Consider the following 230,686-nt stretch of genomic DNA (forward strand, 5'->3'; position numbering starts at 1 on the left):
GTTGCCTATCACTTTAGGTACGCCCAAAGTGGTCCTGGTCAATGATAACAGTAAGAATATTCTCTTCGGAATTTATGCCGGAATCATTATTATCATGATTTTATATAACCTGTTTATATCATTCACGGTAAAGGATCCGAGTTATATTTATTACATCGTTTATATCTTCTTTGTTGGCTTAACGCAGGCCACTTTTCAGGGTTATGCCTTCAAGTTTTTATGGCCGGATAGCCCTTGGTTAGCGATAAACAGTTCTTTTCTGGTCCCTTTTTTCTCAGGCATCACGACCGCACTGTTCTTAAAAAGATTTTTACAAACAAAAATACACACCCCAAAACTGCATATCGGAATAGATTTATTTGTTCTTTTCTATTTTATAGCACTCGGTGTATGGATTTCAGGCGCGCATGCCACCAGTATAAAATGCCTGCAGACCCTGGCGCTGTTAGGTTCACTCTATTTCTTGTATGTGGCCAATGTGATCCGGAGAAAAGGTTCCCGCCCTGCCCTGTTCTTTTTGGTCGCATATACCATATTTTTACTGTGTGTTGTGATCTTTGTTTTAAGGAATTTCAACTTAATTGAGTACAATCTATTTACTTCTTATATTTTAGAAATCGGCTCTGTTATACAAATCACCTTACTTTCTTTCGCACTGGCTGACAAAATAAACGTCTACCGAAAAGATAAAGAGCAATCTCAGGAACAAGCACTGAAAATCTCCAAAGAGAACGAAAGACTGATCCGTGAACAAAATATCGAACTGGAAATCCAGGTAAACAGACGTACAGAGGAATTACAGAATTCTAATGTTACTTTAAACGTGACACTGAAAGAATTGAAAGAGGCGCAATCGCAATTGGTCGATGCCGAAAAGATGGCTGGCCTGGGTCAGCTGACTGCTGGTATTGCGCATGAGATAAATAATCCTATTAATTTCGTAACTTCCAATATCAAACCGCTCGGATTGGATATTAACGATCTGTACGATGTGATCCAGAAGTATGAAGAACTGGATCCTGATCAGGATATCAGGGAGCAGATTTTAGCGATAGAAAGGTTTAAAAAACAAATTGATATTGATTTTATCAAAACAGAGATTAATTCTTTACTTTCGGGAATTGGAGAAGGTGCAAAAAGGACAGCAGAAATTATCAGAAGCCTTAAAAACTTCAGCAGGCTTGATGAGAGCGATACCAAGCCTGTAGACTTAAATGAAGGGCTGGAATCTACCTTGGTTTTACTCCGGAGCACGGTTCCTGGTTATATAAAAATCATTAAGGATCTGCAGCCTATTCCATTGGTAGAATGTTTGCCTGGTAAAATAAACCAGGTTTTTATGAACCTGATTACTAATGCCCTGCATGCGTTGAAGGTTAAAGAAAATCCGCAAGAGGAAGAATATATTTATATCTCCACCTCTTCGGCAAATGAACAGGTAATCATCAGCATTAAAGATACCGGATCGGGAATGACCGATGAGATTAAACAGAAGATATTTGAACCTTTCTTCACCACAAAACAAGTTGGCGAAGGAACAGGTTTAGGCCTTTCAATTGTTTTTAGTATCATAGAAAAACATAAAGGCCATATTGATGTTGTTACAAAAGTGAATCTAGGTACAGAATTTATTATTACCTTGCCTCTAAACATACAATAATATGACTCGCTCGCCTGTTAAAGTTTTATATATTGATGATGAAGAGAACAACCTCCTCGCATTCAAAGCAAGTTTTAGGAGACAATATGAGATTTACACAGCGATTTCCGCAGCCGAGGGTTTAAAGGTATTAGAGAACCTTCCGGTAGAAGTGATTATCGCTGATCAGAAGATGCCTGAAACTACAGGTGTAGAATTCTTTAAGAGTATTGCACATACCTACCCAGACCCTATCCGTATACTTTTGACTGGTTATACAGATATTGCTGCACTGGCTGATGCAATTAATCATGGCGATATTTACAGATATATTACTAAACCATGGAATGACCTGGAGTTGCATAATTCTATCAAAAATGCGCATGATGCTTACAAGTCCAAGATTGATCTGAGGAATAAGGTTAAAGAACTTGAGAAGACTAATGATGAACTGAACCGGTTTATCTACAGCATTTCTCATGAATTAAGAGCTCCGCTGGTCTCCGTAATCGGTATTGTAAACCTGGTTAAAATGGAAGGCCTTTACAATTCAAGCGGTGAATACTGGGAACTGATAGAATCCTGCTCTAATAAGCTGGATTATTATATCCAGAAGACGCTTCAATACTATAAAAATAATAAGAACATTTCCGAAAATTCAGCTATCGACTTCAAGACACTGGTAGATGAAATGATCGATTTGTATGCCTATAGTGACCGGGATACACAATTCAATCTGAATATCAATCAGACGCATCCATTTATGGGGGATTCGTTCAGAATTGAAGTTATATTGGGTAACCTGATTTCCAATGCCATCAAATACCAGAAGGAAAGCGGCCATCATAAGGTAGTGGATATTACCATAGAAGCTAATTTGCTATCTGCTGAAATATCGATTACTGACAATGGGCTGGGTATTCTCAACGAGCATCTTGAAAAGATATTTACGCAGTTCTTTAAAGCAAAAAATAACACAGGAAGTGGTTTGGGGTTGTTTATAGTGAAGGAAGCTTTAAACAAGATTGACGGAAAAATATCTGTCAGTTCTTCTCTGAACCAGGGTACTACGTTTAAAATTACTATTCCCAATGCCAAATAAACTCCAGAGCTCCATAAAAGTGATGCTGATCGATGATAACATCATTGACCTGAAGATTAATTCGAAGATCATTTTTATCTCTAAACTATTCGATGAAATTATTCAGTGCCAATCTGGAGAAGAGGCGCTCAGCTATTTTAATACCCATTCCAATCAACTGGATAAACTACCAAATCTCATCCTTTTGGATATCCAGATGCCTGAAATGGATGGTTTCGAATTCCTGGAGAACTATAAGCGCTTCCCTCCTGAGCTCAAAGATAATTGTGTGGTCGCTATGCTGTCCTCTACGCTTGATTTTGGTGATATCCGTAAAGCAGAAGCGAATCCTTATGTAATTAAACTCCTTAAAAAACCGCTTTATCCTGCACACCTGGAAGAGCTGTATAAGGCGAATTTCCCTGTCGCAAAATAAATCGTGTTTATGGCATTATTAATGCCTGTCATGGTTATGAACAGGTTAAAAATCATCGTTACATTTTTCTTTCTTTCTCTTGCTTTTACCAGCTGTAAAAAAGATTCGGGTCTTGATCCATTGTCTAATGTACTGTTTACCAAAGACGGTGTAATCAGAGTAGAGTGTGCGGATTGCATGCTGAATTATACGGTCATTAATGACAAGTATGCAGTTGGCATCAAGAACAGTGAAGACGTTAAATTTAGCTATGTATCTGATTTTGAACTAAAAACAACTATACAATCTCCCAAAAAACAGATGATCAGATTAATCGTAATGGATTCTTACGGAAGAACAGTTTCAAATGAACTGACTGCGATTGATCCGGGGGCACCAAAAACTGACAGCTTTAAAATTAAAATTCAATAATCCTGCTACATTCATAGCAAGCAAATCTTATAGCAAAAAATCCCGGAGCCTAAAAGCTCCGGGATTTTTTTATTTATGAAAATTGTGGAATAAAGAATTCACATTGAGGAATATCATCCCCAACTCCTTATTTACTCAAAAACAAACACTTACAATTTAAACTCTCCTTTTCGTGCCTCGTGATTGGCTTTGGCCAGTTTAATAAAAGAGTCCTGGGCAGCCTTTACATTTTCAGTTTTACCTTTCCAGATTTCCAAAGCAGGTTGATGCAAAGCTCTGGAGAAAGAATAGGTAACCGGCCACGGCAGAACTTCTTTGTAAGCAGCGTTAATTGCGTTAAGGTTTTGTGAAGCAGTTTCAGGATCCTGACCACCAGAAAGGAAGGCAATTCCGGCAACTGTAGCTGGAACGGCATTACGCAGACAGTTCACAGTTAATTTGGCCACCAGAGCTGCATCTGCCTTTTCAGGGGCATCTTTACCAGGAAGAATCATATTAGGCTTTAAAATCAGTCCGCCCAGCTCTACTTTAAGCAAATACAATTCTTCAAATAAAGAGCGCAGTACTTTCTCAGTGACCTGTGCACAACGTTCAATAGTATGGTTACCATCCATAATCACCTCTGGCTCTACAATAGGTACGATCCCTGCACGCTGACAGGCAGCAGCATAACGGGCAAGTGCATGCGTATTGCTGACAATGCAAGCTTGAGAAGGCAGTTCTCCATCGATCAGGATTACCCCTCTCCATTTAGCAAACTTTAAACCCAGTGCGGCATAAGTGGTGAGCCTTTCTTGTAAATTATCTAGTCCTTTGGTTACTTTTTCTTTAGGGAAACCCGCCAGATCTTCGGTTCCTTCGTCCAGTTTGATACCTGGAATAACTCCGGCTTTTTTCAATGCTTCCAAAAATGGGACACCTGATAAGGTTTGCTGATGAACAGTTTCATCAAATAATATTGCCCCGTTAATATAATCTCCTATTCCTGGCGTGGTAATTAAAACTTCCCGGTAGGCCCTTCTGTATGCTTCAGTCTGCGGAATACCTGCAAGTTCAAAACGTTTGTTGAGTGTTGCGACACTTTCATCTATCGCAACGAGGCCTTTGAAACCGGCCACCATAGCTTTTGCGGTGCTGATCAATTGTTTGGTTATATTCTCCATAATTATTGCTGCGGGCCCTGATCTGATCAGGTTCAACCAAAGAACAATTTGACAAATACAATTGTTTGCACTAATAGTGCTTGCCAGGCCTGGTGACACAAAAACCTTTGCCGGCCATCAAGAATAAAATGGTTGAATTTCGCAATTATCGGTTTGATTCTCGCAGTCCCCGCGTACTAGATCTGCTTAAATTTACAATCAGAAATAAATGTAAACCCACCATTTAAAGCTTACCTTATGAAAACTCAAAACAATTACATTCCCTCTACGCTCCCAACACATCAAATTTCATGTACACGCCTTACTGATCAGACTATTGTATGCAAATCACCTGATCAGATGAAGGAGATTTATACTGCGCTTGGAGAAGAGCGTGAACTGGCTCTTTTATTCTTGGATATCCGCAATTTCACGGCTGCTATGGAAATCAGATCTTCGTATGAAGTCATTTATATGATCAGAAAACTGTTTGTTTTATTTAACCGCTCTATTACTGCCGCTGGTGGACGGATTATTGAAACCAATGGAGATAGTATATATGCAGTTTTCGGATTGGATACAAATTTAAGAAAAGCAGTGCAGTCTTCTGTTGATGCCGCTTATGCCTTACTACGTGATGTTGATGTTTTTAATGCTTCTTATGCGCAACCTTATTTTAACCTGAGTTACGAGGTTGGTATTGGCGTACACCATGGTAAGGTTGTAGTGGGTCAATATGATCTGGCCAATAAAGAGCAGATGACTGTCATGGGCTTACCAGTAAATATTGCTTCACGCTTACAAGGAGAAACCAAAGGGCTCAACAATAACCTGATCATTTCTGAAAGCACTTACGATTTACTGACTGAGCCGAAAGATGCGGAAATCAGAACTGTGCAGCTTAAGGGAGTATCTGCTGCTATGAACGTAATGTTAATGGGAAATACTTTTCATCCTAAAAACCACATTGATGATATGGACCTGAATTATTACCTCGGAATATCCGGTTAATTAAGGTCCAGCTACTAATACAAATTAAACCATTGCCCTTCCGCTATCCTGAATAGCCCATTCGGCCATCATATTCATTAAAGGGACTAATTCTTTACCCGAAGGGCTTAAAGTATAAGTGACAAAAGGAGGAACTACTGGTTCTGCTTTCCGGATCACCAGGTTATCAGCTTCCAATTGTTTTAAACTCTGAATCAGCATTTTTTCAGTAATGATAGGAATAGCTCTTCTCAATTCACTGTAACGTTTAGAATCTTCTCTGAGCTGATAAATAATAATCGATTTCCAGTGCCCGCCAATCTTATTCATGACATAGGTAACCGGACAAGTCAGTTCCGCTAATCCTTTATTTAAGTTGATACTTGAATTCTCTTTAATCCTGGTCATGCTACACACTTTGGGGTAAGTACTTGTATAAAAGTAAGTACAAATATACCTTTGTCCTGTCAATAATAAAAAATTAAACATATGAAAATTACAATAACAGGTTCTTTAGGAAATATAAGTAAGCCATTAGCACAAACCTTAGTAGATGCTGGTCACCAGGTAACTGTCATCAGCAGCAGTGCCGATAAGGTAAAAGCAATTGAAGATTTAGGCGCTACAGCGACTATTGGCTCAGTAGAGGATACCGATTTTTTAACAAAGGCTTTTACAGGCGCAGATGCAATTTATACGATGTGTCCCCCAAATAATGCGGCTGCTGATTTCAGAAGTTTCATGAATACGGTTGGTCAGAATTATGCCGCAGCGATTCGTGCATCCGGCGTGAAGCAAGTAGTTAATCTAAGCAGCATTGGCGCACATTTAACTGAGGGTACAGGCCCGATCAAAGGCTTGCATGATGTAGAACAAATATTTAATGAACTGGAAGGTGTTTCGATCAAGCACATGCGCCCTGCGTATTTTTATGTCAACTTATATGGCAGTGCCGATATGATCAGACATGGGGGTATTATTGGGGGCAATTATGGAGAAACTGCTCCATTAGTACTGGTTCATCCAAAAGATATCGCCTTAGCCATAGCCGGAGAAATACAACAGCCGTTCACAGGAAAAAGTATCCGTTATGTGGCCAGTGATGTCCGTACCCCTGCAGAAGTAGCCACCGCATTAGGTACAGCGATAGGAAAACCTGATTTGAAATGGGTTGAGTTTACAGATGAACAAGCTTATGATGGAATGATCCAGGCTGGTTTACCTGCAGAGTTAGCTAAGAATTATGTAGAAATGGGCACAGCGATCAGAAATGGTATTTTATGGGAAGATTTTAAAGTTAATCAACCTGAATTCTCCGCTATCAAACTGGAAGACTTTGCAAAAGAGTTCGCAGCAGCTTTCTAATCAGCACCTATTTTAATCAACAATAAAAAGGGTTTTTAATCAACAATAAAACGGCTTTTAATCAACAGTAAAAACGGCTTTTAATCAAACAGTAAAAACGGCAAAGGTATTACAGGACCCTTGCCGTTTTTTATGGCTGTTAAGAACACAACGCAGGTGATAATTCTGTGGTGACCCCAATTCTGTTCCATGCATTAATGGTAATGATCGCCATGATAATTTCAGCCAGGTAAGCTTCCTCAAAAACACCTGCTGCATTTTTATAAGTTTCATCAGATACGTGGTTACTAATTAAAGTAATTTCTTCGGTCAAAGCTAATAAGGCGCGCTCCTTTTCATCAAAGAAAGGGGTATCACGCCATGCAGAAAGTGCATAGATCCTTTGTTCAGTCTCCCCCGCCTTACGTGCATCCAGTGTATGCATGTCAATGCAGAAAGCACATCCATTAATTTGTGAGGCCCTGATTTTGATCAGCTCTTTGTGTATAGGAGTCAGGCTGGTACTTTCAATGTATTTTTCAAGGGCTAGTATAGCCCGGTATCCTGCTGGTAGTACTTCGTTGATTTTAATTCTGTTGCTCATATCTTTGTTTTTTGAGATGATCCTTTTTTGATAACCGATTGATAGTTAAAAAGGTTAAAACAAATATCAGGAACACAAGGGCTCAAAAAAATGAACTGTAGTTAAGAAATTATAAATCTTTTTTAGCGCGTAACCGGCTTAAAAACTGCGGCGTAAAACCAAGATAAGAAGCCAGCATATATTGCGGAACCCGTTGAACGAAACCAGGATAGAGTTTAGAGAAATGCCGGTAGCGCTCTTCTTCAGTCAGGTTAAAGATGAATCCTATTCTGCGCTGAGAGGCTACAAATGATTTCTGCATCATGATCCTGAAATAAGTTTCTAAAGGCGGAATTTCCTTAAAAAGACTAATCCGTTCTTTCTCCCGGATCAAAAGTAATTCAGTTTCTTCTATAGCCTGGATATAACACGCAGAAGGCTGATTATTCAATAAGCTGTCCTGATCTGCAATCCACCAATGTTCAATACCAAAATGGATAATTTGTTCATTAAGTTTCTGATTGATCAGAAATTGACGTACACAGCCTTTAACAATAAAATAATTCCCCTTGCATAGTTTGCCTGGCTCAAGTAAAAACTCTTTCTTCTTCAGTTTGATGCACTCCAGTTTTTCACAGAATTGCTGCTGCTGTCTGGGATCTAACTGTACATACTTTTCGATATGGTCTAAAACCTCCTGATACATGGTAATGCAATATTATTTAATTTTTGATAAATCTAAAACGGCAAAACCGCCCTTGACCGTATTAAAAAGAGCAATGAAGAGCTGAAAACTGTGCTCAATTATTTACAATGCCTTTGAATTTCTATGTTTCCCTCTCCAGAATTTATACCAGTTTTTATTGGCAGGATACCTGCGGTGCGGAGTCGCATTGTTACAGATAACAGCGACAATAAACAGAATCATTACACCTGTAAATATGGGGCTTAACACATAAAAATAGCCTAATGCGTTGATTTTAGCAGTTCCTGTAGTCGCAATCAACGCGGTAGCCCCACCCGGAGGATGAAGTGTTTTGGTGATCTGCATCACTACTATAGAGAGTGAAACTGCCAGCGCAGCGCTTAACCAGACTTCTCCGGGAATTAGCTTGTGCATCGTAACCCCCACAATTGCGCACAGTACATGTCCGCCAATTAAATTCCGGGGTTGTGCTAAAGGACTGTTGATAATCCCATAAATCAGGACGGAAGACGCACCAAATGAACCGATCATAAAAAGGTTTTCATAGGCTGTGAAATATTTGCTGTTTATAAATCCAATGATTCCTATGCCCAAAAATGCACCGATAAAAGTCCATAAGTGTTCTCTGAAATCGACTAGTGTTTCTTTATAAAAGATATATTTCGCTTTCCTGACGTGCCTTCTTATTTTATGTCTCATATGATCTGCGGCAAAAATAAACCTTTTGACATGAAATGTTTTGATTATAAAATAATAGCGGAGTCAGAAAACTCCGCTATTATTTTAAGGCGTTCAATTTAATATATACATGCTCAGGGTTGTTGCCCGCTGCATCTATGGTGAATTTTTACCATCCTGGGTTTTGCACCAGGTTTACATCCACATTTACATCATTCGAAGGAATAGGAAACAGGTAATGTCTTTTGTTAAACACCCTGCTTTCAAAAGTAACGACCTGTAAGAAATCCGGAAGGTTCTTATTGATATCCAGGCCGTAAATGGGCCCATTATCGGTCGTCTCTGCAATTTTCCATCTGCGGGTATCAAAAAATCTGACGTTCTCAAAAGCAAGTTCTACTCTTCTTTCTTTCCGCAATGCTGCCGACATTTCGGTTGGTGAGGCTGGAACAGGTAAGTCTGCTGACCCGTAAAGTGGCACTCCTGCCCTTTCTCTGATTAAGTTCAGATATTTCAGGATATCAGGATCGCCGGGGCTCGCCTCATTTAAAGCTTCTGCATAGTCCATAAAAACATTGGCCAGACGGTATAAGATCACTGGTCTTCTGTCTATATTCCAGTTCCCCAATCCCATTGCTTTTCTCACAACATAGCCTGTAGTACTGTAGTCATTACCTCCTGTTTGTTTACCTGAATTACCGGTATTGTATAACTCTGTAGTAATCAATCCATCATTTGTATTGAGCCAGGTACTTCCATTAAAGGTAATATTGACATAAAAACGCGGTTCACGGTTTACCCAGGGATTATAAATCCCTGCTTTGGTATATTTGGTAGCCATTGCCGCAAAGCCAGTGCTGACATAACCTGAGCCTGCATCATTGATACTTTTACCGTTTTGCATAAAGAAAGCATCTACCTGGTTTTGCGTTGCGCCCAGTGCCCCGCCACCTCTGGATGCCGAATTTGCACCACGATGGTAAGGAGTCATTTCATATTGTCTGGCTGACAAAGAGGATTCTGGTCTGGCTAAAATGACCTCTTTATTCCAATCGGTTAAAAACACATCTCTGCAAGACAGATAAGGATCAAAATTACCATTGGCATCAGTCTTTTTAAATAAATCATAAGTTCCTGGTACAAACTGGGTAATAAAAGATTTATAGGCGTCCGCTGCAACCTTCCATTTATTGACTTCAAAACTCTGGCTCACCAATGCTTTACCATCTTTATTTTTCAGGGCAGATAAGTCATTGTTTCCATTATACAATGGGCTTGCCGCTAAAAACAAAGTTTGTGCTTTGAATGCGAGCGCAATTCCTTTGGTTATCCTTCCATAACTATCGTCGTTTGCAGGAGTAACTGGTAAATCCTTAGCTGCGGCATCCAGTTCTGTAGTAATATATGTAACACATTCGTCCATTGAGCTTCTTGACAACTGCACTTCTGAACTTGGTACATCCGGTGCAACCACATTATCGCCTAAAAGAATCACAGGCCCGTATAAACGGACAAGGTAAAAATAGTACATCGCTCTTAATGCCCTGGCTTCTGCGCGGTACTGCGTAATCAGCTGAGGAGAAAGGTCATTCTTTACTTTTTCAATATTTGCCATGAAAAAAGTAGCGGAACGTATCCCTCTGTAATAATTATTCCAATAGGCATAAACAAAACCTGAATTGGCATCCCAGTTTCCAATATTTACAGCATTACTGGCTACCCCGCCCCAGGTAAATTCGGCTTCATCAGCTCCTCCTGTCCATAAACCGGCATTGGAACTTCCGGGATTTCTTTGTCCGAATTCATCGGGAATACTGCTGTAAATATTATTTAAGAATTTCTCGGCTGTCAGTCTGTTCGAAAACGTTTCATCTAAGGTTAACCTGTCATTAGGCACCTGATCCAGAAATCCTTTTTTACAAGAAAGGGTAAACAGGGCGGCAATACTTAGTATACATATATATTTTTTCATGATATCCGGTTTTTAAAATTTAACATTTAATCCTGCTGACAAATTAGCGGTCAACGGATATCTGGTTCCGTTTCCTGTAAGCAGCTCAGGATCCCAGAGCTTGAATTTACTGAAGGTCAGAAGGTTGGTTCCAATCAGATAAACTGACATATTTTTAAGGTGTAGTTTGGCAGCAGCTTCTTTAGAAAAGTTATAACTCAGCTGTGCACTTTTCAAGCGGACAAAACTGTTGTCTTTGACCCACCATGAACTCGGCTGTGTATTGTTAAAGTTTTGATCTTCTCCATAGGCTAACCGCGGATAAAAAGCATCTTGTCTTGGGTTTTCAGGTGTCCAGCGGTCAGTGACATTGCTAAAGGCATTACTCAATCCACCACCTCCGTTAAATGGATAAATAGCAGATCCGCCCAACATTACATCTGAGTTTTGTAAGGCTTGAAAAAGTGTGCTGAGTGCAAATCCTTTATAGGCAACACTAAAGCCAAAACCCATCACCAGGTTAGGTACATCTCCCCTGCCGATACAGGTTTTATCATAGTCATTGATCAACCCGTCACCATTCAGATCTTTGTATTTAATATCGCCAGGCTTCAGTAATTTCTTTGATCCCGGAGCCGCACTTGCATCAATTTCAGCTTGATTATCAAATAGTTTTTCTGCTATGTATCCATATCTTGATAGAATATTATCGCCGATATGGCTCATCCATGGGTATTTTTGAGTGGGACGATCGTCGTTAACCAATACGTCTTTGTTGTAAGTCACGTTCCCCCTTAAACCGACATCCACCTGCCCTATTTTCATGTTATATTCCAGCGTTGCATCGATACCTTTGTTGTCTACAATACCCAGGTTTCCGTAAGGTGAATTGACTAAACCAATAAATCCAGGTACGGATTGTCTTTGTAAGAATATCCCGGTACGTTTTTCACGGAACAAGTCTACCATTAAACTCAGCTTGTCATTCAGGGTCCTTATTTCCATTCCCAAATCCTGTTTTCTGGATTCAGCCCAACGGATATCTACCCCGTAATCGGTTACGTTAATTCCCCCTGTATTGGTGAAGTTTTTACCCAGCTGGTAACCAGCCGCTCCGTCTGTTACGAGCGTTAAATAAGCAAAACGTCGTCCTACCAGGTTTTCATTGGAGATTTTTCCGATCCCGGTTGTTCCTACAGAATATCTGAATTTCAGGAAGGAAATTGCATTTTTTAAAGGCGCAAAGAATTTCTCGTTCGAAGGGATCCAGCCAAAGCCAATCGCCGGAAATGATCCATATCTGTTTGCCGGGGCAAATAATTCAGAGCCGTTATATCCATAGTTAAACTCTCCGAAATAACGGTCATCATAAGAATAAGTAGCCCTTGCTGCAATCCCTACAAATCTTTCCGGGATAGAAGAAGTAAAGTCACCGGCAAAAGGATTGGTATAATCCTGGGTATAGCCTAAAATCAGGCCACCTACCCGGTGTTTTCCAAATGCACGCTCATAATTAATGGCTGCTTCATTATACAGTTTTCTATTTCCACCTCTGTTTGGTTCATAACTCAGATAGTTACCTGAACTGTTGAAAGTTTTAATCAGGTTTAACGTTCCGTCTTCGTTATAAGGTTTACTGGAATCGGGGAAATAAGTACTTTCTCTTTTAGAACGTTTTGCACTACTGGTGTTCTTGGTATCAAAAGCAATCATCACTGTGGCTGTTAATCCATCAGTTAAGCCTTTCAGGTCTTGTGTCACCCTTAAATTTGTATACAATTGATTCTCAAATTCAGTCCGGTAACCGCGTCTTGTTAAATCAGCATAAGGGTTCCTGAAACCACCATTGGAGGCTTTACCTGGTATAAAGTTTCCTGGATACATTACCGGATATTCAACGGGAGAAATGTCCATGGCCGATCCAAAAATGCTTTCTGTATTTTCACCCGGATAATTACCTGTAGACACATAGCCTTGTATACCCAGATCCATTTTTGTGGTCCCTGTCAATTTCATGTTCAGGTTAGAAGTGAAATTATACCGTTTAAAGTCAAGGGATGAATTATATTGAGAGAGCTGATCGGTTTTTAGAAAACCGGTTTCATTGTAATAGGCCAGAGACACATAATATTGTGCATTGTCTGTCCCTCCGCTTGCATTCAGGTTTGCCCTGCGGTTGCGGCTGTACTTATTGAATATTTCGTTCATCCAGTTTACATTTGGATAAAGCAGCGGATCAACTCCGGAGGCGGTTTTATCAATATATTCTTTGCTGTATTTTTCTCCTAATCCCCTGCCTGTACTTGCTTCATTGGCCATATTCATGAAAGTGATCCCATCTGCCATTTCCGGTCTTCTGGTAAAAGTACTTACACCTTCATTGTAGTCCAGGAAAATTGAAGTTTTACCAGCTTTACCGGTTTTTGTTTTAACCAGAATAACACCGTTTGCACCTCTTACCCCATATACAGCGGTTCCAGAGGCATCTTTAAGTACAGTGAAAGATTCGACGTCTTCAGCGTCAAGGTTATCAATAGAACGCTCTACACCATCCACTAAAACAAGTGGAGCACTGGAATTTCCGCCAAAAGTAGAAATACCCCTGATCCAGATATCAGCTGTGCTCCTGCCGGGTTCTCCGCTGCGCTGCACACCTACTACACCAGCAATTCTACCCGAAAGTGATTGCGTAATACTGTTAACAGGCTGTTTAAGTTCTTTGGAACTGATTGTAGATTGTGCACCAATCAAAGAAACTTTACGTTGTGTGCCAAAGCCTACAACTGCAACTTCTTCCAAAGCATTATCACTTGGTAAAAGACTTATTTTCAGGTTTCTCTGACTTTTTACCGTAACTTCCTGTGGTTGGTAGCCTACGTAACTGATTATCAGCACGGCTTCAGCAGAAGGTACGTTAATGCTAAAACTTCCGTTCACATCTGTAGCAGTGGAAACCAGGCTCCCTTTGATTTTAATACCTGCTCCGGGAATCCCCAACCCCTTCTCATCAGTCACAATTCCGCGGATCACAATAGGATCTGCCTTGAGTGACAGAACATCTTTTTTAGACAATAAAATCGTTTTATCAACTATATTATAAAAAATAGAAAGTTTGTTTAAAGAAGATTTCAATGCTTCTTCAATTGTTGCATCGCGCAAGTTGACCGTGACCATTTCTTTGGCAGGGTCAAAGTTATTACTCAGGAATACATAGCCAGTTTGCTCTTTTATGGCCTTTAAGACAGTAGAGAGCGGTTTATTTTTTTGATGGAGATTAATTTTCTGCGCCGAAACGCTGGCGCTTGCCTGTACAAGGGCTATCATGAGGATGAAAGTGGTTAATTTCATTATCAATAGCAGTTTAGGGCATATCCTGCGAAAGGACATACCGGGGTTAAAAGCATTTATTTTCATACTTTTGATTGGGTTTGAGTAATACAGAAATTGGTTCAGATTAATTTTTCCGATAAAATCGGATGGGTAGGCTCAAATCTTCTGCCGGGCAATGGGTCCAATCATTGTCCGGCTTCATTAGTCGGCCACCCTGGTAGCGTAGCTACATCAAGGTAGGTATTTCATCATGCTCATAAGTTTAATTTGGTTAGGTAAAAGGTTAGTTCTATTGCTGCTGGCGGTTCAGGCCAGCAGGTGGTTCCTGTTAATTAGAGGTGATTATTATTTTTCTTCTGGCGTAAGGCTGATCAGGGGTTTCTACCCGGAATTTTATTTTCGCATAACTCAAAATCCGGAGTGCTTTGGAAGCATCCATATTCCGGTACACTTCTCCTGTAAATTTATTATCGGGTATTTTTCCTTCATAAGCGACATCTACATTGTACCATCTTGAAAACTGTTTCATGATGGTATAAATATTTGCATTTTCAAATTTAAAAAGTCCGTTTTTCCAGGCTATGGCAGTCAGCGGGTCAACCTTAATTACCTGAAGCTCCTGCCCTGCCAAAGCCTGCTCACCAGGAGATAAGATTTGTTCAAATACAGCCGGACGGCTTACTTTTACACGCCCTTCTAATAAAGTGGTTGCACAAATATCTTCGTTTTCATAACTGTTGATGTTAAAGTGTGTCCCCAATACTTCTACTTCCTGTTTTCTGCTGGCAACGATAAATGGAATATGCGCAGACCGGATCTTTAATTTAGCCACTTCAAAATAGGCCTCTCCTTTCAACTCTACCCTGCGCTGCTTGAATGCGGCAAAAGATGCCGGATATCTTAAGGAAGATTCGGCATTCAGCCAGACATGGGTTCCGTCTGGTAAAATCAACTGATACTGGCCGCCTGCGGGAGTTGAAATAGTATTGTAAAGCAGCATGGGTTTTGTTTCCTGATGCGTTGTTATTTCTTTCAGTTCATAAAGCAATTGTCCATCTGCCGTTTTTCGGATACTAATTCCGGCTTGTTCGGCAACCTTTCCATTTGCAGCATCTGTTAAGGATAACTTTGTACCATCAGCCAGGGTGAGCGTGGCTTTATTGCCACCGGGCACCAGTTCGCCATTATATTGACTGTAAACAATGGATTTATCCTGATTTTTAATAAAATAAGTGGCAACTGACAGCAACATCAGCAGCAGTGCTGCTACACCTATTTTTGTCCATAAAGAAAATAAGGTTTTTGTTGGCACAGGTTGAAAAACAGTCTGAAGAATGTTTGTTTTCTGTGCTGTTGATAGTCCCAGTGAAAACGTTTCATCTCCCAGGTAACCCTCCATTAAATTAAGCAGCATTTCTTTTTGCGCTTCACTATTCACAATACGCATCAACTCCTGTTCTTGCTGTGCAGAAGCAGAACCGTTCATATACTGATTGAATAAGAATTTTAATCTTGCTTCCGCAATTGCCATAAATTAAGCTGTCTTTGTTCTATTGACTCACCGGAATCACAGCCGGGGTAATCAGTTGCAGAATAAATTATTTTTAGCTGGAATGCGTGTTATTTCTTCATGAGCATCAGCACGAGCAATAGGGCATCCATATACTTAAAATGCGCCCTTATAGCACTGAGTGCTAATTTCATATGAGAATGAACAGTGCCGGGCGATATGTTTAATTTCGCTGCTGCTTCCTCATATTTAAGCCCTTGTTCGTGGCATAATTCATAGACTAATTTACGTTGCGGAGGGAGCGCATCAACAGCTGCTTTTAATATTTTAGCAGAATCATTGTATAAAAGTAAGTGTTCAGCATCAGTTCCACCGGTAATAACCTGCGCTGTAAGTTCTACTTCACGCAGGGACTGTGCTGCAATTTTCTTTAAAGCGGTATAACTATGATTTCTCGTTGCGCGGTTTAGATAAGCACCAAAATTTTCAATATTTACCAGGTGAGTTCTTTTGAGCCAGATCCTGATAAATACATTCTGGACAATCTCTTCTGCTTGTATCTTTGAGCGGGTAAGCCTCATTGAAAAATCATAGACCAACGTCTGGTAACGTTCAAATAATTCTGCGAAAGCTTTTTGATCTCCGGCGGCAACCTGAACCATCAGGTCACTTTCCAATACATTCTTGTATGGTCTTTCTGTGTACATCCGCTTTTATCAGAATAATTTTTAGTTCAATGTCAAATCAATATTATGTATAATTTTTATCATTCTTTAGCAGTAACCCGATAAAAAGCCCAGCTTTCTTTAATCCGGAAATTAATACAAAAAATTAACTACTCAGTAATTTAAAATTGTTTTAGCTTCCTGAAATCAGAAAAAATCGGCTAAAATAGTTTTAACTCTGTAATAATTAAAATAAATGATTCACTCAGAGACCTTAATTTTGAGAACTAATTGTGAAGACTGGGATAATAAATTAAATATTTTGTAAGGATTCCCCTGAAAATGCGACTATTGTATTTTATCCTTATCCAATGTCTATACCTGATAGCGAAGAAACACTAACCACAGCGCCTGTAATACTCGATCCTCAGCATTGGGTAGCCAATCATGCAGATTATTTGTTTAGTTATGCGATTACCCGGATTAATGAGGAAGAACAGGCGCAGGACCTCGTTCAGGAAACATTTTTGGCTGCGCTTCAACGTATACATAAGTTTGAAGGAAGAAGTTCTGAGCGCACATGGCTTACTGCAATATTAAAAAATAAAGTCATCGATGTTTACCGTAAAAAGTCATCTGGCCTGGGAAAAAACATAACCAGTTTAGATACGGAACAACAGGATCAGGATTTTTTTGATCCTTATGATGGGCATTGGAAAAAATCACACTGCCCCGAACCATTTGGTATAGACACAAACGATCCTTTAATGAATAAGGAACTGAAATCCATTTTGCAGAAGTGCATACAAAAACTTCCGGCATTATGGTTATCGGTATTCACAATGAAACATATGGATGAAGAGTCTACTGAGCTGATTTGTGAAGAACTGAGGGTTACGCCTTCAAATTTCTGGGTGATTATTCACCGTGCAAAACTTAACCTGAGAGCTTGTCTCCAAAAAAACTGGATTTAAAATATGAATGAGCTAAAGCATATGATATATAATTGCAGGAAGGCCACTTTCCTGATTGAGAAAAAGCAACTTACTGTATTAACTTTAAGAGAGAAAATAGAACTGCGCATTCATTTATCTGGCTGTTCTTTTTGCAGACTGTTTCAAAAACAGAGTATTGGAATCAATAAAATGGTCTATGAGCTTTTCCATCAGGCAGTAAACCGGGAGATCAGACTGGACGATGATTACAAAAAGAAACTTCAGGAGCGTATTGAAGAGCAGCTCGATAAGAATTAAATTCAGCTGCTAATTTATGGGTGTACAACTGCCCAGCCCTGGTAGGCACGGATAATGATTTCTCCATTACCACTGGGCACATAACTGATAAAATTAAACAGCGTACTTTTCTCCATATGTCTTTCTCTGAGCGTATTTTCACATTGAGCGAGTATAACACCTCTGGCTTGCAGTTCTTTTAATGTTTTCTCAAATATTCCATTTTGAGCGTACACGGCTACTCCATCTCCAAAAGCAATCAGTTCTAATTTTAATTTCCCTTTAAGACGAGGGTCTTCCAGTGCATTTTTCATATTTCTAAGCGTGCCAGCTATTTTCTTTTCGTCCCCGCTATTCAAAACGTATAGCGCTTTATAATTTTTCAATGCTGCTTTCGCCCCGGTAAAGTTTTGTGGTTTTGTCTGTGCAAAACTTGTAGTCACAGCCACCATTAAAAGCAGGCTGCAAATAAGAATCTTTGTGTTCATCTGTTTATTTATTGGTTGTATACTAATCAGCAATTGGTTTAAAGACCCGTATTTATGTTATTCCTGACTTGAAGCAATATCGCCATTTACACCTTGCTAAACCGGACAAATCAATCTTTATATTGACTTTGTTACTTTTGTTTGAGGCGGATTTTATACCTCGACATTTTCTGCGCTAAATAACTATTTTTCAAGCTATTTACAGCACTATCAGCCGGCAGATTATCCTGAATTTCAGGAATAGCAGCCCTTTGCGCGCTATAAATACCCCCATGGCCACTAAAGAAATAAGCAGTAAAACATGCCACGGCAAAAAACAAGGTATACTCGCTGCCAAATAATTCAACCCCCATCATTGTACAGGCTAAAGGGGTATTTGTGGCACCTGCAAAAACAGCAATAAAACCAAGAGCTGCAAATAAACTTACCGGAGCATTCAGCAATCCGGACAAAGTGTTCCCCAAGGTTGCACCGATGTAAAATAAAGGCGTAACCTCTCCTCCTTTAAATCCAGTCCCCAAGGTCAAAGTGGTATAAACTGTTTTCCAAAGCCAGCTCCAGGTATCAGTGCCACCTTGAATAAATGCGGAAGGAATAGTAATTGCCCCCGGATATTCAGCATCGACACCCAGACTTAAATAATCAGGTTTACCAATCAGATAAGTCAAACCAATAATAATTAATCCTCCAGCCACAGGAATGAGCCAGCTAATGGTAAAAAGCCTGGAAAAAACCTGCTTAACTCCGTGAACAGCAAATGAGAATAAATAACTGGCTAACCCAAATACAACTGATGCCGCAATCACCTTACTCAACAGGAAAAGATCAATGGGCAGATAAGCAGATAAAAAGTAAGGGGTTTGAGGCAAAACGGCAATGTGATAGGCAGTGTGGTGAATTTGCCAGGCAGCAACGGTAAAATCAGCAATCACGCTGGCAACTAAAGCCGGGAATAATGCCTCGTATTTAATCCTTCCGAGGGTCAATACTTCCAAAGCAAAAATTGCCCCAGTAACCGGAGTTCCAAATACAGCGCCAAATCCCGCAGCAATACCAGCAGTGAGTACCATTTTGGTATCCTGTTCATTCAGTTTAAACCATTTCCCAAAAACCGCGGCAATACTACCTCCAATTTGTACAGCAGTACCTTCTCTGCCTGCCGAGCCTCCAAAAAGATGAGTAATAATAGTGGTGGTTAAAATGACCGGGGCCATGCGCCAGGGTACACCACCACCTGTCTGATGAATTTCGTCCATGATCAGGTTATTCCCTTTTTCAGAAGATTTACCAACAGACTGATAAATCAAATGAATCAGTACTCCGGCAAATGGCAATAAAAAAAGCAACCATTGATGGTCAAAGCGCAAATGTATTGCGGCAGAGAGCAACCAGAGAAAAAAGGCAACGACAGTACCAATAGTAATGGCAATTGGAAGAATTAAAAGTGTCCAGCGGATCAGATGGTTAAAAGTTTTCATATATACCTACAAATCATTTATTCCAATGAACGGGATTGTTCATTAGCTTAATTTTGCAGGCGCCATCAGCTTTTCAGGGCGGTTAAGTCGGAAGACACCATTTCCGTGTCAGCAAATATAAGCATATCCTGAACAATTACAAATTAATCAGCGCTAAACGAGACCGGTCACGCCGGGCATGACCGGTCTGTTATTGTTCAATCAGGTGTGTAATATTATTTAATAGTCGTCATTTAAAGCAAAAACTGGCTTTCTGGTCATCCATTGACCACTGGTGAAATCCGGAAAATCAATAGTTTCATTTCCTAATTCTATAGACTGCTCACTTAAAGGCGTAATTGCACTCCATGCTGCAGCATCGTAAACATCTAATGGTGTAGGTGTTCCACGTTTTACCGCTTCAATAAAAGCATGTAAAACAAAGAAATCCATTCCACCATGTCCAGCACCTTTTGCATCATCACCGTATTTTTTCCAAAGTGGGTGATCATATTTCTCTAACCACTCTTTTGCATTGTCCCACTGATGTGGTTTGCTGACACCCTCTACATAAACACTGTTGTTGATGTCCATCCATAAACCGTTCGTTCCCTGTACACGGAACCCCAATGAATAGGGTCTTGGAGAATTCGTATCATGCTGCAGGATGATCGTTTCTCCATTTGCACAGTCAATAGTCGTCGTGACAATATCACCCAGTCTGAAATTAACTTTTGCATTTGGATGGCTCTCTCCTCCTTTATCCACGACATATTTATGCAGGCCTCTGGATTTCGTAGCAAATGAATTTAGTTTAAGGAACTTATTCCCTCTATTGATATTGATACACTGCGCAACTGGCCCGATACCATGTGTTGGGTATAATTCACCATTACGATGTACGGAATGGTTTGTTCTCCATCTGGCTTCTGAGAATCCTTTTTCATTGAATTCTACTCCACCACCATAAGGTTTAATCCCATCATTAAATTTCACTTCTCTCAAATCATGCTGATAGCCGCCTTGTAAGTGAAGAATTTCTCCAAAGATACCTTGTCTTACCATGTTTAAAACAGCAAGGACATCTCTTCTGTAACAAACATTCTCCAGCATCATTACCTGCGTATCATGTTTTTCGGCAGCATGAACAACGTCCCAATGGTCTTGCAGGGTAATGCCCAGCATAACTTCGGTAGCCACATATTTTATTCCTGCTTCTATAGAGCCGATAATCATTGCTTTATGCCATTCCCATGGGGTAGCGATTAAAACAGATTTTAAGTCTTTTAACTGAAGCATTTTTTTCCAGGCATTGTTATCACCTGTAAAGATCTTCGGCATCGGCTTTCCGCTCTTGGTAATCATCGCTTTAGCCATATCCAGCATTCTTGAATCTACATCACAGATTGCAACAACTTCAACGTCTTCCCTTTTTAAAAGTAAAGCCAGGTGATTTTGCCCGCGCAGCCCAACGCCCATCATTGCAATTTTAACTTTCTCGCCTGCGTAATTGGCAAAAAGTGATTTCTCTGGCAGGATCGTCAATGCAGCTGCAGTAAGCGTTGTTGAGGTTACAAATTCTCGTCTGTTCATAATTTTTTTAGTTCAGATAATTGGTTAGCTATATTATTATTTCAATTGTGTATGCGTTTATTGAGCTGGCGCTGCTTCGCAAAACCCTTCGATCCGCAGCAGATTAAATGAAGGCGCAGATAAGGTCATGTCCCCTGCCCATGCTGCGGTTGTATATTGCATTGTTTTTAAAGTAGAAAGCGTTAGTCCGGCACTGTCCATGATTTTCAGTTTGGCAAAGCTCATTCCCTGCCCTAGTGGGTTTACAGTCAAAACCAATTGAATACCTGTGAGTAGTTTATCCATGGTGAGCATTCTGGGATCAGTCAGGTTAGCTATAAAAAGATACCCTTCTCTGTTAATTCCTAATTTAATGGCATTTTTTTGAGCTTGCTGAATACCTAAACTTAAAATCTGTTCCGGGTTTACTGCTTTCACAGGATAATTTAAATCCCAATTAATGGTAAACGCATAGGCCGTAGAAAGCTCCAGGTTAAAATGACCAGCTGCAGGTAAATCTGTCCATTCTTTAAGGACTGGTATAGCTTGCTCAGTTTTTAAATACGCAGGGGTTTCCAGCACCGGATCTGGTTCTGGGACAATAGGTTCATTTACTGAACTCCCTTTAAAAAGAAGATTAAAGATTTCTCTCCTGTCCATTTTTGGTTAGTTGGTTTTTGCGTAGTTAAACCCGTTTGTTAAGGATTACAAGGTATAAATTTTCCTTTCAAGCCAAGAAGCGACAAGCTCACAATTATCACGCAAACGTTTGCCTGGACAGAAACAGGAGGTTTGTGCAAGCACAATGCAACACACAAAAATCGTTTTATTCAAAAATCCAGGCTAAAAATCAGTTTTTATCTCCGAAATGCAACTCAATACTATAAATCCACTAAAAATACGTCTGATTTTCCTGTTTTTTTTGTTTTTGCTGATCAAAAGCAGCTATGAAACGTATCAAACGTTTGCGTGGATTTAAGCCCTTTCAAATTCGATACACAGGCGCATTGCTTTATACCTTCAATCATTCCTTTTGAAATAACTATCGGAGTTATCTTTTCAAAAGGACTACTAACCAAGTCTAAACCTTCATCTTGCATGACAAAACTCTACAAACCGATTAATCCGGGTTTAAACCGGGTTTTCCCACCGTCAGCGAAACTTAAGCAGTTTACGCTAAATCAATTAACTAAAGCGATTGCCATTTTAGCACTTATTTTATGTTCGACTATTACCTTCGCCCAAACTCCGGTTACCGGAAAAGTTACGGATGAACAAGGTCTTCCAATGCCTGGCGTTTCCGTTAAAGTTAAAAATACAGCAAATGGTACTATTACGGATGGCAATGGCCAGTTTGCACTCAAAGCAACAACCGATGTCACTTTAGAATTTACCTATATTGGCTATGTACAACAAACGGTTGCCGTAGCTGGAAAAAGTGTAATCAATGTAAGCCTTAAGCCTGATGCAAAGCAGATGGATGAGGTGGTAGTGGTTGGTTATACCGCAAAAAGCAAGTCACAAATTGTGAGTTCTGTTTCTACAGTATCTGCCAAACAGCTTTTAGATGTAACCAGTAATAGCGCCTCTTCTCTATTACAGGGAAAGGCAGCGGGTGTAGCAGTTTCTTCTTCTTCAGGACAACCAGGTACAACACCGAGTATACGCATCAGGGGTACAGGTACTTTTAGTGCGAATATGGAGCCGCTTACTGTTGTTGATGGTGTAATTGGTGGTACTGCCAATCCAAGAGATATTGAATCTATTACGGTCTTAAAAGACGCTGGTGCAACAGGCCTGTATGGTTCACGGGCAGCGAATGGCGTCATTGTAATCACTACCAAACAAGGTAAAAGTGGTAAAACCAGTATAAATTACAGCGGATCTTACGGGATCAATACTGCTTCTCAGGGTAATTTTCAATTGATGAATGGCCAGCAATTACTGGATTACAGTACCTATTTGTATACAAATGATTACAATGCAAAAAGGGCCAGCTTTATCAAACAACTTCAGGCGACTACACCTAACCCTACACCACAACAGATTGATGCCTACCTGACTTCAAAATCACTTCCGTTAACAAATGCTGAATATTTAGCCGGATTCCTGCCTTCCACTCCCGAAAATACAGACTGGCGAAAAGAAGCTTTTAAACAGGCTTACACCAACAGTCAGAATATCAATATTTCTGGTGGTGATGAAAAGACTCACTTTTATATAGGTGCTGATTATTACGATGAAAAAGGTACACTCGTTAACACAGGTTATAACAATATCAATTTCAGGGTTAATCTGGATCATAAGATTAATGACCGTTTTAAAATTACAACCAGAGTTAATGCAGGTTTCAGCAAAAGAACAGATGACCGTACCGGGGCACTTTATCAGGCCTATACCAATCTGCCATGGGATAGTCCTTACAATGCTGATGGAAGCCCAAGGTATATTGACAATGAAAGTCAATGGTATGGAAGGGATAAAACTAATTTCGTGTACCTGAATGATTATAATGTGGACAATGAAAGGGGCCAGACTTTAGCGGGAGATTTGAAATTAGAATATAAGATCACGGATTGGTTAAATTTCGCTACGTCAAATAGATATACCACAACGAATACCAGGAGAGAAATTCTGAATGATGCCCGTACCCCTACTGGAAAAGCCAATTCAGGAGAGCTTAGAAATTTATATAATTATTCAAACAGCGTTCTTACTTCCAATTTATTTAATGCAGCGCATAGCTTTGGAAAACATAACTTATCTGGAATAGCTGGCTTTGAGTATCAGCAAAATTATTTGGATAATATTGACGGAACTGGTTATGGCATTCAACCCGGTCTGGAAATTTTAAATTCAACTGCTACAGCCTATTTATTAAAAGGCGGAAAATCAAAAAGCCGTTTTATTTCTGAGCTTTTCATGGGTGATTACAATTATGACAACCGCTATTTTGGAACGGTGTCTATGCGGAATGATGGTTCTTCTAAATTCGGTGCAAATCATAAGTTTGGCTTATTCTACTCTCTTGCGGGCGGATGGTTGATTTCTAACGAGAAGTTCTTCAAATCCAGTGTGATTACGAACCTGAAATTACGTGGTAGTTATGGAGTTACGGGTAATACGCCAACAGGAGATTATAGCTCATTACCTTTATATAGTTTTGATGTTCAGTATGCAAATATTCCTGGTGGTTACCCTTCAGCAATCGCTAATCCTGATTTAACCTGGGAAACCCCTACCACCATCAATGCCGGGATTAATATCGGTTTCTGGAATAGAATTGAATTAAACGTTGATGTATATCAGCGTACCAATAAAGATCTGATCATTGCTGTACCACTTTCTGCCGCCTCTGGTTTTTATAGTTATTTGCAAAATATAGGTTCCGTAAAGAATAAAGGAATTGATATTGAACTCAGTACTAAAAACTTTACTGGTGCCTTTAAATGGAATACGAGTTTCAATATTGGTTTCAACAAAAACAGGGTTACTAACCTATACCTGGATCAGCCAGTAGCCAGGTTCGCTAATCAGAATATTACAGTAGGCCGTGATATGAATTCCTGGTATACCAGAGAATGGGCTGGTGTAGACCCTGCTAATGGAGATCCATTATGGTATATGACCAAAGCAGATGGTACTACAACGACCACTAACAATTACAATGCTGCAGAGAGAAGATACGTAGGCACTTCGTCACCAAAATTCACTGGTGGTATGGGCAATGAGTTTACTTACAAGAATTTCAGCTTAAATACATTCTTCAATTTTGTATATGGCAGTAAGATTTATAATGCCGACCGGGAAGTATTTGATGCGGATGGTGCCTATCCTCAATACAACAGTATGCTCTTAAAGGATGGCTGGAACAGATGGGAAAATTCCGGAGATATGGCCACGCATCCAAAAGCTGTAGTGAATGGGAATAAATTATCCAATAAACCTTCTTCCAGATATTTAGAAGATGGTTCTTACTTGAGATTAAGGAATATTACCCTTGGCTATAGTTTCTCTGATGCCATTACTAAAAGACTTAAAATTTCAAATCTGAGAGTTTATGTAAGTGCAGACAACCTGGTTACTTTCACCAAGTTTTCGGGCATGGATCCGGAAGTTGCCGATTTAGATCCTTCTACTATATTCTCTACGCCAAATACGAGTGGGGTAAGCGGCACCAAATACCCGATTAGTAAAAAGATATTATTCGGTGTTAACATAGGTTTTTAAGTATAAAAAAAATTACAAAAATGACTAACAGCTATAAAACAATAGTAGCTATGGCGCTTATCGTGTCTGCTACAGCCTGTAAAAAAGACCTGACGCTTCCTCCTTATAGTGGTATCGTTAATGAAACCGTAGTAGGCACGCTTGAAGGACTTCAATCAGCCACTATCGGAACTTATAATTATATCAAGGATCCTTATTATATACGTAATTACCACATATTTGCTGAGTATGCAAGTGATAATGTTTCTTTAAGTGGTACAACCACTGACCCTTTATTTTATGCTTATAATTATCAGCATCAAAAAAACCAGGGCAATGCAGAAAACTTCTGGCGCAAAGGTTATCAGGCCATTTTCGGTACCAATGTGGTTATTGAAAAAGTAGTGGAAAGTGAAGACCCTGTAAGAAACCAGCTGCTTGGAGAAAACTATTTTTTAAGAGCAATGATCCATTTTGATCTGGTTAAATTCTTCGGACGGCCTTATACGGATAACAACGGTGAGTCTTTAGGTGTGATGCTTAAAACAAATACTGATGTAAAAGAATTACCAGCCAGATCCAGGGTAAAAGATGTTTATGCTTTAGTAGTTAGCGATTTACTAAAATCGATCAAGCTAATGAACAGTACAAAAAACAATAATTTTGCTTCTAAAGAAGTGGCCATAGCGCTATTGAGCAGAGTTTATCTGTATATGGGAGATTATAAAAATGCCTTTGATTATGCAGATCAGGTAATTAAAAGCGGACGTTATTCGCTATTGCCCTCTGCTGGATATTCAAAATATTTTACGAGTGTTCCTGAGGGAAATCCAGAAACCATTTTTGCGATAAGACATGTACTTAAAGATGACCGCCTTGATGATGCGATTGGTTCGATGTACTGGGGCGGAGCAATTGGTTATGGTGAAATGTATGCCTCACAATCTTACAGAGATTTAGTTCATAAATTCCCTGAAGATTTACGTAATTCATTTGTCGTTCCGCAATATGAAAAAAATGCTGACGGAACTGTTAAGAAAGATGCACAGGGAAACCCTGTTCTTCAGAAAAGAAATGGTTATCCCAAATACTTCATTAACAAGTACTCATTTCAAGAAGGCTATGAAACTTTAAGTTCTCCTGTGGTCTTGAGATTAGCAGAAATGTATTTGACAAGAGCAGAATGTGCTTTCCAGTTGGGCAGGCCAAACGATGCCCTGGTTGATGTTAACGTCATCAGAAGCCGCGCGGGATTAAGTGGAAATGCTTTATTTTCTTCAGGTAACCTGATGGGTTATACGAATGTATTGGATGTGATACTGGATGAAAGAAGATTGGAATTTGCATTTGAGTCTCAGCGTAAGTTCGATATTTTCAGAAATAAGAAAACATTAAACAGAGATTATCCGGGTACTCACCTGACATCCGGACAAACCACACAGCAAATTCCATATACGGATCCACGTGTGATCTTCTTTATTCCAGAGAATGATATTGTACTCAACCCTAACCTGGTTCAAAATCCTTAACCTAAAACCATATACCTATGAAGACCATTATTTTATCCTTATCGTTCCTATCTCTTTTGATAGGGACCTCTTGTAAAAAAAGTGATGCCAATACAGCAGACAACACGAAAACGCCCAAAGAGATTAATGATTTTGTAGCAACCGGGCCAAAGATTGCGATTGCCTTAGGTGGAAATGCCTGGGTAAAAACTACTGCGAGTGAACAGATTAATAACAACGGCCTCGCGAACTGGACCAATGCGGGTGCAGTGACCAGTGTTTACTTCAGAACTGAAAAGCCGGGTATGGTGACGGTTGCTTTAAGAATGAAAGTCCCTTCAGGAAACAGTACGTTTAAAGTATCAACGGGTACACAGTCGATCACTAAAACAGCATCAAATTCATCATTTGATACGGTAGCAGTTGGAAATTTCAATATTACTGCCAAAGGGTATATCAAATTTGATATACAGGGAATCAGTAAAACAGGTGATTATTTTGGTGAGGTTTCCGATCTGATTATCAGCGGAAAACCAGTAACCGATACGGTATCTTATGCCAAAGACAACATTGATTCCCGTTTTTACTGGGGACGCAGAGGGCCTTCGGTACATGTGAACTATACCATTCCTGATGCGATTAAAAATAATGTAGAATGGTTTTACAACGAGATCAATGTTCCTGCAGGTTCAGATCCGACTGGTTCTTATTTCATGTCTAACGGTTTTGGCGAAGGTTACTTCGGTATCCAGGTCAATTCGGCTACAGAACGCAGAGTATTGTTTTCGCTATGGAGTCCTTTCCCTACGGATGATCCCGCAACCATACCAGATGACAAAAAGATTAAACTGATCAAAAAAGGTACAGCTGTACATACTGGTGAATTTGGTAATGAAGGTTCTGGTGGCCAGAGTTACCTGATTTATCCATGGGCAGCAGGAAAAACCTACACTTTTTTAACCAGAGCACAGCCGGATGCAGTAACGAACAAGACGGTTTATACTTCTTATTTTAAACCTGCCGATGGCAACTGGACATTAATTGCAAGTTTTGAACGTCCTGCAACCAATACCAGATTGAAAAGTCTGTATTCCTTTCTGGAGAATTTCAATCCGGAAATGGGAAATATAGAACGAAAAGCTAATTATGGAAACCAGTGGGCAATAGACACGAATGGTAACTGGACAGAAATTACAGCGATGAAATTTACGGGTGATGATATTGCAAACAGAGGATACAGAAAAGATGTTGGCGGGGGCGTAAATGGCAACCAGTTCTTTTTAAGAAACGGAGGATTTTTTAGTGATGCAACTGCACTGAAACAGACCTTTAACAGACCTTCCACTGGTGCTGCACACCCGGTGATTGATTTCAGTAATCTGCCTTAGGAAGATCCGGAACAATTTATCATTTGATATGCATCAATTAGCCCTGGCAATAATGGCCGGGGCTTTTTATTTAATCATTTTAATTACTTATATTAAAAGATAATTGTAACATTTGGAACAAATGTCAGATAAACCAACTACCATCAAAGAGATAGCAAAGCTTCTTGACATCTCGGTTTCGACCGTATCCAGAGCTTTGAACGACCATTCCAGCATAGGTTTAATCACAAAAATGCGTGTAAAAAAGATGGCCAAAGAGCTTAATTATGAGCCCAATCAAAGAGCTATTCAATTTTTACAAGGTAAATCAAATACGATAGGCGTTATTTTACCAGAACTGGCTGAATCCTTTTTCTCTGCAGCAATCAGTGGGATTGAAGATATCGCTTATCAAAGAAATTATACTGTTCTGCTCGCCCAGTCACATGACGATGCAGACAGAGAGAAACTCCTGATCGAAAAGATGAAGATGCAGCGCGTTGACGGCCTGTTGATTTCAGTTTCTAAAACGACCAATACCTACGAACATTTTGAGGCTTTTAAAAAGTCAAATATTCCTATCGTATTTTTCGACCGCATCCCTCCAGTAAAGAATATACATTTTGTAGCCTCTAACCTGGAATCTGGTACTTTTGAAGCCGTGAACTTTTTATTGAAGAAAGGTCACCGTACAATTGGTATGATTAACGGCCCTACTAACCTGGTAGCCAGCACAGAAAGAAAAAATGGGTATATCAAGGCAATGACTTCTCACCGGTTAAAATTTGATCCTTCTTTAATGGTCAATTGTGATTTGACAGAGGCAGGTACGATTGAGTCTATGGATAACTTCCTGAATCATAAACGCAAGCCGACAGCAATCGTGACTTTCAATGATTATGTAGCTTTATTTGCGATCCGCTATGCACGTTCTTTAAATATACAAATTAATAAAGAGATCGACTTTGTAAGTTATGCAAATCTGCCACTGATCAATTATATGGACTTCACTCCGATTGCTTCTGTAGAGCAGTTTCCTTATAAACAGGGAAAGAAAGCCGCCGACATTTTACTGGATCTGATTAACAAACCAAAAAGTGATTCTGATACGGAACCTGCTTACTATAATGTAGTTGTAGAGTCAGAGCTGATCATTAGCAAGGATAAATAAGTTTACACAAACGTTTGCACAACGATCTGATAGCGAAATTGATTAAGTTTGAGTTTACGAAAAAATAAACCCGCTTAATTTATGCTTGATCAAATTTTACCGTTGTACGGAATGGAGACTGCTGGAAATAACGTACAATTATTTGGAGATGGTCTGATCAATCGTACCTGGAAAATAACCACACCAACCAACGGATATATATTACAGCAGGTTAATCAATCTGTCTTTAAAAAGCCTCACGATATAGACCGGAATATAGTTGCACTGAAGTCTTATTTAAGTAAAACACATCCTGAATATCTTTTTGTTTCTGCACTTCCCGGATTATCCGGCGATTCGTTAATGGAAACACCAGAAGGATATTTCAGGTTATTTCCTTTTGTAGAGAATTCTCATTCGCTGAATGTATTGAATAAAAAAGAAGAAGCTTATGAAGGCGCAAAGCAATTCGGAAGGTTCTCCAGGTTACTAAATGATTTTGACGTTAAAAAATTGCACATTACCCTGCCTGATTTCCATAACCTGACCTTACGTTTCAATCAGTTTACTGTAGCAGTAGCACAGGCTTCTGGTCAGCGGAAAGAAAAGTCTGAAGACTTAATTTCTTTCATCATGAAACACGCGGATATTGTGACTACTTATAAAAAGATAGTAGAAGACAAAGAGATCCCGCAGCGGGTAATTCATCATGATACAAAAATTAATAATGTTCTTTTTGACCAGGAAAATAAAGGGATTTGCATCATCGATCTGGATACGGTAATGCCGGGATATTTCATAAGCGATGTGGGTGATATGATGAGAACATATTTATCTTCTGCGAATGAAGAAGAAACAGATCTGACTAAAATCAATGTCAGGAAAGATTTTTTTAAAGCCATATATGATGGGTATATGGAAGAGATGGGCGATGTATTAACTGCAACAGAGAAAAGCTATTTCACTTATGCCGGAAAGTTTTTGATTTATATGCAGGTTATCCGCTTCCTGACAGATTACCTTCAAAATGATATTTATTATGGGGAGAAGTATGAAGGCCATAATCTGGAACGGGCTAAAAATCAGGTCACTTTACTGGAAAGATATCTGGAACTGGAACCTGAACTGGAAGAAATTAAAGGAAAGATCACGATTCAGTAAAGGATAGTTCATTGGCTATTCGTATTTCCTGATTTTTATAAGCGGCTTTAGCCTTACTCAAATAATTACTTATGGTGCTGTAATTAAACTGTGGGATCCAGTGTCTAAATCGACATGGATCCCACTTTTTGTTGCAATTATACACCTTTACGTGCCAGCTCAACCATTTGTACTACTTCTTCTGCAACAGCCTCGGCTCTTCCTTCAAAACCAGCCACTTGAAAGCGAACCCTACCATTACCATCAATAATAAATTTCGCAGGTATTCCATCTATTTTAAATGCATCGGCGGCTGCACTATGTTTAGTAGATTGATTTCTTGGATCCATATACAAATCAAATTTATAGTTGCGCTTGCTTAGGAAAGTCTTAGCATCGGTTAAGGGATCGCTAACATTTTCCCAGGTATGGATAAACAAAAATTTAACATCAGGATCATTAGCGTATCTGTTTACAGCCATTTGCATAGCAGGAAAAGATTCAACACAGGGTCCGCACCAGGTAGCCCAAAAATCCAGTATGATTGTTTTACCTTTAAAATCTGCTAATGAAACTGTTTTCCCATTCACATCAGTTACCGTAAAATCCGGAGCAGCTTTGTTAACCATTAATGGTGAAACATGGGCTTTAATCTTATCAATAAAAACCTTTTGCAAGCTGGCAATATAGGCATCTACATCCTTACCAGGATTTAATGTTGCGTAGCCTTTTCTTACCTGTTCAATATAACTTTGATCAAATTCCCCCTTTCTAACCGCTTCTGCCAAAACGGGCAAAGCTTCCTCATATTTACCATTTAAGCTCGATAAGAAAGCATAGTTTTCAATAAGCTCCTCATCTCTGTCTTTAATCTTATTATAGGCTTCGGTAGTGTATTGATATGCCTCCTCATATTTACCAGCTTTGAACAGCAGCTTACCGTAAATATTGATATAATCGTCATAGGCTGACTTTGGATCAACTTTCAATGGTTCTTTTAAAGCAGTCTGACCTTTTATTTGTTTTGCGCTTGCTAATTCAATGGTGGCAAGTTCCAAAGCTGCAGCCTTGTCAACAGCAGCCATGATCTCAATAGCCATTGCTACGGCCCTTACTTTAAATACAGGGTCTTGCATTGAATTGATAAAGTGAAGAACCCGGGCTGAGTTTGGAACTTCAGCATATGCACTGGATAACAAACTTTTTTCCATATCCAGGTTAACATCCGGATATTGCTTAATCATAGATTGAAGCAACGTTTCCATTTCCGGAACTCCTCCTTTCAATTGGAGAAATGAAGTTAATCTTAACATTCTTGCACTCTGGCTTTGCGGATATTTTTTTAGCAGACTTTTAGTCACCGTCTCCTTTTTCGCTGCATTTTTATCATAGTATTGAACTAATACCATCAAATCTTCATCCGATCCATTTTCTAAGATCTTTATCTTTTGCAGGATTATCTTATGATTCTTTTCAACCTTTAACGCGTTTAATTTTGACTCAATGGATGTCCCTTTTCTTTTTTGTGCAAGTATACTTAACGAACTAAGCATCAAAATTGCCAGAATTATTTTTTTCATCAGTGTATATTATTTTTTATCGGTTATGTGGCTATCATCAGCATATCATTGCTGTTTATAAACAGTATGCTGATGATAATTTCATTTAATATTTGATTGTAAGACCTTTCTAAAAGAATTTATTTATAACGAATCCCCAATAAATTTTGCAATTGCGGCAACAGGCATAACGATAGTCGATGTCCTGCTGCGTCTGGCAATGTTTATCCCGTAAAACTCTCCTGTACTGTCAAATACAGTACCACCGCATTCGTTAGCTCTGACGGCTGCATCATGAACAAGTACATGCTTAAAGCCATCAGAACGTACACTTCGCCCCCCAGCGTAGTCATAAGAAACATGTCTCACCGTAGGTTCTGCTTCGAGATATACACTAAGATGCATCGGGTTACCATCCCTGATAATATCTATGGAAATCGAATCCGCAGCCAGATACCTGTCAAATTCATTGTTGTAATCTGACGCCGTACGCACTACTGTTCCGTTAATTTTGATCACCTGGTCTTTCTCTTTAAGAAATGAAGCTACTTCACTCTCTTTACTAATGCTGGTGAGTGTTATTTTCCCATCCTGATAGGCGGCACTTGCCCCCAGGTATCCTTTACTTGTATTCAAAGGCATATCAATATATGCAGCACTTAATACGCCAACTTTAGCAGAGTCTGATGACAAAGCAGAAATTAGGATCTTACCCAGATCTTTTTGCTTGAGATCAGGGTTTTCAGCAGTAGATTTCAGCCTGATGCCAACGCCCAGTTTTTTTTCAGTTTTTAACAGAACAAGATCGTTTTCCCTGTCTCTTTTGATCACTTGAACTGAAGCTGTACCAGCACCAATTTTGAGTAGAGGATGATTAAAAACCATTGAACTCTTACTGATAATATATTCTGCACCACCATAATTAAACAGCGTGCCAAGAATAGATTGCTGTTGCACTCCACGGGAACTTTTCAGTACGACCACGCTCCTGTTATATTTAGTTGGATTCTCAGCAATATTTTCCAGTGCTGGCACAGTTTCCATTGCTATTGAAGATGTAACAGCTGGTAAATCATCTGCGGGCGGAAATTCCGTATAATCTTTAGCAGTGTTGAGCGCCGTCCAATATTTCAAAAAATAATCAACCGGAACATCATAATTCTGGTTTTCGTTTTCCTTGATCCAGCTATGCACGCCAACAACTCGTCCAATTACATCAAATAAAGGCCCTCCCGAATCACCGGGTTCCATTTTAGCTGATGATTCAATGAATCCGTCAGTTAAATCCACATCAGCTATTCTACCGAAACGCACATTTGGTGTTTGCTTAAAAAAGGATCCGGGATAAGAAATGCTGATCACAGGTTGATTCAATTTTAATTCACTGCTGGGTGCCATTTTAGCGAAAGGCCATTTTCCAGGCTTCATAATTTTGATCAGGGCCATATCATAATCAGTGTCTTTGTCCTGAATACCAATCCTACCTAAACCTACAGCAATATGTTTTTTACCCTCTGGAAAAGAGATCTGGTAAATCTGATCAGGCATAGCCGCATGAGATGCCGTAAGGATATGTCCTTCAGCAGACACTACTACACCTGTAAATCCGTTCGCTTCTTCAATACCATCCTGAACCTTATTCTTAACCGTATCCCATTCAATAATATATACACTGGTCTCCATCGCCTTTTCAACACAATTCGCAATCAGCTTCTCCAGCTTTTTGGCATCCGTCTTAGTCTGACAAAATCCATTTAATGAAACAAGGCAAAACAAGCCTGTTAAACTTAATTTTAAATATTTCATTTAGATTTACTTTTTACAGCCGATGTTTTTTCAGAAGAACGTGCTTTAGTCAGTTCGACCATCGCCTTTAATTTATAGAATTCCTTATCATCAGATCCACTATAGCCGATGCTGGTTTGATTAATATTTCCGTTAGCATCGATAACAAATTTCTGAGGTGTACCTAAAGCGTTTAATGCTTTAAAAATAGCTTCATTATTATCGAATAATACGTTGAGTTTATAGCCATTTTTTTCCATGTATGGCTTTACAGTCGCTGCATCCTCGCCTTCATTAAGGACAAATAACCGGAAAGGCTCTTCTTTATAAAAGTTAACTAAGCGTTGAAAGGCGGGAAATGCTGCAACACATGGTTTGCATACCGTACTCCAAAAATCGATAACAACTATCTGACCTCTGTAATCAGACAATTTAACAGCCTTACCATTAATATCAGTCAAAGTAACATCAGGTGCAGGCTTCGTAACTGTAATCCAGGCCTTTTCTACTTCCTTATAAATCTTTTTATAAGATTCATCTTGTAATGCTGTGATATATTTATCCACGTCTGCACTATTTCCTTTGACTTTTTGAAAGACCTCTTTTAAGGTCGCAATCGTTTTTGGTGTGGAAATCGCATTACCCACAGCCATAGATAAGGTGTCAAGTGCCCTTTGATGCTGCCCGGCAGCTGATAATATGATACCATAACGGTTAAGATAATTAGCCTTTGTGTTTCTAAAATAAGAAAGGTTTCTAAATGTGGCATATTCACCAGATGCCTTGATGTTTTTCATAGCTATATCAACATGACCAAGTCTGGCATTGGCTACTGCATTTACTTCAAGCAAAATTCCTGTCCGTGAAAATGTGTCATCATGTATTTTCTTTCTCAGGTCATCTAAAAGCTGTTTTGAAATCTGCTCCACTTCTGCAACATTCTTATTGTCGTCAACCCAATATTCAAGCAAATTGCTCAGCTCAAATAACTGTAGCGCTGTAAATTTTGGACGGGTATTCTTATAGAAATTATATTTATCAATATTTCCCTTAACCAGCCAGTCAACCGCTAATTGAGCGCGATATTCATTATACTGGTCTGGTTTAGCGGCACCAGCCGGTTTTTTTTGCGAGTAAGTCATTATAAAATCGTTCTTCATCTTCTACGTTGACCAGAGCATTGAATTGTTTCGCAATCTGTTGTGGTGTACGCTGTGCATATAATGTGCCGGAAACCAGCACCAATAATAAAATTAGCTTTTTCATAATTCTATATTTAACTGTGTGCTTTTACGATTTCAACCATAGCTTTCAACTTGTAATATTCTCTGTCTGTAGAACCCGCATAGCCTGAACTATAGAATCTTATAGTACCGGTTGGATCAAAAATAATCTTGGTAGGGGTTGCTTGAATATCGTATGCTGCGTTTGGCACATCTCGTAAGACATCCAGGGTTATGCCTTTTTTCGCGATAAAACTTTTAATCGTTTCCTGGCCTTCAAACAAGTTGATCACAAAAAGCTGGAAAGGATCATTTTTATAATCTGCCACCACTTTTTCAAATCCTGCAAACGCGGCCACACAAGGTGTACATCCGGTGGTCCAGAAATCAATCACCAGAATTTTTCCTTGATAATCAGCAAAGTTTACCTTTTTACCGCTCAATTCAGGTAACGAGATCTCTTTAGCGTGTTTCCTGGCGGTGAAAAGAGTCAGAGTTTTATCCTTACTATCTTCATCCGGGTTAGCTATAACTCCCCGAAATGGTATTTTGCTATCTGCGATATATGATTTTTCAACCTCCTTGTAATACTTGTGATAAGCCTCATCCTGCAGAGCTTTGATGGTACTATCCAGTCCTTTATCGCTACCATTCACCTTTTTATAAATTTCTCTCAGGGTTGCTATCACCTTAGGATTGGAATCAGCATTCCTTACAGCTTCAGTGAGTAAATCCAAAGCCTTTTTATGCTGACCCGCAGCATGCAAAACAATTGCGTAACGATTCAGATAATTGGACTTAGAATCTTTGAAATATTTTGCTTCTCTCATACCTTTGATAACTGAAGAGCGTTCAATATTTTTCATAGCTACGTCCACATTGCCTAATTTCGCATTGGCCATTGCATTTACCTCCAAAAGGACCTGCATTCTATCCGTAGTCAGCTCATCATTTGCCTTATTTTTATCCAGCCTATCCAAATATGCTTTCGAAACTTCTTCAACAATCTTTAGATTATTACTATCTTCTACTAAATGTTCCAATGTGTAGCTGAAGTCAAGCAAATTCGGGAAAGAAAATTCAGGATTGCCTTTGGTATAATATTTATACCGTTCCAAATTTCCTTTGGCAAGCCAACCAATTGCCAAAGAACTTCGGTAATCATTATACTGAGCAGGTTTTGCCTTATTTTCAGGCTTTTCCCTAATCATTTGATTATAGAATTTCTCTCTGCCTTCTACGTCAACAATCAAGTTAAAATTGGTATAGTTATATTTCTTGGGCACAACCTGCTGAGCCCATGCTGAACTAGAAATCAGCAAGGATAAAATTATCTTTTTCATGAGTGAGTATATATGTTCTTATAGTTATATTTTATTTGATCAGTTCAGCAAGCCTGTCATGTAAATCCTTACCTCTTAAATCTTTACCAACGATTTTACCATTCGGATCGATAAGTACATTGGCTGGAATGGATGATATATTGTATGATTGTGTTACTTCGCTCTTATCAGCTTTGAAATCACATACCTGTTTCCATGGCAATTTGTCTTCAGCAATTGCTTTTAGCCAGAGGTTCTTTTTTTCATCCAGGGAAACGCCTAAAACCTGAAAGTTTTTGTCTTTATATTTTTCATAAGCAGCCAGTACATTTGGGTTTTCTGCACGGCAAGGCACACACCAGCTGGCCCAAAAGTCTACCAGCACATAACTACCTTTATAAGAGGATAATGATACTGCTTTTCCATCTGTATCATTTAAAGTAAAGTCAGGTGCAGTTTGATTACCAGAAACGGCCAGTTTTGCCTCATCCATTTTTGGTTTCCAGCGCAGTACCTTTTCTGTATTTTGCATACGTTTGCTCAGCGCATTATACATAGGCTCAACCAATTTCGGCTGAATTGCACTTTGGGTAAACAAATCCATCAGATCGACGCTCATATAGTTATCCGGAAAACGTTTTACCATATCCGAAATCAACATCTCGTAAAATTCCATTCCGGATGGTGCTCCTTTTAACGCCTTATTTCTGGCTGCAGCCTCAAGGGCATAGGCTTCCCATGCTTTTTGCTCCTTGCCACCACCAGCATAGGAGGCCGTCCCTGCAGTGTCAAATGTGATATCGATATTGCCATCCAGATAAAACAGCGCTACGTTTTTCATTCCGTCATTCTCTTCGGACTGAGCTTTGCGCGCTTTTTTACCTGCAGTACGAGGCATAATTAAGTTCAACTCCGCCATTTGCGGTCTTCCAATAATGCCTGTAAATTCAAATTTACCATCACTAATGCTGACAGTATCAGATTTATACTCACCACCCTTGTCATCGGGTGGATAGGCCATTACGGCTTTAATAGCCTTATTAGTACTTGGAATTTTGCCTTTAATCCTATAATTCGTTTGAGCATTTAAAAATGCAGGCAGCAAAAAGACAACTGCTAATGCAAGTAATTTATTCATATGTATGTAGTTAATAGCGAATTGCCCCTATAGGAACAATTCGCTCAGTTATATAATTGATTTTCTAAGGATTTTCCTGCAAGCCCTGGCTTTCGCGCAGCATACGTTCGCCAAATTTTAAAGCAAATCTTTCAGGTTTCAGTGTATAGCTTTGCAGCACATTTCCATCAGCATCAAAACTTTTATGCGTATATTTTATATGGCTGGAGTAAATTGGATCCTGCGATAAGCGACGCATATCTAACCAACGCAGACCTGTAAAGGCAAATTCCCGAACACGTTCATCGAGGATGAATTTTACCAAAGCCTGCTGATCTGTACCAACATTTGCAGGTATTGTAGCAGCATCTTCAGATAGTCTGTTTACCCTCAGTTTTTCCAGATCTTCAATTGCGCCGCTAAGATTACCTCCACGTGCTTTACATTCCGCACTCATCAGGTATAAATCTGGAAGTGAGGGTCCGGCCATAACAAAGAATCCAACAGGACGTCTCATTCCTTTCGCAAGTATTTCATCTTCAAACGCATTTCTTGGATCAAATAATTCTACACGTTTATCTGCAGGATCATATAATGATGCTGTTTCAGGATTGATTACAAATGTATTTTGAGCATCAAGCAGGAAAGATCTTGCCTGAATATCATAAATGGTTTCCGTATAATTAGCTGGGATTGGTTTCTTGCTAAAGCCAAAAGGACTAAAGGGAAACCAGTTATTTTGACCTTCAGGATTTAATACTTCGTTGTAGTCATATAATTTTAAGGTAATGTTAGCTCTTGATAATTCTAAAAATGCAGCATCAATTTGTTTTTTTGCATCATCAAACCTCCCCATTGTTATAAAAACCCGGGCCAAATAGAATTCTGCAGCCAGCTTAGACATTTTACGACGGTGAACAAGGGGGCCAAGATGGGCTATTGCCTCCGTTAAGTCTTTAATGATAAAATCATAATTTTCCTTTTGGCTCAGCCGGGTAAAACTATTTTGTGTAACATTAGCGGTTATAATGCGTGGGATTCCCAAATCGGTGGATGCAGTGAGCGCATTATAAGGTTTTGAAAAATCACTGAGAAACATAAAATTACATATTGCCCTGCCGGCTTTTGCTTCAGCCACAATCGCTTCCTTTTGTTGCACTGTTCCTCCCTCAGCGTCCATAATCTCATTAATGATCTTATTGTACAGGTAAAGCCTGCGGATGTACCCTTCAGAGTCGTCAATCTCGGCAGGAACCTCATCTGCCTGATAAATTCTATCCTCATATTTGAAAAGGCGTTGCATACGAAGTGAAGCACCACTAAAATAAGCATTTTGAACACCCACCTCATCTCCCATATAAATGCTTGCGGTGAACGAGGATGCAATGTAACTTGCATTTAGCGCAAGTTCATAATCTTGTGTTTTAGAGGCGATGATTGAGCCTTTAGGTTCTATTTCCAGAAATTCCTTTTTACATGAAACCAGCACCAATACCCCTGTCGTCAGCACCAGTCCTAAGATATATTGTTTTAAAATTTTCATTTTTTGTCTTTTTAACTTGATAATTAAAAGGTGATATGAGCACCAAGAGTTACCGTACCCTGTGCAGCACGTGTATAATCACTGGCTTCCGGATCATAATTGATGTCATTGGCAGTCCAGAGTAATAAATTAGAAAGCTGAAAACGGAAACTAATTGCCTGAGCCTGCATTTTATTTACTAAGGTTTGAGGCAGGCTGTAGGCTAAAGTAATATCCCTGATCTTGGCATAAGATGCATCCATAACTCTATGGTTACCATTAGAATAGTAACTGGTATTACGTTGAGCTGCCAGTTCAGTATCGCCGATCCATCTTGGAATATTAGTTTTGTTTTCGTCAACCGGGTTTTTGAAACGATTCAAAAAACCAGGATCATTGGTATTCAGCGGGTTGCGCGGATCTAACATCACATGCCCACCATTGTAAATGATGTTTACGCCCAACTGGAAATTTTTATAGCTGAAATTATTACTTAAACCCGCATTCCAGGGTGCCTGGGTAACTCCATTATATACGATATCCGCTGGCAGGCTGATATTTGGATCTGATGACAGAGATCCGTCGGCAAGTCTGATCTGTGGATCACCTTTAGCATTTAAGCCAGCATAATTGTAAGAGTGGGATACAAACATTGGGTATCCAACAAGGTAATTGGCATTAATTAAGGCTGCACCTGTAGTAGCCGGATTGAGATTTAATTTAGTGATCTTATTTTTATTGTAACCTAAAACAAGACTGGTGCCCCATTCAAAACCACGGGTCACGACATTAACTGAATTCAACTGGAGATCGATACCCTGATTTTTTAAATTACCAAAGTTCCCTGTAACACTGGAATATCCGGTTAAAGGAGAGGTGGAGAGTGTGCCAATCAGATCTTGTGTGTTTTTTTGATACAGATCAATAGTACCATTTAATCTTCCATTTAAAACCGAGAAATCTATACCCGCATTGTATACCTTAGTACTTTCCCATGTTAACTTAGCATTTGATGGCTTAAACAGAATTATACCTGCACCATTCACATAGGTTACATTAGATTCGGACTGAAAAATATCTCTGGATGCGGCCATTCCCGGAGTCGGCGCATTACCTGTTACGCCATAAGTTAACCGCAGGTCAAGCCTATCCAACCAGTTAACCGGATCCAGGAATTGTTCGGTGCCCATTGCCCATTTACCGCCTATACTATATACTGGTCTGTTCTGTGCAGATTTATCAAATCCAAACAAATTACTTTTATCTATCCTCCAGCTGGAATTTAAGGTATACTTTCTGGCAAACGTATAGCCGAGATTCGCAAAATACGAAGTCGTTCTGGCTATCGGCTGTTCGCGTCCACCCACATTATTTTCAAAATCCTCCCAGCCAGCACGGCCTGCTATTCCGTCAAACCCCTGGACGAGTCTTCGTACATTTACCGGACGTCCAACCTGCAACTGGTCATCCCACCCAAAATAAGTAGCAGTATTATCCACTGTCTGCATATGAGTAGCTTCCTGACCAGCCATAACAGTTAGCTGATGGCTATTCCAGGTCTGATCAAAAAATAACTGGTTTCTGATTGTCCAACTTTTTGTGACTAAATTATTAGTGGTCAGCCGGCCTCCGTCTTTTGGCAAATTGCGTCGCAGTGGTCCATCTTCGTCCTCATCAATCTCTTCATCTTCTTGTGTAAACCGCATATAATCATCCCTCACAGTATAATTATCCTGTGATAAAACCTTTCTGCCTGTAGTGGATATGGTGTTATAACCATAGGTACCCTGAAAAGAAAGATTTTTAAGAATATCTATCTTTCCACCGGCAACCATCCTTGTACTTAAAGTATTACTTGTTTCATGTTGCCTGTTAATTTCCTGAACAGGGCTGTAATCCAAATTAACGCCAGCTCTGCCCGCGTAATCCTTCCTGATTTCGTCAGCATAACCGGTCAAAGCGAAAGGAGCAAGCACGTTTACAATCAAAGGACTACCATTTGTATCCTTAAAAAGTTGATAAGGTAAAAAACCAGGTGCCGGAGTTGAGCCCAATGTACCGTTGCTCCTGGTGGTCATATTGGTGAGGTCCGCATTGATAAAAGCAGTAAATCGCTTACCAAAAATAAAATCGTTACGAAGATTAACCTTGTATTGATTGTTAGCACTGCCAGGCAAATTGTCAGTTGTGCCGATGTGATTAATGGATCCGTAAAACGAATGTGTATTCCCGCCACCAGCAATAGATAGCGTTTGATTTAAAGTAGCGGCATTCCTGATAAAAATATCATTAATCTGTCCCCTGTTATCCAATTTCCCTAAACTATCCAGTTTAAAATTTGCTTGTGCCTGGGTAAGTATGCCGCGTTCAGGAAGTGCATCATAAAGAATCTGTAAATGCGGTGGAAGTGCACCTTCAGCTATTTCGCCATCATAAGGATTGAACTGTGCAAATTCCGGAAAAATTTCCCGCTGAGCAGCAATAAATTGTGAAGAACCGAGTCTTGGTAAATACTCGCGGTTAGGACGACCTTGAAAAGCATAATAACCATCATAATCAATTTTAAGCTTCTCCCCTGTCTTACCTTTTTTTGTTGTAATTACAATCACTCCATTGGCAGCCTTTGCACCCCAAATCGACGCTGAAGTTGCATCCTTAAGCACCGTGATATCCTCAACATCCTGCATATTCACAGTTTCGATGTTTGGTACTTCAATTCCATCTACAACTACCAGTGGCGTTGTAGAGAGATTAATAGATGATGATCCCCGAATAACCAGACCACCTCTTTGACCTTCTTTAACAAGATCACTTCTTCCACTCGATAATCCTGGAACCAATCCTTCTAAACGATCAAGGATGTTCGGACTCGTCGACCTATTCTTCATCACATTAAGATTAGGCTTCGCAAAAGATCCGGCACTACGTTCTCTTGAAAGTTGCTGATACCCGGTATTAAATTTAATCTCAACTTCCTTAAGTTCACCAATTGACGGCAGCATTTTTATTGTTCCAAGATTAGGTGCAGCCGCTAGTTCAGCGGGTAAATATCCTATATAAGCAATAATTATAGTGGAGTTTTCATTCACATTTTGCAAATAAAACTCACCCTTCTCATTTGTAGTTGTTTTAATTTTTGAGTCTTCTATAAATACCATAGCACCAGCCAAAGTTTTTCCGCTTTCATCCACTACCTTACCCCTCACATCTATCTGCTGAAATACAGAAATAATCTTATCCATCAGCGTGGGTTCAATGCGTTTTTTAATGGTGACAATCTTACCCTCAATGGTATAAGTTAATGAGGATCCTGTTAGTACAGTTTTTAACGCTTTATTGATGTCTGCGTTTTTCACATTTACATCAGCAATCTTGTTCCTGGGAAGGATTTTTCCGTCATATAAAAAATCATATTGACTTTGGTTCCTTATTTCTATTAAAAGCGATTCTAATGAAGCATTTTTCCTGTTGATGGTAATCTGCTGGCCAAATGTTGATGCACTGACCTGGAGAAGCGATGCTATTAATATTACGGTGGTTAAGCGCATAATCAGCATAAATTTAGCACAGAGAGATTGGTACGTCCCCCCGTATCTGTTAGAATTTTTATACATTTGTTTGGTTTGGTTGATTCAGCAATCTTACTTTCGACGGACAGATTGCTGTGGCTGACAATTAGTTGATTCCAAGCTGCTCCAGCCCCAATTACATTGGAGTTGGAGTTTTTAGTTTTAGCGTAGATTTTTCTGCATGTTTGGTTGGTTTAGGTTCATCATTAATTTATTATCTCATTTTTAGTTAAATCTTAAATAATTCAGCAAGTTTAGCCTCCAGTTCTTTTCCATGTAAATCGACTGCAACAATATTTCCTTTTTGATCAATCAGCAAATTTCTCGGAATAGCAGTGATATTGTATTTCTTACTCAAAGCAGATTCAAAACCTTTCAGGTCACTCAGATTTGTCCAGGTATATCCATCAGCCTGAATAGCTTTTTTCCAGGATTTGAGATCAGTATCAAGTGAAACGCCGATCACATCAAAACCCTGCGATTTATAATTATTATATAAAGGAATCAATTCGCGCCCTTGCGACCTGCATGGCATGCACCAGCTTGCCCAAAAATCAATCAAGGTATATTTGTTTTTGGAGGTAATGTTTTTGGATGATATAACTTTACCGTCTATATCCTCCATTATAAAATCTTCATACTTAGAAGCAGTCGTCTGTTTGCTGGATAATTCAGAAGGATTTTCATTTTTAACAGCTACAGCATCCTTCTCAATACCACCTAAATCTAAAGTAAATTGCTTTTTAGACGGTGGAAGACACATTTGATTGGTACAGGCCATATACTTTATCGTAAATGCCAATGTGGTCTTCTTTGCAGTTTTTAGTTTAAGTATCTGCGTGAATGTCACGCCTTTTGAATAGTAAGACAAATGCTCTCCATCTTTCTGTTCCACCCCTTTTTCCTCTATTTCACCAATGAATTCTATATTGTCATTTTCATCAAACAGAAATTCAGTAGGCATTCCAAAACCGCCACCTTCACCCTGAGGGTAAATATGATAAAGCTCTTTTACCGCAGCATGGAATTTCACCTCATACGTTAAGGGTGAGGTTTTTTTACTGCTAAATTCCCAAGAAACCGGATGGTTCTGCGCAAGAGCCGAAAAAGCTACCTGGCCCATTAGTATTAATACTATTAATCGTTTCATTTTTTTCGTTATTATTTATCGCATTACAAAAATTTTACGGCCTTCAACCCTGAACGTCACTGATACAGCAGATTCTATTGATTTGAGTACAGTAGAAAGCTGGTTATTTCTGGAAACCCATCCTCCCAGTTCCATGTTATCTGGAACAGAAGCATCATAGATAACCTCCATATTATACCATCTTGCAATTTTTCTCATCGCTGTTTTAAATTCCACATGATTTAAGTAGAAATCGCCATTCTTCCAGTCGAGAACACTGGCTAAGTCAGTTTTTCGCACGCTGATTATACCAAGTCTATTCAATGCCTGTTCTCCTGGCCTGATAATTTTTTGTCCATTTCCAACCTTTATCTTTACTGAACCTTCCAGCAAAGTTGTTGCAATTCCGGGCTCATCTTTATAGCTATTTACGTTGAAATGAGTACCTAGAACCTCTATTTGCTGATTTTTATTGGCTACTATAAATGGGTGAAGTTTATCTTTTGCAACCTCGAAATAAGCTTCACCTTCGAGGAATACCTTACGCGTTTTGTGCTTAAAAAATTGAGCAAATGAAATTTTCGAATCTGCGTTCAGCCAGACTTTTGTACCATCGGGCAAAGTAAATATATACGTCTGCCCTTTTGTAGTCGTAGCTGTAAGTGTTTCATCTTTTAGATTGCTTGCGCCATCTGCAGTAACAACACTTCCATCAGTATAAGCCAGACGACTGCTTCCTATTACAAGACCTTTTTGATGGTCACTCAACCTGATAACCTTACCGCTGCTAAGGGTTATAGTTGAACCACTTTTACCTGGTTTAACATATGGATATCGCTTAGCATAATCAATTTGGGAAAGGTTAGCATGACGATTCCCGCTAAAGAAATAAATGCATACGACAAGTGCCGCCGCCGTTGCGGCTAATGCTGCAATGCGAGGCCATATTTTGATGCGTCTGACCGAAGCATCTGTGGTCTTTACATTCAAACTATCTTTTAATCCGGACCTTGTCAGCTGCCAGATATGATCAGTTTCGATTTGATTAAAATTTTGAAATTCCTGCAGAAAATACTCCTTAGCTATTAAACGATCGTAAAATTCAAGGTGTTCCGAAGAAGAATTCTTCCAGTTTTGCAGTTCATCATTACCTGCAGGATCCAGCGACCCATTAAGTTCTGAGGTGATTAGTGTGGATATATAAAATTCTTTTTCCAGCATCTGGTCCATTTTTATTCCTTTAACATTTTTTAGATGTTAATAATATAGAAACGGGACGACTCCCTAAAGCAACCATATGAAATTGAAATATTTTTTTTATTTGGTAATAAAAAATAAAAAGGCCAGCTGCAATGCATTGGAAACACCTTTTTTGAGCAGAGAATTTTTAATAAGAGCCACAGCTTTTGTTTTTTGGTTTCGGACAGTCTGTATAGACAAGCCCAGCTCTTCAGCAATTTCGGCTGTACTTTTTCCTTCAATATAAAGCATTTTAAAAACTATCTTCATTTTATCAGGTAGTTCCTCAATTTCTTTATTCACCATGTCCAGCACTTCTGTTTGAACTACATCATACAGGATAGTTTCCTCTCCACCCAGAAGATACTTAATGTAATTTTCTTGTGCAGCAGTTCTGACTTTTAAGCTGGCCAGATAATCCAGACAAGCATTGCGACAACTGATGTAAAGAAAGGCTTTGATATTTTGTTCTGTCTTAAAATCTTTATGTTTCTGCCAAACTTTTAAAAAGCATTTAGATACAATATCATCAGCTTCTGCTTTATCTTCAAGCATGCGGGTTGTGAAATAAGCAAGTGACTTACTGTGCAGTTTAAAAAAATATGCAAGGGCCTTTTCATTCCCTTCATATAATTCTTGCATCCAGTCTACTATTTCTTGCCTAGCTTTTTTCATTTATTAGTCATTACGCATCTGCCTCAATAAAATTACTGAAACCAACGGCAATAATATTGATTAAATCTGGCAATACTAAGGTCTTCAGTATCTTATTTATAGCGAATTTCTTCAATCTTTATCAATTATTTAACAATCCTTTTACACATTCCCAAAATATTTTTATTTTTTTTGGCCAATTGAACATATTTCGTACTTTTGTCTAAAATGAAGTTATCTAAAGAAGAACAGATCAAGGAAGAAATTGTCACTGCCGCCATCGGTGTTTTTGAAAGCTATGGCTTTACCCGGGTGTCTATGCAGGATATTTCGAAAGCGGGTAAAAAAGGGCGTACTACTTTATATTATTATTTTGGTAATAAAACAGAAGTTTTTGATGCAGTAGTAGAAAAACTATGCCTGCAGATATTTGATACCTGCCAGGGGGTAATTGATCCAAATGCTTCAATGTCCACCAATTTGGAAAATTTTTACACAAAAAAATTACAGGAGATTAAATTTCTTACCAAAAAATATCATTTGGTGTTAGAAGATCTAAAGCAACAACCAGGGCTTGCCGCCGCTAAAACCAGGGTTTTGTTGGAGGAAGAAGGCAGTGTAATCTATAAAATGATCAGGTGGGCAATTGAGAAGAAAGAAATTGCCGAACTCACTGAGGCTGACAGCCGTTTTCTTGCCGAAACAATTGTAACCGCCTTCAAAAGCTTTGAGCAGGAAATTATCTTGTTCAACCGGTTTCCCGATATGGAAGCTAAACTGTCCTGGATTTCGCAGATTTTTTGCAAGGGACTGAAATAATTTTTTTTGATTAATAATAGACAAAAGTATATAAAGTGTTCAAATGATTAAAATATGAGACCTATATTATCAATTCTTACAGCAGCTGGAGCAACGCTACTTTTCACCGGATGTTCCGGGCATAAAGAGTCCAGCAAAATACCTGACACGATCAATGTTAAAACAATTAATTTAAGCAGCCAACAGACAGGCTCCTCCGATCAGATTATTTATAGCGGAACTTTGCAAGCCGACAAAATGATCGATTTAAGTTTTCAGGTTTCCGGCACTATCAATTCATTTCCGGTAAAAGCCGGGGATTATGTAAAAAAAGGCCAATTAGTGGCTACCGTAGATGAAACAACTTACCGTAATCAATATAACGCACAATTAGCTCAGGTTAAACTGGCTAAAGAAAACTACACGCGTATTCTTTCTGTATTTCAGAAAGGCAGCATAGCAGAAATTAAAATGCTGGAGGCCAAATCAAATCTTGACCAGGCGGCATCTGCTGCACGGGCGACTTATCAAAATATTGCCCACACCAGGCTGTATGCACCTCAAAGCGGCTATGCCAGCGACAAAAAAACAGAAGCCGGGGCTACCGCCAGCCCAGGAGTACCTGTGTTGCAGTTACTGGATACCCGTTCGGTCAATGTTTTAGTAGCTGTTCCTGAGAATGAAATTAATCGTTATCAGCCAGGTGATCCTGCCGCTGTCACTATTGATGCGTCGGCGAACACACCGATCGAAGGGCGTATTACCGAAGTGGGCGTACTGGCACTTAACAACAGTGCAAACTATACCGTTAAAGTAAAATTAGCCAATCCCGGTCAGGCGCTAAAACCAGGTATGCTTTGTAAGGTCGTATTCAGTACTCCGAAATCTAAATCATTGTCCGCTAAAGCAGCTGAACAGCAACTGGTCGTCCCTGCCCAGGCCGTACAGGTGGATGAGCATGGCCGTAATTATGTATATACCGTTAACCCGCAACATAAGGCGCAACGGAAAGAAGTTCAAACCGGGGCACTCTATAATAATGGTTTGGCGATCACCGGTGGTTTAAGTGGTGATGAACAACTGATTACTTCCGGTTACCAAAAGCTGGCCGATCAGTCTCCTGTTAAAATTACCCAATAAATCAGCAGTCATGAAAAAGAAAGAAAACATGATCGAGTGGGCCATGCGCTACCATGTGCTGCCCCTTACTGTAGCTGCTGTGCTGTTTTTACTGGGTATTCTTGCCCTGTTCAATATGCCCCGTAATGAATTTCCCGATTTTACGATCAGGCAGGGTGTCATTGTAGGGCTTTACCCGGGTGCGTCATCCAACCAGGTAGAAGAACAAATGACCAAGAAAGTTGAAGAATACCTGTTTAGCAATAACGAGGTGGATAAAACTAAAACTTACTCCTACTCTCGCGATGGCATGATGTATATCTTTGTTGAAGTATCCGATAAAGTGAACGGCGCTGAGGCCAAAGCCTTTTGGAATAAGATTAAGAATGGCATGCTCCTTTTGCAGGCCCAGTTGCCGAAAGAGGTTAAAGGTTTTTATGTGAACAGCGATTTTGGTTCAACCTCTGCTTTACTGCTGGCGGTAGAATCACCTACCCGGCCTTATAAAGAACTACAGCGCAACGTAGAAGACATTGAAGCTGAATTACGCCGGGTTAAAGATGTAGCTAAAATATCCCATACAGGTAACCTGAACGAGCAGATCGGTATCTATGTTGATAATAATAAGTTGCTTCAAAATGGGGTTACCGCAGGTAACATCAGGGATGTATTGCAAAATGAGGGCGCCATCAGTGCTGCGGGGACCGAAGATGGAAAAATAATCGACCGGCCGATACATCTGACCAGTTTTTATAAGACCGAGTCAGATCTTGCAGAGCAGATTATCAAACGTGATGATCAAGGTAATCCGGTCAGGCTTCGTGATTTAGCAACCATCCGTCGGGAATATGGCGATCCTGACAGCTATGTAACGTCAAATGGCACTAAAAGTATTATTATTTCACTGGAAATGGTGACTGGTAAAAATATCGTGCATTTTGGCAAGGAGCTGGAGGAACGGCTGGCAAAAGTGAGTGCGCATTTACCGCCGGATATCAAACTGGTCAAACTAGCCAATCAACCGGAAGTGGTGGATGAATCCATTACCCACTTTATGAAGGAGTTCGCTTTTGCCCTGATCGGTGTAGTGGTTGTGGCCCTATTGTTATTACCACTGCGGGTGGCAGCAGTAGCAGCGGCAACTATTCCAATTACAATCGCGGCGACACTGGCCATTATGTACCTGGCGGGGATAGAACTGGACACGGTAACCCTGGCGGCACTCATTGTGGTACTGGGGATCGTTGTCGATGATCCTATTGTCGTCATTGATAACCATGTAGAAAAACTGGATCATGGGATGTCTGTTTGGGAGGCCGCCAAAAGCAGTGCGCAGGAACTATTCCCATCTGTATTTACGGCAACGCTGGCCATTTCGGCCACTTTCTTCCCGCTGATGTTTTTTATGACGGGAGTAGCCAAAGATTTTATCAGTGTTTTCCCGGTAACCATCATTATTGCATTGACCCTGTCCCTGGTCATATCGATGTTATTGGTGCCATTCTTCAATACGCTTTTTATCAAAAAGGGACTGCATAACGAAAATAAGAAGCAAGAGCATAAATCAATGCTGGACAGGCTACAGTTATTTTTCAATAAGCATATCGGCAATTCGGTGAAGCATTATAAGCTTACCGTATTATTCGGCGTGCTGTCCGTTGTATTCGGTGTGATCATCATGGGGATACTTCCCCAGCAATTATTCCCTAAAGTGGAACGTAATCAGTTTGCTGTGGAGATATACCTGCCCAGTGGTTACAGCCTTGACCAAACGGACAGTGTGGTTAAAAATATGGAACGTATCATGCACAAGGATAAGCGGGTGATCAATTACACCAGTTTTATCGGCAATAGCTCGCCGCGCTTTCATATGGTTTACGCGCCTAACCTCCCCGCTAAAAACTATGCGCAGATACTGGTCAATACGGTCTCTGAAGGTGCCACAGAAGAAGTGATCAAAGATTACCAGCAAAAATATAGCAATGTCTTCCCATCTGCTTATGTGCGGATGAAACAACTGAACATGGTCAGCTCATCTGCACCGATCGAGGTTCGTATATCCGGTAACAATATTGACGATCTTAAAGCGGTAGGTGAAAAGGTTATTGCCATAGGTAAAAGGCACAAAGAAGTGATCTGGGCCAGGACGGATTATGATCAAATGGAGGAAGGGATTAAACTCAATGTGAAAAGCCAGGAACTGGCGCGCCTTGGCTTAACTAAAAGCGATGTGGCCAACACCGTGGCCATGCACACTGAGGGCGTTGATGCTACGCGGCTTTGGGAAGGTAACTATCAGATTGATGTGAAGATTAAAACACCCAAAACATCGAGAATGAATGTGTCCAGCCTGCTGGACCTTAATATTCCTTCCCAACAAACGAAAACCGTGGTACCGCTCAGACAAGTGGCCGATATAGCACCTGAATGGAATGACGGACAGGTGGTGAGACGGAACAGCATCCGCACGCTGACTGTGCGGATGGACATCATTCCGGATGCCGTTGCCAACAATGTGCTGACGGAATTACAGCCGGATATCGACAAAATTAAATTGCCACAGAATGTTGAAATCTCCTATGGCGGTGAACTGGAACTGCAAAATGAAAACATGGGCCCTATGGGGATTTCCTTACTCATGAGCGTCATCCTGATCTTTTTGATATTGCTCTGGCATTTCAAGCACCTCAAACATGCAGTACTCAGCATTACCACCATGCCACTCAGTCTGCTTGGCGCATCATTCGGATTGTTGGTCACTGGCTATCCATTCGGGTTTACCTCTTTTCTGGGACTATTGGCCTTATGCGGTATTGTGGTACGTAATGGAATTATCCTGATCGATCATGCCGAGGAACTGAGGATCCATGAGGGAAAAACGGTATTACAGGCCGGCATTTTGTCAGCCGAACGCCGTATGCGGCCCATATTCCTAACTTCTACGGCCGCAGCTGTGGGCGTTACGCCCATGATCATCAGCCGCTCTTCGTTATGGGGACCTTTAGGTACAGTGATCTGCTTTGGACTAATGGTTTCCATGGTACTAACCCTTTTTGTTTTACCAACACTGTACTGGCTTTTCTTTCGTAAAGAAGATGAAAAGGCCAAAGAAACAGATGAGCAAACCGCGTAACCTTAAAAATTGATTATTATGAAAATCCTCTTTTTATCCATCATATCCATGGGCTTGGCTTATACCGCCAGTGCCCAGCATATAGTGTCACTTGAGCAAAGCAGGCAAGCCGCTTTAGCGTACAGTACCGCTATCAAAAACGGGCAACTCAAAGTAAGCTCGGCAGACTTTGGACTGGCTGCTGCCAAATCTTCCTACCTGCCATCTGTCAGTGGTACTGGCCTGGGCTTATATGGCTTCAAAGATTTTGTACCGGCTATTCCGGGCCTATTGAATAAAGGCATCAATAATCTCTACCTGATTGGTGTAACTGCCATCCAGCCCATTTACGCAGGTGGTAAAATTGAAACGGGTTATAAGCTGGCTGCTTTACAGCAGGAAACCAGTAAGATAATGGCCAGGCAATCGGTTGATTCGGTATTACTGCTCACTACGCAAAAATACTGGAACCTGGTCAACTTGCAGGAGCAGGAAAAAACGCTGGCAGCTAATGAAGTGCTGCTGAATAATGTGCTGAAAATGCAAAAGGATATGCTGGCTTCCGGACTGATTGCCCGCAATGACCTGCTGAAAGTAAAAGTTCAACTCAGTCAACTGCTTGTTAACCAGAGCAAACTGCAAAATGGGCGGAGACTGGCCTTGTTTGATTTTTCCATATACACCGGCATGCCATATGATTCACTGATGGTGATGCAGGACACGCTTGACAAGGGAAATGAACCCTTGCTTCCTGGTGGAACACCGGATACAACACTTTCAGGAATAGCCAATTACCAGTTGCTGCTCAAACAGGTGCAGGGTGAAGGCTTGCAAACCAAATTAAGTAAAGCAGATTATTTGCCGAGTTTATCGGTCGGGCTGAGTGCTTCGCAGGCAGGCTCATTCAATAAGACAATAGGCAGTACGTTTGTACCGGCAGCCCTGGCTACCCTGAGCGTTCCTATTTCTGACGGCTTATGGGGGCGTACTAAACAAAAGATGAAACAAAGAAAGATCAGCGAACAAATTGCTCAAAACAATTTAAGGGATGGAAGTGATCAGCTACAGGTAGGTATCCTGAAGTACTGGTACGATATGAAAGATGAATTGACGCAGATCCGATACGCTAAGGAAAATCTGTTACAGGCCACTGAAAACCTGAAAGTAAGTCAGGACAACTATAAAGCGGGATTGAGTACGGCAACTGATGTTTTGGATGCTCAAGCCTTCTACCAACAGGCTGCGGTAACACTGAATACCGCTTATTCAGATTTTCAAGTGAAAAAAGCTGCGTATGCGTATGCGACCGGTAAGATTAATAGTAAATAGACTTTATTCATCCTAGCTGATCCCATGGAAATGTATAAGAAAACGATTTTTACGCTTCAAATAGCCGAAAACGTAATTAAAGTAATTAGCCAATGCAGTATTGAACAGGTCTCTTTTGAACTCATCTCGGCTGCCACAAATATTAGTGTAAGTACAATTATCGATAATTTTGAGAGTTTGAATAATCTGATCGCTTTTTGCCTGACGCTGAGTTTTGATAGTTTAGCCAGAAATTTATCAATAGACGTAGAAAAGATTCCCTATAAAATGAATAGTATTGAAGCTTTTTGGATAACATTGGTGGAGTTTAATACTATTTATTCCTATAAGGGACGGCTCATAGCTGCTTACCTTAAAGCTCCTGCTTCTTATCCGTTGGTGAACGTGAAATATTGCCTCGCAAAATCCATTAATTATAAATTTGAAAAGACTGATCACATCTTAAAACAATACAATGGCGACATTCGGTTTATCGCTTTTGCTTACCTGTTTCAAATGGCGAGTAAAGTATCAATTGATATACCCAACTCCATAGAAAAATATGGACAAGACTTTGTGTCAGATTTCTACAATAAACACATTGCAGAAGGGTTAATTAGATTCACCAAACTCCCTATAAGTTAACCCTGAAGTGATGACGAGAATAGTGATAGTCGGCGGTGGATTCGCCGGAATTAACCTGGTAAAAGGACTGGCCGGTAAAAAAGATATCGAAGTGGTATTGGTGGATAAAAATAATTACCATTTTTTTCCGCCGCTCTTGTACCAGGTAGCCACCGCATTTATTGAGCCGTCTAATATTACCTACCCCTTTCGGAAAATGTTTCAGGGAAAACAAAACGTACGCTTCTATTATGGAACATTACTAAGCGTCCACGAAGAAGACAGACACATTATCACTGATGGCGGCAGGCTTGATTATGATTTCCTGGTATTGGCCATGGGTACGGAAACCAATTTCTACGGCCTGGAGAACTTGAAAAAGAAAGCGCTGCCAATCAAAACAATTGATGATGCGTTGCACCTGCGCAATCATTTGTTAATGAATATGGAAAAAGCCGTTAAAACGACCAACCTGCAAGAACGGGCCAAGTTGCTTAATCTTGTGATTGCAGGCGGTGGGCCAACCGGGGTTGAATTGGCCGGTATGGCAGGCGAAATGAGTAAGAATATTCTTCGCAAAGATTATCCTGAACTGGGTGAAACTGCGGGAAACATCTACCTCGTAGGTTCAGGAGATAAACTGTTAGGGCCTATGAGCAAACAGGCACAACAGGAATCTCATAAACAATTGTTTAAATTAGGAGTTCAAATCAAATTGGGGGTGGCTGTTAAGGATTATATCAATGACGAGGTAATCCTCTCCAACGGTGAAAAAATCAGTACCTGTTCTCTTATCTGGGCATCAGGTGTCGTCGCAGCCGAGGTGCAAGGTTTACCTGAGGAATCCAGGGGCCGTGGAGGAAGGTTAAAGGTCGATGAATATAACGGGATTTCAGGGATTGACAGGATTTTCGCCATTGGTGACCTATGCTGTCAGTATACTGATAAAAATTATCCTGACGGCCATCCGCAACTGGCACAGGTTGCCATACAGCAGGGTAAGTTGCTTGCTGCTAATCTGGTGAATTTAATCGATGAAAAAAGGATGAAGCCTTTCAACTATCTGAACAAGGGAAGTATGGCCATTATCACTAAATATCAAGCAGTTGTAGATCTTCCCTTTGGCTCTTTTACGGGTTACTTTGCCTGGCTGACCTGGCTGTTCGTGCATATCATACCCATAGCCGGGTTCAGAAACAAGGCAAAGCTGGCCTATAACTGGTTTTGGAGTTTTCTGACGAATAATCCCAACCTGCGGTTGATTATAGGTGCAAAAAAAAGGCATTAAATATCCTTTTATATTGATCAACAAAGACTGTTTATGCGAATACCTTAATTCACTAAATTATGCAAACCCACGCGTTTACATTTCACTCCAGTCCAACCATTGATCGTTTGATAAAGAGCGATTTATCATTCAGGCCACTCGAAAACTACTTAAAAAAATTAAACAGTTCTTCTCCGGTCAGAATGAGGATGATAGATGAGCTGATACAAACGCTGCAACAATATTTACCCGGCAACGAGGATAATTCACCATTGCTCCCCGGCCCCGATGACCAATCCTTATTTGATTTAATATATCTGGCACTGAGCCCATTACTTGCCGATGAACATAATTGTTTTTGGGCGATGGCCTCTCCATTGCCGGGGGAAATACATTATTGCACAGCTGCATTTAATGACCTTTTTAAAAATGGTATGGCAAAGGGACAAAGCGCTGGTGGTGCAGATCAGGAAGTAAATTTATTAAATGAATATAAGAATTACATCTACCGCCTGATCTTAAGCCAGTGTTATCACTTTTCCTTTCAGATACTGGAACCCGGGCATTATACCTATACTAACCCTAAAACCGGGCTGGAAGAATACTACAAAGTAAATATTAATACCAGTTTTATAGAGGTGGTCGTTACAGGTGAGTTGCCTGATATCACGATGGATAGTATCATCCATGCCGGTCCTACCCGTATAGACCCATTAATATTACTAGAGAAGATTTTACCCTTGCACATTTTCAAGCTAACCGGATTTGCGGTAATTACGCTGGAAAATATTACTGATTCCTTCGCAATTGATCAAATCAGAAACGAAATTGTAAACCATGAGAACGAAGCGCACATTTACCAGCAGGTTATTAAAAGCTTAAGTATGCTCTCGGGCAATAATGCGCTTCAGTTTAGCTTAAAGCCTTTGGCCAGATTAAACAATGAAACAATTGTGGACGTCAACCCGGAAATACATAGTTTCATGATGGATGTGGCCAAACAATTCGAGGATAAGATAATGCTGCAATCAATGGTCAAAGGATACGAGGAGAATCCAGTCACGTATTACTTTTCTGCAGCCAATCATGCTGGAAATAAGTTTGGAGATCCTATTCATGATATTTTAGAATCAAAGAAAGTGAAAGTTTATGCTTGTCTGCCACTGCTCTTCAAACAAAAGGTTGTCGGTATTTTAGAAATATATGCTTTCAAAGAGGTGTTATTCTTTGAAAATATCCTGGCGAAAATAGCAGCAGCGTTACCTTTACTCAGCCAATTAACAAAAAATAGTGCTGATCACTTTTCAGATAAGATCAATGATGTTGTGCGGCGGCACTTTACTGTGCTGCAACCTGCCGTCCTGTGGAAATTCCATCTTGCGGCCTGGAATTACCTGCAACAAGAGCAGAAAATGGGAACCGGTGCTGCCATAGAATCCATCACATTTGATGGCGTTTATGCTATTTATGGCGCAATTGATATTAAAGATTCTACATTAAAACGTAACGATGCGCTATTGAAGGACATTCATAACCTACTGGACGAATCCATCAAAATATTAGATAGGTTGATCATTACCGGTTATCCTGCTGAAGAAATCAAAATATTCTGCATTAAATTCAAATCCAAATATCAGCATGCAGTTACGTTAAAGGTTGAAATTACTATTTTAACCTTTCTGCGTCTTTATTTGAAGCCGCTCTTAATGCCACTGGCGGTGGAAGAGCCTGATTATTTAGTTTATATTAATGTTTACCTGGAACCTGTTGATGCTGGAAACAGCGCAATCCATGCTAATCGCAACATTTTAGAGCAAGAGATTGGGCGGTTAAATGAGGATGTTACGAGATTTATGGCAGGGATGATCGAAGATTTGCAACAGCTACACCCAGGCTACATTAAAACATTTAGAACTGACGGGATAGAATGTGATATTTACATCGGTCAGTCCATTACACCGAGGTCACAATTAGATAGCATAAAAATACGGGCATACAGAGCTTTACAACTTCGTTATATGGCTTTGGTGGCAAAGTATACCACTCAAACGTCGTTATCGTCCTCATTTGCACTGAAAACAACGCAACTTATCTTTGCACCCGGTACACCTATTAACATTACTTTCCGCAATGACGAAAAGCGGTTTGATGTGGAAGGAGCCGATAATATCAATTATGAAATAATTAAAAAGCGAATTGATAAGATATGCATCAAAGGAAGCACGGAAAGGCTGAATCAACCCGGCAAAATAGCTATTGTATATCAGGATGACACTATTAAAGAGGAGTATTTGCGCCTCATCAGAATATTACAAGAAGAGGGAGCCTTACAGGAAAATGCCGAGGTTTTGCACCTGGAAGATTTAAAAGATGTTTTTGGTTTGATGGCAATCCGGGTAGAGATCCAAAAAAATCAATAAATAAGCTAGCTGCTATTTTTAGGATGTAAAGGCACAACCAGGTAACAACCATCCAGTTCATGGAAATGATTATTATCAAAACCAACAGTGAGGATATTCATACCAGACATATGCGCATTAAATAAATCCAGTGTCCCCCACTCGCCATTGTAATAATAACCGCCAGATGGTGATTTTTTGGAAGAAAAATAACTGATTGGATGCTTGAACTTTAAGTTGTCTGCCCCAATTTTGAGTTCAAAATAGCCCATACCGTACCATCTTGCAGGTCTGGTCGCTGGAGCCGCCGCCATAGAGAAATAAGTGCCAGACTGATAATGCTGTTTCAGGAAATAATCGATAGTGATAGCCGATTTCGGGCTTTCCCAATCGTAATACTTTAAGCCCGTCTGATGGCTATAATCCGTAACAGGCAATAACTCATGAAAATTGTGCTCAAATTCGGCGGGAATATTAATATTACTTTTTTTGGGGATATACATTTTATAGACTTCACTACTTACTGACATGATGAAAGTCATCGGATCATCCTCTTCATAAACTGTTACCGCATCAGCCCGGGATAGCAATTCCCTGGTCAGGTTCGATAGTACTTCCGGGTTCATTGCTAAATCTTTGTTAATGACTTTGTAGGGTAATTTCTCATGCTTTCCTGTTTTAAGGTAATCACTGTAAGTATCTTCATAAAGCATATGCCCGTTAAATGGTCTGCCAAAGGCTGTACTGCCAGTTTCATTCAGGCTGTCTAAAGGTTCTCCTTTACTGTTTATTCTGTAATAAGTTATGGAATAAGTAGTTTCCTCGTATTGCTTGGGTGCAAACTCCTCCACACGCTCCACAATGATATTGTTAGTCATGGAATCCCGGTAAATTGTTCTTGGCCTGCTGCCCGTAAACAAGGGTATAATTTGATAATCTGAACTCTTTATCTTTTCATTTAATGCAGGATAACCCTTATATTTTTCCGGCAAACGCGAAAGAAAATAGCTTTCACTTCTGAAGTAAGCCCTGATCAGGAAACTCAGGAAAACTGCTAATACGATGAGGACTATAGTATACATTTTCTTTTTGTGCATATGGTGTTCTATGTTCTATCTGGAACCTTATTCCGGTTCTAAAATACGTTTAGTTTTTAACAACTTTGTTCAGCTTGCGAGACAGCCTGATTTAATGATGCGCTAAAAACATATGCCCCATATCTATCTATCTCTATATATAGATAATGGTAACATTCTTATTAATTTTAACGATATATCCCGGATGCTCTACTAATTATTTCGTAATTTACTTACAGTATGAACCGTAAACCAAATTAAATGTTAAACCGTAGAAATTTCCTTAACTATGCTGCAACCGCAGTTGGGACCACTGCCATGCTTTCTGCCTTAGACAATCCTGCCTATGCCCTTTTCAATAAGACTATTGGCGCAAACGACCAGATCAATATTGGTGTAATAGGAATCAAAGGCATGGGATGGTCTGACCTCAAAGCGGCCCTCAAAGTACCGGGAGTAAACCTGATCGCCCTATGTGACAGTGATGCCAATGTGCTTGATGAAAGGATGGCCGAATTAAAGTCGATGAATGTTGACGCCGCAAAAGTAAAAAGATATAAAGATTATCGTGCGCTGCTCGATAATAAAGATGTCGATGCTGTAATTATCGGAACACCCGATCACTGGCATGCCCTGATGATGATCCATGCAGTACAGGCAGGTAAAGATGTATATGTTGAAAAGCCGGTCGGCAACTCTATTGTCGAATGCAGCACCATGGTCAAAGCGCAGGAAAAATACAATAAGGTGGTACAGGCAGGTCAATGGCAACGCAGTCAGCAACATTTTAAAGATGCTGTTGATTTCGTAAAGAGCGGCCAGCTGGGAAATATCAGAACTGTAAAAGTATGGTGTTACCAGGGCTGGATGAAACCTGCTCCCGTAGTACCGGATACCTTACCCCCTGCAGGCGTTGATTATGCCATGTGGCTTGGGCCGGCAAATAAAAGAGCATTCAATGCCAGCAGATATCACTTCAATTTCCGCTGGTTCTGGGATTATGCAGGTGGGTTAATGACTGACTGGGGAGTCCATTTATTGGATTATGGCTTGCTGGGTATGAATTCACCTGTCCCAAAAACCATATCTGCATTAGGTGGCCGCTTTGCCTATCCCGATCTGTATGAAGAAACTCCTGATACGCTGACTACCTTATATGAGTTTGACAAGTTCAACATGGTATGGGATTCTGCCATGGGCATCGATAATGGCTCTTATAACCGCAACCATGGAATTGCCTATATCGGTAACAACGGCACGCTGATCCTCAACAGGGAGGGCTGGGAAGTCATTGAAGAAAAAATAAGCGGCAATAAAGTTAGCAAGCCCTTTGTTAAATCCTCAGATAATGGACTGGACAATCATATGGTCAATTTCTTTAGTGTGGTCAGATCCAGAAAAAAAGCAGAACTGAATTGCGCTATACAAGATGCTGCGCATGTAGCTACCGTTGCCCAAATGGGAAATATTGCCTTCAGAAGCGGACAAAAATTAGCATGGGACAATGCCAAACACCAGTTTACAGACCAGCAGATCAACGATAAATACCTGCTGGCCCAGTATCACAACGGTTACAGCTTACCCAAAGTTTAACGCTACAGTTTAAACAGATCAGGATATATACATCTCTTGACGATATACTGCAGCCATTCTGCCTGACTTATATATGGTGAAAACAGTTTCTTTCACCATATATAAGTTGAGTAGGTTATTCCATTGAAATAGCAAATATCTCCATGGTCTTAACCCGGCCTTTTAACAAGTTTTCTCCAACAGATCTCATTTCGTATCTGGCCGGAAGCCGAAGTAATTGTGCCAGATCTTCTGATACCAGCAATTCAGCATGGTAATGATTGCAAAGTCCCTGAATCCTTGCTGAAGTATTGAGGACGTCCCCGGTGAAGATGATTTCTTTTTTCAGCGATCCGATCTCCCCGGCAGTTACCATTCCACAATGCAAACCTGCTTTAAATTCCGGTAATAATCCAAACTCGCTATTATATTTTTCAGCCTGCATTTCCAAAGCGCGTTTCATAGCAAAAAAACACTCAATACCGTTACTATTTTTTAACCCCTCTTTTAATTTCCAGCTGATGATCATCTCATCACCCGCGTATTGATAGATGGTGCCTGCATAGTCAATAACAGCGACCGAAAGATCGAAGAAGTACTCCTTTAGCATTTGAAAATACTTCACATGACCCAATTTTTCCGCAATCGTAGTGGAAGACTTCATATCCAGAAACATAAATATCCTTTCTTCTTCTACCGGGTGATGATACGTCCCCAGAAAAAAATTACTCAATGTGCCCACTCCAATGCTTTGGCTGAATTCAGCGTATAACTGGGTAATCACAATTATTGAGGCAATGTAAACCATAATACCGATCACGGCATAGTTGGTGAAAAATGCCCATGCCGGCGATGCCAGACTCTTGATAGAATGTATGTTATAGGTATACAGGGTGTTGGTGAAAGTAATAATGATCAGGAACAAGATCACAATGACCAGATAAATAAAGGATTTGAAGATGATTTTTTTAGTGAAACTGTTTTTGATAAACCACTTATTGAAATAACCGATTTCCATTATCCCGGTCAATAATCCCATCATCAGACCTGATAATGGGACTAAAAGAATGTTTCTTACAAAGTCGTAATCAACTCCCGTAGAGGGATAATGGTCCAGGTTTCCAATAATCCCTTTCTCCAGCATGACATAAATAAGGCCGAAAATAAACCATAATACTCCGAAAGGAACAACACGCTTAATATTTCTTATGGTTTTGGGTAGCAGCATAATTGTAAGTTACAAAATCGTCATCTGGTTTCAGAATTTCTGATATAGAATCCCATTCCTGGAGATCAGGTGCTGTTTCTTGATCGCAAACCAGTCATATCTGTAAAAAATCCGTTCGCTCCTCAAACTTTAAGGCATCACTAACTAAAAACAAGCATTACCTTAGCCTGCCGGATAAGTGATTTCCTGATCATGGATATATTCCTGACAAGCTACCTTTTCAATAGATTCAGGGTAAATAGAGGCCATACTTTGGTTTTGACGTCTATAGTCCTTAGGGCTTAACCCTGTTATCTTCTTAAATATCCTGGAGAAATACTGAGGGTTATCAAAACCCGTGAGTTCAGAGATTTCGCCATATTGGATGTTTGTCGTGATGATCAGATATTGAGCCCTTTCGATACGTTTTTCTGAAATGAAATTTACCGGGCTTTTTCCAGTGTACCGGTGAAATATTCTGGAAAAATAATCCGTATTAAGGTTTGCACGGGAAGCAAGCTGACTTATCTTTAAAGGTTTTGCAATGTTAAGCTGAATGTAGCTCATTGCCGATAAAACGACTGAAGGGATCGCGACATCAGGAGAGGCCATGAACCGCCCGGATTTCATAAATCTGGAAAGCAGCTGAAAAATAATGCCCTGCGTCTCAAATTGGGTAGAAACACTCTGAAGATCATTTAACTTGGTATATTCCTTGTAATAAACATCTTTCTCATACACTTTGGGGTTGTCTGAGCGGTTAATGCCACGTCCGGGATTGATGTGGAGCAGGCGCTTTAAATTTAAAACATCAATATCTTTGGCCTCAACGGATAAAATTTCCCTGCAATGCGCAAATAAGGATATTCCGTCTGGCGATTCCTCAAAAAACTGTACAAAATATTGAAAAAGGTAATCCTCGCAATGCAGGTCGCAAAGGGTAAAACTTGGGATGAGCACCAGACTTCCCTCCCCTAGTATTGTACGGCCTGCTGGACTGTTGATATAACCAGCACCAGCCGCTATGTAATAGAGCCTGTAATAGGGGCTTATTACATTGATGAAGTTCCATTTATTACCTAACTTCACCGCATCTGCATTCAAGAGATGAAAATGGTTTTTAATTAATTTCATTGCTATTTTAAAAATGCCTGGCGCAAGTCTTTTTCACCAGAAAAGCCTGCGTATCCTTACTGAATATATAAATAATTTCTATCACAAAATAAAAATCCTTAAAAGCATTTCGACACACTCAACCAAAATCTACCATCGCTTTTATAACCATTTGCTTTGGATCGGAAAGTGTTTGAAAGTCATGCGCCAGATCCTGAAATTTAACGCGATGACTAATAAATGCGCTGACGGGAATTTCATTTTTCAAAAGGCAATCTATAACGAAGTTGAAATCTTCCCGAAGAGCATTCCGGCTGCTTTTTAACGAAGCTTCCCTTTTATGAAATTCCGGATGACTTAAAACGATTTCCTGTTTTTGAAGACCAATCAGCACAATGCGTCCGCTATGGGCCAGAAAATTCAGCGCCCCGTTAATGGCCTGTAAATTTCCGCTGCAATCGATGATGACAAGGGGAAATTCTTCACCAAGCAAACGGCAAATGCCTGAGCGCATTTCCTCTTCACTAAGGTTAATCAGCAGACTTATTCCGAGCTGGTTGGCACAATAATCCAGCCTTGTTTTATTAAAATCTGCAACAATGACTTTAGCACCCTTTATTTTAGCGATCGCTGCCGTCCCAAGTCCTATAGGGCCTGCACCAAGCACAAGTACTGTTTCTCCAGGCGATACCTGTGCAGTTGCAACACCATGGGCGGCTATAGCCAGCGGTTCTACTAAGGCAAGTTCATCTGCACCAAGCCCCCTTGACGGGATGAGGAACTGTATTGGTACACTGATAAATTCGCTCAATGCACCATCCTGATGAACCCCCAACACACTGAGATGGGTACAGCAATTTTCACGGCTATTCTTGCAAGCGATACATTTCCCACAGTTGAGGTAAGGTAAAATGGTGACCAGGTCGCCCTCATTGAAAGACCCGTTATCCTCTATTTCTGCTACTGTTCCACAAATTTCATGACCCAATACCCGGGGATAAGAAAAAAAAGGCTGATTGCCAGTATAAGCATGATAGTCCGTTCCACAAATACCTACCCTATTTAACTTGATAAGGGCATGACCAGCCTCCCTTTCGGGCATAGGGAGGTCTTTATATTGGAAATTTCCAGGACTTAACAATTGTAGTGTTAACATTAGCTTTTTATTTTATCGAGCTCCAGCCAAAACGCTTCTGGTATCTCTTTGTAAATCATATCTACATTATCTTGGACCTTTTCAGGCCGGGTTGTACTCAAGGCAATACTCTGAATATCCTTAATTTGCCTGACATAACCAAAACAGGCTTCCGCAGGGAGTAGCTGGTACTTAGCACAAAGCCTGAAAAAAATTTCCCTCCAGGAAAGCAGCTTACGACCAGCTTCAGAATCGCCATCCACTTTTTCATAATTATAAAAATCGCCACCTGTTAAGAAGCCCCCATGGAATATGGCTGAATTGATCACCGCTACCCCATTTCCGGCCAGTTCAGAGACGAACTTTAACAAGGCTTTAGGGTGAGCGTAAATGGTCAGACTATTGGCTATCATTACATAATCAAGGGCAACATCCTTAGAAATCTTCTCAATCACCCGCCAATTCTTGGCGCCAATTCCAATGGCCTCGACCGCACCCATTTTCTTCAGTTCAACAAGTGCAATATAAGCATCCAGAATATCCTGATATCTTTTTTGGTAATCCCTGGCATCAGTTGCACAGGCCAGATATTCATCCGGATCATGCACTGAAACATATTGCGAATGGTAATCACCCAGCAGTTGATTTCCCTGGTGGTAGCATTCCAGTATCCCTTCATAACTGATTTTCTGGACGGCATCATAGCTCAGTCCGGCCCAAACCCCTTTTTCAAAAGTTGGTTCTGTTCCAATAAGTGGTACCCTGTACCAACCGAGCTTATTGCTGATTTTCACTTCATTTTGTCCAATACCAAGTTCTTTGAGCCCTTTGGCTAAAACCTCGAGGGACATGCCTGCACCGTATTTCCCTGCAGTATCAAACATCAGGCCGTCCTGATTGACATTGACGCAAGCGCTTAGGATCGCTTTTTTATGTTCATAGCTGCTCTGGGTATAAAGATTACCAAGGCAACTGGTTCCGAAAATTACCTCAGGAAGTATCTTGTCCCTCATAAGTCAGACTGGTTTTTGGCATCATCCGTTTCAGTATTGGAATTATCCAGTTCAAATATTTTTTTCATCAAGACCCACTTTTCACCTTCTTTAGCCCATGGAAGAGGTTGTTGAAACTTCCACATTAAAGATTCCCACGCTAAGACTTTAGGATTTTGCGCATCGAGCAGGCGTTTACCTTCAAAAGAAAATTCATCGCTGGTCTCCATGATCATAAATAAACGATTACCGCTACGGTAAATTTCCATCAGATGGATTCCAGCATCGATTATGCTTTTGTTGATCTCCGGCCAGCTATTGATATGGTAGTCTTCGTATTGATGGATGAGATCTGCCTCATCTATTAAATCCAGTGCCAGGGTATATTTTTTCACAATTATGATTAAGTCTATTGAACATTGAACAGGGTGGATATGTAAAGCGCTAAAGTGAACTAATTTTTAACGGAACAGCAAAGGAAGGGAGCGAACCGACATCAGCAAAGAAAACTTTCAGTCCCTGCTCATCCTGAGTGAATTTCAAAGGCATCTTAGTGGCCACAAGTTCAACACGGTTAATTCGTTTTGGATAATAAGGATTGCCAGTTGAAAGACTTTTTATTAATATAGATGGCTGCTTTACATCCGACATGATCGTTGCAAACAATAGATCCCCTTTAGTTACAAAACGGACATCTTCCATATTAAAAGGCTTGCCCTTCCCCTCGTTAAAACCTTGGGCGCTTAATGCTGCAGCAGCAGCCTGCGCCGGACCTTCACCAAAAATTTTCCATGGGCGCGTACTATAAATACTCTCTCCATTCTCACGCATCCATTTGCCAATTTCCTCAACGATACCCAGTTCAATGTCATCCATTGTCCCATCACCTTTAAGCGGGATATTCAACATCAGGTTACCGTTCTTACTCACCACGTCAATAAGCGTGTGAATCACAGACCTGGCGGTTTTATAGCGTTTATTATCATAAACCTCTTTGTTGTAATGCCAGTCCCCGATACAGGTATCTGTCTGCCAGGGAAGTGGCTCAATACCATTACTTTGTCCTCTTTCAATGTCCCATACCATGGCTTTACGCTGGTCCGGATCTAAAATTTTCCCGGTTATTACAGCGTCCAAACGTCCCTTCTCTTTTATACTTTTATTGTAAAAATGGGCTGCGATTTTAAGACCTGCATCATCTATGGGCCATAAAGGAAGCTGAGAATCATCAAAATAAACCATATCCGGGCCATACTTATCGATGAGCTCGATGGTTCGTTTATAAAACTTTTCAATATATTTTTTATCCGGGAGACTTACGCCATTGCCCCAGTCCCATTGCTTGTGGATCATTCCATTGTCCGAGCTATTTTCACTCAAAGGATGATTTTGGGCATAAAGTTCCTGAGGATCTAATCCATCCCACCATTCCCCCTTTCCTTGATTCTCATTGACCTTACCATCGTAGGGAATGCCAGCATAAGCACCAGATTTATCTGAACGCCGGGCCGTCTCCCACCAACTCCAGGTGTGAGCAGCATGTACGCTAACGCCAAAGTGCATGCCTCTTTTCCTGGCGGCATCCGACCAACCTTTAACAATATCCTTTTTAGGGCCAATTTTGGTCGAATTCCAATTTTTTTGAAAAGAGCTGTCGTACAAATCAAAATTATCATGGTGATTGGCTAAGGCCATAAAATATTTTGCTCCTGTTTTATGATAAAGGTCAACGATACCTTGGGGATCCCATTTTTCGGCCTTCCAGGTATTTATTACATCCTTAAAACCAAATTTTGATGGGTGTCCATATTTTTTCAGGTGAAACTTATACTGAGAGGAACCTTCCATGTACATATTTCTTGCATACCAATCCCCTGCTTCGGGCTGACACTGCGGACCCCAATGCGCCCACATGCCAAATTTTGCATCTCTAAACCAGTCGGGAGTTTTATAATTGCTTAAGGAGTTCCAATCAGGCTCAAAAAACCCGTTAGGTAGTTCTGGAGATAGCGCACTTGAAATTCCGCGGAGCATAGCGGCATTTGCAGCATGAGCTAAATATAATCCCGGGAGTCCGGCAGCCAAAAAGCGCAGCAATGTTCGTCTTTTCATAAAATATTTGGTTATAAATATTAAAACAAATTTAATCGTGGGCTTCAAGTAATTCTTGCAAGATTGCGACAAATTTTTGCACTAATCCGACTTATGCTCATCATCTTTTTCAATCTTCGGATAGTATGCTGCAAATTTAAAATCCGAAGATTGTCTGGCAGGTTATTAAGATGTATAAAACAGAAAATGGCAAGACATTTATTGACGTTAAGTTGGAAAATGAAACTATTTGGCTTACACAAAAATCAACTACCGAACTTTTCCCGGTAGTTCAAAAAGAAGTATAAAAAGAAATTTGAAGTTTTATAATCTGGATATGATCCTATCTGTTGTGTACCTTGCAGGTTAAGTCGTGACCAGCTCAATTTATCAAACATTCAGCGGTTTAGGATCACTCACCGATCAATTTTTTATGGCTTGTGCCCCAAACTTCTAATTCCATGATAACTGACTTCAATGCGTATCCAATTTCTGTCAGCTCATATTCTACACATGGCGGTACATCTGCATAAACAGTCCGGCTGATTATTTTATTCTCTTCGAGCTTCCGCAGTTGCAGGGCCAGCATCCTTTCAGTAATTCCAGGTAATTTCTTCTTTAGTTCTCCAAATCTAAGTTTACCACTTAATAACCACGAACATATAACCAATGTCCATTGTCCGCCGATGATATTTGAGGCATAAGCTTCCGGACATTCATCGCTCAGCGCAAGCTTATTTAAAAAGTTGGTTGATGATTGCTTGATCTCGCTCATTACTTACATTATTTATAGTACCTAACAATTGGCGGGCAATATACAAAAGTTTACAGGCAACCTTAACTTTGTCTTAAATATACGAATCATTGAAATATGAAAACTTTAATAATTATGGTGCATCCTGATATTACTGAGTCTGTGATCGATAAAAATGGCTTGATGAAATGCTTACTCAAGGATGGGCATATGGCAGTAAAAGCGGATATCGGATCAAAGCAACATCGCTCTTAGTGTAAGATCATATTTGGCATTTCCGGATGAGTTGTAACCGGCTTCACACCTCAAATGAATTGCAAAATGTAAAGTTATATAATTTAAAAATTTTCATATGGAATCACAGAAAAAACGAATCTTAATTGTAGGCGGTTATGGAATGGTTGGAAGTAACATCGCACGACTAATCAGACAAGCTGATAGGAGTATCGAACTTATTCTTGCAGGTAGAAATCCTCAAAACGGAATATCTTTAGCGAAGGAATTAAATCATTCAGAAACAGCCTATATCAATCTCGAAGAAGGCTTCAATCTCAGTGAATTTAAGAAAATTGACCTGATTATATCAGCAGTGGATGACCACAGTAATATATTAAGGGAAACTGCTATCTTAAATGGCATTGCATGTATTGCTGTAAGCGAATTAGCGCATCAAATTTCTCCCACAGCATTTTTGGGCCTTCATCAAACGATTGTTGCGCCTGTTGTATTCGCCGGTCATTGGCAAGCGGGATTATTAACCCTTATGGTCAGGCAACAAGCTAATAAATTCAGTCAAATAGAAACTATCGAACTTGCAGGATTATATGACCCAAAGGATAGTGTAGGGCCGCTGGTTGCAAACGAAGTTAGTGGTTTTGTTGGTGAGGCGCTAATTCGCAAGGGCGGAAATTGGCTATCATTACAATCAAAAGAAAACCCCAGAACTATTGATTTGCACAATCAGTCATCAGCAATAGGTTACCCACTCAGTACGCTTGATGTTCCGAGTATAGCCGCTTTTACGAGTGCGAAAAATATTCGGTTCGATTTTATTACAGGGGAATCTATAGGGACTAGTAAGGGCCTGGAAGCTTCCCATGAATTATACATTACGATTGAAGGCACCCTGCTATCCGGCGAAAAAAGAAGACTCCGCACGATCGTATCCGGCCCAAAAGGAAATTCCCATCTCACAGCTGTGGGCGTATATTTAATCACAGAAAAGATATTGGGCCTGAATGGACAGTCTGAACAAAAGACCGGGGGTTTGTATCTTCCAGAAACTATGATCTCAACTCCTCATATCAGCAACCGGTTAAAAGAATTTGGAATCGAAATAATTGAAGAAACCCTGGAAAGTTTGTAGAATTTACTCAGGATATTCTGAGCACAATTTAACAAAGTCACAAAATTGAGCATGACTATTAAGATTAACAAATGGGATACGAAAGAACGTATAAAGATTAGATATTCAAGGGTTGAATGAAAAGAAGCAATAATTAATTGGCACATCATTAAATAATAACGTGAAAAAACTAACATTAACAATATCAATCTTACTGTCATTCAGTATTGAAATCATCGCAAAACCGGTAAGTTACCTTCCTGATCAAATTACATTTCAGCCTGTTATAAATCCTCAAAAGATGAGGAACTGGGATGACGAAATACGAACCATTGAGCTTTATAGTTCCAATGCCGGGAAGCTAATTGATAACGGAGAGCGTTTAGCCATAAAATTATATGGAAGCACGCCAGATTCAAGCATTACTGAACCGGTTCACATTCAAAAACAAACAAAAATGAAAAACGCAACGATATTACACAAAGCCAACGAATTCGTTAAAAAGGGAAACTATGAAAGTTTTCTAGTCTATTGTACACAGGATACCAAATGGTTTTTTGTAGGCGAACGTATTCTTGAAGGTAGAGATAAAGTACGGGAGTATATGAAAGAATTCTATTTGGAACCGCCCGTATTTACCGTCGAAAAGACTATTGAGGATGGTAACTATGTAACGGTGACAGGTGAAATCACCTTGAAGGCTGCAAATGGAACCTATAACCACTATGATTATTGCGACATCTGGCGCTTCGAAAATGGAAAAATTGCAGAATTGAAAGCTTTTGTCATTGAAAAAAAATCTTAACAAATGAATCGTTAAATGAAACTGAAAGTGGCAATTGAAAAAGCTTTGGGCATTGGCACAGAATTCTGGCTTGTCCGTCCGTTTCCAGGCAATACAGGCACATTGTAAATGAGGTAAATACAAAAACCCCCTCTCTAAGTAATTAGGGAGGAGCTTTACCTCTCCGGACGTACTAAGATCGAACCACTTTATGGAAGATGGGATTACTAGTGTATTGAGGATCTTAAAAAGTTTGTTTATACAGCTTTGTTAGTTGGGGCTCCCATGAAACAGACCAGTTTAACAGGGCCATTAATGGATCTGCGGTACTGATGCCAAATTCTGTCAATGTGTATTCTACTCTTGGTGGAACTTCTGGAAATACTGTTCGGACGACCATGCCGTAATTTATTAAAATCTTTAAAGTTTGATTGAGCATTTTTGGCGATATGCCCTTAATTTGCCGCAGTAATTCGCTACTACGTTTACTGCCCTGCATTAATGCCATCAAGATTAGTAATGTCCACTTATTAGCAATGAGCGTTAATGACTGATTTAAGATACAACTTTCATCCAAACTGGATTTCAACAGCAGGGATTGCTGTAACTTAAAATAATTTTCATTTTTTTCTCGCTGTCCTTTGATTATTCCGTCCATATATTACTTTAAAGTGCTTATGCAACTTACAGGTGCCTTCTTGCAAAGATATAGTGTAGACTTTACTTTTGTATATAATCTTAAGAATTATGAAACTTGAAAATACAACTGATCAACAGATTTTACTGAATTTATTAAATGCTTTTAACAAGGGCACGGAAGCTGTTTTATCGCTTTTTGCTCCAATGGCAACTGTAGAATATCCTTATGCGAGATCATTAGGATCAGCTTACCAACTGACGATGGATGACTACAGAAAACATCTGGATAATATCCTTGGAGATATGCCGGATATTATATTCACAGGATTAACTGTTTATCCATTAAATGAGCCAGATTCCTACTGGGCGGAATTCCATGGCGAAACGACAGTTCCTGCAACAGGCGCATTGTATCAACAAGATTATGTTGTCAATTTTAGATTAGAAAATGGAAAGTTCATTTACTATAAGGAATATTGGAATGTGCTCCCTGTCTTAAAGACTTTGATGGGAAAAGAGCAAGCCCAGCAGATAATTGATAAACCTATTATATACTAACCCTATGAAGAAAATAGCAATTGCGGCTGCTACAGGTAATATCGGAAGCAGTGTGGCCAAACAAATAGCCTCGCATGGAGCAACACCTTTGTTGCTAGGTCAAAACCTTAAAAGATTAGATAATTTGAACATTCATGGGGGATCTTCAGTAATGGCAGACATCAGCAATACAGAACAGGTGATTGCGGCAACCGAAGGAGCGGAAGCTTTGTTCTGGCTTGTTCCGCCAGTACTTACCGGACCTAGTTTAAATGAATGGTATCAAAAGGTCACTAATGCAGGTATTGCTGCCGTTAATCAAAACAAAATTAAAAGAGTTGTTCTTGTTTCTTCAATGGGAGCAAGTAGTTCACCAAATCTGGGAACTGTAAGCTATTGTGGGGACATGGAAATCGCTTTTGACAAGCTGGACGCTAACGTGTTGGCTTTAAGACCAGGTTATTTCATGGAAAATTTCATACAACAGGCAAAAGGTATCAGTGAGAAAGGAACTTTTACTTTTCCTTTTGACAGCGAACATGATATTCCTTTTATCAGTACAGATGACATTGCTGAAGTGGCAACGCGCTATCTGCTTGATGAAACCTGGGCAGGACATTGGAAACTAAACCTCATGGGCCCTGAAAATATAACCTTAGCGCAAGCAGCGTCCCGCTTTTCTGCCCGGCTAGGTAAGTCAGTTAAGTATGTACAGCAATCTGGTGAAGAGGTAAAAGCGCAGCTGAGTAGCTGGGGATTGTCTAAGACCGTACAGCATGAATTGATGGATTTATTTTTTGCCTTGGGTGATCCAAATGGGGCGTATGCCACACCTCGCACCATAGAGGCAGCTACAGCTACAACTTTCGAGCAGTTTTTAGAACGGAAGTTGCTACCTTTGCTTTAAATTAATCGTCAAACCATGAAATACTTTAAGATAATTGTTCTCTGTTTTATCATTGCCTCAGTTTTTAGCTTGATCGGTGTGTTTGTCCTGCAATCCACCGGTTTGATTGGTAAAGCAGATTCAGATTTTAAAAACCTGCCTTACGGTATCGCTATCGGCATTAATCTCTGTATTTTTCTTGGAAGCTTTACCATTTTACTGAATCTTCAAGAACATGTTAAAGATAACCTCCTGTATAAGGCGCTAAGTTTTTTCCTGCTACCGGGTATGTTTGTATTATTTGTATTATTTGCAATGTGGGATAAGCCCTGGCCAGGCGTGCTATTTTGCATTCCATACCTTATTGTCTTATTTATTTTTTTTGTTCGTTCAAAAAAACACGATACAAGGAATTATAAAAATTGAAATCGATTTTGAATGTTTGCGGATACTGATCTTATTTTCACCAAATACTTTCATAATTTTTCAGCTACTGCAGTGTCAATTTTTTGTAGCAATTCAAGACTATAATCCCATAACTGACGTGCATGGGTATCGTTCTGTGCATATTTCGACGGCCCGGCCACGTTTATATCTTGAAAATACTGCCCGGTTATAGCTAAATCAGGAATTGATGATGCTAAATGAATAAGTGGCTTTGCAACTTCCAATGGTGTTTTTCCGAACAGCCGCTTCTGAAATCGCAGCATCTAATGGAATCATTCCATTCCTGATATGCATTCTATTAACGTTAGCTCCATGGCTCATTATGATCCATCTTAGCTACACCGTAGAGGTTCCATCCAATACAAACTCGTTTTCTGAGGATGACTCTTCAACAAAACCAATTTCGTATCCTTTCAAACTCAGGTTCTCCGCCAATTTTTCCAACTTTAAGGAATCATCAGAATAGAAATAAAAGTCAAGTTCAGCATCTTCAAACTCCTTATATCCCTTAGCGATTAAGACAGAGAGGGTTTGACTATTCATCTGCTTTTGTTCAATGATATTCTCTTCGTTACCTTCTTTTGTGGCATATTGATTCATATTTTAATTATTCTAAAATTGTGATCAGAAATCAAAAGATGTGTTAGGTGCTCTTCAAAGTCTCAGGACTCAGGATTGGCTCCTATGCTTTTATTAGAATAATTAATCACCGTTCCCAAGATCAAGTGTATCTCAATTGCATCTTTTTTAAGAATAGCTTTGATTTTAAACAGCGATTTTCTTCATTTTCCGTTTCACAAAAATAGCTTCATCATTAGATTCAAAGAAAGAAGAATCTCTTACATCTAGACCTAGTTCTTCACAATATTTAATTAATATCTCCTTATTAATTCTTTTCGCTTTTTCCGGCTCTTTGTACAATTCCGTATTTTCAAACCATAATGGTATTCCATTTTCACTAAATTGCCAAATATCCTTATCATTAATAATCGACTGAACTGTGCGAACAATCTTTCCAGAATGACTCATAATCAAAGAGTTTCTATATATCCCAGACTCCAGAGAGTTGATATCAAACTGAATATTAAAAGAATTAAGACTTTTGCAAATGTAATTGCATAAGGTAGCCCACCCGCCCGAATTGCCTAACACAATTACGCCTTTTTTTAATTGCTTTGGCTTAAAAAAAACAGCGCCTAAAAACACCGCAGGAGATTGACCATAAAGTTTTTCCATATAAACTTTCTCTATCGAATCATTAAACAATTCAATTTCAAAAGAACTGGTAAAACTGTCTTCTTTCAAAAAAGTGTATATCTGTTCGACAGATAACTCAACATATACAATATAAAGACTTTTAAAGCTATCAATAGTCATATTTTTTAAATTTTCGAACAACTGCCTGTTCCATTTCTATCTTCCCTTATATTGCCCTGATCATCAATCAGCCAAAAAGTATTTTTAGCATTTGGATCATTGGCCGGAATTGTACTTTGATGTCCAAAACTACCAGAATCGGAAGTATCTATTTCAACATTATGATGAACACCGTCCCTATCATATTGTAAATCCGGTCTATTTTTCCCCACGTTATTTCCAACTAAATCGACTTGTTGTTGATTTTTCCTTATAGACAGAGGATCTACCAGTGGATCATTAGACAAATCTTGTATTTGATTATTAATGAAATCATCATGTGATTGTCCGCCATGAACTTTCCCACCTAACCCTAAATTATTTGGTGCTACAAGCCCAAAAACATCAAAGTAGATATTTGTGTCACTAACATAACTATAAAGCTTACCTCCACCCTGTAACCTTATAGGATCCTGACTAATATATCCCCCCTCTTCCGGACTATAATATCTAAATCTATTATAACACAAACCGGTCTCTATATCCAAACTCTGTCCTTGATAAAGATAAGGACAAAACCCAGATTCTCCATGTTGCATTTTAGGTTTCCCGTAAGTGTCCAGTTCGCGTTCCCAGATTAATAATCCATTTTCGTTATAACCTTGTATCGGCGTGCCTAAATGATCAGTTATAATACTATATTTCTTATCACCTTTTATTTTCGCCATGGGGGCAAAATTATGAGCTTCAAATACCCAGGTGATAATGTCATCTGGATTGCTATCCTTCGTACTAAATTCCTTCCATTCATGTAAAGGTTTATTCCCGTCCCAAATATAATTAGTAATAGTTTTTCGATACTGCTTGTATATTCTACGTCCAAGAGCATCATATTGAAAGCGTACTTCATCACCATCAGGTCGAAGTACAGTTTCCAACATACCTGCAGAATTCCATGAATACACCCAAAGATCACCATTACGCTCGTTCTTTTCAATGAGATTTCCCTCCATATCATAGCTATAACGCGCATTTTCACTTGCCATCAACTTGCCACCAATGCCATACTTGCGATCTTTACCACCTGGGCGTTCGTAAACATTGCCCACAACATCAGGGACCCTAAACTCCATCGTACCGTCTCCGTAAATCACTTCTGAGAGATTTCCACATACATCATAAAGGAATTGTTTTTCACCTGTACCACTATCTTGTATCTTAGCTAAACGATCAAAATTCCAATCATAAGTCCGTTGGTGTTTAGTCCTACCATTATTAGTTGATATTTCCTGACGCTTGAGTTGTCCAATGTTGTTATATTCATTTTTTTGTACAACATCACCGTTACTCTTACGGTGTAACTCCAGCCCTAAAGAGTTGTATTCCATACGAGATAGCCAGCCATTTGCACTGACCTCATTTATACACCCCGACTCGCTATCATAGCCAGATATAATATCAGCACCTAAATTGCTAGATATATGAGTACGTCGCCCCCCTTCATTATAGACACTAGTAACCCAGTTATCATTACTCGTCTCCTTCAATATACGCCCCATAATGTCACGTTGAATCGAAACTTCCGAATTTCCATTAGATGCCTTAATAAGTTTTCCCATCACATCATATTGGTAATTTTCTACACTTCCATCTCTTGAATAATATATAGTGGTAAGTTGCCCCGCTGAGTTATACTCGTAACCGTTCTCGTCCCCATTGGGACGGAATAAACGCAATACTTGTCCAATTTGATCTCGTAAATAATGTCGAGTAATACCATCAAAACCGACTTCTTTGATAACATTCCCTTCACTATCAAGTTCAAATTGATACTTTTCATTGAGCTCGTTTACAAAACTGAGCAATTGGTTCTCAGTGTTATACTCAAAATTCACTTCGCTTTCACCTTCTCTACGCTTAATCACATTGCCAAAAAAATCGTAATTGAATCTTACGCTCTTGTGTTTATTGTTAGCTTCTATCAGATTCCCCATACTATCGTAATCAAGTTCGTGTACCTGACCATTTAAATCAACTAGTTCTATTATTTTACCTAACAGATTGTACTTTCTCCGTTGCGTACCTTCTGATGTTGTAATTTCGGTGCAACGACCTAATTGATCATAGTAATATTCAATTTTCAAATTGCCCTGCAAAGAGACCTGTTTTAAATTATAGTAGCTGTCATAGCTTAATAAGGTTTCTATCCCATCATTATTTTTTATACTATGAAGTAATCCATCGACCCGATAACCATATTGAGTTTCCCCTCCCTCTGGATTAATGCGCGTTATCAACCGCCCAACTTCATCATATTTGTATTGCCATTTTCCTCCATTTTGCAATAGAATTTCAACCGGTTTATCGAGTTTATTATAATACATGCGAATCTCTCCTTTAGCAGGAAGATTGGTCTGATTGAGATTACCACGATCATCGTATTCATACGTTCGACGAATCCCTAATTCATTACTTTCTGAAATAAGATTATTAGACTCATCATATTGAAAGAACCTGCTATCACCCAAACTATTTTGAATCTGAGTAACAATGCCATTATGATGAAAATATTTCTTACTGAATCCCAAACTGTTAGTTGCAATGGTTAATCCTTCCTGGTATTCGAAAGTATAACTAAACAATCCCTGAGGACCAAGCGCAGCAGTACACCTTCCTTCTATATCGTATCTAAAGTTAAAAACAGTACCATCCTTGAATTTACGCGCAATGATTTTTCGTTCTTCCCAGGCAAAACGATCCTGAAAACCTTCTGCATTTTCAAGCACCGTCATCCCCCCCTCTTCATTATATAAGTAACGGAGTGCAGCAACACTAATCCCAGTATTTCCAAGTTCGGGGTGAGGTATATATAAAGCTGTAATCTGCCCCTTATCATTGTTTTCAACTTGTATTGACCGCCCTGCACTATCCAAAATACCTATTAAGTTGCCGATTGCATTATAATAGAAAAGAATCGCAAAACCATTACGGTTCACAATGCTCCTTAGATTACCATGTCCATTGCTTCCCTGTAATGGTCCATTAAAGTAATAATATAACCCATCCTTATGACTTACAAAATACTCCCCCTTCTCATCCCTGTGCAGTTCATATTTCTCCATTGGATTATAAAAACTCGTCCCTGGCTGAAGCCCAGGAAACACAACCGGCCTTCCTGCAGTGTCGTTCATGATCACCATAGCATCTTCATCATCTACCATTAGTGTGATGTCGTAACTATGGTAAATATTCTTACCCAGTGGTCCGTCGTAACTGCTATCACTGTAATAATTAGCTTCCCAGACAAAAGGAATTGGCCCTGGTAAAGTAAATCCCTCTAAATAACTCGCCATGTGTCCACTTGCAGCGTCTACCGGCTCACCAAGGTATTTACAGACAAATGGTTGCACCGCAGACCTGAACTTCTTAAAACCCGGAAACTTTGCTTCTATTTTGGCCATCAATTTCGTCAGCAGTTTACCTAGCATTTTAACCGCAAACTTTAACCCATGCATCAGTCCCATCAACATCAGACTATTGATCAGATCGGCCAGTTTTAATTCCTGTTCTACTTTCGGTCCGCCCACAATCACCGGTTTACCCAATGGCAACACCACCATCACTGCCGTTAAGAAATTCAGGTAAAATCCTCCTGTAGGATTATTCAATAAGATCTTTCCTACATCCTGACAAGAATAGGCCCTGCATAGAAAAGTACTCTGGTACATTCCCTGGGTAATTACCGTATTGCTCCCATGCGAAAGCTGCCCTTCATGTGGGTGAAAAAACTTTGGCAACAGGAACAAAGGGTGAGGAATCACAGAATGCAAAAGATTCAACGCTTTCACTGCCTTTCCTAAACCTTTCAGTTTCCCCATCAATGGAGGTACCGATGGCATTCCCCATAAAGCACTTTGTGCAGCACCCCGGTAGCAATCATTGATCAGTACCGTACCGCCCAAAGGCACATCCCTGGCAATCGTAAATCCATCATCTGTATATACCGGCATTGCCGGAACCGTAAAATGAATATAATCCATTGGATCAAAAACCAATGCTGCAAAAGGAGTAATCGGGCAAGGTGTGATTGGCCATGGTACTTTAAGCACATGAAAGTCAAGGCCCAGCACGATGTCAAAATGCTTTGCTGCAGGTTTTGGATCTTCGGATACTGCCGGTACGATGGGATTATTTACAATCTTGAATGCCATAATGGTAAGTTTTGGTTTGGGGATTATGGTATTTTAGTTGTCACTTCACTGCCATTGGGATCATTCGGATCGTAGTAAACAGTCACCGTATCTTTTTCTTTCAGACTGCCCCCCAGCTCGCAATTAAAACGGATAATTTTTTCTCCTTTAGCATCTATAATAGTAATGTTATACCTTGCCTGTTTTGCCCCATAGCGTGTTACACGCTCCGGCAACTTCTGATCTATTACCGCTTTTGCAGCAACATAGTTTTTGTGTTTTTCTTTCTCCGCATCGTCTTTCTGTAAATAACTACATCCGGTGTAAATCAGAGATATGATGATGAAGATTGTTGCAAGCCAGATTATTCCGTTATTATTCATCTTATTTAGTTTTATTGAGTTGGTTATATTGATCGGTCAGGTTATTTTTCCAGTTGCTTCCCCACAACTGATCCATTATCGGCGTATACGTATTCAGCATTTCCTGATCAGCAATGCTGAGCATGTCTTTTGCGTAAAACATTGCCATTGTATTTTCTTTTAGTGCTTCATCTCCTTCGTTGCTTAACAACCGCCATCCCTCACTAAAACAGGTTCTGGCTTCTGTATTGGTCGCATATTTTCGCAGACTGTTGCCCAGCATCTGGTGGATTCCGGCTAACATCAGCGGGTTCGCTCCAGTCCGGTTCAGTTCCAGGCTTTTCCGGTAAACCACAGCAGCCTGTTCAAACTCTTTACTCATAAAGTACAAATTTCCTTTCGCTATATAATACTGGTACTGCGTCTGGTCATGTTTTTCCTTCTCTTTTTCTGCGGCCTCAGCAGTGATTATGATTGCCTTGTCAATCGCCTGATGCGCCTCTTTCACCTTTTGAACTGATGCATAAAAAGTATACTCAAAAAAATGAACAAGCGCTATCTGAGGCTGCCATTCATATTTTTCAGCCAACTTCAAACAGATATTTCCGTAATAGCGAACATCTTCTGCATCGCTATAGCCAATCGCCTCATTCATCTTGATCAGCGCCTGTTGAAAGCTCACCATATCCTTTTCTTCCTCAGTGCCCTTTTTCGCTTTCGTCTCTTCCAGAATCTGGTTCATTGCACCTGCGATGTCCAGATCAGGATGGAGATATTTAAATTCTTCTTCCTTCTTTTTAGAAAGGCTTTTAAAATACATTGAGTCCCTGGATTCATACAACATGATCCGGACCCTGTCCGAAATCCCTGCATTCATCAATAGTTCTATCCAGTTACTAAAGGCCTTCACATCCGTTAACGCACTTGGAAATAGTGCCAGAACTAACTTTTCAGGACTCCCGGTAACTTTTAATGCTTTAGCAAGCATATTCAGATTCTCCGCAAACAAAGTCGCTTCTGTTCCTTTTGCTGTGATGGATTGAGCCCTCCATTCTATCTTTCCCGTCACCTCTGTGAGCGATGGATCTTTATTCCATTCCCTGAAATAATTCTGCAGGTCGCTGGTGATCCGGTCTCCGTACAACTGAACCTCTGGTTCAAAGGGTTGCGACAAGCACAACACTGTATCCTGCAGTGTTTTTTCTAAAGAAGTCTGGTACATCACAAACCCTTTTATTGTTTTAAACTCAACTGAAGAAGCGCCAACCCAGGCAAACACACTTACTTTTGGGTTCTTGCTCAACGATTCAGTCCACATTTCAGAAAGCATCATCACCCGCTGCATGATCGCGTTATTCTCCATGCGCCTAGTTGATGTTTACTTTCTTGCCCTGAACCATTGCTTCGCCTTTGGCCTGAATCATTACAGGCCCCTCAGAACTGGCTTCAAGACTCTTACCGCCTACCATACTAAGTTTTGTTTTTGCACCAATAGTTACATTTTCCGGATCCAGAGAAAATCCTGATCCAGAGAAAGATTTCTCATCCCCAGAGCCAGAACCCATAGAAACCAGTTCAGAACCTAAAGCTGCAATATTTTTAGCCTTTATGGCAATGTTGCCCTCTTTATCTAAGGTAATCGCACTTGCTGCACTTTCACCTTCACCACAGGAAATGGTGATGCTGACCTTACTGTGCATCGAGATATTACCTGCACCATCCAGTATGATCAGGTTTTCATCTTTATCCTTTATCGTCATCCCACCACCATCATCCAGCTGAACGGTATGTCCGCTTTTTGAGGTCAGACTTTTTGTATTATTGCTGCTGCTGCCACCGCTTCCCGTTTTGCCATGGAACACACTTCCCATCACCAGAGGGCGGGCAATATTACCTTCTTCAAAAGCAACCAATACCTGGTCACCTACTTCCGGTATAAATACAAAGCCCCTGTTTTTACTCACCTTTTCACTGCCACCGGCATCCGGGGTAACTACCCTCAGCCATTCCGTTTGGTCATTGGTCTGACATTGCCATTTGAACTTTACTTTAATACGCCCCTGGCCTTGCGGATCATTGTTATCCACCACATCTGCAAGTTGCATATCTGGGTTTGGACGGTCGTAATTTTTAAAAGCAATGCGTTCTGTCGTAGACACGATCCCTTCAAAAGAGTTATTATAATGACCACGTTCATCTATAATATGGTGCACAGAAGTAATTAGAAAACTCCCCAGACTCTGGGCTGAAAAATCTATTCCCTGCTTCAGGCTCATACTTACCTCGGCAATGCTGCCAAGCCCTACTTCCGGATTGTCGCCACTGGCATTTATTTTTAGCAATCCGCTGATGTTTGCTTTTTCTTCGTTGTCTACCAGCGACTTAATATCGCTACCATTGTCCACACGAATCAACGACGGTTGATTAAAGGTTTTGCTGTACATCGAATTGGATGCATTGATCGCATGAACCAGATCAGGCCTTCCATTGGCCTGTCCTGTGCTTTCGCTCTCCAGCATCTGATCCTCTTTCGGATTATAGGCAAAACGCTTGTTTTTAATCGGTGCAACTTCCATAGCATATTGTAAGCTCTGGACATCTCTTCCGTAAAACAAAGCTACTTCCTTCTGCTCGTCAGGCTTTCCAAAGTGGAGGTTCTCCCCATCATAGAAAAACCATTCATGGTATTCTCCGCTTAACCTGTTTAGAAAATCGAAATCACTCTCTCTGTATTGAATCACATAATCAATGGCACTACTTCTGGAAGCATTGGCTACAATCCTAAGGTCATTCTCAGGCGTATCCTTGGTTGCCAGCTTTACGATTGAGTTCAGGTCTTTATCCAGATAAGAACCCAAATCCGGCCCCCTGTCTATTAAAATAGTCGGACTATATCCGCTAACGATCAGAATTCCGTGGTAACCATTACTCTGCGCCAGCTCTACTTTCGTCACCATTCCTGAAAACTTCTGCATTTTAGCAGGGTCGTATCCAAATGATGCAGCCAGGGTTTGCCCCACAAAGTCCCGGCTATCATCCAAACTAATCAAACCTGGTGCCCCCATCTGATCATGTTTAAACCGAAGTTCAAAATAGTGATGCGCGTTAAATTCCTGTTTAAGCGAAAATGATGTGAAATGCAGGATGGCCTTGTCGCCAATATGAATTTCTTTGATGAGGTTGATTTCCATGATATTAGGATTTATTATCAATATATAGACCTTAATCAATTGTATGATAGTTTATTACGTCAACGTCCTTATAATTGTGGCGTAAAGTGTTATTGTGAAGGTTTTAGCCACCTGAATGTTTCCTTGTACTTAATAAACCTAGAAAAAATGCAGAATGAGCAGATCGTAATTTATAAAACAGAAAATGGCGAGACAGTTATTGATGTGAAAGTTGATGACAACACCATTTGGTTAACACTAAATCAGCTATCGGAATTATTCGGTAAAAACAAATCCACTATCTCAAGGCATTTAAACAATATTTATACACAAGAAGAATTAACAAAAGAAGCAACTGTTGCAAAAAATGCAACAGTTCAAATAGAAGCTAACAGGCATATAGAAAGAACTATTGAATATTACAACCTGGATGCTATCATCTCTGTGGGATATAGGGTTAATTCAAAACAAGGGACAGCGTTTCGGATTTGGGCAAATAAGATTTTAAAAGATCACCTGTTAAAAGGCTATTCTCTTAATGAATAGCATTTAAAAGAGCAGAATGAGCAGTTAAATTCTCTGAAAAATGCATTAACACTTTTAAGCAACGTAATTGATGATGGTGAATTAATGGTAAATATGATTAACACAAACAATTAAAACCAAAAAGTATCTTTTAATTACAAAATTCTTTGTCTTTCCTATCAGTTTATGCTTGTTCAGCCGTATTTCTGTACTATTGAATTACTAGTCTCCATGCTTTTAACGCAAATTACAAGCGGGTTACTGCTTGTGTTCTCCTGTAGTTTGATACGGGTTTGAAGCGGGTTTGATACGGGTTTGAAACGCCTCGACCCGTATCAAACCCGCTTCAAACCCGTATCAAACCCGCTTCAAACTGTAACTTAAACCCTACGAACATCTTGTCGTAATTTAATTCACTTACAATCAGATTAAATGTCTATCTTTCTGGTATACAGATTGTTTATTTATGTAAAAATTATAATTATGGCAATAGCAGGAAATGGATCAAACGATGGACCTACAGGCAGATCAGGTAATAGAGTAACTTATATGCGCTTAGGGAAGCTCACCTCAAGAACAATTGGTTTGCGCACCGATAAACCTACTGTCCCTGTTTTGAAAAGCAGGCAGGTAACTGCATTGACAACTGCGCTGCTAAAACCTGTTAAAGGTTTTTTGATTGTAGGATTTGGGCTGGAAGGGAAACTTAACCTTCAAACTTATTATACTGTAGCGAGTTCTTACAATCGATTAAATGCCATTTCAGGTAATTATCCTGATCAGCAAATAGATTTTACAAAAGTCTTATTCAGCCAGGGTAAAATGCCGGTTACCCCCAGTACTCTGGTCAGCAGAGTTGAGAAAGGTTTAACTTTTAAATGGGATGCCAGTTTCACCGCAAAAGGCATAAACCAGAATGACCAGGTTATGCTGATGGCTTACGATCCGCAAAAGCGGGGTACGGAATTTCAATTGAATGCAGGCAGGAGAAGTGAAGGGGAAGCATTTTTACACATTCGGAAAAGGAAAAAGCCATTATTACTGGAAACCTACATCTCATTTATCTCTGAGAGCCGAAAAAGCATCTCCAACAGCATGTATGTTGGACAGATTGTCTGGTAACTATATCATTTTCTAACGGTCATTTATAATTTCACCTCAATTAATTTAAACTCAGTTATGGCAATCTTACAACAAGGCTCATTAGGCGTGTTTACCGGAAAAATCGGTGCACTGGTTATTTCAAAATGGAAAAGTAAATATGTTGGCAAAAGCACACCAAAGAAATCTTCTAAGGAGGCCACGGTTTTACAATTGACGCAACAAGCAAAGTTTAAGATAGCAGGCAGCTTTATGCGTATGTTCCGGTCTGAAGTAAATTTCAGTTTTCAGAAGCCGCCTAAAAATATGACCGCGATGAATTATGCCATGTGGTATAACCTGCATCATGCAATTGACGGAGTTTATCCGGATTTCACCTTGAATTATTCCAATGTAAAGCTGAGTAAACCTGCTGATTATTCAACAGAAATTGACAATGGTTTTAACGTTGCAGTCACTGTAGAAGGCAAAAAAATGAAGGTTACCTGGGAAGAGGATGAGCTGATAGATAATGACGCGACAGCACCTACCGATAGAGCCTACTGCTTTATTTATCATCCTGAAAAGAATATTTCTACAGTTGCTCCATTGTATCCGCAAAGAAGTGAGCTGGCGCTTAAAGTAAACTTGCCAGGCTCTTTTGAAGGTAAAATACAGGTATGGCTTTTCTTTGTCTCTGATGATCTTAAGTTTGTTTCAGAAACGGAACATTTAGGAGAGTTTACCATAAGTCTTTAACAAAGGAAAGTTTTCAGACAATGACTTTAGTTGGATCACCATTCATTCCACGCAAACGGCGAAGAAACATTTCGGCCATCAATCCGGCTCTGTTTTTAGCCTCTTTGGCAATTTCTCCTTCAAAATCTTCATCAATAGTCTCAGAGAACAAGATTAGCCAGCGTTCAAAGTGTTTTTCTTCAATAGCTAATGGAGCATGTTTTGCAAATGGATTACCGCGAAAACCGGGCACACCAAATAATGCAGCATTCCAAAACCGGTATAGCTGTTCCAGGTGTGGAGCCCAGTCCTGAATAGCACCAGCAAACACCGGCCCGATCAACGCATCGTACTGCACCTTTCCGTAAAACTTATCTACAAACAGGGTAATATCTTCCAAATTTTTAATGTCGGCTTTCATTGCTGTAAATTTACGGATTAAGTGCTTTGAAAAATTCATGTCTTAAATCATAGTATGTAACATTCCTAAGAGAATAATATATTACATCAGGAAATATTTGTTTTTGTGATTTAAAAGTAGACATTTGTTTTAATGGGTTTAATCAGGCACTTACTTTACACGCTTCGAATGGCAATTGCATTAAAAATGCAACCTGCCCGTGTGCTGCAACGCCAACCTGTTTCTTATCACGCTAATTTAGGATACTTCTTCCGTAAAAACAGTAAAGACTTTATTCAGTAAGTCCCGGCCCTGCTTCAGGATCAGGGCCAGCTATAAAGCTTCATTTTTTTACACCTTAATTTATTTTGTTAATGAAAACAATCCATACACCCCGCTTTATTTATGCAATGCTGGAAATTTCTTTTACTCAGGGAATGTGTGCTGCTTTTGCAATGTATTGCCGCATGGTATCTGTTCATTACCATTTTGGATTCCACTCCCAAACTACCAGCAAGGACTTTATTAAGTAAGCCCCGACCCTCGTTTGGTTTGGGGCCTTCAGGAAAATCATGAAGTTGTTTATCAAAACAGCTCTTCTCTCTTTTTTTTACTGAATTAAGTTTTTATGATCAATAAATTTAAATCCATCTCATGGATTGGCTTAGGCTTGATAGGTCTTTTCGGCCTGAATGTGGTACTTGTCCTTGCTGCTTTATTACTGGATTACTTGTGGTTAGACATCATGGCTATCCTGGTAGCTGTACTTCAATTATTCTTCCACCATACTTTAAGCAAACACAGGCGGAAATTTAAAATCTATAGTCGTCTGCTCAATCTCCATAAATCGCATGCTGCGAACTAATAAATAACACAAAATAGCTAAAGAATAAGCATATGACAAAAAAAACAATGAATAAAGAACATATGAAAACGGAACAATTAATGATCGTTAAAAAAGAACTGGATCTGTTAAAAAAACATCTTAAAGATTCTAATCTTTCCGAATACAATAAAAATCAATTGCTTGCAGAGCTGGCCTCCGCAAAAGTTGTCAAAGAAGATGAGCTACCTGATGATGCGGTTTGTATCGGATCAGAAGTAGAGATCCAGGAAATTTTAAGTGAAAGAAAGTATACATTTCAAATTGTCTTTCCTGCAGAAGCGAATATGAAAGAAAATAAAATGTCAGTCTTTGCCCCTATCGGAACAGCTTTATTAGGCTACCGGGTAGGTGCAAAAGTGCAATGGGAAATGCCCGATGGCATGAGAACATTTGCGATCTTAAAGGTTACGCATAAAAAAAATTAAGTGCATTAAAGTATAAAAAAATTAAGTGGATTAAAGCACAAAAAAACGCCCTGTTAAATGGAATTAACAAGGCGTTTTTTATAGAATTAAATGTTGCTTAGAATCCTGGATTATTTGGCAATAAGTTTGAATTCACATCCGTTTCCTGTTTAGGCAATGGAAATAACAATTGCTTCTCTGAGAATGTTGCGCCGAATACGGTTTTGTGTCCTACAAAATTGTCCCAGTTGCCCGTTACATCATTGTGAACCTTCCTGGTACGGATCATATCAAACCACATCTTATTCTCGAAACACAATTCATAATAGCGTTGTGCCCATACTTCCTGCTCAAAGGCAGCTGATGATAAAGCACCAATAGGGGCTAATTTAGCTCTTCTTCTAATATCGTTTACAAACTGAATAGCTGTACCATTTGGTGCACCTTCTGCTTGATTTGACGCTTCTGCGTACATCAGCTCTACATCTGCTAAACGGTATAGCGTAAAGTTAAGGTCAGACTTCAATGTGCTGACTACCGCGGTAGAGTCAAACCATTTATAAATGTAATTTCCTTTAAATGTAACCAACTGCCCTGTTTTCAGGTTTTTATAATTGGTATAGAAAAATTGTTTTTCCGCTACCCTCTTATCACCTGCTGCATACGAACTGATAAATTGCGGAGTTGGATAAACAGATCCATACTCATCAGAATAACCTGAAATACCAGAATAATTTGGAATAGTCAGTGAGGTTAATGGATTATTTGACGGAACAGAAGCTGCATATTGAACTTGAAAAATAAATTCTCCATTGTTCTTGTTCGCTGGTTTCAGCATATCTGTATATTCCGGAAATAAAGAGTAACCTCCTGTTTGTGTTACTGCCAATGAACGTTTAGCTGATTCAGCATAATATTGCTTTCCACCATTGATCGCTGCCCCTGCATAAGTTAAATATACATCTGCAAGAATTGACTTTACAGCCCCCATAGATACCTTTCCGGTAATATCTTTCCATGGTAAAGTTGATTTCTCTGCTTCCAGTAAATCAGGAATAATCACTGTATCATAAATATCTTTTGCTGCCGTTCTTGGAATGGACAGGTTAAGGTTTTTAGGGACTTCAGTAACTTTTGGAACGGCTCCATACATCCTCACCAAATAAAAATAATATAAGGCTCTTAGTGTACGTGCTTCAGCTAACAGGTTTGTTTTATCTGCCTCACTAAGCCCCGGGGCATTGATAGCAGGTATTTTTTCAATCGCCAGGTTACATGCCCCAACGCCTTGATACATTTGCTGCCACCAGGTATCGATATAAAATGAAGTGGGATTGTAAGAAAGATTCTGAAAGTTTACAGCGCCAGTTTGTCCAAGGTCACTATTCGCTTTTCCAGTCATAAATTCCATCAGGTTCCAGGTATTTCCTCCGTAAGATGAGGGTTGTCCTTTTAACACTCCCTGCAAGTATTGGTAACTTGAATTCGCAAGCGCCCTGGCTACTTTAGCACTGGAAAGTTCTGAATCCGGAGTTATAAAATCGGTTGGCTTTTCGTCCAGGAATTTTTTACAAGAGGCACAGGTGAGTAAGACCAGTACCGCAAATATTATATTTTTTGTAGTTTTCATGTGATTCAGTTTAAAAGGTAAGTTGAACGCCTAAGTTCCAGATGCGAGGTCTTGGCGTAGCGAAAAAGTCGATATTTTGAGAGAAGGATGCATTTGAACCGTAAGTCTGGTTAAATGTATCTACCTCCGGATCATATCCTGTATATTTAGTAATGATAAACAGGTTTTGAACGTTTGCGTAAATTCTTAAACGATTGATGTGCAACTTCTGATTAACCGCTGCTGGTAAACTATAACCAACAATAAAGTTCTGACCACGGATAAACGAACCATCCTCTACCCACCAGCTGTCAAAGTGTGAATCCTGAGCAAATTTATAGTTACGTACCTGAGAAACAGAGGTGTTTTGATTTTGTGGTGTCCATGCATTTAAAACTGTAGCCAAACTATTAGAGATTGTTTGTCTGTCCTCAGCTGAGTGCTTAAAGTTAGCTGCTGTATTTACGCCCTGAACAAAACGGATATCAAATGATAAATCCCAGTTTTTGTATTTAAAGCTACTGCTGAATGTTCCTGTCCATTTTGGATAAGCACGGCCGATAATACTATAGTTCACAGATCCATCTTCATTGTAAAGATATTTCCTGTCTCCTGGTTTTAATCCATGAGAAGCGGCATCAGCTGCTTCGTTTTCGCCATAAGTACCTAAACGTGTCATTCCATAAAATGAGCCGATAGGTTCGCCCACGCGGACTACATAGTTCTGACCAAGAAAGTTCGGGCCAGGGAAAATATCTGCATTCCCGTCATTTAGCTTTATTACTTTGTTTTTATTCGCTGAGAACAAGAAGCTGGTAGACCAGGTGAAGTCGTCAGTTTTAACATTGACTGTATTCAAACTGATTTCTATCCCGGAATTTCTAACTGAACCTACGTTTTTGTAAACGTTTGCATTGGTAAAACCTGCCGACCATGGAATTGGAGTTTGCAGCAATAAATCTTTAGTGACACGGTTATAATAATCAAAAGTCAGGTTAATCCTATCATTGAATAACCCTAATTCAACGCCTGCATCTGCCTGAATTGATCTCTCCCATTTCAAATCCTGATTACCAATATAACTAGGCAATAGTGAAGATTGGGCCGCACCGCCTAACACAGTTGTGCTTGGCTGAATTTGTGATAAGGAACGTGCTTGTCCAATTTCCTGGTTACCCGAAGTACCGTAACTTGCACGAATCTTTAAATTAGAAACTGTTTTACTATTTTTAAGAAAATCTTCTTGCGAAACGCGCCATGCAGCACCTACAGAAGGGAAAAATGCATACTTATTATTTTTTCCAAATCTTGAAGATCCATCATAACGACCAGTTGCTGTAAAGAGATATTTATCATCCAGACTATAATTTACCCTTGCATAGAATGAACTCAAAGCAGATTTAGTATCATAAGATTCAGATGCCGATCTTACTGAACCAGCCTGAAGATAATGATATTGAAAAATATCATCTACAAAGTTCTGCGTTTCTGCACGAACTCTTTCATAGCCCGTTTGCTGTAAAGAAGCCCCTAATAAGGCGGTGAATTTTTGACGGTCATTGATCTTTTTGTTCCATGTTAAATAATTCTCAGTCTGCCAGTAATAATTATCGTAAGCATTGATATTGGCTACACCGCCTTCATCTTGTGATAAGTGAGGCAAGTTTTGAGAAGAAAAGAAATTATTTTTGTTCGAGCTCAGGTTATACCCGAAATCAGTTTTAAAATCAATTTCACTGGTAATATGGAATAAAGCGTATACATTACCGAGCATCTGCAAAGTATTGTTGATCGTATATCTGTTGTTTGCAATATCAATTGGGTTTGGTGCACCTTCTAACCCTGCAATATCAAAATTTCCGGCATAAATGCCATTAGGATATCTTACCGGTAAAATCGGCACTTCTTCAGCGACTGCTCTTGCTACGTTCAAACTTCCGTTACCGTCGGTAACCAAACGTTGTATACTTCTGATCAGGTTTACATTACCCCCTATTTTCAGCCAGCTTTTCACGTCATTGTCTAAAGTCATCTTCACAGAATAACGTTTGAAGCCTGAAGTAGGTGCTAGTCCTTTTTGATTTAAATAACCTAGTGATAAACTATACAGCGTTTTTTCATTACCCCCCTGCACGTTTAACTGATGATTTTGTGAGAAAGCAGGTTTATATGTTTCCTTTTCCCAGTTTGTATCATAAAGAGGTTTATTATTGGTATCAAATAATAATGGGTAATTCGCATAATTCAATGCCTTTGGAGGAGTCCATACACCACCCGCCGGGTCAAATTTCGTACCATTGGCAAAAGCCTCATTATATACTTTCAGAAATTCTTCTGAATTTAAAGTTTTCACATGTCTGTATAATTCACTGACGTTTGCATTGGCCTCATAGCTAATCTGTGTCCCTTCTCTGCGCCCTCTTTTGGTAGTAATCATAATTACACCATTTGCACCTCTGGAACCATAAATAGCGGTAGAAGAAGCATCTTTCAGTACTTCTAATGAAGCTACATCATTCGGGTTAATGGAATTGGGATCAACACCTGCAACCCCATCAATTACGTATAAAGGATCGATATTGGAGTTAATAGATCCGATACCCCTTACCCTTACTTTGGCGGCTGTTCCTGGAGCTGCACTATTCAAACTCACCTCAACACCTGCTATTTTACCTTGCAGCGCCTGAGAGATGTTTGCAACAGGTTTATCCATCAGCTGTTCCCCTTTGATGGTACTCACAGCTCCGGTTAAATCTGATTTCTTAACCGTACCGTAACCAATGACGACTACTTCATTCAGATTATCGGCCTTTTCATCCAGCTGTATGTTTATAACACTTCTACCGCTGATAGTTCTCTCCTGTGCAGTGAAACCAGTAGAAGAGAAAACCAGGATAGCTTTATCATCAGCTACCTGAATTTGGTAATTTCCAGCAGCATCTGTTATTGCGCCTCCAGCTGCCCCCTTTATTTTGACACTTACCCCAGGGATTGCGAGGTTGTCCTTTAAACCGGTGACCTTCCCGGTAATTTTAATTTGTGCTATCACCTGCAGGGAAAGCAGCGAAAGCAGCGAAAGCAAAATGGAATAAATAAATGCTTTTTTCATAATTTGGTTTTTAGTTGTTGGTTGATTTTTGGTGTGGTTATATGATCGTTTAAAAGCTATTCGACTGTTAATTTTTGGCTGCCCATTGTTTAAGAGATTCTGCAGCATCGTATAAGACACCTGCCTCGCCTCTGAAATCACCCGACCCTTTGGCTTCGCCGGTTTGTACGTTATACCATTCATAAAATCCTTGATGGGCAATTGCACGATCTACCATAGGCATTAATTCTTCATAGGCTTCTTTAATCAGCTTATGCTTGATTAAGCCATGAACCATCCGGCCACCGAACCAGGTCCAGTCACCGCCATTTTGGTAAGAATAAGGAAGCATGTTTGGAAATTCACTTTCCGGATAAGGAGGATAAACTGTAAAACCTATAGTTGCGTATTTTTCTTTTGATGCTGCAGCTACGATTTGAAGATTGATTTGCTGTATCTCTTCTGGAGTATTAAAGCCGGCCAGAATTGCACATACTGAGCCGCCGGAATATAAGATCTTATCCTCCTCAAATGTTTTAGAGAAGGGACTACCATTCAAATATAAATGGGGTCTGTATTTTTGAGCTTCTGGCATCCACAAGTGTTTGCGGACATTTGCCTTGATTGTACTGGCTAGCTTTGCCCAGTCCTGTTGTGTCTTGTAGCTTTGAGGTTTCATGGCCAGAAAATCATTGATGGCCATCACAAACATAGCATTATCATAAATATCAATTGCCCATTTGGTATGTGCATTGATCGCTACTCCCCAGCCTTTTTCTGGTTGTACATCTCCCCAGTCAATGGTAGTAGCTCCTTTTACAAGGCCGTATTTCTCTGACCACCTGTTTTTTAAGATATAGGAAAAAGATTCTTCCATACGTTGCAAAATGGTTTTAGCTCCTATACGTTCAAAAAGAATAGTCTTGTCTCCTGTAACGTCAGTATATTTCCTGACCGCTTGTACCAATGATGATTCCTGGTCAGTTTCTACCGTATTTTTATGCGCTGCCCATCCTGGTAATAAAGCAGAATAACGATATTGATATCCACCATTTGCTTTTGTGCTATCCACTACGCCATCCACAATGTTTCCGTCCTCACCCTGAATTTTAAAGAACATCAGGAGCATATTTCTAACTTTCTCTTTGGGTTGTATTTTTAAAGATCCTTTAATGAAGGTGTTAAAATCTCTGATCCATACTTCATCATAAGCTGTACCTGCAGAAAATCCGGTAAGTAGTTGAATTGCCCTTGCCTGAATCGTATCTAAACGAGTATCAGCACGTATGGAGCTGGCAAGCGCTGCTTTATCTGCTACCTGCGCAGTAGATTGCAGCTGCAGTAAACAAAAAACAGCAGAAAAAAGGAGTAAATATTTTTTCATTCAGTTTTATTTAAATACAATAAATAAAAGCGAATATGCTTCCGGTTTTAAAGGAAAAACATATTTGCAGTCTATATTTGGTTGGTCAATAGTTATGTACAAACATAGAAGTATTCTAGCTATTTCCAAATTTTAGATGATCTTTTTTCATATTGATAAAACGGTTAAGCTTTATCAGGGCTTGATTGCCATTTTACTCCTTATCCATAGCTAATATTGATAACAATTTTGATAACATTTAACTGCGCGTATGCGGAACATTTTTGTTCATTAAATTTATGCTGAAATGATCGGTTCAGCGGTATCAATCCGCAGCATACATATACCTACATTCCTATTTGCTATGTATGTACTAAAAAGCTTAATTTTACAGCCGATCATCGAATCATTAGTCAGCTCACCATGAATATTTCCATTGACCATAAAAGTCATATCCCACTTCACATCCAGGCCGAACTCTTACTGAGAGAGCTGATCAGAGACCCAGCTTACCAGGCAGGTAAACTATTGCCTAATGAGGTAGACCTTGCAAAAAAGCTGGCGATCTCCAGAACTACGCTTCGGCAAGCCTTGAACAAATTGGTTTATGAAGAATTACTGGTCCGTAAAAAAGGTTATGGAACGAAAGTAGCGCCCTCAAAAATAAGCTCTAAATCAATGAATTGGCTTAGTTTTTCTCAAGAAATGAAAGCCAGGGGAATACCAGTCAGAAACTATGAGCTTCATCTGAGCTGGGTCTATCCTGACGAACAGATTGCCAACTTATTTGACATTAAAACAGATAAAAAAATCTTGAAATTAGAGCGTTTACGAGGTGGGGCTGATGGTGCTTTCGTTTATTTCATTTCTTACTTTCATCCCAGGATTGGCCTCACAGGCGAAGAAGATTTTAAGCAGCCTTTATATGAAATGCTTGAAACAGAACATTCGGTAATCGCTAATTTATCTAAGGAAGAAATCAGTGCTATAACAGCAAACAAATTCATTGCCGGCAAATTAGAAGTGGAAACCGGAAGCCCTATTTTATTCAGAAAAAGATTCGTCTATGATCAGGGTGACCGTGCAATAGAGTATAACTTAGGTTATTACAATGCGGAGAGCTTTATCTATACGGTAGAAAGCCGGAGAAACCAATAGATTTTAATTGATTTTAAAAAGGCTTTTGAATATTGAATAGAAATGTCATATGTTTGGACATTATAACATATAACCAAACGATGACTGATACTTACAGAGACGGGATAAATACCAATATCGGTTCCTTGCGAAATACGACGCAGTTGATTATTCCAGCAAAAAAAACGCAAACTGCCAGTCACGGATACGATATTTATCCTGCTTTTAAAATCGAAGACACTGTATATGCTGGTTTCAATAGCTTAGCTGATTGGATCATCAGCCAGTCTCAAAATATTGTTATTGATGGTTACTCTGGTGTCTGTTGGGACCTTTTTGTGAAACACCTGAATCAGCATTTAACACAAAAAGGAAAAACTGTAAGCTGGATTGCTATAGCTACTGCACTGAAAAACAACTCAGTAATTAATGGAATGATTGAAGACCATCTTCAATCAGCTGATCCAGTATTTGGTAAAAGATATGAAGGAGAGCTGAAAGACTTTTTTGATCCGTCAAAACTCAGCTTAATTCAACCTGCTCCTCATGAATTTACCATTATCTATGGTTGCGGGGCAGCATTAGCTGCTGTGGATGCAAAAATTATTTATATTGATGTTCCTAAAAACGAGATACAATTCCGTTCCAGAGCAAATCATCTCCATAATCTGGGTGCATCAGCAGTTGCCGACCCTAAATCACAGTATAAACGTTTCTATTTTATAGACTGGCCGGTTTTAAACAAGCATAAACAGCGGTTATTAGCTAATATTGATATCATAGTTGATGAACAGCGTGTTACAGAAATATCCTGGATGACTGGTACAGCACTGCGCAAAGCGTTAACTAAAATGTCCAAACATGCGTTCAGAGCCAGACCGTGGTTTGAGCCCGGAGTATGGGGCGGACAGTGGATCAAGGAAAATATAGCTGGCCTGAATCAATCCGTTATCAATTATGCCTGGTCATTTGAACTGATTGCCCCTGAAAATGGGATTATACTGGAAAATGAAGGCCAGTTATTGGAAGTATCATTGGATCTGCTTCTTTTTCATAACTGTAATGCGATTTTAGGTAAGGCAGCAGCGCGTTTCGGTTATCACTTTCCTATACGTTTTGATTTCCTGGATACGATGGATGGTGATAAATTATCCTTACAATGCCATCCTACTGTGGCTTATACCAAAGAACACTTTGGTGAGGATTTTACCCAGGATGAGACTTATTACATACTGGACCACAAGGAACAGGCTAAAGTATATTTAGGTTTCCAGGAAAATATTGACAAGAAAGGCTTTAAGCTGGTTCTGGAAGACAGCTTTAATAACCATACACCTATAGCAGTAGAAAAGTATGTACAGACATTTAACGCTAAAAAACATGAGTTATTCCTGATCCCAAATGGTACTGTTCATAGTTCCGGCAAAAACAACCTGGTTTTAGAAATTAGTGCCACCCCTTATATTTTCACTTTTAAAATGTATGACTGGTTGCGTCCTGATTTAAATGGTAAACCCCGGCCACTGAATATTGACCGCGCTTTCGCCAACCTGAATTTCGAAAGAAAGGGTAAAGTAGTTAAGGATACGCTGATTGCGAAACAAAGTGTCATTGAGCAGGGTGACGACTGGCAACTTGTTAACCTGATTACGCATCCTGATCATTTTTATGCGATTCACCGTTTTGAATTCGATACGGTTATTGAAGGCCGCACCGAAGGACAATGCCATATCCTGAGCTTGGTGGAAGGAGAGCTTATTTTGGTCAAAACCGGCGAAATGGAACTGGAAATTCATTATGCGGAAACTTTCATTATTCCCGCGGATGCAGTACAATATCAAATCATAAATAAAAGTAAGGGAAGGGTGAAAGTCCTCACTGCCTTTGTAAAAGACGAATGTTGTTAATTAATTTAAAAACCACCAATACCATGGGAACCGCATCTAAAAGGCATCTATTTAAACTACTAGCTATTGTTTTCCTGACAGTGAGCAGCTTCAATGTATTTGCGCAGAAAGCAAAGGCCATTTTTACTGCTATACAAGTTCAACCAACCATAGCTTATCTCAAATATCAGGGAGAGCGCAGAAGAATGGTCAGGTTGATTTTTAAAAATGGTAAAAACTATCAGCAAGCGGAAATCTCTGTATCTTTTAATAACCTGACAGAAAAGATAAATATTCCTGCAAATAAGCAAGGAGCTGAGTCTTTGGAGATTCCGCTGCCAGGTATTCCAGTTACTAAAGCTACACAAGCAACAGTTTCAATTGCTGTCAACCATCAAACTTATACAGCGCGCTGCATTGTTGAGCCGTCAAGGAGCTGGAATATTTATGTATTGCCCCATTCTCATGTAGATATCGGTTATACGAATACACAGTCTAAAGTGCTGAAACTACATCTGGATAATATAGACGAATCAATCGCGCTTGCAGAGAAAACACAGCATTATCCAGTTGCTGCACGTTTCAAATGGACAACTGAGGCTATGTGGGTGGTAGATAATTACCTCGCGCTTGCTAATCAGGAAAAAAAGAACAGGTTCTGGAATGCAGTAAAAAAAGGATGGATCAGCCTGGATGGTGCTTACGGAAATATAAATACTAGTCTCACCGATTCCAGACAATTGATGCAAATGTTTGCTAAATCACAGCAACTGGCCAAAGAACAAGGGCTGGAAATTAACACTTTATTTCAGGGTGATGTACCAGGGGCCTCCTGGGGTTTAGCAGCACAGGTGGAACAAACAGGAATTAAATATTTCCTGTCCGGCCCGAATGCTTCAGACCGGATAGGAAACCTGGCCAAATGGCAGGATAAACCTTTTTACTGGCTTTCCCCTTCTGGCAAGCAGAAACTACTTTTCTGGCAATGTCAGCCTTATTCATTGGGTTATCAATTAAAAGGAGATAAAATACCTAATTTTTTCACGATTAAAGACCCCAAACCTTTCTACACGGGCCATCCTTCAGAAAACTTCCTGAACCCTTATTTATTTGACTATCTGGATGAATTAGCACAAAAAGGTTTTCCGTACGATATGTCAATTCTAACCTGGGCAATGAGTGACAATGCACCAATTGATCCGGAATTACCTGATGCCGTTAAGGCATGGAATGAAAAATACGCATCGCCGCAGCTTATTATTACTTCTACAAAGCAGTTTTTTACTGATTTCGAGCAAAAATACGCAGCTGAAATCCCTTCTTTTACAGGAGACTATACCGAATATTGGACAGATGGAGTATCCTCTGCAGCTAAAGAAACCGCGCTTAGCCGGAAGTTATCTGATCAACTTAAGCAAGCTGACGCGGTTTGGGCTATCCGTAATAAATCAGCTTATCCTGTTCAAAGCTTTGATGAAAGCTGGAAGAATTTATTATTATTTAATGAACATACCTGGGGTGCTTATAACAGTGTTTCTCATCCGGATGATGAAAAAGTAAGAAGTCAGTGGGCGGTCAAACAATCTTATGTTTTGAAGGCTGGTGATATCATTGATACTTTAAGCCAGTTATCTTTAAAAAGCGAGCTGAGTAAAGCGAATCAAATAGATGTTTACAATACCGTTTCCTGGCCACGTACAGACCTGGTTTACGTACCAGCATCTTTAAGCAAGCGCGGTGATCTGGTTAAAAACTCATCCGGGAAACCTGTACTTTCCCAGCGTTTGAACACTGGTGAACTGGCTTTTATAGCAGAGCAAGTACCCCAGATGGGGAAAAGCACTTTTAGCATCTTCGCTGGAGCTGCCTATCGTAAAGGTTCTGAAACGAACCAGATCTCTTCAAATACAATCAGTAATGGGATCTATAAAATTGAGCTGGCACCGCAAACGGGTGATATAAAAAAACTAATTAAAATAAGTACTAACCGAAATTATCTCTCCGCAGATTCTGCAGGCCTGAATCAATACTTGTATATGCCTGGTGATTCTATTGAGAAAATTCAATCCAGTTCAAATGCCAGGATAACGATCAAAGAAAAGGGGCCTTTGGTCAATAGTTTATTAATTACTTCTGCTGCTCCTGGTACGAATGGGATAACCAGAGAAATAAGGTTAATTAGCGGGCTCGATAAAATTGAGTTAATTAATACTATTGATAAGAAAGCAATCCGGACAAAAGAAAGCGTTCATTTTGCCTTTCCTTTTCATATACCAGATGCCAAAGTCCGTTACAGCATTCCATGGGGAAGCATTACAGCAGAAACAGATCAATTACCTTATTCAAACAGGAACTGGTATACGATGCAAAGATGGATAGATTTATCAAATAACACTTATGGGGTTACTTTATCGAGCCCTGATGCACCATTATTTGAAATTGGGAAGATCACCACAGCAAATTTACTTGGAGGACTGCCACATGCACCACTATGGTTATCCTTTACGCCTCAGTCTTCCCACATTTATTCGTGGGTAATGAATAACTTATGGCATACAAACTTCAGGGCCGATCAACAGGGAATGGTTACTTTCCGCTATTTTATTCAAGCACATGAGCACGGTTATGATAGCTATCAGGCTAACCAAACCGGATTAAGTAATCATCAGCCCTTGCTTGTTGCACCAGCTGCTGCAACTTTAGAAAAAGGCCTGCCCTTTACGGTTAATGGAACGCATACTTATGTTGAGGCTATCAAAAAATCTGATGATGGAAAAGGTGTCGTGCTCCAGCTTGTAAATTGTGGTGATCAGGATAGTCAGATTAATATCAGTCCGAAAAACAACTCCTCCGTCACGATTTGGGAAAGCGATCTTTTAGAAACACGCAAAAAGTTATTAAAGAACCTCTTTACGCTTTCAGCAAAAGGGATAATGACAATTTATATTGAAAATTGAATTCATATTGAACAGCTATGAACCTAAAGAATGAACCACAGGTATCTCCTCCAAGATCAACCGTCTTTTTAATAGCAATTACTTTAGTAGCTACCCTGGGCGGTCTATTATTCGGCTTTGATATGGCCGTTATTTCAGGAGTATTACCTTTTGTAAAACAACAATTTAGTTTGTCACCAGCGGCAGAAGGCTGGTTTGTTTCTTCGGCACTGGTAGGCTGTATTATTGGTGTCGCTTTTGCCGGAGAACTAAGTGATCGTTTTGGCAGGAAGAAATTGCTGATGTTGTCGGCTCTGCTGTTCTTGTTCTCTGCCGTCGGTACTGCTGGCTCTGCTGGTTATACTTTATTAATTCTGGCAAGGATGATGGGCGGCATGGGCGTCGGTGTGGCGTCCATAGTCGCCCCGTTATATATTTCAGAAATAGCTCCGGCTGCTATTCGCGGCCGGCTGGTTACCTTTTATCAGCTGGCAATAACAGCAGGTATTCTTGTTGCTTACTTAACTAATGCGGGATTATTAAATCTATCCTTAAGTTATCATCAGCAATCCCTTGGAGAATTACTGGACTATATATTGATTAAAGAAGTATGGAGAGCTATGCTGGGTCTTGGAGTCATTCCCTCTCTGCTATTCTTAATTGGATTATGCTTCGTACCTGAGAGTCCGAGATGGTTGATTCACCAGGGAAGAGAACTGGAAGGTATAGCTATATTGACCAGGATTAATGGCTCTGCAAAGGCAGCTACCGATGTCATATTACTCAAAAAAACGCCAGAAAAGGAATCAGGTTCTTACAAAGAATTGTTTGCAAAAGAGAGGAGAAGACCATTATTGATTGGTTTATTACTCCCTTTATTCTCCCAGTTTAGTGGGATCAATGCGATTATTTATTATGGGCCCCGCATTTTAAACGATGCAGGAATAAATATCAGTAATGCTTTGTTAGGCCAGGTTATCTTTGGTTTGGCAAATTTCCTTTTTACATTGATTGCCGTGTGGAAAGTTGATCAGATGGGGCGCAGGCCACTTTATATTATTGGTTCAATTGGTGCGACTATTTCATTATTTTTTACAGGCTGGTGCTTTTACAGCGGGGCGACAAACAATATTGCACTGGTTATAAGTATCATTTTATTTCTTGCTTGTTTTGCTTTTTCTATAGGGCCTTTAAAATTTGTAATTGCTTCAGAGATTTTTCCAACAAGGATCCGCGGAAGAGCTATGGGTTTGAGTATTATGGTGATGTGGATTGCGGATACAATAGTTGGTCAGCTCACGCCGCTATTATTAGGTTCGGCCGGAGCAGCTGTCACCTTCTGGTTTTTCGCTTCCTGCTGCCTTGTTTCTTTTATTGTGGTTTATAAAATGGTACCTGAGACTAAAGGAAAGTCTCTGGAAGAGGTACAAGATATCTTTATACATTAATATCAATATTGAATAACAATACACTTGTATAAAGATATCTGTATATCTATATACAAGTGTATTGTAAAGAACAAATAGTATTAACAGCTACCAACTGTCAAGAATTTCCGGACGAGACAAGCAAGGCATCCACTGGAATTTCCTGCCTCATTCAATAACCAAAGGCAACAAAATTTTAATCTTTATGCCATTAAATAATTCTCAGAACTGCTGACATAAGGCTGTCACCTGCATGCCGTTCCTTAGCAGTTCAATAAAACAAAAGATGAGAAAATTAGACTTAACAAAACTTTTTAAAACTTATTACTCCGCAGGTAAAGCTCCCGCTTTATTAGACCTGGATCAAGCTAATTACATAGCCATTTCAGGTATTGGAGACCCAAATGACCAGCCCTTTGCAGCTAAGGTTCAAGCCTTGTACGCAACTGCTTATGCCATAAAATTTATGCACAAAGCAATAAACCAGGATTTCATGGTATCAAAACTGGAAGGTTTATGGGATCTTGATACTCAAACTCCCCGCGCAAAATGGAAATATAAGTTACTGATCCGCATGCCGGCTTATATTCAACAAAAATCGTTATGTACTGCCATTGCGCAGGTAAGTTCAAAAAAGCACCTACTTTTAGCTAAAGAAATAGAACTTTATACGATGCGGGAGCGCAACGTGGTACAAGTGCTCCATACAGGGCCGTTTAGCACAGAACCTGATGCGATACAACAACTGCATGCCTTTATCGCCAAAAAAGGTCTGCAGAAAAACGGGTTGCATCATGAAGTTTATCTGAGTGATTTTAGGAACACGGTCCCTGAAAAACTAAAAACCATATTGCGACAACCTGTAAAGTAATCAGAATTGAATTTGCCCGGGCTTAATATTTTCTATACGATGTGCAATCAGCCAACCTTTGAACAGTTCAATATCCGTAGCTCTATAATGAACGATTTTGCCGTCCTTAAGCAAAATTGTAAAAATGTCTGCGGCACATATGAACTTATGTAATAAATGTGCGGTGTACTCAAAATCCGGATAGTTATCCGTTAAATCCAAAATTAAACTCTTTGTCATCGTATGGAAAACCAAATACGTAAAAACAAGTAAATCGAGTAAGTAAAACAGCCTATTTTATGAAAAGAGTAATTTATTATCCACTTAAGCTAAGAAAGCAGGACTGTTTGCCCGGTTTTAACTGATTCATCGCAAGCAAATGCAATTCTTAAGCTATTTATCGCATCGTTTGAAGGATTTGTCAAATCTATATCTTCCAAAATTGATTTTAGAAAATATCGTTGTTCCCGGTTACAAAGCTCCTGATGATCTGGTTCATCAGTGAGATCAATCCAGCTATCCTGCTTTATAAAACGATCCTGGTCGTCCAGCGCTGCATAATGTACTTTTATGGATTCCGTTTTTGTATGTGCGGCTATAGAAGCTGATTTACCTGTTCCTGCCGCATCCTTTGCGACAATGGACACCGCTCCTTTCGGCCCGATCACATCCTTAATAAAAAAAGCAGTTTCACTCATCATAGGGCCCCATCCAGACTCATACCAGCCTATTGAACCGTCCTCGAAACGGATCTGCAACTGTCCATAGTTATAAGCATCCTCACTGATATCAGTGGTAAGCCTGGCCCCAATAGCATTGACCTGAACAGGTTTAGATCTTGTCATCTGGCACATTACATCAATATAATGCACTCCGCAATCTACTATAGGGCTTAAACTCTTCATCAGGTTACGATGTACCACCCATTTCGCTCCCTGGCTTTGTTGATTTAAATTCATCCGCATAACCAGTGGTTTTCCTAATTCGGAAGAGAGTTCGATAAACTTCTGCCAGGAAGGATGATAACGTAAAATATACCCTACCAATAATTTCTTACCAAATTTTTGAGCCGCATCAACTACACGTTGTGCTCCTTGCAGAGAATCGGCCAAAGGCTTTTCTATAAAAACATGGCATCCGTTTTCCATTGCCTGAACTGCAAATTTCTCATGCGTATCCGGATAAGTAGAAATACAGACTGCATCTGGACTGGTAGCCTTCAAAGCCTCTTCATAATTATTGAAGAGCGGATAATGCCCTCCTAGCCGGTCATTTAAAACTACTTTACTATTTCCTGTTGAAACCAGTCCGCAGATCTCAAATCCTTCTAAGGTATGGTAAGCGGTTGCATGGGAAGCCCCCATGTTACCGCAACCTACTACCAGTACACGCAAGTTCTTTTTATTTAAAATCATTTTATTCCATTAAGCGCCTAAACTCCATCCCTGACGATATTCTCTTTTGATGTATTGATTGACTTCATCAAAATTTGTCACGCTGAGATTTTGCTTATCCCATAATAATTTAATGTCTCTTCCCGGATAATCAAACCCGGTCCCATTAGCTTTTGCTTTCTGGATTTCAGCCCCTCTGATCGCCAGATTAGCAATTAAAAGCGTTTCTGTCAAAGGTCCCGCAATATCAAAAGGAGAGCTTAACTGTATTTTGCCATAACCGGCGATAGCAGCTTCTACCCATTGCCAATAATGTCCATCTACCCCGCCTTTCACTCGCTCTATCCTTTGTTTGGTATGCACTTCATTGTTGCGCGATAAGGGTAAAAGTCTTGGGTTGGAACCATAAACATCACATATCATTTTGCCTTTCGTTCCCTCAAACAGAACTCCATTGGCTCCAAAGCTCTCATTTGCACCAAGCTCCTGTGGACGTGCAGGCTTAATTCCCCCATCCATCCAGTGGATCTGCAAATCATCCTTTGTCTTTTTAGTTTTTTCAAACGTCATAATCACATGACTCGAAGGAGGACAGCTATCCGGGAAATATCCACGTTTAAATTCATCTACATAAATGCTTCCAACGCTACATTGCACATCAATCGGTGTACTTAAACCCAATACCCTGAAAGGCGGTTCCACCAAATGGCAGCCCATATCTCCGATAGCCCCGGTTCCGTAGTCCCACCAGCCCCGCCAGTTAAAAGGAACCAGTTTATCGATATAAGGTTTATTGGGTGCACTGCCCAACCAAAGATCCCAGTCCAGTTCTTTAGGAATGGGCGTACCACCCGCAGCAGGCCAGGGAATGCCTTGTGGCCATATTGGACGATCAGTCCAGCAATATACATTGTGTACCTTTCCAATCACACCATCATCGCACCAATCCTGTAATTGCCTTACGCCATCTCCTGATGCGCCCTGGTTACCCATCTGTGTAACTACACGGTAGCGCGCAGCTGCTTCTGTTAATTTACGCGCCTCATAAATATCATGAGCCAGAGGTTTCTCTACATACACATGTTTCCCTAATTGCATGGCTGCCATAGCAATCATTGCGTGGTTATGATCTGGTGTAGAGACCACTACCCCGTCAATATTTTTGCCTTCTTTATCCAGCATCTCCCGGTAATCTTTGTAATATTTTGCTTTAGGGAAGCTCTTTACCGAATTTGCAGCTCTTCTGTCGTCTACATCACAGAGAAAGGCAATATCAGCTTTCCCTCCTTTATAAATATTGCTCAGGTTACTCTCTCCTTTTCCACCCACCCCAACCCCGGCGACCAATAACCGGTCACTGGGTGCCAAAAACCCCTTTCCACCTAAAACATGGCGGGGCACAATCATAAATGCTGCTGCGGCAATCGCAGAGTTTTTAATAAAGTCTCTTCTTGAATTATCAGCAGCTGAATCTTTTTGCTCTTCGATCATAAATTTTTATTTACCTAAATCCTTGATTCTTATATTTTTGAACTGTACTGGAGAACCATGGCCCAAAAAGCCAATATGGCCGCTATCACGGCTTAATCCAGGATGTTTCTGCCCATCAGCGGCACCATTTTTCCGCGCATCCGTAATATCTGCATCCAGAATAGATGTGCCATTCAGGATCACTTTAATTTTAGGCCCTTTTACAATTACTTCTTCATAATTCCATTCTCCTACAGGTTTCAGGAATCCTTTTTTAGCAGCAATGGTTCCATAAATTGACCCATGAAACTGATAAGCATGCAGCTCTTTATAAATCGGGGCGTCATTGTCTAAAATTTGTAGTTCCATTCCTTCGTAAGCAGCATCTCCTTCAAGCGGAGCTCTGATCCCCAGTCCGTTATTAGCACCCGGAGTTAATTGGAATTCAAAGCGGAACACAAAATTACTATATTCATCTTTCGTGAATAAATTACCGCCAGAACCTTTTCCAGGTTTAGGGCGGATAGCTATATTTCCATTCTCAATCACATAATCAGTGGTATTTCCCATCCAGTTATGCATATTAGTCCCATCAAATAAAACTTTAAAACCTTCCTTTTTTTCTGCCGGACTTAATTCAAATGGCTTTCCACGCGGAATTTCTCTGATATACACATCGCGGTAAGCAACCGGAGAGCCATGTGCCTGTAACTCAATCTGCTCTTCTGCAAAGATCGGCAGTGTTCTGTCCCAGTAATTTTCAAGGATCACATTATCTGTTACTAATTCACCATTTAAATAAACCGTAACACGATCTCCCTTCATTAAAATACGGAAGGTATTCCACTCATCGAGCTTATTATCAGCAACCTTCAGCGGCTTGCTTTCATTCACCTGGTTATTGTATAAACCACCTGAACCAACTTGTGCACCTTCTTTTACCCTTGCATTATCCCAGATCTGTACCTGTGGAGATCCACGGAGATAAATTCCAGCATCACCTTTCTGTTTATGATCGTCAATGATTTTCCAGTCTACCAGCATTTCAAAATCACCATATTTTTTGATAGTTGCCAGGTTATTTCCGTGGCTCATAAACAGCAGCTCACCATTGACCACATGCCAGCTATCCAGCATTTCAACATTTGCCTTTTCCTGTGCAGCAGCTAAATCTTTAGGGCCCATTTTAGCTCTTTTAACCGGATCTTCCACTAGCCCTTTCCAGCCAGTCAGGTCTTTTCCATTAAATACCTGAACAAACCCCTCACCCATTGGCATTTCTGCCAGATACTTTTGTATAGCCTTTATTTGATATTCACTGTCCGCACCCTTTAAAGAAGCGATTGTTTTATCCAGTAAACCCTTTACAATATCACCTTGATAAGATTTATCAGCTAATGCAATATTCATCACCGTATTGGCAGCAGTGGCCGCAAGCCCTGGATCATCAAGATATCTTCCGGCAAAAATCAGCGCGTTAAAGCATTTAGCATTTCCCACGTCTTTTAAAATTTGTTGTTGCTGCGCTGGTGTTTTTGACAAACTCATCGCTTCACGCAATAACAATAACCGCTGTTCCGCAGGATAATCACCTTTTCTGATCAAGGTCAGGTACCCATCAATTGCCTGGTCCGCCTGCTCACTATTTTTAGTTTCTTTTGCAATCCGGATCAATGGTCTGGCAGCTTCGCCATCCGCCCAAAATGCCAAGGCATTTATAGCAGATTTTTGCTGTTGTTCATTGCCGGTATTGAAGCCATTTTGAACCGCTTCCAAACCTTTTGCTCCACCCAAACTAGCCAGCATTTTGTAAAAAAGAGGCTTTTTATCAGCAGCAGTTTTGTCCATTTGCTGTAGTAGCTGAGCTGTTTGCTCCGTTTTGTTTACCGTTCCCTGATTAGCTGCAATAATTGCATCTTGCAGGCTAATTAATGCGGTCTGATCAGAAGTCTCGTTCAATAGTGTGAACAATTGAGAAAGATTAGCACCTGTTACTACCGATTTTAAGGCAGTAAAGGCAGCTTGCCTGACTTCCGGATTCTTATTCTTCAGCAAGTCAGTTATTGCAGGCAGCTGATCATTTGCTGCACGTGATGCCAGCAGATTGATCAGGGTAATTTGCATTGCAGGATTTGATTTTGCTATATACTGGGCTAACTGCGCGGTAATACCGTCACCTTTCATTCTTTTAATCGCATCGGACACTATGGCTGCTGTAGCTGCATCACCTTTACTCATTACCTGAAGTAAATCACCTAAAACCTGGCTCTGACCTATATTTGCTGCTGCATTGATCGCTGCATATTTAACAACCTGATCATTACTGTTCAATAATTTCAGGATTGCTGGTAGCGCATCTTTTGCATGATTTGCACCCAGCATACTGATAATTTCTGCCTTGGTTATTGCATCAGATTTCTCCAGTTTGTTAATCCACAGTGCAGTAGATGCTGGATTTAAATAAGGTACAGCAAATTTTAATGCCGCAGCACGGTATTGGCTATTCTTATCACCGACTGCTTCAATCAAGATAGTTGAACCTTGATCTTTACGGCTGTCTGTCAATATTTTAAGTGCTGCAGACCGAATACCATTCTGGTTATCTGCAGTTGCTTGTTTCAAAAAAGATTCTGCCAGCTGGCCAGATAAAGTATTATTTCCATCTTTTAACAGGTTTTCTGCATAAAGTAATGCGGATGCAGCCGCATTTGTATTTTCATATTGAAAACCACTTTTCTCTGCTGCTGCAGTCATTATTTTTTCTGACGAAGGATCAGCGATATTAGCCAGTGCATACAATGCTACTTTTTTTAATTCCTGTTGATCATTCCCTGCAAGTTTGTTGATCGTCTCTGCTGCATCTTTAGAACGGCTATCCCCTAGTGCATTCACAATTGCCATTTGTGCCTGACCGGTAGCTTTCGCCAGCCCGGTTAACAAAGCACTTTTTGATGCTGGAGAGTTGATTTTAACCAAAGCCCTGGCGGCAGGGTCTGAAAGCTGGCTATCGTTCAGAAAAACTTGTAAACAAGGAATAGCACTGTCATCTCCAACTAATTCCAGCTGACTAATGATGAAAGCTTTATTTTTGACATCAGACAACTTAGTTAAAGCCTTACAGTAAGCACTAATGCTCATCTTTTTTGCGTTTTCATGCCCGGTTTTGCTCGCATAAGCAGAGAAACCACCTACCGCATATTCCAATAAAGCATTATTGCCCTTTCCCTGATCAGCCATGCCACTAATCATCGTTACATAGCCATCTTCTCCCATATTGAAGATTTCCTGCATTCCTGCATTTAACAATTCAGCATTTTGAGCAGGTAATTGTGCATATAAATCTGCGATTCGGGTTGTTGTGGTGCGCTGGTCGGTTTTCCCCTGGGCAAAAGCATTGTTTTGTAACAGGGCAACAGCCAGCAGTATAAAAAATATATTTCTGATCATGAGCTAGAATAATTAGCGGGGTTTTAAGTTGAAAAATGAATAATTTAAATAGTCCACGGTGCACGCAAAACTGGGTTGATTAACCTGTTTGCTGCATCATCAGCTATAAATACCTGTTTTACAGGATCAAATTTTAGCGAACGCCCTAAACGTAAAGCAATCAATCCCATATTGATGATATTGCAAGACCGATGGCCATTCTGCTCATTCAATGCAAATGGCTGCCTGGTCTTAACTGCCTGCGTAAAATCAGTCATTTGCTGCGCCGGATCAGGGAAACTTGCCAATTTCCTTTCTAAATCAGGAATATCTGACTTAAATCCAGGATAGAGTTTACCCTTTGGCCCTTCAATATAGGGTACATTGGTATCCTTACCTTCACCATCCAGAATAATCTGACAACCATCTGCATAAGTATACGTAATTCTGCGCCAGATACCGACTGCATCTGTATGCTGTTGCGGCGCGTCTATTTCAACTGAAACCGGACTGGTATCGTCCTTACCCAGAAAATACTGGATCGGATCAATATAGTGCTGTCCCATATCACTTAACCCACCTCCATCATAATCCCAGTAGCCCCTGAAAGTCTGATGTACACGATGCGTACTATATGGCTTATATTGTGCGGGGCCCAGCCATGCTTCATAATCTAATTCTGCAGGTACAGGCTCAACAGGTAAATTATCTTTTCCTACCCAGTAAAATTTCCAGTCAAAACCGGTATGCTTACTCACAGTAACTTTTAAAGGCCAGCCAAGCAACCCACTATCAACCAATTTCTTAATAGGTTTCACAGGGGTCCCCATTCCATAAAAATCATCTTTAAAGCGGAACCAGGTGTTCAAACGGAAGATCCGGCCATGTTGCTGCACCGCTTCCATTACCCTTTTTCCTTCACCTATACTGTGCGTCATCGGTTTTTCACACCAAACATCTTTGCCAGCATTTACCGCATCAACAGACATGATACCATGCCAGTGCGGAGGGGTCGCAATATGTACAATATCCACTTCAGGAAGTTTGATCAGCTCTCTGTAATCACTAAAAGTTTTTACGCCTTTATCCAGCATTGGCAAAGACAATGCAAGATGTCTTTGATCTACATCACAAATTGCAACTACTTGTGTTCCATCATAAGGAAAATGATTCCGGCCCATTCCGCCGACACCGATAACAGCTTTAGTCAGTTTGTCACTTGGGGCTATAAATCCATTTCCTCCAAGGACATATCTCGGGACAATAGAGAATACGGCCAGTCCCACCGCCGTTTTTTTAATAAAGTTTCTTCTTGAATTTGGTTCTTCAGGTTGCATATATATATTATTTGGTTAGGTTTCATATATACTATTGTACGGGTATTGTTCAGTTTTTTTATTTTAATACGTTCCCCACCAACCTTAAAATCAGCATCTCTCTTATTCCAAATATAATATTATTAGCGAAAAACAGACGTATCATTGTTGATAAATAGCAAATTGTTAACAGAAAGTTAAAGCGCCAATTAGCGTTATTTTTACTAACATTGCACGAAAAATCACTTATAAGGTTACTAATTAAACTACAAAACAACAACATGAAGAAAATCATCCTGTTATTCACACTTATTTTATTCACCGCTACTCTATCATTTAGCCAGGATAAGGCTATTTATAGAGAAAGTTTCAAAAAGATGATGATTGCCAATGGATCTGAACAAACTTTTAAGACTGTAATTGATCAGATGGTCAGCAATTATAAAGCAGAAAGACCAGAAGTAAAACAAGAAATATGGGATGGGCTTGGCGAGACTTTTCACAAAGTCGGCATTGAAGAACTTTTAGATCTGTTGTTACCAGTTTATCAAAAACATTTATCACTGGAAGATATCAATAACATGACTGCGTTTTATCAGACCCCAACCGGGAAAAGGTTTGCTGAAAAAACTCCTGCCATTACACAAGAGTCCATGCAGGCCGGACAAGTATGGGGTCAGAAAATTGGAGAAGAGTTCGCTAAAAAAATCGCAGAGAAAGGAAATTAATTCAGACAGATCCTGGTTTTGTTAAAATCGAAGCTCACTTTATTCAAGTATAAAAGACTGAGCATATAGCTGATCATCTCTGCCTGCTCTACCTGGACAGGCAGAGAAAATTCATAAACGTTTTCAGGGACGTTGTTGACATTACAAGTTTCAAAAATCACATTAACCATTTTCGGTGTGTGTTGTCCGTACAACTCATAAGGGATTACCGTTATTTTTTTACCTGCCTGTCTGGTCTGTAAATGTGTTTTAAAGAAAAGACAGCTATGGCTATAAGTAAGCAGCCTTTTATTGATTATCAATTGCTCTCTTCCATAAAGCTTCCACAAGCTATGCCTTAAAAAGAAAGCTAAAAACAGGATACCCGCAAAAGCCACTGCAGGCATCTGAAAAATCACAGCAAGAACTGCCATCCCTAAAAAAGCCAGATTACTACTGATTAAAAAAAATCTGTGCGTCATACTAACCCGGCTCTTAACCGTAATACACACATTATTTCCGTCATAATCCAGACTTAAATCATTTGGGCTCATCTTTCAATCCATCAATTTTATAGCTAAAAATAAGGATTTAGCCTGCTGCAAACATCAATACAATGTAAAAAACCCAATTTTTTGCCCAAAGTATCATCCATGGTATATATATTTGTCTCATGAAGATCGAAGATGAATTACAACATCAGTTTTTTAGTGCACAACAAAGAGTGAGTACCAATATCATCTTCACGGCCAACTGGATCTTAAACAAGATTTCTGTTTCTTTAAAACCAACGGGCTTGTCTCTTCAGCAATTTAATGTGCTGAGTATTTTAAATGGGCAACCATCGCATACCGCAACAGTTAATCTGATTAAGGACCGTTTAATTGACCGGATGCCAAATGTATCCCGGCTATTAAATAAATTAATGGAAAAAGGATTAATCCAAAAAGAACGAAACCTTTCCGATCAACGCGTTGTTTATGTTAAACTGACTCCTGCAGGAGAAAAACTAAGAATACAAGGAAGGCAGATCTTAAACAATATCTCTGTTGGTATCAGCGATGAAAATGCAGATTTATTAAATGAACTTTTAGAAAAAATGCGGCCTTAAAAAAATTTACCTTAATATAATCCATGGATTATAAATCCAGGGCTAAAAAACAGAATAATTGAATTAATACGAGTAACTATGAATAATGTAATCACTTTAAATAGCAGACCTGTTGGAAAACCACAGCTTGACAACTTTAAATTTGTCACTGAACCTATGCCAGTAGCAGGTGAAAATGAAGTCTTATTAAAAACACTATATGTATCTGTTGATCCCTATCTGAGAGGCAGGATGAACGATTCAAAATCATATGTACCCCCTTTTCAACTACATGAGCCTATTCAATCCGGTATTATTGCTGAGGTTATTGAATCCAGGCATACTGGATTTGCTAAAGGCGACTTTGTTTCCGGCAGTTTAGCCTGGAAAGAATTTCAGGTTTCTACTGGAAAAGGGCTTTCAAAAGTTGATGCTGAAGCGGCTCCCCTTAGTGCGTACCTAGGTGCAATAGGAATGACTGGATTGACCGCTTACCTTGGCTTAACAGAAATCGGTCAACCCAAAGCGGGCGAAACACTGGTTATTTCCGGTGCGGCAGGTGCAGTAGGGAGTATTGTCGGACAAATTGGTAAAATACTGGGCCTGCGGGTAGTTGGAATTGCAGGAACGGATGAAAAAACAGCACTATTGAAAGACCGTTTTGGCTTTGACGAAGCGATCAATTATAAAACAACATCAGACATGAAAGAAGCCATTGCAGCGGCATGTCCGGATGGAGTAGATATCTATTTCGACAATGTAGGCGGTGATATTTCTGATGCAGTCATGGCAAACCTGAACAGATTTGCGCGCGTTCCAGTATGTGGTGCTATCTCTTTGTACAATACAACAGCAGCACAAATGGGTCCAAGGTTACAACCAATTCTGGTGACCAGAAGTGTATTGATGCGTGGATTTATTGTATCAGAATTTGCTGCTAAATCTCAGGAAGCAATTACACAGCTATCAAGCTGGCTGAAAGAAGACAAATTAAAATATACAGAGACTATTGTTGAAGGGTTCAATAATATCCCGGGAGCCTTCATGGATCTTTTTGAAGGTAAGAATGAAGGTAAAATGGTCGTAAAAATCTAAAATAAATATTATGAAAGTTTTAATTGTATTAACCTCACACAGTGAATTAGGTAACACAGGTGAAAAAACCGGTTTTTGGGTAGAAGAATTTGCAGCACCATATTATGTACTGGCAGACGCAGGTGCTGAATTAACATTGGCATCTCCAAAAGGTGGTCAGCCACCTATTGATCCTAAAAGCGAATTGCCGGATTTCCAGACTGAAGCAACCCACCGCTTTGATAAAGATACTGAACTGCAGGGAAGATTGGCACAAACTGTAAAATTAAGCGATGTGAATGCAGCTGACTACGATGCTGTATTTTACCCAGGCGGCCATGGACCAATGTGGGACCTTGCGAATGATACTACTTCTATTCAATTGATAGAAACCTTCCTTCAACAACAGAAACCAATTGCCCTGGTTTGTCATGCACCGGCAGCTTTGGTAAAAGTTAAGGATGAAAATGGTGATCCTCTGGTTAAAGGTAAGCAGGTAACTGGCTTTTCTAACTCTGAAGAAGACGCTGTTCAGCTGAGTGATGTTGTTCCGTTTTTATTGGAAGATGAATTAAAAAGATTAGGTGGAGTCTATAGCAAAGGTGCTGATTGGGGCCCATATGTAAAAAAAGATGGTCTATTAATTACCGGTCAGAACCCAGGTTCCTCACAAGAAGCAGCTTTAGAATTATTAAAGACACTAAAAAAATAGCTGGGTTGCCGTAATAAACCTGAAGATTTCCGTTGCGGTCAGCGCATGCATTCCACAATAAAAAGTGCAGCGTATATTTTTCTAAACATTTTTTGTAGTATACTGTTACTTAGATATATCAACAATTTAAAAGGAATGGGATTATTAAAAACAGCGTTAATTGGAGCCGCAGTTTACGGTGCAATTAAGTATATAACAAAGAAAGATGCCTTTGGCAGATCTATAGTCGACGATCTTCAGGATAAAGCTCCTGAATGGGTGGATAAAGCTAAACGCTTTAAAGATGATATAGAACAGAAATACAATTCAGAGCTTGACCCTTATACGGAAGTCAAACCATAACTAAAAAAGAGTGCTTACTTGAGCACTCTTTTTTTATGGAGCACAGTTAAACCTTAAAACGTTCAGATTGTCAGAAAAAACTACGGGCTTCAGCCAAAGCTGTTTATTCCTATACAGCATTAATATATTTTGCTTATTCAGAACGCGAACAGCTATAAGATCGTAATATATTTAACCTCAATCAATACTATAACAGCACATACCCTTGAAATAACAAAAAAATCAACGGCTATTATTGTTTACATTTGGATACATCAACACCGTTCTCCCCGATAATTTTCTACCATGGCTATAAATCCCAATAAGCAATATATTATAGCCATTGGTGCATCTGCAGGTGGTCTTGAAGCAATTTCCTCCTTCTTTGATTATACCCCACTAGATGCAGTATCTTATATTGTGATCCAGCATCTTTCACCTGATTTTAAAAGTCAGATGGTACAATTGCTCAGCAGGCACAGTAAACTACATATCGCAGAAGCAACAAATGATCTTAAAATAGAAGCTAATAAAGTATATCTGATACCCAGCTCTGATTTTATGCAAATCAAAGATGGCAGGCTTATTTTATCTGATAAAAAAGAGCAGAAGAGGCCACATATGACCATTGATCATTTCTTAATTTCCTTAGCAAAAGAACAAGGGAATAAGGCCATAGCCGTCATCTTATCCGGTACCGGAAATGACGGTACAAAAGGAGCAGAAGCCATCAGAAAAGCGGGTGGTATCGTGATAGTCCAGGATCCTGCTACAGCTGCCTATAAAGAAATGCCAATGGCAGTAATCGCTGCTTCGTTTGCAGATAATATACTATCACCCAAAGAAATGCCTGGAGTTATAGAAAGTTATGCAAAAAAAGCAGAAATCATGGAATCATCCTTTTCTGAAGAGCAGGAAATCAGTGAAAACGGGCTTATAGAAATTATTAATTTAATCAAAGAAACCCTGCCTTTTGACTTTACAAATTATAAGCATCCCACTATATTGCGCAGGATCAAAAGGAGAATGGAACAACATCACATTGATGATGTTACCAGCTACTATACTTTCTTACAGCAAAATCCTGAAGAAATAGAGCTGCTGGCCAATGATTTCTTAATTGGTGTAACCTGTTTTTTCCGAGATCCGGATGCCTTCACTATTATTGAAGAAAAAGTAATCGCAGCTATTGTTAATCATAAAAATCCAGGAGATATTATTAAAATATGGGTTGCCGGTTGTGCAACTGGCGAAGAAGCTTATTCCTTAGCTATACTGGTAAGAGAATATTTAGATCAGAAGCAACTGCAAACAGAGGTAAAAATATTTGCAACAGATATTAGCAAATCTTCTTTAGAATTTGCTTCAAAAGGAGTTTATGCAGCCCCCATGGTCAAAAGTATAAATCAAGACAGATTGAGGTTCTTCAACCGGGAAGGTGAATATTATAAGGTCAAACCGGAGATCAGGAAAATGCTAATTTTCGCACATCATGATCTGGCTAAAAACCCTCCGTATTGTAATATTGATCTGATCAGTTGCCGCAATCTCTTGATCTATATGAATACCACTTTGCAGAAAAAGGTATTTTCCATGATGTACTTCGGCTTAAAAAAAGATGGTTATCTATTTTTAGGGCCAAGTGAAAGTGCGGCAGTGCTGCAAAACAACTTTACGGAAATCAGCAGCAAATGGAACATACTTAAACGCAATAAAAATGGAAGTACTATCCGGTTTGATATATTTCCATCCCCTGTTATTGAAGGAATAAAAAATACTACAATGGAAATCAGCAAGAAAACTATAGCCCCTTTGTCAAAACTAGCTGCTACAGATGAAATCAATAAAGCACTATTAGAGGAATCTGGATTCAGGGGTGTTTGCACAGATGAAAATTTAAAGGTTATTTACGCCTTTGGTGATCCGGCAATTTATCTTAAAAATGAACTTTTCAATTTTGACCTCAATGAGCTGATCCCAGATCACCTGGCCATTGCTTTTAAGGCAGCTGCTCATAAATCATTGAAGCTGGATCAAAGGGTAATCCTTAAAAACCTCGAATTTGAGATTAAAAATGAGCCGTTAAAGCGCATCGTTGATCTGGTGATTAAGCCTTTCTTAATCACCAGATCAACCACAAAATTGTTGCTGGTTTTGTTTTTAGATAAAAAAGACAAGAAAGATGGAGATAGCCATGTCCTGGATAATAACATTTCTGAGCTCACTACAGAATATGTGACTAACCTGGAAAATGAACTTGCAGAATCCAAGCACCAGCTGGAAGTGGCCCATGACTGGATCGCTTCTTCTAATGAGAACATGCAATCTTTTAACGAAGAACTTTTATCTGCCAATGAAGAAATGCAAAGTGCGAATGAAGAATTGCAATCTTTAAATGAGGAACTACAAACCATAAATAAAGAGCAACATTATACAAACGCTGAACTGGCAGAATTAAATGATGACCTTAATAATTATTTCCGCAGTAATTCAAACGGGCAATTATTTGTAGACCACGATTTATTGCTCAAAAAATTCTCACCAGCAGCAGTTGAGCATATTAATATCCGTGAAAGTGATATTGGACGTCCAATAAGCAATATTACGACCAATATTAAGATGGAAGGGTGGATAGATGACATTAAAAAAGTGATGCTTAGCAATACGACTATTGTACGCGAAGCCAACTCTGGAAAAGGTAAGATCTATCAGATCATGACCATGCCATACATCAGAAAAAACAGTACAAAAGCTAGTGGGGCAATTATCAGCTTTTATGATATCACTGAATTAAAAAATTTATCTTCCAAAATAGAACTTAGTCATGAAGATCTGTTTAAGAAAAATGAAGAAATCACGGAAGTCAATGCTGAACTTCTGAAGCGCAATGAGCAATTAAACAATTCCAAAAAATATACTGAAGAAATATTTAACACAATACATGACCCTCTTGTCATTCTGGATAAAGAACTTAAGGTATTGCGTGCATCTGAAGGCTTCTTTCACATGTTTAAAGTAAAAGAAAAAGAAACACAGGGCGAATTTTTATATGAACTTGGAAATAAACAGTGGGATATTCCTGCGCTGCGTTTTCAATTAGAGAATATTTTGCCGCAGGAAGGTCATTTCAAAGCCTTTGAAGTCGATCATTTATTTCATCAGATCGGACGGAGAATTATGCGTTTAACTGCCAGACAATTTGATACACACAACCAAGAGAAATTAATCTTACTGGCCATTCATGATATCACGGATAAAAGAAAAGTAGAAGAAGGGCTTGCAGAGGCAGAACGGTTATTAGAAGAAAGTAAAGAAAGACTACATTTTGCTATTGAATCGGCGGGTATAGGCGCCTGGGATTTTAATCCTTTCACTAATGAGCTCATCTGGGATAACCGTTGCAAAGAATTATTTGGCCTTTCATCTGGCGACTATATTGATCAATCAGTTTTTATGGCTCATATTGCTCCTGAAGACCGGGCAATGGTGGAACAAAAAATGAATGATGCCTTAAAGGGTTTATCTGATGGAGAATTTAATACCGAATACCGATCTCTTAGATTAAAGGATCAAAAGCAACGCTGGATAAAATCAAAAGGTAAAGCTTATTTCAACAGTCAAAATCAAGCTATACGTTTTATTGGAACTGTACTGGATATTTCCATCGAGAAAACGCAGGAAGAAAACACCAAAGAACTTTTATTAAGAAAAGACGAATTTATAAGCATTGCAAGTCACGAATTGAAGACGCCTATAACCAGTCTTAAAGCAGCTTTACAATTGTTAGTGCGGATGAAAGATAACCCATCCCCTGCCATGCTTCCGATTTTGTTAGACCAATCTACCAGAAGTATGGAAAAAGTAACCAGCCTGATTGATGATTTATTAAATGTAACCCGGCTCAACGAAGGGCAGATAGAATTGAATAAATCCACTTTTAATATAGCTGCTTTACTTAATTCTTGTTGTGCTCATGTCAGGATAGCTGGCAAACATGAGCTCATTGTACAAGGGGATGAAACTATTGAAGTCTTTGCAGATGAAAACAGAATAGACCAGGTTGTAGTCAATTTTGTGAATAATGCCGTGAAGTATGCCCCGATGTCCAAAAACATTTACCTGATTATCTCCAAAGAGAATGGGATGACCAAAATATCCATAAAGGATGGTGGCCCTGGTATTCCTGAAGAAAAAAGACTTTATCTTTTTGACCGGTATTACCGCACAGAATACCAGGGAGGACAGTATTCCGGCCTTGGCTTAGGTCTTTATATCTGTTCAGAACTCATTAAACGTCATGGAGGAAATATTGGCGTAGACAGTGAGATTGGCAAAGGCACATCTTTCTGGTTTACATTACCCGGAGATAACAATTAATCTTGTTATTACAGGAATCAATCTTTTTACACCCTTTTTTGGGTTTAACTGGCTTAAAGCTTTTTGACTTTTCGATTTTATCAGAAGTATCCACCCTGTTTATCGTGGTCAGATTTGAATAAGCCATTCCAACTACACTGTCAAAGGTAAAAGATTCGGTCGTTTGTTTGCATCCTGCACTGATAAATACAATTAAAGCAAATAACATCAGTAAAAGTCTCATACTTTTTATATAAATATTCATTGTTCAATAAATATTTATATAAAAAAGCAGATAAAGAAATTTACTACACCAACTACCATTTAGCCTACATCAACTTAACGTTAGCGTCAAAAAAATAGATTCTCCTATAACTTTCCAGCGACAGGAACAACTTTCATTCCCAATACAGCAGTAGCAAAATTAAAAGTCTTTGATTCCACAGCCTGCACGCCTTTACTCAATAATGGAGAACCAATAACATGAGTTCCAGCTTCAGGAATTGCCGATTTTACTTTAAGTGCAGCAGGTGTACCCAATTCTTCAAACATCTTCAGCATCGCATCAACCTTCACTGTTTTATCCTGGTGTTGCTCATCCTTATAATAATACAACATTAAAACTGGTTGTTTGACCTGTTCATAGGTCTGTTTAGTATTAGACGTTTCTATAAATTCCTGTAATTGCGGAACAGCTTCCAGACGATACTGACTATACCAGTATTGTAATACCTTTGGATCCGTATCAGCACTTTTCTTCGAATACATACCGCCCATTACTTTTCGGATCAACTGCAGTCCCCAAGGCTTATTTGTTAACCAGGCAGAGCCATCATTAATAGCAATATTAGGAGAATAAAGAATAACTCCTTTAATTTCAGGGAAGTTCGCAGCTAACCTCAACGCCAGTGCACCACCGGTAGAAGTCCCCATAATGATTACCTTTTTACCTAACTTTTTACCAATCGCATAAGCTTCGAGCGTAGAAGCCCATAGTTTATCTGGTGTAAATTCAAGCATAGCATCTTTATCATTCAATCCATGTCCAGCCAGCCGGGCAAGATAAAGGTTACAACCAAATTTCCGGGCGAAATCGCGGTGTACAGGATCTCCTTCACCCTGACTTGCAGTAAATCCATGCAAATACACCAGGGCATATTCAGTTTGCTCTTTATGCGTACTATCTGCCCAGACAATCCTGGCTTCATTAGCTGTTTTAACAGGAAGCTTTACTTCTCTTTGATTAATGTAGGTATCCAGCTCCGTTAGCTGACCAGGAACTTCTGGCAATGTATTTACATAAACGGGAGTAGCAGGCTTAGGGCCTGAAAAATAAACAACAACCAGCAGAAGTATCAGTACTCCCAGACCTATAAGAATTTTCATAACAAGCGTTTTGTGACTATATCAAAATTAGCATTTTTAATTTATTATAATTAAACCTGTCAGATATAGTGACAATTAATTATACTTGTTTAATTAACTTAAAATTATCAACAATTATCATCTCAAGATCAATGAACCAAAAACCATCGAATGCATTTATAGGAGCTTCCTGGGTAGCTTTAATGGTAGGATTTGCAGCCTATAACATTGGCCTTTTTAATGCAACAATGTTATTGAACGAAAAAGGATACTACTTTACCATTCTTATTTTAGGGGTCTTTGCTGCAATATCTGTACAAAAATGTGTACGCGATCGTCTGGAAGGAATTCCGGTAACCAATATTTATTATGGAATAGCCTGGTTCTGTACTATCCTATCACTTGCACTGTTATCAATAGGCTTATGGAACGCAACACTTGCTTTAAGTGAAAAGGGATTTTATGCAATGTCATTCGTATTAACAATTTTCGCCGCTATCGCTGTGCAAAAGAATACCAGGGACAGTCTTGGTGCTGAACCTAAAATAACAAACGATACTACTAATTTATAATTCAAAAGACCTGAATCCGATAAGGAATGCAAAAGCAAATCCTTATCGGATTCAGGTCTTCATTTCTATTAATGACCTAACGCTTTAATGATTAAACTGATCCTTTGAGCGTCATAAAATAACGTCTGTGATAGTTAATCTGTCCGGTGTGATAAGATAAATGAGCTAAAAGATGGATTAAAACATATTCCACAGTCTGCTGCTCATTAACAAGCTTTATTTCTGCAGGATAACTGTCATTCAAAGCCTGATCTGTCAGCGATGAAATCGCATCAGCAATAACCTCGTGCAATTGATCAAACTCTACGATCAATTCATCCTGCGTAAACAACCGCTCATTAAACTCTGCATCCCGGTTTCTTTCATAATTGATATGTCCGAAAGGATTGCCTACAAAGGCTTTCAGATTACCAATCAGATGTTGTAATAGATGACCACCAGAATTGGTTGTTCCTGGTAATACTTCCCATAAAGACTGATCATCAGGATACTTCTTCAATTCCTCCGTAACTTTGATCAGATCACGTTTATATAATTGCGTATAAAATTCAGTATTCATTTCTTTTTATTTTTAAAACAGGACGTCCTGTAAATCTTGATTCTTATCAAAAACACTCTTTGCAAAAGGACATAAAGGCAGGATTTTTACATGCTTAGCCCTTGCGTATCCCACAGCCTCCAATACTAGTTTTTTGCCCACTCCTTTGCCTGAAAAATCAGGGCTTACTTCAGTATGGTCAATAATAAGCTTATCTGACCCTGCCCATACATAAGTCATTTCCCCGGCCAGTTTCCCATCTTCAATCGCTTTAAAAAGCCCTTTTTTTTCGTCATTGGTCTGTTCAATATTCATCTTGTTTATTTTATCGTTGAAGCTATTTATTTGCTAAATGAAATGAAGCCATTAAGCTAATGGCAATATTAAGGCTTGATTTGTTTTCCCTGTTCTGGAAGAGGAACAAACTCTGTTTCGCCCGGAACCGCAGGAAATGACTGTTCAAGCCACGTCGCCTTTGCCTGTTCGATCCTTTCTTTGCTGGAAGCCACAAAATTCCAGTAAATAAATCTTTCTTCCGGAAATGGTTCCCCGCCAAAAATATATACGCTCGTATTTTCCTGCATTTCAAATTCACAAAGCTGGCTGTCTTTAGCAATCAGTATCTGTTTTGGCCCATAGACATTCCCTTCGCTTTCAATCGCTCCTTCAAGTATATATAAAGCACTTTCACCATAAAGGTACTCACCAATTTTAACAGTCTGACGGGTTGTTGTTTTCAATTCCAGAAAATATAGCGGGCTAAAAACAGGTACAGGAGATTTTTTGCCAAAGGCCTCTCCTGCGATCAGTTTAAAAGAAACCTCACCAGATTCCCAGACCGGCATTTCATTTTCTTCTATATGGTAAAATTCAGGAGCCATTTCTTCCTTATCTTTTGGCAACGCTACCCAAATCTGGAGTCCATGCAACATTTTATCTGAGTGCCGCAAATATGCCGGTGTACGTTCTGAATGCACGATTCCACTACCTGCTGTCATCCAGTTTACCTGACCTGGCTTAATTTCTACTTCATTGCCTAAACTATCTTTGTGCATAATACTGCCCTCAAAAAGATAAGTCAATGTCGAAAGGCCAATATGCGGATGAGGAGGTACATCCAGATTTTCATGATCACTTAAACACACCGGGCCCATATGATCAATAAAAGAAAACGGGCCTACCATTCTTTTCTCACGAAAAGGTAGCAACCTGCCTACCATAAAATTGCCAATATTGCTTGCTCTTTCTTCTATAATCAGTTTAATATTTGACATCTTAATCTTGTTTTTTAACAGAACTAAGATAGGATTAATTGTTTCCTCCCAAATCGTAAACTATAATTCTTTTCTGATACGGCTCAACTGCGTTGGCGTGATTCCGAGATAAGAAGCGACATGATGCTGTTTAAGCCGCTCGTTCAGACCAGGATACATGACCTGGAAGGTTAAATAACGTTCCTTAGCATTTTGATACTTTGCAGTAATTTCCAGTATCTCTTTGTCTACGATCCAATGCTTTTCCATATATTTAATATAGAACATAGCCAGGTCGGGGAACTTTGCGATCAACTGCTGAAAAGAAGAGAAATCATATTCCAGCACCTCTGCATCTTCAAGCGCACAAATATTAAACAAACTTGGTTTCTTTTGAAGCATGGCTGAAGTAGAAGCAACAAATGAATGCTCAGCGAAAAACTTTTTAATGACAATATTACCTTCCGCTGTAGTATAATAATAAGAGAAAAGACCTTTTTTAACAAAAGCAACTGTTTTTGGGACACTGCCTTCTCTGAGTAGAAAGCCTTGTTTTGGAATGGATTTACTCCGCACTATTTTGACAAGCTCTGCAACACAGGCAGCAGCTAATGGCGCGTAACTATTTAATGCTTTAATGAATGAATCCATCCTTGTATTTACGTAAATACAAAGGTGGTACTTTTCATCCGGAATCTACACCAGTTACGCAGCCATTAATGCTACTTAACGTCAAAACATCACCTAATTAACGTTAGTTTTCATTTATTGAATTCAATTCCTGCCAATTGAAACCAATCCTCAATTACTTAGCTGCAGCCATCACCGCAGTAGCATCGATTTCAATTAACATTCCATCTAAAGCCAATCTGGAAACCGGAATTAGTGTATTTACCGGGAACTGCTCATCTGGCCATACTTTTTTACCTTCCTCAATCAGTATTTTGTGTTTATCCGCATCATAATCCACAACCAGTGTAGTCAATTTGGCAATATGCTGCATCTGCAGCCCTTTACTTTTTAACGCGATAGCCAGATTTTCAAAAGTATACCTCACTTGCGTCCTGAAATCAGTGCTCAATTCTCCTTTACTATCCGTTCCGGCCTGCCCGGCAACAAATACCAATATACTGTTAGCAGGAACAGCAGCTACGTGAGAATATCCATGCGGACGCGGATCATAAAGCCCTTTAGGATTTGTAATTTCTTGTGCTATACCTTGTTGGGTAAATAAACCTAGTGTTGTCATTATTAATAACGATTGAATAATTTTCATAATAATTTAGCTTGAGATTAGATAAAATAGTTGTGCAGAAACAGCAATTGAAACGCCGATGCTTTTGACCAGTATGCAGTATCATGTGCCCCAGGACGCTCAACGTGTAATCATGTACTATTTTAAGTAGGATCAGTTTTTCATGTAAAGACCTGTTAACTTCCAGCAAAGGATCATCAATCCCGCAATCAATCATCAGCTTTAATTCATTATTCTTCAAAGAAGACACGTTATAATTCACCATATGCGTTTCCCATTCTTTCTGATGTAATACATAAACAACCGGAAACTTTTTGCTCTCCTTTGTTTGATCCGGTGTGATAAAAACACAGCTGATCTCTTTTTTCATAGCCTAGCTATAAACTGATACCGTATCTATTTTTGCTGCAAATGCAGAACCTGCAAACAGCATTGCTATTAAAAGCCCTGATAATTGTTTCATATTTCTTAATTTGCACCAAAGTACCGCCTAATTTATCTGCAAAACATTTACATATGTTGATGAAACGGGGGAAATTATAAAACCTGTGATGAAAAGCCTTTTTACCTTTATTTTACTCTTTGTGATGTCTCAGACTTTATCTGCTCAAAACAACTTCAAACAAAAGCAACTCACCTTTGAAAGAGTAAAAACTGCGTACACTCAAAAATGGGCTGGTTTAAAAGAAGAACTACGTCAAAAAGGATTTAAGGATAAATTCAAAGCACACCTGGAAGCCTACAAAAGCGAAGGCAAACTAGAAGTCTGGTTAAAAAACAGCAATCAGGCTAAATACACCCTGTTCAAAACATATGATTTCAGTGCACATTCAGGCATTTTAGGACCGAAGACTAAAAAGGATGACTTGCAAACACCAGAAGGCATTTATTTTATTGACCGGTTTAATCCCGAGAGCAGGTTTTACTTGTCCTTAAGGATAAATTACCCAAATGCAGTTGACCTGTTAAGAAGCGGTCAGCAAGACCCTGGATCGGATATTTATATTCATGGCAACCAGCTTACCGTCGGCTGCATCCCTTTAACGGACGATAAGATTAAAGAAGTTTATGTAATTGCTTTAGAAGCCAGTAACAACGGACAAGTACAAATTCCTGTTCATATTTTCCCTTTTAGAATGACAAAAGAAAATATGAACAAAAAAACAGCCATTTTCCCGCAACATAAAGTATTCTGGAAGACACTACAACTGGCTTATGACAATTTTAAGAAACCATAAAATCCGGGTGAAATTTCTCTGGTATGGCATCCTCAGCTCTTTTGTTGCCTGCAATGATGTCTATTGTTAATTAATTTTTGCTGACCTGTGCATGAGGTTATAAAAATAGTATTATTTATTTCAATCCGGAGTCAGGGTAAAATCAAATCAGGTTGTCACTAGATAAACCCACACCCTAATTTAGTAATCTTATGACAAGTCATATTCACCCATGTATTATGTTCAGCGGCTTTCTATCGATTGCCCTGGTCCTGGCTATCATCATCGTTATTTATCTCTTAAAACTTGTTCATGAATCTTGTGAAGAATAAACTTTTCAATCAACTGTACCCCTTTGTCTTCTTTCCGATTTACCTGGTTAGCCTGCTTCCACATTCCATAGCAGAATTAACCATTGGAAGACTTCTTTATTTTATTTCCTACCGGATATTCAGGTATCGCTATAGCGTAGTTTTACAAAACCTTTCCAGAGCATTGCCCGCTAAATCTTACCACGAGATCCAGCAAATTGCAAAAGAATTTTACAGACATCTCGTGAGCATGGCCATTGAAACTATTAAACTCTTCTCTATCAGTGGCCAGGAACTGGATAAAAAAGTGCAGTTGGTGAATACAGAATTACTGATCAGCTATCATCAGCAAAACAGAAACATTATTGCCGTTCTCGGGCACTACGGCAATTGGGAATATTTAAACATACTCCCCGCGCAACTCCCCTTTAAAGTAAATGCAATTTACAAACCACTTTCTAATCCACTCATGGACAGACTGGTTCATTACGTAAGAGGGCGTTTTGGAATGCAACTTGTTCCTGCAAACCAGGCACTCAGGCATCTTTTAAAACAAAAAGACAAACCACAACTGTCCATTTTCATTGCCGATCAATTTCCAGGCAGCTGTGAACAGGAGAAATTTGATTTCCTGCACCAATCTACCCATATGTTTAACGGCGCAGAAAAGCTCGCCATTGCTACCAATTCCGTAGTTGTTTACCTGGAGATGAAAAGGAAACCTGATAACTGCTGGGCAATAAGTTTTTCCCTGATTACTGAATCTCCAAAAGAAACCAGTAACCAGGAAATCACTAAATGCTTTGCCAACGAGCTTCAGCAAACGATTAAAACTGATCCTTCCTACTGGTTATGGTCTCATCAAAGATGGAAGTCTTAACAGGTTATTTCCATCCTCCCCCAAGCGCTCTGTATAAAGAAACAGTAGCCTGTAATTGTTGTAATTGATCATTAACCTGGCTCAACTGTGCAGCCAGAAAACTTTGCTGAGCAGTTAGTACTTCCGTATAATTTGCAGAACCATACCTCACCAAAGCCTGCGTATACTGCACTGATTTTTCCAGATTTTCTAATTGACTTGCCCTGGTAATTTTCTTTTCTGAAGCCTTCTGGTAAGAATACATTGCATTTGAAACCTCTTGCCCCGCAGTCAGAATTGCAGTCTGGAAACTTAACACAGCTTGCTGCTGCTGTTCCAGGGCAACTTTTAACCTCGTTTTATTCGCTCCTTTATTAAATATAGGTTGCGTTAACCCACCAGTTAAACTACCGATCCAAGATCCCGGGCCAAAAAAGCTGCTATAACTCGTATAGCCACCACCTGCCGAAATCGTTAACGAAGGATAAAAATAAGTCCGTGCAACATTGCTCAGTTCAAAAGCATTTTTAAAACCATATTCCGCAGCCTGTACATCCGGACGGTTGGCTAATAACTGTACAGGAACACCTGTCTGCAACAAAGTTATCGGATGAATCTGATCAAATTTACTTCTTGCTACAGGCCCTGGCACATTGCCCAGCAATAAGTTCAGCCCATTCTCAGTCTCTCTGATCGATTGCATCAGATCGGGGATTGTAACTGCAACAGCATATTTACTCGACTCACTTTGTACCACTGCCGCACCAGTTACCACATCTGCTGTTTTCAGCTTTTTCATGATATCGACAGTACTCTGCCAGTTTTTTAAACTTTGCCGGGTAATCAATAATTGATCATCCAAAGCCAGTAACCGGTAATAACTGGTCGCAATACTCGCAACCAGTTCAGTTTGAACAGCCCTCGCATTCGCTTCAGCTTGCAACATAGCAGCTAAATTAGCACGTTTTGCACTGCTCAGTTTTCCCCATAAATCAGCTTCCCAACTTGTGGTAAGTTCAGCCTGGTACTGGTAAGGGATAACACTTCTCACTTTATTCTGATTGGAAGAAGTTGTCGCTATTGCACTTGCATCACTATTTAAAGAAGGTAAAAAAGCCAATTTACTTTGTTCAAAATAAGCCTTAGACTGACGAATACGCGAATAAGCAGCCTGCAAATTCAGATTCCGCTGGATACCTTCACCAATAAGCTTCTGTAATAAAGTATCCGTGAACATCTCTTTCCAATGCAGGTTTGCAATAGTGACCGTATCGGCAGCCACATGTTCTCTGTATAAACCTTCCAGATCGACAGCCGGTTTTTGATAAGGCTTAGTGACTTTACAGGAAGCGGATAACACAATAATCAACCCGATGACAGGCAGATAAATTTTCAAGTATGAGTTCATAATTACGAGTTCCGGTAATTAAATTATAATTTGTGATCAGGTTTCTTTTTCAACTTCTCCTGAAGCGTTTGAAACACAATAAATAAAGTTGGTGTAATAAACAACCCGAAGACTGTTCCAATCAACATCCCGCCAACAGCGCCAACGCCAATAGACCGGTTACCATTTGCTCCGGCACCAGTAGCCAGCATCAAAGGAACCAATCCTAATATAAAAGCAAACGAGGTCATTAATATAGGTCTGAGCCTTGCCTGTGCACCCTTCACTGCAGCCTCTGTAATCTCCATACCTGAGCGTCTTCTTTCTACAGCAAACTCTACGATCAGAATCGCATTTTTAGCCAGTAATCCGATCAGCATGACCAAGGTAATCTGAACATAGATATTATTGCTGATGCCAAATAAATGGGCAAACATAAAAGCTCCCGCAGTACCTACAGGTATGGTCAGCAAAATAGACAAGGGCAATAAATAACTCTCATACTGCGCACTCAGCAGTAAATAAACGAAGATTAAGCAAAGCAAGAAAATGAAAATCGTCTGGCTGTTTCCAGCAAGCTCTTCTCTGGTAATTCCTGAAAACTCGTAGCTATAACCAGCAGGCAACGTTTTCGCAGCGACTTCCTGTATTGCAGCAATTGCCTGCCCCGAACTATAAGAAGCATTAGGCGTTCCATTGATACTGATCGAATTATACAAATTGAAACGGGTGATTGCCTGTGGCCCATAAGTTTGTGTCAACGTAAAAAACTCTGTTACCGGAACCATTTGTCCATCCGGCGTACGTACAAATACCCCATTCAAACTTTCAGGAGTCATCCTGTATTCTGGCGATGATTGGACCATCACCCTGAACTGTTGTCCGAACTGGTTAAAGTTTGACGCATAAATCCCTCCAAAGTACCCCTGCATCGCAGAAGTAATATCCACCACATTCAACCCTGCCTCTTTGATCTTGGGAACATTCATGTTCATCAGATATTGAGGGAAATTTGGATTAAAAGAGGTCGTTGCAAACTGTATTTCAGGCCGCTCTGACAAAGCCGATAAAAAGTCCTTACTTGCTTTATAAAAAGCTGGGATTTCACCACCAGTTCTGTCTTGCAACTGGAAAGCAAAACCATTCGTCGTTCCAAAACCCTGTATTGTTGCCGGAGCAAAAAACTTAACCTCGGCCTCTGTAATATCAGAAGACTTCTTAATCAGTTCACTGATAATTGCCTGCACGTCTCTTTTTCGCTTATCCCAGGGAATAAGCCGCATCACTACCGTTGCATAATTACTTCCTGTTCCGGAAAGCTGTCCGCGCCCGGTAATCGCCAGTACATTATTGATTTCCGGAATCGTGTGCGCCAGCTTCTCTATTTTACGGGTTACCACATCTGTTCTTTCCAGCGAAGCACTTGGCGGCAAACTGATATTACAATTGATTGCGCCCAAATCTTCATTTGGTACAAATCCTGTCGCCGTATTTTTGGCCAGGAAAAATAAGGCGACCATAAAGAAAGCCAATATTGAAAGCGGAATCCACTTCTTATTGCTAAAAAAGGCAATTGTATTGGCATACTTCGTACTCATCCGCTCAAAAGCAGTATTAAAAGCTGTATAGAATTTTTCCATGAAACTCAGCTTAGCCTTGCCCTTTTCATGATGGCTCTTTAAAAACAAAGCACAAAGCGCAGGACTTAGCGTCAACGCATTAATCGCTGACAAGATGATTGCAATAGCCAGGGTAAGTCCAAATTGCTTATAAAAAACACCAGATGACCCGCTAATAAAGCTAACAGGAATAAATACAGCAGACATGACCAAAGTAATCGAAACGATTGCGCTTGAAATTTCGCCCAAAGCATCAATACTGGCCTCTTTGGCTGAAGTATATCCACTGTCCAGCTTCGCATGGACCGCCTCGACGACGACAATTGCATCATCCACCACAATACCAATGGCCAGGATCAGGGCGAAGAGTGTCAATAAATTAATCGTAAACCCAAATAGCTTCAGAAAGAAAAACGTTCCTATAATCGCAACCGGAACAGAAATAGCCGGAATAAGTGTAGAACGAAAATCCTGTAAAAAGACAAACACAACCACAAACACCAGTATAAATGCTTCAAATAAAGTATGCAGCACCTTTTCAATAGAGGCCGTCAAAAAGTCATCTACACTCTGCAAGACAACGTAATGTATCCCCTTAGGAAAGGTTTTAGAAGCCTTATCCATTACCTTAAGCGTCTGCTGAATTACTTCGCGTGCATTTGAACCAGCCACCTGTGCAACGTTAATAGATACAGCAGGGTGACCATTGGTCCTGGTGCTGTTAAAATAACTTAAGGCCCCAAGCTGAATCCTTGCAATATCCTTCAGCCTTAACAAACGGCTCCGGTCATTGGAACGGATCACAATATTTCCAAACTGTGCAGTATCTGCCAGTGTCCCCGGATATTTAATGACATATTGAAAAGCTTGTCCTCCACGCTCACCAAACTGGCCCGGAGCAGCCTGTATATTCTGATCCGAAAGAGCCGCAGTAACATCAGCGGGTACTAATCCATAAGAAGCCATGGCCTGGGGATTAAGCCAGATACGCATAGAATAATCCATCTGACCGGAAGCAGAAGCATCCCCCACCCCCTGAATCCTTTTCACCTCTGGTACAATATTAATATCTACATAATTCTGCAGAAAGGTCTGATCATAAGCAGGATTATCACTATAAACCGAAAAGATCAGCAAGGTACTCGTCTGTTTTTTCTGAACCGTAACACCAGCCTTGGTTACTTCCTGAGGTAATAAAGGAGTAGCACGGGAAACAGCATTCTGCACATTCACGGCAGCCATATTCGGATCACTGCCAATTTTAAAACTTACAGTTATATTTCCTGACCCATCGTTACCAGCAGTCGAGGTAATATAATCCATATCTTCCACCCCATTAATTTGCTGTTCAAGCGGTACAATTACACTCTTCAATACTACATCTGCACTCGCACCGCTGTAATTTGCCGAGACCTGAACCGTTGGAGGCGCAATATCAGGATACTGGGAAATCGGGAGCGAAACAAGGCCCAGTATACCCAGGGTAACTATAACAATAGAGACCACGGTTGATAACACCGGACGTTCAATAAATAGCTTTAACATATGCTGATATTTCTTAAATTAATTTGTTGGTTTAATTTCCAATCCTTCTCTCAGGTTTGAAATACCGTCTGCTACTACCCTGTCGCCCACTTTCAGGCCTTTCTGTATCACATAAGAATCAGCTGTACTGGCTGTAGTTGTAATTTCCACAGAGTTCACTTTGTTAGATTTATCCACTACATAAACAAATAGTTTTCCCTGGATCTGATAAGTAGCTTTTTGCGGGACAAGCAAAGCAGCATTAATTGTTCTTGGGATCCTGACCACAGCGCTGCTACCACTGCGTACCAATCCGTCATGGTTAGGGAAAGTTGCCCTCATATTAATAGACCCCGTCTGCGCGTTGATTAAACCACTTGCAGTTTCCACTTTTCCCGCAGATGGCAGCACATTTCCATTCGCAAGCACCAAATTAACCGGAGGCAACGTTGTTAGTTTTTGCTGCATGGTCACCCCTTTGGCGGCAAGAAAAAAGTCAAGGCCTTGTCTTTCATTGATCGAGAAATAAGCATAGATACTTTCAATGTTCGACACCGTAGTCAGCGGATTAGCAGTAGTACTGCTCACCAGACTTCCGATTTTATAAGGAAGGATACCAATTACGCCATCAACAGGACTAAAAATCTGCGTATAACTCAGGTTTGTTTTCGCATTATTCAATGCAGCGTTGGCCTGTGCAAGGGCACCCTGTTTCGATTCAAGTGTATATTTTGCCGATTCCAGCTGATAGGGGCTCACAATATCTTCATCTACTAAAGGCTTTACCTTATCTACGTTCATTCTTGCTGCATTGACATCTGCTTGCGCTATTTTTATATTGGCTTCAGTTGTTTTCACATCCTGCTCATATTGCGGCGCATTGATTCTAAAAAGAAGCTGACCTTTTTTTACTGATGCGCCTTCATCAACAAAAATGTCTGCTACATATCCATCTATTTTTGGACGTATTTCAATATTCTGTATTCCCTGTATAGTTGCAGGATAATCGGAATAGATATCGGCTATTTTGGAAGCAAGCGTAATCACAGGATAGGGTTTAACCTGATCGGCTGTCTTATCTTTACCTTTATTATTTCCACAAGAGGAAAATATAACCAGGGAAGCCAGGATGGCTAAAGGAGTTTTGAAAGTGTTCATGTCGTCTTCAGAAAGAGTCATAGCCAATAAAATTGACCATATACAAGATAACCACATTAACCCTTAGGGGGTTAACTGGAATTAAAAAAACAGAAAGAATAAAATCCCCTGTTAAGTTATGTTAGCAATAAGGAGGGGCACGCAGCGGGAGCAGCCGGAATTCATGGCCATTTAGACTTTTTGTAGTATATAACACCCGGTAAGCTTGTACAACGACAAGAACAGGTGGTACCAAATCAATTTTAAAATTTGCAGGTGGTAAAATAACCTGTTGAAAATCCTCTTCAAAACAAAGTAATCTGCAATGCATAACTTTAGCCCTGCACATTGGAGTTTTTAAATTCCCTATCTCAGTAGAAGCACCTTTATGAAAAAAACCATCCGCATATCTGGCAATTACTCGTCCGTTTAAGCCAAAAATAATGACCAGCATCAGGGTAATTTTAATTAAGATATTCACTGTTTTTTGTATTTTCATCAAAGGATAGACTCTATAGTGTCTGAAAGGTTCAAATATATTTAAAAATTCTGTTTGAATACTGCACACTAAAACGAAAAATTGATATATTTTGTTTTAAGGCATATTTTTATCATCAATCCGCAGCTAAAAGAATGGGGCTATGGTACCTTAAGTATTATATACTTTCAGCACGCATAGCCCCACCTCTCTGTTAACAGCGTTTATGCTATCATAAATCCCTAAAACACGCGTATCCTTAAGCTCAGCTCAAAATTACCATCAACGTAACCTCTTAATGCCGAAGTACCGGAAGTATAAGAACCACTCAGGTTCAATCCCTGGTATTGCATGCCCACACCGAAAGTATAACTTTCTGTAGAGTGGTACAGGCCATATACATTGACTCTTTTATTGGCAAAAACAAGATTTGCACCTGCGTCAAATATATCTTTGTATCCTTTTACACCTCTTAAAGCTACTTTAGGTTCAACATCGACCCCTTCTTCACCTTCACTAAGTGACAACCGGTAACTAGCTGCGGTATAGAAGGTAGACTGGTCTACCAGATTATTGAGGTCATTTTTATGGAACACACTTTTCAGATTAGGTAACGCAGCCTGTAAAGTAAGTCTGTTTGCCGTATAAGCAATACCAAAATCACCATCAATATAAGTTGAACGCTGATTATACTGACTGATACCCACATCAGTCGGATCACCATTCACCAAGTTTTCATTCAATCTCTCATTAGAGAAACCAAAAGATAAACCAAAATGTAATTGATCTCCATTTCCATTCAGTGGTAAATGATAAGCATAAGATGCTACTGCCCTTGTCCAGCGCTGTAATCCAATTTTATCATTACTCACATTAATACCTAATCCCATTCTATCAGTAACCCCGTAATTACCTGTTACCGATTGGGTAACAGGTGATCCAGGTGTTCCATTCCATTGTGCGCGATAACCCAGGTTAAAAGCCAGGCCTCTGTCAATTCCAACCATTGCAGGATTACCCAGATATTGATTCTGATAATACATTGCTGCCAGCGGATTCAATTGCGCGTTAGACTGTTTAGCAGTAAATAAAAACAGCCCCGTCATTAATCCCCATATTGCTATATTCCTTTTCATAAATTTAATTATTAATTGTTCCTTACCAGCGTAATGAAGCCTTTAAACTTGCCTCTGCCGTCACCAAAATCCAATACATAGAAGTAAGTGCCTTCACTTAAAGGATTACCGCTGATCGTTCCGTCCCAGCTATTATCATATCCTTGTTTAGTATAAAGCAGTCTTCCTGCACGGTCAAATATTTTAACCACATTATCAGGGTACATATCAATATTTCTGATGATGAATTTGTCATTCACCCCATCCCCGTTAGGTGTTATAATATTTGTTGCATCAATAGTTTTATAATCATTCAGCACATTGATGGTAATCAACTGCGTACTGCTGCAACCCGAAGCATTCAATGCCGTAACTGTATAAGAAGCAGTACGTGAGGGTCTGATAGTCAGTACCGCCGTATTTTGTCCGCTGATAATACCCGCAGCGTCAGCCCATACATAGCTGGTACCGCCGCTTGCAGTCAATTGTGTAGTTATACCTTTCGATATTTCCAAACCTGCTGAAGAAACAATACTTAACACCGGCAATGGATTAATAGTCAGTACAAAAGTTCTGCTGTAAGTATCAACCCCTCCATTTGCTGTTCCTCCATTGTCTTTCACAGTCACCGTAATATTTACAGTTCCAGAAACACTCTGGTTAGCTAAACGGTAAGTCAATGTTCCATTTCCACCATTACCCTGGCTCACACTCAGGTCACTGAACATAGCCGGTTTATCAGCACGTACAGTAAGGGTAGTAGTCTGATTGGTTTCAGGCCCAGGAGTAATACCTGTTAAAGCAATAGATTGTCTGCTGGTTGTATTGCATTGCGTTAAATCAGCAATAGGATTCAATGTTGGCACTTCGTTTACATCAATCAGATTGATCGTAAACTGTTTGTCCAGCGTTAAACCATACTGCGTTGTGCTTCTCACTAAAATGCTGTAAGTTGATTTCTGCTTGTAGCTCAGACTTGCACTTGTTCTTACCTGATCACCAGTGATTGTGAACAACGCATTGTCAGTATCTCCATTACCACTCACCAGAGTATAAGTGAAAACTGCATTCGGATCAAGCGATGTACTGCTTAATGTTCCCGCCAAAGCTCCCGCAGGTTTGTTTTCATATAATGGCACCGCAGCAAGGCTGATACTTGTAGGTATCCCCGGACTTACAGTCAGTATTCCATTCACAAAAGTGATCGCATAATTGGCTGCTGTTGCTCCACTTACCGTAATCGTATAATTACCCGCTACCGAACTGTTGGTAGCCGTAGTACTTAAACTCGCAGGTGTAAGCAATATATTGCTGTTTTCTCCATTTACAAATCCGCTATAAGTTAAGGTCAACACAGGCACGACAGTACCTTGTATCATTTGCTTATTATCGGCAGTAATTGTTAAAGGCTGCGCAGTAATTACGCCATTTGCACTCGTCAAACTAGTTGTAGTCAGTATATAGTTACCAGCATCAGTTCCTGTCAGCGTAATTCCGTTTACAGTTACTGTTTTACCTGTTGCAACCAATGCATTGTTATAAGTTCCGGCAGCAGGATTATTCAGGGCTACGTTTTCCCCGGCTACCTGACCTGTAAAGCTATAGTTAGCGCCCGTTAAAGTTGCGGTTGCATTACCATCGTAAACCTTGGTAATTGTACCAGCGAGTACAGGTGTGATTGCTGCTGAGGTAATTGTTCCCGGAGCAGTTAAACTTGTTGTAGAAATAGTGTAGTTCGCTGCATCAGCACCTGTTAAGGTAATGCCGCTCACATTTACTGTTCTGTTGCCCACATCCTTCAGGTCATAAGTTCCGGCAACAGGATTGTTGATCGCTACCTGATCAGCACCAATTTTACCAGTGAAGCTATAGTTCGAACCAGTCAATGCAGCATTGGTATTGCCATCATAAACTTTGGTGATCGTTCCTGCCAGTGCCGGGATAATCGTAGCTGAGGTAATCGTACCTGGAGCCGTTAAACTTGTTGTTGAAATAGTGTAATTCACAGCATCAGTACCTGTTAAGGTAATTCCGCTGACACTTACCGTTCTGTTACCCACTTCTTTCAGGTCATAAGTTCCACCTGCAGGATTATTTAAAGCTACATCATCCCCGCTAATATTTCCAGTGAAGCTATAATTAGAACCAGTCAATGCAGCAGTCGTATTGCCATCATAAACCTTACTAATCGTTCCTGCCAGTACAGGGATAATCGTAGCCGAAGTGATTGTGCCCGGAGCAGTTAAACTTGTAGTAGAAAGTGTATAGTTCGCAGCATCAGCACCTGTTAACGTAATTCCATTAACACTTACCGTTCTGTTACCTGCTTCTTTCAGGTCATAAGTTCCAGCTGCAGGATTATTCAGTGCAACATCATCTGCACCAATATTTCCCGTGAAGCTGTAATTAGCAGCAGCTAATGCAGCTGCAGTATTTCCATCATAAACCTTAGTGATCGTTCCTGCCAATACTGGGACAATGGTCGCAGCAGTAATGGTTCCAGGAGCAGTTAAGCTCGTAGTAGAAAGCGTATAGTTTGCCGCATCAGCACCTGTTAAGGTAATGCCACTTATGCTTACCGTTCTGTTGCCCACTTCTTTCAGGTCATAAGTTCCACCTGCAGGATTGGTTATTGCCACATCATCCCCGCTAATATTTCCAGCGAAGCTATAGTTCGATCCCGTCAATGCAGCAGTTGTATTTCCATCATAAACTTTGGTAATCGTTCCTGCCAGTACTGGGATAATCGTAGCCGAGGTAATTGTGCCCGGAGCGGTTAAACTTGTTGTGGAAATAGTATAGTTCGCTGCATCAGCACCTGTTAAGGTAATGCCGCTCACGCTTACTGTTCTGTTACCTACCTCTTTCAGATCATAAGTTCCAGCTGCAGGATTATTCAGTGCAACATCATCTGCACCTACATTTCCGCTAAAGCTGTAATTCGCACCTGTTAAAGCAGCAGTCGTATTGCCGTCATAAACCTTAGTAATCGTTCCGGCAAGTACTGGTATAATTGTAGCTGAGGTGATTGTACCCGGAGCAGTTAAACTCGCAGTGGAAAGCGTATAGTTTGCCGCATCAGCACCTGTTAAGGTAATTCCGCTTACGCTTACTGTTCTGTTACCTGCTTCTTTCAGGTCGTAAGTTCCAGCTGCAGGATTATTCAGTGCAACGTCGTCCGCACCTACATTTCCGCTAAAGCTGTAATTAGCAGCAGCTAATGCAGCTGCAGTATTGCCATCATAAACCTTGGTGATCGTTCCTGCCAGTACTGGGACAATGGTCGCAGCAGTGATTGTACCCGGAGCAGTTAAGCTCGTAGTAGAAAGCGTATAGTTTGCCGCATCAGCACCTGTTAAGGTAATGCCACTCACACTTACCGTTCTGTTACCTGCTTCTTTTAAATCGTAAGTTCCAACTGCAGGATTATTTAAGGTTACATCATCTGTACTAATATTTCCGCTAAAGCTGTAATTCGCAGCAGCTAATGCAGCTGCAGTATTGCCGTCATAAACTTTAGTAATCGTTCCTGCCAGTACTGGGACAATAGTCGCAGCAGTGATTGTACCCGGAGCAGTTAAACTCGTAGTCGAAAGCGTATAGTTTGCCGCATCGGCACCCGTTAAGGCAATTCCGTTCACGCTTACTGTTCTGTTGCCCACTTCTTTCAGATCATAAGCTCCTGTAGCAGGATTGGTAATCGCTACCACATCCGCACCAACATTCCCGGTAAAACTGTAATTAGCACCTGTTAATGCAGCAGTCGTATTGCCATCATAAACCTTGGTAATTGTTCCGGCAAGTACTGGTATAATCGTAGCCGCAGTAATCGTACCCGGAGCAGTTAAACTCGTAGTGGAAAGTATATAGTTCCCAGCATCAGTACCCGTTAAGGTAATTCCGTTCACGCTTACTGTTCTGTTCCCTGCTTCTTTCAAATCATAAGTTCCTGTAGCAGGATTGGTGATTGCCACCACATCCGCACCGACATTACCAGTGAAGCTGTAATTCGCACCTGTTAACGCAGCAGTTGTATTGCCATCATAAACCTTGGTAATTGTTCCGGCAAGTACTGGTACAATTGTAGCCGCAGTGATTGTACCCGGAGCAGTTAAACTCGTAGTAGAAAGTGTATAGTTCCCAGCATCAGTACCCGTTAACGCAATTCCGTTCACGCTTACTGTTCTGTTACCTGCTTCTTTCAGATCATAAGCACCTGTTACAGGATTATTCAATGCAACCACATCTGCACCGACATTACCAGTGAAGCTGTAATTCGCACCTGTTAATGCAGCAGTAGTATTGCCATCATAAACCTTGGTAATCGTTCCGGCAAGTAATGGTATAATTGTAGCTGCGGTAATCGTGCCCGGAGCAGTCAAACTCGTAGTGGAAAGCGTATAGTTCCCAGCATCAGTACCCGTTAACGCAATTCCGCTCACGCTTACTGTTCTGTTTCCCGCCTCTTTCAGATCATAAGCACCTGTTACAGGATTATTCAGCGCTACTACATCCGCACCGATATTTCCTGTGAAGCTGTAATTCGTACCTGTTAATGCAGCAGTGGTATTGCCATCATAAACTTTGGTAATTATTCCGGCAAGTACCGGTATAATTGTAGCTGCGGTAATCGTACCCGGAGCAGTTAAACTCGTAGTAGAAAGTGTATAGTTCGCTGCATCAGCACCCGTTAAAGCAATGCCGTTCACACTTACTGTTCTGTTGCCAGCCTCTTTCAGATCATAAGCACCTGTTACAGGATTGTTCAGTCCCACCACATCTGCACCGATATTTCCAGTGAAGCTATAATTTGTACCTGCTAATGCAGCCGTTGTATTGCCATCATAAACTTTGGTAATCGTTCCGGCTAAGACAGGTATAATTGTCGCTGAGGTGATTGTACCCGGAGCAGTTAAACTCGTAGTGGACAGTGTATAGTTCGCCGCATCAGTTCCCGTTAAAGTGATTCCACTCACACTTACCGTTCTGTTGCCCACAATTTTCAGGTCATAAGTTCCGGCAGCAGGATTTGTTATGGCCACATTCTCTGTTCCAATATTACCTGTAAAACTATAATTTGCACCTGTTAATGCTGCTGTAGTATTACCATCATAAACCTTGGTAATCGTTCCTGCTAATAAAGGTACAATGGTTGCTGAGGTAATGGTACCCGGCGCAGTTAAACTCGTTGTAGAAAGCGTATAATTTGCAGCATCTGTTCCGGTCAGTGTTAAACCAGTAACGCTGACTAAACGGTTACCGATATCTTTAAGCGCATAACTTCCAGCCACAGGATTATTCAGGGCTACATTTTCTGTACCTACCTTACCTGTAAAACTATAATTAGCACCTGTTAATGCAGCTGTGGTATTGCCATCATATACTTTAGTGATTGTTCCTGCTAATACAGGTACAATGGTTGCTGAGGTAATGGTTCCTGTTGCACTGACATTTGTTGTGGAAATTGTATAGTTACCAGCATCTGTACCAGTAAGCGCTAAACCAGTCACACTCACTAAACGGTTGCCGATATCTTTAAGCGCATAAGTTCCGGTAGCCGGATTATTTAAAGCTATATTCTCTGTACCTACTTTACCTGTAAAAGTATAATTTGCACCTGTTAGCGCGGCTGTTGTATTCCCATCATATACTTTAGTAATAGGTAATACTAAAGATGGAACGATACTCGCCGCAGTAATGGTACCTGTTGTACTGATACTTGTAGTGGAAAGCGTGTAGTTAGCTGCATTTGTTCCGGTAAGGGTTAACCCAGTAACACTGACTAAACGGTTGCCGACATCTTTAAGCGCATATGTTCCGGTAGCCGGATTATTTAAAGCTACATCCTCTGTACCTATTTTACCCGTAAAACTATAATTAGCACCTGTCAGCGCAGCTGTTGTATTGCCATCATAAACCTTAGTAATTGGTAACACCAATGATGGAACAATAGGAGCAGTAGTAATCGTACCTGTAACTACTACCGGATTTAACGTATAGGATGCACTGTTAGCACCTGTTAAAGCCAGACCAGTTAAAGTTACCGGTTTATTAATTCCCACACCCGCAGTATTATAAGCTGCTGAAGTATAAGTTACACTGACTACGTCTGGTGCTACTACTCCGCTTCCCGCATCAAGAGGATTAAAAACTACATTAGCAACTGCATCTCCATTATAAGCTTTAGTGACCGCAGCAAATGTTGCAGTGACCGCTTTCGGTGCAATGACCATTGAAAAAACTTGTGAACCTGAACTTATGCAGGCACCAGTCACATTCACAGTAAAATTATAACTCCCGGTAGCAGTTGGTGTACCTGATAATACCCCTGCCGAAGATAGTGTCAGACCAGCAGGTAAAGTTCCAGAAGCCAGACTGTATACATAAGGTGCTCCTCCGCCTGAGGCAACTATTACAGCTTCACTATAAGCCGTCTTATAAGTTCCCGAAGCCAGTACTGGTGATAAATTAATCACCTGGCTGGATAAAGTTAAGAGTGCGCTGGTCGAGCTGACTATCCCTGAGGAACCATTTGCACTCAGCCTGTATCTGTTATTATTTAAGCCATTAACATTTGAAATGGTAAGTATTGCTGTAGCGGAACCCGAATAAACACCACCATCAGTAATATCTGCATAATTTGTTCCCCCATCTGTGCTCAACTGCCATTTCAAAGAACAAAAATTGGCAGCAATAGCCCTAAAAGTAGTACCTGTTCCAGCACACTGGCTCAGTTTATCTGCTGGATTTGCAGTGAACGATGCGCCAGATACCGTAAACGTTTCACCAGAAAGGAAAGGCGAAAAAGAAGTACCGTCATCTTTTACCCCCCAGTTAGCAACATTATTTAGCCGCGTTAAAATTACAGCTGGAGTACCCGATGTAATACCTGGTAATGTCAATCTGTAGCGTGCAGTAAATCCTGTATTAAAAGTAGGGTCTCCACCATCAGTATGCGAAACAATAGATAAATTCTGTGCCCCGCTTGCCAGTACAGGAGGCAGTACTGAGCGGTCAGCAGCAAAAGTACCTGCAGTTAAAGTAGCATCCCAGCCACTAGTACCACTACCATTGTCATGGTTCATACTAATACCAGCAAGCAGCGTTGGTGTTGCTACACTGCCTGTAAAAGCAAAAATCTGATCACCTGAGAATATACCCAGGCTCATGTATTGATGATTTGGCCCAACAGGATTTCCCCTGGTAGCTACCGATTCAACAATCCCCGTAACAGTTCCTGCCGCAGTATTTGTTTTGTCGAAAGCCAGTAACTGGTACTTACAGAAGACATAGATTTCTGTCCCTGCCGGATAGCTTTTATCCGAAGTCCATTTAATTACACCATCCGTTGTTGCCTGAGCTTCAGGCTGAAACGCATTTGCGGAAGTCCAGCCAAAATCAGTGAAGAAGATGTCTGTGCCCGCCGGTATCTGGCGTAATAATAAGAAAGAGAACCGGTCGTCCTGACCTGTTGGTGTCCCCCCGTCCTGAAGATCGTAACCAGTGATGATCACATCTCCTTTACCGAATGTACATTGTGCAGCGGCATTAAAATTAATGCCGGTGAGGATAATCAAAGACAAGAGCATGCCTTTGATTATCCTTTGAATAAAGATTTCCATGGTAATGATGGATTAAGAGCGTTAATTATATATTTTAGATTGTACTTGGTTATTTAAGAGCACATATAAGTATTCATCCATCCTGACACTAATCCCTGAGGTGGATCATCATATATTTCAGTCCATTCGCGAAGTACCTCAACTAAGGGCACTGTATCTTGTAAGATCAGTTGATTCCCAGCTCCAAGTTTTACCTGGTATGCTGGTGAAAACACCTGATGTGTATTGCTATCTATGCAGATTTGTCCTTTCGCTCCATCAATTTCAGTATCCAGCAGTTCATTTAATAACTGTTTCGTATTGAAAAGTGGATTCTCTAAAGAAACCATGATATATTTAATTAATAAAACACCGGTATCCCATCCCAATGCCCCAAAAGCATCAGGTATACGGCCGGATTTACTTTTAAAAACATTGCAATAAGCAATATTTCCGCCCGTCGTTAATTGAGGCATCCATGGCACGTAAGAACTAACAGACATTTCTTTATTGGTTATCCCGTATTCTGGCAGATGCGGTTCTTCAAGCATTGCCGGGTTAACGAAGACATTTAAAGGAATTGCTGGAAAATCAATCGCAAGCTTTTCATAAAAGACCTGACTTAAATCGCTGTAAACAGCCAGAATATGGCGAACATCATGATTTGCATTCAGAAAATCAGTCATAGGGACCATATCAAATTCCTCAGCCTTGAATTTACTAACAAAATTAAAGGCAATTGAACTTCCCTGATCCATATAACCTTTGCTGATCGCATGACAAAGGCTATAACCTCCATCATAATAAGAAGTGGCCATTACAGCTTTACTGCTCACTTTAGCAGCTTGTTTACCAATCAGCCGGCAATGCAATGAATAATTGAGCGTATGGTAAATTACAAAGGGCTGTTTTTTAACAGGAGGATACTTAGCACCACTATTGACCACAATCAGCAGTTTTTTCAGTGCATTAATCAAAGGGAATAAGCATTCCACTACCGGATGATCAGCAAAAACAATGAGCACATCTGCCTGATTATCCAGCAGCATAACTTCTGCTTCCTTCAGCATCAGCTTTCCATCCGTCCCAAAACCAATACTTGCAGTTAACAGTTCAGGTGATAAAGCGATTGCCAGGTCAGCCAAACTACCTTTTAACCCAGTCATAAAATTAGGAGAGATCAGCGGATAAGTCGTAGAATTCGGAAGCAGTACACCTATTTTCATATGCTTAATCTGGTGTTGGATAAATACCAAATAACGAAATGATAAAATTCAGCGCCATATAGGGCTGCATATTATTATGAGCCTGGCTATTACCAGCTCCGCTTAATACAATGCTGGTATCCAGTGGCATCAGTCCTGATGCTGTTGGTGTACGGCTAAAGTAACGTTTTCCAGGAGCAATAGCGATTCCATTGTCCACAGGAGAAGGCTGGTTATCAGGATCATTTGCCCTGACTTTCATAGTCAGTTCTCCGGTTACAACATGCGCATGCGCAGGAAGTTGATTAGGTATTAAAGTTACACTTTCTACCCCTGCCATCTGGCCAATCACATAATTTGTACCCGATTGCGGATTTGTACCCATATGAATAGGTACGCGGCCTCTTAAATCAGGCACACCAAAAGTGTTCTGCCCATCGCCACCATAAGTAGTGCCGATTAAATTAAATAAGGTATCGTATTCTGAAATGGCTAATAAGCTGCCATCGCAAAATGCCCACCCCAGAGGGGCAAAATTTCCACCAAAGATTGTTATTTCACCTATATAAGGTTGTGCTGCTGACATAGTTTTATAATTTATTGTCGTTGAGGAAAAATGCCTTGGAATGCGATAACGATTAACACCGTCAAATAAGGCTGCATATTATTATGTGGCTGATTCCCACCCAGTATGCTGGTCTGTGTATCCAGGTTAACTGCGAGCGGAGCCATATAAGCGGTAGAACTTGCCGTATCCGCATACAGGAGATCTGTACCTGTTGCTGTAGCCGGTAAGCTGGCAACTGCATTCGCTGTAGTTGGTGGCGCGCCTGTTTTAAGTCCTGCCCCTAAGGCATGCGTGTGCGCAGGCATTTCATTCTGTAAAATTGTTACAGACGTTGTTCCTGCAATCTCCCCGAGAACACGGTTAGAAAGTCCTGGGCCTTGTCCAAATCCTATAGGAGTTGACCCCTGAAGATTCGGGAGTCCGAAAGTTACCCTTCCGTCTCCTCCATAAGTAGTTCCCAACAAAGAAAAAAGGGCAGTATTTGAAGAGATTGACAGTAATTGACCATTACAGATTGCCCAACCTCTTGGTGGAAAATTAAAGCCAACTAAACCAATTTCCCCAACAAAGGGTTCAACGCTAACAGACATAATAATTTAGATTAAGTTGTTTTTAATTAATTTCTTGAAGGAAATATACCCGATAAGCAGATACAGTAATTCAATACCAGAAAAGGCATCCTGTTTTCATGAGCCTGGCCAGCACCGATAACCTGAGTATTGAAAGGCGCATTGTTATACATACCTGTATCAGTCTGGTTGGTAAAGCGGCCAGTTAAAGCTGGGTTTGCTGCATAATAATTACCCTCAGGTGTTAACTTATTCGCATTTGTTGCACCTGTTTTTGCTTTAACATAACCTGAACCCAAAGTATGGTTATGTTGCGGAATTTCGTTCAGATTAAGTGTATGTAATTCTTCACCGGCAGTTTGGCCTTGTGGAAATCCATTACCTACATGAACAGGAACTTTACCTCTGAAATCAGGTAAACCAAAGGTGGTCTGGCCATTTCCTCCATATGTTGTACCCAGTAGGGAAAACAGAGCCTGATTAGAATTAATGGCCATCATTTGCCCATTACATAAAGCGTAGTTCCTTGGAGCAAATCCAAAAGAAAATATGATTATAGAGCCAAGATATTCATCCATTTTGAGAGCGGATTTAAAGAATAGTGATGAGCGTTTTTTTTACGTTAAGTAGCTTGCTAGAATAATCAGATTTTTCTGATATTGTTATTTGTGTGATAAAATTAGTTTATTTTTTTACAAATACAATATTTTTTTTATTTTTTTGTCTGACTTGGAAATGACAATATAATTTATCTAAGTTTATGGCGCTCTTAAAATTAACGCTATGTCAAACCGAAGGTCGTTTCTCAAAAACACTACCCTTGTAGCAACCGCTACCCTACTCAGCAAACCAATCAGTTCCTTTGCTAATTTAAGTAAGAACGCTGCTACTTTGCACGCTTCTGGTAAAAACTTGATCATTTACTACAGCAGTCAGCTGAATGGTCAGATCCATAACGGTTTAAAAGAATCAGGAGGTATCAAAAACTTAAGGAAGCTGCTTAATAATGAGGATACCGGAGGCCTGATTTTAGATGCCGGAAACTTTTTAGGATCTGATCAGGACATCGCTCATCATGATGCAGTGATTGAGGCTATGAATAAAACTGGTTACCACACCAGCATGCCATCCCCACAAGACCTGAGTTATGGTGAAGCCTATCTTGCCAAATTATCAGACACCATGAACTTCTGCCTGGTAAACTGCAACTATGTGTTTAACAACCTTAAACTCTCTGCAGCTGTAAAGCCATGGCAAATTATTAATTTTGGTAAATTCAAAATTGGTATTACCGGAGTAGGCCCGGAAGTCAGTGGTATCGGCTTTCATGATCCGGTCAAAAAAGCAAACCATATTGCAAAACACCTTAAAAACAACATGGACTGTGATTTTGTTGTTTGCCTTTCCGGCCTTGATTACCAGGAAAAAGGCAATATAGCCGGCAACATCGCACTGGCAGAACAATCTGAAGCTATTGATTTTATTATTGGTTCCGGTAGTGAAAGCAAACAAAACCATACCATAATCAGAAAAAATATAACCGGACACGAAGTCTTTATCGGACACCCTGTTCCGCAAGGTTTAACGATGGGCAAGCTGGTATTTGAATTCAAAAACAAGCAAAAATTCTTTGCAGAAACCAGGCATCTGGCTAACCCTGCAGGCCTGCTCTGTTAAACATAAATAACTTATTTCCAAAGAAACCTGTCAGCTAAATCAGCTGATGGGTTTCTTTAACCGCAGCCATGACGAAAATGCTCTTGGTTTGCCCTATACCTTTCACTTCTCCCAGTTTATTGACAAAGAAATTATGGTAATCTTCCATACTTTCTGCTACGATTTTGACCATAAAATCAAAATCTCCTGAGATATTATAACATTCTATAATTTCCTTAAATTCCAGCATCGATTTAATAAAAATCGCACCCGACCTCTTATTATGTTCTTTCAAAGTGATCATACAAAGAACAATCATTCCTTTCCCTACCAGTTGCCTGTTCAGGATAGCTGCATACTGCTTAATCACTCCACTCTTTTCCATTCTTTTAATCCGCTCATGCGTTGGCGTCGGACTCAAATGAATTAATGCAGCTATTTCTCTAACCGTAAGCTTGGCATTTTCTTCCAATAATCTCAGGATTTCATAGTCTTTCGCATCTAATGTTACGGAAGTCTTTTCAGGCTGTTCTGTATTTGTCATAATTCATGTATCAAACAAGCACTCTGTTCTTTTAAATATACAAAAATAATGCATTTGTACTGAATATTTATTATCATTTCTATAATCTATTCTATATAAATACATTTGACAGAACAATACTATTATATGATTTCAAAAAAGAACCTTATCCTCATCATTGCTTCGATGGGTATTTTTGTAGAAGCACTCGATATCGCAATTATTAATCTGACTATCCCCCCTATACAAGCACAATTCAATATCAGTAACGATCAAGTACAATGGCTGCAAACACTTTACGTATTACTTTATGGAGGTTTCCTGATTATCGGAGGAAAACTAGCTGATATCATCGGCAGAAAAAAAATCTTTATGATCGGTGCTGCCCTGTTTCTGTTGACCTCTTTAGGTGCCGGACTGTCAGGCTCCTTTGCCATACTTGCTTTTTACCGTGCCGTGCAAGGCTTTGCGGCAGCATTAATTATGCCTTCAGCACTTTCCATAGTCACGCATACCTTTACAGAAAAGACTGAACGCAGTAAAGCCATAGGGATTTTCAGCTCATTTGCAGCCATAGGATCAGGCAGTGGCTTGTCTATAGGCGGCATCATCAGTACCTACTGGGGCTGGCACTGGGTTTTCCTGATTAACGTCCCCATTCTTGCTATCGTTATTTTCGCTTCCTGGTATTACCTGGACGCAGATAGTCCGCGTGACAAAAAGAAATCACCAGACCTTATCTCAGGTTTTATATTGGTTGCAGCACTGCTCATGCTGAGCTATGGCGTACATGAACTCGGTAATTTTCAAAAACACTATTTGTTATTACCCAACCTGGCCATCGCCATCATCATTTGCATGAAGGTATTATTTACCCGTTTAACCACGCTAAAAGATCCTCTCATTGATTTATCAATTTTCCGCTCCTCGACAGTAGTCACTGCCAACGGAATCTTCTTCTTACTGGGTTCTTTTTGGACAGGTTATCTGTTTATCATTTCATTACTGCTTCAAAAAGACATGAATTTCAGTGCTGCCAAATCCGGTTTACTACTCGTGCCCTTCAGTATTCTATCTGCACTAGTTGCTAAATTTGCATTACCTGCAATTATGAAAAAACTGAATATAGCCCGCACAGGCTTCCTGGGAATGACTATGATGTTAATCAGTGCAGTTTTGCTCGCAGCTTCTCTGATGATGGGCCATTCTTTAATTTTAGTTCTGCTAGCTGCGGCATTTGCTTCAGGATTGGGGATCACGATCAGTTATACCGGTTTGTCGGTACTTTCTATCCAGGATATCCCAAGCCAGCATTACGGTTTAGCTTCAAGCCTGGCCACAACCTCGTATTTTCTTGGTGCCGGAATAGGACTATCGATCCTGACGTTATTTATGACCAGTCAAAACGTGACCGCTTCTGTGACCCCGCTTTCGATTGTAATTCTGGGCATATATGCTTTTATTGGTTTGAGCTGGTTGATCGTTTTCATCAGGAATCAAAGTACTACCGCTAAAAGCACTGTACAAATTTCCAAATAGTACAACCATGCCAATAATTTCTTAAACAGGATAGATGCCCTTATCATATAAGTACATCTATCCTGGCTAATTTACGATCTTAGGTTATTTTTTCAGTTAATTATTATGGATATAAAGCAACAGTTGCTTGTTTATCTTTTGTTGATAATACAGTAGCACCTGAATTACACTGACCACCATTCATCAATGATGATGCATCTGTTCCGCCAACTCCTGGTACAGCTGTGGCAGAGCCTTCTCCAATAGCAGACCAGTTTGTATGTCTCAATGAAATATTGTGACCCAGCTCATGCGTAATTGTTCTTTGACGCTGAGCAAAACTATTTGCAGCAATATAGGCCTTGTTAATTTTAATTAAGTTACCCGCAGCACCGCCAGAAGGAAATGTTCCCTGACCGCAAACACCATTACCAAGATTTTCATCTTTGATCAGGATGTCATAACTAGTGCCTGTAACTATTGAAAAACGAACAGTAGATCCACTGATTCCATTCCATTGATTCACAGCAGAAGTTACCTCTGCGTTCATGCTAGTCATAGAAGCATCAACTTTTACGCGTATATTTCTCTTATTAGTTGCATTTACCAGGCTACCTGTATAATACTGCTCAGTTTTTGGCTGACCAGCAGGTATAACCATGTTTTTTGGGAAGATAATATCTTCCTCTACCACATAATGATCTCCATTTTCAACAATAGCTGAGGAAGGAAATCCAAGACTCTGAATATAGGACAATACCTTTTCAGATTTCTCAGTTTGTGGATCTGGAGCTGCAGGTGTTTCTTTGGTTTTAGAACACGATGCGATCACTATTGCGGCCAGCGCAATAAAAGCGAAGTTTTTCAAATTTTTGTTCATAGGGTTGAGTGTTAGGTAGATCGTAACAATACAATATACATAACATTCATTTATTCCTGTAACTTTTTTGATATTTATTTTAAACCAGTGTTAAAAATACACTGGTTTAAATGTGTCATATTAAATCAAAAACCCAATTCATATAGAATAACAAAAAATATTACTTAATAATTTTCCCATTTACTTTTATATTTTTCCAGCCATCATCCAACCCGACACCTTTAAGATAGCTCACCCTGTGCGTACTCCCTTTTAAATTGGGCTGGTTGACCATATCAAACTCAAAAGTTCTTCTATCAGCGGTTTTTTCCACTAATTTAACCTGGTAATCATTTGTACTTTTATCATTCAAAGTAAAAAACACCTCATTCACATTGGCATTAAACTTTGCATGTGTATAAACTACTCCTGGCTGATCCGGATAACCTTCCAGCAACTGGTTCTGCTCATCTATTCTCAGATATTTGGTATCCACTGCGTCCCCGCCAACCAAAGAATAGAACTTATAATAAAGTTTTTTGTCAATCCTCACGGTATCCTGGATTTCAGTGTAGGAACTTGCGCCGTGAGACCATTTATTACCGATCTGCATCGGCATAAAGGAATCTGTTGCTGCAACATGTTGTACTGCCGCTTTTTTCATTTTACAAGAAGGTATTGCCAAAATGATTAATAAATACATTAGATAAGAAGTTTTCATAGGGTTATATTTTTTAACTAATTTATGAATTTAATCAGTAAAAACCCTTTTTCTCATCTGATTTAATGAAAATAAGCGTATTCTGAAACACAGCGTTTAACAGTTAATTTCAGCCGCCAATTAAAACAACCATTGATGCAATGATTACTCCCGCAATAATGATAAACAGGGCGTTTTTAGTCGATTCTACTATCATGATATAGATTATTTATGTCTTTTATTCCCTTAAGACGCCTATACCAATCCATACCCCTATTACCGGTGAAAAATAAATTAAAAAAGCCACTGTTTATGCTAAAACAGTGGCCTTGAATATTATAATTGTAGTTACTTATTTAGCACTTATCAAATCAATTGTAAAATCTAATATTGAATTCGCCGGAATAGGTCCTCTATCCGAATTTCCATAACCTAACACAGAAGGAATAATTAAACGGATACGACCACCGGGCTGAATAAAAGGCACTCCAACTTGCCACCCAGCAATAAGATTACCTAAAGGAAAAACTATTGGTGTTCCGTTACTCTGATCAAAAACATTACCATTCAGAAAACGACCTGTATAATTTACTGTAACCATGGTTGAATTATTGATTTTAACAGATCCTGATCCAGGAGTTATGATCTGATAGAATACTCCCGTTGCAGGATCTTTAATTGCAGGGATTTTATTTGCCACTACAAAAGCTCTTATCGCGGTAGTATCTGCCCTGAATTGCGGATCAGGGTCATAAGTTTCTTTTTTCTTACAGGATGTAAACGCGGTTACCGTACAAACAAGTAATACTATGAGGTGTTTAATCTTTATCATCGGATGCAAATGTAAATTTATTTTAGTGATTCACTAAAAAGTCTGAGCAAATTCTTAACAAAAAACACAATTAAATAACAGCTCATTCCCCAAGTTTCCAGGCTACTACATTCCACAACTCCTTTTCGTCACTGTAGGTACCAATAATTTCAAATCCCATTCTTTGGTGAACCTTTAAGGAATTGATATTCCTGGTAGAAATCTCTGTTACACACAATTGATACAAATTCCCCACTCTGTTTTTAGTTTCCTGATACAATTGGTTCAAAAGCCCCTGCCCCCTGAAATCATGGTGCACACAAACCTGCCCCCCTACCATATTAAGTATAGCCCCTTTCAACACCGACCACTTCTATATACTGAATAGCTCCTCGTCAAGTGTCATTAAAAGACAGCACTTTCATTCTTAATATAATCCGATTGTCATAGCTGATTTTATCTATTTAGAAAGATTATAAATAATATATCTTTACCCGTAGTTAATTAAAGAAAGTTACGATGAGTGAAACAAAGAAAGACTTACCTGCCATTGTCCGTGGCGTATTAACCGTAAAAAAAAGGGTATATCTTACCCCCAATTATATTCGCATTACCCTCACTGGTGATGATGTGCCTCTTTTCGCAGATACTACCCCGGGGATAAACAATAAGATCTTTATCCCTCCCGCAGGAGTTAAGGAAATTCATTTTCCTGATTTCGACTACAATACCGGAGAGTGGTCTCACGCACCAGAACACTTAAAACCAGTCATCAGAACTTATACCCATCGCGCAATGGATCTGGAAAAGAAGGAAATGACCATAGACTTTGCTGCACACGGGGAAAATGGCCCAGCATCCTCATGGGCAATCAATGCCAAACCAGGAGATATCCTCGGCATCCTGATGAAAGCTAAAGAATCAGTGCTCTATCCAAAAGCAGATTGGTATTTACTAGCGGCAGATGCGACCGGAATACCAGTTATTGCCGCTATATTGGAAACCCTTCCTGCTACCGCAACCGGTGTTGCCTATATTGAAATACCAACCAAAGAAGATCAGCAGGAATTAAAAACTGACGCAGACATTCAAATCAATTGGGTTTACAATGAACATCCGGGAGAAAACATGCTTCTTGCTGATGCTGTACGAACCGTAAAAATACCTGATCAACAAAGCACCACCCGTTTTGGCTATGCAGCAGCCGAGTTTTCATCTGTAAAAGACATTCGTCAATTTTTGCGTAAAGAACAAAACTGGGATCAAAGTGAATTATATGCCTACTCTTACTGGAAATCCGGAGCAAGCGAAGACGGTTCAGGCAAAGCACGCCGTGCAGAGCACCAAGAGGAAAAGTAAAGATTGTTTGTATAAGATTTAGTTACATTTGGTTTATACAGTAACTAAATCTTATTTTGATGAAGAACAAGTTTTTTTATATGATCCTCGCTGTTCTGTATGGACAGTTATCTTTCGCGCAAACGCCAAAACTATTCCTAATCAATGCCGATCAGCTCAAGGCAAAGAAAGAAGCCTATCAGCAAAAAGATAAAGCCATCAAACCATTAGTAGATCAGGTGGTTCACAAGGCAGATGCCTTCCTTGCCGCAAAGCCAAAATCTGTGATGGATAAATCATCAACTCCACCAAGCGGGTCAAAACATGATTATATGAGCCAGGCACCTTACTTTTGGCCTGATCCATCCAAAGCTGACGGAATGCCTTATATCAGAAAAGATGGGGAACGTAATCCTGCTATCCGTAAAATTACAGATGCCGTATTTCTGCATGGGCTCACTGAACAATGTCAATTCTTAGCACTAGCCTATTATTTTACAGGTCAGGAAAAATATGCTTTAAAAGCCAGTGAATTGCTGAATGTATGGTTCATTGCCCCCGAAACCAAGATGAACCCTAACCTGAATTACGCACAAGCTATACCAGGCTTAAACGATGGCAGAGGCATTGGTATTATTGAAAGTCGTTCTTTAGTGGAACTAGCGGACTGGATGGGAATTCTGGCAAATGCAAAATCAATTACTGCATCACAAACTGAAGGTATCAAAACCTGGTATAAACAATACCTGGACTGGATGTTAAACAGCAAAAACGGGAAAGACGAACATAGGTCCAAAAACAATCACGGTACTATTTACGATACCCAGATCGTATCTTATGCTTTATTTACAGACCAAAAAGAGCTGGCCAAAAAGACCATTACAGCAAGTCTGGAAAGAATAGCTATCCAGCTTACACCAGAAGGCGAACAGCCACTGGAACTCGCCAGAACAAAAGCTTATAGCTATAGTACAATGAACCTGAACGATGGTTGGTTCAACCTGGCCTTACTCGGAACACATGCCGGAGTGGATGTCTGGAATTATCAGACTTCAGATGGAAGAAGTATCCATAAAGCACTGGATTGGCTAATCCCATATGGAATGGGAGAAAAAGAGAAAGACCGCAAGCAAATCATCCCATACAATACAAGCGAGTTATACAGGTTATTAACGCTTGCAGGTACGGCTTACAAAAATGCTTCGTATTTCAAACAAGCGGAAGCCCTGCCAAAAGATAAAGATACGCAGTTAATTGAACTGCTTTATAAACCCTGAACGCTAAGATTAAGCCCTTAATCTGATAAAGATCAAGGGCATTTTTCTAAAGATTAATGATTTTACAAATCATTAATCGGTCTGTATTTCGGCACTAAGATTTTCATCAATGTCCAGGCCACAATATAAGCAACCGCGCAAATCGTAAACATAATCGTATACCCAGTTTGCGTGTGCCCTAAAGCTTTGTAATGATCAAAAAGTGAACCGCCAAGCTTAGACATAAATACACCACCTAAACCTCCTGCCATTCCACCAATTCCAATCACCGAGCCTATCGCTTTTTTAGGGAACATATCTGAAACCGTTGTAAAGATATTTGCTGACCACGCCTGATGCGCCGAAGCACCTATTCCAATCAAAATCACTGGAATCCATACACTGATATGCCCTAAAGGCTGTGCAGCCAATACAACTAAAGGGAATAATGCGATAATTAACATCGCTTTCATCCTGCCATCATAAGGCGCATATCCTTTTTTCATAAAGTACATCGGGAACCATCCCCCGCCAACACTTCCAATCATCGTCATGCTATATAACACCGCTAAAGGAATCATGATCGCTGTATCATCCATACCATATTGAACCTTTAAATAAGAAGGCAACCAGAATAGAAAAAACCACCATACCCCATCAGTCATAAACTTACCCAAACTGAAAGCCCAGGTTTGTCTGTACTTTAACAACTTAACCCACGAAACTTTTTCAGCTGCTTCAGTCGTTGGAGATGGGACAATAGCCTGCTGATCAGGATCACATAAAATATAATCCAGTTCAGCCTTCGATAAACGCTTTTGCTTTTCCGGTTTTTCATAAAAGATAAACCAGAAGATCAGCCATAAAAACCCTACCGCACCAATAATCAAAAAGGCAGATTCCCAGCCCCAGGTATGAGCAATCCAGGGAACCGTAAGTGGTGCTAATACTGCACCTACATTCGCCCCCGAATTAAAGATCCCGGTTGCCAGAGAACGTTCTTTTTTAGGAAAGTATTCTGCAGTAGCCTTTATTGCGGCAGGAAAATTACCAGATTCACCAAAGCCTAAAACTGCTCTGGAAAAGATAAAACCCAGTACAGAAACAGAAACACCCGTAATACCAATGAAACCTAGCATCGTGGCCAGCCCATGCCCAACGGGAATAGCTTTAGCATGTAAAATAGCTCCTAAAGACCAGACGATCAGCGCAACTGCATATCCCCATTTGGTTCCTAACCGGTCTACAATCCTGCCCGCAAAAAGCATAGAAATCGCATAAACCAATTGAAAGGCTGAAGTTATATTTGCATAGTCACTGTTTGTCCAGTTAAACTCTGCCTCTAACCGCGAATGCAGCAGACTAAGTACCTGACGGTCAAGATAATTCACTGTCGTAGCAAAAAACAACAGGGCACAGACCGTCCAACGGTAATTGCTCATTCGGGCTTCTTTCATTATATTTGGTTTTGGTTGGTTTGGTTGATCGTTTTATCGGTTGGCTTTTACCATTTGATAAAGGTAGTTTAACTCTTTTATCAAATGGCTCCCACCATTTTTTCGCGTGGCTTACACCATTTTATCGCGTAGCTTTCACCATTTCAATAGTCTTTTTTGTACGTACAGCTAATTCATTGTAATCTTTGGCTTCCAGGATCTCTTTACTGATCAGTTTACTTCCCATTCCTACTGCGCATACCCCTGATTTAAACCATTTAGTCATGTTTTCTTCTTCAATCTCTACACCGCCTGTAGGAATAAAAAGCTGTCCTGGAAATACTTCTTTCACAGAAGATACATAAACAGGCCCCAATACATTTGCCGGAAAAAGTTTAATAATCCCTGCATTCAATTGATGTGCAATATTAATCTCAGTTGGCGTAAAACACCCCGGAATCCATAATAAACCTGCATCATGCGCCAATTTACCCACTTCAGCATCTACAACCGGACAAACAATAAAATGCGCACCCGCTTTGATAAAAGCTTTAGCTTCATCCGTGTTTTTAATGGTTCCAATTCCCAGGTGCAGATCTTTCATTTCGATTCCAACTGCCTCAATCAGGAAACGGAAGTTGGCCAGTGCAGCAATACCCCTGTTGGTATACTCCAATACCCTGATTCCAGATTTATACAGCGTCCTTATGATTTCTAAACTTACTTCTGCATCTTCGTAAAAAAACAAAGGCAATAAACCCTGTTCCGTTATAGCTTTTAAAGAACTCTCTTTAGTCTTCATAATTTCTTACTTTTTCTTTAATCTGATCCGCTTCGATTGTTGTTGCATCTCCTGCCACAAAGAGCTTGGAAAATCCAGCTGCCGTTGCAAATTCTAATATTTCTTCTGCTGGATGATCCTGGTAAAAACCATAAATCAAGCCTGCCATATAACAGTCACCACTGCCTACTTTATTGATAATATTTTTTGCTGAATATTGCTTTGAAACCAATAACTCATCCTCCGAAAATAAAGTGGAGTAATACTTTACCCCCTCTTGCTCATCAAAGCGGAAGGTATTGGCAACTACCTTACACGCAGGAAATCTGGCGATCAGTGCGCTGGAACTGACTGCTGCTTGTTCTAAATAAAGTTCTTTTTGATCCGCTTCAGCCAGGCCTTCAGGAACAGGGATGCCCAGCATTTTTTCAGCAGCCCATAAATTACCCATGACCACATCACAGTACTGCACCAGGTCAGGTAAAACATCGATAGGCTCTTTGCCATATTTCCAGAGTTTAGCCCTGTAATTAAGATCGACCGAAATCGTGATATTCCTGGCCGCCGCTTCTTTTAACGCTTCCAGGCAAACTTCAGCCGCGGCTAAACTTACTGCGGGACAAATCGCACTAAAATGGAACCAGGAAACATCTTTCAAAACGACGTCCCAGTTGATTGTTCCTGTTTGCAAAGTCGCAAAGGACGAACCACTCCGGTCATAAATCACGCCTGCATTTTTAAGATCTTTACCTTGATGCAGGTAATATAAGCCTACCCGCTCACCAGTATATTGAATTGCAGTCGTGTCAATAGCTAATCCTTTCACATAGCTGACCAATTGCTCCGTTAAGGAATTATCTGGTAGTGCGGTCAGATAAGCTGAAGGTATCTTCCATAAAGCCAATGCGGTAGCTACATTTAATTCTGCACCACCAACAAAAAAAGGCAAGTTATTTTCCTTCAACCAGTTTCCTTCTGCATCCGGACAAATCCGCAATAACAACTCTCCGAAGTTCAGTACCTTTCCCATGCTTTAAACCCCGCCAAATACAGAAAAACCACCGTCTACACAAATCATCGCTCCGGTTACAAATTGAGAAGCATCACTCAGCAACCAAATCAAAGCCCCTTTTAGCTCATCCGGATGTCCGAAACGTTTAAATGGTGTTTGCTTAATTGCTAATCCTCCGCGATCGGTATAACTACCATCCGGATTAGTTAACAGGGTGCGGTTTTGCTCGGTCAGAAAAAATCCCGGTGCAATTGCATTCATCCGGATTGCTCCGCCATAACGGTTGGCCAATTCTACTGCAAACCACTGGTTGTAATAATCAACACCAGCTTTCCCTAAATTATAGCCTAATACTTTAGTGATAACTCTTTTAGAATTCATGGAAGAGATATTTACAATACTTCCTTTACCACTGGCAGCAATGGATTCTCCGAAAACCTGTGTAGGAATAACTGTTCCCCATAAATTTAAGTCCATTACTTTTTTCATTCCATCCAGGTTCATCTTAAAAATGTCTTCTTCAGGTTGTAAAACACCTTCAGGCTGATTTCCACCTGCAGCATTTACTAAACCATCAATCCGGCCGAATTTGTCCAATACCTGAGCTCTGCATTCCAGTAACTGACTTTCGTCCATTACATCGGCTACTAAAGCTATAGCCTGGCCACCAGCCTGGTTAATCGCATCTGCACGTTCATTAGCTACCTGTGCATTTCTGCCCAGGATACCTACCGAAGCGCCTGCTTCAACTACTGCATCTACAAATGCACCACCTAAAATACCGGTACCTCCGGTTACTATAATCACTTTTCCTTTTAAAGAGAATGTATTTTCCATTAACGTATGTCTTGAATTGCAACAGGGTCCATATCAGCATAATCAAGGTTTTCACCTCCCATGCCCCAGATAAAACTATAATTTTGTGTACCACTTCCCGAATGGATACTCCATGGCGGGGAAACAATAGCATCATGGTTACTCATTAATACATGACGGGTTTCTTGCGGCTGGCCCATTAGATGGAACACGCGCTGATCTGCAGCTACATCAAAATAGAAATAAGCTTCCATTCTTCTGTCATGTGTATGTGCCGGCATTGTATTCCAAACACTTCCATTAGCCAGGATCGTTAAACCCATCACCAATTGACTGCTTTGAATTCCATCTCTGTGAATATATTTAATAATCCTGCGTTCATTTGCAGTGTTTAAGCTACCTAATTCTGTAGAAACCGCATCTGCATGAACTAATAAAGTTACAGGATACACCTGATGTGCTGGTGTAGACAAGCAATAAAATACTGCTGGATTTGCAGTATCCGCACTTTTGAATCTTACTTCCTTTACTCCTTTTCCAAGGTATAAAGCATCCAGTTTATTGACTTCAAATGATTTTCCGTCTGCTTCGATTGAGCCTGGACCGCCAACATTGATAATCCCTATTTCTCTTCTTTCCAGAAAATAATCAGCACGCAGATTTGAATAGTTTCCTAAAACAACGGTTTCAGCAACCGGATGTACCAGGCCTACAATCATTCTGTCGTAATGTGTGTAGGCGAAATTAGCCTTGTTCTCTTCTTTCAGATCAGTTAGTAAAAATCTTGACCTTATTTTCTCTGTATCGTATGTTTTAAAATCATCCGGATGCACCGCATGTAACACTTTCATATCCTTCATTGCAATATTTTAATAGGGTAACGGCTTTCAAGGCCTATTTATTTTATTTTTTCCCTGCTGGAATCAAGCTTGAAATCCAGTGGATCAAATCAGTCCCGGCTTTAAGGTTATCATAGGCAACAGGAAGTTTTTTCCCATCCACATATTCATTGTATAACCACGGATCGCCAATGATAATCACCGATCCTTTACCATATTTTGATAAGGCAATCACGTCATAACCATCTTTATCTTTCAGGATAGATTTTGCAGGAGTGGTTATTGCTAAACTACTGAATTCTTTGATATACAACTGTTTCGCTGTTTTGAAGACCGGATCTCCCGCAGGCACCATGATCTTTCCCATATCAAACTGATTACCAGTCACTCTTCCCCGGCTATCCGGATTGAACTGAACACCAAATACTTTGGCCAGTGTATTGAAATGGTCTAGCTCTGCGTTACCGATATCATTCCCCATCAGCAAAAGCACACCTCCTTTTTTTACCCATTCAGAAATCGTTTTAACATCCGTTGCCTTGATAAATTCAGGAGCACTATTTTCCTTTTCCGTATCCGGGTCAACAATGATATAAACAGCAGAACCTTTTAGATTTTGTGCAGTTGGGGCTGCATAGAGTGTGGACGTTTTAAACCCGGCTTTGTTGAATTCGGCTCCCCAAAGAGAGAAACCACCATTGGTTTGTTCGTCCCATTTATAATGCCAGGAAATGAGTTTCCCATCTGTGTCTTTTTTAGTTTCGTTGTTGAAATAAGAATCAAGCATTACAGTTTTTTTACTTTGTGCATGACCGTTTAAAGCGGTAAAAACGAGGACACTGGAAACTATCAAATGGAATTTATTCATAAATATCTGGTTTATATTTCGTTTTCAACAACTAACAAGTCTACATAGTTTTAGGCGCAGAATGAAACAAAAAGGCATAAATTATTGTGCAATCGTTCCCGGCACAACCAGAAATTATTTGTAGACTTGTATGATTTACAATATCCGCAACGGAATCATGTTTGAGCCTTTTACTTTAAAAGATATCGCTAAGGCATTAGGCCTTTCTACTTCCACTGTTTCAAGAGCATTGCGTGATACGCATGAAATTAGTCCCGAAACAAAGAAACTTGTGCTGGATTATGCACAGCAAATCAATTACCGTCCAAATCCTATTGCATTAAGTTTAAAAGAGCGCAGAAGCAAGTCTATCGGAGTTTCTTTAAGTGAGGTTGCGAATCAATATTTCGCGCAGGTGGTCAATGGGATTGAGTCTATTGCTTATGACCGTGGTTATCATGTTATTATTACGCAAACGCATGAGTTTTATGAACGCGAAAAGGTAAACATCCAGCATTTAGCTTCCAGATCGGTTGATGGTTTACTGGTTTCTTTGTCTGCCGAAACTACTGATACTTCTTATCTTCAGAATTTACATCAGCGGGGTCTGCCTATGGTATTTTTTGACCGGGTAACCGATCAGATCAATACCCATCAGATTATTGCAAACAATGTGAAAGGTGCATTTGAAGCGACCGAATATCTGATTAAGCAAGGTTGCAAACGCATTGCCCATTTAACAAGTTCAGCTCATTTGTCCATCAGTTCAGAGCGTTTAAATGGGTATAAACAGGCTTTAGCAAAATATAATCTTCCCTTCAATGAGGCTTATATCAAGTATTGTGCGCATGGAGGAATGTTCCAGGAAGAAACTGATATTTCGGTCAGAGAATTGATGAATCTGAAGGAAAAGCCTGATGGTCTTTTTGTAGCCAGTGATCGGTTGAGCATTGGGGCGCTGGCCGTATTTAAGGAGCTGAAAATCAAAGTTCCGCAAAAGATGGTCATTGCCGGATTTTGTAATTCTGATGTACTTGATCTGATGTGCCCGACGCTGACTTCGGTCCGTCAGCCTGCTTTTGAAATGGGACAGATTGCTACTGATATGCTGCTGAACTTAATAGAAAGCAAGTATCCGGTTCATGACTTCGAAAAGAAAATACTGGATACAAGCTTATCGGTCCGCAATAGTTAGTTTAGGCTGTGGTCATTAGTTTATCCCACGATAGTTAGTCTGCATGGAATGCGCGTCTTGCGATAATCTTCCAGTCTTTTTTCTCTTTTTTCAGCACTAAAACTACACCCAGACTAATGTGTGCAGGCTTACCCCCGTCATTTGTATCTGCGATTAAGACATGACGTACAATAGCTACATTGTTCTGGATCGTAATGGATTGTTTGGTGAGTTCAATCGTTTTAAAGTCTGATCTTTTCGAGGTAATATCAGCTACAAATGCTGCCTTGTTCTGAATTTTACCTCCGGAATGTCCATAGGTTAAATCTGCAGATACTACACTTTCCAGGTCAGATTTGTTCCCGCTGATCATAGCTTCTCTTAATTTCTCTACAACTGCGGCAACTTCGGTTTCTTCTTTAGAAGCAGTTTCCTGGGCTTTTGCAAACACACACGACGTGATTAAAAGCAGGGATAAGATTATTTTTTTCATACAGTTTAGGTTGGTTAGGTTTTTAACAGGCTTACAATTTTACTGTTCGTATTAATTGTTTACAGCACGTATTGATTGGCTTAAATTACTCGTTAATAATGAGTATTATGCCAGGCTACCCGTGGATAGCCTCTTTATTTCCAAAACTCTGGATCAGTTCGCCTTCAAATTCCAGCCACTCCTTCCATCTTTTATCAACATCTACATCGATTGTATATTTTCGGGCGAAATTTAAAAACGTAGTATAATGCCCGGCTTCAGAGATCATTAAATCATGGTAAAACTTCGCTAATTCCTGGTCTTTAATATTTAATGACAATACCCTGAAACGCTCGCAACTTCTGGCTTCTATCATTGCGGCAAATAACAACCTGTCAATAAATGCATTGTTCCGGCTTCCATCCCTGCGGCTGAATTTCACTAAACGGCCCACATAGTCATCCTTACGTTCACGGCCTAAAGTATAACCGCGTTGTTTGATAACTTCTACTACCATCTGGAAATGCTGCATTTCTTCGATTGCAATAGCCGTCAATTCTTCCACTAAATCCATGTGCTCAGAATTATTAGCGATCAGCGTAATGGCATTTGTTGCTGCTTTCTGTTCACACCAGGCATGATCAGTTAATATCTCTTCTAAATTTGATTCAGCAATATTCGCCCAGCGCGGGTCTGTTAATAATTTTAATCCAAGCATGAGGTTATTAATAAAATTCTTTGTTGACAAAATTACAAATAATCACATTGTTTAATGCGCTGTTTAGAGAATCTGCGCTAAAAACCTCTATTTTTGCATAAATTTTAAAGGAATGTCTAAAAAGAGTGTATTGATTATTGGATTGGTCTGGCCTGAACCTACTTCTTCGGCAGCGGGTACAAGAATAATTCAGTTAATCAATCTATTTCTTTCTCAAGGTTATACAGCAATATTTGCTTGTAGTGCCTCAAAAAGTGAATTTAGCTTTGACTTACCTGCTATCGGTGTAACTGAGCAGGAGATCAAATTAAATGATAGCAGTTTTAATACTTTTCTGCAGGAGACCAGTCCCGATGTTATACTTTTTGACCGCTTTATGGCCGAGGAACAATACGGATGGAGAGTACAGCAGGAATGTCCGGATGCGATCAGGATACTCGATACAGAAGATCTGCATTGTTTACGTTATGCGCGTCAGCAAGCGATCAAGACACACAGTCCACTGGAACTGTTTACTGATCTGGCTAAAAGAGAGATTGCCGCTATATTACGTTGTGATTTATCTTTAATGATTTCGGAATCAGAGATAGAGATCCTGCAGGAGCAATTCCGTATAGACCCATCTTTAATGTACTACCTGCCATTTTTAGAAGAAGAACTCACTGCAAAAGATATTCAGGGATGGAAACCATTTGAAGAACGCGAAGGGTTTATGTTTATTGGCAATTTCCTTCATGAACCCAACTGGAATACTGTTCAAATACTAAAGACAAAAGTATGGCCTGAGCTCAGAAAAAAGCTGCCACAAGCTAAACTCCACATCTACGGTGCTTACGCTTCTCAAAAGGTGATGCAACTGCACAATGAAAAAGAGAAATTCTACGTGCATGGCCGTGCAAAAGATGCCCGGAAAACAATTTCAAAGCATAAAATAGTACTGGCACCTATCCAGTTTGGCGCAGGTGTTAAAGGAAAATTTATTGATGCCATGCAAGCAGGGACTCCAGCTGTGACCACTTCTATAGGTGCTGAAGCAATGAAAGGAAATCTGGAATGGAACGGGGTGATTGCAGACGATCCTTTTCTTTTTATCAACCGGGCAGTCCAGCTATATCAGGACAAAGTCTGGTGGTTCCGGGCACAACAAAATGGGGTACGGATTATTAATGAACGTTATGGAAAATCAACGTTTACTCAGCCATTTATTGAATTCCTCCAAAATTTGTCTCTGAATTTAACAGCTCATCGCAAGCGCAATTTCTTCGGACAGATTTTGCTGCACCATACTGCAAATAGCACGAAGTATATGTCTTTGTGGATTGAAGAAAAGAATGCGCAAAAAGTTTAATGATTTAACCAAAGTTCAACTGTGCACCATAATGGAGAAGATGATTCCATGCAATATCTATGTACTTATCCTTAAAGAGCTTTTTCTTTCTTTCAGACCATTTAACTAAGATGGCAGCTTCCTCCTTACTTATCCCAGGATTCTCTTTTTTGACAAAATCCAGGGAAGCGAGTATCTCAATAGAGAGTGCTGACTGAAAGCCATCAATAAGCTTAACCAATTGTTTAATAATATTCTGCTGCTCGGCAGTAAGCTCTTTTTTTACGAATTCAGAAATCTCGGCAAGTCTGGAATATTGAAGATCAAAAGGCTCAAAAGCCTTTAATTCATTCTGCTCAAGGCCCCTTATAAAACTACCGTTCATCGCCTGAACCATATGCTCTATCTGAACACTGTACGGACCATAATGAAGTGCCTGAAACTTTAATCTCCTGAAGTTACTTTCTCCTAGTCTTTGAAGAAAATACGTAAGTTTATTTGCTATAAAGAGACTAGTATTTTCTCCCAGGGAATCATAATAGAACATCGCATAAAGCAATATAGCCTTGGCTGGCGTCAACTTAACATCTTTATTGAGATTCTGCTGCTTTAGAATTTGCTTAACCTGATCATTTGGCTCATAAATTATTATCTCAACATCCTCAATTCCGCTGAGATACTGTTCTATCATAGATTTTACCTTTTCCCATTTAAGTCCACCGTTACCGCAGCCCAACGGCGGGACTGCAATGCTCTTTATCCCACTTTCAACAATAACCCTGGCTAATTCTTTTAGTCCTTCCTCAATATAGCTGTATTGGGATTTCTTATACCACTCCGTCTTAGTCGGAAAATTGATAATAGTTCTTTCACCTTCCAGAGTAGCATCCTTAACGATCAATAATTTTCCGGGTACTACTGAACCTTTTCTGCATTCCTCCCGATAGATCTTAAAATTCAGCGGGAAGCGTTCTTTGAATTGCAGGGCAATACCCTTCCCCATTACACCAACCGTGTTGACTGTATTGACCAATGCCTGTGTTGGGGCGTCCAGTAAATTACCTTTAATATATTTCATTAGTAATAATATCTGCCTTTGGGATTTATGTATATATTCAAATTTAGATTAAGTTCTTCTTTAATCTGTTGTATCTGCACCTGTCTTTCCTCATTATAGACAACTATATTGCTGATACAATTCGGCAGGACAGAATACTTGACCAGGAATTCGGCTTGTTTCTTTCTCATTCTGTCCAGATCTTCATCAATGGGGTGCCAGTATCGCTCCCGGGCGAGATCGAGATCTATCTGATCCATATCCTCTATATCATTATAAAACGCGGTAATGGCCGTTTTAGCATGTCCATCTGTGAAGCACCATTCAGCACAATTATTGATGATGCTCTCCAGATTGCAATAAAGATAAACAATATCTTGTTGATGGCGTTGGGTAATATTTCTCTGACCAGTCTTGATATTAAGTAACATTGGAGAAAGCGGTCCGAAATAAAAAGGGACATAGTCGCCAAGATGTTCATTTGGTGGATTCACTCTGACCAAGTGATCATGCCTTTGTTGGATCAGATTTGAATCGCCAATATTGATGTAACCAGGATCTGCCTGAACATGCCCATAATTGAATAGCCCTTGCGTTAACGCATAACGAACATTATCTATGTGGGTTATACGGAAGATCCAGATTTTATTAAGTTCATATTGAGGCATTAAGACAAAAATACCAAATCTTTTGATATCAAATACTTTTAGGCTGCATATAAATTTCTAATTATCCTTCAAAAAATCTTGTTCTGTAAGCTTGACACGTTAACAATACGGGCAGCTGTTGATTTGCGAAGTAAGGGCAGTGTTGCTTGTGTAACGGCAATAACTCCAAAGAGACATTAGTTTCCCAAACCGTCCGTACCTCGTCAAGCGATGCCTTAATGGCTTTGCCATCTTCCGATGTCTCTTCCAACGTCCTGCCGGGTTTACCTGCATGAGATATTGCTGCATTATTTACCAGCAGGTCGAGGTGCCCGGATTCTTTTTCTATACGCTCAACCGCTGCGTTAATGGTGGATTGCTGGGTTACATCCAGCTGTATCGCATGCGCTGCAATGCCGATCTCAGCAGCGGCCTTTTCTCCGTTGCCCAGGTTACGTGAACCGAGATAAACAATATAGCCGTTGTTTGCAAGTGCTTTAGCGATTTGAAAACCTACGCCCTGATTGGCACCTGTGACTAGCGCAACAGGTTTGTTATTTGTTAATGATTCAATCTGATTTGCCATAAGATTAGGATTAATGATTGAACAAAATTGTGCAATCATTATCCGGCAATCCTAACCAAATCAAGGATATGCTTAACCAAAATGAAAAGTTGTCAACTAAGATATTAAGCTGGCTATGGGTTGGTCACATTGCCTGACTAATTTTTTGTAAGTATTCCCCTTAACTTCTCTTCATGTTCATCGCCCCATAATCCTATGGAATGAATTAATGGAATTAAACTCCGGCCAAATGCAGTCAAACTGTACTCTACTTTCGGTGGAAGTACTGGAAAAATAACCTTCGAAATCAGTTCGTGTTTTTCCAGCTCATTTAACTGAACATTTAAAACCCGGCGTGAAGCCCCCGGAATTTTTCTTTGCAGCTGACTGGGCCGGATATGCCCTTCATTGATAAAATAAAGTAATCTTATTTTCCATTTTCCATATAAAACCTCCCCTACTAAATCAAGTCCGCAATCATAGTTCTGTACTATCTTTTTCTGATACATGCGCTAAAGATAGCGTATTGCCCAAAATCTGTCAATACGGATAAATTTAACCCTATCCGATTCGTTTATCCGTAATTGTGCCAACTGATCAGACACCCGATCTTTGAGCTCATCAACAAACATTAATTATGAATATGTACAACGAATTATCTGGTCAGATAGCACTCGTAACAGGCGGGACAAAAGGAACAGGAAAGGCAATTGCAGAAAGACTAGCTCTTGCAGGAGCAAAAGTAATCATCACTGCAAGAAATAAATCAGAGGATGTGAAACCCGGTTTCCACTTCATCCCAGCAGATCTAAGTAAACCAGAAGGCACCGAAAAATTAACCGCAGCAATCTTAGCGGAATATGGTGGAATAGACATCCTGATTAACAATCTCGGTGGCTCAGAAACCCCTGGCGGTGGATTTGCAGCACTATCAGACGAGCATTGGTCAGAAACACTTCAAACTAATCTACTGGCTCCTGTAAGGCTCGATAGGGGTTTGTTACCTTCCATGTTAGCAAAGGGCTCAGGAGTCATTATACATATCGCCTCGATACAGGGAAGACTGCCATTACCTGATTCTACTTTACCTTATGCAGCCGCTAAAGCCGGACTGATCAATTACAGCAAAGGGTTATCAAAAGAGGTTACTCCAAAAGGTATACGCGTATTAACCGTATCACCGGGCTGGATACAGACAGAAGCGGCTATAAGGATGATGGAGCGCTTAGCGGAAAGTTCAGGAGATACCATAGAAAGCGCAACTCAACAAGTGATGAATTCATTGGGAGGTATCCCGATGGGCAGGCCAGCCAAACCAGAAGAAGTTGCTGAACTTGTAGGATTCCTTGTCTCTCCACGTGCAAACTATTTATCAGGAACTGAATATGTAATTGACGGAGGAACTATTCCAACTATTTAACAGCTGAAACATTGTACCCCCCCTATAAACAACCATACAAACAGCATAAAAATACCTACCTAACTTACTGACAAGTAAATTCAAAATAGCTAAATAATAAAGCTATATCAGCCGGGTACTGCCCGGGTACTGGTCGGGTACTGGTCGGGTACTGGTCGGGTACTCGTTAGGGTAAGAGCAGTGCTAAAGTAACGCGAGAGCATGGCAAGTCCAAGTCAAAACAACTAGTTGAAATGACTTGGACTTGCCATAGTTAAAGCCCGTTTACAACCTGGTGTCATCCCGACCACCACTCAGGCACAACCAAACCATAACTAGTTGAAGATTCATGAAATTATAATACCCCCTTTGACTAACCCATGGACAACTGCGGACAATTGCAGACAGCTGCGGACAATTACGGCCATTTTTTACGCATCAGGATAATCTTTAACGCGAATAGCTTACATTGGTGGAAAAGCAATTATTTATTATGGGAAGTTTAACGGGTAAATTTTCAAAGGGAATCCTGGACGATTTCATTTTTAAAGCAGCAGTTTGGTGTACAAGTTGTTTCAAAAGTTCTGTACCGGGCATAAGGAAACAAGCAATGGAAACCCAGAGGCATCAGAGAACTTTCGTCAAAGTAGCAAGCCTGGAAAAATCAGGATCTTTCCTCTCCCTGAGAATTCCGCTGAAGGGTTGGCCGATCTCTTATCAAAGTAATCAGGGCGTTTAATACTGATATATTGAACTATAAAATCAGGCAGTAATTAGCTTATTAAAGAATCGTAACCAGCTGCTTTGAACTCAAAAAATATCAAACCCAAAACTTGAAATTTAATCCCTGATCTACAAGTTTATGACTTGATCCACAAAAAGGGACTGAACGCAATATGACTGCAAACAATGCGGCCAGATCTGTGAATCTGTTACATGGTATTAAAGGAGAGTTTCCTGAACAGGAAATCAACTGTGATACGGTATTGGTGGCTGACGGAGAGCTGGTCAAACCTGAAAATATTCCTGCTATTTAAAGATGTCCTGAGTGATGCTGTTTCCAACAGTGTTTACTGCGGAAAACAATACACTCAGGTCATCGCTTAAAAAGCTATATCAATCAGGCTGGTCAAAGGAATATGAATTCCGTTTTTCAGCTGAATATATTTCTCTGTAACTGACCATACTGTCGTATTCACAGTCTTTGGACCAAATTTGGTATTAAATGTAATGTCTGCTTTTGATTTGAATTCATTGCCTAAACGCTGAGCACCACTGAGCTTATCTTTTAATTCTTCAATGTGGTTCTGATCTGCTGCTATAATTTCACTTACGTCTATTGACTCCTTTTCGATTAATTCTCCTAACATAGTATAATGGCTAATTCTTTCTTAAATATGCATTAAATCTATTTAAACAGCAATAACATCCTAAAAGAGTTACAATTCTATGAGTTAAGCTGTGTAGCCTGAAAATCTAATGGCATAGTTTTCAGGCCAATAGTAGTTTCTCTTTAAAATGAAAAGAGAGGCAAAAACCTCTCTTTTCATTTTATAAACCTGTAAATCAATCTAGTACCCTTTATTTTGGGTCAAGGTTGGATTATTTCTGCGTTCTGCATCAGGAATAGGATATAAATAGTAATTAGCATCTGGTTTAGTCATCATATCTGTCAATGCTAAACCGGTTCTGCAATAGTCAAACCACGCTTCTCCTTCAAACATCATCTCTTTTCTCTTCTCTTTTTGTACGGCAGTGATGAATGCTGCAAGCGTAGTAAAAGTAGAAATGTCAGGAGTCGTGATTCCAGCTCTGTCACGTACCTTTTTATAAGAATCATATGCTGCTGCACTCACCGCCCCATCTACGCGGGCCTGAGCCTCTGCATGGATCAGGTAAATTTCTGCAATACGGATAACCGGTACATTTTGAATAGCCGGGTTAAATATTCTGTACTTGCCGATATAGTATCTCGGATCTGCCGGCGTATTCTGGTAAACAGTAAAGTCTTTCCTTTTATCTGCTGCTTCATATAAATCAGCGATTGATTTACCTTCTGCATAAAATAAAGCAGAGGCATTCGGATTACTTACTGTCGCGAGTGGATTGGTAGCCTGTGCATCAAACTGCAATTCAAAAATTGATTCTGAAGTGTTTTTTGTAGTCCATACCGACCCAAAGTCAACCGGCATACTTGCTCCGCTTGTCGCAATCACGTCCTTCGCTAATCTTGCTGCTTCTGCATAAGTATTCGTCACGCTTCCGTTGTATAAATAAACTTTAGCCAGCAAAGCTTTGGCTGCATTACCTGTTACTCTGCCTTTTGTTTCTGAAATGTTAGCATAAGCATTCGGCAAATTAGTAGCTTCTATCAAGTCTGCAATGATTTTCGCATAAACTTCTGCTACGGTATTACGTGGTACTTTAAGGTTGTCAGTTTCTCCGGTTGGCGTTAAGATCAAAGGAACATCTCCAAATGCTCTGACTAAGTTAAAATAAGTCAAAGCTCTGATAAATTGTGCCTCTCTGATGAATTGCTGTCTTTTATCGGCGGCAATTGCAGTTTCTGGCATTGCAGCTACTTTAACCACAATATTATTTGCTGCATTGATCGCTGCATAACCTGTTGTCCAGATACTCTGTACCCATGGATTATCAATACGGATTGTATTTGTTTTAAAGTCCACATATTCAGGAAAGCTGGATACGTGATTCACGTGCCTGGCCGAAAATTCAGGAACAATAATCAGGGATTGTCCGTAAGAATTAGCGCCCAATTGTGTTCTGTACATCCCCATTACTGCCGATTGGGCTCCTTGTTGTGAATTGAAAATATTATCAGGGGTAATCTGTGCAATAGGTTCCCTGTCCAGGAATTTTTTACAGGACGTAAAGCTTAAGGACACGGCTGCTAGTAAAATATATTTTGAAATCGTCTTCATGTGCTGTTGAATAGGGTTGTTCTTAGAAAGTTAAATTGATACCTGCAGTAAAGATCCTTGGCTGCGGATAACTACCGTAATCATAGCCGTAAGTCAAACCAGCATTGGCACCGCCATGGCTAGAGCTAACTTCTGGATCATAACCTTTGTATTTAGTAAATACGAAAGCATTTTGTACGGTAGTGTAAACACGTAAGCTTTTGATCTTCAATTTCTCCGAAACTTTATCACTTAAAGTATAACCAAACGTGATATTTCTCAATCTGAAGAACGAACCATCCTGTACAAAACGGTCAGAGATTGCTGTGTTATCAAAGTTTCCAGGTGTTGGTCTTGGGATATCAGTGATCTCTCCAGGATTTCTCCAGCGTCTGTTCCAGTCTGCGAAACCATTACTTGTTTTATTACTTCCATCCAGCCCTGAAGCCAGGTTATAATTGAACACATCGTTTCCATAAGAGAATTGCCCCATAATGCTCAGGTCAAAGTTTTTATAGGTAAATGTATTCGTGATACCTCCATAGAAATCCGGATTTGGATTACCAATGATCCCACGATCTTTAGGATCGTTCGGTGCACCAAGGCTACCGTCTTGTTTGATATAGTCAATCATACCAGTCTGAGAATTTACACCAGACATCTTCCATCCATAGAAGGAACCAAGTGGCAAGCCCTCTCTGGCAATATTCAATCCACCAACACCACCACTTAATTCTCCGCCTGGTAAAGAAACAACTTTGTTCCTGTTAAATGACATATTTAATGAAGTGCTCCATTTCAATGCGCCAACCAGATTCTGAGTAGTTAATTCAAATTCAAAACCTTTATTCTGAATCTTACCTACATTGGTAAAACGGTTTGCAAAACCTGAACTTGTCGGCACAACTACACCAACTAAAAGGTCAGAAGTATTTTTTATATAATAATCGGCAAGTATAGAAATACGGTTATTAAACAAACCTACGTCAACTCCAAAGTCCAGTTGTTTGGTTGTTTCCCATTTCAGGTCTTTATCACCTAATACGTTTGGTAAATAACCAGGATTACCCAGGTAATTATTACTTCCGCTATATAAAGAATAACTCGCATAGTTAGGAATGTTCTGGTTTCCTGTAACACCCCAGCTTGCTCTTAATTTCAAGTTGCTGATTACTTTGTTGGTTTTCAGGAAGTCTTCATCAGATGCGCGCCATGCAGCACCAAATGATGGGAAAGTAGCGTAACGGCTGTTTACTCCGAAACGTGAAGATCCATCTACTCTGAAGTTTGCTGTTAAAAGGTATTTCCCTTTGTAATCATAGTTAACTCTTGAAAAACCAGAAGCGATACTCCACTCTTCAGGAAACGAATTTGCACCGGTAATTAAACCACCTGCAGAAATATATTCGATATCGTTAGATGGGAAGTTTGAACGGCTGGCATCTACAAATTGTATGCGGGATTGTTGAACTGAAGCTCCGGCAAGTGCATCAATATGATGTTCACCAAATGATTTCTGGTAGCTCAGTGTCGTTTCATTGATCCATAATTGATCTCTTGTATTTCTTTGTGCACCGATTCCACCTTGCGCTGCGAATGAACGGATACCGTTTGGTGGCATAAAGAAGGTTTCATCGATATAACTTAAGTCAGCACCAAAACTGGTTTTTAGAGTCAGTTCGGGCATAAATTTGTATTCTGCTGAACCGCTTGCCAATACTCTGAATGTTTCTGATTTATTAACTGGCAGCAATAACATGGCCAATGGATTCTCACGACTGGTGTTAACCTGGTCGTAAGCATAACTTCCATCAGGGTTATAAACAGGAAGGTTTGGCGGTGCAAAAATACCTGTTTTTGTAGACCCTTCTTTAGAGTTTTCTTCCTGAACACGGTCATTCAATGCTCTGGTCAGATTCACACGGGCAGAGAATTTTAATTTTTCACTGTGTTGGTGATCCAGGTTGATCCTGGCACTTAAACGGCTGAAGTTAGAGTTTTGAATCACACCTCCCTGACGCATATAGCCAATGGATGTATAGTATTGTGTTTTTTCAGATCCTCCGCGTGCAGACAATTCATAGTTACGCGTTGGCGCTGTTCTGAAAATCTGTTTCTGCCAGTCTGTGTTGATGTTAGGGTTAGCTAATATTTGTGCTGGAACTGCGGTAGGATTACCGTTGGCATCCAGCAGATATTTGTAGTAGTCTTTCATGTAATCCTGGTATTCACCAGTATTCATCATCTTATATTTTCTCTCGTTTGGAACTTCTGAGAACCCTTCGTAAGCGTTAAAGCTGAAGGTACTGGTACCTGGCTGACCTTTTTTAGTGGTGATCAGCACGACACCATTTGCTGCTCTTGCCCCGTAGATTGAAGAAGAGGCTGCATCTTTCAAAATTTCTACAGATTGTACATCTGATGGGTTAATAGAAGCCAGGATATTAATTCCCTGCGTACCACCACCGAAGTTGAAATTACTTCCACCTGTAAAATTCGTTGTACTGTTCACTGGAATACCATCTACTACATATAATGGGTCAGAACCAGCATTGATCGAAGTAGTACCCCTGATCCTGATATTTAAACCACCACCTGGTGATCCTGATTTCTGGGTAACCTGTACCCCTCCTGCTTTACCCTGAATTGCCTGGGTAATAGTCGGCATCACATCGTTTTTAATCTGGTCAGCCTGGATACTGGAAACTGAACTGGTCAGTTTTGACCGGTTAACGGTTCCATATCCGGTTGCAACGACTTGTACTTCACTCAGTACTTTTGATTCTGTTGCCATGACCACATTCAGGGTCTTGCGTTTATTGACGGGTTCTTGTTTAGTCTTATAGCCCATATAGGCGAATACAAGAATTGCATTTTCGCCCGCGGCAATCTTAAATTGCCCTTTGCTATCGGTAAGGGATTTATCTTTTCCACCTTTAACGGTGATGACTACACCAATTAATGGTCCGCCAGCGTCAGAGACTTTACCAGTAATGGAGTCCTGAACGGCTTTGCTGCCAGCAGTATCTTGTACAGCTGTTTTAACTGCCGTATCCTGAACAGCTTTTTTAGGTGCAGTATCCGGAATAACCGTTTTAACAGTTGTATCCTGGGCTACCTTTTTAACAGTAGTATCCTGTGCAGGTTTTTTAACAGTCGTGTCCTGAACTACTTTTTTACGGGTAGTATCCTGAACAACTTTAATTACCGGGATCACGGCACGTTTTGCAGTATCCTTTTTCATGGAATCTTTTTTCACAGAATCCTTGGGAATAGTGTCGGTTTGGAATACTACTGTCCTGAAACTTGACAGGTCTTTTCTATGGGCAGCTCCTTGTGCAAAGTGGGTGCTGAATACCATGGCGAGTAAGCATACGAGGTACGGTAAAGGGTTTCTTTTCATCTGAAATACAAAATCTTTAAGTAATGAGCAAGTTATTAAGGATGCAGAATAGCAATTTTCGCTCCACAGATTAAAATAGCATTAAAAACCTCGTTCCAAGCTATTTAAAATTGGTTCATTGTTTCCGATTGTAGACATTCTCTACAGCTTGTAGGAAGAATCAACAGCATTCTGACCTGATTTAAAGGCGGAATATTAATTTTTAATGTGACGTCAGGGTAAAAAGCAAAGAGGTTGTCCTATGACTAAACAGGAAAAAATGTTCAACAAATATTCAATACCTCATTCGTTTAAATTTATGTTTAAGAAAAATCAGTTCTTCCAAAGATTGCTTATCGTTCTTCTTCTTTTAACAGGCACCAATGCAATGGCTCAATTCGGTCCGGAGAATACGTTGGACATCAATGCAATCTACGTTCCTGAAAGTAAATACACGCAGAAAAACGGGCAGGTAGAAAATGCAGAAAAAACTCAGAAAAGGATTGAGCTGAATTATAGTTTCCCGATTTCGGCTAAATTCGATCCTGCTACAAAAAAAATCCAAAAATGGACAGGTATAGTGAGTGGCGGTTACACTGAAATGTCTGGTAAATCCAATAGCCAGGATTTAATGCCAGACAAATTACTTAATAGTATGCTAGGGGTAACTTATTTACGCTCCATGCGAAATAAATGGGCAATGGTCAGCCTGTTAACCGCTGGCATAAATACGGATCTTAAAGCAGTAGATCATCATGATATATTTATCAGTGGCGGTGTACTTTTTATCAAAACTCCCCGACCAGGATTCTCTTATGGATTTGGGGCATTTGTTGTGAATGCACTTAATGCACCTATAGTTTTACCCGGTTTGATGTTACATTTGGAAACAGAAGGCAGATTTAAATTCAATATTGATATACCTACTGAGGTCAGCGTTGCGCGTGATGTAACCAAAAAGATGGAAGTAAAGTTAGCGGTGAGGTTTAAAAATACAAGCTTTGATACCGAGAACAAGGTTGAGCCTGATAGACGTTACCTAAACTACACGGAATTACCTGCTGGTCTGGAAACCAAGTTTAAGAGCAAACATTTTGATTTTGTACTGGGTGGCGGTTATATGATTTTAAGAAATTATGATCTTAAAGAGGGCGGTGTCAAGAACTTATTTACCAATGGACAAATCAATAAATTAGGCGGGAATTTTTTCGTCAATGCAGGGATCAGGCTTAAATTTAATAAGGAGGGTAAGTAAACAGTTCTTTTTAAAAAGACAAAGGCCGTTTCAATCTAAAGTGCCCCAAGAAAGTGTCTAACTTTTTGGTGGCACTTTGGATTGAAACAGCCTCTTTTCGATATATTAGAGCTTATGCCTCTACACCGTTCATCGCATTTAAAGCCACCAGAGGTGAAGTACGCGCCAGTTCATAAACTTGCGCGGTTCCACCTACGTGTATTTCGTAGGTGTCATTTTTAAAAGCTTCAAAAAATTCTGTAGCCACTTGTAAAGGTGGAATACCATTTTCCGCTCCACCAATCTCTTTAGAAAAATCAGTATTCACTAAAGGTGGCATTAGTTCAAATACCTTAACATTGGTAGCTTTTAAAGCCAGACGCAATCCTTGAGTATACGAATGGACCGCTGCTTTACTTGCACTATAAGTCAAGAAGCGAAGGCCTGGTGCGATTGCTACGATAGAGCTGACATTAACCAGTGCAGCTTCTTCTTGTTTAATCAATTGAGGCAATAGTTTTTCAGTCAGACGGATCAGGGAAATATAATTGGTATTCATTTCGTCTGCTGCTTTTTCCCAGGATTTCTCTCCGGCAAGCACATCGTAAGTATAAACAAGGCCTGCGTTATTGATCACTACATTTAGTGCCGGAAAATCGGCAGCAATCCTACTCACCAAACGGTCAACTTCTATTTCTTGTGTGGTATCAAATAAAATACCAGTCACGTTGTCTAGTTTGGCCACAGCTGTGTCCAGCCGTTTTTGATCACGACCAGTTATGATCACGTGATTCCCTTTTTCTGTCAATAGTTTAGCGACTTCAAATCCGATACCAGCAGTTCCGCCAGCAATCAGAATAGTGTTATTTGTTGATTTCATCTTTTTATTCTATTATATTTTAATTGTTTCTTGTTAATGATCGGACGAAGGGATAACTAATGGTAATTACCCAGGATATATCTTCTAAGGTTACCCTTAAGTTCCCCCTCATATAATTCAGCGCTACATTTACACTAGAGGTGTCAATTAATTCCATGATCGCGGCTGCAATTACAGTAATCAACAGGATCTGACGTTTTAAAGGAATCATATTATACTGATTGGTATATTTTAGGGTAAAAAAATTTTAGCGCTCAATCTGGTCAATAAGTGTTTCTACGGTGTTCAGTATCAGATCCATTGAAGTCACATCGCCGGTAATATTAGAAATCATAATCCCTCCTTCTATGAGTGCGATGATGGACAAGGCTGTTTTACGGGGATCAATATTGGTTTTAAATTCCTTTTTTAGTATACCTTTTTTGATGATTGCTGTTAAATTACCTTCCCAGTTTAAGACCACGTCCGCAGCTCGTTTCCTTAGTAACTCATTGGTATCATCAGCTTCTGTTGCGGTATTGAGTACCGGGCAGCCTCCCCTGTTCATGGTTTCTTTTATAATTTTCTGATAAACCCGCACATAGGCCATTAGTTTATCATAACAGGTAGTTGCCCTGTTAACTTCCTGGCTTGTTAAATTAGCAACTCTTGAATAGTTATAATCAAAAACCGCCACTGCAACTTCTTCTTTGTTTTCAAAATTACCGTAGATACTTCCTTTAGTCAGACCGGTAGCTTTGGTCAGATCGGATAAGGATGTTCCTGCATACCCTTTTTTATTAAAAATCACCGCGGTACTTTCAATGATAAAGTTCCGGGTACGTTCAGCTTTGGTGTATGACTTATTCATAGGACAAATATATACCGATTGGTATATAAAAACAAGTGTAGGATTTTTTATTACTTCTGCGTGGCAATTTCAATTTTTCAGCAGAGGTGAACTGGAAATAAGATAAATTAAACTAACTTGTAATTAACTGACTATTCTTAATTATTAATCCTGTTGTTATGAAAAAAATTACACTTACGTTTTCTGCATGTTTGCTGGCGCTTTCACTTTCCAGCTTTATTCCTGCATCCCAAAGCCTTAAGGCTGTTCCTGATGCGAAAAGTTCAAAGGCAGTTTTTTTCGGGTTTAGCGGGCCTGCTGTGATTAGTGCAAGTGGTGGCCCTTACTTGTTTAAGGCATCTGGTCTTCCTGTTTCTGATAATGGGAATACGCTGATTTGCGGAAATACTGTACAGGGAGAGCAGTATTTAGTATTCCCTGAGGCAGATGGTACTGCTGATATTGAGATATATGGTTCTAGCTTCAGCAATTTAAGAGGCTCACAGCATATTTGGATTGTGGATCAGTATGGAAATACGCTGGAAAGTTTATATGTGTTTGTCACGAATTAAAGGCTTTTCTTAAATAAAGAAGGGGTTCTGAAAATTTTCAGAACTCCTTCTTTATTTAAGCTTGTTGTTTTTGTTTCCGCTTAACCAGCAGGTAGCACAGGTACAAAAGCACCAGCCATCCAGGAATAAGTTCAACCGGAAGTTTCATTCCTGTAATCCACATGATGACTAAAATACCAACCAGAAAGACCAGGCAAATATAGTTGGACAATGGATAGATAAAGGAAGGGAATTTGGTTTTTATGTGTTCAGCTTTTTTTTGTTTTCTGAATTTTAAATGCGTGATACTAATCATCAACCAGTTGATCATCAGCGAGGAAACAACTAAAGACATCAAAATACCGAGTGCTTTTTCTGGCATTAGTTTATTGATGACAATACTGATTGCTACAAACAGTCCTGAAACCAGGATAGCTTTTAAGGGCACATGGTTTTTATTCAGCTTTGATAAAAAAGCAGGTGCGTTACCTTGTTCAGCTAATCCAAAAAGCATCCGGCTGTTGCTGTATACACAACTGTTATATACGGAAAGCGCTGCTGTCAGCACAATCATATTCAGCACATTGGCAATGATGCTCGTAAAGAAAACAGTTTGACCAAACAGGTTAAACTGGAATCCTTTTAAGCTTTCAAATACCATTACAAATGGACTGCTGTCTGTGGTAATATTTTTCCAGGGCGATAAAGAGAAAAGAATAACGAGTGCGCCTACATAAAAAATAAGGATACGGTAAATAACCTGGTTTGTTGCTTTAGGAATAGTTTTTTCAGGATTTTCGGCTTCAGCAGCTGTAATTCCAATGAGTTCTAATCCACCAAATGAAAACATAATCAGTGCAATGGCAGAGAGCAGTCCCTGATAGCCACCTTTTCCATCAGAACTTAACAATCCTTTCGCAAAAAAGCCGCCGTCATTCCAAAGGTTTTGTATACTGGCTTGTTCACCACCAGATCCGCTAACCAACAGGTAACAGCCAAAAAAGATCATCGCAATAATGGCTACGACTTTAACAATAGAAAACCAGAATTCCACTTCGCCATAAACTTTAACTGAGGTGAGGTTAAGTGCATTAATGGTTAGAAAAAAGAATAGACTGGATGTCCATAAAGGGATAGAAGGCCACCAGAAGTGAACATAAATCCCAATAGCTGTTAATTCTGACATACTCACCAGGATATAGAGAACCCAGTAATTCCAGCCAGAAGCAAAACCTGCGAATGAGCCCCAATATTTATAAGCAAAATGACTAAAACTTCCTGACACAGGTTCTTCTACGACCATTTCGCCAAGTTGGCGCATAATAAAAAAGGCAATGATACCAGCTACGGCATACCCTAAAATTACGGAAGGGCCAGCGAGTACTGCAGCAGGGCCTATTCCTAAAAACAAGCCTGTCCCTATTGCACCACCGAGTGCGATCAATTGAATATGCCTGTTCTGCAAGCCTCTTTTAAGCTTATTATCGTCAGGTTTTTCGTTGAGTTGTTTCAATTTTTTATGGAATTAATCTGATTGTAAATGAGAGTGAACTAGGTACGATATACTAAATTCCAACAAAAATGTAAACTTATATCCATTTGAGCTATTAAAAGGTCAAATAAATTTAAATAGTTTCCAGCTTAAAGAGGTTAATCAGAAAATTATTATACCTTCCGTGGTCAATCCGGCACCAGTAAATTCTAACCTGACATTTAAATGAATACTAAAGTCAAGGGCTATTTTTGGGGATGTATTTCGTCCGCAACTTTTGGCCTGATACCGCTGTTTGCTTTACCTTTAATGCGCAAAGGAATTCCTCATGATTCGCGTCATTAAAATGGCGACAAATACCGGGTATATAAATAAAATTGTAGAAGCAGTGCCCACGCCCAGATAATCATAACCCACCAGTAAATATTGCGCTGATAAAGCATATAATATACCTAAAATACCCATCGGGACAATTTCCCTTTTTGCGATCCTGAAGGACTCTTTTTTGAACAGCATAAAGAGTGCAAGCAACAAAGATGCACAGGCAAAACGATAGCACAAAAGCGGTATTTTTTAGAGAAAAAGTAAGTCTGATTACTGTAGTAGCTATTGCAATCGCCTTTTTAGGCGTTTCCTTATTGTATAAGGGAGACAATGGAATGACGCTGAATTTATTAGGACTTGGTGCCATCTTAATTGCAGCGCTTTCCTATTCAGTTTATATTGTTGCTGTTAATAAGTCGAGAATACAATTCATGTCGGGTTATAAGCTTACTTTATATGTGATGGCTTCCAGCGCTGTTTTTTTTCTATTCAAAGCACAGTTGACTGCTGGTTTACAGCCTTTACCAGATACCAGGTCAGTTGTGGAACTGGTTATGCTGGCATTACCCACTACAGCAATATCATGTGTTGCTATGATATTCGCTGTGCAGTATGTGGGTTCTACGGTGACTGCAATACTTGGGGCTTTGGAACCTCCGGTAGCGGTTGCAGTGGGTGTGATCGCATTTAATGAAGCTGTGACACAAAACCTTGTATTTGGCATGTTATTGATCCTGGTTGCAGTGATTATGATTATCCTGTCCGATTATCTGCACAAAAAGATGAGGCCGCAAAAACTGGTATAAACCCGAAAAAGAATTAAACTGCCTGAAAATCTTACCCTTAAAAAAAAACAGATGTGGATGCACAAAGATATCAGTACATCTTTGTATCATTGTCTCATTGTATAAAGACACATTCACATGAAGATTATAGCGATTATAAACCATAAAGGTGGTACAGGAAAGACGACCTCTACACTTAATATTGGCGCGGGTTTAGCACGTGCAAAGAAGAAAACGTTATTGATTGATATTGACCCGCAATCAAATTTAACAGAGGGTTTAGGCCTGAGGGATGTTAAAGTATCTATTTATGATAGTATAAAAGATGATATTGCGTTACCTATTGAAACAATTTCGGAGTACCTGGATATTATCCCTTCCTCTTTAGATTTATTGGGTGCTGAAATTGAATTGGTTTCAAGACTTGGAAGAGAAACTATTCTGAAAAGATTGCTGAAATCTGTGGAAGGAAAGTATGATTATATACTCATCGACTGTGCTCCTGCATTAGGAATGCTGACTGTCAATGCACTGGTTGCGGCAGACACGGTTATGATCCCATTAGAAGCAGAATATTTTGCTTATAGAGGAATTGACCGCCTGGTTTCTATTATTTCTGATGTCAGAAAACACTACAATGAAAACCTGACAATTGGTGGGGTGTTTATTACTAAAATAAATCCAAGAAGAATTATTACGGAGCAGATTACGGAGAGTATCAAAAAATATTTCAATGATAAATTATTTGCGACCTCTATCCGTATAAATGTAGCGTTGGTAGAAGCACAGTTAAAAGGAATAGATATTTTCGAATATGCTCCGGCATCAAATGCTGCAACAGATTATGCAAATCTGACAGAAGAAATTATAGCTAAAATATAAGTACATGGCAAAGAAAAACTTAGGTGACATAGAAGACAATAACAAAAACTTAGGAGGTGTATCTGCTTTATTCAATTCTCCCTCAAAGGAGAGCAGTACAAAAGAGGAGAAACAGATTGTTCAACCTGATGAAGAAATAGTGACTTACCCTTTAAGACTTAAAAAGAGCTCTTTAAAGGCTTTAAAAATATTAGGTGCTCAAAGGGGCGTAACGGTTAGAGAATTGATTCTATCCTTAGTAGAAAAGGAATACGAGGTATAAATTGATAACCAGATAATACAATTGAATAGCTGTATACTGATCAGTATACAGCTATTCAATTGTATTATCTTTTATGGACGTATTTAGCAATTTTAGAATAAAGCTCCATTGGGTTAAATGGTTTAGAAATATAATCATTCATGCCTGCGTCCATTACCTGATTATTTATTTCCGCTAATACAGAGGCCGTTAATGCTATAATGGGCAATTCCTTGAATCTTTTTCCTGATAAATTCCTGATAGCTGTACTCGCTTCATAACCATCCATTTTTGGCATCTGCAAGTCCATCAGTACCAAATCATATTCATTTTGCTTTATCTTTTCCAGTGCTTCAGCTCCATGAATTGCGTAATCGATATCCAGATCCCATTTCTTCATAAATTTACTTGCGACCAAGGTATTAATTTCATTGTCTTCCACAAGCAGCACCTTAATGCCAGCCAGACTTTCAAAAACTAAAGTTGGCATGACATAACCACCTTTTTTACGGCTCTTTTTAAACTGTAAATCAAAGAAGAAACTCGATCCTTTACCTAAGGTACTTTCTACAGAGATTTTGCCACCTTTTAATTCTATTAACCGCTTGGTAATTGACAGTCCAAGTCCTGTTCCTCCAAAACGACGGGAAATATCCGCACTCGCCTGTGTAAAGCTTTCGAAAATATAATCTTTCATATCCGATTCAATACCAATCCCTGTATCAGTAATTGTAAAACTAATATCGACCAGATCATCTACTATCTTCTTCAACGACAGGTCTACAATCACATAACCTTCGTTGGTAAATTTCAGCGCATTACTGATCAGGTTATTTAAGATCTGGGTTAATCTGACTGGATCTCCTAACAGCATTTCTGGCAGATCCGCATCCATATTGATATTGAAAAAGATCTCCTTTCCTTCTGCATGTAAATGATGGGCTTGTTTAATACTATTAATCAGCTCAATTAAATTAAAATCTATCTTTTCAAGTTTAACTTTACCCAATTGAATTTTACTATAGTCCAATATATCATTGATCAGACTTAGCAAACTCTCACTGGAAAACTTTAATATATTCAGGTTTTCAAGCTGACCTGGTTTAGGATCTTCTTGCATGAGCAAATGGGTCATACCAATTACCGCATTCATTGGTGTACGGATTTCATGACTCATATTGGTGAGAAATTGTTGTTTAGCCAACATAGCCTCCTCTGCTTGTTGTTTGGCTTCCAGTAGCGCGGCTTCTGCTTCGTTTTGCTGCGTAATATTTAAGGCAAACCAAGTTACACTTCCCTGCTGACCGGGGCTGGGAAAAATATTGCTTTGATAAACGAGTTCTTTGCCGCTTACTTCCATTCTTGTTATGAACTGACCAGATTCTCCAGTCAATCCTTTCCTTAAGTCATCTGCTGTAGCTGGAAAATATTCAAATGCATTTTTGCCAACAAGTTCATCATTCTGCAAACCAAAATCTTGTAATCCAGAACCTATAGACCGTGTAAATATTCCTGCCGGATCAACTTCATAAACAATAAGGGGCAGATTGTCCAATACTCCATTTAGAATACGGCCTTTATCTTGTACCTCTTTTTGCAGGGCTACTTTTTCTGAAATGTCCTGACAAAATACAGTCATACCACAGGTTTGACCTAACTGATCATACATCGGATTACAAATCATACTGAAGGATGCCTTGCATAATCGCAGATCAGTAAACTCTTCAATGAATTCAACGGTTTCACCTGCCATTACCCGCGTGAATATTTTATGGATTCTGTCTCCATCCATCCCCCCATTCATGCTGGCCAACAGAAGATAATTGTCACCTATTTTAATATCTACACCTCTTCTTATCTTTACTGTATGCTGATGTGACTTATTAAAAGCGATATAATTAAATTTTTTATCGAAAGCGAAAATACTGACGTTAGTATTATTCAAAACAGACTGAAGGGTAGCAATCTCTTCTAACAGTTCTTTCCTGGTTGATCGTCCGGCACAAATATCCGTCTCACTAATTCCTTTTAAATACTCCATTTTCCCTGATTAGATTTGCATTGTTACCACCATGGTATAACAATTAATCAGCCAGAAAAACGTTAGCCCCATAATATCAGGTTATTAAATCAGCTAAACATGAGCATTTTTCAATTCATAAAGTATTGATTTAATGATAAAAAGGAATTTCCACTTCAAGGATAAATGCGCGAAGTATCAGTTCTATTACAATTGTGAAACTTAGCATTATTACTGGAAGAATGCTTCCTTTTAGTATGAAATAAGCAATTCCATGAGTACTCATCTCGTATTCTTCGTTCCGTTTTACAGGAATTATTATCCTTAAAAACTTAACCACAAAATACCAGATCAGAAACCAGGGGAATGACAATCACAGGATAAAAGAAACTGCCTTTAATAATTCTTGTATTATCTTTGATGGGCGTATCTTAATCAAATTATCCACGGCTTCAGCAACAATTCTGACTACAGATGTAATCACAATGGCACCCGTCAGAAATAAAAAGATGAAACTTCCAGGTCACATTGTTCTTGTAAACCCCACTTTCTGGCAGAAAATTGTCAGGAAATCAGAATTTCTAAATGAATGATATGAACCAGGCTTTCAAATGTATTGGGTCTGGTCCATAGTGGTGGATATCCATAAGCTTTTGATGATATTGCCCAGGTCCATATCTGCTTTTGCAAGTTGGCCGCAGATGGAATGATCATGATATATTTCCTTAATCATTGCTTTTATCATTAATCATTACTTTTAAATATACTCCGGCCAAGCCGTTGTAAGATCGTAACGTCCTGCGTAATGATTTCTGCATCAGCTATCATTTTATCTTTTAATAGTATATGTCCTGGTAATGCAGATAAGTCGTTATTAAAATCAACCTTTGAAATAAAAACACTATCCTGCTGTGGAATGGGATCTATATATTTAATAGTACCTCTGATCGTTCCATAGGTTTGGTATGGGTATCTTCTTAATTTAATCAGCACTTGCTGCCCTTCTTTAACTTTGGTCAGCATATTTTGAGGAATAGCCATTTCTCCATAAAACTTCTGATCTGCCGAGGTATCAATTTTCAGTGTTGTGATTACAAGATCGGGATATTTGATAAAAGCGGAAAGTCCGGCGATTAAAATTAAGAGTACAAAAAACATGAAGATGCCCCAGCGCAATAACCAGGAAGGAACTGTGGTAATAATTTCTTGAATTGCAGGACTATGGACAACCTGCTGGCTTTTTTGTTTTTTTAAGGGCGGCATTTTAAATGATGATTATGTTCCTGATTCCAAATATTAAGTTCCCAGCTCCAGCTGATTTTTGACAAGCAGATAGTAAGCACCTTTTAACTGGGTTAATTCCTGATGTGTCCCTTGTTCAATGATACTACCTTTATCAAGCACAATGATATTGTCTGCGTCCCTGACTGTACTTAACCGGTGTGCTACAATAATTACGGTCCTGCCTGTGAAAAATTCTTTGAGGTTATTCATAATTGTCCACTCGTTGTTCGCATCCAATGCGTTTGTCGCTTCATCAAAAAAGATATACTCCGGGTCTTTGTATACGGCACGCGCGATCAGCATCCGCTGAAGTTGTCCCTGGCTTACCCCGTTGCCTTCAGCACCGATCATGGTATTTAAACCTCTTGGCAGGCCATCAATAAAATCCTGGATATTAGCCACTTTGATCGCATGATTCAACTTTACTGGATCGGCCGGGATTTCTCCTACAGCAATATTTCGTTCAATAGTATCAGAAAAGATAAAGCCATCCTGCATGACTACACCGCATTCTTCCCGCCATGCTTTGTAACTGATACTGTTCAAAGGTTCTGTTCCAATATTAATTTCGCCTGCATCGGGTTGATAAAATCTTAACAATAGCTTCAGGATTGTAGTTTTACCACTACCACTCATTCCTACAATTGCAGTCGTTTTACCTTGTGGGATTTTCAGATCAATGTTCCGCAATACCGGAAGGTTGCCTGTGCCTGGATAACGAAATGATAACTGCTCAATACTGATGTCCTTCTGAACAGGAAGCGTATCGTTCCATTCTTTATCAGGCTGTTCTTCATCATCCATCTGGTAAATTTCATTTAAACGTTCCAAACTGATCCTGGCATCCTGAAAGCCCTGGATAAAGCCAAGCATTTGCTCTATGGGCCCATTCAGCTGTCCAATAATATATTGTACTGCAACCATGGCACCCAGGGTCATATCTCCGTCTATCACTGCTTTAGCACTTAAAAATGCAATCAGCAGGTTTTTTCCTTCGTTAATTAAAGTTGAGCCACCTTGTTGATACTGACTCAGGGCCAGGTTTTTAACATTGACATTAAATAAACTAGCCTGGATATCTTCCCATTCCCATCGTTTCTGTTGTTCACAGTTATTGAGTTTGATCTCTTGCATTCCAGTAACCAGCTGTACCACATTACTCTGATTTTTTGCCGATATTTCAAAACTCTTATAATTGAGTAGTTTCCTGCGATTTAAGAACAGGACAATCCAGCCCATGTACAAAGTACTGCTGATCAGAAAGACAAAAAAGATAGTAAGATTATAATATGCGATAACGACTGAAAAAATCAATAAGTTAAAGATAGAAAACAAGGTAGTTAGTGCTGTTCCTGTTAAAAAGGTTTCTATCTTTTTCTGATCATTCATCCGTTGCATAATATCACCGGTCATTTTGGTATCAAAAAAAACCATGGGAAGCTTCATTAGTTTGATAATGAAATCTGTCAGAATGGAAATATTAACCCGGATACTGATATGCAATAAAATCCATGACCGGATAAAGTCTACGCTGATACGCCCGATAATAAGTGCCCCTTGCGCGATAAGGATAATATAGATAAAATTAAGATTACGGGTATTAATCCCTACATCGACAATGGATTGCGTCAAAAATGGGGCAATCAGTTGTAATATACTCCCTGCAGCAAGACCGAAAAAGAGTTGAATAACCAGCTTGCGGTAAGCCTTAAAATAACCAAACAGAAATGACCACCGGACTTCACTGCCAATCTCGTTTTCATGTGCATAAAACTGAGGTGTTGGAGTTAGCGTCAGGGCTATACCTTCGCCAGAGCCATCGTTGTCAATCCAATTGCGGGAAAAGTCTTCTGCATTAAGTTTGACATGTCCATTCCCGGGATCAACAATAAAGTATTTATTGTTCTTTATTTTATAAAGTACCACAAAGTGATTTTGTCTCCAGTGCAGGATGGCTGGCAGTTGTTCTTCTCCTAGTCCCCCCAGATTGGTTTTGATCGCATCAGTATCAAAGCCAATCTTTCCGGCAGCATTATGGATACCTAATAAGGATACTCCTTCTCTGTTAATTTCGCAATATTGCCTCAATGTTTGCACCTTAAAACTACGCCCGTAGTGTTTAGCTACCATACGAAGACAAGTGGGACCGCAGTCCATCAGATCGAATTGTTTGTAAAAAGGGAAACTCATTCAGCGCTTTGTATTTATTTATTATTGAGTAATAGCTAATTTGGGCATATGGGTAGAGATAGCCAGTTGTGAGCTGTAATATTTTTCCAGAAAATGATAAATAACCAATTCATGTTTACGCGGATTGTTAACCAGCAAACGATTCAGATACATATGCAACAGGCTTTCCATCAGGTCATGGGGCAGTGTTTGATTGCCTGATTTAACTTGAATATTTTGATAAATCAAACTGTTCATCGCCGACCTGTTTTGATAAACAGCTACCGCTTCTTCAATCTCATTTAATTCGTCTAAATCAGCATTCATATGCAAAAAGATACTTTTCTGCTTCTGGCGATATTTCTCATTCAATTGCTTTTGTAAGCCAGGATCACTGCCAAATTCTCTAAAAAAACCCGCTTGAAGTCTTTTTAACAGCTCTTTTTTTGCAAGGGTTGTATAACCAAAATCGGTTAAAAGCATATCTGCTCCTCTCAGTGCAAATAAAAACCGGTATTCTTCTAATTCAGGGCTATCCAGCAATCTGGCAAATTTGAGTACCGCCAGGCTATCATTAAAAAACAGAGATTCTACTTCTTCTATGATGGAAGCGCCATAACGTTCGAGTTCTCTTGAATAAGTATCTAATACAATTTTACTGATCAGGTTATTGGCCAGCAGCGGTTCCAGTACTTCCATGAATTGCTGTTGAACTTTCCATTGCTTTGTTAAGTCTGAGTTGTAAAATCTGACCCGGATATGGAAGGATTCATCAATATACCTGATGAAATGAAATTTCTCAAATAAATTTTGTCCGATGCCATGCTCCACAAAATCAAGCAGTTCCTTTTTTAGTATTCTTTCCCCAACCGTTGGCCCGCAATAAATTTTGAAGAATAACCACTCGCTAAAGGGTGAAAACTTTCTTTTAACCTGGATTTCATCCTTCGGAGTCAGAAAATTGCTTTTCACAGCACGCTTTACCAAGCTATTTTCTGAACCTTCTGGTTCTCTTTTTAAAGGGATGATCAATTCATTGGTATGCGGATTTCCATTTGCATCGTATACGATACAGTTTTCGCTGGTAAAGAGGAATTCCTCGAGTTGTACATTTTCATATTTTTTCAGATAATGAATGAATAAGTCGGCTCCTGTCTGCTGTTCCAAATCAATTAAAAGCTTATTGTCATGTTCTACATACGCAACTTTCTGTGGGATATGGTATTGGGTCCTCAGTGCCTGGCAATAGTTTAAATATCCGTTTCTTTCTTTCGGGATAGCTGGCAGTTCTTCTTTTTTAAGCGCCCACCGCGCTTTTCTGACGATCAGGTTTTTGTAAACAACTCTTGGCAGATAAGTCAGCGAAGACAATACACCCCAATTCCAGGCATCGGGCTGTGCTTGCCCTTGTGTTTGCAAGTCGCATAGGAACTTATAAACTGGCAAACTCCGCGTCGAGAAATTGTGAGCAGAAGTAAGTTTGGGAATAATATATTTATTATGCTTTTTACTTCTCAAAAGGACTTTGTTGTTTTTAACGCAAACCATAATATCTTCTACAGGTATCTGGTTTTCTGCTGTTAAACCAGATTTACCGATATAAGGTATTTCATAATTGCGCAATAAAGGTCTGAGCAGCACATTGCCAACCCTGGCTTGCGGGAGATGCACAATATCTGCATAAATATGATCCGGAAATTCCTGCTCTTCCTCTTGAAGAATTTCCTTTGTAAAATCGCATAGCTCCTGGTCCCCATGAGCAAATCTGGACAGGAGATTGCCAGAGGAAGTGCCTCCAAAACTGGAAAGCTCAAAAATAAAGTTTTCTATATCCAGCTTACCATCCGATTTCAGCAAACTTCCCATCAGGTGTAGGCTATTGGAAAATTTATAAGCTGCAATTCTGGGCTTAAATGCCTTTAATTCTTCTTCCGTTATTTCAATAACAGTTTTTTGATGTTGAAGATAGTCGTTGTGTTTATTCAGGACAAATTCTTGTATGTAATCAAAATTTATAGTTTTTCCGGCAACTGGCCCTTTCAAAATGAGGTTCTCAACCAGGCTGTTTTCGCCTGCTGATGATTGATCACTTCCAGCATAACCAATTCCCAGTTCTGCATCTAATGCTAATGATAGTGGGACTTCTTCAAATTCATAACGCGCGGAAAACTTACTTTTAAATGTATTCAGATCCCTGCCCTCGCCCGAAATGCTCAGGACATATAAGTCTTCGGTTTGTTTAAGAATACGGTCAATAATACTTTGATCAATTGTTTGCGCTTTTGCTGCAAAGAAAAGGTCAGTTTGCAATAAATTAGCTGGAATTTGTATTGGAAAATCAAGTGCTTTTAAGCTATCTTCTATTTTTGTATAGTAGCCCACTCCTTCCTTTGGATTTTTAATCAGCTGTTGAACTTCCTTCAATTTCAGGAGTAAATCATCGACATGCTGAAGCGTTTGTAATTGCTCAATTAACACATCCAGGGGATCTTTACCGGTCACACAGGGTTCTAAATCTGATAAGATAAGTTGAGAATCAACCATGTCCGCAATAAATTCAGCGGCCTCTTCCAGACTTATATTTTCATGGGTTTTAAGTATTTGTGCCAGACTTTCCAGTGTAACGCCTTTTTGGGCTGCAAAAAGAATATCCGTAATATAATTTGTCTTTTCTATAGAGGTCAGTTCGTAAACGCGCTGTGTATCTATCAAAGAATAAGTTGCATAGCGATAACTGTCAGGGAGTTCATATAAACTATTGTTAGTAAAGAACTTTAGTTGTCTGACAATTTCAGGAACGGTGTTCAGGTAAGTGATAATTTCATTAAGATAGTTCATATCTAAACGGACACTACGAAGATGCTGATCGGCATGATCCAGTTGAAGATTAGTTTCTTCTGGTTTGATACCTACCAATTTAACACCTGCCAATGTCCCGTATGGTGTACATCTGCTACAGCTGCGCAGCCAGTATTTAGCAAAGGACAGCTCCAGTTTTTCCTTTTCTTTCGCATTAAGTTCATTCTCTTTTAACAGTTCTTTCCAGAATTCGGGAGAGGATAAATAAATTCCTTCCTGAAGTAAGGTTTGTCTGTTTGCCGAAAAGTCATTGGCTAAGTTCAGGCTCTGCAATGGGGCACGCAGTAAAACAAAGGAATAACTTTTAATCATATATTTAATCATTAAGCATAATGCAGTAATCCCAACTAAAATCTCCGGTCAGATAACTGAGAAGTACCAAGCCGATACCACTTATCCCGTTTAATAATCCATAAGAGTTTATATATTTTCCGGTAACATCTGGTGAATAGGATTTGAAACCTGCATAACCATCCGCATGACTGGAAAAGTCTATTGTTTGTTGTATCCAGAAATCGCAGGCTTCTTTAAAAACAGGATTTTTAGTGTAATGCCACATTTTATTGTAAACATGAGCTATACCAGCACTGCCATGACAAATTCCGGCATCTCTGACCATCGTCTGTTCTTCGCTTCTTCTTTTAGAGGTATGTATCAGTATTTCTGTACCTAGTTCTTTCAGGACAGCATCTTCAAAAAGTATCCCTGCCTGGTAGAGTACAAAACCTATAGTTAAATCTCCATAGCACCATCCTACACGACTATACCCACTTATAGTTTCATCGAGTGTTAAAATATTAGGAAACAGGCTGTTATTGGTATTTCTATTGATAGTTGATTTGAATAAATCTGCGATATCAAGCGCCAGTTTTTTAGCCTCTGCCGCACAGATATCCTTTTGATAACATTGCAGACAGAATTTCAAAACACTAGTTAATCCGTGTGCCATACCCAGGTTAATTTTATTGGGTACAGGGAGTTGACTGGTCAGATCAAAGTGCGCAATAAACATTTTCTCTGGTGACTGATAGGCGAGTTTATGCAGCAGTTTAAAAAATGTTTCCTGAAATTCAGAGAATTGACTCGTTTGTTCATATAAAGAATGATAGGCAATTCCGATGGAACCATGAAGAAAATCATAATTACCATCTTTCAGGTAATGGATAGCTTGCTCAAATAATTCAGGATTATCATCGCATAAGATTTCCCAGTTCTCTTCATCTAATACATCTTTAGCCTTTAAATAGGAAAAGAGCCAGTTAACTCCTGCTTTACCAGACGAGAAAAAAGCGCTTTGACAACCGATTGAATCTTCAGAAAGTGTTTGCAGATTATTTTCGAAATGCTCCACGTTTTCAACGTGGTTTACCGAACAGCTACCAGCATAGCTGATATAAGATTGATCAAAAAGACAGTATCCTGCTTCACCGTCAAGGAGGGACGGTTGATAATAATCACGGTTTTTGAGTGATAAATATATTTTATCCAGTATCGTTTGAATTTCTTCTTTCATATAAAAATATCGGTCACCTGTTTATTATGGAAGAATAACCAGTTTATAAGCTGGCTATTCTTCAACGTTACGAGTTTAAAACTGGAAAATAAATGCTAAACAACGCAAACTTGCACATCACTAAAGTCGCAGCAAAATCTTCCGGTATGAGCTGTCAATGGTATCCCTCCATAAACTTTTCCCATTTGCGCTGTAGTCAATGAAGCAACTTTTTCTTTTTTCAAACGCAATCTTTCTGAATTTAATTTAATTTTTTTCATTTGGTAATAATTTAGGTTAAATAATTCTGTTTTGTTTTGTTAAAATTTAAACGCAAAGTGTTTAAATTTCAAGTGTAAGCTTTAAGCGCAGATTGCTTCAATAGTCAACAGACAGCAGAATCTTCTGGTTTCTGTTGTAATTGGTGCCCCGCCATAAACTTTACCCATCTGGTCTGTGGTCAAAGAAGCAACCTTCTCTTTTTTCAAACGCAGTCTTTCTGAATTCAATTTAATTTTCTTCATTTGATACTGATTTCAGGTTAAATAATTCTGTTCTGTTAAGATTTAAACGCGATGTGTTTAAACTTAAGACTAAGGCTCAACAGGACAGATCGAATCTGACAGATCACAGCAGAATCTTCTGGTAATAGTTGTTACTGGTATTCCACCATAAACTTTACCCATTTGCTCCGTGGTCAATGAAGCAACTTTTTCCTTTTTTAAACGTAGTCTTTCTGAGTTCAATTTAATTTTTTTCATTTTACAATGATTTTAGGTTAAATAAAATAATGCTGTTTTGTGAAGATTTAAAAGCGATGTGTTTAAACTTATGTCTATGGCTCAACAGGACAGATCGAATCTGACAGATCACAGCAGAATCTTCTGGTAATAGTCGTTACTGGTATTCCACCATAAACTTTGCCCATTTGCGCTGTGGTCAATGAAGCAACTTTTTCTTTTTTCAAACGTAGTCTTTCTGAATTCAATTTAATTTTTTTCATTTGGAAATGATTTAAGGTTAAATAAAATAATTTTGTTTAATTAAAATTTCAATGTTACCTGTTCGAATGCAAAATCCTAAAGCACTTCAGGACAGATGGCCTCTGACCAGTCGCAGCAGAATTTCCTGGTAGCAGTGGTAATCGGTATTCCACCATAAACTTTACCCATTTGATCGGTAGTTAAAGAAGCAACTTTTTCTTTTTTCAAGCGTAGTCTTTCTGAATTTAATTTAATTTTTTTCATTTTGTAATGATTTTTAGGTTAAAAAATATAATTCTGTTGATCTAAAATATTAATTTTTTTCCAATATCAAAACATGTCATTTTTATGTTACAAAAGTATCACCATTATTTAATTAGCAATTAATCACCATTTATGGTCAAATAGTAATAAAAAGGGCATATATCAGTAACTAACTAAAAAACAGGTGGATAGAAAATATTTTTTTATTTATGGGAATAAAGAAGGTTTTTATTCAAGAATAAATTTAATTCTTGCATTTTTATCCAACTGATCAGACATGGATTTACCGTAATATTCAATAATGTATAAAAGTATTATCCCTTCTTTCTGCTGTTCAGTACGAACAGTTAGAACATATATAAATTGTTTTAGACAAATACCGGATAATATTATGGTAGCTTTAGAAACTTATAAAATGATTTTTTTCTTTCTGCCCGAATCAATTTATACTTAGTTTTCACCACATTTTATTTACACCCACATTTTAAATACGATTTTTTAGGTTATGCATATGAAAAAAAACGATTCTGAAGAATTAATCATTGCGAACCGGGAGATTGTCCTTCAAAACGAGGAGATACAAAAGCGTGCAGCTGAATTAGTTATTGCAAACAAAGAATTGCTTTTTCAAAACGAAGAAAAAGAAAACAGGGCAGCAGAATTGATCATCGCCAATAAGGAACTTGCTTTTCAAAACGAAGAAAAAGAAAACAGGGCGGCAGAATTGATCATCGCCAATAAGGAGCTTGCTTTTCAGAATGAGGAAAAAGAACACCGCGCAGCAGAGCTGATCATCGCCAATAAGGAACTTGCTTTTCAAAATGAAGAGAAAGAAAAGAGAGCTGAAGAGCTCAGTATTGCGAACAGGGAACTCAAAAATGCAGAGGATGATATTCGCAAATTGAATGACGAATTAGAGCAAAAAGTAATTGAGCGTACGGCACAATTAGAGTCCGTAAATAAGGAATTAGAGTCCTTTTCTTATTCTGTTTCACACGATTTACGTGCACCTATCAGAGCAATCAATGGCTATACAAAAATCCTTAAGGAGGATTATGCAGAGACATTCGATACAGATGGAGTAAAAATTCTTCAGTCTATCATCAGCAATTCAAAAAAGATGGGTATGCTGATTGATGACTTACTTGCATTTTCAAAACTTGGAAGAAAGCAGGTTACTGTTTCGGAAATTGACATGACTGGTCTGGTGGGTATGGTTCGGGAAGAATTACTATTCGAGGAAAATGAAAATATACCAGAATTTGAAATGGGTGTACTTCCAAATGCTAAAGGGGACAAATCCCTGATCAAGCAAGTATGGATTAATCTGATTTCCAATGCTATTAAATACTCCAGAAATAAAGCACAAACTAAGATCGAAATCGGTGCTTATACACAGGATAATCTCATTGTATATTTCGTGAAAGATAACGGGGCTGGATTTGATATGCAGTATTATGATAAGCTTTTCGGGGTTTTTCAAAGATTGCATTCCCAGGAAGAGTTTGAAGGCACAGGCATAGGCCTGGCTATAGTGCAAAAAATAGTACAGCGTCATAATGGAACAGTCTGGGCCGAATCTGAAGTAGATGAGGGGTCGTGTTTCTATTTTAGTCTGCTGGCATAAACCATTAAAAAAAGAGAAATGAGCTATCATAACGTTGAAATTTTATTTGTTGAAGACAGTGCTGATGATGCTGCACTGACTGTTCGTGCGCTTAAAAAAAGTGGTTTTACCAATAAACTGCACCACGTTATTAATGGAGCGGAAGCATTAGACTTTATCTATTGTAAAGGGGCTTATGCGGATAGAAGTAATAAGGAATTTCCTAAACTGATTTTGCTGGATTTAAAAATGCCAAAGGTCTCAGGCTTACAAGTTTTGGAAAAACTAAAAGGAGATCCAGATCTTAAAGCAATTCCTATTGTGATGTTAACTTCATCAAATGAAGGCCCGGATATTGAAAAGTGTTTTGCACTGGGTGCAAATAGTTATATCGTTAAACCAGTTGATAGTGATAACTTTTTTAACGCGGTAAAGGAGATTGGTTTATATTGGATAGTCTTAAGCCAGCCTGCACATTAATATCGTTTCCATTGATTCTCTCCGTTTAATTTTTACGTCGTATTATAATGGCACCAAATCTTAAAATACTTATTCTTGAAGACAACGAAAGTGATGCTGATCTGCTTAAACGCGAGTTAAAAAAATCGGGATTGAACTTTACGGCAGAAGTTGTACAAACACGTTCAACATTTGAAAATGCACTGGACAATTTTGATCCTGATTTGATCTTATCGGATTATTCACTCCCCTCTTTTGATGCAGCTGAGGCTTTCCAAATCAAACATAATAAACATCCTGATATTCCATTTATCATCATTTCTGGTACAATTGGAGAAGAGAATGCGGTGGAGCTGATTAAGGCTGGAGTGACTGACTATATTTCTAAAAGTAAGCTATTTACATTATCTACGAAGATCAACAGGGCATTAAATGATATGCAGGCCCGTAAAGAAAAATTAATTACGGATGAAAAATTAAAATTTATCAATCAGGAGCTTTTAGAGCTGAACCAGGAATTAGAAGCACGGGTTGCGCATCGTACTGAAGCATTAGCAGAAAGTGAAAGCCGGTTCAGGAGTATGATGGAGACCATTCCCCAAATTGCCTGGACAAATACAATTAAGGGAGAAGTCGTTTTCTACAATCAGCGATGGTATGATTATACTGGGTTCAATGACCAGCAAACAAGTGCTCTGGGGTTTAAGGCAGTAGTCCACCCTGATGACCTGAAGATTGGCTTTGACCAGTTCAGTTCTATTCTTAAAACTGGTAATGGTGGTGAATTCCAAATTCGTGTAAAACGGGCAGATGAGCTTTACAGATGGCACCTGATCCGGTTAATGCCAATCATGGATCAACAAGGCTTAATGCAACTTTGGGTAGGTACGGCCACCGATATACAGGAACTCAGGTTACTGCAACAGTATAAAGATGATTTCATTATTATTGCGAGCCACGAGCTTAAGACACCAATAACCAGTTTAAGAGGTTCTCTTCAGTTTTTAGATAGAATTAAGGATAATCCTCCTTCAGGTGCACTTTCTAAGCTTATCGTACAAGCAAACAGAGGTTTGGAAAAAGTAAATACGCTTATAGAAGATCTGCTGAATTCAAGTATGGCTAATCAGGGCCAGCTTCATATCCGTCAGCATCATTTTAATCTTTCTGAAGTCATTAAAGACTGTTATCAGGATATAATCAAGGATGGTTCCTACACGGTTAATGTGGAAGGGGACATGCAGGTGGAGGTCTTTGCTGACCACGTTAGAATTGAACAGATCGTGGTTAATTTCATCAATAATGCGATAAAATATGCGCCTGAATCAAAGGAAATACGCATCTGCATCGACAAAAAAGATGGTATAGTCAAAGTTTCCGTAATAGATCAGGGTCCTGGTATACCTCCTGAAAAACTCCGCTATGTTTTTGACCGTTATTACCGTGCAGAAAGTTCGGGAAGCCATTATACTGGCCTGGGCCTTGGTCTTTACATTTGCTCAGAAATTATCAAAAAACATCATGGACAGATTGGTGCTGAAAGTGAATTAGGTAAAGGCAGTACTTTCTGGTTTACATTACCTGCTGAATCTATTTGATTTCATCGCTTTTATATTAAATTATCGATTCAAAGCAAAAATGTAAAACATTTAGTGCACCCCTATGTTTAATCAATCCGTCGGCTTTATTCCTCTAAATAAAAGAACTGGATACGCTATGACGGATTAAACTTATTAAACAAACTTATGGGAAATCTACTTTACCTCGTCGCCGTAATATTAATTTTATTATGGATTTTTGGATTCTTTTTTAACGGTTTTGGGCCAGGTGCAGGTGGCTTAATACATGTGCTTTTGGTAATTGCCGTAATTGCAATTATACTCAAAGTAATTAACAGAGCATCTTAATCAGATCGCAGGGATTATTTCGATCTGTAAAAAAGTTAATCGACTTTTTTTAAAACTAACACAGCATTATGTTGTTCTTCTAATTCAAAAACAAATACTACTATGAGCGTATCAGAAAAAACAATAGCAACTTTAAACGATCTTACAGAAATCAACAATGACCGTGTAGCGGGATTTGAAAAAGCAGTTGCAGACATCAACGATGAGAACATCGATTTGAAAGCAGTATTCTTAAAGTACAGCGAGCAAAGCCGCAAATTCAGCCAGGAACTTACTGCAATTGTAGCAGGTTACGGCGAAGAAGTAGAAACTGGTAATAGTGTATCAGGTACTTTACACCGTGCGTGGATAGATGTAAAGTCTTTATTTGGCGGTAGTGATCGTGCAAGTATTCTTTCAGAAGCTGAAAGAGGTGAAGATGCAATTAAAGCAGCTTACAAAGTGGCACTTGAAGAGGGAGAATTAAGTGCAGAGGCTTTAGAAACTGTGACCAGACAAGCTGGAGATATTAAATCTGCACATGATGCAATTAAGGTTCTTCGTGATGCAGCGAAAGCAATGAGCTAGGCTTCATATATTTTAAATAAAAAGCTGCTTAATAGACTTGCTCCCAAATAGTGTCTAACTTTTTGGGAGAAGTCTATTAAGTGGCTTTTTTATTTTAAGCGGAATTTTCACTGCGCTATTACGTTTAATTTCTTTACTTAAAATGTTACTATAAATCTTTTCTTTCTATTATACTTTTTAGCTGCGGTGCAAATTCTAATCCCCATTTATCTACAGCTGAGACTAATGGTAATATAGATTTTCCCGATTCGGTTAGAAAGTATTCCACTCTTAGCGGGACTTCGGCATAAATAGTTTTTCCCAAAACTCCATGTAATTCCAATTCACTTAGTTGCTTTTGGAGAACTCGTTTGGTAATCCCCTTTACAGCATTGACCAGATCTCTGGGACGTGTTGCCCCTTTTGCAATTTCATCAAGTAAACAAAATTTCCATTTAGAACCTACCACTTCCATAGCTACACTGAGGCCACATTCATAATCGATTGGAATTTTTTTTTGATACATCGGCTTAATTAGATTTTTAGTGCCATAAAAGTAAACAAATAGAGAGTTTAATGGATGGTGATTAATTGATCACTGAGTGATTAATTAGCCTCTTATTGATGAACTCTTTTATAAGGTCCACTTTTGTCCCGGCAACTTTAAATATGTTAACATAAAATTTTAAGATGAAAACTCTAGTCATTGTCATCCATCCAGATCCTGAAAATTCAGTAGTTAACAAACGGTGGATGGAAGAATTAAAAAAATATCCCAAAAAGTATACCTTGCATGTGCTGCATAGTTTATACCCGGATGAGCATATTGATATCAAAGCAGAACAGCTATTATTAGAGGCTCATGACCGGATTATCTTCCAATTTCCTTTTTACTGGTTCAATTGTCCACCACTTTTCAAGAAATGGCTGGATGTCGTATTCACCCATGGTTGGGCATATGGTACAGGTAGCACTTATAAGCTAACCGGAAAAAAAATTGCTTTAAGCATTTCGGCAGGTATAAATGCAGAAGATTATCATGCATCCGGAAGGTATAAATATACATTGGAACAATTGACTGCACCATTTGAAATTACTTTTAGTTATATAAAGGCCGATTACAGGCCCCTCTTCGCTTTCTATGGAACAGAGCATCAAGCCACTACAGAAAGGATAGAGAAAAGTACGACGGAATATATTTCCTTCATTGAAGCATTGTAAAAAAAACAGATACTTTGTTCTGATCTCTGCTCTGGCATGAAAGTGGTGTACCTATTGTTATCAAATCAAAAAACAATGAAATTACCATCGTTGAAGGACATCAGTTTTAGAAAAGTAAAAAAAGATGCAAAGAAAGGCTTTAATAATCTTGCCGAAGGTGGGTTTAAGCAGATTTTCAACCAGATTGATCAATTGAATATTAAGAAAGGTGTAGACAGCATGGGAATTGATAAATTTATCAATCAGTGTGCATTACTGGCAGCTGGCTCTGGTTTGATCACTGGTGTGGGCGGGATTGGAACGATGTTGATCGGTACTCCTTTAGATGTGATCAATATCATTGCTCAGCAGTTCAGAGTAACACTGGCTATTTCTTATCATCGGACGGGTAGCTATAAAATCAGTTTCGATCATTTTTTTAAGATTGTGGCATCATCTGTTAAGGCGGATACGAAACTGGCTATCAGTAAAAATGTAATGGAGGAGGTTGCAGAGAAAATCCTGATGGGTTTAGGTTCCAAAGCAAGCCGCAGATTGGTGCCAGTGGTTGGTGGTGTGATTGGAGGGACTGTCAATTACTTGTTTATTAAAGGTGTAGCAAAGGAATTGAAAGAAAAGGGGAATTAATCCTTTAGAACAACCAACAGTTTATTTTATCTACGCTAAAAAAAATTGTAGATTTAAGTAGTTTACACACTTAATATTTATTTTCATGATGCAATCTTCTTATAAAAGAATTCCTGCTCTTTGTGCTGTTCTGCTGCCAGTCCTGTTTGTTTGTAATAGCAGTTTTGCACAAGCCGTAAAAAGCAAACCTGCAGGTAGTCTGCTTCCGCCTGTAGAAACACAGCCGGCCAATTCAAAATACAAACCTGCTTTTACCGGACAGACGCGAATTGCTGGTGTAAAGACCAAAACACCTTTTACTGTATCGTTATTAAATAAGACATTAGCGCATCCCTGGGGAATCTGTCTATTACCTGATGGACGCTTTTTAATCTCTGAAAAAATGGGGACAATGTCCATTGTCACAACCGCCGGGAAAGTAGTAAAGAAAATAACTGGTTTACCTGCTGTAGTACCTGATGGACAAGGAGGTTTACTTGATGTAAATATTGATCCACAGTTTTCTACCAATAAAATGGTTTACTGGGCTTATGCAGAGCAAGCTGAGGGAGGTAGTTTATTGGCTATTGCCAAAGGAAAATTAGCAGCAGATGAAAGTAAAATAGAAAATACAGAGGTGATATATCGTGCTACACCAGTCTATAAAGGAAGTCTTCAATTCGGCTCCCGTATCGTATTTGATAAAAACGGTAACTTGTTTGTAAGTACTGGTGAGCGTTCAGGAGCTGATATCCGAATGCAGGCGCAGTCGCTGAATGCAGCTATTGGAAAGATCATTCATATTACAAAAAATGGAAAAGCTGTTCCAGGCGGGCCCTTTGCTAAAACACCCAATGCAAGACCTGAAATTTATGCGTATGGTCTTCGTAACCCTGAAGGTTTAGCAATAAATCCTGCAACAGGTGAATTATGGGAGTCAGAATTCGGACCAAGAGGTGGTGATGAAATCAACATTATTCGTCCTGGAAAAAATTACGGATGGCCTGTAGTCACCTATGGTATCGAGTATAGTGGTGAAAAAGTGGGGGCCGGTATTCAGCAGAAAGCAGGTATTCAGCAACCTGTTTATTATTGGGATCCTGTGGTTTCGCCAGCAGGAATTGCTTTTTACAATAGCAATGTGATTCCTGAATGGAAAGGTAATCTGTTTGTAGGCGGTCTGAGTAGTATGCATATTGCCAGATTAGTAATTAAAAACAATAAAATAGTTGGTGAAGAGCGGTTATTGAAAAGTGAAGGAGAACGTTTTAGGGCAGTTGCTGTGGGCAAGGATGGTGCGTTATATGCCATCACTGATAGTGGTAGATTTTACAGAGTCGCAAAAAAATAACATAAGCGCGCTCTGCAAGTGGACTTTCCCAAAACGTTACAAACTTTATGGGAAAGTCCACTTGCAGAGCGCGCTTTAATTTATGATTTGGGAACCGTAATATTTGGAATCCAATTCCATTCTGGTGGCTCTACTCCCAGTAAGTGTTTTACAAAGAAATCGCGTCGCTTATGCTCGCCATAATCACCACCTAAAGAATGTCCCATTCCTGGAACTAGCAAGAAATCGAAGTTCTTATTAGCCTTGATTAGTTTATTGACCACCTGCATAGTGGAGGATGGATCAACATTTTCATCAAGCTCTCCCAGAATTAATAACAGCTTTCCCTGAAGATTGGCTGCATGTTCAACATTTGAGGATTCGGCATATTGGGGTCCTACCGGATACCCCATCCATTGCTCATTCCACCAAAGTTTATCCATCCGGTTGTCGTGACAGCCTGAGGAGGACACGGCAACTTTATAAAATTCAGGATGAAAAAGCAGTGCCCCCATAGAACTTTGCCCGCCTGCAGAACTACCAAAGATTCCTACTCTGCTGGCATCTATATAAGGATATTGTTTTGCGGCAGCCTTGATAAAAGCAATACGATCGGGAAAGCCTCCATCTTTTAGATTTTGCCAGCACACGTCATGAAATTTTTTGGAACGATTAGAAGTCCCCATTCCATCACACTGCACTACAATAAATCCAAGTTCTGCCAGCTCATGCAGTCCAAGTATATTATCGGCAGCAAAATTCTTAGGTACAAAAGAATCATGGGGACCAGCATAAATATATTCTATAACAGGATATTTTTTAGCAGGATCGAAATTTCGTGGTCTGATGATCATCCCCCAGATAGCTGTTTCGCCATCCCGTCCTTTTGCGCTAAAAGATTCCGGAAATCTCCATCCTGTTTTTAAGAGTGCACTGATATCGGCCTTCTCTAATTCCTTGATTACTTTTCCTGTTTTAACAGCTCTCAATACTGTAGTGGCAGGCTCATCAATTCTCGAATAAACATCAATAAATATAGAATAGTCTTCATTAAAAGTAGCAGAATGATTCCCATTCTCCCAGGTCAGCTTCTTTAAGCCTGTACCGTCCAGATTGATTTGATAGTACTGAATAAAATAGGGATCCTGGCCTTTTTCCATTCCGCTTCCCTCGAAGATTATATTCCGTTCTTTTTCATTGACCTTAATTACCCTTCTCACCACCCAATTACCTTTGGTAATCTGGTTTTTCAATTTCCCGTTTCCATCAAATAAGTAGAGCTGATTCCATCCGTCTCTTTCAGATGCCCAAATAATCTCTTTACCATCAGCCAGATCGTACCTGTATTTTTTACGGCTATAGTTGAAAAACGTATTGCTCTGCTCGTGGATAAGCGCCCTTGTTTCTCCTGAAGTATTGACTTCCATCACCATATATTTTTGATGTCCTCTTTTATTGTATTCATAAGTGAAAGCCCGGCTGTCATTGCGCCATACAGGTTCGGTTAAGCTAAACTGTTCATTGATAGCAGAATTATTGACTGGGATCTGCTTCTTAGTGTCAACAAGAAATAAACAAGGTATATACTGATCAAGTGTATCTCCCGGTTTTGGATAGGCTCTTTGCCGTAATTTCGGCTGCAATTGATCTGCCGGCGAAGATTCAATGAGGTAGGTTAACCTTTGTTTAGCTGTATTTACTTTGTAGGCCGCAATCTTTTTTGAATCAGGGGACCAGGCCATATATGGTGAATAAGAGTTTCCTTCTGATCCATCTGTACTTAGCTGATATTCCTTTGTTTGATCGGCCGCCGGACTAATATAGAGATTGAATTTTTTAATGTAGCCGATCCACTTTTGATCGGGAGATTTGGTCCTGCCGGAATCGGTATGTTGTGGGACATCAATATTTTGTTTACAAGTATAGGTATTGAGTTCACAAATCCAGGAAGCTCTTTGATAAGTGAAGTGAAGTTCTTTTCCGTTACTGCTCATGAGAAGCCTTGTTATTGGCAGGTCGGTTGCACTAATTTTATCTTTTGATACTTCAGAAAGGGCTGCAGCAAACTTTTCCCGATCAAAAGCCGGACTTTTATGTTGTTCTTTTGTATCAACGACCAGGAATTCGAGTCCTTGTGGTGTTCTCCTGGAATAAAAGAATTTTTGTAACTCAGCTAACCACTGAATGTTTTCAGGAGTGTAATATGTCTTTTTTTGCATGAGCCCGTTCAGAGCTTCTGCATTATGATAATCAACTAATTTACCCTGGGCATAAGCATAAATATTTATAAAAATTAAAAGTGCCGCTGGTACTACATACTTAAATTTCATCTTCAAAAGTTAGCCTGTTTAATTGTATAACTAAATTTATAGTTTATTTATTAAATAATAACTCTTAATCTTGATAAAAACTCAAGTACTCAGTCCTGCTGATAAATAAATGCCCTTCTAAAATGAGGTTGGTACTTACTTTATTGCCTGGTACCGCTCATCCGCAAGCCTGTTCTTTGCTCCATCTCTTCGTATTTTAAAGGATCCTACAGCAGATAGTGCTTCGAATTAGATTCTAATTTGTGGAAGCATCAACCTTCTGCTTAACTAAAAAATCCTCATTACGATTGATAAAGAGTTTTTTTTAGTTGCAATCGGAAATTTAATTTTTCAGAAACCATTCTGTTGTAGCTTTAACTGCTTCTTCATAAGATCTTGGTGTATAGTTGAAAGGTTTCTCAAATTTGGCCGAGCTGAAATGAAATGGAAATTCAATAACATAAGGGCAATTTCAATACGTACCCGCCCTTTTTTACTTGATGGAAAATAGGGCGTTTTTTCAGTCATTGCCCCGTTTACTCTACCATACATTAATCACAATAACCAGGATGGCGATAAAATAAAATAGCTTTTTCATTGCTTTGATTTATTTGTTGAAACAAATTAGCTTAGCTTACCCGGTAATAATTTTAAGAAAAAGAGAGGAATGGTCATCCTGATAATGACACTGATTGAGTTAGTTTTTGAATAGTGAAACTACTTTTTTACTGCCTGTAATAATTGCAACCGCAACTATTCCTGCAAGTAAACCAATAACAAACTCTTTAATTATCGGTGCTATTGAAGGAAGTAAATGGTGTATATATTCAATATTATGAACGAAAATGCCACCAGAAACCAAGATCAAAGCAATTGTTCCAACTACAGCCAGAATCCTGATTATCATAGGAAGAGATTTAACCAGCAAAAGTCCCAAACTTGCAATGAACCCTTTTTCATTGGAACTCTTGATTAGTTTGTAGCCAACATCATCCATTCTTACAATAAGCGCAACTATACCATATACACCAATTGTTGCCAACAACGCGACAATTGAAACTGTTAGAATCTGTACTGTTATATTTTCTTGTAAAACAGTCCCCAATGCAATAATTACAATCTCTACAGATAGGATGAAATCGGTTGTTACCGCAGATCTGATTTTTGCCTTTTCAGGATCACTATCGTCTTGTTTAGTTGTAGCTGCTACTTCATGGCCTGCTTTCGAGCGATGAAAAAAGTATTCGATGATTTTTTCAACTCCCTCATAGGCCAGATAAAATCCTCCTAAAACCAGGATAATTTTAATCGCAACCGGAAAAAATGCATTTAGCAATAGCGCGATAGGAACAATTATAAGCTTGTTAACTAATGATCCTTTAGTGATTTTCCAAAGAACAGGTAATTCACGGGAAGCTAGAAAGCCTGTAGCTTTTTCTGCGTTCACAGCTAAATCATCACCCAAAATACCAGCAGTTTTTCTAGCCGCTATTTTAGCTGTGACTGCAACATCGTCCATTAAAGCAGCAATATCATCTAAAATTGCAAAAATACCTGAAGCCATATTATTTTATTTATAGGAATGCAATAATATGAATACGATTTTGTTTTATCCCCAGGTTTTGTTCAAAAAATATTTGACAAAATAGCAATTCTATCTTCCTGTTTGAAATATCAGTTACTGCCATATCCTTTTTCAGTTACAAAAGTAGCTACCTTTACTATCCGAATGCTAGCACTTCCTGTTGGAGTTGGGGACTTTCGCATTGTGAAGTTATTGGAACATAATTATCTTTAAAAATGCAGCATCAAGAATTTGAACCTCCTGAGGAACTAAAGGATACTATAAAGTGCTTTTGGCATAATAAAAAAGACTTCGGAGAGCTGGAATCGAGCTTTGAAGTATTGCCTGATGGCTATGCTGAAATTATTTTTTATTTCGGAACCATTTCAAGCATCTCTTATGATGAAGGCTTGCAGCCATTGCCATCACCTTTCATCATGGGGCTGCTTAATCAGCCTGTCCCTTTTTACACTAAAAACCGTTTAGAAATCATTGGGATCAGGTGTTTTCCCTGGACGGTATTTGATTTACTCGGATTGCCATCTGGTAAAGACGGCTTGCGTATAATTGAACACCCTATTGCCCAGCTTCAGCCGCTATTGAATAAGTGGATTCGTGCTGAAAGAATAGATCAAGTACTGGCTGTGGTCAAACAGTATTTCCTGGAGGCAAGGTCACGGATCTCAGCCGATAGTATGCTATCTAAAGCGGGAATTGCGATGAGAGAAGCAAGTGGTACCATGCCGGTAAGCCAAGTAGCCGCAGCTGCTCATGCGACCGTGCGCACGCTAGAAAGGAATTTTAAGCAATCTTCTGGCTATACGGTTAAAGATGTGTCTGGTCTGATACGCTTTGAGCAGGTACGAAACCAGCTATGGCATTATCCGGATTCCAATATTGCAGGCTTAGCGCATGAACTGGGTTATACGGATCAATCTCACCTAAGCAAGGAATTCAAGCGTTATAGTGGTTCTACACCAGCAGCATTCGCACGCAAAGCAAAACAAGGCAAACAATTTACAAGCAGCGATTTTGTCGCATTTTTACAAGTCTGATACAGGAGCATTATAGAATTTTGTATTTCAATAATTTGATATGAAAACTATAATTGAAAACGATCAATCAGCTCAAAATAATTCTATACACGATGTAGTCATTTCCGGCGCAGGTCCGGTAGGTCTGTTTCTCGCCTGTGAGTTGGCAATGGCCAAATGTTCAGTCCTGATACTAGAAAAGGCAGCGCATCCGGACTCCCCTTTAAAACAGCTTCCTTTCGGGATCCGCGGACTCTCGGTACCTACTATTGAAGCGCTTTACCGCCGTGATTTACTAAAAGAACTGGAATTGCATAAACGCGTTAAAAATCCGCATAAAACTTCAACTCCTGTACAAGGGACACCTCGTCAGGCAGGACACTTTGCTGGCATTCCATTTTTTGAAGATAATATTGATACTTCACAGTGGAAATATCGCCTGTCAAGCTCCACCGACACCAGTTTAATTTCCGAAATGGAAGAACTTGAAAAGGTCCTCAATCGCCGCGCAGCATCGCTGGGTGTAGAGATCAGGCACGGGCTTGCCATTACTGGCTTTCATCAAACTGTAGATGGGGTAACTGTTCAGTCAGGTGACCAATCTTTTCAAAGCAAATGGCTGGTAGGTTGCGATGGAAGCCGTAGTGCTGTTCGTAAAGCGGGAGGTTTTGAATTTACTGGTACAGAGCCGGAATTTACCGGCTACACTACTCAACTTGACATTGCCGACCCGGAGAAGCTTAGTCCTGGACGAAATGTAACATCAACAGGGATGTACATGCAATCCCAGCCAGGTTATGTATTAATCCAGGATTTTGATGCCGGTGCTTTTCATAATTCAGGAAAGCCAATTACGCTGGAACACTTACAAGAAGTACTCCGCCGTGTTTCGAATACTGATGTTACTATCAAGACCTTGCACCTTGCAACCACCTGGACTGACCGGGCAAGACAAGCTACGAATTACCGCAACGGAAGGGTATTTTTAGCTGGTGATGCCGCACATATTCACTCACCACTGGGTGGCCAGGGGCTTAACCTTGGTTTAGGAGATGCGATGAACCTGGGCTGGAAGCTTGCTGCAGCCATCCAGAACAGAGCTCCTAAAGGTTTGCTGGATAGTTACCAAACCGAACGCCATCCAATTGGAGTACAGGTACTGGATTGGTCCCGCGCTCAGGTTGCCATCATGAAACCAGACCCAGCTGCCCGTGCACTGCATGCTATTGTACGGAACCTTATAGCTACAAGAGATGGTGCTACTTATTTTGCAGGTCGGGTATGGGGTATTAATACGCATTATATGCTAAGTAGTGACCATCCGTTAACTGGCCATAGCGTTCCTAACTTCGAATTCAAAGACAATACAACAATTGGTGAGTTCATGCGCGATGGACTTGGGATACTGCTGGATTTTGAGGAGAACGCTTCACTTAAAACTTTAGCAAAAGAATATACCAACCAGATCAAATATATTTCAGGCAGTGTAAAAGAGCAGTTAGCACTAAGTGCTGTACTCATACGGCCTGATGGGATTATAGCCTGGGCTACTGATAAAAGCCAAGAAGACTACAGTGATCTCCAAGAGGCTGCCGCTCGCTGGTTTATTGCTGATCCGGTAATCATGTCTTAAAAAAGCCAGAATCATAATCTCTGTGTAGAACAGGGAGGAAAATGATTATCTCCATGCCCCTAGTAAACGCCTGATAACTATAATTTCAGCAGTATGATAAGCTGTATGATCGGCAATTTGAAGTGCTTCACGCAGAATGCTTTGTCCATTTCCATGTGGAATGGGTTCATATAGATCACACTGTTCCACCAATTCAATAAATTCATTTAAGTCATCGGCAATTTGTTTCAAAGTTTTATCCCAGGTATTTTTATCTGCGGGAGAATTTTCTTTTGGCCAATATTCATCGGGCCATTTTGGCGATTTATGATTGCCATCTTTACTAAATTCCAGCATATCCCATTGAGCAATTCTGATGTGTTCAACAAGCTGCCAGATACTATAAGGTAAACCGTAAGGCTTTTCGCCAAGCAGTGCAAAAGGAATATCTGCTGTAGCATCTTTTATACTCACATGGGCACCGCCGCTGATTAATAGTTTTCTAAGTTCTTCAGTTAAGAGTTCCATTTGATCAAGTTAAATGTTCATTATATTTTATAAACCAATAGAAATACTACAATCCATAGTGAATAAAGTTTTTTTCGTAATAATCTTCGTAATTAGAGTAACTTACTTTCAGCTAATTTTATGAGCCAACCAGACCAATTAGGATGAAAAAATGGAAACAGTTAATTATTGGAAGCACGTTACTTTGCGTTTGTACACAGCTTGTTCATGGGCAGTCCAAATTTGACACGCTTACTACATCACTGGCACAAATAGTTAAAAAAGAAAGTTTAACCGGTATGTCTGTAGTATTGGTTAATTCAAAGAAAATCGTGTACGAGCACAACTTTGGCTATGCTGATGTAGCAAAAAAGACCAAATATTCAGCGCAAACTATACAGGTTATTGGTTCTGTGAGTAAAACTTTTCTTGCAATTGCCTTAATGAAAGCAGTGGAGTTAGGCTATTTCAACTTAGAAACCAAGATCAACGAGATACTCCCTTTCAAAGTAATCAACCCCGGTTATCCAACGGCCGGTATTACGGTAAGAGAATTGAGTAACCATAGCTCCAGTATTCTTGATAATCCTGCAATTTTCCCCGACACCTACCAATTTGATGAAGAATTTGCGGCATATGATATTCCGGCATACAAAGTATTGCAAGATATGGGCTATCGTAAAAAGGTTAGCAGCACTTCACTCAAAGCGTTCTTACAAGACTACCTTTCGGGCAATGGAAAATATTATAATACGAATAATTTTGCTGATAGCGAGCCGGGCAGTTCATCTCATTACAGCAATATTGGATCTGCGCTCGCAGCCTATCTGATTGAGATAAAATCAGGAATGACTTATGCTGATTTTACAAAAAAATATATTTTAAAGCCACTTAAGATGGAGAATTCCAGTTGGTTTTTAAATGCTCAAAAGTTAAATCAATACGCCAGACATTATTATGATCTTGAGCAATCCTTTCCATTTTATGAATGCCTCACTTATCCTGACGGTGGGCTCAGAACCAACACAATTGATCTGAGCAAATATCTGATAGCCCTGATTAATGGTTATCATGGTAACCAAAGTCTTTTAAGCAAAAAGTCTTACCAAACGATGTTCACACCGCAATTTTCAAAAGACAATCCGCCCAAGGGTATTAGTTTAGCTAATCGGAATAAAGGTATATTCTGGAACCTTTATAACAATGGCACTATTGGCCATGACGGCGATGATCCCGGAGTGAGTTCTTTTCTTTTTTTTAACCCTGCGACAAATCAGGGAGGCGTATTTTTGTGTGACCGGTATTTAGCTGATAAATCAGAAATCATCGCTTTACTTGTAAAGTATACTAATGATATTTAAAGTTAGTTGTACAATTACAAGTAAGGCGATGAGTTAAGCAGTTATCTAATAACTATAGTTTTTTCAATCCTTTAACAGTTGCCTGGTTAGCTATTTTAAAGCTGATCGCATAACCACCACCCGGAGCACAAAGCTGAGCTAGTTTTGATTTATTAGTTACCAATACCTTACGGACAGTATAAGCCTGGGGATTAGTTTTATAATGTGCATCCTTTGCATCAGCATAAATAGTAGCCTCATAAGTTCTACCAGGTGCCAGGAAGCTGAAAGAGATGTTGGATATACGTGAATTATCACCATTTACACTTCCTGCAAACCACTGTCCGGTCCCCTTTGCCATACGCGCAACAGTTATATACTGGCCAGGTTCTGCTTCCAGATATTGACTATCATCCCAATCCACTGCTACGTCTTTAATAAATTGAAAAGCGTCAGGAAATCTTTCATAATTCTCAGGTAAATCGGCTGCCATCTGCAACGGACTGTACATGGTTAAATAAAGTGCAAGCTGATTAGCAATCGTACTATTTACATGAGAATGATTAGCTGGGTTGAGCTTGCTGATATCCATTTCAAAAATTCCAGGTGTATAATCCATTGGTCCACCGATCAAACGTGTAAATGGAAGTACAGTAACATGATTTGGTTTAGATCCACCAAAAGCTTGATATTCTGTACCTCTTGCAGACTCATTACCAATCAGGTTAGGATAAGTACGTGCAATACCTGTTGGGCGGACTGCTTCGTGCGCATTGACCATTATCTTATATTCTGCAGCTTTTTCCAATGCATACTGATAATGGTTTATTAGCCACTGGCTATAATGATTTTCGCCTCTTGGCAGAATATTGCCTACATAACCGCTTTTAACTGCATCATAACCATTAGCTTTCATAAATTTATAAGCTGTATCAATATGACGTTCATAGTTACGTACTGAACCTGAGGTTTCATGATGCATAATCATTTTTATACCTTTAGACTTGGCGTAGTCTCTGATTTCAGACACATTAAAATCTGGATAAGGGGTAACAAAGTCAAATACATAATCCTTTGAGTGGCCATACCAGTCTTCCCAGCCTTCATTCCAGCCTTCAACCAGGACACCACCAAAACCATTTTTAGCAGCAAAATCAATATATTTTTTGACATTAGTAGTGTTTGCACCATGTTTGCCATTTGGTCTGGCTTTTGAATAATCAGTAATACCTAGCTGTACTGACGGGTACTCATCGGTATAAGCCCAGGTAGACTTTCCGGTAATCATTTCCCACCATACACCAACGTATTTGATTGGTTTAATCCATGACGTATCCTCTATCTTACCCGGATCATTCAGGTTATACGTCATTTTTGAAGCCAGAATATCACGAGCATCATCACTGACCATAACGGTACGCCATGGCGAATTAGCTGGCGCCTGCATATATCCCTTATCTCCTTTTACGTCTGGTGTAAGCCATGATTCAAAAATCATGTTTTTATCATCCAGATTCAGGTGCATACAAGCATAATTAATCAGCGCAGCTTCATGCAAATTTATATATAATCCATTACTGGTTTTCATCATTAAAGAAGTCTGCACACCAGTTGGAGAAAAGGAAGTCTGAGAAAGATTTTCTTTTCTGTTTTTTGCAGCCAGGCTTCTTATTTCAGAAAGTTTTGAAGTCGTATAATCATATTCTTGCGTATCATAATCTCCAGCTATCCAGAATGCAGTATGATCTCCTGCCATTGCAAATTGTGTTTTTTCTTCTTTGACTATAAAATATGTCAGATTTTTCTGTGCCGGGAATTCGTAACGAAATCCTAAACCTTCGTTAAACATTCTGAAACGGATAATCATTATCCTGTTTGTTTCTTTCTGAGTCAAGGTAACAGCTAATTCATTATAGTGGTTACGGATAGTTTTTACCTCACCCCAAACTGGTTTCCAATTTTCATCAAAAGAGGAAGTTTTAGTATCAGTTACAGTAAAGTCTGATAGTAAAGATTTTTTATCATCTTTAAGCTCCAGTCCGAGCTTACTTGGCTTAATTACATCTTTATTTTTATAGACCAGGCTGTAACGCGGTTTACCACCGTCTTCCAATGCAAAAGTCATGGTCAGTTTTCCATCCGGAGATTTGAGTTGCTGGGCTTTGGCAATAGTTAAGCAGCCACATAAACACGCTATTAAAATTAGCTTCTTCATATTATATATTGTTGTTATTACTAGATTTTCTGAGCCTTGATGGTTTTATGATTTGGTTGATTTTACGAATATAGTTATCAAAACCATTTTCCTCATCAATCTTGCTTAAAATGGATTGCATCACCTTCAATAAATTACCTGCTGTTAATTTTGCTGCAACCAAATTATCAGGTCTGATCAGTAAGGCTTCATCATTTATAGTATTATTCCTGGCTCTCCAATAATATTTCGCTATTTACTGCAACCTAAACTTAATAGCAATTGTCTACTTAGAAAAACACTTACACTATGTTATATAAAATTGCACCCTTCGTAATGATTATAATGACCACTTGGATAACTTCAATGGCAATAATTCAATTATTGAAATATCGGATCAAAAGAAAGATAGTCGATGCCAGATTGACCGATCAAAGTCTTATTAAAGCTATATTAGAAGATACCCAGGGACATAAAGAAAGACAACAAAACTTGATAAAATGGATTTTTCTGACCTTGTTTGGCGGAATGGGTTTAATTGCTCAGGAATTCCTGCCTTACAGTATGGAAGAATCAGTATTGCCTTATGGCGTAATCGTCATATTCTTGTCTATAGGCCTCATATTAAATTATCTTCTAAACGAGCATCTTTCAAAAAGCCGCAAAGATTCTTAAAAAGAAATTTCCAATTAAATCCAACATCAAAAATCTACCATGAAAATACTCGGATATTCTCTTATTTCGTGCATACTATTTTGTTATCTGTCATTTTGTACTATAAAAGCAGCTGCACAATCACAGCCATCAACAGAAATAAGCGGTAAAATAACAACCATTACTAATGAAGCTTTACCCTTTGCTAGCTTGATGCTATTCAATGCAACTGATTCAAAACTTGTCAAAGGAGCTGTAACCGATGGTTCCGGAGCGTTTATTATTGGAAACGTGAGCCCAGGAAATTACTATATTTCCGGGAGCGTGTTGGGATACAAAACTTACAAGTCTGAAATATTCACGCTTGCTCCAGAAGAAAAAAAGGTATTAGGCATTATTCAATTGCAAACGGAAAATAAACAATTGCAAACTGTAACAGTCACCGCTCAAAAACCATTGATAGAAAGCAAAATGGACAAGGTCGTAATGAATGTTGAGAATAGTATACTGGCTACTGGTAACACAGCGATGGACATTTTACAAAAAGCGCCTGGTGTAACCATAGATAATGGGGTGATTAGTTTGGTTGGTAAAACCAACGTGATGGTCTTAATTAACGACAAGCAAACTTATCTGTCAACAGAACAACTGAAAGACCTCTTAAACTCTTTGCAATCAAATACGATCCAATCTATTGAGCTAATGACAAACCCTTCCGCACAATATGATGCTGCCGGAAATGCTGGGATCATCAATATCAGGATTAAGAAAAATGATAGTTTTGGAACCAATGCAGATGTAAATATTGGTTACGGTCAGGGAATATACAGAAAAACAAATGGGGGTATAACTGTGAACCACAGAAGTAAAATTCTCAATATTTTTGCGAATTATAATTATTCAGATCGCGAGGATTTTAGTTCAATAGATGTTAACAGATCTGTATTATCTTCAGGAACTTCAACTTTTTTCCAGTCTTCATCTTTAGAGAAATTCCGTTACAAGAACCATAGTTTTAAGGTAGGGGGAGATATAAATATATCTCCAAGAAGCGTTTTAGGGTTTGTGGTTGATGGATATCTTTGGCATGGAGACTCCAGGTTGGCGGGTACAACCAGGGTTGGCCCACAGCCAGGAGTTGTGGATTCCAGTATTGTAGCATTGAATACTGGTTCATTCCCTGCTAATTATTTTAATTATGATGTAAATTACAAATTAAGATTAGACACAGTTGGCACAGAGTTGACATTTAGTGGTGATTATTCCACCTCAACAAGGAAAGAAGCTTTCTATTTTAACAATCAATTTTTAGATGAAAACCAAAATGAATACAGACCAGACTATAACTTTAGAAATCTGGCTCCACAAAAAATAGATATCTATGTTGGTAAAGCAGACTTCAGACACCCTTTCAGTAAATCTTCAAGACTTGATGCCGGATTCAAATACAGTGCAATAACAATTGATAACGTTCTTAAATATGATATACTTCAAAATGATGGCAGTTACCTTAATGACGAAAGACGAAGCAATCAGTTTATTTATGATGAAAAAATCGGAGCTGCCTATGCAAATTACAATACCCAAATAGGATCCTATTCAATCCAGGCTGGACTTCGGGTAGAAAGAACCTCATCCAGGGGGAACCTGGTGACGGGTGGAAGTATTGTAGAAAAATCATACACAGATCTATTTCCAACATTATTCCTTCAGAAAAAGATAGACAATTCGAATGCGATTACAGCTAGTTATGGAAGAAGGATTGGCAGGCCTGACTACGCATCACTAAATCCTTTTGTTTACTATATTGATCAATATACTCTTCGTTACGGAAATCCTTTCCTAAAACCTCAGTATACTAATTCTTATAAGATTGGATACAGGTTCAAAAACAAGTACACAGTGGATTTAAGCTATAGTAAGACCAAAGATGGCATCGCTGTTATATTTGTACCAGATACTAAAACAAAGACGATCGCCCAAACAGATGCAAATCTGAATTCAATTAATTCTTATTCACTTAATATTAATGCTCCTGTCACGTTTACCAATTGGTGGCGCAGTTATAATAATGTCACACTTTTTTATAATCAATACAATTCAGATGTAATTGAAGGGGCACAACTTCAACTTGAAAAACTGGCATGGCAGGCTAGTTCGAACCACACCTTTACAATTGACAATAAAACTTCAGCAGAGCTGAGTGGAAAATATGTTTCTCCAAATGTTTATGGTGTATTTAATATAAAATCCTATTATGGAATTGACCTTGGATTAAGACGGGCATTTCTCTCTAATAAGATGAGTGTTAAATTGGCTGTAAATGATGTTTTCAAAACGGTTGGTAAGAGAACTAGTTTTAGTAACCTACCCAATAATAGTTATACGTTTGACAGGAACTATGACAGCAGAGTTGTTCGCCTGAGCATCTCATACAAATTTGGTAATATCAAACTAAAATCAACCGATAAAAATGGTAGTAGTGCGGAAGAGGAAAAAAGCAGGTTAAATAAACTCTGATTTATCGGCTCAGATCATCTCAGATTTAATCAAAAAAAACGCAAATCATATGATTTGCTTTTTTTTGATTAAATCTTAAATAAGATCCCCCATAATAAGAGCAATTACAAGCGTAAATCTGATAGGTTAAATATTAACTTTACTTAACTTTTTTTCTACAATATTAAATGCAATTATACCAGCTATTCCAAGGACAATAAATCCTTTGAACCTATCAATAATATTCCAGGCTGGTGCAAAGGCATCTTTAAAAATAAAGAAGATTGAAATCATGGTCAGGATGCCAATCAAAGAAACAACTCCTAATAGCCAATAAAACATAATATCACTTGTTTTTTTCTTTTCCATCTCAATACGCCTCAAGACATTTGCTTTAAATGAAATAGAAAGATGCTCAACAGGTTCTTTAGCTAATTGGTCATAAATTAATTCATAGGCCTTTAAATCTTCTATATTTGTCATTTCATAGGAAACATCTGCTATCCCTTTCATTTTTTTGTCAAGAATTTCCTGAATTCTAAAATCTTCATCTTTCTTCATAATCCTCTTTTAATTGATGTGTAATTTTATCCTTGAGCATCTTACGCGCCCTAAATAAGTAATTTTTTATAGTACCCTGGGGCATACCTGTAGTTTCACCGATTTCTTCAATTGAAAATTCTTCTAAATGATATAACGTTAATACCACCCGGTAATTTTCTGGTAATTGGCCGATCAATTTATTAATATATTCTGCGGTACTTTTTTTGACTAATAGTTCCTCCGGGTCGTCCTGATCTGTTTCAAGATTCCAAAAATCCTCAGGATAATCCTCAGTAAAATCTCTTTTACTTTTCTTTAAATGATTGAGGGCTGTAAAATAGGTTATTCTTGCAATCCATGTAGATAATTTTGATTCATATTTAAAAGTTCCTATACTTTTGTGAATTTTCACGAACACCTCTTGACACACATCTTCTGCATCCATTTGTTCTGGAACGATCTTTTTAGTAATATGAAAAATCAAATTCTGATATTTATCTACTAATCGTGAAAATGCGTTAGCATCTCCTTTGATTATTAGCATTATAATTTTATGTTCTTCGTCCATGGACATATTTAAATAGACAATATCAAAGTGGATTAGGTTACAATAAAAGTCAAAATATTTGACTTATTTTTTTGACAATACAAATACTGCAAGAACAATTTTTCATTAGGGTTAAACCATCGATTATCAAGGCTTAAACCAGATAATGGAGCTAAAAGATTCAACCCTAATGCGCTATTGAATCAGGGCATGGTTAATAATGTCAAAAATCTTTTCATTTTCATTGTGAATAAAGAAATGACCTCCATTGAAATAAATAATATTACAAATGTTTGAAGTTGTTTTACTCCATTCGTGGCATTGTTGAGCAGTCAAATCATCTTTTTTTCCCAGCATAACAGTTATCTCTCCATTATAGAGCCTTTTATCTTTCTTAAAATCATATGTTTCTGCCAATTTGAAATCATTCCTTAATAGCGGAAGAAATAGTTTCTCAAATTCTATATGCTCGAAAATTCCGGCAGGAGTTCCTCCCAGTTGTATTATTTCTTTCTTGAAATCTTCCGTATCCAATAAATGATAGATAACTTTCTTTTTATTCTCTATGTGTGGTGCACTTTTACCAGAGTAGAAAACATGTTTTGGGTCCGGAAGGTTATTAATCCCTATTTTCTGAACGAGTTCGAAAGCAATTAATGCACCAAGACTATGTCCGAAAAATGCATATGGGTTATGAACTACATCATTATATATTTGATGGTAAACGTCATTAACGAGTTCTTCAAAATCTTTATACAAAGGTTCATTAAATCTTGTTCCCCGGCCAGACAACTCAATAGGTACTACTTCGATTGCTGGGTTCAGACTCTTTATCCAGTGGTGATACACCTGAGCTGATCCACCAGCATAAGGGAAACAGAATAGTTTAATTTTGGTCATTGCAGATTAAATTTTATAAATTATACTTCGTTGATACTTTCTACGTTTACTGATGCGATGTATGAGGCTACTCCTTGTATGTAGGGATTCTTAAAGAAAGTCCTGAAGGATATGTTCATATCAAATACCTGGTTTATCTTATTCACCAAAAGCACTGCAAGCAGAGAATGTCCACCTAAATCAAAGAAACTACTATTAACACTGATCTTTTCTTTTTCTAAACCGAGTACCTCAGCCCAAATTGTTGCCAGGGTTTCTTCTAAGTCATTTGAAGGGGCAATGAACTCACGCTCTACCATTAAATCAGGTAGTGGAAGGCTCGCCTTATTGACTTTTCCATTCGCAGTTAAAGGAAGAACAGCTAAATGCAGATATGCCGACGGTACCATATAATCCGGTAAATGTTGTCTTAAGTGATTCTGCAATTCTAAAGCGCTTAATTCGAATTTTGAAACATAATATCCTACTAGAAAATGATTCCCCTTACTCTGTTGATATAATACGATTGATTCGCTAATGTCGGGATGATTGAGTAGCTGATTCTGAATTTCTCCAAGCTCCACCCTGAATCCCCTGATCTTTATCTGATCATCAATTCTACCTAGCAGCTCTATACTTCCGTCAGAAAGCCAGCGACCTATATCTCCTGTTTTATACAGCTTATACTTATCATTTTTATCAAATGGATTATCTATAAACTTTTGTGATGTCAATTCTGATTTATTCAAATACCCTCTGGATACCTGAACTCCACCAATTAACAGCTCACCACAAACTCCAGTAGCCTGAATGTTATTCTTATTGTCAACGATATAGATTTGCGTATTTGCTATTGGCTTTCCTATAGTGACCCTTGTTTCATAAGCGCTAAGCTCTACTGCTGTGACATCTATCGCAGCTTCTGTAGGTCCGTATAAATTATACAGTTTAACGTCTGGGAAAATAGCCTTAAAATCTTTGACCACAGCTAATTTCAATTCTTCTCCACTCGCTATAATTGCGCGTAAGTTATTGCTTTCAGCTGCTTTAAAACTTGATAGAAATGCCGACAACATGGAAGGTACGAAGTGTGTTATAGAAATGTTTTCGGTACAAATTAAATTCCATAAATAAGCTGGGTCTTTATTGCCTTCCGGTATTATAAATATCATTCTGGCTCCAGTTGTTAAAGGAAGCAGCAGTTCCCATACAGAGACATCAAAGCAAAAAGTTGTTTTTTGTAAAATAACATCAGCCGCCGTTACATCTAAATAACTACGCATCCACATCAACCGGTTATAAATCCCATCATGCTGGTTCATTACTCCTTTGGGAATACCAGTCGTACCAGAAGTATAAATAACATAGGCCAGTGATTCTTGTGGTATACTTACGTTTGCAGAAGATGCAGGCCATTGCTCATATATAGATTTATCATCAAGATTTAAAGCGGCTATATCGTTAAACAGATCCTGGTAATTGCTTGAAGTAAGGACGATTACTGGTTTTGTATCTTCCAATACATAATTTATCCGGTTTTGAGGATACTTCGGATCTATAGGAACGTAGGCACCGCCAGCTTTCAAAATCCCTAAAATCCCAATAATCATCTCGATTGACTGATCTAAACATATCGGAACTAAAGAATCACTTACAACCCCTTTTGCTATCAAAAGATGGGACAACTGATTTGAAATGCGATCTAATTCGCTATAGTTTAGTTTTTTATCCTCAAAAACAGCTGCAATATTTTCCGGAGTTAGCTGAACTTGTGCTGAGAATAAATCTAATACTGTCTTAGCACTTTCATAGGTTACTTCTGTTGCATTAAATTCACTTAACAGCGCATAATCCTCCTTTTCGAGCAGCGTTATCGTTTCTTTAGATACCAATTCTGATTCGTGATGTAAAAACTGATCCAGGATCGCTTTAAAATGATCTGCCATTCTCTTTGTTTGTTTTTCACTAAAAATGGCCTTAGAGTACCTTAACAACAACCTGAAACTTTTATTATAAACACTTCCGCGTCCTTGCTTAAGCTCATGTGCTTCTATGTGGAAGCCAATAGGAAAATGTTCATTAAGATAAAATTCAGATAATGAGTTTTCTTCTAAATCAATAGTCGCATCGTAGTCATCGCGCTCTTCAAATATCTTAAAGTCCAGATAATTAAAAACAACATCAAAAACAGGATTATTCTGACCTGATGGTTCTTCTGTAAGCTCTAGTATCTTATAAAAAGGAACTCTTTCATGATACTTTAGTTTTCTAAGCTTGTTTTCTATAAAGTCAATATAGCCTCCCCAGGTTAAGCCTTCTGGAATCTGTGCTCTGAAAGGAATGGTATTTAAAAAACAACCTAGTAATTTTTCCCCATCAGGAGTCAAAGGCCTGTTATTAGTGACTACACCGACAGTGATGTCATCCTCATAACTTAGCATGTTCAGTGTGTAAATATAGGCGGCAAAACACAAATGTTTAAAGCTCGTATTATATCTTGATGCCACTTCCTCCAATTCATTTCTATACGCAAGACCTAATTCAAACACATCAGTTATAAATTCATGTGTTGCTCCGGTAGATGGCAATTCAAAACGGGTATAACCATTCAGCTCTTCTTTCCAATATTGAATGGAAGCTGTATGCTTTGCTGCTGCCAATTCTCCGACAATCTGATCTTCATAGGTACTTTGTAAACGTTGTGGAATGAAAGCCCTGTCTTTAGATAAAACTGTGTACATATTTAATAGTTCCGTCAGGAATGACGATAAGCTCCATCCGTCGAACAGGGAATGATGAAAATCAAATAGCAAATACTGAAAATCATCCCTAATCTTTATGATATTTATACGCCACAATAACGAAAATGACATACTCGTCATTCTCATTTTCTCTTCCAGCATTTTCTTCGCTATAAAGAGTTCCTGATCTTTCTTGTCCAGGTGGCGTATATCAATAAAATTAATTTCAGGATCTATTTCCTTCATAATAACATGAGCGAAGCAATCTAAATCATATACCTTACGCAAAGTCGTATGCTTTGCAATCATTAAATCCATAGCGTCTTCAAACAATCCAAAATCAAAATCCTTAGCAGGATAATCATACATGTTCTGCTCGTGGTAAATAATTTCATGAATATTTTCTGGGGTAGTTTTCAGATATTCAAAGACCATCCCTTTTTCTACTCCATTCATCGGATACACTTGTTCATAAGAATCCAGAAAATTGTGTTCTAGCTTATAGTTCTCCTGGAACAGTTGAAGTTCTTGTCGTGCTGCGTCAAATATCCGCTCGCTTTCCTCATCTTTTTTTGAATCCAGGACTCTCAGCGTCAACTCTTCTATTGTTTGATAGGAATACAGATCTGCTATAGTTAGTGAGGTATTGAGCTTGTTATTGCTATTAAAAATTAATCCGATCGCCTTCAGGGAATCTCCTCCCAAACTAAAATAATTATCCCGGATACCAATTGGTTTCATGCCCAATACTTCTTCCCAGATCTGGGCCATTAATGACTCCTCGTCTGTAACCGGGGCCACATAATTGCTTCCCGATAACTCCTTATCTGGTGCCGGTAATTTTGAAATTGCTATTTTGTTGTTAACGGTCGATGGAAATTCATCCATTTTAATAAAATAGGATGGGATCATATAAGCTGGTAAATGTTCTCCCAGATGTGAGCGAAGAACAGAAACTTCCAAAGTCTCATCTGCTATATAATAAGCACATAAATAAGGATGACCATCCTCTGAATCCCGCTTGATCACTAAAGCATTATTGATAGCTTCATAGCGAAGCAGCTGATGCTCTATTTCCCTTAATTCGATCCTAAAGCCCTTTAATTGTACCTGATTATCTATTCTTCCTAAATACTCCAGCTCTCCATTTTCCAATAAACGGCCCAAATCTCCGGAACGGTAAAAACGGCCTCCTTTGCGATAAGGATTTTCCGAAAAACGGCTTTTTGTCAACGCTTCATTATTCAGGTAACCCCTTCCTATCCCCACTCCTCCTACATAGATCTCACCAGTTATACCTTGTGGGACCAGCTTTTTATTTTTATCCAATACATACAATGATGTTGTTGGAATCGGCTTACCGATAACACTTATATTTTCGTCAATCTCCTTTTTCCCGATCTCTTTATAGGTGGTATGAACAGTTACTTCAGTAATCCCGTACATATTGACCAATACCACGTCAGGGTACTGCTGTTGCCATGACTTCAATTTTAAAGGAGTTAGCGCCTCTCCTGCAAAAATAACATAACGCAAATCGAGTAATTCTACATCCTTCCGGCCAATCTCCTCCATCAGACTATTAAATGCTGTTGGAGTTTGGTTCAATACCGTCACCTTATGTTGCTTAAGCACTTCTATATATTGAGCAGGGTCTCTTGCAACGGATTGTGGAATGATGATCACTTTACCGCCGTAGAATAACGCGCCATACATTTCCCATACACTCACATCAAAGCAGTGACTATGGAACATGGTCCAAACATCATTTTCACCGAAATTATACTGAAACCCATCATTACATAGCAGCCTTACCACGTTCTCATGCTCAATCATAACTCCTTTAGGATTACCTGTAGTTCCAGAGGTATAAATGATATAACATAAGTCTGCAGGCTCATTGATCCTGACTGGATTTGGCACTTCCTGAGCTGCTCCTGTGATATTTTCTAATAAGATTTTTTGAATGGTGTTCGCTATGGTAGCCTCATGCTTTGCATCAGTGACCAAGATTGTTATTTTACTATCCTCCAGCATATAATTTATCCGGCTTTCAGGATAGCTTGGATCCAGAGGTAAATAACAACCCCCGGATTTCAATATTCCTAACATACCTACAACCGTGTACAGGTTTTTATCCGTAAAAAGACCTACAATATCATCTCTGCCTATACCTTTTGACCGCAGTTCATTGCCCAGAATATTTGACAGATTATTTAGCTCAACATAGGTTAAACTATTTCCTTCATAAACAACTGCTATCGAATCCGGACGATTTTGTACTTGTCTTTCAAATAAATCAACAATAGTACAATCCTTTGGATAAGCAATGTCAATAAGTGAAGTCGCCGCTAACAATTTTACTTTATCTGCTTCTGGCAATATTGAATTCTTGTCCAGCATTTCATCGGCACTATTTATAAACTGATTCAGGACTGATTTAAAATAGCCAGCAAGTTTACCTATCTGCTCTTCGTTAAAAACAGCGGCCGAATGTGTCAGGGTCAGGTGAAAATCATTGTTATCAGCATAAATATGAAAATCTATGCTGGTATTGTTATTCAGATAAAAACCCGATGCTTTAAATTCTTCTGGTTTTATTAAGGATTCAACCTCTTCTATCTCCTCATAAATTCTAAAATCTGTGTAATTAAAAGCAACATCAAAAACAGGGTTATTCTGACCTGATGGTTCGTCTGTAAGCTCTAATATTTTATAAAAAGGAACTTTTTCGTGATATTTTAATTTTCTGAGTTTGTTTTCTATATAGTCAATATAGCCTCCCCAGGTTAAGTCTGCTGCAATCTTTGCTCTGAAAGGAATGGTATTTAAAAAGCAACCTAGTATTCTGTCCCCATCAGGAGTCAATGGCCTGTTATTGGTGACTACACCGACTGTGATGTCGTCCTCATAACTTAGCATGTTTAAAGTGTAAATATATGCGGCAAAACACAAGTGTTTAAAGCTTGTATTATATTGTAATGCTACTTGCTCCAATTCGATTCTAAAATCTTTCCCAAAATCAGACCACTCTTTTCTGAATTCATGTGCTGCTCCGGTAGATGGCAATTCAAAACGGGTATAACCAGCTAACTCTTCTTTCCAATATTGAATGGAAGCTTCACGCTTTGCCGCTGCCAATTCTCCAACAATCTGATCTTCATAAGTGCTTTGTAAAGGTTGTGGAACGAAGCCCTTATCTTTAGATAAAATGGAATATATGTTTAATAGTTCCGTCAGGAATGATGATAAACTCCAGCCATCGAACAGGGAATGATGAAAATCGAACAGTAAATACTGGAAATCATCCCTAATCTTTATCATGTTTATACGCCACAATAAGGAAAATGAAAGGTTCGTCATTTTCATCTTCTCTTCCAACAGTTTATTCTCTACAAACAATTCCTGATCTTTTTTATCCAGGTGACGTATATCTATAAAATTAACTTCGGGATTTACCTCCTTCATAATGATATGGGCAAAGTGTTCCAAATCATAGACCTTACGTAAGGTGGTATGTTTTACAATCATTAAATCCACCGCATTTTTAAATAAACCGAAATCAAAATCTTTAACCGGACAATCATATATATTTTGCTCGTGATAAACAATTTCATGAATATTGCTGGCTTTAGCTTTTAAGGAGAGGAAAACCATCCCTTTTTCCACCCCGTTCATTGGGTAGACTTGTGCATACGAATCCAGAAAATTGTATTCCTGTTTATAGGTCTCCTGGAACAGCTGAAGTTCTTGTCGTGCTGCTTCAAATATCCGCTCGCTTTCCTCATCTTTTTTCGAATCTGTTACTCTTACAGCCAAATCCTCTATGGTTTGATAAGAATACAGATCTGCTATGGTCAGTGAGGTATTAAGCTTGTTATTGATATTGAATATTAATCCGATCGCCTTGAGGGAATCTCCTCCCAAACTGAAATAATTATCCCGGATACCAATTGGTTTCATGCCCAATACTTCTTCCCAGATCTGGGCTAATAAAGACTCCTCTTCTGTACCTGGAGCCACATAGCTCCCTGCTGATAACTCTTTATCTGGTGCCGGTAATTTTGAAACCGCTATTTTATTGTTAACGGTCGATGGAAATTCCTCCATTTTAATAAAATAGGAAGGAATCATATAAGCTGGTAAATGTTCTCCCAAATGTGAGCGAAGAACAGAAACCTCCAAAGCCTCATCTGCTATATAATAAGCACATAAATAAGGATGCCCGTCTTCTGAATCACGGTTGATCACTAAAGCATTACTGATGGATTCGTGGCGAAGCAACTGTTGCTCTATTTCTTTCAATTCTATTCTAAAACCCTTTAACTGTACCTGATCATCTATTCTTCCCAGATACTCCAAATCGCCATTTTCCAGTAATCGGCCTAAGTCTCCGGAACGATAAAAACGCTCTCCTTTACGATAAGGATTATCAAAAAAACGGGTTCTGGTCAATGCCTCATTATTCAGATATCCCCTGCTTATCCCCGCTCCCCCTACATAGATCTCACCAGTTATACCTTGTGGGACCAGCTTTTTATTTTTGTCCAATACATACAATGATGTTGTTGGAATCGGTTTACCAATATCACTTATATTATCGTCGATCTCCTTTTTCCCGATCTCTTTATAGGTGGCATGAACAGTCACTTCAGTAATTCCGTACATATTGACCAATAGCACTTCGGGATATTGCTGTTGCCAGGATTTCAACTTCGAAGGAACCAAAGCCTCACCTCCAAAAATAACATAGCGCAAATCATTTAATTCTATGTCTTTTCTGCCAATTTCTTCTACCAGGTTATTGAATGATGTCGGGGTTTGGTTCAATACCGTCACCTTGTGCTGCTTAAGTACCTGTATATATTGAGCAGGATCCCTTGCAATTGCTTGTGAAATGATGATTACTTTACCGCCATATAATAAAGCGCCATACATTTCCCATACACTAAAATCAAAACAGTGACTATGGAACATAGTCCATACGTCATTTTCCCCGAAATCAAACTGAAATCCATCGTTATACATTAGCCTTACTACGTTTTCATGCTCAATCATAACCCCTTTAGGATTACCTGTAGTTCCAGAGGTATAAATGATATAACATAAGTCTGAAGGCTCATTGATCCTGGCTGGATTTGGCACTTCCTGAGCTGCTCCTGTAATATCTTCTAATAAGATCTTTTGAATGTTCTTCGCTATGGCAGTCTCATGTTTTGCATCAGTAACCATGATCGTTATTTTACTGTCCTCCAGCATATAATTTATCCGGCCTTCAGGATAGCTTGGATCCAAAGGCAAATAACAGCCCCCGGATTTCAATATTCCTAACATACCTACAACCGTGTACAGGTTTTTGTCTGTAAAAAGACCCACGATATCATCTCTGCCTATACCTTTTGACCGCAGTTCACTGGCCAGAATATTTGACAGATTATTTAGCTCAGCATAGGTTAAAGTATCCCCTTCATAAACAACTGCTATCGAATCCGGACTTTTTTGTACCTGTCTTTCAAATAGCTCAACAACAGTGCAATCCTTTGGATAGGCAATTTCAACAGCATTGTTAAGCTTTATAATATCATTTTCTTCCGATTTCGAAAGCAATGATAGTCCGGATAAAGATATCTCCTGGTTTTCTATGACTTGTTGCAATAACGCTTTGTAGAAACCAATAAATCTTTCAATCGTAACAGTTGTAAAAAGATCAGTAGAATATTCCAGGTCAAAGCTTAATCCAGCAGCATCTTCAGTTGCTTCTAATGTCAGATCAAATTTAGCAGTTGTTGACTCAAACTGGAATCTTTCGATATTTGTATCTTCAATTTCAAAAGACTCTTGTCTGATATTCTGTAATACAAATAAACAATCAAATAATGGATTACGACCAGGATCCCGCTCTATACGTAAATCGTTTATTAACTCTTCATATGGATAATCATCGTTGTCAAGACAGTTGAGCAATCTTTCGTGCAGTTGTTGTATATAAACGTTAAAACCCGAATCATCATTCAGACTTACAGGCAACGCTAATGTTTTAGCAAACATTCCTACTATACCTTCAAGATCATCATGCTTTCTTCCAGCTACCAACGTACCAATAACCAGATCAGCATTTCCACTTAGTTTTGATAATAGTATACCATAAACCCCTAATAATATGCTATAGAGAGTTGTATTGTATTTCTTGCTGATTTCATTTAATGCATGCCTTTCTTTATCAGACATATTAAATTTTGCTACGCGCCCTTTAAATGTCTTTTCTTTTGGTCTTGGAAAATCATAAGGCAACTCTAAAGGACTGTAATCAATAGCAAACTCCCTGATCCAGAATTCCTTTTGACTTTGCACAGAAATCTGGTAATCATTGCTGGAGAGCCACTCAGAATAATCTTTATATTGCCTTTTTAATGCTGGTAATTTATTGCCTCTGTAGAGCTGAGAAAATTCCTTCATTAATATTTGCAGAGACATCCCGTCAGAAGCGATATGGTGCATATCTAACAAGATGAAATGTGTGTTATCCACCTGGACTACTCCAACCCGAAGCAAAGGTGGATTCTTTAAATCAAAAGTTCTGATGAATTTATGGATGAGAGATTCCATATCAGAATCCATTCTAAGATGTTCAATCTCAAAATGGACATCGGACATCACTTTCAGGTGTGGTTTATTATATTGATCTAAGCTAAAACTCGTTCGGAAACATTCGTGCCGCTCTATTAGCGATTTAAAAACATGCGTAAGTTTTTCATAACTCACTGCTCCGTCTATCTTTAAAACCCCGGTTTGGTTATAAGCTAAAGACGACTTATCTATCTGGTTTAGCAGAAATAATCTTAATTGGGATGAAGCTAATGGGTAATATTCTTTATCAGCAGCTTTAGGTATTTGTCTTGTGGTCGTATTTGATTTCCTTAGATTCTTTAAATAATCGATTATAAGACTCTTATTGTTCTTCAATTCTAAAATAACATCAGGATTGTCAAAATCTTCAGGAACCGTTATTTTCAGGTTCTCTTCAACAATTTTAATGCTTATATCAAGCTTTTTAAGTTTTAATAATAGTTCTTCCAGGCTTTGTTGCATAGGTATAGGTATGTAGATTGAAAATCAGTATATTTTGAAATGTGGTTCTTTTGTCTAAAAATTATATCGTGGTAGTGGCTTTCGCCTTGAGATAGTTCTTCAGTTCTCCTATTGTTTTATCATCATTCTTAATCATAAATTCAAGAATATTTTGATGGCATTCTACGATATCTTCTATCAGTTCTTTATCAAACAGAAGTTTATTATACTTCCAGTATAAAATAAAACCGTTGTCATATTCGCATGCCGTATTTTTTAAAGGATAATGATTAATATCTGTATCAATATGGTTTTCCTGTATCTCCGTAATGTCGGGTAGGTTTTCATAATATTTAATATAATTTACCACCATATCGCAACTCGCCCGAAGTTCTGCCCTATCCAAATCCAGATAGTCATAATTGATAATCAGGTTTTGACAATTGGTAAGTATATCATAAAATGTTTGATCGATAACATCATTGATAACCAGGCGGTCAGAAAATTCTCCGGTGAAATAAGCTTCGCCAAGTAAATTCCCTATGATCAGCTGGTTTTCAGAAACAAATCTGTCAGCGATAATAGCCGCAATTAATGTTTTGCGTTTACCAGTATAAGAATATAATAAAATGGACAAACTTGCATAAATAATAGATGATATGGTACAGTTATTATTTTTCGCAAATGCTGTGATGGCATTAAAGTGTTGACCAGAAATTTTAGTCGTATATAAAAGTGCCTGGGGATGATCATATATCGCGAATAATTCCTTTTGAGTCTCTGCTTTCCCGATTGTTTTTTCTGCTAATAACCTTTGATTATTTCTCAAAAAATATCCCTCATAAAAGTCGCTTATATTAAAAATATAGTCATACCCTGATGTTTTGGCTTTCCAATATTTTTTTAATTCTTCTCCTTTTTCACTGATCCATGTTTTCCGCTGTTCGGCATAGTCTCTTAATTGTATCTTCAATGGTTGAATATCTGGCTCACCTCCATCACTGTAGCATTGATAGAACGTCATGAGTTCTTTCTTGATGATCTTTTCCATCGACCAGTCATCACAACTAATGTGGTCCACTAAAAAAAGAAACATATATTTCTCCCCTGCTAACTTGAACAAGAAAAACCTGGTTAGTGGATCTTTTTGCTTATCAACAAACCATACTCCTGCATTTTCAAAATATTCAGTTCTGATTTCTTCATAAGATTTATGCAATGTATTGGTATCAATAAATTCTAAAGCGAACCTCTCATCTGCAGGGAGAATCACTTGTTTAAATTCACCATCAATCAATGGAAATATAGTTCTCAGACTTTCGTGCCTTTTTACAAAGAATGCTATTGCTTTTTCTAAAGCAACAACATCAGGATTATTCATTTCTAACTCAACTCTCATAAAAAGCGCAACCCCTTTATCGCGTTTTAAATACCGGGCCTGCTGTAATGATAGTTCAGCGATTATGTTAGAATTATATGTCATATTAACAATTATTTAAGATTAAAAATTGGACTGTGTTTAGAAATCACGCTTAAATATTGATTTCCCTGCTACCCATTTTTGGTAATGGGTTTGCTTCATTTATCCATACAGATGCATCAATAAAATTAGCCTGTTGTACAACTGTATTTTTTTGAAAGATCTCTACGAGTTTTATTTCTATGTTAAATTCTCTTTTTATTTTATTGGTTATTTGAATTGCCATAATCGAATTTCCGCCTAACTGTAAAAAACTTTGCGTAATACTAATAGCTGATGGGTCAATCTTTAAGACCTCTGCCCAAATCCCGATTACTTCTCTTTCTGTTTTGGAAGATGCACCTACATACAGCTCCTTATTCACTCTGTCTGGAATTGGTAATGCATCTCTGTCCAGCTTGCCATTAGTTGTCAAGGGCATCTTGTCTAATTGGATATAAAATGAAGGAACCATGTATTCAGGAAGAATACGGCTTAGATATTCTCTGAGCAACTCACCATCTAAGTTTTGATCAGCTAAATAATACGCTGATAAATAACTTTCACCTTCTATATTTTTCAGGGAAACAACTCCCTCTAGTACAGCTTCGTGAGCCGATAGTGCATGTTCAATTTCTCCTGGCTCAATACGATATCCGCGCAGTTTAATTTGGTTATCAATCCGGCCTTTGTAGGCTATATTACCATCTGGAAGCCAATATGCCAAATCTCCACTTCTATAAACCCGTTCTTCTCCCTTTATCCAGTCTGCTATAAACTTCTTGTTTTCAATACCATTTCCGATATAACCACGGGCAAGACCAGCCCCAGCTATACAAAGTTCACCAATGACACCTTGCGGAACAGAATTGCCCAACTCGTCGACTATATAGATTCTTTCATTTGGCAATGGGCGGCCAATTGGTATGGCTTTAAATTTATCTAAATCTGCAGTGTCTATTCGATAATAAGTAGAATCCACACAGGTTTCAGTAGGTCCGTACAAATTGTACAACGTCATATTTTCTGTCATTGAATAGGTATAGAATTCCTGCACAAGTTCCTTTGGTAAAGCTTCTCCTGCTAATAACCAAACTTTAAAATCTGGTAATTCTATCTTCCCTTTAAGACTTCTCAGAAACATACTGAAATGTGTCGGAGTACCATCACTTACATTAATCCTGTGTTTCTTATAAAAGTTATACAACTCATTCCCATCCATCCGTTCATTTTCCTGACAGATATACAGGCTGTGACCATTCAATAATGCACCAAATATTTGCTGACATGAAGCATCAAAGCTATAAGCAGCTATTAATCCTACATTTAATCCAGAATCAAGGCCTTTGTAAACAGTAGCGGATAATCCTGCTGCCAAATTCACTACGCTGCTATCTTCCATTAATACGCCTTTAGGAGCACCTGTTGAACCTGAAGTAAAAATACAATAGGCCAGATCGGAAGAATTGCGCCGAATACTTAAATTATAATTTTCCTGTACTTTAATTGAAGAAGCATGAATATCATGTGTAGCTATAACATCCTTAAATCTATCCAGATGTTCTTTATGCCCCAATAACAATTTAGAATTGCAGGATTCCAGCATATAGTTAATCCGTTCAAAAGGTAACTTGAAATCAATAGGCAGATAAGCCGCACCACTTTTCAGTATCCCCAGAATCCCTATCATTATATCTGCAGATCTATCCAGCAACAGTCCTATAATATCTCCTTTTACCACACCTTGTTCAATAAGATATGCAGCTAGTTGATTGCTCTGTTCATTGAGCTCTTGATAACTTAGATTTATTCCATTGTATACCACTGCATTTCTATCCGGAAACATCAGAACCTGTTTCTCAAATAATTCCACAATATTCTCTTTGATCTCAAACGAGATTTCAGAGGTATTGAACTTTCTTAATTGATTGATTTCGTCAGTTCCCAGCAGGTTTATTGCTGCGATAGGGATATTTAAAATTACCTGATTAGTTATTTGCTTAAAATATTTAACGAAATTTTCAATAGTGGATCGCTGAAACAAATCTTTTGCATATTGAAACCCTAATTGTATCTTGTTTTCAGTAGCATTAACATGCAAAATCAAATCCATTTGTGAAGTGTCCGAACCAAGCACGTATGTTTCAAGTTGCAGATCCGACAATTTCAATTCTATTGGCTCTTCATTTTTGTACACGAACATCACATCGAACAGGCTATTGCGATTATAATCTCTGGCAATACCCAGGTCATTGATTAATTTTTCATAGGGATAATCCTGATGCTCTAAGCCTAGCATAACGCTTTGATGAACTTGTTTTATAAAGTCGTATAGATTGCCATGATCTTCAATATCATTTCTTAGGGCTAACATGTTAATAAAAACCCCCATAATATTTTCGATCTCTGTATCCCTCCGGCCCGAAACCGGAGTACCTATAATTAAGTCTTTTTGCCCCGTAACTTTGTATAGAAGGATCTTAAAAATCCCAAGGACTACAGAAAATAAGGTAACCCCTAATGACTTTGCCAGGTTGTTTAAAATTTTGGTTTGTGCTAACTCAAAAACAAAATCAATTTGAGCACCGTGATAGGTCGGTACAACCGGACGTTCGTAATCTGTCTGTAAGGCAAGTATGGAAGGAGGCGTTTCAAACACACCATTCCAGAATTGTTTTTGACTTTCCAGATTCTTTTGATAGACTTCACTTTCCTGCCATACAGCATAATCTCTATATTGCAATTCAATGGGAGAAAGCTCCTTTCCCTGGTATAGAGAAATAAAATCACGAAGAAAGATTCCCAAACTAACTCCATCGGAAACGATATGATGTCTGTCAGTGATTAAAATATGTGTTTCTTCATTAATACGAATAAGGCCTGCCCGTAATAATGGAGCCGTATGCAAATTAAATGGCCGAATAAATTCTGTAATAATTTCCGCACTCTTTTCTAAGGAAGAATTAAAGTATTCCAATTCAAAAGACGCTTCTTCTAAAACATATTGTACGGGCGAATCATTGACTAATTGAATACGTGTCCTGAAAATCTCATGACGCTTAATTATCCGATGGAAAATATCCTTGATTTTTTCCCTGTCAACGGGGCCATTAATTGTAAAGGCCTGAGGTTGGTTATATACTGTTGAATTTCTATTGAGCTGATTTAAAAAATAGAACTGTTTCTGTGCAGAAGACAATGGATAAAAATCCATTTCATCTGCTTTTTGAATTTTAAAATAATCAACCTCAATACCAGAATTTATTTCTTTTGCCAACTCCTGGATATCTTTCAGAGAGGTAAGTTTGATTAAACTTATGGATAGTTTAAATGTTTCCCTTATTCTGTTCGCTAAAAACACCAACTTTAAAGATTGCCCTCCTAAGTCAAAAAAATTGTTATTGATCCCAATCGTAGCTACATCGCGTTTGAGTACATCTGCCCAAATCTTAACCAGCTTTTCTTCGGTTTCAGTAGAAGGGGGAGTATAATTATCCGCAACTTTTAACTCATAATCTGGTAAAGCATTCCGATCTATCTTCCCATTGGCAGTAAAAGGTAATTGATTCATCTGCATATAATAAGATGGTATCATGTAGTCCGGCAGACGCTGCGCTAAATGATAGCGTAGATCAGAAACCTGTAACTCTACAGCCGACTCGTAATAGGCGACTAAACATTTTTCATTTTCATATGCTTTAAATTCTACCACACAGTGATTGATTTCAGCATGTGTACTTAAATGATGTTCTATCTCTGATAATTCTATACGATATCCCCTCAATTTCACTTGATTATCTATCCTGCCGCGATATTCCAGGTTTCCATCTGGCAGCCATCTGGCCATATCACCTGTACGATAGACTCTTTCTTCTCCTATAACCCAACCGCTACGGAATTTTTCTGAACTCGTTGTTTGATCCCCGACATAACCTTTTGCAAGGCCATCTCCTGCAATACATAACTCACCAATCACACCCGCTGGAACCAAACCACCATGAGTATCTGTGATATAGACGCGTTCATTAGGCAGAGGCTTTCCTATAGGTATAAAAGGATAATCTTCCAGACGCTCTCTCTCAACTTTGTAACTTGTTGAATCAACACAGGTCTCAGTCGGACCATAAAAATTATACAATTGTACTTTATCGCCTACTTTACTATAAAATTCTTTAACAAATTCTTTTGGTAAGGTCTCTCCTGCTAATATCCATGATGAAAACTTACCCACTGAAGTATTTTTCCCTAAGGCATCAAGCAACAGCCGGAGATGAGTCGGAGTACCATCAGATACATCAATACTATTTCTTTCATAGAAGGATCTTAATTTCGCCCCATCACGACGACTTTCGTCATCAGCAATGTAAAGACTATGTCCTTGTAATAAACTACCATAGATTTGCTGTACCGAGGCATCAAAAGAAAATGAAGCCAATAGCGCAACTTTCAAAATCTTACCTTCATAAGCGCTGTAAACTTTTTCTTCCAGCCCCTTCACCAAATTGATTACACTTCGATGATTCATCATCACCCCTTTTGGATTGCCACTGGAACCCGAAGTAAATATACAATACGCAAGATCTGCAGGTTGAATTTCAATCCCCGCATTAGCGACACTTTGAAACTCTATTTTAGGGGAATCAATTGCCTGAGTTGGAAGGTAGGCAGTGTGCATTTCTAAGAATTCATTTTGCGAAAGTAAAAAAGCAGCCCTGCTATGATTCAACATGTAGCTGATGCGTTGTTCCGGAAGGCTTGGATCTATTGGTAAGTAACCGCCGCCTGCTTTTAATACACCTAAAATGCTCACGATCATATTTAATGAGCGCTCAAACAACAAGCCTACCATATTTCCAGGTACAATACGCTCAGAGATCAGATAATTGGCTACTTTGTTAGCTTGTTCATTTAACTCCTTATAAGTAAGCTCTTTCTTCCCATCACTTACAGCAATCCGGTCTGGATGTAACTTCACTTCATGTTCAAATAGAGCAATCAGATTTGTGTCTCTTGAATAGGGTAATGAGGTGTCATTATACTGATTCATTAACAGCTCTTTTTCTTTAGTAGTCAGAATATCAATATCACATAGCCCAACTTCAATATTTTGCACTACTGCTTTTAAAATATTCTTATAGTAGGCTACGAATCTTTCAATGGTTTCTTTTTTAAACAGCTCTGTTCTATAATCCAGATGAAAAACATAATTGTTTTCTTTCTCCAAAACGCGGAATGACAAATCTAATTTGGAACTCGTATTTGCATGTTCAACATGTGATAAATGCATGTCTTCGGAGCCGAATTCTGACAAATTAAAATTATAGTATTCGAACATGATATCGAATAGAGGATTATGACTTAAATCTTGTTTTAAATTCAATTCTCCTATCAGTTGCTCATAAGAATAATCTTGATTGGCAAAGCATTGCAGTACATTATCTTTCACTTGATTAAGAAATTCTACGAAGCTTTGGTCACCTTTAGGAGAGTTTCGAAGCGCCAGGGTATTAATAAAGACACCTATCAATCTTTCAACATCCATGTGCTGACGACCGGCTGTAGAAGTACCAACCGTGATATCTTCCTGACCAGATAATTTTGAGATCAGTACATTTAAAGAGCTTAGCAACAACGTATACATCGTAACCTCTTGTTTTTCACAAACTTTTCTTAACTCTTCACTCTCTTGCTCGTTCAATTCAAAAGTTACCGTGGCACCTTGAAAATTATTAAGCTGAGGTCTTGAAAAATCTGTTGGGATATTCGGGATATCCGGGATACTATCAAACTGATGAAGCCAAAATGCCTCTTGCGCTTTCAATTGATTTTCTCTTTCCCCGTTCTGTTGCCATTCTACATAATCTTTGTATTGAATCTTTAAAGGTTCCAATTTTTGATTATTGTATAGTGCCATAAACTCCTGAATTATATTTACATAGGAAACTCCATCAGTAACAATATGATGCATATCTATGATCAGGTGAGCTATTCCTTGTTCCTCTGTTTTCAATCCTACTCTGATTAAAGCGGGTACACTCAGATCAAAACCCTGAATAAAACCATTAATCAGCTGGCCTAAACTTTCTGTCTCATTCTCTATATTTTCTACTTTAAAGTTTACCTGCTTATGAATTCTTTGGACTGGCTCTTCATTTAGTAAATGAAATGAGGTTCTTAAAGTTTCATGCCTGTTAATGATCTCTCTAAAAACATTTTCACATAATTCAATATTAACATCTCCTATCACCTTAAAGACTATAGGAACATTATAAGCAGTCATTCCAGGATTCATCTGATCCAAAATAAAGATCCTCCTTTGGATACTGGATTGCGGATAATAAATCTTTACCGGAGCAGATTTTATATGAACAAAACTTACTTTTGGAGCAGCCAGTATGAGTGTAGCCTGCATACTGATATTTTTATTTTCAAAAGCTTCTTGCAGGTAGATTTGTACACGCAAAAATTTATGAATTCTGGAAATCAATCTGATCATACTTAACGAGTCTCCGCCAAGCTGGAAAAAATCGTCCCGTACTCCAATAGGAGTATATCCGAGTATTTCTTCCCATATTTCTACTAATTTTTGTTCTAAATCTGAACTTGGTGCTACATATGGTGTTGCTAAAACAGGCCGGGTATTTTTTACAGCAGGAAGTAATTCTTCCGTAATATCCTCATGACCTGGATTTACAGATTCTTCTATTAGGGATGGTAAATCAACAGGAGAAATCAGAATATGACTCTCCTCATTATTCACCAATAATATTCTTTTAAAGACTTCTTCACCCTCATCACCAGTAATAAAACTGTTCAGAATCCCACTTTTCAGTGCAGATGGGGTTAATAGTGAATTCTCCTGAAAACTGGCCTTTTCTACAGTGTCATAACTCAAATTTAAAGCCATCCACTTAGCAGGATTGTCCCTGCGCTTATTTTCGTCCAGCACTAATGAATCAATGAAATGCTTGATTGCCATTTCGCTGACCATACCAGCCCCCCCTAAAACTGTAGTAAAAGAAGAAACTACTATAACGAATTCTACTGGTTGATTATTTGCAAGTTCTTGTAACTGTAGTAATTCTTCAGTTTTCAGTGAAATCTCCTCATTAAATTGATTTTGTGTTTTATCACTGATCAGACTCGGATCACGTTTACTGGTTAGCTCACATTTAGAGGTTTGATCACGTTTAGTGATTTGATCATTCACATAAAAAACACCATTAATCTGCTCAAAATCTAATTTGGCTTTTTCAAAAACAGCGGTCATTTGAGTCTTTGAAGTTATATCCGCATGAATGATCAATAGACAGCCTGCTTCTTTTCTCAACTCAGAAATTTTGGTTATTTTCTTGCTGATTACATGTTCAGGCCCATAATTCTCCACCCAATCTGCCCATTCTTCCTCTTCAGGTATATCCGAAAACCCAACTAGTATGATATTTAATCGGTTACTTTTTAATAAACCTTCCGCAATTGTAAAACCTATATCACCGGTACTGTCAATAAATAGATAAGTACCTTGGTCTTTTATACGCGATTCACCCGAATCCTGCAAAAGGATCGGATAAGATTCTACAGTTTGGGTCCATCTGTTCAATCCGCGATAAGCAACTATTTTAGCTTTGGAATCAGCTTTAAACTCCTTGATTATTTGTTTAAAAAAAAGCTGGGTATTTGCGCCATAAGTCTTGTCATCTATTTCAATTAAACGACAATTGATATTGGGATACTCTTTAGGAATACTATGGACAGCAGAAAGGATTGCCCCTCCAAACATAGCTGTTTTTTCTTCACCGAATATAGAAAACATCTGATTACATATGGCCAGATATTCAATTTGATTTTGATCGAAACCAGTTTCATAAACTGCTTGAACCAAGTTAACTGTCCGGGTTAACTTTTTATGGTCAACAGCAATTTCACCATGGAAATCAGTGAAATCAAAGATTGCATCTACCCCGATTTTTTCAGTCCTTAAATGCCAGAATAATTTTAGTAAATCATCTTTATCATTATAATTAAGTTCATATTGACTTGCATTAATTCGTTCAAAATGCTCCGCGTTCGAAACAACGATTACAGTATCAAAATAGGGATCCAAAAAATTTTGTATCAACTCAAATTCTTCTCCCCCAAAAATCAGTAAATTTTGAGTTTTCTGTTCAAGGTTATCTGTACTTATTATTTGAGGAATTCTCTTCCACGACGGAACGTAAAACCAAGAAGATAGCTCATCATTTCTTAAAAAATTCGTTGTATTAAAAGGATTTTCTTTCGATTTACTTATTTGGAGACTAAAAGAACTTTCCTCAAATGGATAGGTTGGTAAGGAGGCTTTCTGCTTAGGATTGCTATAATGGTAAGCGTTCCAGTCAACAATCCCTCCATAACTCCAAAGCATTCCGATTGCCTTAAGGAAAAAGGTATGCGTGATTAAATCTAAACTGTCGTTTTTTAAAACCTCAATAAACTTTAAATGATCTTTTGAATCATTAAGTTGTTGTTTATACAAATTAAGATGATCTCCAGTTCCAATATTAAGAAATACAGCATTTGGGCTACTGGTCGTCAAAGTATCCAGACTTTCTATTGAGCTTATCGTTTCCGATAAATGTTTAACCCAATACTCAGGTTGGTAAACGAATTCTTCACACCAGGTTCCTGTATGGCCCGATACCATAGGGGTATTAGCTTTCTTTAAATCATATCTGGAAAGTATTTCTTTAAATTGTTCATTAACCGGCTCCATCTTCGAAGACAAATCAAAGGACACTTTTAGTTCATTTCCTTTTGAGGCCGCTCCTATTTCATCAGATAATACAGGCGATGCCACTTCCAAATCTGCAGCAGAAGAATTAAGCAGGCGATCTCTTTCTATTAATATTCCAAGCACATCATTAAGGCTAAAAACACCTGCAAAGCATGCAGCTACATATTCTCCAATTCCATAACCCACCATATAATCTGGTTTGATTTCCAAAGAATTAAGTAGCGTTCCCAAAGCATATTGAAACGAAAAATACAGACCTTGGATAATTTGAGAATCCTGCAAAAGCACAGACTCATCTTCACTATAGATAATTGATTTAAAATCCTTTCCGGTCAACTCATTTAAAATTTGAAAACAGTTGTCCAGTGCATCTCTGAAATATACCTCATGACTATACAGATCCTTTGCAAAATTGAGGTGCAGATTTTTTATCCCAGAAAACACCATAATGATTGGAAAAGAATCCCTGATCATATCAGAATCGTATTCTTTAGCAAGATCCTGTGTTAATTTTTCGAGTTCTTCAACTACTAAAAATCTTCTGTACTGAAAATGTTCTCTTCCTGTTTGTAAGGTAAAAGCCAAACTATCGATAGCTAATTCCGATTCTTTTTTTGCGATGAAGTCCGACAAATTTTGCGAAAGTCTATTCAATCCTGATGGCGTTTTTGCTGAAAGACAAATCAGTTGATTTCTCTCATCAAAAAAAGTTTTTTGATTGAGCGGGGCTTTTTCCACTACCATGTGAACATTAGTTCCTCCAATTCCAAAAGAGCTAATCCCTGCCCTAAGCGGAAATTCAGGATTTTCCCAGGGGGTTAACTTTTCATTCACATGAAAAAGGTTACCTGATTCTGCTAATTTCGAATTTGGAGATTTAAAATTTACGCTAGGTGGGATTTGAGCGTGCTTTAGCATTAAGCAAACTTTTATTAAGCCAGCCATGCCAGATGCTACATTAAGGTTACTTAAATTAGCCTTTACACTGCCTAATGCACAACTGTAATCTTCCCCGGCTCCCTGAAACACTTCCATTAAAGCACCTATCTCAATTTTGTCTCCTAATGGTGTGGCACTTCCATGCCCCTCAATATAACTGATACTTCCAGGTGTAACTTCTGCCATTGAATGTGCATTTCGAATTACCTCAACCTGTCCTTTAGCACTATATGCAGTAAATCCTACCTTTCTATTTCCATCGTTATTAGTGGCAATTCCTTTAATAACTGCATGGATATTATCACCTTCTTTCAAAGCATCCTCCAGGCGTTTCAAGATTACAACCCCTGCCCCATCACCCCAAACAGTACCAGTTGCTTCTGAGTCAAATGGGAAAATACTCCCATCTTTAGACATCATCATTGCCGAATTGTAGGTATATCCAGATTTATAAGGTAAAGAAAGAGAAACCCCGCCTGCCAATGCAATGTCACATTTACCTGTTAACAAACTTTGCAGCGCTGTATCTATAGTTACCAATGAAGTAGAACATGCAGTATAAATTGAGCTGCTTGGTCCATGTAAATTCATTAAATAGGAAACTCTTGAATTTATAAAATCCTTATCTGTTAGCAGCATTGATGAAAATCGTTCGGAAAACTGGTGTCCGGTTTTTCGCAAATGATCTGCCTGCCAGTATATACTTGGAGTGGCCCCAACAAAAACCCCAACATTATTTTTTTCCTTTCCAAAATGATAACCAGCATCTTCTAAAGCATGGTAGGCACACTGTAAAAAAATCCGTATCTGAGGGTCAAGCGTATTCGCTTCAGTTGGAGTGAGTCCGAAAAATGATGCATCAAAGAAATTCGCATTTTCTATAATTCCCTTAGCCTTTACATAGTTAGGATCTGATAAATCTTCTTCAGATATACCATATTGTCTGAGTTCATCATCAGAAAACCTCGAAATTGAATCCACACCACCTTTGAGATTCTCCCAAAATTCATCAACATTAGAAGCACCAGGAAACCTGCAAGACATTCCAACCACAGCAATCTCGAATCCAGTATAGTTATTATCTTTCATTTATTGAAACATTAAGGAAATAAAAAATCTAATTAAAATTTATCTTTTCTTATTAAAAGATCCCCCACAAGAAATTAATGCCAAATTTTCTTTGACAAGCGTATTTTTAAAACTTGTTTGGTTTGATGTCACAGACATCTAAAAGCAAAGGATATTGC

Annotated in this window: 185 protein-coding genes and 1 riboswitch (1 of these 186 cut by a window edge); of the genes, 73 read left to right on the top strand and 112 right to left on the bottom strand. The window is 39.2% G+C overall.

Going from position 1 to position 230,686, the window contains the following annotated elements; translation table 11 throughout:
- The 4 genes in view from AY601_RS12735 to AY601_RS12750 are tightly spaced (at most 9 nt apart) and all read left to right on the top strand, a layout consistent with a single transcriptional unit that may run on beyond the window.
- A protein-coding gene (locus tag AY601_RS12735; RefSeq protein WP_068401614.1) for a 7TM diverse intracellular signaling domain-containing protein crosses the window boundary here: on the top strand, positions 1-1,660 show its 3' portion. 497 nt of this gene lie to the left of the window's left edge; 1,660 of the gene's 2,157 nt are visible here — the last part of the coding sequence; the start codon falls outside the window, past its left edge; it ends in the stop codon at positions 1,658-1,660.
- A 1-nt stretch (position 1,661) separates the two neighbouring features.
- The gene (locus AY601_RS12740; RefSeq protein ID WP_068401617.1) at positions 1,662-2,741 is read left to right on the top strand and encodes a hybrid sensor histidine kinase/response regulator; all 1,080 of its coding nucleotides are present in this window, start codon (positions 1,662-1,664) and stop codon (positions 2,739-2,741) included.
- Positions 2,731-3,156 carry a response regulator gene (locus tag AY601_RS12745; protein ID WP_068401620.1) on the top strand — a complete coding sequence of 142 codons (426 nt, stop codon included), beginning with the start codon at positions 2,731-2,733 and terminating at the stop codon, positions 3,154-3,156. The genes AY601_RS12740 and AY601_RS12745 overlap by 11 nt, the downstream gene beginning before the upstream one ends.
- 9 nt (positions 3,157-3,165) lie before the next feature.
- Positions 3,166-3,567: a hypothetical protein gene (locus AY601_RS12750; RefSeq protein WP_068401623.1), complete on the top strand. Its 402-nt coding sequence runs from the start codon at positions 3,166-3,168 to the stop codon at positions 3,565-3,567.
- Between the two features lie 149 nt (positions 3,568-3,716).
- Here AY601_RS12750 and AY601_RS12755 read toward each other — a convergent pair whose 3' ends face one another.
- Positions 3,717-4,730: a class I fructose-bisphosphate aldolase gene (locus AY601_RS12755; protein WP_068407503.1), complete on the bottom strand. Its 1,014-nt coding sequence runs from the start codon at positions 4,728-4,730 to the stop codon at positions 3,717-3,719.
- A gap of 237 nt (positions 4,731-4,967) precedes the next feature.
- On the opposite strand from AY601_RS12755, the gene AY601_RS12760 reads away from it, so the two are divergent.
- Entirely contained in the window at positions 4,968-5,720 is a 753-nt protein-coding gene (locus AY601_RS12760; RefSeq protein WP_068401625.1) for an adenylate/guanylate cyclase domain-containing protein, read from the top strand.
- Between the two features lie 24 nt (positions 5,721-5,744).
- On the opposite strand, the gene AY601_RS12765 is transcribed toward AY601_RS12760, so the two are convergent.
- Positions 5,745-6,107: a winged helix-turn-helix transcriptional regulator gene (locus AY601_RS12765; RefSeq protein ID WP_068401627.1), complete on the bottom strand. Its 363-nt coding sequence runs from the start codon at positions 6,105-6,107 to the stop codon at positions 5,745-5,747.
- Between the two features lie 81 nt (positions 6,108-6,188).
- On the opposite strand from AY601_RS12765, the gene AY601_RS12770 reads away from it, so the two are divergent.
- Positions 6,189-7,064 (top strand): NAD(P)H-binding protein, encoded by an 876-nt coding sequence (locus AY601_RS12770; protein ID WP_068401635.1) that lies wholly within the window; start codon positions 6,189-6,191, stop codon positions 7,062-7,064.
- A 139-nt stretch (positions 7,065-7,203) separates the two neighbouring features.
- Here AY601_RS12770 and AY601_RS12775 read toward each other — a convergent pair whose 3' ends face one another.
- The 7 genes from AY601_RS12775 to AY601_RS12805 form a co-directional block, all read right to left on the bottom strand.
- On the bottom strand, positions 7,204-7,647 hold the full coding sequence (locus AY601_RS12775; RefSeq protein ID WP_068401638.1) for a carboxymuconolactone decarboxylase family protein: 444 nt from the start codon (positions 7,645-7,647) through the stop codon (positions 7,204-7,206).
- A 109-nt stretch (positions 7,648-7,756) separates the two neighbouring features.
- Positions 7,757-8,332, bottom strand: coding sequence for a Crp/Fnr family transcriptional regulator (locus AY601_RS12780; protein WP_068401643.1), 576 nt, complete (start codon positions 8,330-8,332; stop codon positions 7,757-7,759).
- 102 nt (positions 8,333-8,434) lie between these two features.
- Positions 8,435-9,031, bottom strand: coding sequence for an HPP family protein (locus tag AY601_RS12785; RefSeq protein ID WP_068401646.1), 597 nt, complete (start codon positions 9,029-9,031; stop codon positions 8,435-8,437).
- Positions 9,032-9,179: 148 nt separating this feature from the next.
- Positions 9,180-10,982 carry a RagB/SusD family nutrient uptake outer membrane protein gene (locus AY601_RS12790; protein WP_068401649.1) on the bottom strand — a complete coding sequence of 601 codons (1,803 nt, stop codon included), beginning with the start codon at positions 10,980-10,982 and terminating at the stop codon, positions 9,180-9,182.
- A gap of 12 nt (positions 10,983-10,994) precedes the next feature.
- On the bottom strand, positions 10,995-14,309 hold the full coding sequence (locus AY601_RS12795; protein ID WP_232324587.1) for a SusC/RagA family TonB-linked outer membrane protein: 3,315 nt from the start codon (positions 14,307-14,309) through the stop codon (positions 10,995-10,997).
- 310 nt (positions 14,310-14,619) lie between these two features.
- Positions 14,620-15,822: a FecR family protein gene (locus AY601_RS12800; protein ID WP_068401651.1), complete on the bottom strand. Its 1,203-nt coding sequence runs from the start codon at positions 15,820-15,822 to the stop codon at positions 14,620-14,622.
- Positions 15,823-15,911: 89 nt separating this feature from the next.
- Complete coding sequence (locus tag AY601_RS12805; RefSeq protein ID WP_068401654.1) at positions 15,912-16,508, bottom strand: RNA polymerase sigma factor; 597 nt, start codon at positions 16,506-16,508, stop codon at positions 15,912-15,914.
- Between the two features lie 329 nt (positions 16,509-16,837).
- On the opposite strand from AY601_RS12805, the gene AY601_RS12810 reads away from it, so the two are divergent.
- Both AY601_RS12810 and AY601_RS12815 read left to right on the top strand, forming a co-directional pair.
- Positions 16,838-17,440, top strand: coding sequence for a sigma-70 family RNA polymerase sigma factor (locus AY601_RS12810; protein ID WP_068401655.1), 603 nt, complete (start codon positions 16,838-16,840; stop codon positions 17,438-17,440).
- A 21-nt stretch (positions 17,441-17,461) separates the two neighbouring features.
- A complete protein-coding gene (locus tag AY601_RS12815; RefSeq protein ID WP_232324588.1) occupies positions 17,462-17,719 on the top strand; it encodes a hypothetical protein in 258 nt (85 codons plus the stop codon).
- 14 nt (positions 17,720-17,733) lie between these two features.
- Here AY601_RS12815 and AY601_RS12820 read toward each other — a convergent pair whose 3' ends face one another.
- The 4 genes from AY601_RS12820 to AY601_RS12835 all read right to left on the bottom strand — a co-directional run bounded on the left by AY601_RS12820 (position 17,734) and on the right by AY601_RS12835 (position 21,875).
- A complete protein-coding gene (locus AY601_RS12820; RefSeq protein ID WP_068401659.1) occupies positions 17,734-18,186 on the bottom strand; it encodes a DsrE family protein in 453 nt (150 codons plus the stop codon).
- Positions 18,187-18,317: 131 nt separating this feature from the next.
- Positions 18,318-19,664 carry a voltage-gated chloride channel family protein gene (locus tag AY601_RS12825; protein WP_068401663.1) on the bottom strand — a complete coding sequence of 449 codons (1,347 nt, stop codon included), beginning with the start codon at positions 19,662-19,664 and terminating at the stop codon, positions 18,318-18,320.
- 49 nt (positions 19,665-19,713) lie between these two features.
- A riboswitch (Fluoride riboswitch) is annotated at positions 19,714-19,778 on the bottom strand.
- A gap of 105 nt (positions 19,779-19,883) precedes the next feature.
- Positions 19,884-21,236: a Gfo/Idh/MocA family protein gene (locus tag AY601_RS12830; RefSeq protein ID WP_068401665.1), complete on the bottom strand. Its 1,353-nt coding sequence runs from the start codon at positions 21,234-21,236 to the stop codon at positions 19,884-19,886.
- A gap of 57 nt (positions 21,237-21,293) precedes the next feature.
- On the bottom strand, positions 21,294-21,875 hold the full coding sequence (locus AY601_RS12835) for a hypothetical protein (protein ID WP_068401668.1): 582 nt from the start codon (positions 21,873-21,875) through the stop codon (positions 21,294-21,296).
- 438 nt (positions 21,876-22,313) lie between these two features.
- On the opposite strand from AY601_RS12835, the gene AY601_RS12840 reads away from it, so the two are divergent.
- The 5 genes from AY601_RS12840 (at position 22,314) to AY601_RS12860 (ending at position 30,610) form a co-directional block, all read left to right on the top strand.
- Entirely contained in the window at positions 22,314-25,445 is a 3,132-nt protein-coding gene (locus AY601_RS12840; RefSeq protein ID WP_068401671.1) for a SusC/RagA family TonB-linked outer membrane protein, read from the top strand.
- Positions 25,446-25,465: 20 nt separating this feature from the next.
- Positions 25,466-26,953 carry a RagB/SusD family nutrient uptake outer membrane protein gene (locus AY601_RS12845; RefSeq protein ID WP_068401675.1) on the top strand — a complete coding sequence of 496 codons (1,488 nt, stop codon included), beginning with the start codon at positions 25,466-25,468 and terminating at the stop codon, positions 26,951-26,953.
- A gap of 17 nt (positions 26,954-26,970) precedes the next feature.
- On the top strand, positions 26,971-28,320 hold the full coding sequence (locus AY601_RS12850) for a DUF3472 domain-containing protein (protein ID WP_084359241.1): 1,350 nt from the start codon (positions 26,971-26,973) through the stop codon (positions 28,318-28,320).
- A 121-nt stretch (positions 28,321-28,441) separates the two neighbouring features.
- The gene (locus AY601_RS12855) at positions 28,442-29,470 is read left to right on the top strand and encodes a LacI family DNA-binding transcriptional regulator (protein WP_068401680.1); all 1,029 of its coding nucleotides are present in this window, start codon (positions 28,442-28,444) and stop codon (positions 29,468-29,470) included.
- An 81-nt stretch (positions 29,471-29,551) separates the two neighbouring features.
- Positions 29,552-30,610 carry a phosphotransferase enzyme family protein gene (locus AY601_RS12860; RefSeq protein WP_068401683.1) on the top strand — a complete coding sequence of 353 codons (1,059 nt, stop codon included), beginning with the start codon at positions 29,552-29,554 and terminating at the stop codon, positions 30,608-30,610.
- A 137-nt stretch (positions 30,611-30,747) separates the two neighbouring features.
- Here the strand turns inward: AY601_RS12860 and AY601_RS12865 are convergent, their stop codons facing one another.
- From AY601_RS12865 to AY601_RS12910, 11 genes are all read right to left on the bottom strand, one after another.
- Entirely contained in the window at positions 30,748-32,169 is a 1,422-nt protein-coding gene (locus AY601_RS12865) for a TlpA disulfide reductase family protein (protein WP_068401687.1), read from the bottom strand.
- A gap of 123 nt (positions 32,170-32,292) precedes the next feature.
- On the bottom strand, positions 32,293-33,954 hold the full coding sequence (locus AY601_RS12870) for a trypsin-like peptidase domain-containing protein (RefSeq protein ID WP_068401690.1): 1,662 nt from the start codon (positions 33,952-33,954) through the stop codon (positions 32,293-32,295).
- Positions 33,951-35,075, bottom strand: coding sequence for a TlpA family protein disulfide reductase (locus tag AY601_RS12875; RefSeq protein WP_068401693.1), 1,125 nt, complete (start codon positions 35,073-35,075; stop codon positions 33,951-33,953). The genes AY601_RS12870 and AY601_RS12875 overlap by 4 nt, the downstream gene beginning before the upstream one ends.
- On the bottom strand, positions 35,038-35,199 hold the full coding sequence (locus tag AY601_RS25680) for a hypothetical protein (RefSeq protein WP_157287881.1): 162 nt from the start codon (positions 35,197-35,199) through the stop codon (positions 35,038-35,040). The genes AY601_RS12875 and AY601_RS25680 overlap by 38 nt, the downstream gene beginning before the upstream one ends.
- A gap of 10 nt (positions 35,200-35,209) precedes the next feature.
- On the bottom strand, positions 35,210-36,499 hold the full coding sequence (locus AY601_RS12880; RefSeq protein WP_068401696.1) for a redoxin domain-containing protein: 1,290 nt from the start codon (positions 36,497-36,499) through the stop codon (positions 35,210-35,212).
- Between the two features lie 31 nt (positions 36,500-36,530).
- Positions 36,531-37,616: a TlpA disulfide reductase family protein gene (locus AY601_RS12885; protein ID WP_068401698.1), complete on the bottom strand. Its 1,086-nt coding sequence runs from the start codon at positions 37,614-37,616 to the stop codon at positions 36,531-36,533.
- Positions 37,617-37,680: 64 nt separating this feature from the next.
- Entirely contained in the window at positions 37,681-39,138 is a 1,458-nt protein-coding gene (locus AY601_RS12890; RefSeq protein ID WP_068401699.1) for a RagB/SusD family nutrient uptake outer membrane protein, read from the bottom strand.
- A gap of 23 nt (positions 39,139-39,161) precedes the next feature.
- On the bottom strand, positions 39,162-42,665 hold the full coding sequence (locus AY601_RS12895) for a SusC/RagA family TonB-linked outer membrane protein (RefSeq protein ID WP_198163514.1): 3,504 nt from the start codon (positions 42,663-42,665) through the stop codon (positions 39,162-39,164).
- Between the two features lie 250 nt (positions 42,666-42,915).
- Positions 42,916-43,836: a peroxiredoxin family protein gene (locus tag AY601_RS12900; protein ID WP_084359244.1), complete on the bottom strand. Its 921-nt coding sequence runs from the start codon at positions 43,834-43,836 to the stop codon at positions 42,916-42,918.
- Positions 43,837-43,851: 15 nt separating this feature from the next.
- Positions 43,852-45,036: a FecR family protein gene (locus AY601_RS12905; protein ID WP_198163515.1), complete on the bottom strand. Its 1,185-nt coding sequence runs from the start codon at positions 45,034-45,036 to the stop codon at positions 43,852-43,854.
- Positions 45,037-45,132: 96 nt separating this feature from the next.
- Entirely contained in the window at positions 45,133-45,729 is a 597-nt protein-coding gene (locus tag AY601_RS12910; RefSeq protein WP_068401706.1) for an RNA polymerase sigma factor, read from the bottom strand.
- A gap of 207 nt (positions 45,730-45,936) precedes the next feature.
- Between AY601_RS12910 and AY601_RS12915 the strand changes: the two genes are divergently transcribed.
- From AY601_RS12915 to AY601_RS12945, 7 genes are read left to right on the top strand one after another with little or no spacing between them, the layout of a single operon-like run.
- Entirely contained in the window at positions 45,937-46,527 is a 591-nt protein-coding gene (locus AY601_RS12915) for a TetR/AcrR family transcriptional regulator (RefSeq protein WP_068401709.1), read from the top strand.
- A 54-nt stretch (positions 46,528-46,581) separates the two neighbouring features.
- Positions 46,582-47,646: an efflux RND transporter periplasmic adaptor subunit gene (locus AY601_RS12920; protein ID WP_068401712.1), complete on the top strand. Its 1,065-nt coding sequence runs from the start codon at positions 46,582-46,584 to the stop codon at positions 47,644-47,646.
- A gap of 10 nt (positions 47,647-47,656) precedes the next feature.
- Positions 47,657-50,758, top strand: coding sequence for an efflux RND transporter permease subunit (locus AY601_RS12925; RefSeq protein ID WP_068401717.1), 3,102 nt, complete (start codon positions 47,657-47,659; stop codon positions 50,756-50,758).
- Between the two features lie 18 nt (positions 50,759-50,776).
- Positions 50,777-52,066: a TolC family protein gene (locus tag AY601_RS12930; RefSeq protein WP_084359246.1), complete on the top strand. Its 1,290-nt coding sequence runs from the start codon at positions 50,777-50,779 to the stop codon at positions 52,064-52,066.
- 30 nt (positions 52,067-52,096) lie between these two features.
- The gene (locus tag AY601_RS12935; protein ID WP_157287883.1) at positions 52,097-52,690 is read left to right on the top strand and encodes a hypothetical protein; all 594 of its coding nucleotides are present in this window, start codon (positions 52,097-52,099) and stop codon (positions 52,688-52,690) included.
- Between the two features lie 10 nt (positions 52,691-52,700).
- On the top strand, positions 52,701-53,957 hold the full coding sequence (locus AY601_RS12940) for an NAD(P)/FAD-dependent oxidoreductase (protein ID WP_068401725.1): 1,257 nt from the start codon (positions 52,701-52,703) through the stop codon (positions 53,955-53,957).
- Between the two features lie 59 nt (positions 53,958-54,016).
- Positions 54,017-56,356: a hypothetical protein gene (locus AY601_RS12945; RefSeq protein ID WP_157287885.1), complete on the top strand. Its 2,340-nt coding sequence runs from the start codon at positions 54,017-54,019 to the stop codon at positions 56,354-56,356.
- Between the two features lie 5 nt (positions 56,357-56,361).
- Here the strand turns inward: AY601_RS12945 and AY601_RS12950 are convergent, their stop codons facing one another.
- The gene (locus AY601_RS12950; protein ID WP_157287887.1) at positions 56,362-57,432 is read right to left on the bottom strand and encodes a hypothetical protein; all 1,071 of its coding nucleotides are present in this window, start codon (positions 57,430-57,432) and stop codon (positions 56,362-56,364) included.
- A 240-nt stretch (positions 57,433-57,672) separates the two neighbouring features.
- Here AY601_RS12950 and AY601_RS12955 point away from each other — a divergent pair, with 240 nt between their 5' ends.
- A complete protein-coding gene (locus tag AY601_RS12955) occupies positions 57,673-59,004 on the top strand; it encodes a Gfo/Idh/MocA family protein (RefSeq protein ID WP_068401736.1) in 1,332 nt (443 codons plus the stop codon).
- 115 nt (positions 59,005-59,119) lie between these two features.
- Here the strand turns inward: AY601_RS12955 and AY601_RS12960 are convergent, their stop codons facing one another.
- The 7 genes from AY601_RS12960 to AY601_RS12990 form a co-directional block, all read right to left on the bottom strand.
- Positions 59,120-60,211, bottom strand: coding sequence for an adenylate/guanylate cyclase domain-containing protein (locus tag AY601_RS12960; protein WP_068401738.1), 1,092 nt, complete (start codon positions 60,209-60,211; stop codon positions 59,120-59,122).
- 162 nt (positions 60,212-60,373) lie between these two features.
- Positions 60,374-61,324, bottom strand: coding sequence for a helix-turn-helix domain-containing protein (locus AY601_RS12965; RefSeq protein ID WP_084359248.1), 951 nt, complete (start codon positions 61,322-61,324; stop codon positions 60,374-60,376).
- 118 nt (positions 61,325-61,442) lie between these two features.
- A complete protein-coding gene (locus AY601_RS12970; protein WP_068401741.1) occupies positions 61,443-62,459 on the bottom strand; it encodes a zinc-binding alcohol dehydrogenase family protein in 1,017 nt (338 codons plus the stop codon).
- Positions 62,459-63,451, bottom strand: coding sequence for an aldo/keto reductase (locus AY601_RS12975; protein ID WP_068401744.1), 993 nt, complete (start codon positions 63,449-63,451; stop codon positions 62,459-62,461). The genes AY601_RS12970 and AY601_RS12975 overlap by 1 nt, the downstream gene beginning before the upstream one ends.
- Positions 63,448-63,825: an L-rhamnose mutarotase gene (locus AY601_RS12980; RefSeq protein ID WP_068401747.1), complete on the bottom strand. Its 378-nt coding sequence runs from the start codon at positions 63,823-63,825 to the stop codon at positions 63,448-63,450. Before AY601_RS12980 ends, AY601_RS12975 begins: the two co-directional genes overlap by 4 nt.
- 49 nt (positions 63,826-63,874) lie before the next feature.
- Positions 63,875-65,542 carry an alpha-L-fucosidase gene (locus AY601_RS12985; protein WP_068401749.1) on the bottom strand — a complete coding sequence of 556 codons (1,668 nt, stop codon included), beginning with the start codon at positions 65,540-65,542 and terminating at the stop codon, positions 63,875-63,877.
- 391 nt (positions 65,543-65,933) lie between these two features.
- The gene (locus AY601_RS12990; RefSeq protein WP_068401753.1) at positions 65,934-66,296 is read right to left on the bottom strand and encodes a winged helix-turn-helix transcriptional regulator; all 363 of its coding nucleotides are present in this window, start codon (positions 66,294-66,296) and stop codon (positions 65,934-65,936) included.
- Between the two features lie 331 nt (positions 66,297-66,627).
- On the opposite strand from AY601_RS12990, the gene AY601_RS12995 reads away from it, so the two are divergent.
- A complete protein-coding gene (locus AY601_RS12995) occupies positions 66,628-67,641 on the top strand; it encodes a hypothetical protein (RefSeq protein ID WP_068401756.1) in 1,014 nt (337 codons plus the stop codon).
- Positions 67,642-67,801: 160 nt separating this feature from the next.
- Positions 67,802-68,425 (top strand): nuclear transport factor 2 family protein, encoded by a 624-nt coding sequence (locus AY601_RS26065; protein WP_232324589.1) that lies wholly within the window; start codon positions 67,802-67,804, stop codon positions 68,423-68,425.
- A 223-nt stretch (positions 68,426-68,648) separates the two neighbouring features.
- Here the strand turns inward: AY601_RS26065 and AY601_RS13005 are convergent, their stop codons facing one another.
- The gene (locus AY601_RS13005; RefSeq protein WP_068401759.1) at positions 68,649-69,062 is read right to left on the bottom strand and encodes a winged helix-turn-helix transcriptional regulator; all 414 of its coding nucleotides are present in this window, start codon (positions 69,060-69,062) and stop codon (positions 68,649-68,651) included.
- An 89-nt stretch (positions 69,063-69,151) separates the two neighbouring features.
- Between AY601_RS13005 and AY601_RS13010 the strand changes: the two genes are divergently transcribed.
- Genes AY601_RS13010 through AY601_RS13020 form a run of 3 tightly spaced genes read left to right on the top strand, consistent with a single transcriptional unit; the run spans position 69,152 to position 70,892 of the window.
- The gene (locus tag AY601_RS13010) at positions 69,152-69,601 is read left to right on the top strand and encodes a nuclear transport factor 2 family protein (RefSeq protein ID WP_068401762.1); all 450 of its coding nucleotides are present in this window, start codon (positions 69,152-69,154) and stop codon (positions 69,599-69,601) included.
- A 4-nt stretch (positions 69,602-69,605) separates the two neighbouring features.
- Positions 69,606-70,487, top strand: coding sequence for an NAD(P)H-binding protein (locus tag AY601_RS13015; RefSeq protein ID WP_068401765.1), 882 nt, complete (start codon positions 69,606-69,608; stop codon positions 70,485-70,487).
- A gap of 15 nt (positions 70,488-70,502) precedes the next feature.
- The gene (locus AY601_RS13020) at positions 70,503-70,892 is read left to right on the top strand and encodes a hypothetical protein (protein ID WP_068401768.1); all 390 of its coding nucleotides are present in this window, start codon (positions 70,503-70,505) and stop codon (positions 70,890-70,892) included.
- 50 nt (positions 70,893-70,942) lie between these two features.
- Here the strand turns inward: AY601_RS13020 and AY601_RS13025 are convergent, their stop codons facing one another.
- The 7 genes from AY601_RS13025 to AY601_RS13055 all read right to left on the bottom strand — a co-directional run bounded on the left by AY601_RS13025 (position 70,943) and on the right by AY601_RS13055 (position 80,012).
- A complete protein-coding gene (locus tag AY601_RS13025; protein WP_068401771.1) occupies positions 70,943-71,176 on the bottom strand; it encodes a hypothetical protein in 234 nt (77 codons plus the stop codon).
- A 73-nt stretch (positions 71,177-71,249) separates the two neighbouring features.
- On the bottom strand, positions 71,250-71,513 hold the full coding sequence (locus AY601_RS13030) for a ribonuclease E inhibitor RraB (RefSeq protein WP_068401773.1): 264 nt from the start codon (positions 71,511-71,513) through the stop codon (positions 71,250-71,252).
- 165 nt (positions 71,514-71,678) lie between these two features.
- Positions 71,679-72,290 carry a hypothetical protein gene (locus AY601_RS13035; protein WP_068401776.1) on the bottom strand — a complete coding sequence of 204 codons (612 nt, stop codon included), beginning with the start codon at positions 72,288-72,290 and terminating at the stop codon, positions 71,679-71,681.
- Between the two features lie 5 nt (positions 72,291-72,295).
- Positions 72,296-76,480: a DUF6531 domain-containing protein gene (locus AY601_RS13040; RefSeq protein WP_068401778.1), complete on the bottom strand. Its 4,185-nt coding sequence runs from the start codon at positions 76,478-76,480 to the stop codon at positions 72,296-72,298.
- 23 nt (positions 76,481-76,503) lie between these two features.
- A complete protein-coding gene (locus AY601_RS13045; protein WP_068401780.1) occupies positions 76,504-76,842 on the bottom strand; it encodes a hypothetical protein in 339 nt (112 codons plus the stop codon).
- A gap of 1 nt (position 76,843) precedes the next feature.
- Complete coding sequence (locus tag AY601_RS13050) at positions 76,844-78,184, bottom strand: hypothetical protein (RefSeq protein ID WP_157287891.1); 1,341 nt, start codon at positions 78,182-78,184, stop codon at positions 76,844-76,846.
- Positions 78,185-78,188: 4 nt separating this feature from the next.
- Positions 78,189-80,012 (bottom strand): type VI secretion system Vgr family protein, encoded by a 1,824-nt coding sequence (locus tag AY601_RS13055; protein WP_068401785.1) that lies wholly within the window; start codon positions 80,010-80,012, stop codon positions 78,189-78,191.
- A gap of 147 nt (positions 80,013-80,159) precedes the next feature.
- Between AY601_RS13055 and AY601_RS13060 the strand changes: the two genes are divergently transcribed.
- The 3 genes from AY601_RS13060 to AY601_RS13070 all read left to right on the top strand — a co-directional run bounded on the left by AY601_RS13060 (position 80,160) and on the right by AY601_RS13070 (position 82,355).
- Entirely contained in the window at positions 80,160-80,537 is a 378-nt protein-coding gene (locus tag AY601_RS13060) for a virulence RhuM family protein (RefSeq protein ID WP_157287893.1), read from the top strand.
- A 462-nt stretch (positions 80,538-80,999) separates the two neighbouring features.
- Entirely contained in the window at positions 81,000-81,638 is a 639-nt protein-coding gene (locus AY601_RS13065) for a DUF6266 family protein (protein ID WP_157287895.1), read from the top strand.
- A 57-nt stretch (positions 81,639-81,695) separates the two neighbouring features.
- Positions 81,696-82,355: a DUF6266 family protein gene (locus AY601_RS13070; protein WP_068401792.1), complete on the top strand. Its 660-nt coding sequence runs from the start codon at positions 81,696-81,698 to the stop codon at positions 82,353-82,355.
- A gap of 13 nt (positions 82,356-82,368) precedes the next feature.
- Here AY601_RS13070 and AY601_RS13075 read toward each other — a convergent pair whose 3' ends face one another.
- Positions 82,369-82,755, bottom strand: coding sequence for a group III truncated hemoglobin (locus AY601_RS13075; protein WP_068407512.1), 387 nt, complete (start codon positions 82,753-82,755; stop codon positions 82,369-82,371).
- A 353-nt stretch (positions 82,756-83,108) separates the two neighbouring features.
- Between AY601_RS13075 and AY601_RS25685 the strand changes: the two genes are divergently transcribed.
- The 3 genes from AY601_RS25685 (at position 83,109) to AY601_RS13085 (ending at position 84,045) form a co-directional block, all read left to right on the top strand.
- A complete protein-coding gene (locus AY601_RS25685) occupies positions 83,109-83,267 on the top strand; it encodes a hypothetical protein (protein WP_157287897.1) in 159 nt (52 codons plus the stop codon).
- Between the two features lie 95 nt (positions 83,268-83,362).
- A complete protein-coding gene (locus tag AY601_RS13080; RefSeq protein WP_068401795.1) occupies positions 83,363-83,599 on the top strand; it encodes a hypothetical protein in 237 nt (78 codons plus the stop codon).
- A 32-nt stretch (positions 83,600-83,631) separates the two neighbouring features.
- Entirely contained in the window at positions 83,632-84,045 is a 414-nt protein-coding gene (locus tag AY601_RS13085) for a GreA/GreB family elongation factor (RefSeq protein ID WP_232324590.1), read from the top strand.
- Between the two features lie 97 nt (positions 84,046-84,142).
- Here AY601_RS13085 and AY601_RS13090 read toward each other — a convergent pair whose 3' ends face one another.
- From AY601_RS13090 to AY601_RS13100, 3 genes are all read right to left on the bottom strand, one after another.
- Positions 84,143-85,654, bottom strand: coding sequence for a RagB/SusD family nutrient uptake outer membrane protein (locus tag AY601_RS13090; protein ID WP_068401797.1), 1,512 nt, complete (start codon positions 85,652-85,654; stop codon positions 84,143-84,145).
- Between the two features lie 10 nt (positions 85,655-85,664).
- Positions 85,665-88,742 (bottom strand): SusC/RagA family TonB-linked outer membrane protein, encoded by a 3,078-nt coding sequence (locus AY601_RS13095; protein ID WP_068407518.1) that lies wholly within the window; start codon positions 88,740-88,742, stop codon positions 85,665-85,667.
- Between the two features lie 67 nt (positions 88,743-88,809).
- Positions 88,810-90,105: a hypothetical protein gene (locus tag AY601_RS13100; RefSeq protein WP_068401799.1), complete on the bottom strand. Its 1,296-nt coding sequence runs from the start codon at positions 90,103-90,105 to the stop codon at positions 88,810-88,812.
- Between the two features lie 402 nt (positions 90,106-90,507).
- Here AY601_RS13100 and AY601_RS13105 point away from each other — a divergent pair, with 402 nt between their 5' ends.
- The 5 genes from AY601_RS13105 (at position 90,508) to AY601_RS13125 (ending at position 98,341) form a co-directional block, all read left to right on the top strand.
- Complete coding sequence (locus tag AY601_RS13105; protein ID WP_068401807.1) at positions 90,508-91,242, top strand: GntR family transcriptional regulator; 735 nt, start codon at positions 90,508-90,510, stop codon at positions 91,240-91,242.
- A gap of 80 nt (positions 91,243-91,322) precedes the next feature.
- Positions 91,323-93,128, top strand: a complete 1,806-nt coding sequence (locus tag AY601_RS13110; RefSeq protein ID WP_068401811.1) for a class I mannose-6-phosphate isomerase — start codon at positions 91,323-91,325, stop codon at positions 93,126-93,128.
- A 23-nt stretch (positions 93,129-93,151) separates the two neighbouring features.
- Complete coding sequence (locus AY601_RS13115) at positions 93,152-96,064, top strand: glycoside hydrolase family 38 C-terminal domain-containing protein (RefSeq protein ID WP_068407521.1); 2,913 nt, start codon at positions 93,152-93,154, stop codon at positions 96,062-96,064.
- A 17-nt stretch (positions 96,065-96,081) separates the two neighbouring features.
- Entirely contained in the window at positions 96,082-97,491 is a 1,410-nt protein-coding gene (locus tag AY601_RS13120) for a sugar porter family MFS transporter (RefSeq protein WP_068401813.1), read from the top strand.
- Between the two features lie 265 nt (positions 97,492-97,756).
- Positions 97,757-98,341 carry a GyrI-like domain-containing protein gene (locus tag AY601_RS13125; RefSeq protein ID WP_068401815.1) on the top strand — a complete coding sequence of 195 codons (585 nt, stop codon included), beginning with the start codon at positions 97,757-97,759 and terminating at the stop codon, positions 98,339-98,341.
- Positions 98,342-98,649: 308 nt separating this feature from the next.
- Here the strand turns inward: AY601_RS13125 and AY601_RS13135 are convergent, their stop codons facing one another.
- Genes AY601_RS13135 through AY601_RS13150 form a run of 4 tightly spaced genes read right to left on the bottom strand, consistent with a single transcriptional unit; the run spans position 98,650 to position 105,947 of the window.
- On the bottom strand, positions 98,650-99,735 hold the full coding sequence (locus AY601_RS13135; protein ID WP_068401817.1) for a Gfo/Idh/MocA family protein: 1,086 nt from the start codon (positions 99,733-99,735) through the stop codon (positions 98,650-98,652).
- Between the two features lie 9 nt (positions 99,736-99,744).
- Entirely contained in the window at positions 99,745-101,205 is a 1,461-nt protein-coding gene (locus tag AY601_RS13140) for a Gfo/Idh/MocA family protein (protein WP_068401819.1), read from the bottom strand.
- Between the two features lie 6 nt (positions 101,206-101,211).
- Positions 101,212-104,631 (bottom strand): family 16 glycoside hydrolase, encoded by a 3,420-nt coding sequence (locus AY601_RS13145; protein ID WP_068401820.1) that lies wholly within the window; start codon positions 104,629-104,631, stop codon positions 101,212-101,214.
- Between the two features lie 44 nt (positions 104,632-104,675).
- Positions 104,676-105,947, bottom strand: a complete 1,272-nt coding sequence (locus AY601_RS13150; RefSeq protein WP_068401821.1) for a Gfo/Idh/MocA family oxidoreductase — start codon at positions 105,945-105,947, stop codon at positions 104,676-104,678.
- A 260-nt stretch (positions 105,948-106,207) separates the two neighbouring features.
- Between AY601_RS13150 and AY601_RS13155 the strand changes: the two genes are divergently transcribed.
- Positions 106,208-106,654, top strand: a complete 447-nt coding sequence (locus AY601_RS13155) for a DUF2059 domain-containing protein (protein ID WP_068401823.1) — start codon at positions 106,208-106,210, stop codon at positions 106,652-106,654.
- On the opposite strand, the gene AY601_RS13160 is transcribed toward AY601_RS13155, so the two are convergent.
- Positions 106,651-107,187 carry a hypothetical protein gene (locus AY601_RS13160; protein ID WP_068401824.1) on the bottom strand — a complete coding sequence of 179 codons (537 nt, stop codon included), beginning with the start codon at positions 107,185-107,187 and terminating at the stop codon, positions 106,651-106,653. The genes AY601_RS13155 and AY601_RS13160 overlap by 4 nt on opposite strands.
- A gap of 119 nt (positions 107,188-107,306) precedes the next feature.
- Here AY601_RS13160 and AY601_RS13165 point away from each other — a divergent pair, with 119 nt between their 5' ends.
- The 5 genes from AY601_RS13165 (at position 107,307) to AY601_RS13185 (ending at position 114,207) form a co-directional block, all read left to right on the top strand.
- Entirely contained in the window at positions 107,307-107,744 is a 438-nt protein-coding gene (locus AY601_RS13165) for a MarR family winged helix-turn-helix transcriptional regulator (protein ID WP_068401827.1), read from the top strand.
- Between the two features lie 78 nt (positions 107,745-107,822).
- On the top strand, positions 107,823-108,818 hold the full coding sequence (locus AY601_RS13170; protein ID WP_068401829.1) for an NADP-dependent oxidoreductase: 996 nt from the start codon (positions 107,823-107,825) through the stop codon (positions 108,816-108,818).
- 10 nt (positions 108,819-108,828) lie between these two features.
- Complete coding sequence (locus tag AY601_RS13175) at positions 108,829-109,509, top strand: type 1 glutamine amidotransferase domain-containing protein (RefSeq protein WP_068401831.1); 681 nt, start codon at positions 108,829-108,831, stop codon at positions 109,507-109,509.
- A 135-nt stretch (positions 109,510-109,644) separates the two neighbouring features.
- Positions 109,645-109,851, top strand: a complete 207-nt coding sequence (locus AY601_RS13180) for a hypothetical protein (RefSeq protein ID WP_068401833.1) — start codon at positions 109,645-109,647, stop codon at positions 109,849-109,851.
- A gap of 285 nt (positions 109,852-110,136) precedes the next feature.
- Positions 110,137-114,207 (top strand): chemotaxis protein CheB, encoded by a 4,071-nt coding sequence (locus AY601_RS13185; RefSeq protein ID WP_068401835.1) that lies wholly within the window; start codon positions 110,137-110,139, stop codon positions 114,205-114,207.
- Here AY601_RS13185 and AY601_RS13190 read toward each other — a convergent pair.
- Positions 114,182-114,430 (bottom strand): hypothetical protein, encoded by a 249-nt coding sequence (locus tag AY601_RS13190; protein ID WP_157287899.1) that lies wholly within the window; start codon positions 114,428-114,430, stop codon positions 114,182-114,184. The genes AY601_RS13185 and AY601_RS13190 overlap by 26 nt on opposite strands.
- A gap of 125 nt (positions 114,431-114,555) precedes the next feature.
- Positions 114,556-115,572 carry an alpha/beta hydrolase gene (locus tag AY601_RS13195; RefSeq protein WP_068401839.1) on the bottom strand — a complete coding sequence of 339 codons (1,017 nt, stop codon included), beginning with the start codon at positions 115,570-115,572 and terminating at the stop codon, positions 114,556-114,558.
- A gap of 131 nt (positions 115,573-115,703) precedes the next feature.
- On the opposite strand from AY601_RS13195, the gene yiaA reads away from it, so the two are divergent.
- A complete protein-coding gene (yiaA, locus tag AY601_RS13200; protein WP_068401841.1) occupies positions 115,704-116,123 on the top strand; it encodes an inner membrane protein YiaA in 420 nt (139 codons plus the stop codon).
- Positions 116,124-116,214: 91 nt separating this feature from the next.
- On the opposite strand, the gene AY601_RS13205 is transcribed toward yiaA, so the two are convergent.
- The 5 genes from AY601_RS13205 to AY601_RS13225 all read right to left on the bottom strand — a co-directional run bounded on the left by AY601_RS13205 (position 116,215) and on the right by AY601_RS13225 (position 119,163).
- Positions 116,215-116,682, bottom strand: a complete 468-nt coding sequence (locus tag AY601_RS13205) for a DUF1572 family protein (RefSeq protein ID WP_068401843.1) — start codon at positions 116,680-116,682, stop codon at positions 116,215-116,217.
- A 12-nt stretch (positions 116,683-116,694) separates the two neighbouring features.
- A complete protein-coding gene (locus AY601_RS13210) occupies positions 116,695-117,006 on the bottom strand; it encodes a GNAT family N-acetyltransferase (protein WP_257722247.1) in 312 nt (103 codons plus the stop codon).
- Between the two features lie 38 nt (positions 117,007-117,044).
- Positions 117,045-117,935 carry a pirin family protein gene (locus AY601_RS13215; protein ID WP_068401847.1) on the bottom strand — a complete coding sequence of 297 codons (891 nt, stop codon included), beginning with the start codon at positions 117,933-117,935 and terminating at the stop codon, positions 117,045-117,047.
- 60 nt (positions 117,936-117,995) lie between these two features.
- Positions 117,996-118,565: a Crp/Fnr family transcriptional regulator gene (locus tag AY601_RS13220; protein WP_068401849.1), complete on the bottom strand. Its 570-nt coding sequence runs from the start codon at positions 118,563-118,565 to the stop codon at positions 117,996-117,998.
- A gap of 154 nt (positions 118,566-118,719) precedes the next feature.
- Positions 118,720-119,163, bottom strand: coding sequence for a RidA family protein (locus tag AY601_RS13225; RefSeq protein WP_068401851.1), 444 nt, complete (start codon positions 119,161-119,163; stop codon positions 118,720-118,722).
- A gap of 557 nt (positions 119,164-119,720) precedes the next feature.
- Here AY601_RS13225 and AY601_RS13235 point away from each other — a divergent pair.
- Together AY601_RS13235 and AY601_RS13240 are read left to right on the top strand one after the other, a co-directional pair.
- Complete coding sequence (locus AY601_RS13235; RefSeq protein WP_068401854.1) at positions 119,721-120,407, top strand: L,D-transpeptidase family protein; 687 nt, start codon at positions 119,721-119,723, stop codon at positions 120,405-120,407.
- A gap of 291 nt (positions 120,408-120,698) precedes the next feature.
- Positions 120,699-121,577 (top strand): lysophospholipid acyltransferase family protein, encoded by an 879-nt coding sequence (locus AY601_RS13240; RefSeq protein ID WP_068401856.1) that lies wholly within the window; start codon positions 120,699-120,701, stop codon positions 121,575-121,577.
- Between the two features lie 4 nt (positions 121,578-121,581).
- Here AY601_RS13240 and AY601_RS13245 read toward each other — a convergent pair whose 3' ends face one another.
- The 10 genes from AY601_RS13245 to AY601_RS13290 all read right to left on the bottom strand — a co-directional run bounded on the left by AY601_RS13245 (position 121,582) and on the right by AY601_RS13290 (position 139,337).
- Entirely contained in the window at positions 121,582-122,964 is a 1,383-nt protein-coding gene (locus tag AY601_RS13245) for a TolC family protein (protein ID WP_068401858.1), read from the bottom strand.
- Between the two features lie 23 nt (positions 122,965-122,987).
- Complete coding sequence (locus tag AY601_RS13250) at positions 122,988-126,107, bottom strand: efflux RND transporter permease subunit (RefSeq protein WP_068401860.1); 3,120 nt, start codon at positions 126,105-126,107, stop codon at positions 122,988-122,990.
- A gap of 18 nt (positions 126,108-126,125) precedes the next feature.
- Complete coding sequence (locus tag AY601_RS13255; protein WP_232324591.1) at positions 126,126-127,265, bottom strand: efflux RND transporter periplasmic adaptor subunit; 1,140 nt, start codon at positions 127,263-127,265, stop codon at positions 126,126-126,128.
- A 100-nt stretch (positions 127,266-127,365) separates the two neighbouring features.
- Positions 127,366-127,722, bottom strand: a complete 357-nt coding sequence (locus tag AY601_RS13260; protein WP_068401864.1) for a hypothetical protein — start codon at positions 127,720-127,722, stop codon at positions 127,366-127,368.
- A gap of 221 nt (positions 127,723-127,943) precedes the next feature.
- Positions 127,944-128,837, bottom strand: coding sequence for a PorP/SprF family type IX secretion system membrane protein (locus tag AY601_RS13265; protein WP_232324592.1), 894 nt, complete (start codon positions 128,835-128,837; stop codon positions 127,944-127,946).
- Positions 128,838-128,848: 11 nt separating this feature from the next.
- Positions 128,849-136,438, bottom strand: coding sequence for a YDG domain-containing protein (locus tag AY601_RS13270; RefSeq protein ID WP_068401868.1), 7,590 nt, complete (start codon positions 136,436-136,438; stop codon positions 128,849-128,851).
- A gap of 53 nt (positions 136,439-136,491) precedes the next feature.
- Positions 136,492-137,643 carry an ABC transporter substrate-binding protein gene (locus tag AY601_RS13275; RefSeq protein WP_068401871.1) on the bottom strand — a complete coding sequence of 384 codons (1,152 nt, stop codon included), beginning with the start codon at positions 137,641-137,643 and terminating at the stop codon, positions 136,492-136,494.
- Positions 137,644-137,647: 4 nt separating this feature from the next.
- On the bottom strand, positions 137,648-138,208 hold the full coding sequence (locus tag AY601_RS13280; protein WP_068401873.1) for a phage tail protein: 561 nt from the start codon (positions 138,206-138,208) through the stop codon (positions 137,648-137,650).
- A gap of 11 nt (positions 138,209-138,219) precedes the next feature.
- Positions 138,220-138,780: a phage tail protein gene (locus AY601_RS13285; RefSeq protein ID WP_068401874.1), complete on the bottom strand. Its 561-nt coding sequence runs from the start codon at positions 138,778-138,780 to the stop codon at positions 138,220-138,222.
- Between the two features lie 26 nt (positions 138,781-138,806).
- Positions 138,807-139,337: a phage tail protein gene (locus tag AY601_RS13290; RefSeq protein ID WP_068401876.1), complete on the bottom strand. Its 531-nt coding sequence runs from the start codon at positions 139,335-139,337 to the stop codon at positions 138,807-138,809.
- A 205-nt stretch (positions 139,338-139,542) separates the two neighbouring features.
- Between AY601_RS13290 and AY601_RS13295 the strand changes: the two genes are divergently transcribed.
- Positions 139,543-140,436: a hypothetical protein gene (locus AY601_RS13295; RefSeq protein ID WP_068401878.1), complete on the top strand. Its 894-nt coding sequence runs from the start codon at positions 139,543-139,545 to the stop codon at positions 140,434-140,436.
- A 34-nt stretch (positions 140,437-140,470) separates the two neighbouring features.
- Here the strand turns inward: AY601_RS13295 and AY601_RS13300 are convergent, their stop codons facing one another.
- Positions 140,471-140,959, bottom strand: a complete 489-nt coding sequence (locus AY601_RS13300; protein ID WP_068401880.1) for an Lrp/AsnC family transcriptional regulator — start codon at positions 140,957-140,959, stop codon at positions 140,471-140,473.
- A 126-nt stretch (positions 140,960-141,085) separates the two neighbouring features.
- On the opposite strand from AY601_RS13300, the gene AY601_RS13305 reads away from it, so the two are divergent.
- Entirely contained in the window at positions 141,086-142,477 is a 1,392-nt protein-coding gene (locus AY601_RS13305; RefSeq protein ID WP_068401882.1) for an MFS transporter, read from the top strand.
- 103 nt (positions 142,478-142,580) lie between these two features.
- Here the strand turns inward: AY601_RS13305 and AY601_RS13310 are convergent, their stop codons facing one another.
- The 4 genes from AY601_RS13310 to AY601_RS13325 form a co-directional block, all read right to left on the bottom strand.
- Positions 142,581-143,336, bottom strand: coding sequence for a M57 family metalloprotease (locus AY601_RS13310; protein ID WP_068401884.1), 756 nt, complete (start codon positions 143,334-143,336; stop codon positions 142,581-142,583).
- Between the two features lie 160 nt (positions 143,337-143,496).
- Positions 143,497-143,979: a hypothetical protein gene (locus tag AY601_RS13315; protein ID WP_157287901.1), complete on the bottom strand. Its 483-nt coding sequence runs from the start codon at positions 143,977-143,979 to the stop codon at positions 143,497-143,499.
- A gap of 388 nt (positions 143,980-144,367) precedes the next feature.
- Entirely contained in the window at positions 144,368-144,847 is a 480-nt protein-coding gene (locus AY601_RS13320; protein WP_068401889.1) for an FKBP-type peptidyl-prolyl cis-trans isomerase, read from the bottom strand.
- 82 nt (positions 144,848-144,929) lie between these two features.
- Positions 144,930-145,187: a GNAT family N-acetyltransferase gene (locus tag AY601_RS13325; protein WP_157287903.1), complete on the bottom strand. Its 258-nt coding sequence runs from the start codon at positions 145,185-145,187 to the stop codon at positions 144,930-144,932.
- Between the two features lie 158 nt (positions 145,188-145,345).
- On the opposite strand from AY601_RS13325, the gene AY601_RS13330 reads away from it, so the two are divergent.
- The gene (locus AY601_RS13330; protein ID WP_068401893.1) at positions 145,346-146,185 is read left to right on the top strand and encodes a siderophore-interacting protein; all 840 of its coding nucleotides are present in this window, start codon (positions 145,346-145,348) and stop codon (positions 146,183-146,185) included.
- 59 nt (positions 146,186-146,244) lie between these two features.
- Positions 146,245-147,441 carry an alginate lyase family protein gene (locus AY601_RS13335; RefSeq protein WP_068401895.1) on the top strand — a complete coding sequence of 399 codons (1,197 nt, stop codon included), beginning with the start codon at positions 146,245-146,247 and terminating at the stop codon, positions 147,439-147,441.
- 62 nt (positions 147,442-147,503) lie between these two features.
- On the opposite strand, the gene AY601_RS13340 is transcribed toward AY601_RS13335, so the two are convergent.
- The 6 genes from AY601_RS13340 to AY601_RS13365 all read right to left on the bottom strand — a co-directional run bounded on the left by AY601_RS13340 (position 147,504) and on the right by AY601_RS13365 (position 153,172).
- Complete coding sequence (locus AY601_RS13340) at positions 147,504-148,877, bottom strand: MFS transporter (protein WP_068401896.1); 1,374 nt, start codon at positions 148,875-148,877, stop codon at positions 147,504-147,506.
- Between the two features lie 121 nt (positions 148,878-148,998).
- Positions 148,999-149,658, bottom strand: coding sequence for a bifunctional 4-hydroxy-2-oxoglutarate aldolase/2-dehydro-3-deoxy-phosphogluconate aldolase (locus AY601_RS13345; protein ID WP_068401898.1), 660 nt, complete (start codon positions 149,656-149,658; stop codon positions 148,999-149,001).
- A complete protein-coding gene (locus AY601_RS13350) occupies positions 149,648-150,667 on the bottom strand; it encodes a sugar kinase (protein WP_068401900.1) in 1,020 nt (339 codons plus the stop codon). The genes AY601_RS13345 and AY601_RS13350 overlap by 11 nt, the downstream gene beginning before the upstream one ends.
- Positions 150,668-150,670: 3 nt before the next feature.
- Positions 150,671-151,486 carry an SDR family oxidoreductase gene (locus AY601_RS13355; RefSeq protein WP_068401902.1) on the bottom strand — a complete coding sequence of 272 codons (816 nt, stop codon included), beginning with the start codon at positions 151,484-151,486 and terminating at the stop codon, positions 150,671-150,673.
- Entirely contained in the window at positions 151,486-152,325 is an 840-nt protein-coding gene (gene kduI / locus AY601_RS13360; protein WP_335340577.1) for a 5-dehydro-4-deoxy-D-glucuronate isomerase, read from the bottom strand. Before kduI ends, AY601_RS13355 begins: the two co-directional genes overlap by 1 nt.
- A gap of 43 nt (positions 152,326-152,368) precedes the next feature.
- The gene (locus tag AY601_RS13365; RefSeq protein ID WP_068401905.1) at positions 152,369-153,172 is read right to left on the bottom strand and encodes a hypothetical protein; all 804 of its coding nucleotides are present in this window, start codon (positions 153,170-153,172) and stop codon (positions 152,369-152,371) included.
- A 130-nt stretch (positions 153,173-153,302) separates the two neighbouring features.
- On the opposite strand from AY601_RS13365, the gene AY601_RS13370 reads away from it, so the two are divergent.
- Positions 153,303-154,346 (top strand): LacI family DNA-binding transcriptional regulator, encoded by a 1,044-nt coding sequence (locus AY601_RS13370; RefSeq protein WP_335340578.1) that lies wholly within the window; start codon positions 153,303-153,305, stop codon positions 154,344-154,346.
- A gap of 34 nt (positions 154,347-154,380) precedes the next feature.
- Here AY601_RS13370 and AY601_RS13375 read toward each other — a convergent pair whose 3' ends face one another.
- The gene (locus tag AY601_RS13375) at positions 154,381-154,818 is read right to left on the bottom strand and encodes a nuclear transport factor 2 family protein (RefSeq protein ID WP_068401906.1); all 438 of its coding nucleotides are present in this window, start codon (positions 154,816-154,818) and stop codon (positions 154,381-154,383) included.
- Between the two features lie 115 nt (positions 154,819-154,933).
- Complete coding sequence (locus AY601_RS13380; protein ID WP_068401908.1) at positions 154,934-155,515, bottom strand: tRNA-(ms[2]io[6]A)-hydroxylase; 582 nt, start codon at positions 155,513-155,515, stop codon at positions 154,934-154,936.
- Between the two features lie 112 nt (positions 155,516-155,627).
- Here AY601_RS13380 and AY601_RS13385 point away from each other — a divergent pair, with 112 nt between their 5' ends.
- The gene (locus AY601_RS13385; protein ID WP_068401910.1) at positions 155,628-156,863 is read left to right on the top strand and encodes a glycosyltransferase; all 1,236 of its coding nucleotides are present in this window, start codon (positions 155,628-155,630) and stop codon (positions 156,861-156,863) included.
- Between the two features lie 4 nt (positions 156,864-156,867).
- Here the strand turns inward: AY601_RS13385 and darG are convergent, their stop codons facing one another.
- The 4 genes from darG to AY601_RS13405 form a co-directional block, all read right to left on the bottom strand.
- The gene (gene darG, locus AY601_RS13390; protein WP_068401912.1) at positions 156,868-157,920 is read right to left on the bottom strand and encodes a macro domain-containing protein; all 1,053 of its coding nucleotides are present in this window, start codon (positions 157,918-157,920) and stop codon (positions 156,868-156,870) included.
- Positions 157,920-158,567, bottom strand: coding sequence for a DUF4433 domain-containing protein (gene darT / locus AY601_RS13395; RefSeq protein WP_068401914.1), 648 nt, complete (start codon positions 158,565-158,567; stop codon positions 157,920-157,922). The genes darG and darT overlap by 1 nt, the downstream gene beginning before the upstream one ends.
- Positions 158,568-158,628: 61 nt before the next feature.
- Positions 158,629-159,132, bottom strand: a complete 504-nt coding sequence (locus AY601_RS13400) for an SDR family oxidoreductase (protein WP_232324593.1) — start codon at positions 159,130-159,132, stop codon at positions 158,629-158,631.
- Positions 159,133-159,269: 137 nt separating this feature from the next.
- A complete protein-coding gene (locus AY601_RS13405) occupies positions 159,270-159,620 on the bottom strand; it encodes a winged helix-turn-helix transcriptional regulator (protein ID WP_068401916.1) in 351 nt (116 codons plus the stop codon).
- Between the two features lie 128 nt (positions 159,621-159,748).
- Here AY601_RS13405 and AY601_RS13410 point away from each other — a divergent pair, with 128 nt between their 5' ends.
- The 3 genes from AY601_RS13410 (at position 159,749) to AY601_RS25690 (ending at position 161,547) form a co-directional block, all read left to right on the top strand.
- The gene (locus AY601_RS13410) at positions 159,749-160,531 is read left to right on the top strand and encodes an SDR family oxidoreductase (RefSeq protein ID WP_068401918.1); all 783 of its coding nucleotides are present in this window, start codon (positions 159,749-159,751) and stop codon (positions 160,529-160,531) included.
- 451 nt (positions 160,532-160,982) lie between these two features.
- Entirely contained in the window at positions 160,983-161,249 is a 267-nt protein-coding gene (locus tag AY601_RS13415; protein WP_157287905.1) for a hypothetical protein, read from the top strand.
- Between the two features lie 157 nt (positions 161,250-161,406).
- Positions 161,407-161,547, top strand: a complete 141-nt coding sequence (locus AY601_RS25690; protein ID WP_157287907.1) for a hypothetical protein — start codon at positions 161,407-161,409, stop codon at positions 161,545-161,547.
- A gap of 66 nt (positions 161,548-161,613) precedes the next feature.
- Here the strand turns inward: AY601_RS25690 and AY601_RS13420 are convergent, their stop codons facing one another.
- From AY601_RS13420 to AY601_RS13430, 3 genes are all read right to left on the bottom strand, one after another.
- Complete coding sequence (locus tag AY601_RS13420) at positions 161,614-161,880, bottom strand: hypothetical protein (RefSeq protein ID WP_068401922.1); 267 nt, start codon at positions 161,878-161,880, stop codon at positions 161,614-161,616.
- 201 nt (positions 161,881-162,081) lie between these two features.
- Positions 162,082-163,452 carry a RagB/SusD family nutrient uptake outer membrane protein gene (locus AY601_RS13425; protein ID WP_068401924.1) on the bottom strand — a complete coding sequence of 457 codons (1,371 nt, stop codon included), beginning with the start codon at positions 163,450-163,452 and terminating at the stop codon, positions 162,082-162,084.
- A 22-nt stretch (positions 163,453-163,474) separates the two neighbouring features.
- Positions 163,475-166,834 (bottom strand): SusC/RagA family TonB-linked outer membrane protein, encoded by a 3,360-nt coding sequence (locus AY601_RS13430; RefSeq protein ID WP_084359252.1) that lies wholly within the window; start codon positions 166,832-166,834, stop codon positions 163,475-163,477.
- A gap of 298 nt (positions 166,835-167,132) precedes the next feature.
- Between AY601_RS13430 and AY601_RS13435 the strand changes: the two genes are divergently transcribed.
- On the top strand, positions 167,133-168,068 hold the full coding sequence (locus AY601_RS13435; protein ID WP_068401926.1) for a DUF6268 family outer membrane beta-barrel protein: 936 nt from the start codon (positions 167,133-167,135) through the stop codon (positions 168,066-168,068).
- Positions 168,069-168,180: 112 nt separating this feature from the next.
- Here the strand turns inward: AY601_RS13435 and AY601_RS13440 are convergent, their stop codons facing one another.
- The 3 genes from AY601_RS13440 to AY601_RS13450 are packed head-to-tail and all read right to left on the bottom strand — an operon-like array spanning position 168,181 to position 169,777.
- Positions 168,181-168,927 (bottom strand): SDR family oxidoreductase, encoded by a 747-nt coding sequence (locus tag AY601_RS13440; RefSeq protein WP_068401928.1) that lies wholly within the window; start codon positions 168,925-168,927, stop codon positions 168,181-168,183.
- 19 nt (positions 168,928-168,946) lie between these two features.
- Positions 168,947-169,138, bottom strand: a complete 192-nt coding sequence (locus AY601_RS13445; protein WP_068401930.1) for a hypothetical protein — start codon at positions 169,136-169,138, stop codon at positions 168,947-168,949.
- A gap of 36 nt (positions 169,139-169,174) precedes the next feature.
- Positions 169,175-169,777 carry a TetR/AcrR family transcriptional regulator gene (locus AY601_RS13450; RefSeq protein WP_068401932.1) on the bottom strand — a complete coding sequence of 201 codons (603 nt, stop codon included), beginning with the start codon at positions 169,775-169,777 and terminating at the stop codon, positions 169,175-169,177.
- A 158-nt stretch (positions 169,778-169,935) separates the two neighbouring features.
- On the opposite strand from AY601_RS13450, the gene AY601_RS13455 reads away from it, so the two are divergent.
- Positions 169,936-170,328, top strand: coding sequence for a hypothetical protein (locus AY601_RS13455; RefSeq protein ID WP_068401934.1), 393 nt, complete (start codon positions 169,936-169,938; stop codon positions 170,326-170,328).
- Positions 170,329-170,383: 55 nt separating this feature from the next.
- On the opposite strand, the gene AY601_RS13460 is transcribed toward AY601_RS13455, so the two are convergent.
- Together AY601_RS13460 and AY601_RS26350 are read right to left on the bottom strand one after the other, a co-directional pair.
- A complete protein-coding gene (locus AY601_RS13460) occupies positions 170,384-171,820 on the bottom strand; it encodes an amino acid permease (protein WP_068401936.1) in 1,437 nt (478 codons plus the stop codon).
- Positions 171,821-172,105: 285 nt separating this feature from the next.
- The gene (locus AY601_RS26350; RefSeq protein ID WP_068401938.1) at positions 172,106-172,315 is read right to left on the bottom strand and encodes a hypothetical protein; all 210 of its coding nucleotides are present in this window, start codon (positions 172,313-172,315) and stop codon (positions 172,106-172,108) included.
- A 5-nt stretch (positions 172,316-172,320) separates the two neighbouring features.
- Between AY601_RS26350 and AY601_RS13470 the strand changes: the two genes are divergently transcribed.
- The 3 genes from AY601_RS13470 to AY601_RS13480 all read left to right on the top strand — a co-directional run bounded on the left by AY601_RS13470 (position 172,321) and on the right by AY601_RS13480 (position 174,052).
- Positions 172,321-172,929: a DMT family transporter gene (locus tag AY601_RS13470; protein WP_232324594.1), complete on the top strand. Its 609-nt coding sequence runs from the start codon at positions 172,321-172,323 to the stop codon at positions 172,927-172,929.
- A gap of 117 nt (positions 172,930-173,046) precedes the next feature.
- Complete coding sequence (locus tag AY601_RS13475) at positions 173,047-173,790, top strand: ParA family protein (protein ID WP_068401942.1); 744 nt, start codon at positions 173,047-173,049, stop codon at positions 173,788-173,790.
- Positions 173,791-173,794: 4 nt separating this feature from the next.
- Positions 173,795-174,052 (top strand): hypothetical protein, encoded by a 258-nt coding sequence (locus tag AY601_RS13480; protein ID WP_068401944.1) that lies wholly within the window; start codon positions 173,795-173,797, stop codon positions 174,050-174,052.
- 64 nt (positions 174,053-174,116) lie between these two features.
- Here AY601_RS13480 and AY601_RS13485 read toward each other — a convergent pair whose 3' ends face one another.
- The 10 genes from AY601_RS13485 to AY601_RS25715 all read right to left on the bottom strand — a co-directional run bounded on the left by AY601_RS13485 (position 174,117) and on the right by AY601_RS25715 (position 185,102).
- On the bottom strand, positions 174,117-176,072 hold the full coding sequence (locus AY601_RS13485) for an ATP-binding protein (protein ID WP_068401946.1): 1,956 nt from the start codon (positions 176,070-176,072) through the stop codon (positions 174,117-174,119).
- 723 nt (positions 176,073-176,795) lie between these two features.
- Positions 176,796-177,314, bottom strand: a complete 519-nt coding sequence (locus AY601_RS13490; RefSeq protein ID WP_068401948.1) for an HlyD family efflux transporter periplasmic adaptor subunit — start codon at positions 177,312-177,314, stop codon at positions 176,796-176,798.
- Positions 177,315-177,347: 33 nt separating this feature from the next.
- On the bottom strand, positions 177,348-179,525 hold the full coding sequence (locus AY601_RS13495) for a peptidase domain-containing ABC transporter (RefSeq protein ID WP_068401950.1): 2,178 nt from the start codon (positions 179,523-179,525) through the stop codon (positions 177,348-177,350).
- A gap of 21 nt (positions 179,526-179,546) precedes the next feature.
- The gene (locus AY601_RS13500; RefSeq protein ID WP_198163517.1) at positions 179,547-182,675 is read right to left on the bottom strand and encodes a lantibiotic dehydratase; all 3,129 of its coding nucleotides are present in this window, start codon (positions 182,673-182,675) and stop codon (positions 179,547-179,549) included.
- Positions 182,676-182,679: 4 nt separating this feature from the next.
- The gene (locus tag AY601_RS13505) at positions 182,680-183,876 is read right to left on the bottom strand and encodes a lanthionine synthetase LanC family protein (protein WP_068401954.1); all 1,197 of its coding nucleotides are present in this window, start codon (positions 183,874-183,876) and stop codon (positions 182,680-182,682) included.
- Between the two features lie 95 nt (positions 183,877-183,971).
- Positions 183,972-184,136, bottom strand: coding sequence for a class I lanthipeptide (locus AY601_RS25695; protein WP_157287909.1), 165 nt, complete (start codon positions 184,134-184,136; stop codon positions 183,972-183,974).
- Between the two features lie 81 nt (positions 184,137-184,217).
- Positions 184,218-184,379: a class I lanthipeptide gene (locus tag AY601_RS25700; protein ID WP_157287911.1), complete on the bottom strand. Its 162-nt coding sequence runs from the start codon at positions 184,377-184,379 to the stop codon at positions 184,218-184,220.
- Between the two features lie 69 nt (positions 184,380-184,448).
- Positions 184,449-184,616 carry a class I lanthipeptide gene (locus AY601_RS25705; protein WP_157287913.1) on the bottom strand — a complete coding sequence of 56 codons (168 nt, stop codon included), beginning with the start codon at positions 184,614-184,616 and terminating at the stop codon, positions 184,449-184,451.
- A 74-nt stretch (positions 184,617-184,690) separates the two neighbouring features.
- Positions 184,691-184,858 carry a class I lanthipeptide gene (locus tag AY601_RS25710; protein WP_157287915.1) on the bottom strand — a complete coding sequence of 56 codons (168 nt, stop codon included), beginning with the start codon at positions 184,856-184,858 and terminating at the stop codon, positions 184,691-184,693.
- Between the two features lie 76 nt (positions 184,859-184,934).
- The gene (locus tag AY601_RS25715) at positions 184,935-185,102 is read right to left on the bottom strand and encodes a class I lanthipeptide (RefSeq protein WP_157287917.1); all 168 of its coding nucleotides are present in this window, start codon (positions 185,100-185,102) and stop codon (positions 184,935-184,937) included.
- A 511-nt stretch (positions 185,103-185,613) separates the two neighbouring features.
- Here AY601_RS25715 and AY601_RS13510 point away from each other — a divergent pair.
- The 5 genes from AY601_RS13510 to AY601_RS13525 all read left to right on the top strand — a co-directional run bounded on the left by AY601_RS13510 (position 185,614) and on the right by AY601_RS13525 (position 189,641).
- Entirely contained in the window at positions 185,614-186,729 is a 1,116-nt protein-coding gene (locus tag AY601_RS13510) for a sensor histidine kinase (protein WP_084359561.1), read from the top strand.
- An 18-nt stretch (positions 186,730-186,747) separates the two neighbouring features.
- Positions 186,748-187,188: a response regulator gene (locus AY601_RS13515; RefSeq protein WP_068401956.1), complete on the top strand. Its 441-nt coding sequence runs from the start codon at positions 186,748-186,750 to the stop codon at positions 187,186-187,188.
- 47 nt (positions 187,189-187,235) lie between these two features.
- Positions 187,236-188,765 (top strand): ATP-binding protein, encoded by a 1,530-nt coding sequence (locus AY601_RS13520; RefSeq protein ID WP_068401958.1) that lies wholly within the window; start codon positions 187,236-187,238, stop codon positions 188,763-188,765.
- Between the two features lie 147 nt (positions 188,766-188,912).
- The gene (locus tag AY601_RS25720) at positions 188,913-189,074 is read left to right on the top strand and encodes a lmo0937 family membrane protein (RefSeq protein ID WP_157287919.1); all 162 of its coding nucleotides are present in this window, start codon (positions 188,913-188,915) and stop codon (positions 189,072-189,074) included.
- Between the two features lie 102 nt (positions 189,075-189,176).
- Entirely contained in the window at positions 189,177-189,641 is a 465-nt protein-coding gene (locus tag AY601_RS13525; protein WP_068401960.1) for a ferritin-like domain-containing protein, read from the top strand.
- A gap of 148 nt (positions 189,642-189,789) precedes the next feature.
- Here the strand turns inward: AY601_RS13525 and AY601_RS13530 are convergent, their stop codons facing one another.
- Complete coding sequence (locus tag AY601_RS13530) at positions 189,790-190,146, bottom strand: winged helix-turn-helix transcriptional regulator (protein WP_068401962.1); 357 nt, start codon at positions 190,144-190,146, stop codon at positions 189,790-189,792.
- Between the two features lie 164 nt (positions 190,147-190,310).
- Here AY601_RS13530 and AY601_RS13535 point away from each other — a divergent pair, with 164 nt between their 5' ends.
- From AY601_RS13535 to AY601_RS13545, 3 genes are all read left to right on the top strand, one after another.
- Positions 190,311-190,841 (top strand): NAD(P)H-dependent oxidoreductase, encoded by a 531-nt coding sequence (locus AY601_RS13535; protein ID WP_068401964.1) that lies wholly within the window; start codon positions 190,311-190,313, stop codon positions 190,839-190,841.
- A 75-nt stretch (positions 190,842-190,916) separates the two neighbouring features.
- Entirely contained in the window at positions 190,917-191,468 is a 552-nt protein-coding gene (locus tag AY601_RS13540) for a hypothetical protein (protein WP_068407532.1), read from the top strand.
- A gap of 85 nt (positions 191,469-191,553) precedes the next feature.
- Positions 191,554-192,798: a PQQ-dependent sugar dehydrogenase gene (locus AY601_RS13545; protein WP_068401966.1), complete on the top strand. Its 1,245-nt coding sequence runs from the start codon at positions 191,554-191,556 to the stop codon at positions 192,796-192,798.
- A gap of 80 nt (positions 192,799-192,878) precedes the next feature.
- On the opposite strand, the gene AY601_RS13550 is transcribed toward AY601_RS13545, so the two are convergent.
- Complete coding sequence (locus tag AY601_RS13550; protein WP_068401968.1) at positions 192,879-195,107, bottom strand: S9 family peptidase; 2,229 nt, start codon at positions 195,105-195,107, stop codon at positions 192,879-192,881.
- 676 nt (positions 195,108-195,783) lie between these two features.
- Entirely contained in the window at positions 195,784-196,650 is an 867-nt protein-coding gene (locus tag AY601_RS13560) for a DUF808 domain-containing protein (protein WP_068401972.1), read from the bottom strand.
- A 236-nt stretch (positions 196,651-196,886) separates the two neighbouring features.
- On the opposite strand from AY601_RS13560, the gene AY601_RS13565 reads away from it, so the two are divergent.
- Both AY601_RS13565 and AY601_RS13570 read left to right on the top strand, forming a co-directional pair.
- Entirely contained in the window at positions 196,887-197,705 is an 819-nt protein-coding gene (locus AY601_RS13565; RefSeq protein ID WP_068401974.1) for an AraC family transcriptional regulator, read from the top strand.
- Positions 197,706-197,745: 40 nt separating this feature from the next.
- Complete coding sequence (locus AY601_RS13570; RefSeq protein WP_068401976.1) at positions 197,746-199,317, top strand: FAD-dependent monooxygenase; 1,572 nt, start codon at positions 197,746-197,748, stop codon at positions 199,315-199,317.
- Between the two features lie 45 nt (positions 199,318-199,362).
- Here the strand turns inward: AY601_RS13570 and AY601_RS13575 are convergent, their stop codons facing one another.
- The gene (locus AY601_RS13575) at positions 199,363-199,824 is read right to left on the bottom strand and encodes a DinB family protein (RefSeq protein WP_068401978.1); all 462 of its coding nucleotides are present in this window, start codon (positions 199,822-199,824) and stop codon (positions 199,363-199,365) included.
- A 143-nt stretch (positions 199,825-199,967) separates the two neighbouring features.
- Between AY601_RS13575 and AY601_RS13580 the strand changes: the two genes are divergently transcribed.
- Positions 199,968-201,164, top strand: coding sequence for a serine hydrolase domain-containing protein (locus AY601_RS13580; protein WP_068401980.1), 1,197 nt, complete (start codon positions 199,968-199,970; stop codon positions 201,162-201,164).
- Between the two features lie 52 nt (positions 201,165-201,216).
- Here AY601_RS13580 and AY601_RS13585 read toward each other — a convergent pair whose 3' ends face one another.
- Positions 201,217-203,358: a glycoside hydrolase family 97 protein gene (locus AY601_RS13585; RefSeq protein WP_068401982.1), complete on the bottom strand. Its 2,142-nt coding sequence runs from the start codon at positions 203,356-203,358 to the stop codon at positions 201,217-201,219.
- 345 nt (positions 203,359-203,703) lie between these two features.
- Here AY601_RS13585 and AY601_RS13590 point away from each other — a divergent pair, with 345 nt between their 5' ends.
- Both AY601_RS13590 and AY601_RS13595 read left to right on the top strand, forming a co-directional pair.
- Positions 203,704-204,012: a hypothetical protein gene (locus tag AY601_RS13590; protein ID WP_157287920.1), complete on the top strand. Its 309-nt coding sequence runs from the start codon at positions 203,704-203,706 to the stop codon at positions 204,010-204,012.
- Positions 204,013-204,051: 39 nt separating this feature from the next.
- The gene (locus AY601_RS13595) at positions 204,052-206,511 is read left to right on the top strand and encodes an outer membrane beta-barrel family protein (protein ID WP_084359254.1); all 2,460 of its coding nucleotides are present in this window, start codon (positions 204,052-204,054) and stop codon (positions 206,509-206,511) included.
- A gap of 126 nt (positions 206,512-206,637) precedes the next feature.
- Here the strand turns inward: AY601_RS13595 and AY601_RS13600 are convergent, their stop codons facing one another.
- The 6 genes from AY601_RS13600 to AY601_RS13625 form a co-directional block, all read right to left on the bottom strand.
- A complete protein-coding gene (locus AY601_RS13600) occupies positions 206,638-207,051 on the bottom strand; it encodes a hypothetical protein (RefSeq protein ID WP_068401988.1) in 414 nt (137 codons plus the stop codon).
- Positions 207,038-207,601, bottom strand: coding sequence for an RNA polymerase sigma factor (locus AY601_RS13605; RefSeq protein WP_068401990.1), 564 nt, complete (start codon positions 207,599-207,601; stop codon positions 207,038-207,040). Before AY601_RS13605 ends, AY601_RS13600 begins: the two co-directional genes overlap by 14 nt.
- Positions 207,602-207,775: 174 nt before the next feature.
- Positions 207,776-208,480 (bottom strand): thioesterase II family protein, encoded by a 705-nt coding sequence (locus AY601_RS13610; protein ID WP_068401992.1) that lies wholly within the window; start codon positions 208,478-208,480, stop codon positions 207,776-207,778.
- Positions 208,481-208,500: 20 nt separating this feature from the next.
- Positions 208,501-218,289 carry a non-ribosomal peptide synthetase gene (locus AY601_RS13615; RefSeq protein ID WP_068401994.1) on the bottom strand — a complete coding sequence of 3,263 codons (9,789 nt, stop codon included), beginning with the start codon at positions 218,287-218,289 and terminating at the stop codon, positions 208,501-208,503.
- A 61-nt stretch (positions 218,290-218,350) separates the two neighbouring features.
- On the bottom strand, positions 218,351-219,751 hold the full coding sequence (locus tag AY601_RS13620) for a condensation domain-containing protein (RefSeq protein ID WP_068401996.1): 1,401 nt from the start codon (positions 219,749-219,751) through the stop codon (positions 218,351-218,353).
- A 49-nt stretch (positions 219,752-219,800) separates the two neighbouring features.
- Positions 219,801-230,528 (bottom strand): non-ribosomal peptide synthetase, encoded by a 10,728-nt coding sequence (locus AY601_RS13625; RefSeq protein ID WP_068401998.1) that lies wholly within the window; start codon positions 230,526-230,528, stop codon positions 219,801-219,803.
- Positions 230,529-230,686 lie beyond the last annotated feature (158 nt).

The organism is Pedobacter cryoconitis, from assembly GCF_001590605.1.
Lineage (GTDB): Bacteria > Bacteroidota > Bacteroidia > Sphingobacteriales > Sphingobacteriaceae > Pedobacter > Pedobacter cryoconitis_A.

What these genes read in the sequence shown, in the direction of transcription:
- AY601_RS13560 (WP_068401972.1), bottom strand. Translation starts at nt 196,650, where the DNA reads ATGGCTTCAGGTATTTTTGCAATTTTAGATGATATTGCTGCTTTAATG.
- AY601_RS13120 (WP_068401813.1), top strand. Translation starts at nt 96,082, where the DNA reads ATGAACCTAAAGAATGAACCACAGGTATCTCCTCCAAGATCAACCGTC.
- AY601_RS12830 (WP_068401665.1), bottom strand. Translation starts at nt 21,236, where the DNA reads ATGAACAGACGAGAATTTGTAACCTCAACAACGCTTACTGCAGCTGCA.
- AY601_RS12915 (WP_068401709.1), top strand. Translation starts at nt 45,937, where the DNA reads ATGAAGTTATCTAAAGAAGAACAGATCAAGGAAGAAATTGTCACTGCC.
- AY601_RS13045 (WP_068401780.1), bottom strand. Translation starts at nt 76,842, where the DNA reads ATGAATAATAACGGAATAATCTGGCTTGCAACAATCTTCATCATCATA.
- AY601_RS13495 (WP_068401950.1), bottom strand. Translation starts at nt 179,525, where the DNA reads ATGAGTTTCCCTTTTTACAAACAATTCGATCTGATGGACTGCGGTCCC.
- AY601_RS13280 (WP_068401873.1), bottom strand. Translation starts at nt 138,208, where the DNA reads ATGTCAGCAGCACAACCTTATATAGGTGAAATAACAATCTTTGGTGGA.
- AY601_RS13180 (WP_068401833.1), top strand. Translation starts at nt 109,645, where the DNA reads ATGGGATTATTAAAAACAGCGTTAATTGGAGCCGCAGTTTACGGTGCA.
- AY601_RS13605 (WP_068401990.1), bottom strand. Translation starts at nt 207,601, where the DNA reads ATGGACGAAGAACATAAAATTATAATGCTAATAATCAAAGGAGATGCT.
- AY601_RS13025 (WP_068401771.1), bottom strand. Translation starts at nt 71,176, where the DNA reads ATGCTGCGATTTCAGAAGCGGCTGTTCGGAAAAACACCATTGGAAGTT.
- AY601_RS13365 (WP_068401905.1), bottom strand. Translation starts at nt 153,172, where the DNA reads ATGAATAAATTCCATTTGATAGTTTCCAGTGTCCTCGTTTTTACCGCT.
- yiaA (WP_068401841.1), top strand. Translation starts at nt 115,704, where the DNA reads ATGAACCAAAAACCATCGAATGCATTTATAGGAGCTTCCTGGGTAGCT.
- AY601_RS12865 (WP_068401687.1), bottom strand. Translation starts at nt 32,169, where the DNA reads ATGAAAAAAATAATTCTGGCAATTTTGATGCTTAGTTCGTTAAGTATA.
- AY601_RS13005 (WP_068401759.1), bottom strand. Translation starts at nt 69,062, where the DNA reads ATGGACGGAATAATCAAAGGACAGCGAGAAAAAAATGAAAATTATTTT.
- AY601_RS13345 (WP_068401898.1), bottom strand. Translation starts at nt 149,658, where the DNA reads ATGAAGACTAAAGAGAGTTCTTTAAAAGCTATAACGGAACAGGGTTTA.
- AY601_RS13570 (WP_068401976.1), top strand. Translation starts at nt 197,746, where the DNA reads ATGAAAACTATAATTGAAAACGATCAATCAGCTCAAAATAATTCTATA.
- AY601_RS12960 (WP_068401738.1), bottom strand. Translation starts at nt 60,211, where the DNA reads ATGCTGCTACCCAAAACCATAAGAAATATTAAGCGTGTTGTTCCTTTC.
- AY601_RS12810 (WP_068401655.1), top strand. Translation starts at nt 16,838, where the DNA reads ATGTCTATACCTGATAGCGAAGAAACACTAACCACAGCGCCTGTAATA.
- AY601_RS13385 (WP_068401910.1), top strand. Translation starts at nt 155,628, where the DNA reads ATGTCTAAAAAGAGTGTATTGATTATTGGATTGGTCTGGCCTGAACCT.
- AY601_RS12965 (WP_084359248.1), bottom strand. Translation starts at nt 61,324, where the DNA reads ATGAAATTAATTAAAAACCATTTTCATCTCTTGAATGCAGATGCGGTG.
- AY601_RS13615 (WP_068401994.1), bottom strand. Translation starts at nt 218,289, where the DNA reads ATGCAACAAAGCCTGGAAGAACTATTATTAAAACTTAAAAAGCTTGAT.
- AY601_RS13075 (WP_068407512.1), bottom strand. Translation starts at nt 82,755, where the DNA reads ATGAAAGCCGACATTAAAAATTTGGAAGATATTACCCTGTTTGTAGAT.
- AY601_RS26350 (WP_068401938.1), bottom strand. Translation starts at nt 172,315, where the DNA reads ATGCTGTTCAAAAAAGAGTCCTTCAGGATCGCAAAAAGGGAAATTGTC.
- AY601_RS12905 (WP_198163515.1), bottom strand. Translation starts at nt 45,036, where the DNA reads ATGCTGGAAAAAGAATTTTATATATCCACACTAATCACCTCAGAACTT.
- AY601_RS13040 (WP_068401778.1), bottom strand. Translation starts at nt 76,480, where the DNA reads ATGGCATTCAAGATTGTAAATAATCCCATCGTACCGGCAGTATCCGAA.
- AY601_RS13480 (WP_068401944.1), top strand. Translation starts at nt 173,795, where the DNA reads ATGGCAAAGAAAAACTTAGGTGACATAGAAGACAATAACAAAAACTTA.
- AY601_RS12900 (WP_084359244.1), bottom strand. Translation starts at nt 43,836, where the DNA reads ATGAAACGATTAATAGTATTAATACTAATGGGCCAGGTAGCTTTTTCG.
- AY601_RS12885 (WP_068401698.1), bottom strand. Translation starts at nt 37,616, where the DNA reads ATGAATAAATTACTTGCATTAGCAGTTGTCTTTTTGCTGCCTGCATTT.
- AY601_RS13610 (WP_068401992.1), bottom strand. Translation starts at nt 208,480, where the DNA reads ATGACCAAAATTAAACTATTCTGTTTCCCTTATGCTGGTGGATCAGCT.
- AY601_RS13300 (WP_068401880.1), bottom strand. Translation starts at nt 140,959, where the DNA reads ATGACAAATACAGAACAGCCTGAAAAGACTTCCGTAACATTAGATGCG.
- AY601_RS12940 (WP_068401725.1), top strand. Translation starts at nt 52,701, where the DNA reads ATGACGAGAATAGTGATAGTCGGCGGTGGATTCGCCGGAATTAACCTG.
- AY601_RS13505 (WP_068401954.1), bottom strand. Translation starts at nt 183,876, where the DNA reads ATGAAAGAAGAAATTCAAACGATACTGGATAAAATATATTTATCACTC.
- AY601_RS12780 (WP_068401643.1), bottom strand. Translation starts at nt 8,332, where the DNA reads ATGTATCAGGAGGTTTTAGACCATATCGAAAAGTATGTACAGTTAGAT.
- AY601_RS12755 (WP_068407503.1), bottom strand. Translation starts at nt 4,730, where the DNA reads ATGGAGAATATAACCAAACAATTGATCAGCACCGCAAAAGCTATGGTG.
- AY601_RS13105 (WP_068401807.1), top strand. Translation starts at nt 90,508, where the DNA reads ATGAATATTTCCATTGACCATAAAAGTCATATCCCACTTCACATCCAG.
- AY601_RS13540 (WP_068407532.1), top strand. Translation starts at nt 190,917, where the DNA reads ATGAAATTACCATCGTTGAAGGACATCAGTTTTAGAAAAGTAAAAAAA.
- AY601_RS13095 (WP_068407518.1), bottom strand. Translation starts at nt 88,742, where the DNA reads ATGAAAAAAGCATTTATTTATTCCATTTTGCTTTCGCTGCTTTCGCTG.
- AY601_RS13535 (WP_068401964.1), top strand. Translation starts at nt 190,311, where the DNA reads ATGAAAACTCTAGTCATTGTCATCCATCCAGATCCTGAAAATTCAGTA.
- AY601_RS12760 (WP_068401625.1), top strand. Translation starts at nt 4,968, where the DNA reads ATGAAAACTCAAAACAATTACATTCCCTCTACGCTCCCAACACATCAA.
- AY601_RS12880 (WP_068401696.1), bottom strand. Translation starts at nt 36,499, where the DNA reads ATGAAAAAGATAATTTTATCCTTGCTGATTTCTAGTTCAGCATGGGCT.
- AY601_RS13485 (WP_068401946.1), bottom strand. Translation starts at nt 176,072, where the DNA reads ATGGAGTATTTAAAAGGAATTAGTGAGACGGATATTTGTGCCGGACGA.
- AY601_RS25720 (WP_157287919.1), top strand. Translation starts at nt 188,913, where the DNA reads ATGGGAAATCTACTTTACCTCGTCGCCGTAATATTAATTTTATTATGG.
- AY601_RS13080 (WP_068401795.1), top strand. Translation starts at nt 83,363, where the DNA reads ATGATCAATAAATTTAAATCCATCTCATGGATTGGCTTAGGCTTGATA.
- AY601_RS13475 (WP_068401942.1), top strand. Translation starts at nt 173,047, where the DNA reads ATGAAGATTATAGCGATTATAAACCATAAAGGTGGTACAGGAAAGACG.
- AY601_RS12925 (WP_068401717.1), top strand. Translation starts at nt 47,657, where the DNA reads ATGAAAAAGAAAGAAAACATGATCGAGTGGGCCATGCGCTACCATGTG.
- AY601_RS13250 (WP_068401860.1), bottom strand. Translation starts at nt 126,107, where the DNA reads ATGTTAAAGCTATTTATTGAACGTCCGGTGTTATCAACCGTGGTCTCT.
- AY601_RS13235 (WP_068401854.1), top strand. Translation starts at nt 119,721, where the DNA reads ATGAAAAGCCTTTTTACCTTTATTTTACTCTTTGTGATGTCTCAGACT.
- AY601_RS13330 (WP_068401893.1), top strand. Translation starts at nt 145,346, where the DNA reads ATGAGTGAAACAAAGAAAGACTTACCTGCCATTGTCCGTGGCGTATTA.
- AY601_RS12920 (WP_068401712.1), top strand. Translation starts at nt 46,582, where the DNA reads ATGAGACCTATATTATCAATTCTTACAGCAGCTGGAGCAACGCTACTT.
- AY601_RS13455 (WP_068401934.1), top strand. Translation starts at nt 169,936, where the DNA reads ATGAAAAAAATTACACTTACGTTTTCTGCATGTTTGCTGGCGCTTTCA.
- AY601_RS13305 (WP_068401882.1), top strand. Translation starts at nt 141,086, where the DNA reads ATGATTTCAAAAAAGAACCTTATCCTCATCATTGCTTCGATGGGTATT.
- AY601_RS13625 (WP_068401998.1), bottom strand. Translation starts at nt 230,528, where the DNA reads ATGAAAGATAATAACTATACTGGATTCGAGATTGCTGTGGTTGGAATG.
- AY601_RS13595 (WP_084359254.1), top strand. Translation starts at nt 204,052, where the DNA reads ATGAAAATACTCGGATATTCTCTTATTTCGTGCATACTATTTTGTTAT.
- AY601_RS25700 (WP_157287911.1), bottom strand. Translation starts at nt 184,379, where the DNA reads ATGAAGAAAATTAAATTGAATTCAGAAAGACTGCGTTTGAAAAAAGAG.
- AY601_RS13425 (WP_068401924.1), bottom strand. Translation starts at nt 163,452, where the DNA reads ATGAAGACGATTTCAAAATATATTTTACTAGCAGCCGTGTCCTTAAGC.
- AY601_RS13580 (WP_068401980.1), top strand. Translation starts at nt 199,968, where the DNA reads ATGAAAAAATGGAAACAGTTAATTATTGGAAGCACGTTACTTTGCGTT.
- AY601_RS12805 (WP_068401654.1), bottom strand. Translation starts at nt 16,508, where the DNA reads ATGTACACAGAAAGACCATACAAGAATGTATTGGAAAGTGACCTGATG.
- AY601_RS13530 (WP_068401962.1), bottom strand. Translation starts at nt 190,146, where the DNA reads ATGTATCAAAAAAAAATTCCAATCGATTATGAATGTGGCCTCAGTGTA.
- AY601_RS13295 (WP_068401878.1), top strand. Translation starts at nt 139,543, where the DNA reads ATGTCAAACCGAAGGTCGTTTCTCAAAAACACTACCCTTGTAGCAACC.
- AY601_RS13405 (WP_068401916.1), bottom strand. Translation starts at nt 159,620, where the DNA reads ATGTATCAGAAAAAGATAGTACAGAACTATGATTGCGGACTTGATTTA.
- AY601_RS13575 (WP_068401978.1), bottom strand. Translation starts at nt 199,824, where the DNA reads ATGGAACTCTTAACTGAAGAACTTAGAAAACTATTAATCAGCGGCGGT.
- AY601_RS13420 (WP_068401922.1), bottom strand. Translation starts at nt 161,880, where the DNA reads ATGTTAGGAGAATTAATCGAAAAGGAGTCAATAGACGTAAGTGAAATT.
- AY601_RS13225 (WP_068401851.1), bottom strand. Translation starts at nt 119,163, where the DNA reads ATGACAACACTAGGTTTATTTACCCAACAAGGTATAGCACAAGAAATT.
- AY601_RS13375 (WP_068401906.1), bottom strand. Translation starts at nt 154,818, where the DNA reads ATGAAAAAAATAATCTTATCCCTGCTTTTAATCACGTCGTGTGTGTTT.
- AY601_RS13055 (WP_068401785.1), bottom strand. Translation starts at nt 80,012, where the DNA reads ATGGAAATCAACCTCATCAAAGAAATTCATATTGGCGACAAGGCCATC.
- AY601_RS12775 (WP_068401638.1), bottom strand. Translation starts at nt 7,647, where the DNA reads ATGAGCAACAGAATTAAAATCAACGAAGTACTACCAGCAGGATACCGG.
- AY601_RS13350 (WP_068401900.1), bottom strand. Translation starts at nt 150,667, where the DNA reads ATGGGAAAGGTACTGAACTTCGGAGAGTTGTTATTGCGGATTTGTCCG.
- AY601_RS13435 (WP_068401926.1), top strand. Translation starts at nt 167,133, where the DNA reads ATGTTTAAGAAAAATCAGTTCTTCCAAAGATTGCTTATCGTTCTTCTT.
- AY601_RS12895 (WP_198163514.1), bottom strand. Translation starts at nt 42,665, where the DNA reads ATGCGCTTAACCACCGTAATATTAATAGCATCGCTTCTCCAGGTCAGT.
- AY601_RS13185 (WP_068401835.1), top strand. Translation starts at nt 110,137, where the DNA reads ATGGCTATAAATCCCAATAAGCAATATATTATAGCCATTGGTGCATCT.
- darG (WP_068401912.1), bottom strand. Translation starts at nt 157,920, where the DNA reads ATGAAATATATTAAAGGTAATTTACTGGACGCCCCAACACAGGCATTG.
- AY601_RS12970 (WP_068401741.1), bottom strand. Translation starts at nt 62,459, where the DNA reads ATGTTAACACTACAATTGTTAAGTCCTGGAAATTTCCAATATAAAGAC.
- AY601_RS13490 (WP_068401948.1), bottom strand. Translation starts at nt 177,314, where the DNA reads ATGCCGCCCTTAAAAAAACAAAAAAGCCAGCAGGTTGTCCATAGTCCT.
- AY601_RS12800 (WP_068401651.1), bottom strand. Translation starts at nt 15,822, where the DNA reads ATGGCAATTGCGGAAGCAAGATTAAAATTCTTATTCAATCAGTATATG.
- AY601_RS13590 (WP_157287920.1), top strand. Translation starts at nt 203,704, where the DNA reads ATGGCAATAATTCAATTATTGAAATATCGGATCAAAAGAAAGATAGTC.
- AY601_RS12855 (WP_068401680.1), top strand. Translation starts at nt 28,442, where the DNA reads ATGTCAGATAAACCAACTACCATCAAAGAGATAGCAAAGCTTCTTGAC.
- AY601_RS13440 (WP_068401928.1), bottom strand. Translation starts at nt 168,927, where the DNA reads ATGAAATCAACAAATAACACTATTCTGATTGCTGGCGGAACTGCTGGT.
- AY601_RS25710 (WP_157287915.1), bottom strand. Translation starts at nt 184,858, where the DNA reads ATGAAAAAAATTAAATTGAATTCAGAAAGACTACGTTTGAAAAAAGAA.
- AY601_RS12785 (WP_068401646.1), bottom strand. Translation starts at nt 9,031, where the DNA reads ATGAGACATAAAATAAGAAGGCACGTCAGGAAAGCGAAATATATCTTT.
- AY601_RS12870 (WP_068401690.1), bottom strand. Translation starts at nt 33,954, where the DNA reads ATGAAATATTTAAAATTAAGTTTAACAGGCTTGTTTTGCCTTGTTTCA.
- AY601_RS13620 (WP_068401996.1), bottom strand. Translation starts at nt 219,751, where the DNA reads ATGACATATAATTCTAACATAATCGCTGAACTATCATTACAGCAGGCC.
- AY601_RS12985 (WP_068401749.1), bottom strand. Translation starts at nt 65,542, where the DNA reads ATGAAAAGACGAACATTGCTGCGCTTTTTGGCTGCCGGACTCCCGGGA.
- AY601_RS13170 (WP_068401829.1), top strand. Translation starts at nt 107,823, where the DNA reads ATGAATAATGTAATCACTTTAAATAGCAGACCTGTTGGAAAACCACAG.
- AY601_RS13320 (WP_068401889.1), bottom strand. Translation starts at nt 144,847, where the DNA reads ATGATAAAGATTAAACACCTCATAGTATTACTTGTTTGTACGGTAACC.
- AY601_RS13340 (WP_068401896.1), bottom strand. Translation starts at nt 148,877, where the DNA reads ATGAAAGAAGCCCGAATGAGCAATTACCGTTGGACGGTCTGTGCCCTG.
- AY601_RS13430 (WP_084359252.1), bottom strand. Translation starts at nt 166,834, where the DNA reads ATGAAAAGAAACCCTTTACCGTACCTCGTATGCTTACTCGCCATGGTA.
- AY601_RS12820 (WP_068401659.1), bottom strand. Translation starts at nt 18,186, where the DNA reads ATGAACACAAAGATTCTTATTTGCAGCCTGCTTTTAATGGTGGCTGTG.
- AY601_RS12955 (WP_068401736.1), top strand. Translation starts at nt 57,673, where the DNA reads ATGTTAAACCGTAGAAATTTCCTTAACTATGCTGCAACCGCAGTTGGG.
- AY601_RS12835 (WP_068401668.1), bottom strand. Translation starts at nt 21,875, where the DNA reads ATGGACAGGAGAGAAATCTTTAATCTTCTTTTTAAAGGGAGTTCAGTA.
- AY601_RS13335 (WP_068401895.1), top strand. Translation starts at nt 146,245, where the DNA reads ATGAAGAACAAGTTTTTTTATATGATCCTCGCTGTTCTGTATGGACAG.
- darT (WP_068401914.1), bottom strand. Translation starts at nt 158,567, where the DNA reads ATGCCTCAATATGAACTTAATAAAATCTGGATCTTCCGTATAACCCAC.
- AY601_RS13275 (WP_068401871.1), bottom strand. Translation starts at nt 137,643, where the DNA reads ATGAAAATAGGTGTACTGCTTCCGAATTCTACGACTTATCCGCTGATC.
- AY601_RS12790 (WP_068401649.1), bottom strand. Translation starts at nt 10,982, where the DNA reads ATGAAAAAATATATATGTATACTAAGTATTGCCGCCCTGTTTACCCTT.
- AY601_RS12860 (WP_068401683.1), top strand. Translation starts at nt 29,552, where the DNA reads ATGCTTGATCAAATTTTACCGTTGTACGGAATGGAGACTGCTGGAAAT.
- AY601_RS13585 (WP_068401982.1), bottom strand. Translation starts at nt 203,358, where the DNA reads ATGAAGAAGCTAATTTTAATAGCGTGTTTATGTGGCTGCTTAACTATT.
- AY601_RS12930 (WP_084359246.1), top strand. Translation starts at nt 50,777, where the DNA reads ATGAAAATCCTCTTTTTATCCATCATATCCATGGGCTTGGCTTATACC.
- AY601_RS13205 (WP_068401843.1), bottom strand. Translation starts at nt 116,682, where the DNA reads ATGAATACTGAATTTTATACGCAATTATATAAACGTGATCTGATCAAA.
- AY601_RS13370 (WP_335340578.1), top strand. Translation starts at nt 153,303, where the DNA reads ATGATTTACAATATCCGCAACGGAATCATGTTTGAGCCTTTTACTTTA.
- AY601_RS13135 (WP_068401817.1), bottom strand. Translation starts at nt 99,735, where the DNA reads ATGATTTTAAATAAAAAGAACTTGCGTGTACTGGTAGTAGGTTGCGGT.
- AY601_RS13140 (WP_068401819.1), bottom strand. Translation starts at nt 101,205, where the DNA reads ATGATCGAAGAGCAAAAAGATTCAGCTGCTGATAATTCAAGAAGAGAC.
- AY601_RS13315 (WP_157287901.1), bottom strand. Translation starts at nt 143,979, where the DNA reads ATGAAAAAAGCGGCAGTACAACATGTTGCAGCAACAGATTCCTTTATG.
- AY601_RS12750 (WP_068401623.1), top strand. Translation starts at nt 3,166, where the DNA reads ATGGCATTATTAATGCCTGTCATGGTTATGAACAGGTTAAAAATCATC.
- AY601_RS13240 (WP_068401856.1), top strand. Translation starts at nt 120,699, where the DNA reads ATGAATCTTGTGAAGAATAAACTTTTCAATCAACTGTACCCCTTTGTC.
- AY601_RS13155 (WP_068401823.1), top strand. Translation starts at nt 106,208, where the DNA reads ATGAAGAAAATCATCCTGTTATTCACACTTATTTTATTCACCGCTACT.
- AY601_RS12795 (WP_232324587.1), bottom strand. Translation starts at nt 14,309, where the DNA reads ATGAAATTAACCACTTTCATCCTCATGATAGCCCTTGTACAGGCAAGC.
- AY601_RS25705 (WP_157287913.1), bottom strand. Translation starts at nt 184,616, where the DNA reads ATGAAAAAAATTAAATTGAACTCAGAAAGACTACGTTTAAAAAAGGAA.
- AY601_RS13450 (WP_068401932.1), bottom strand. Translation starts at nt 169,777, where the DNA reads ATGAATAAGTCATACACCAAAGCTGAACGTACCCGGAACTTTATCATT.
- AY601_RS13290 (WP_068401876.1), bottom strand. Translation starts at nt 139,337, where the DNA reads ATGGATGAATATCTTGGCTCTATAATCATATTTTCTTTTGGATTTGCT.
- AY601_RS13600 (WP_068401988.1), bottom strand. Translation starts at nt 207,051, where the DNA reads ATGAAGAAAGATGAAGATTTTAGAATTCAGGAAATTCTTGACAAAAAA.
- AY601_RS13160 (WP_068401824.1), bottom strand. Translation starts at nt 107,187, where the DNA reads ATGAGCCCAAATGATTTAAGTCTGGATTATGACGGAAATAATGTGTGT.
- AY601_RS12945 (WP_157287885.1), top strand. Translation starts at nt 54,017, where the DNA reads ATGCAAACCCACGCGTTTACATTTCACTCCAGTCCAACCATTGATCGT.
- AY601_RS13110 (WP_068401811.1), top strand. Translation starts at nt 91,323, where the DNA reads ATGACTGATACTTACAGAGACGGGATAAATACCAATATCGGTTCCTTG.
- AY601_RS13445 (WP_068401930.1), bottom strand. Translation starts at nt 169,138, where the DNA reads ATGATTCCTTTAAAACGTCAGATCCTGTTGATTACTGTAATTGCAGCC.
- AY601_RS13115 (WP_068407521.1), top strand. Translation starts at nt 93,152, where the DNA reads ATGGGAACCGCATCTAAAAGGCATCTATTTAAACTACTAGCTATTGTT.
- AY601_RS13145 (WP_068401820.1), bottom strand. Translation starts at nt 104,631, where the DNA reads ATGATCAGAAATATATTTTTTATACTGCTGGCTGTTGCCCTGTTACAA.
- AY601_RS13265 (WP_232324592.1), bottom strand. Translation starts at nt 128,837, where the DNA reads ATGAAAAGGAATATAGCAATATGGGGATTAATGACGGGGCTGTTTTTA.
- AY601_RS12950 (WP_157287887.1), bottom strand. Translation starts at nt 57,432, where the DNA reads ATGCACAAAAAGAAAATGTATACTATAGTCCTCATCGTATTAGCAGTT.
- AY601_RS12910 (WP_068401706.1), bottom strand. Translation starts at nt 45,729, where the DNA reads ATGAAAAAAGCTAGGCAAGAAATAGTAGACTGGATGCAAGAATTATAT.
- AY601_RS25680 (WP_157287881.1), bottom strand. Translation starts at nt 35,199, where the DNA reads ATGAAAAAGCTAATTTTATTATTGGTGCTGGTTTCCGGCACATTATAT.
- AY601_RS13195 (WP_068401839.1), bottom strand. Translation starts at nt 115,572, where the DNA reads ATGAAAATTCTTATAGGTCTGGGAGTACTGATACTTCTGCTGGTTGTT.
- AY601_RS13310 (WP_068401884.1), bottom strand. Translation starts at nt 143,336, where the DNA reads ATGAACAAAAATTTGAAAAACTTCGCTTTTATTGCGCTGGCCGCAATA.
- AY601_RS13215 (WP_068401847.1), bottom strand. Translation starts at nt 117,935, where the DNA reads ATGTCAAATATTAAACTGATTATAGAAGAAAGAGCAAGCAATATTGGC.
- AY601_RS12875 (WP_068401693.1), bottom strand. Translation starts at nt 35,075, where the DNA reads ATGACTTACTCGCAAAAAAAACCGGCTGGTGCCGCTAAACCAGACCAG.
- AY601_RS13520 (WP_068401958.1), top strand. Translation starts at nt 187,236, where the DNA reads ATGGCACCAAATCTTAAAATACTTATTCTTGAAGACAACGAAAGTGAT.
- AY601_RS13400 (WP_232324593.1), bottom strand. Translation starts at nt 159,132, where the DNA reads ATGGCAAATCAGATTGAATCATTAACAAATAACAAACCTGTTGCGCTA.
- AY601_RS12935 (WP_157287883.1), top strand. Translation starts at nt 52,097, where the DNA reads ATGTATAAGAAAACGATTTTTACGCTTCAAATAGCCGAAAACGTAATT.
- AY601_RS13355 (WP_068401902.1), bottom strand. Translation starts at nt 151,486, where the DNA reads ATGGAAAATACATTCTCTTTAAAAGGAAAAGTGATTATAGTAACCGGA.
- AY601_RS13565 (WP_068401974.1), top strand. Translation starts at nt 196,887, where the DNA reads ATGCAGCATCAAGAATTTGAACCTCCTGAGGAACTAAAGGATACTATA.
- AY601_RS12815 (WP_232324588.1), top strand. Translation starts at nt 17,462, where the DNA reads ATGATATATAATTGCAGGAAGGCCACTTTCCTGATTGAGAAAAAGCAA.
- AY601_RS13015 (WP_068401765.1), top strand. Translation starts at nt 69,606, where the DNA reads ATGAAGAAAATAGCAATTGCGGCTGCTACAGGTAATATCGGAAGCAGT.
- AY601_RS13175 (WP_068401831.1), top strand. Translation starts at nt 108,829, where the DNA reads ATGAAAGTTTTAATTGTATTAACCTCACACAGTGAATTAGGTAACACA.
- AY601_RS13245 (WP_068401858.1), bottom strand. Translation starts at nt 122,964, where the DNA reads ATGAACTCATACTTGAAAATTTATCTGCCTGTCATCGGGTTGATTATT.
- AY601_RS13260 (WP_068401864.1), bottom strand. Translation starts at nt 127,722, where the DNA reads ATGAAAATACAAAAAACAGTGAATATCTTAATTAAAATTACCCTGATG.
- AY601_RS13150 (WP_068401821.1), bottom strand. Translation starts at nt 105,947, where the DNA reads ATGCAACCTGAAGAACCAAATTCAAGAAGAAACTTTATTAAAAAAACG.
- AY601_RS12825 (WP_068401663.1), bottom strand. Translation starts at nt 19,664, where the DNA reads ATGAAAACTTTTAACCATCTGATCCGCTGGACACTTTTAATTCTTCCA.
- AY601_RS13380 (WP_068401908.1), bottom strand. Translation starts at nt 155,515, where the DNA reads ATGCTTGGATTAAAATTATTAACAGACCCGCGCTGGGCGAATATTGCT.
- AY601_RS13085 (WP_232324590.1), top strand. Translation starts at nt 83,632, where the DNA reads ATGACAAAAAAAACAATGAATAAAGAACATATGAAAACGGAACAATTA.
- AY601_RS12765 (WP_068401627.1), bottom strand. Translation starts at nt 6,107, where the DNA reads ATGACCAGGATTAAAGAGAATTCAAGTATCAACTTAAATAAAGGATTA.
- AY601_RS12990 (WP_068401753.1), bottom strand. Translation starts at nt 66,296, where the DNA reads ATGAGCGAGATCAAGCAATCATCAACCAACTTTTTAAATAAGCTTGCG.
- AY601_RS25695 (WP_157287909.1), bottom strand. Translation starts at nt 184,136, where the DNA reads ATGAAAAAAATTAAATTAAATTCAGAAAGATTGCGTTTGAAAAAAGAA.
- AY601_RS13010 (WP_068401762.1), top strand. Translation starts at nt 69,152, where the DNA reads ATGAAACTTGAAAATACAACTGATCAACAGATTTTACTGAATTTATTA.
- AY601_RS12845 (WP_068401675.1), top strand. Translation starts at nt 25,466, where the DNA reads ATGACTAACAGCTATAAAACAATAGTAGCTATGGCGCTTATCGTGTCT.
- AY601_RS12995 (WP_068401756.1), top strand. Translation starts at nt 66,628, where the DNA reads ATGGAATCACAGAAAAAACGAATCTTAATTGTAGGCGGTTATGGAATG.
- AY601_RS13545 (WP_068401966.1), top strand. Translation starts at nt 191,554, where the DNA reads ATGATGCAATCTTCTTATAAAAGAATTCCTGCTCTTTGTGCTGTTCTG.
- AY601_RS13500 (WP_198163517.1), bottom strand. Translation starts at nt 182,675, where the DNA reads ATGATTAAAAGTTATTCCTTTGTTTTACTGCGTGCCCCATTGCAGAGC.
- AY601_RS13050 (WP_157287891.1), bottom strand. Translation starts at nt 78,184, where the DNA reads ATGGAGAATAACGCGATCATGCAGCGGGTGATGATGCTTTCTGAAATG.
- kduI (WP_335340577.1), bottom strand. Translation starts at nt 152,325, where the DNA reads ATGAAGGATATGAAAGTGTTACATGCGGTGCATCCGGATGATTTTAAA.
- AY601_RS13070 (WP_068401792.1), top strand. Translation starts at nt 81,696, where the DNA reads ATGGCAATCTTACAACAAGGCTCATTAGGCGTGTTTACCGGAAAAATC.
- AY601_RS13065 (WP_157287895.1), top strand. Translation starts at nt 81,000, where the DNA reads ATGGCAATAGCAGGAAATGGATCAAACGATGGACCTACAGGCAGATCA.
- AY601_RS13190 (WP_157287899.1), bottom strand. Translation starts at nt 114,430, where the DNA reads ATGAGACTTTTACTGATGTTATTTGCTTTAATTGTATTTATCAGTGCA.
- AY601_RS13165 (WP_068401827.1), top strand. Translation starts at nt 107,307, where the DNA reads ATGAAGATCGAAGATGAATTACAACATCAGTTTTTTAGTGCACAACAA.
- AY601_RS12975 (WP_068401744.1), bottom strand. Translation starts at nt 63,451, where the DNA reads ATGAGGGACAAGATACTTCCTGAGGTAATTTTCGGAACCAGTTGCCTT.
- AY601_RS13220 (WP_068401849.1), bottom strand. Translation starts at nt 118,565, where the DNA reads ATGGATTCATTCATTAAAGCATTAAATAGTTACGCGCCATTAGCTGCT.
- AY601_RS12740 (WP_068401617.1), top strand. Translation starts at nt 1,662, where the DNA reads ATGACTCGCTCGCCTGTTAAAGTTTTATATATTGATGATGAAGAGAAC.
- AY601_RS13515 (WP_068401956.1), top strand. Translation starts at nt 186,748, where the DNA reads ATGAGCTATCATAACGTTGAAATTTTATTTGTTGAAGACAGTGCTGAT.
- AY601_RS13550 (WP_068401968.1), bottom strand. Translation starts at nt 195,107, where the DNA reads ATGAAATTTAAGTATGTAGTACCAGCGGCACTTTTAATTTTTATAAAT.
- AY601_RS13060 (WP_157287893.1), top strand. Translation starts at nt 80,160, where the DNA reads ATGCAGAATGAGCAGATCGTAATTTATAAAACAGAAAATGGCGAGACA.
- AY601_RS13100 (WP_068401799.1), bottom strand. Translation starts at nt 90,105, where the DNA reads ATGAAAAAATATTTACTCCTTTTTTCTGCTGTTTTTTGTTTACTGCAG.
- AY601_RS12840 (WP_068401671.1), top strand. Translation starts at nt 22,314, where the DNA reads ATGACAAAACTCTACAAACCGATTAATCCGGGTTTAAACCGGGTTTTC.
- AY601_RS25685 (WP_157287897.1), top strand. Translation starts at nt 83,109, where the DNA reads ATGAAAACAATCCATACACCCCGCTTTATTTATGCAATGCTGGAAATT.
- AY601_RS13125 (WP_068401815.1), top strand. Translation starts at nt 97,757, where the DNA reads ATGAGAAAATTAGACTTAACAAAACTTTTTAAAACTTATTACTCCGCA.
- AY601_RS13410 (WP_068401918.1), top strand. Translation starts at nt 159,749, where the DNA reads ATGAATATGTACAACGAATTATCTGGTCAGATAGCACTCGTAACAGGC.
- AY601_RS13020 (WP_068401768.1), top strand. Translation starts at nt 70,503, where the DNA reads ATGAAATACTTTAAGATAATTGTTCTCTGTTTTATCATTGCCTCAGTT.
- AY601_RS12745 (WP_068401620.1), top strand. Translation starts at nt 2,731, where the DNA reads ATGCCAAATAAACTCCAGAGCTCCATAAAAGTGATGCTGATCGATGAT.
- AY601_RS13525 (WP_068401960.1), top strand. Translation starts at nt 189,177, where the DNA reads ATGAGCGTATCAGAAAAAACAATAGCAACTTTAAACGATCTTACAGAA.
- AY601_RS13255 (WP_232324591.1), bottom strand. Translation starts at nt 127,265, where the DNA reads ATGACTCTTTCTGAAGACGACATGAACACTTTCAAAACTCCTTTAGCC.
- AY601_RS13285 (WP_068401874.1), bottom strand. Translation starts at nt 138,780, where the DNA reads ATGTCTGTTAGCGTTGAACCCTTTGTTGGGGAAATTGGTTTAGTTGGC.
- AY601_RS13510 (WP_084359561.1), top strand. Translation starts at nt 185,614, where the DNA reads ATGAAAAAAAACGATTCTGAAGAATTAATCATTGCGAACCGGGAGATT.
- AY601_RS12890 (WP_068401699.1), bottom strand. Translation starts at nt 39,138, where the DNA reads ATGAAAATTTTAAAACAATATATCTTAGGACTGGTGCTGACGACAGGG.
- AY601_RS13270 (WP_068401868.1), bottom strand. Translation starts at nt 136,438, where the DNA reads ATGGAAATCTTTATTCAAAGGATAATCAAAGGCATGCTCTTGTCTTTG.
- AY601_RS13035 (WP_068401776.1), bottom strand. Translation starts at nt 72,290, where the DNA reads ATGACTATTGATAGCTTTAAAAGTCTTTATATTGTATATGTTGAGTTA.
- AY601_RS13090 (WP_068401797.1), bottom strand. Translation starts at nt 85,654, where the DNA reads ATGAAAACTACAAAAAATATAATATTTGCGGTACTGGTCTTACTCACC.
- AY601_RS12850 (WP_084359241.1), top strand. Translation starts at nt 26,971, where the DNA reads ATGAAGACCATTATTTTATCCTTATCGTTCCTATCTCTTTTGATAGGG.
- AY601_RS13030 (WP_068401773.1), bottom strand. Translation starts at nt 71,513, where the DNA reads ATGAATCAATATGCCACAAAAGAAGGTAACGAAGAGAATATCATTGAA.
- AY601_RS25715 (WP_157287917.1), bottom strand. Translation starts at nt 185,102, where the DNA reads ATGAAAAAAATTAAATTAAATTCAGAAAGACTACGCTTGAAAAAAGAA.
- AY601_RS12770 (WP_068401635.1), top strand. Translation starts at nt 6,189, where the DNA reads ATGAAAATTACAATAACAGGTTCTTTAGGAAATATAAGTAAGCCATTA.
- AY601_RS25690 (WP_157287907.1), top strand. Translation starts at nt 161,407, where the DNA reads ATGACTGCAAACAATGCGGCCAGATCTGTGAATCTGTTACATGGTATT.